General features: G+C 69.4%; 202 protein-coding genes, 3 tRNA genes, 1 pseudogene and 1 riboswitch (1 of these 207 cut by a window edge). Of the genes and pseudogenes, 113 read left to right on the top strand and 93 right to left on the bottom strand.

Annotated elements, in window-relative coordinates; translation table 11 throughout:
* Positions 1 to 397: 397 nt before the first annotated feature.
* The gene (locus tag IEY81_RS07805) at positions 398 to 649 is read right to left on the bottom strand and encodes a hypothetical protein (protein WP_189117888.1); all 252 of its coding nucleotides are present in this window, start codon (positions 647 to 649) and stop codon (positions 398 to 400) included.
* Positions 646 to 2,049, bottom strand: coding sequence for a PspC domain-containing protein (locus tag IEY81_RS07800; protein ID WP_189117887.1), 1,404 nt, complete (start codon positions 2,047 to 2,049; stop codon positions 646 to 648). Before IEY81_RS07800 ends, IEY81_RS07805 begins: the two co-directional genes overlap by 4 nt.
* Positions 2,050 to 2,173: 124 nt before the next feature.
* Between IEY81_RS07800 and IEY81_RS07795 the strand changes: the two genes are divergently transcribed.
* On the top strand, positions 2,174 to 3,493 hold the full coding sequence (locus IEY81_RS07795) for an ATP-binding protein (RefSeq protein ID WP_189117886.1): 1,320 nt from the start codon (positions 2,174 to 2,176) through the stop codon (positions 3,491 to 3,493).
* On the top strand, positions 3,486 to 4,133 hold the full coding sequence (locus IEY81_RS07790; RefSeq protein ID WP_189117885.1) for a LuxR C-terminal-related transcriptional regulator: 648 nt from the start codon (positions 3,486 to 3,488) through the stop codon (positions 4,131 to 4,133). Before IEY81_RS07795 ends, IEY81_RS07790 begins: the two co-directional genes overlap by 8 nt.
* 4 nt (positions 4,134 to 4,137) lie before the next feature.
* Here the strand turns inward: IEY81_RS07790 and IEY81_RS07785 are convergent, their stop codons facing one another.
* On the bottom strand, positions 4,138 to 6,408 hold the full coding sequence (locus tag IEY81_RS07785) for a SulP family inorganic anion transporter (protein ID WP_229787507.1): 2,271 nt from the start codon (positions 6,406 to 6,408) through the stop codon (positions 4,138 to 4,140).
* 170 nt (positions 6,409 to 6,578) lie between these two features.
* On the opposite strand from IEY81_RS07785, the gene IEY81_RS07780 reads away from it, so the two are divergent.
* The gene (locus IEY81_RS07780; RefSeq protein WP_189117884.1) at positions 6,579 to 6,941 is read left to right on the top strand and encodes a hypothetical protein; all 363 of its coding nucleotides are present in this window, start codon (positions 6,579 to 6,581) and stop codon (positions 6,939 to 6,941) included.
* Between the two features lie 60 nt (positions 6,942 to 7,001).
* Positions 7,002 to 9,467, top strand: a complete 2,466-nt coding sequence (gene pcrA, locus IEY81_RS07775) for a DNA helicase PcrA (RefSeq protein WP_189117883.1) — start codon at positions 7,002 to 7,004, stop codon at positions 9,465 to 9,467.
* 299 nt (positions 9,468 to 9,766) lie between these two features.
* Here the strand turns inward: pcrA and IEY81_RS24145 are convergent, their stop codons facing one another.
* Positions 9,767 to 11,617, bottom strand: a complete 1,851-nt coding sequence (locus IEY81_RS24145) for a M23 family metallopeptidase (RefSeq protein WP_229787506.1) — start codon at positions 11,615 to 11,617, stop codon at positions 9,767 to 9,769.
* 770 nt (positions 11,618 to 12,387) lie between these two features.
* Here IEY81_RS24145 and sucC point away from each other — a divergent pair.
* Complete coding sequence (gene sucC, locus IEY81_RS07765; protein ID WP_189117882.1) at positions 12,388 to 13,551, top strand: ADP-forming succinate--CoA ligase subunit beta; 1,164 nt, start codon at positions 12,388 to 12,390, stop codon at positions 13,549 to 13,551.
* 17 nt (positions 13,552 to 13,568) lie between these two features.
* A complete protein-coding gene (gene sucD / locus IEY81_RS07760; RefSeq protein WP_189117881.1) occupies positions 13,569 to 14,465 on the top strand; it encodes a succinate--CoA ligase subunit alpha in 897 nt (298 codons plus the stop codon).
* A 53-nt stretch (positions 14,466 to 14,518) separates the two neighbouring features.
* Here the strand turns inward: sucD and IEY81_RS07755 are convergent, their stop codons facing one another.
* Complete coding sequence (locus tag IEY81_RS07755; RefSeq protein ID WP_189117880.1) at positions 14,519 to 15,349, bottom strand: helix-turn-helix domain-containing protein; 831 nt, start codon at positions 15,347 to 15,349, stop codon at positions 14,519 to 14,521.
* 101 nt (positions 15,350 to 15,450) lie between these two features.
* Here IEY81_RS07755 and IEY81_RS07750 point away from each other — a divergent pair, with 101 nt between their 5' ends.
* Positions 15,451 to 16,047, top strand: coding sequence for an NADPH-dependent FMN reductase (locus IEY81_RS07750; protein ID WP_189117879.1), 597 nt, complete (start codon positions 15,451 to 15,453; stop codon positions 16,045 to 16,047).
* Positions 16,048 to 16,051: 4 nt separating this feature from the next.
* Here the strand turns inward: IEY81_RS07750 and IEY81_RS07745 are convergent, their stop codons facing one another.
* From IEY81_RS07745 to IEY81_RS07720, 6 genes are all read right to left on the bottom strand, one after another.
* Entirely contained in the window at positions 16,052 to 17,419 is a 1,368-nt protein-coding gene (locus tag IEY81_RS07745) for a dicarboxylate/amino acid:cation symporter (protein WP_189117878.1), read from the bottom strand.
* A 98-nt stretch (positions 17,420 to 17,517) separates the two neighbouring features.
* Entirely contained in the window at positions 17,518 to 19,023 is a 1,506-nt protein-coding gene (locus tag IEY81_RS07740) for a hypothetical protein (RefSeq protein ID WP_189117877.1), read from the bottom strand.
* A 1-nt stretch (position 19,024) separates the two neighbouring features.
* On the bottom strand, positions 19,025 to 19,528 hold the full coding sequence (locus IEY81_RS07735; RefSeq protein WP_189117876.1) for an RNA polymerase sigma factor: 504 nt from the start codon (positions 19,526 to 19,528) through the stop codon (positions 19,025 to 19,027).
* Between the two features lie 101 nt (positions 19,529 to 19,629).
* The gene (locus tag IEY81_RS07730) at positions 19,630 to 21,156 is read right to left on the bottom strand and encodes a hypothetical protein (RefSeq protein WP_189117875.1); all 1,527 of its coding nucleotides are present in this window, start codon (positions 21,154 to 21,156) and stop codon (positions 19,630 to 19,632) included.
* 1 nt (position 21,157) lies between these two features.
* Entirely contained in the window at positions 21,158 to 21,661 is a 504-nt protein-coding gene (locus IEY81_RS07725; RefSeq protein ID WP_189117874.1) for a sigma-70 family RNA polymerase sigma factor, read from the bottom strand.
* Between the two features lie 114 nt (positions 21,662 to 21,775).
* Positions 21,776 to 23,614: a SigE family RNA polymerase sigma factor gene (locus IEY81_RS07720; RefSeq protein WP_194501167.1), complete on the bottom strand. Its 1,839-nt coding sequence runs from the start codon at positions 23,612 to 23,614 to the stop codon at positions 21,776 to 21,778.
* Between the two features lie 150 nt (positions 23,615 to 23,764).
* Here IEY81_RS07720 and IEY81_RS07715 point away from each other — a divergent pair, with 150 nt between their 5' ends.
* The 7 genes from IEY81_RS07715 (at position 23,765) to IEY81_RS07685 (ending at position 30,702) form a co-directional block, all read left to right on the top strand.
* Positions 23,765 to 25,021 (top strand): cell division protein PerM, encoded by a 1,257-nt coding sequence (locus IEY81_RS07715; protein ID WP_229787505.1) that lies wholly within the window; start codon positions 23,765 to 23,767, stop codon positions 25,019 to 25,021.
* Between the two features lie 100 nt (positions 25,022 to 25,121).
* Positions 25,122 to 26,567, top strand: coding sequence for an RHS repeat-associated core domain-containing protein (locus tag IEY81_RS07710; RefSeq protein WP_189117871.1), 1,446 nt, complete (start codon positions 25,122 to 25,124; stop codon positions 26,565 to 26,567).
* Between the two features lie 2 nt (positions 26,568 to 26,569).
* Positions 26,570 to 27,031 (top strand): barstar family protein, encoded by a 462-nt coding sequence (locus IEY81_RS07705; RefSeq protein WP_189117870.1) that lies wholly within the window; start codon positions 26,570 to 26,572, stop codon positions 27,029 to 27,031.
* An 87-nt stretch (positions 27,032 to 27,118) separates the two neighbouring features.
* Entirely contained in the window at positions 27,119 to 27,730 is a 612-nt protein-coding gene (purN, locus tag IEY81_RS07700) for a phosphoribosylglycinamide formyltransferase (RefSeq protein ID WP_189117869.1), read from the top strand.
* A 9-nt stretch (positions 27,731 to 27,739) separates the two neighbouring features.
* Positions 27,740 to 27,818, top strand: a riboswitch (ZMP/ZTP riboswitch).
* 31 nt (positions 27,819 to 27,849) lie between these two features.
* Positions 27,850 to 29,427 carry a bifunctional phosphoribosylaminoimidazolecarboxamide formyltransferase/IMP cyclohydrolase gene (purH, locus tag IEY81_RS07695; RefSeq protein WP_189117868.1) on the top strand — a complete coding sequence of 526 codons (1,578 nt, stop codon included), beginning with the start codon at positions 27,850 to 27,852 and terminating at the stop codon, positions 29,425 to 29,427.
* Positions 29,428 to 29,483: 56 nt separating this feature from the next.
* Positions 29,484 to 30,335, top strand: a complete 852-nt coding sequence (locus tag IEY81_RS07690) for a bifunctional methylenetetrahydrofolate dehydrogenase/methenyltetrahydrofolate cyclohydrolase (protein ID WP_189117867.1) — start codon at positions 29,484 to 29,486, stop codon at positions 30,333 to 30,335.
* 4 nt (positions 30,336 to 30,339) lie between these two features.
* Positions 30,340 to 30,702, top strand: a complete 363-nt coding sequence (locus IEY81_RS07685; RefSeq protein WP_229787504.1) for a DUF3017 domain-containing protein — start codon at positions 30,340 to 30,342, stop codon at positions 30,700 to 30,702.
* Between the two features lie 214 nt (positions 30,703 to 30,916).
* Here IEY81_RS07685 and IEY81_RS07680 read toward each other — a convergent pair whose 3' ends face one another.
* Complete coding sequence (locus IEY81_RS07680) at positions 30,917 to 32,026, bottom strand: MIP/aquaporin family protein (RefSeq protein ID WP_189117866.1); 1,110 nt, start codon at positions 32,024 to 32,026, stop codon at positions 30,917 to 30,919.
* Between the two features lie 267 nt (positions 32,027 to 32,293).
* Between IEY81_RS07680 and IEY81_RS07675 the strand changes: the two genes are divergently transcribed.
* Positions 32,294 to 34,498 (top strand): NADP-dependent isocitrate dehydrogenase, encoded by a 2,205-nt coding sequence (locus IEY81_RS07675; RefSeq protein WP_189117865.1) that lies wholly within the window; start codon positions 32,294 to 32,296, stop codon positions 34,496 to 34,498.
* 242 nt (positions 34,499 to 34,740) lie between these two features.
* On the top strand, positions 34,741 to 38,274 hold the full coding sequence (locus tag IEY81_RS07670; RefSeq protein ID WP_229787503.1) for an ATP-binding cassette domain-containing protein: 3,534 nt from the start codon (positions 34,741 to 34,743) through the stop codon (positions 38,272 to 38,274).
* Between the two features lie 100 nt (positions 38,275 to 38,374).
* Here the strand turns inward: IEY81_RS07670 and IEY81_RS24600 are convergent, their stop codons facing one another.
* The 3 genes from IEY81_RS24600 to IEY81_RS24130 form a co-directional block, all read right to left on the bottom strand.
* The gene (locus tag IEY81_RS24600; protein WP_189117863.1) at positions 38,375 to 38,914 is read right to left on the bottom strand and encodes a Clp protease N-terminal domain-containing protein; all 540 of its coding nucleotides are present in this window, start codon (positions 38,912 to 38,914) and stop codon (positions 38,375 to 38,377) included.
* Entirely contained in the window at positions 38,914 to 39,126 is a 213-nt protein-coding gene (locus IEY81_RS07660) for a helix-turn-helix domain-containing protein (RefSeq protein ID WP_141802873.1), read from the bottom strand. The genes IEY81_RS24600 and IEY81_RS07660 overlap by 1 nt, the downstream gene beginning before the upstream one ends.
* 139 nt (positions 39,127 to 39,265) lie before the next feature.
* Positions 39,266 to 39,502 (bottom strand): hypothetical protein, encoded by a 237-nt coding sequence (locus IEY81_RS24130; RefSeq protein WP_229787501.1) that lies wholly within the window; start codon positions 39,500 to 39,502, stop codon positions 39,266 to 39,268.
* Positions 39,503 to 39,639: 137 nt separating this feature from the next.
* Between IEY81_RS24130 and IEY81_RS07655 the strand changes: the two genes are divergently transcribed.
* The gene (locus IEY81_RS07655; protein WP_229787499.1) at positions 39,640 to 40,446 is read left to right on the top strand and encodes an MFS transporter; all 807 of its coding nucleotides are present in this window, start codon (positions 39,640 to 39,642) and stop codon (positions 40,444 to 40,446) included.
* Between the two features lie 4 nt (positions 40,447 to 40,450).
* On the opposite strand, the gene ggpS is transcribed toward IEY81_RS07655, so the two are convergent.
* A complete protein-coding gene (gene ggpS / locus IEY81_RS07650) occupies positions 40,451 to 42,703 on the bottom strand; it encodes a glucosylglycerol-phosphate synthase (protein ID WP_189117862.1) in 2,253 nt (750 codons plus the stop codon).
* A gap of 454 nt (positions 42,704 to 43,157) precedes the next feature.
* Between ggpS and trpS the strand changes: the two genes are divergently transcribed.
* From trpS to IEY81_RS07625, 5 genes are all read left to right on the top strand, one after another.
* Positions 43,158 to 44,198: a tryptophan--tRNA ligase gene (gene trpS, locus IEY81_RS07645; RefSeq protein ID WP_189117861.1), complete on the top strand. Its 1,041-nt coding sequence runs from the start codon at positions 43,158 to 43,160 to the stop codon at positions 44,196 to 44,198.
* Positions 44,199 to 44,210: 12 nt separating this feature from the next.
* Positions 44,211 to 44,735: a 2'-5' RNA ligase family protein gene (locus tag IEY81_RS07640; RefSeq protein ID WP_189117860.1), complete on the top strand. Its 525-nt coding sequence runs from the start codon at positions 44,211 to 44,213 to the stop codon at positions 44,733 to 44,735.
* Between the two features lie 112 nt (positions 44,736 to 44,847).
* Positions 44,848 to 45,675 carry a YihY/virulence factor BrkB family protein gene (locus IEY81_RS07635; protein ID WP_229787496.1) on the top strand — a complete coding sequence of 276 codons (828 nt, stop codon included), beginning with the start codon at positions 44,848 to 44,850 and terminating at the stop codon, positions 45,673 to 45,675.
* Positions 45,676 to 45,808: 133 nt separating this feature from the next.
* Entirely contained in the window at positions 45,809 to 46,864 is a 1,056-nt protein-coding gene (locus tag IEY81_RS07630) for a hypothetical protein (RefSeq protein WP_189117858.1), read from the top strand.
* Positions 46,865 to 46,992: 128 nt separating this feature from the next.
* A complete protein-coding gene (locus IEY81_RS07625) occupies positions 46,993 to 47,217 on the top strand; it encodes an SCO4848 family membrane protein (protein WP_189117857.1) in 225 nt (74 codons plus the stop codon).
* A gap of 3 nt (positions 47,218 to 47,220) precedes the next feature.
* On the opposite strand, the gene IEY81_RS07620 is transcribed toward IEY81_RS07625, so the two are convergent.
* A complete protein-coding gene (locus IEY81_RS07620; RefSeq protein ID WP_189117856.1) occupies positions 47,221 to 47,676 on the bottom strand; it encodes a MarR family winged helix-turn-helix transcriptional regulator in 456 nt (151 codons plus the stop codon).
* A 54-nt stretch (positions 47,677 to 47,730) separates the two neighbouring features.
* On the opposite strand from IEY81_RS07620, the gene IEY81_RS07615 reads away from it, so the two are divergent.
* A complete protein-coding gene (locus tag IEY81_RS07615; RefSeq protein WP_189117855.1) occupies positions 47,731 to 48,147 on the top strand; it encodes an organic hydroperoxide resistance protein in 417 nt (138 codons plus the stop codon).
* A gap of 80 nt (positions 48,148 to 48,227) precedes the next feature.
* Here the strand turns inward: IEY81_RS07615 and IEY81_RS07610 are convergent, their stop codons facing one another.
* Genes IEY81_RS07610 through IEY81_RS07600 form a run of 3 tightly spaced genes read right to left on the bottom strand, consistent with a single transcriptional unit; the run spans position 48,228 to position 51,755 of the window.
* Positions 48,228 to 48,968: a succinate dehydrogenase/fumarate reductase iron-sulfur subunit gene (locus IEY81_RS07610; protein WP_189117854.1), complete on the bottom strand. Its 741-nt coding sequence runs from the start codon at positions 48,966 to 48,968 to the stop codon at positions 48,228 to 48,230.
* On the bottom strand, positions 48,968 to 51,022 hold the full coding sequence (locus IEY81_RS07605) for a fumarate reductase/succinate dehydrogenase flavoprotein subunit (protein WP_189117853.1): 2,055 nt from the start codon (positions 51,020 to 51,022) through the stop codon (positions 48,968 to 48,970). Before IEY81_RS07605 ends, IEY81_RS07610 begins: the two co-directional genes overlap by 1 nt.
* Positions 51,023 to 51,035: 13 nt before the next feature.
* Positions 51,036 to 51,755 (bottom strand): succinate dehydrogenase cytochrome b subunit, encoded by a 720-nt coding sequence (locus IEY81_RS07600; RefSeq protein WP_189117852.1) that lies wholly within the window; start codon positions 51,753 to 51,755, stop codon positions 51,036 to 51,038.
* A gap of 224 nt (positions 51,756 to 51,979) precedes the next feature.
* Between IEY81_RS07600 and IEY81_RS07595 the strand changes: the two genes are divergently transcribed.
* The 3 genes from IEY81_RS07595 to IEY81_RS07585 all read left to right on the top strand — a co-directional run bounded on the left by IEY81_RS07595 (position 51,980) and on the right by IEY81_RS07585 (position 55,548).
* Positions 51,980 to 53,548: a sulfatase-like hydrolase/transferase gene (locus IEY81_RS07595; protein WP_189117851.1), complete on the top strand. Its 1,569-nt coding sequence runs from the start codon at positions 51,980 to 51,982 to the stop codon at positions 53,546 to 53,548.
* A gap of 102 nt (positions 53,549 to 53,650) precedes the next feature.
* A complete protein-coding gene (locus tag IEY81_RS07590) occupies positions 53,651 to 55,195 on the top strand; it encodes a sulfatase-like hydrolase/transferase (protein WP_189117850.1) in 1,545 nt (514 codons plus the stop codon).
* A complete protein-coding gene (locus IEY81_RS07585) occupies positions 55,192 to 55,548 on the top strand; it encodes a DUF1707 SHOCT-like domain-containing protein (RefSeq protein ID WP_189117849.1) in 357 nt (118 codons plus the stop codon). Before IEY81_RS07590 ends, IEY81_RS07585 begins: the two co-directional genes overlap by 4 nt.
* Here IEY81_RS07585 and IEY81_RS07580 read toward each other — a convergent pair.
* Entirely contained in the window at positions 55,545 to 55,976 is a 432-nt protein-coding gene (locus IEY81_RS07580; RefSeq protein WP_189117848.1) for a hypothetical protein, read from the bottom strand. The genes IEY81_RS07585 and IEY81_RS07580 overlap by 4 nt on opposite strands.
* Positions 55,977 to 56,065: 89 nt before the next feature.
* Between IEY81_RS07580 and IEY81_RS07575 the strand changes: the two genes are divergently transcribed.
* Complete coding sequence (locus IEY81_RS07575) at positions 56,066 to 57,856, top strand: methylmalonyl-CoA mutase family protein (protein WP_189117847.1); 1,791 nt, start codon at positions 56,066 to 56,068, stop codon at positions 57,854 to 57,856.
* On the top strand, positions 57,853 to 60,039 hold the full coding sequence (gene scpA / locus IEY81_RS07570) for a methylmalonyl-CoA mutase (protein WP_189117846.1): 2,187 nt from the start codon (positions 57,853 to 57,855) through the stop codon (positions 60,037 to 60,039). Before IEY81_RS07575 ends, scpA begins: the two co-directional genes overlap by 4 nt.
* 18 nt (positions 60,040 to 60,057) lie before the next feature.
* Here scpA and IEY81_RS07565 read toward each other — a convergent pair whose 3' ends face one another.
* Positions 60,058 to 61,044 carry an LLM class F420-dependent oxidoreductase gene (locus IEY81_RS07565; protein ID WP_189117845.1) on the bottom strand — a complete coding sequence of 329 codons (987 nt, stop codon included), beginning with the start codon at positions 61,042 to 61,044 and terminating at the stop codon, positions 60,058 to 60,060.
* 106 nt (positions 61,045 to 61,150) lie between these two features.
* Here IEY81_RS07565 and IEY81_RS07560 point away from each other — a divergent pair, with 106 nt between their 5' ends.
* Genes IEY81_RS07560 through IEY81_RS07550 form a run of 3 tightly spaced genes read left to right on the top strand, consistent with a single transcriptional unit; the run spans position 61,151 to position 63,601 of the window.
* Positions 61,151 to 61,357: a hypothetical protein gene (locus IEY81_RS07560; protein ID WP_189117844.1), complete on the top strand. Its 207-nt coding sequence runs from the start codon at positions 61,151 to 61,153 to the stop codon at positions 61,355 to 61,357.
* A 21-nt stretch (positions 61,358 to 61,378) separates the two neighbouring features.
* Positions 61,379 to 62,401, top strand: a complete 1,023-nt coding sequence (meaB, locus tag IEY81_RS07555; protein ID WP_373292222.1) for a methylmalonyl Co-A mutase-associated GTPase MeaB — start codon at positions 61,379 to 61,381, stop codon at positions 62,399 to 62,401.
* A 12-nt stretch (positions 62,402 to 62,413) separates the two neighbouring features.
* Positions 62,414 to 63,601 (top strand): amidohydrolase, encoded by a 1,188-nt coding sequence (locus IEY81_RS07550; protein ID WP_189117842.1) that lies wholly within the window; start codon positions 62,414 to 62,416, stop codon positions 63,599 to 63,601.
* On the opposite strand, the gene IEY81_RS07545 is transcribed toward IEY81_RS07550, so the two are convergent.
* The 4 genes from IEY81_RS07545 to IEY81_RS07530 form a co-directional block, all read right to left on the bottom strand.
* Positions 63,598 to 64,875 (bottom strand): ABC transporter permease, encoded by a 1,278-nt coding sequence (locus IEY81_RS07545; protein WP_189117841.1) that lies wholly within the window; start codon positions 64,873 to 64,875, stop codon positions 63,598 to 63,600. The two genes, IEY81_RS07550 and IEY81_RS07545, sit on opposite strands and share 4 nt — an antisense overlap.
* 1 nt (position 64,876) lies before the next feature.
* Positions 64,877 to 66,148: an ABC transporter permease gene (locus IEY81_RS07540; protein ID WP_189117840.1), complete on the bottom strand. Its 1,272-nt coding sequence runs from the start codon at positions 66,146 to 66,148 to the stop codon at positions 64,877 to 64,879.
* Positions 66,145 to 67,659 (bottom strand): ABC transporter ATP-binding protein, encoded by a 1,515-nt coding sequence (locus tag IEY81_RS07535; RefSeq protein ID WP_189117839.1) that lies wholly within the window; start codon positions 67,657 to 67,659, stop codon positions 66,145 to 66,147. The genes IEY81_RS07540 and IEY81_RS07535 overlap by 4 nt, the downstream gene beginning before the upstream one ends.
* Before the next feature lie 111 nt (positions 67,660 to 67,770).
* The gene (locus IEY81_RS07530) at positions 67,771 to 68,862 is read right to left on the bottom strand and encodes a BMP family lipoprotein (RefSeq protein ID WP_189117838.1); all 1,092 of its coding nucleotides are present in this window, start codon (positions 68,860 to 68,862) and stop codon (positions 67,771 to 67,773) included.
* Positions 68,863 to 69,041: 179 nt separating this feature from the next.
* Here IEY81_RS07530 and IEY81_RS07525 point away from each other — a divergent pair, with 179 nt between their 5' ends.
* From IEY81_RS07525 to IEY81_RS07515, 3 genes are all read left to right on the top strand, one after another.
* Positions 69,042 to 69,455 (top strand): cytidine deaminase, encoded by a 414-nt coding sequence (locus tag IEY81_RS07525; protein WP_189117837.1) that lies wholly within the window; start codon positions 69,042 to 69,044, stop codon positions 69,453 to 69,455.
* Between the two features lie 59 nt (positions 69,456 to 69,514).
* Positions 69,515 to 70,798, top strand: a complete 1,284-nt coding sequence (locus tag IEY81_RS07520) for a thymidine phosphorylase (protein ID WP_189117836.1) — start codon at positions 69,515 to 69,517, stop codon at positions 70,796 to 70,798.
* 446 nt (positions 70,799 to 71,244) lie between these two features.
* Entirely contained in the window at positions 71,245 to 72,288 is a 1,044-nt protein-coding gene (locus tag IEY81_RS07515) for a S66 family peptidase (protein WP_189117835.1), read from the top strand.
* A gap of 16 nt (positions 72,289 to 72,304) precedes the next feature.
* Here the strand turns inward: IEY81_RS07515 and IEY81_RS07510 are convergent, their stop codons facing one another.
* The gene (locus IEY81_RS07510; protein ID WP_189117834.1) at positions 72,305 to 72,760 is read right to left on the bottom strand and encodes a MaoC family dehydratase; all 456 of its coding nucleotides are present in this window, start codon (positions 72,758 to 72,760) and stop codon (positions 72,305 to 72,307) included.
* Between the two features lie 35 nt (positions 72,761 to 72,795).
* Between IEY81_RS07510 and IEY81_RS07505 the strand changes: the two genes are divergently transcribed.
* The gene (locus IEY81_RS07505; protein WP_189117833.1) at positions 72,796 to 73,884 is read left to right on the top strand and encodes an adenosine deaminase; all 1,089 of its coding nucleotides are present in this window, start codon (positions 72,796 to 72,798) and stop codon (positions 73,882 to 73,884) included.
* Here the strand turns inward: IEY81_RS07505 and IEY81_RS07500 are convergent.
* Positions 73,881 to 74,483: an ATP-binding protein gene (locus tag IEY81_RS07500; protein ID WP_189117832.1), complete on the bottom strand. Its 603-nt coding sequence runs from the start codon at positions 74,481 to 74,483 to the stop codon at positions 73,881 to 73,883. The two genes, IEY81_RS07505 and IEY81_RS07500, sit on opposite strands and share 4 nt — an antisense overlap.
* Before the next feature lie 30 nt (positions 74,484 to 74,513).
* Positions 74,514 to 75,191: a deoxyribose-phosphate aldolase gene (gene deoC, locus IEY81_RS07495; protein WP_189117831.1), complete on the bottom strand. Its 678-nt coding sequence runs from the start codon at positions 75,189 to 75,191 to the stop codon at positions 74,514 to 74,516.
* 45 nt (positions 75,192 to 75,236) lie between these two features.
* On the opposite strand from deoC, the gene IEY81_RS07490 reads away from it, so the two are divergent.
* Entirely contained in the window at positions 75,237 to 75,806 is a 570-nt protein-coding gene (locus tag IEY81_RS07490) for a hypothetical protein (RefSeq protein WP_189117830.1), read from the top strand.
* A gap of 109 nt (positions 75,807 to 75,915) precedes the next feature.
* Here the strand turns inward: IEY81_RS07490 and IEY81_RS07485 are convergent, their stop codons facing one another.
* From IEY81_RS07485 to IEY81_RS07475, 3 genes are read right to left on the bottom strand one after another with little or no spacing between them, the layout of a single operon-like run.
* The gene (locus tag IEY81_RS07485; RefSeq protein WP_189117829.1) at positions 75,916 to 77,565 is read right to left on the bottom strand and encodes a phospho-sugar mutase; all 1,650 of its coding nucleotides are present in this window, start codon (positions 77,563 to 77,565) and stop codon (positions 75,916 to 75,918) included.
* Between the two features lie 34 nt (positions 77,566 to 77,599).
* A complete protein-coding gene (locus IEY81_RS07480; protein ID WP_189117828.1) occupies positions 77,600 to 78,397 on the bottom strand; it encodes a purine-nucleoside phosphorylase in 798 nt (265 codons plus the stop codon).
* A gap of 29 nt (positions 78,398 to 78,426) precedes the next feature.
* A complete protein-coding gene (locus IEY81_RS07475; protein WP_189117827.1) occupies positions 78,427 to 78,879 on the bottom strand; it encodes a gamma-glutamylcyclotransferase in 453 nt (150 codons plus the stop codon).
* Positions 78,880 to 78,952: 73 nt separating this feature from the next.
* On the opposite strand from IEY81_RS07475, the gene lpdA reads away from it, so the two are divergent.
* Complete coding sequence (gene lpdA, locus IEY81_RS07470) at positions 78,953 to 80,353, top strand: dihydrolipoyl dehydrogenase (protein ID WP_189117826.1); 1,401 nt, start codon at positions 78,953 to 78,955, stop codon at positions 80,351 to 80,353.
* 69 nt (positions 80,354 to 80,422) lie between these two features.
* On the opposite strand, the gene IEY81_RS07465 is transcribed toward lpdA, so the two are convergent.
* Entirely contained in the window at positions 80,423 to 82,261 is a 1,839-nt protein-coding gene (locus IEY81_RS07465; RefSeq protein WP_189117825.1) for a flavin-containing monooxygenase, read from the bottom strand.
* Positions 82,262 to 82,365: 104 nt separating this feature from the next.
* On the opposite strand from IEY81_RS07465, the gene IEY81_RS07460 reads away from it, so the two are divergent.
* Positions 82,366 to 83,430, top strand: a complete 1,065-nt coding sequence (locus IEY81_RS07460; protein ID WP_189117824.1) for an SDR family NAD(P)-dependent oxidoreductase — start codon at positions 82,366 to 82,368, stop codon at positions 83,428 to 83,430.
* On the opposite strand, the gene IEY81_RS07455 is transcribed toward IEY81_RS07460, so the two are convergent.
* From IEY81_RS07455 to IEY81_RS07440, 4 genes are all read right to left on the bottom strand, one after another.
* The gene (locus IEY81_RS07455; protein WP_189117823.1) at positions 83,427 to 84,026 is read right to left on the bottom strand and encodes a TetR/AcrR family transcriptional regulator; all 600 of its coding nucleotides are present in this window, start codon (positions 84,024 to 84,026) and stop codon (positions 83,427 to 83,429) included. The genes IEY81_RS07460 and IEY81_RS07455 overlap by 4 nt on opposite strands.
* 15 nt (positions 84,027 to 84,041) lie before the next feature.
* Positions 84,042 to 84,740 carry an ABC transporter ATP-binding protein gene (locus tag IEY81_RS07450; RefSeq protein WP_189117822.1) on the bottom strand — a complete coding sequence of 233 codons (699 nt, stop codon included), beginning with the start codon at positions 84,738 to 84,740 and terminating at the stop codon, positions 84,042 to 84,044.
* Positions 84,737 to 85,816: an ABC transporter permease gene (locus IEY81_RS07445; protein WP_229787494.1), complete on the bottom strand. Its 1,080-nt coding sequence runs from the start codon at positions 85,814 to 85,816 to the stop codon at positions 84,737 to 84,739. Before IEY81_RS07445 ends, IEY81_RS07450 begins: the two co-directional genes overlap by 4 nt.
* 135 nt (positions 85,817 to 85,951) lie before the next feature.
* On the bottom strand, positions 85,952 to 86,500 hold the full coding sequence (locus IEY81_RS07440; RefSeq protein ID WP_189117820.1) for a TetR/AcrR family transcriptional regulator: 549 nt from the start codon (positions 86,498 to 86,500) through the stop codon (positions 85,952 to 85,954).
* Positions 86,501 to 86,621: 121 nt separating this feature from the next.
* Between IEY81_RS07440 and IEY81_RS07435 the strand changes: the two genes are divergently transcribed.
* From IEY81_RS07435 to erm, 3 genes are all read left to right on the top strand, one after another.
* Entirely contained in the window at positions 86,622 to 87,164 is a 543-nt protein-coding gene (locus IEY81_RS07435) for a DinB family protein (protein ID WP_189117819.1), read from the top strand.
* Between the two features lie 35 nt (positions 87,165 to 87,199).
* Complete coding sequence (locus IEY81_RS07430; RefSeq protein WP_189117818.1) at positions 87,200 to 88,600, top strand: NAD(P)H-quinone dehydrogenase; 1,401 nt, start codon at positions 87,200 to 87,202, stop codon at positions 88,598 to 88,600.
* A 300-nt stretch (positions 88,601 to 88,900) separates the two neighbouring features.
* Positions 88,901 to 89,659 carry a 23S ribosomal RNA methyltransferase Erm gene (gene erm, locus IEY81_RS07425; RefSeq protein ID WP_189117817.1) on the top strand — a complete coding sequence of 253 codons (759 nt, stop codon included), beginning with the start codon at positions 88,901 to 88,903 and terminating at the stop codon, positions 89,657 to 89,659.
* Positions 89,660 to 89,784: 125 nt separating this feature from the next.
* Here the strand turns inward: erm and IEY81_RS07420 are convergent, their stop codons facing one another.
* The 3 genes from IEY81_RS07420 to IEY81_RS07410 form a co-directional block, all read right to left on the bottom strand.
* The gene (locus IEY81_RS07420; RefSeq protein ID WP_189117816.1) at positions 89,785 to 90,402 is read right to left on the bottom strand and encodes a hypothetical protein; all 618 of its coding nucleotides are present in this window, start codon (positions 90,400 to 90,402) and stop codon (positions 89,785 to 89,787) included.
* 171 nt (positions 90,403 to 90,573) lie between these two features.
* On the bottom strand, positions 90,574 to 93,951 hold the full coding sequence (locus IEY81_RS07415) for a pyruvate carboxylase (protein ID WP_189117815.1): 3,378 nt from the start codon (positions 93,949 to 93,951) through the stop codon (positions 90,574 to 90,576).
* 92 nt (positions 93,952 to 94,043) lie between these two features.
* A complete protein-coding gene (locus tag IEY81_RS07410) occupies positions 94,044 to 94,955 on the bottom strand; it encodes a LysR family transcriptional regulator (protein ID WP_189117814.1) in 912 nt (303 codons plus the stop codon).
* A gap of 93 nt (positions 94,956 to 95,048) precedes the next feature.
* On the opposite strand from IEY81_RS07410, the gene IEY81_RS07405 reads away from it, so the two are divergent.
* Positions 95,049 to 96,428 carry an MFS transporter gene (locus IEY81_RS07405; protein WP_189117813.1) on the top strand — a complete coding sequence of 460 codons (1,380 nt, stop codon included), beginning with the start codon at positions 95,049 to 95,051 and terminating at the stop codon, positions 96,426 to 96,428.
* The gene (locus IEY81_RS07400; RefSeq protein ID WP_189117812.1) at positions 96,425 to 97,201 is read left to right on the top strand and encodes a 3-hydroxybutyrate dehydrogenase; all 777 of its coding nucleotides are present in this window, start codon (positions 96,425 to 96,427) and stop codon (positions 97,199 to 97,201) included. Before IEY81_RS07405 ends, IEY81_RS07400 begins: the two co-directional genes overlap by 4 nt.
* A gap of 17 nt (positions 97,202 to 97,218) precedes the next feature.
* On the opposite strand, the gene IEY81_RS07395 is transcribed toward IEY81_RS07400, so the two are convergent.
* Complete coding sequence (locus IEY81_RS07395; protein WP_189117811.1) at positions 97,219 to 98,148, bottom strand: NAD-dependent epimerase/dehydratase family protein; 930 nt, start codon at positions 98,146 to 98,148, stop codon at positions 97,219 to 97,221.
* 152 nt (positions 98,149 to 98,300) lie between these two features.
* On the opposite strand from IEY81_RS07395, the gene IEY81_RS07390 reads away from it, so the two are divergent.
* Positions 98,301 to 99,053, top strand: coding sequence for a TetR/AcrR family transcriptional regulator (locus tag IEY81_RS07390; RefSeq protein ID WP_229787492.1), 753 nt, complete (start codon positions 98,301 to 98,303; stop codon positions 99,051 to 99,053).
* Positions 99,054 to 99,160: 107 nt separating this feature from the next.
* Here the strand turns inward: IEY81_RS07390 and IEY81_RS07385 are convergent, their stop codons facing one another.
* Positions 99,161 to 100,936 carry an acetyl/propionyl/methylcrotonyl-CoA carboxylase subunit alpha gene (locus IEY81_RS07385; protein ID WP_189117809.1) on the bottom strand — a complete coding sequence of 592 codons (1,776 nt, stop codon included), beginning with the start codon at positions 100,934 to 100,936 and terminating at the stop codon, positions 99,161 to 99,163.
* Between the two features lie 66 nt (positions 100,937 to 101,002).
* Positions 101,003 to 101,965 carry an N-acetylglucosamine kinase gene (locus IEY81_RS07380; RefSeq protein WP_189117808.1) on the bottom strand — a complete coding sequence of 321 codons (963 nt, stop codon included), beginning with the start codon at positions 101,963 to 101,965 and terminating at the stop codon, positions 101,003 to 101,005.
* Between the two features lie 112 nt (positions 101,966 to 102,077).
* Here IEY81_RS07380 and IEY81_RS07375 point away from each other — a divergent pair, with 112 nt between their 5' ends.
* The 6 genes from IEY81_RS07375 to IEY81_RS07350 all read left to right on the top strand — a co-directional run bounded on the left by IEY81_RS07375 (position 102,078) and on the right by IEY81_RS07350 (position 108,171).
* Positions 102,078 to 102,848 (top strand): sugar isomerase domain-containing protein, encoded by a 771-nt coding sequence (locus IEY81_RS07375; RefSeq protein WP_229787490.1) that lies wholly within the window; start codon positions 102,078 to 102,080, stop codon positions 102,846 to 102,848.
* A 49-nt stretch (positions 102,849 to 102,897) separates the two neighbouring features.
* Entirely contained in the window at positions 102,898 to 104,307 is a 1,410-nt protein-coding gene (gene ngcE / locus IEY81_RS07370) for an N-acetylglucosamine/diacetylchitobiose ABC transporter substrate-binding protein (protein WP_189117807.1), read from the top strand.
* Positions 104,308 to 104,311: 4 nt separating this feature from the next.
* Positions 104,312 to 105,337 (top strand): carbohydrate ABC transporter permease, encoded by a 1,026-nt coding sequence (locus IEY81_RS07365; RefSeq protein ID WP_189117806.1) that lies wholly within the window; start codon positions 104,312 to 104,314, stop codon positions 105,335 to 105,337.
* Positions 105,334 to 106,221 carry a carbohydrate ABC transporter permease gene (locus tag IEY81_RS07360; RefSeq protein ID WP_189117805.1) on the top strand — a complete coding sequence of 296 codons (888 nt, stop codon included), beginning with the start codon at positions 105,334 to 105,336 and terminating at the stop codon, positions 106,219 to 106,221. Before IEY81_RS07365 ends, IEY81_RS07360 begins: the two co-directional genes overlap by 4 nt.
* Before the next feature lie 85 nt (positions 106,222 to 106,306).
* Positions 106,307 to 107,485, top strand: a complete 1,179-nt coding sequence (locus IEY81_RS07355; RefSeq protein ID WP_189117804.1) for an acyl-CoA dehydrogenase family protein — start codon at positions 106,307 to 106,309, stop codon at positions 107,483 to 107,485.
* A gap of 71 nt (positions 107,486 to 107,556) precedes the next feature.
* Complete coding sequence (locus IEY81_RS07350; protein WP_189117803.1) at positions 107,557 to 108,171, top strand: GtrA family protein; 615 nt, start codon at positions 107,557 to 107,559, stop codon at positions 108,169 to 108,171.
* Here IEY81_RS07350 and IEY81_RS07345 read toward each other — a convergent pair.
* Positions 108,128 to 108,727 carry a Maf family protein gene (locus tag IEY81_RS07345; RefSeq protein ID WP_189117802.1) on the bottom strand — a complete coding sequence of 200 codons (600 nt, stop codon included), beginning with the start codon at positions 108,725 to 108,727 and terminating at the stop codon, positions 108,128 to 108,130. The genes IEY81_RS07350 and IEY81_RS07345 overlap by 44 nt on opposite strands.
* 92 nt (positions 108,728 to 108,819) lie before the next feature.
* Between IEY81_RS07345 and IEY81_RS07340 the strand changes: the two genes are divergently transcribed.
* Positions 108,820 to 109,257, top strand: coding sequence for a DUF805 domain-containing protein (locus IEY81_RS07340; RefSeq protein WP_229787488.1), 438 nt, complete (start codon positions 108,820 to 108,822; stop codon positions 109,255 to 109,257).
* A gap of 49 nt (positions 109,258 to 109,306) precedes the next feature.
* Positions 109,307 to 109,391: transfer RNA gene (locus tag IEY81_RS07335), tRNA-Leu, on the top strand.
* A 25-nt stretch (positions 109,392 to 109,416) separates the two neighbouring features.
* On the opposite strand, the gene IEY81_RS07330 is transcribed toward IEY81_RS07335, so the two are convergent.
* A complete protein-coding gene (locus IEY81_RS07330) occupies positions 109,417 to 109,857 on the bottom strand; it encodes a nitroreductase/quinone reductase family protein (protein WP_189117801.1) in 441 nt (146 codons plus the stop codon).
* Entirely contained in the window at positions 109,854 to 110,633 is a 780-nt protein-coding gene (locus IEY81_RS07325; RefSeq protein WP_189117800.1) for an SDR family NAD(P)-dependent oxidoreductase, read from the bottom strand. The genes IEY81_RS07330 and IEY81_RS07325 overlap by 4 nt, the downstream gene beginning before the upstream one ends.
* A gap of 101 nt (positions 110,634 to 110,734) precedes the next feature.
* On the opposite strand from IEY81_RS07325, the gene IEY81_RS07320 reads away from it, so the two are divergent.
* Together IEY81_RS07320 and IEY81_RS07315 are read left to right on the top strand one after the other, a co-directional pair.
* Positions 110,735 to 111,373: a TetR/AcrR family transcriptional regulator gene (locus tag IEY81_RS07320; RefSeq protein WP_189117799.1), complete on the top strand. Its 639-nt coding sequence runs from the start codon at positions 110,735 to 110,737 to the stop codon at positions 111,371 to 111,373.
* Positions 111,374 to 111,500: 127 nt separating this feature from the next.
* Complete coding sequence (locus IEY81_RS07315; protein ID WP_189117798.1) at positions 111,501 to 111,908, top strand: hypothetical protein; 408 nt, start codon at positions 111,501 to 111,503, stop codon at positions 111,906 to 111,908.
* Positions 111,909 to 111,917: 9 nt separating this feature from the next.
* Here the strand turns inward: IEY81_RS07315 and bcp are convergent, their stop codons facing one another.
* Positions 111,918 to 112,388 carry a thioredoxin-dependent thiol peroxidase gene (bcp, locus tag IEY81_RS07310; RefSeq protein ID WP_189117797.1) on the bottom strand — a complete coding sequence of 157 codons (471 nt, stop codon included), beginning with the start codon at positions 112,386 to 112,388 and terminating at the stop codon, positions 111,918 to 111,920.
* Positions 112,389 to 112,470: 82 nt separating this feature from the next.
* Here bcp and IEY81_RS07305 point away from each other — a divergent pair, with 82 nt between their 5' ends.
* Positions 112,471 to 112,728 carry a DUF3618 domain-containing protein gene (locus tag IEY81_RS07305; RefSeq protein WP_189117796.1) on the top strand — a complete coding sequence of 86 codons (258 nt, stop codon included), beginning with the start codon at positions 112,471 to 112,473 and terminating at the stop codon, positions 112,726 to 112,728.
* 26 nt (positions 112,729 to 112,754) lie between these two features.
* Positions 112,755 to 113,081, top strand: a complete 327-nt coding sequence (locus tag IEY81_RS07300) for a GroES family chaperonin (protein ID WP_268244488.1) — start codon at positions 112,755 to 112,757, stop codon at positions 113,079 to 113,081.
* Between the two features lie 128 nt (positions 113,082 to 113,209).
* Here IEY81_RS07300 and IEY81_RS07295 read toward each other — a convergent pair whose 3' ends face one another.
* From IEY81_RS07295 to IEY81_RS07280, 4 genes are all read right to left on the bottom strand, one after another.
* On the bottom strand, positions 113,210 to 113,818 hold the full coding sequence (locus tag IEY81_RS07295) for a class F sortase (protein WP_189117795.1): 609 nt from the start codon (positions 113,816 to 113,818) through the stop codon (positions 113,210 to 113,212).
* Positions 113,811 to 115,061, bottom strand: a complete 1,251-nt coding sequence (locus tag IEY81_RS07290; RefSeq protein ID WP_189117794.1) for a hypothetical protein — start codon at positions 115,059 to 115,061, stop codon at positions 113,811 to 113,813. Before IEY81_RS07290 ends, IEY81_RS07295 begins: the two co-directional genes overlap by 8 nt.
* 88 nt (positions 115,062 to 115,149) lie before the next feature.
* Complete coding sequence (locus IEY81_RS07285; RefSeq protein WP_189117793.1) at positions 115,150 to 116,028, bottom strand: GmrSD restriction endonuclease domain-containing protein; 879 nt, start codon at positions 116,026 to 116,028, stop codon at positions 115,150 to 115,152.
* 206 nt (positions 116,029 to 116,234) lie between these two features.
* Complete coding sequence (locus IEY81_RS07280) at positions 116,235 to 117,551, bottom strand: hypothetical protein (RefSeq protein ID WP_189117792.1); 1,317 nt, start codon at positions 117,549 to 117,551, stop codon at positions 116,235 to 116,237.
* A 436-nt stretch (positions 117,552 to 117,987) separates the two neighbouring features.
* Here IEY81_RS07280 and IEY81_RS07275 point away from each other — a divergent pair, with 436 nt between their 5' ends.
* The gene (locus IEY81_RS07275) at positions 117,988 to 118,656 is read left to right on the top strand and encodes a biliverdin-producing heme oxygenase (protein WP_189117791.1); all 669 of its coding nucleotides are present in this window, start codon (positions 117,988 to 117,990) and stop codon (positions 118,654 to 118,656) included.
* Between the two features lie 16 nt (positions 118,657 to 118,672).
* Positions 118,673 to 119,236, top strand: coding sequence for a TetR/AcrR family transcriptional regulator (locus tag IEY81_RS07270; RefSeq protein WP_189117790.1), 564 nt, complete (start codon positions 118,673 to 118,675; stop codon positions 119,234 to 119,236).
* A gap of 23 nt (positions 119,237 to 119,259) precedes the next feature.
* On the opposite strand, the gene IEY81_RS07265 is transcribed toward IEY81_RS07270, so the two are convergent.
* The 3 genes from IEY81_RS07265 to IEY81_RS07255 all read right to left on the bottom strand — a co-directional run bounded on the left by IEY81_RS07265 (position 119,260) and on the right by IEY81_RS07255 (position 120,915).
* Entirely contained in the window at positions 119,260 to 119,520 is a 261-nt protein-coding gene (locus tag IEY81_RS07265) for a hypothetical protein (protein WP_189117789.1), read from the bottom strand.
* A gap of 295 nt (positions 119,521 to 119,815) precedes the next feature.
* Positions 119,816 to 120,085 (bottom strand): hypothetical protein, encoded by a 270-nt coding sequence (locus tag IEY81_RS07260; RefSeq protein ID WP_189117788.1) that lies wholly within the window; start codon positions 120,083 to 120,085, stop codon positions 119,816 to 119,818.
* Positions 120,086 to 120,126: 41 nt separating this feature from the next.
* A complete protein-coding gene (locus IEY81_RS07255; protein WP_189117906.1) occupies positions 120,127 to 120,915 on the bottom strand; it encodes a protein phosphatase 2C domain-containing protein in 789 nt (262 codons plus the stop codon).
* A gap of 1,091 nt (positions 120,916 to 122,006) precedes the next feature.
* Between IEY81_RS07255 and IEY81_RS07250 the strand changes: the two genes are divergently transcribed.
* The 4 genes from IEY81_RS07250 to IEY81_RS07235 all read left to right on the top strand — a co-directional run bounded on the left by IEY81_RS07250 (position 122,007) and on the right by IEY81_RS07235 (position 124,485).
* The gene (locus IEY81_RS07250; protein WP_189117787.1) at positions 122,007 to 122,696 is read left to right on the top strand and encodes a hypothetical protein; all 690 of its coding nucleotides are present in this window, start codon (positions 122,007 to 122,009) and stop codon (positions 122,694 to 122,696) included.
* Positions 122,697 to 123,142: 446 nt separating this feature from the next.
* On the top strand, positions 123,143 to 123,508 hold the full coding sequence (locus tag IEY81_RS07245) for a hypothetical protein (protein WP_189117786.1): 366 nt from the start codon (positions 123,143 to 123,145) through the stop codon (positions 123,506 to 123,508).
* Positions 123,509 to 123,559: 51 nt separating this feature from the next.
* Positions 123,560 to 124,009, top strand: a complete 450-nt coding sequence (locus IEY81_RS07240; protein ID WP_189117785.1) for a helix-turn-helix domain-containing protein — start codon at positions 123,560 to 123,562, stop codon at positions 124,007 to 124,009.
* Positions 124,006 to 124,485, top strand: coding sequence for a hypothetical protein (locus IEY81_RS07235; RefSeq protein ID WP_189117784.1), 480 nt, complete (start codon positions 124,006 to 124,008; stop codon positions 124,483 to 124,485). Before IEY81_RS07240 ends, IEY81_RS07235 begins: the two co-directional genes overlap by 4 nt.
* Before the next feature lie 146 nt (positions 124,486 to 124,631).
* Here IEY81_RS07235 and IEY81_RS07230 read toward each other — a convergent pair whose 3' ends face one another.
* Complete coding sequence (locus IEY81_RS07230) at positions 124,632 to 124,832, bottom strand: hypothetical protein (protein ID WP_189117783.1); 201 nt, start codon at positions 124,830 to 124,832, stop codon at positions 124,632 to 124,634.
* Positions 124,833 to 125,254: 422 nt separating this feature from the next.
* On the opposite strand from IEY81_RS07230, the gene IEY81_RS07225 reads away from it, so the two are divergent.
* The gene (locus IEY81_RS07225) at positions 125,255 to 126,379 is read left to right on the top strand and encodes a hypothetical protein (protein ID WP_189117782.1); all 1,125 of its coding nucleotides are present in this window, start codon (positions 125,255 to 125,257) and stop codon (positions 126,377 to 126,379) included.
* Positions 126,380 to 126,411: 32 nt separating this feature from the next.
* Here IEY81_RS07225 and IEY81_RS07220 read toward each other — a convergent pair whose 3' ends face one another.
* Both IEY81_RS07220 and IEY81_RS07215 read right to left on the bottom strand, forming a co-directional pair.
* Entirely contained in the window at positions 126,412 to 127,332 is a 921-nt protein-coding gene (locus tag IEY81_RS07220) for an asparagine synthase C-terminal domain-containing protein (RefSeq protein WP_229787486.1), read from the bottom strand.
* The gene (locus IEY81_RS07215) at positions 127,329 to 128,135 is read right to left on the bottom strand and encodes a GntR family transcriptional regulator (protein ID WP_189117780.1); all 807 of its coding nucleotides are present in this window, start codon (positions 128,133 to 128,135) and stop codon (positions 127,329 to 127,331) included. Before IEY81_RS07215 ends, IEY81_RS07220 begins: the two co-directional genes overlap by 4 nt.
* 123 nt (positions 128,136 to 128,258) lie before the next feature.
* Between IEY81_RS07215 and IEY81_RS07210 the strand changes: the two genes are divergently transcribed.
* The 12 genes from IEY81_RS07210 (at position 128,259) to IEY81_RS07155 (ending at position 137,239) form a co-directional block, all read left to right on the top strand.
* Positions 128,259 to 128,531, top strand: a complete 273-nt coding sequence (locus tag IEY81_RS07210) for a DUF6284 family protein (protein WP_189117913.1) — start codon at positions 128,259 to 128,261, stop codon at positions 128,529 to 128,531.
* Positions 128,532 to 128,551: 20 nt separating this feature from the next.
* Positions 128,552 to 128,764 carry a hypothetical protein gene (locus IEY81_RS07205; RefSeq protein ID WP_189117779.1) on the top strand — a complete coding sequence of 71 codons (213 nt, stop codon included), beginning with the start codon at positions 128,552 to 128,554 and terminating at the stop codon, positions 128,762 to 128,764.
* Positions 128,764 to 129,006 (top strand): hypothetical protein, encoded by a 243-nt coding sequence (locus IEY81_RS07200; RefSeq protein ID WP_189117778.1) that lies wholly within the window; start codon positions 128,764 to 128,766, stop codon positions 129,004 to 129,006. Before IEY81_RS07205 ends, IEY81_RS07200 begins: the two co-directional genes overlap by 1 nt.
* Before the next feature lie 27 nt (positions 129,007 to 129,033).
* Positions 129,034 to 129,249, top strand: a complete 216-nt coding sequence (locus tag IEY81_RS07195; protein WP_189117777.1) for a hypothetical protein — start codon at positions 129,034 to 129,036, stop codon at positions 129,247 to 129,249.
* Entirely contained in the window at positions 129,249 to 131,441 is a 2,193-nt protein-coding gene (locus tag IEY81_RS07190) for a cell division protein FtsK (RefSeq protein ID WP_189117776.1), read from the top strand. The genes IEY81_RS07195 and IEY81_RS07190 overlap by 1 nt, the downstream gene beginning before the upstream one ends.
* Positions 131,442 to 131,589: 148 nt before the next feature.
* Complete coding sequence (locus IEY81_RS07185; protein ID WP_189117775.1) at positions 131,590 to 131,901, top strand: hypothetical protein; 312 nt, start codon at positions 131,590 to 131,592, stop codon at positions 131,899 to 131,901.
* 88 nt (positions 131,902 to 131,989) lie between these two features.
* The gene (locus tag IEY81_RS07180; RefSeq protein WP_189117774.1) at positions 131,990 to 133,009 is read left to right on the top strand and encodes a helix-turn-helix domain-containing protein; all 1,020 of its coding nucleotides are present in this window, start codon (positions 131,990 to 131,992) and stop codon (positions 133,007 to 133,009) included.
* Positions 133,009 to 133,302 carry a hypothetical protein gene (locus tag IEY81_RS07175; RefSeq protein ID WP_189117773.1) on the top strand — a complete coding sequence of 98 codons (294 nt, stop codon included), beginning with the start codon at positions 133,009 to 133,011 and terminating at the stop codon, positions 133,300 to 133,302. The genes IEY81_RS07180 and IEY81_RS07175 overlap by 1 nt, the downstream gene beginning before the upstream one ends.
* Positions 133,286 to 134,302: a bifunctional DNA primase/polymerase gene (locus tag IEY81_RS07170; protein ID WP_189117772.1), complete on the top strand. Its 1,017-nt coding sequence runs from the start codon at positions 133,286 to 133,288 to the stop codon at positions 134,300 to 134,302. The genes IEY81_RS07175 and IEY81_RS07170 overlap by 17 nt, the downstream gene beginning before the upstream one ends.
* A gap of 47 nt (positions 134,303 to 134,349) precedes the next feature.
* On the top strand, positions 134,350 to 135,792 hold the full coding sequence (locus IEY81_RS07165) for a DUF3631 domain-containing protein (protein ID WP_189117771.1): 1,443 nt from the start codon (positions 134,350 to 134,352) through the stop codon (positions 135,790 to 135,792).
* Entirely contained in the window at positions 135,789 to 136,037 is a 249-nt protein-coding gene (locus IEY81_RS07160) for a helix-turn-helix transcriptional regulator (RefSeq protein WP_229787484.1), read from the top strand. The genes IEY81_RS07165 and IEY81_RS07160 overlap by 4 nt, the downstream gene beginning before the upstream one ends.
* On the top strand, positions 136,034 to 137,239 hold the full coding sequence (locus IEY81_RS07155) for a tyrosine-type recombinase/integrase (protein ID WP_229787482.1): 1,206 nt from the start codon (positions 136,034 to 136,036) through the stop codon (positions 137,237 to 137,239). Before IEY81_RS07160 ends, IEY81_RS07155 begins: the two co-directional genes overlap by 4 nt.
* Before the next feature lie 98 nt (positions 137,240 to 137,337).
* On the opposite strand, the gene IEY81_RS07150 is transcribed toward IEY81_RS07155, so the two are convergent.
* The 4 genes from IEY81_RS07150 to IEY81_RS07135 all read right to left on the bottom strand — a co-directional run bounded on the left by IEY81_RS07150 (position 137,338) and on the right by IEY81_RS07135 (position 139,971).
* Positions 137,338 to 137,410, bottom strand: a tRNA-Lys gene (locus IEY81_RS07150).
* 82 nt (positions 137,411 to 137,492) lie between these two features.
* Entirely contained in the window at positions 137,493 to 139,070 is a 1,578-nt protein-coding gene (locus IEY81_RS07145; protein WP_189117770.1) for a phytoene desaturase family protein, read from the bottom strand.
* A 9-nt stretch (positions 139,071 to 139,079) separates the two neighbouring features.
* Positions 139,080 to 139,505 (bottom strand): winged helix DNA-binding protein, encoded by a 426-nt coding sequence (locus IEY81_RS07140; RefSeq protein WP_189117769.1) that lies wholly within the window; start codon positions 139,503 to 139,505, stop codon positions 139,080 to 139,082.
* A gap of 19 nt (positions 139,506 to 139,524) precedes the next feature.
* The gene (locus tag IEY81_RS07135; RefSeq protein WP_189117768.1) at positions 139,525 to 139,971 is read right to left on the bottom strand and encodes a MarR family winged helix-turn-helix transcriptional regulator; all 447 of its coding nucleotides are present in this window, start codon (positions 139,969 to 139,971) and stop codon (positions 139,525 to 139,527) included.
* 76 nt (positions 139,972 to 140,047) lie between these two features.
* On the opposite strand from IEY81_RS07135, the gene IEY81_RS07130 reads away from it, so the two are divergent.
* The 4 genes from IEY81_RS07130 to IEY81_RS07115 all read left to right on the top strand — a co-directional run bounded on the left by IEY81_RS07130 (position 140,048) and on the right by IEY81_RS07115 (position 144,259).
* Positions 140,048 to 140,428 (top strand): MmcQ/YjbR family DNA-binding protein, encoded by a 381-nt coding sequence (locus tag IEY81_RS07130; RefSeq protein WP_189117767.1) that lies wholly within the window; start codon positions 140,048 to 140,050, stop codon positions 140,426 to 140,428.
* Positions 140,429 to 140,437: 9 nt separating this feature from the next.
* A complete protein-coding gene (locus IEY81_RS07125) occupies positions 140,438 to 140,704 on the top strand; it encodes a transcriptional regulator (protein ID WP_189117766.1) in 267 nt (88 codons plus the stop codon).
* 128 nt (positions 140,705 to 140,832) lie between these two features.
* Positions 140,833 to 141,417: a hypothetical protein gene (locus IEY81_RS07120; RefSeq protein ID WP_189117765.1), complete on the top strand. Its 585-nt coding sequence runs from the start codon at positions 140,833 to 140,835 to the stop codon at positions 141,415 to 141,417.
* Positions 141,418 to 141,538: 121 nt separating this feature from the next.
* Positions 141,539 to 144,259 carry an AfsR/SARP family transcriptional regulator gene (locus IEY81_RS07115; RefSeq protein ID WP_189117764.1) on the top strand — a complete coding sequence of 907 codons (2,721 nt, stop codon included), beginning with the start codon at positions 141,539 to 141,541 and terminating at the stop codon, positions 144,257 to 144,259.
* Positions 144,260 to 144,264: 5 nt separating this feature from the next.
* On the opposite strand, the gene IEY81_RS07110 is transcribed toward IEY81_RS07115, so the two are convergent.
* Together IEY81_RS07110 and yczR are read right to left on the bottom strand one after the other, a co-directional pair.
* Positions 144,265 to 145,890: a long-chain fatty acid--CoA ligase gene (locus tag IEY81_RS07110; protein WP_189117763.1), complete on the bottom strand. Its 1,626-nt coding sequence runs from the start codon at positions 145,888 to 145,890 to the stop codon at positions 144,265 to 144,267.
* 66 nt (positions 145,891 to 145,956) lie between these two features.
* Positions 145,957 to 147,387, bottom strand: a complete 1,431-nt coding sequence (yczR, locus tag IEY81_RS07105; RefSeq protein WP_189117762.1) for a MocR-like transcription factor YczR — start codon at positions 147,385 to 147,387, stop codon at positions 145,957 to 145,959.
* Positions 147,388 to 147,432: 45 nt separating this feature from the next.
* On the opposite strand from yczR, the gene yczE reads away from it, so the two are divergent.
* Positions 147,433 to 148,092 carry a membrane protein YczE gene (gene yczE / locus IEY81_RS07100; RefSeq protein ID WP_229787480.1) on the top strand — a complete coding sequence of 220 codons (660 nt, stop codon included), beginning with the start codon at positions 147,433 to 147,435 and terminating at the stop codon, positions 148,090 to 148,092.
* Here the strand turns inward: yczE and IEY81_RS07095 are convergent.
* Positions 148,084 to 148,608, bottom strand: a complete 525-nt coding sequence (locus IEY81_RS07095) for an acyl-CoA-like ligand-binding transcription factor (protein ID WP_229787478.1) — start codon at positions 148,606 to 148,608, stop codon at positions 148,084 to 148,086. The two genes, yczE and IEY81_RS07095, sit on opposite strands and share 9 nt — an antisense overlap.
* Between IEY81_RS07095 and IEY81_RS07090 the strand changes: the two genes are divergently transcribed.
* On the top strand, positions 148,498 to 149,247 hold the full coding sequence (locus IEY81_RS07090) for an SDR family NAD(P)-dependent oxidoreductase (protein ID WP_229787515.1): 750 nt from the start codon (positions 148,498 to 148,500) through the stop codon (positions 149,245 to 149,247). The two genes, IEY81_RS07095 and IEY81_RS07090, sit on opposite strands and share 111 nt — an antisense overlap.
* 410 nt (positions 149,248 to 149,657) lie before the next feature.
* Here the strand turns inward: IEY81_RS07090 and IEY81_RS07085 are convergent.
* Positions 149,658 to 149,731: transfer RNA gene (locus IEY81_RS07085), tRNA-Arg, on the bottom strand.
* A gap of 470 nt (positions 149,732 to 150,201) precedes the next feature.
* On the opposite strand from IEY81_RS07085, the gene IEY81_RS07080 reads away from it, so the two are divergent.
* Complete coding sequence (locus IEY81_RS07080) at positions 150,202 to 152,007, top strand: hypothetical protein (protein ID WP_189117761.1); 1,806 nt, start codon at positions 150,202 to 150,204, stop codon at positions 152,005 to 152,007.
* Positions 152,008 to 152,031: 24 nt separating this feature from the next.
* Here IEY81_RS07080 and IEY81_RS07075 read toward each other — a convergent pair whose 3' ends face one another.
* Both IEY81_RS07075 and IEY81_RS07070 read right to left on the bottom strand, forming a co-directional pair.
* On the bottom strand, positions 152,032 to 152,841 hold the full coding sequence (locus tag IEY81_RS07075; RefSeq protein WP_189117760.1) for an N-acetylmuramoyl-L-alanine amidase: 810 nt from the start codon (positions 152,839 to 152,841) through the stop codon (positions 152,032 to 152,034).
* A 116-nt stretch (positions 152,842 to 152,957) separates the two neighbouring features.
* The gene (locus IEY81_RS07070; protein WP_189117759.1) at positions 152,958 to 154,382 is read right to left on the bottom strand and encodes an aminopeptidase P family protein; all 1,425 of its coding nucleotides are present in this window, start codon (positions 154,380 to 154,382) and stop codon (positions 152,958 to 152,960) included.
* A 124-nt stretch (positions 154,383 to 154,506) separates the two neighbouring features.
* Between IEY81_RS07070 and IEY81_RS07065 the strand changes: the two genes are divergently transcribed.
* The 5 genes from IEY81_RS07065 to ettA all read left to right on the top strand — a co-directional run bounded on the left by IEY81_RS07065 (position 154,507) and on the right by ettA (position 161,652).
* Complete coding sequence (locus IEY81_RS07065; RefSeq protein WP_189117758.1) at positions 154,507 to 155,670, top strand: PrsW family intramembrane metalloprotease; 1,164 nt, start codon at positions 154,507 to 154,509, stop codon at positions 155,668 to 155,670.
* Positions 155,667 to 157,535 (top strand): GTPase domain-containing protein, encoded by a 1,869-nt coding sequence (locus tag IEY81_RS07060; protein WP_189117757.1) that lies wholly within the window; start codon positions 155,667 to 155,669, stop codon positions 157,533 to 157,535. Before IEY81_RS07065 ends, IEY81_RS07060 begins: the two co-directional genes overlap by 4 nt.
* A gap of 27 nt (positions 157,536 to 157,562) precedes the next feature.
* A complete protein-coding gene (locus IEY81_RS07055) occupies positions 157,563 to 159,212 on the top strand; it encodes a YfjP family GTPase (protein ID WP_189117756.1) in 1,650 nt (549 codons plus the stop codon).
* A gap of 148 nt (positions 159,213 to 159,360) precedes the next feature.
* A complete protein-coding gene (locus tag IEY81_RS07050; protein ID WP_189117755.1) occupies positions 159,361 to 159,888 on the top strand; it encodes a single-stranded DNA-binding protein in 528 nt (175 codons plus the stop codon).
* A gap of 81 nt (positions 159,889 to 159,969) precedes the next feature.
* Positions 159,970 to 161,652 carry an energy-dependent translational throttle protein EttA gene (gene ettA / locus IEY81_RS07045; RefSeq protein ID WP_189117754.1) on the top strand — a complete coding sequence of 561 codons (1,683 nt, stop codon included), beginning with the start codon at positions 159,970 to 159,972 and terminating at the stop codon, positions 161,650 to 161,652.
* 93 nt (positions 161,653 to 161,745) lie between these two features.
* On the opposite strand, the gene IEY81_RS07040 is transcribed toward ettA, so the two are convergent.
* The gene (locus IEY81_RS07040; protein WP_229787476.1) at positions 161,746 to 163,038 is read right to left on the bottom strand and encodes an MFS transporter; all 1,293 of its coding nucleotides are present in this window, start codon (positions 163,036 to 163,038) and stop codon (positions 161,746 to 161,748) included.
* A gap of 219 nt (positions 163,039 to 163,257) precedes the next feature.
* On the opposite strand from IEY81_RS07040, the gene IEY81_RS07035 reads away from it, so the two are divergent.
* A complete protein-coding gene (locus IEY81_RS07035; RefSeq protein WP_189117753.1) occupies positions 163,258 to 163,737 on the top strand; it encodes a MarR family winged helix-turn-helix transcriptional regulator in 480 nt (159 codons plus the stop codon).
* A 125-nt stretch (positions 163,738 to 163,862) separates the two neighbouring features.
* Here the strand turns inward: IEY81_RS07035 and IEY81_RS07030 are convergent, their stop codons facing one another.
* On the bottom strand, positions 163,863 to 165,077 hold the full coding sequence (locus IEY81_RS07030; protein ID WP_189117752.1) for an acetyl-CoA C-acetyltransferase: 1,215 nt from the start codon (positions 165,075 to 165,077) through the stop codon (positions 163,863 to 163,865).
* 111 nt (positions 165,078 to 165,188) lie between these two features.
* Here IEY81_RS07030 and IEY81_RS07025 point away from each other — a divergent pair, with 111 nt between their 5' ends.
* Positions 165,189 to 166,043, top strand: coding sequence for an acyl-CoA thioesterase (locus IEY81_RS07025; protein WP_229787474.1), 855 nt, complete (start codon positions 165,189 to 165,191; stop codon positions 166,041 to 166,043).
* Between the two features lie 6 nt (positions 166,044 to 166,049).
* On the opposite strand, the gene IEY81_RS07020 is transcribed toward IEY81_RS07025, so the two are convergent.
* Both IEY81_RS07020 and IEY81_RS07015 read right to left on the bottom strand, forming a co-directional pair.
* Positions 166,050 to 166,664: a hypothetical protein gene (locus IEY81_RS07020; RefSeq protein WP_194501165.1), complete on the bottom strand. Its 615-nt coding sequence runs from the start codon at positions 166,662 to 166,664 to the stop codon at positions 166,050 to 166,052.
* A gap of 119 nt (positions 166,665 to 166,783) precedes the next feature.
* Positions 166,784 to 167,155, bottom strand: a complete 372-nt coding sequence (locus tag IEY81_RS07015; RefSeq protein ID WP_268244487.1) for a globin — start codon at positions 167,153 to 167,155, stop codon at positions 166,784 to 166,786.
* 97 nt (positions 167,156 to 167,252) lie between these two features.
* Here IEY81_RS07015 and IEY81_RS07010 point away from each other — a divergent pair, with 97 nt between their 5' ends.
* Positions 167,253 to 167,678: an OsmC family peroxiredoxin gene (locus IEY81_RS07010; RefSeq protein ID WP_189117750.1), complete on the top strand. Its 426-nt coding sequence runs from the start codon at positions 167,253 to 167,255 to the stop codon at positions 167,676 to 167,678.
* A 23-nt stretch (positions 167,679 to 167,701) separates the two neighbouring features.
* On the opposite strand, the gene IEY81_RS07005 is transcribed toward IEY81_RS07010, so the two are convergent.
* Positions 167,702 to 168,652 carry a mechanosensitive ion channel family protein gene (locus IEY81_RS07005; protein WP_189117749.1) on the bottom strand — a complete coding sequence of 317 codons (951 nt, stop codon included), beginning with the start codon at positions 168,650 to 168,652 and terminating at the stop codon, positions 167,702 to 167,704.
* Positions 168,653 to 168,772: 120 nt separating this feature from the next.
* Here IEY81_RS07005 and IEY81_RS07000 point away from each other — a divergent pair, with 120 nt between their 5' ends.
* Complete coding sequence (locus tag IEY81_RS07000; protein ID WP_189117748.1) at positions 168,773 to 169,063, top strand: hypothetical protein; 291 nt, start codon at positions 168,773 to 168,775, stop codon at positions 169,061 to 169,063.
* A gap of 24 nt (positions 169,064 to 169,087) precedes the next feature.
* On the opposite strand, the gene helR is transcribed toward IEY81_RS07000, so the two are convergent.
* The 4 genes from helR to pepN all read right to left on the bottom strand — a co-directional run bounded on the left by helR (position 169,088) and on the right by pepN (position 176,652).
* The gene (gene helR / locus IEY81_RS06995; protein ID WP_189117747.1) at positions 169,088 to 171,331 is read right to left on the bottom strand and encodes an RNA polymerase recycling motor ATPase HelR; all 2,244 of its coding nucleotides are present in this window, start codon (positions 171,329 to 171,331) and stop codon (positions 169,088 to 169,090) included.
* Between the two features lie 147 nt (positions 171,332 to 171,478).
* Positions 171,479 to 172,072, bottom strand: a complete 594-nt coding sequence (locus tag IEY81_RS06990) for a hypothetical protein (protein WP_189117746.1) — start codon at positions 172,070 to 172,072, stop codon at positions 171,479 to 171,481.
* Between the two features lie 40 nt (positions 172,073 to 172,112).
* Positions 172,113 to 173,405 carry an HNH endonuclease gene (locus IEY81_RS06985; RefSeq protein ID WP_189117745.1) on the bottom strand — a complete coding sequence of 431 codons (1,293 nt, stop codon included), beginning with the start codon at positions 173,403 to 173,405 and terminating at the stop codon, positions 172,113 to 172,115.
* Positions 173,406 to 174,090: 685 nt separating this feature from the next.
* Positions 174,091 to 176,652 (bottom strand): aminopeptidase N, encoded by a 2,562-nt coding sequence (pepN, locus tag IEY81_RS06980; RefSeq protein WP_189117744.1) that lies wholly within the window; start codon positions 176,650 to 176,652, stop codon positions 174,091 to 174,093.
* Between the two features lie 202 nt (positions 176,653 to 176,854).
* On the opposite strand from pepN, the gene IEY81_RS06975 reads away from it, so the two are divergent.
* The 6 genes from IEY81_RS06975 to metG all read left to right on the top strand — a co-directional run bounded on the left by IEY81_RS06975 (position 176,855) and on the right by metG (position 183,542).
* Entirely contained in the window at positions 176,855 to 178,507 is a 1,653-nt protein-coding gene (locus IEY81_RS06975; protein WP_189117743.1) for a CHAP domain-containing protein, read from the top strand.
* 42 nt (positions 178,508 to 178,549) lie between these two features.
* Positions 178,550 to 179,191, top strand: a complete 642-nt coding sequence (locus IEY81_RS06970) for a mycothiol-dependent nitroreductase Rv2466c family protein (protein ID WP_189117742.1) — start codon at positions 178,550 to 178,552, stop codon at positions 179,189 to 179,191.
* Positions 179,192 to 179,247: 56 nt separating this feature from the next.
* Positions 179,248 to 179,799, top strand: coding sequence for a TIGR03086 family metal-binding protein (locus tag IEY81_RS06965; RefSeq protein ID WP_229787472.1), 552 nt, complete (start codon positions 179,248 to 179,250; stop codon positions 179,797 to 179,799).
* A 12-nt stretch (positions 179,800 to 179,811) separates the two neighbouring features.
* Complete coding sequence (locus IEY81_RS06960) at positions 179,812 to 180,363, top strand: TIGR03086 family metal-binding protein (protein WP_229787470.1); 552 nt, start codon at positions 179,812 to 179,814, stop codon at positions 180,361 to 180,363.
* Positions 180,364 to 180,462: 99 nt separating this feature from the next.
* A complete protein-coding gene (locus tag IEY81_RS06955) occupies positions 180,463 to 181,674 on the top strand; it encodes a peptidoglycan recognition protein family protein (protein ID WP_189117740.1) in 1,212 nt (403 codons plus the stop codon).
* A 62-nt stretch (positions 181,675 to 181,736) separates the two neighbouring features.
* Positions 181,737 to 183,542, top strand: a complete 1,806-nt coding sequence (gene metG, locus IEY81_RS06950; RefSeq protein ID WP_189117739.1) for a methionine--tRNA ligase — start codon at positions 181,737 to 181,739, stop codon at positions 183,540 to 183,542.
* Positions 183,543 to 184,003: 461 nt separating this feature from the next.
* Here metG and IEY81_RS06940 read toward each other — a convergent pair whose 3' ends face one another.
* Positions 184,004 to 184,414, bottom strand: a complete 411-nt coding sequence (locus IEY81_RS06940) for a GPP34 family phosphoprotein (RefSeq protein ID WP_373292221.1) — start codon at positions 184,412 to 184,414, stop codon at positions 184,004 to 184,006.
* An 81-nt stretch (positions 184,415 to 184,495) separates the two neighbouring features.
* Positions 184,496 to 185,449, bottom strand: coding sequence for a helix-turn-helix transcriptional regulator (locus IEY81_RS06935; RefSeq protein WP_189117737.1), 954 nt, complete (start codon positions 185,447 to 185,449; stop codon positions 184,496 to 184,498).
* 114 nt (positions 185,450 to 185,563) lie between these two features.
* Between IEY81_RS06935 and IEY81_RS06930 the strand changes: the two genes are divergently transcribed.
* The gene (locus IEY81_RS06930) at positions 185,564 to 186,685 is read left to right on the top strand and encodes an epoxide hydrolase family protein (protein ID WP_189117736.1); all 1,122 of its coding nucleotides are present in this window, start codon (positions 185,564 to 185,566) and stop codon (positions 186,683 to 186,685) included.
* A 60-nt stretch (positions 186,686 to 186,745) separates the two neighbouring features.
* On the opposite strand, the gene IEY81_RS06925 is transcribed toward IEY81_RS06930, so the two are convergent.
* The 3 genes from IEY81_RS06925 to IEY81_RS06915 form a co-directional block, all read right to left on the bottom strand.
* Complete coding sequence (locus IEY81_RS06925) at positions 186,746 to 187,408, bottom strand: GOLPH3/VPS74 family protein (RefSeq protein ID WP_189117735.1); 663 nt, start codon at positions 187,406 to 187,408, stop codon at positions 186,746 to 186,748.
* 90 nt (positions 187,409 to 187,498) lie between these two features.
* Entirely contained in the window at positions 187,499 to 187,957 is a 459-nt protein-coding gene (locus IEY81_RS06920; RefSeq protein WP_189117734.1) for a VOC family protein, read from the bottom strand.
* A gap of 105 nt (positions 187,958 to 188,062) precedes the next feature.
* Positions 188,063 to 189,154, bottom strand: a complete 1,092-nt coding sequence (locus tag IEY81_RS06915) for a DNA glycosylase AlkZ-like family protein (protein ID WP_189117733.1) — start codon at positions 189,152 to 189,154, stop codon at positions 188,063 to 188,065.
* Positions 189,155 to 189,306: 152 nt separating this feature from the next.
* Here IEY81_RS06915 and IEY81_RS06910 point away from each other — a divergent pair, with 152 nt between their 5' ends.
* From IEY81_RS06910 to yjfF, 4 genes are all read left to right on the top strand, one after another.
* A complete protein-coding gene (locus IEY81_RS06910; RefSeq protein WP_189117732.1) occupies positions 189,307 to 190,287 on the top strand; it encodes an ABC transporter substrate-binding protein in 981 nt (326 codons plus the stop codon).
* 70 nt (positions 190,288 to 190,357) lie between these two features.
* Complete coding sequence (locus IEY81_RS06905; RefSeq protein ID WP_189117731.1) at positions 190,358 to 191,944, top strand: sugar ABC transporter ATP-binding protein; 1,587 nt, start codon at positions 190,358 to 190,360, stop codon at positions 191,942 to 191,944.
* Complete coding sequence (locus IEY81_RS06900) at positions 191,937 to 193,028, top strand: ABC transporter permease (protein ID WP_229787466.1); 1,092 nt, start codon at positions 191,937 to 191,939, stop codon at positions 193,026 to 193,028. The genes IEY81_RS06905 and IEY81_RS06900 overlap by 8 nt, the downstream gene beginning before the upstream one ends.
* Positions 193,025 to 194,020 carry a galactofuranose ABC transporter, permease protein YjfF gene (yjfF, locus tag IEY81_RS06895; RefSeq protein WP_189117730.1) on the top strand — a complete coding sequence of 332 codons (996 nt, stop codon included), beginning with the start codon at positions 193,025 to 193,027 and terminating at the stop codon, positions 194,018 to 194,020. Before IEY81_RS06900 ends, yjfF begins: the two co-directional genes overlap by 4 nt.
* Positions 194,021 to 194,155: 135 nt before the next feature.
* Here the strand turns inward: yjfF and IEY81_RS06890 are convergent, their stop codons facing one another.
* Positions 194,156 to 195,856: a DUF885 domain-containing protein gene (locus IEY81_RS06890; protein WP_189117729.1), complete on the bottom strand. Its 1,701-nt coding sequence runs from the start codon at positions 195,854 to 195,856 to the stop codon at positions 194,156 to 194,158.
* A 110-nt stretch (positions 195,857 to 195,966) separates the two neighbouring features.
* On the opposite strand from IEY81_RS06890, the gene IEY81_RS06885 reads away from it, so the two are divergent.
* Both IEY81_RS06885 and IEY81_RS06880 read left to right on the top strand, forming a co-directional pair.
* Positions 195,967 to 196,506, top strand: coding sequence for a SigE family RNA polymerase sigma factor (locus IEY81_RS06885; RefSeq protein WP_189117728.1), 540 nt, complete (start codon positions 195,967 to 195,969; stop codon positions 196,504 to 196,506).
* Positions 196,499 to 197,809 carry a hypothetical protein gene (locus IEY81_RS06880; RefSeq protein WP_189117727.1) on the top strand — a complete coding sequence of 437 codons (1,311 nt, stop codon included), beginning with the start codon at positions 196,499 to 196,501 and terminating at the stop codon, positions 197,807 to 197,809. The genes IEY81_RS06885 and IEY81_RS06880 overlap by 8 nt, the downstream gene beginning before the upstream one ends.
* Here the strand turns inward: IEY81_RS06880 and IEY81_RS06875 are convergent.
* The 3 genes from IEY81_RS06875 to IEY81_RS06865 form a co-directional block, all read right to left on the bottom strand.
* Positions 197,776 to 199,122 (bottom strand): glycosyltransferase 87 family protein, encoded by a 1,347-nt coding sequence (locus IEY81_RS06875; protein WP_189117726.1) that lies wholly within the window; start codon positions 199,120 to 199,122, stop codon positions 197,776 to 197,778. The genes IEY81_RS06880 and IEY81_RS06875 overlap by 34 nt on opposite strands.
* A 117-nt stretch (positions 199,123 to 199,239) precedes the next feature.
* Positions 199,240 to 199,452 carry an acyl-CoA carboxylase subunit epsilon gene (locus tag IEY81_RS06870; protein WP_189117725.1) on the bottom strand — a complete coding sequence of 71 codons (213 nt, stop codon included), beginning with the start codon at positions 199,450 to 199,452 and terminating at the stop codon, positions 199,240 to 199,242.
* Positions 199,453 to 199,482: 30 nt separating this feature from the next.
* Complete coding sequence (locus tag IEY81_RS06865) at positions 199,483 to 201,090, bottom strand: acyl-CoA carboxylase subunit beta (protein ID WP_189117724.1); 1,608 nt, start codon at positions 201,088 to 201,090, stop codon at positions 199,483 to 199,485.
* 46 nt (positions 201,091 to 201,136) lie between these two features.
* On the opposite strand from IEY81_RS06865, the gene IEY81_RS06860 reads away from it, so the two are divergent.
* From IEY81_RS06860 to IEY81_RS06845, 4 genes are all read left to right on the top strand, one after another.
* Complete coding sequence (locus IEY81_RS06860; RefSeq protein WP_229787464.1) at positions 201,137 to 201,943, top strand: biotin--[acetyl-CoA-carboxylase] ligase; 807 nt, start codon at positions 201,137 to 201,139, stop codon at positions 201,941 to 201,943.
* A 37-nt stretch (positions 201,944 to 201,980) separates the two neighbouring features.
* Positions 201,981 to 202,931, top strand: a complete 951-nt coding sequence (locus tag IEY81_RS06855; RefSeq protein WP_189117723.1) for an adenylate/guanylate cyclase domain-containing protein — start codon at positions 201,981 to 201,983, stop codon at positions 202,929 to 202,931.
* A gap of 250 nt (positions 202,932 to 203,181) precedes the next feature.
* Positions 203,182 to 203,481 (top strand): winged helix-turn-helix domain-containing protein, encoded by a 300-nt coding sequence (locus IEY81_RS06850; RefSeq protein ID WP_189117722.1) that lies wholly within the window; start codon positions 203,182 to 203,184, stop codon positions 203,479 to 203,481.
* A gap of 94 nt (positions 203,482 to 203,575) precedes the next feature.
* Complete coding sequence (locus tag IEY81_RS06845; RefSeq protein WP_189117721.1) at positions 203,576 to 204,733, top strand: 5-(carboxyamino)imidazole ribonucleotide synthase; 1,158 nt, start codon at positions 203,576 to 203,578, stop codon at positions 204,731 to 204,733.
* A 184-nt stretch (positions 204,734 to 204,917) separates the two neighbouring features.
* Here the strand turns inward: IEY81_RS06845 and IEY81_RS06840 are convergent, their stop codons facing one another.
* From IEY81_RS06840 to IEY81_RS24110, 3 genes and pseudogenes are all read right to left on the bottom strand, one after another.
* A complete protein-coding gene (locus IEY81_RS06840; protein WP_189117720.1) occupies positions 204,918 to 207,665 on the bottom strand; it encodes a DEAD/DEAH box helicase in 2,748 nt (915 codons plus the stop codon).
* 59 nt (positions 207,666 to 207,724) lie between these two features.
* On the bottom strand, positions 207,725 to 207,871 hold the full coding sequence (locus IEY81_RS24115) for a hypothetical protein (protein WP_229787517.1): 147 nt from the start codon (positions 207,869 to 207,871) through the stop codon (positions 207,725 to 207,727).
* 76 nt (positions 207,872 to 207,947) lie between these two features.
* A pseudogene (locus IEY81_RS24110) lies at positions 207,948 to 208,298 on the bottom strand (ATP-binding cassette domain-containing protein); the annotation flags it as partial.
* A 31-nt stretch (positions 208,299 to 208,329) separates the two neighbouring features.
* On the opposite strand from IEY81_RS24110, the gene purE reads away from it, so the two are divergent.
* On the top strand, positions 208,330 to 208,842 hold the full coding sequence (gene purE, locus IEY81_RS06830; protein ID WP_189117719.1) for a 5-(carboxyamino)imidazole ribonucleotide mutase: 513 nt from the start codon (positions 208,330 to 208,332) through the stop codon (positions 208,840 to 208,842).
* 3 nt (positions 208,843 to 208,845) lie between these two features.
* On the opposite strand, the gene IEY81_RS06825 is transcribed toward purE, so the two are convergent.
* The gene (locus IEY81_RS06825) at positions 208,846 to 209,328 is read right to left on the bottom strand and encodes a DUF2000 domain-containing protein (RefSeq protein WP_189117718.1); all 483 of its coding nucleotides are present in this window, start codon (positions 209,326 to 209,328) and stop codon (positions 208,846 to 208,848) included.
* 110 nt (positions 209,329 to 209,438) lie between these two features.
* Between IEY81_RS06825 and IEY81_RS06820 the strand changes: the two genes are divergently transcribed.
* Entirely contained in the window at positions 209,439 to 209,888 is a 450-nt protein-coding gene (locus IEY81_RS06820; protein ID WP_189117717.1) for an Lrp/AsnC family transcriptional regulator, read from the top strand.
* A 3-nt stretch (positions 209,889 to 209,891) separates the two neighbouring features.
* Here the strand turns inward: IEY81_RS06820 and IEY81_RS06815 are convergent, their stop codons facing one another.
* From IEY81_RS06815 to IEY81_RS06805, 3 genes are read right to left on the bottom strand one after another with little or no spacing between them, the layout of a single operon-like run.
* Positions 209,892 to 210,206, bottom strand: a complete 315-nt coding sequence (locus IEY81_RS06815) for an AtuA-related protein (RefSeq protein WP_189117716.1) — start codon at positions 210,204 to 210,206, stop codon at positions 209,892 to 209,894.
* On the bottom strand, positions 210,203 to 211,543 hold the full coding sequence (locus IEY81_RS06810; protein WP_229787462.1) for an acyclic terpene utilization AtuA family protein: 1,341 nt from the start codon (positions 211,541 to 211,543) through the stop codon (positions 210,203 to 210,205). The genes IEY81_RS06815 and IEY81_RS06810 overlap by 4 nt, the downstream gene beginning before the upstream one ends.
* Positions 211,531 to 212,874: a CitMHS family transporter gene (locus IEY81_RS06805; protein ID WP_189117715.1), complete on the bottom strand. Its 1,344-nt coding sequence runs from the start codon at positions 212,872 to 212,874 to the stop codon at positions 211,531 to 211,533. The genes IEY81_RS06810 and IEY81_RS06805 overlap by 13 nt, the downstream gene beginning before the upstream one ends.
* Before the next feature lie 64 nt (positions 212,875 to 212,938).
* Between IEY81_RS06805 and IEY81_RS06800 the strand changes: the two genes are divergently transcribed.
* A complete protein-coding gene (locus tag IEY81_RS06800; RefSeq protein ID WP_189117714.1) occupies positions 212,939 to 213,889 on the top strand; it encodes a LysR family transcriptional regulator in 951 nt (316 codons plus the stop codon).
* On the opposite strand, the gene IEY81_RS06795 is transcribed toward IEY81_RS06800, so the two are convergent.
* On the bottom strand, positions 213,880 to 214,326 hold the full coding sequence (locus IEY81_RS06795) for a CoA-binding protein (protein WP_189117713.1): 447 nt from the start codon (positions 214,324 to 214,326) through the stop codon (positions 213,880 to 213,882). The genes IEY81_RS06800 and IEY81_RS06795 overlap by 10 nt on opposite strands.
* Before the next feature lie 85 nt (positions 214,327 to 214,411).
* On the opposite strand from IEY81_RS06795, the gene IEY81_RS06790 reads away from it, so the two are divergent.
* Positions 214,412 to 215,584 (top strand): acyl-CoA dehydrogenase family protein, encoded by a 1,173-nt coding sequence (locus tag IEY81_RS06790; RefSeq protein WP_189117712.1) that lies wholly within the window; start codon positions 214,412 to 214,414, stop codon positions 215,582 to 215,584.
* An 87-nt stretch (positions 215,585 to 215,671) separates the two neighbouring features.
* Positions 215,672 to 215,772, top strand: the beginning of a protein-coding gene (locus IEY81_RS06785) for a GNAT family N-acetyltransferase (RefSeq protein WP_189117711.1). 421 nt of this gene lie beyond the right edge of the window; only the first 101 of its 522 coding nucleotides appear in the window; the start codon lies at positions 215,672 to 215,674; its stop codon lies off the right edge, out of view.

Genomic DNA, 215,772 nt, shown 5'->3' with positions numbered 1-215,772 from the left:
GGTCTCGACAAGCTCGACCACCGGTGACTAGCTCCGGTGACCGAATCCCCCGCGGCCACACCCGGGCCGCCTCCCCGATAACCAGCCAAATTCTTTCTCGACCTGTCCCGGTGTCCAGGACCGCGAAGCGGCCGGCGAAGCCGGCGGCCGTAGGCCGTCCTTGATTCCGGGGCGGGTCGAGAAGACCCTCACGAACGGGTCGGCGGCCCACAGCCGGCTTCCGTGACACGTTCCGGCAGGGAGGTCTCGACAGGCTCGACCACCGGTGGTCACTACCGGGGGCTGGTGTTACGAGTGGGGTGGTCTCGAGAAGCTCGACCACCGGTGGACACCACCGTGGGCTGGTGTTACGGGTGGGGTGGTCTCGACAAGCTCGACCACCGAGGGGCCGAAGAGCTCAGTTCTTGCGCAGCAACGCAGCGAGCAGCCCGATGGAGCCTCCGACGATCCACGGGAGGGGGAGGAGCCAGCGGAGGTCTTCGAGGGTGTGGATCTCGACGGTGCGGGTGGCGATGAGGGCCCAGACGACGACGAAGACCAGGAAGACGAGGCCCATGACGAGGTGGCCGATGTTGACCGGGTGGCGGCCGGTGGGCTTGGGCGGGGGAGCCTGGTCCTCGTAGCGGGGTGGGGCGTAGTCGTAGCTCACGGGGTGCTCCTCTCCCTCGTACGGACGAAGTCTGCGGCTCTCGGGTCGCTCGCCTCGTAGACGTCGATCGCGCCGACCTCGGCCTTGGCGGTCACGCGGAGGTCGGGGGCGTCGGCGAGGCCGGGCTCGCCACCCTTCTCGCCGGCGACGTGGGTGCGCTCGAGCTTGAAGCCACCGAACTCGCTGTGGCTCTCGTCGAAGACCCGTGCCTCGCCGATGGCGCCGACGGTCGCGTCCACGGCGACGGTGGCGTCGTCGGGGACGATCACGACGATCTCACCCAAGGACGTGGTGATCTCCAGATCGCGTCCCTTGAAGGTTCTCGGGTCGATGGCGCTGAGGTCGAGCACGAGCTCGCCGGCCTCGATCTCGTAGGACGGCTCCAGCACGGCGACGGTGCGCGGGTGGGACTCGATGTTGGTGCCGGTCTCGATGTTCGCGGGGTTGACCATCGTGAGCGGCAGCGCGATCAGCGCCATCAGCCCGAGGAAGATCAGCCCACCGGCACGGCCCCAGAAGGCGCCGAGCACGAGGAACGCGCCGAAGACGGCCAGCAGCGCGGCCGGGTAGGCGCTGGTCGGGACCGGCATCCAGTCGGCGACGTCCACGAGCCCGAGCACGCCGACCACGAGAGCGGCGACGGCGAGGGCGCGGCCGAAGAGCAGGGGCGGGCGTCGGCGGACCGGAGCCATCGGAGCGATCGGAGCGTACGGATCGTAGGAGCCGGTCGGCCACGGCGGCGGAAGGTGGCTGGTCCGGGTCGGCAGGACCGTGGTCGGCTGCGGGGCGGTCTCCTGCGGACCGGCCAGGTCGGCGAGCGACCTCTCGCCAGGCTCCTCAGGCGCAGGATCGGGACCGGCGGTCGGCTCGGGCGCGCCCTCCGGTGCTGCCGGGGCGTACGAAGCGGGCCCGGGGGTCCGCTTCCGAGCACCCCACTTCTCCCGGTTGGCGTACCAGAGCGCCACGACCGCGAGCACCGCGAGCCAGAACCAGGGGATGTCGGTGTCCCCGAACGCATCGCCGAGCAGCGAGATCGACGCGATGCCGCCGGCGATCCAGAGCAGGAGGTTCCGGGCGGGAGGCCCGACGGGCACCATCCCGTCCTCGGCGTTCTCCTCGGGCACCAGGATCCAGGCTGCGACGTACACGATCCCGCCGGAACCACCGAAGAAGACCGAGACGACCAGCAGCACCCGGACCAGGAGCGGATCGACGTCGAAGTGGCGTGCGATCCCACCCGCGACGCCGGCGATGTGCCGTCCCTCCGGGGAGGCATGAGTCGTACGCCGCAGGCTGCTGAGGTTGCGCAGCTGCTCGCCGGTGGGGCGGGTGCGCTTCTCGGAAGCAGGCGGTGGCGGCTCCGGGGTGGGAGGCGGCGGGGCCTCGGGCGGGATCGTCACACCCCTACTCTGACCTGTCCTCGCCTCGCAGACCATCAGGGACGGCCCTGAGTTCGCGACGAGCCAGGATCAGGGTGAATCCTCATGGCACGCGCCCATGGTTGGTGTGACGATGGTTGTCATCATGACGACGACCCAAGCGACGGCGGAGCTGCCGCCCCCGCCCCCGGCAGTACGCCGCGCCTACCGCGACACCGATGCCTCGGTGATCGGTGGCGTGGCCGCCGGCCTGGCCGAGCACCTCGGCCTGCCGGTGCTGGCCGTGCGCGCCTTCTTCGTGGTGACGGCGGTGTTCAGCGGCTTCGGCGTGGTGCTCTACGCCGCCCTGTGGATCTTCGTCCCCGCCGCGCCCCACCTCGAGCAGTCCACCCCCGGCGGCGAGAGTGCGACCCGCGGTGGCCGCCGTCCGTCGTCCCGCTCCGGCGGCGTCGACAAGGGCCCCGCCATCGCGCTGCTCGCGCTCGGGTTCGGTGCGGTCGTCCTCTTCGACACCCTGCTCGGGGCCGGTTCGCTGATCTGGCCGGCGATGATCGGCGTCGTCGGCATCGCGCTGCTGTGGCGCCAGGCCGACGCCGCCCAGCGCGAGCGCTGGATCGACGGCACCGGCCGTCTCGACCTGGTGCGGATGGTCTTCGGCAGCGGCGGCTGGCGGGCGTACGTCCGGGTCGGGGTCGGCGTCGGGCTGATGCTCTTCGCGGTGATCCTCGCCGGCGGCCAGCTCGACCTCCGCAACGCCACCGCGCTGATCATCGCGGGCCTGATCGTGCTCGGCGCCGGCTTCCTCGTCGTCGGCCCGTGGATGCACCAGCTCGCCAGCGACCTGGGCAGCGAGCGCGAGGAGCGCATCCGGAGCCAGGAGCGGGCCGACATGGCCGCCCACCTCCACGACTCCGTCCTGCAGACCCTCGCCCTGATCCAGCGCAACTCCAGCGATCCCGCGATGGTGCAGAAGCTGGCCCGCGCCCAGGAGCGCGACCTGCGCGAGTGGCTCTTCTCGACGCCCGCCGAGGCCGACGAGACCTTCGCCGCCGCGCTGAAGGCGGCCACCGCCGAGGTCGAGGACGCCCACGGCGTGACCGTCGACGTCGTGGTCGTCGGCGACGGACCCTTCGACGAGACCGTACGTCCCATCGTGGCTGCCGCCCGCGAGGCCGTCACCAACGCCGCCAAGCACGCCGGCACCGGTCGGGTCGACGTCTACGCCGAGGCGACCGAGGACGCCTTCGAGGTCTTCGTCCGCGACCGCGGAGCGGGCTTCGTCGTCGACGAGGTCTCCGCCGACCGTCACGGCGTCCGTGACAGCATCATCGACCGGATGTCGCGCCACGGCGGCAGCGCTGTGGTGAGATCGTCTCCTGGAGAAGGCACCGAGGTGCGACTCAAGCAGCCGCGCACCCGCGACACCGGCCGCAACTACTTTGGAGGGGAAACGACCGATGAGTGAGGTCAAGGTCGTCATCGTCGACGACCACGCGATGTTCCGCACCGGTGTGCGAGCCGAGCTGAGCCGGTCGCCGGTGATCCGGATCGTCGGGGAGGCCGAGGACGTCGACTCCGCCGTCAAGGCCATCGCCGCGGGCAAGCCCGACGTGGTGCTGCTCGACGTGCACCTGCCCGGAGGCGGCGGTGTCGAGGTGATGCGCAAGGCGCCCGCCGTCGACGGCTCGCCCCGCTACCTCGCGCTCTCGGTCTCCGACGCCGCCGAGGACGTCATCGGCACCATCCGCGGCGGCGCCCGCGGCTATGTCACCAAGACGATCACCGGCTCCGAGCTGGTCGCCGCGATCCAGCGCGTCTCCGGGGGAGACGCGGTCTTCTCGCCGCGCCTGGCCGGCTTCGTGCTCGACGCCTTCGCCGGGACGATCGCCATCGCCGACATCGACGAGGACCTCGACCGCCTGACCGAACGCGAGCGCGAGGTGATGCGCCTCATCGCCCGCGGCTACTCCTACAAGGAGGTCGCCGGCGAGCTGTTCATCTCGATCAAGACGGTCGAGACCCACATGTCCAACGTGCTGCGCAAGCTGCAGCTCTCCAGCCGCCACGAGCTCACCCGCTGGGCCAACGACCGCCGCCTGCTCTAGCGTCCTAGGCGGGCTCGGGCGGGCGCGCCTCCATCAGGTGGGCGAGCTCGTCGGTCTCGGCGTCGGTCAGCGTGGTGAACCCGTCCCCGCGCAGGATCTGCAGCGTGCCGTCGGCGATGTCGAGAAACAGGCCCACGAGACGTACGTCCCGGCCCGCCAGGAGCTCCTCGAGCCGGCCGATCATCACCGCGACGTTGACCTGAGCCACCTGGTCGACCTCGCACCGGCCGGCCGCTGCCGCGGCGGCGCCGACCGGGTGCCCGGCCTGCCACTCCAGGATCGCCGGCACGGCGTGACGCAACCAGTCGCCGACGGGTCCGGCGGGCATTTCACCCGCACGCGTGCTCTCCAGCGCCGAGGTGATCGCCCCGCAGCCGGAGTGGCCGCAGACGACCACCGTGTCGACGCCGAGGTCGTCGACCCCGAAGAGCATCGGCGCCGCGACGGAGCTGTCCGGGCTGTCGGGCTCGGGGACGAGGTTGCCCAGGGTGCGCACCGTCAGCAGGTCGCCAGGCCCGCTGGAGGTGATCAGGTTGGGGACGACCCGCGAGTCGACGCAGGTCAGGAACACGGCGTGTGCCTCCTGCGCCTCGGCGAGCCCCTCGTAGACCGGGCGCAGCGGCACCGCGTGCCGGCGGTGGTACTCCCGCACTCCGAGGGCGAGCGGGTGGTGCTCGCCGGTGCGGTCAGGGCGTACGTCCTGCCAGGCGCCCCACGGCAGCAGCCCCCGCGGGCTGACCGGGGGAGCCTTGAGCGCGCGCTCCTGCCGCGGCGCCTCGGCGCCGTGGGGGCCGGAGTGCTCCACGAGCACGGTGCCGCCGCCGGTCTCGTAACGGCCTCGCCAGTGGTCGAGCTGGTCGCGTCCGGCCGGGTCGAGGTAGTCGACGAGCAGGTCCAGCTCGACGACCTGGCCGTCGGGGATCGTGTCGAGCCGGCTCACCAGCGTGGGCGTGGCCAGGAACGACAGGCTGCCGTGCACCTCGACCAGCCACCTCTCGCGACCGTCGGCGGATCGGCCGCTGCTGCGTACGTCGATGCGTACGTGGACCAGCCGCCACAGCACCAGGACCAGCGCGGCGACCAGGCCGATCATGACGCCCTCGATCAGGTTGAGCGCGAGCACCCCGGCGATGGTGAGGCCGTAGATCCACAGCTCTCCGCGCGCGTGGGCCTGGGAGATGTCGGCGGGGCGGACCAGGCCGGTGCCCATCATGATCAGCAGACCGGCCAGCGCGGCGAGCGGGATCTGCTCGACCAGCCCGACGAGGACGAGCGCGAAGAGGAGCACCCATACGCCGTGGAGGACGCCGGAGGCGCGCGTGCGGGCGCCCGCGGCGACGTTGGTCGAGCTGCGCACGATCACGCCGGTGACCGGGAGACCGCCCAGGGCGCCGGATGCGGCGTTGGCGAGGCCCTGACCGACCAGCTCGCGGTCGAGGTTGCTGCGCGGGCCGCCGTGGAGCTTGTCCACGGCGACGGCCGAGAGCAGGCTCTCGACGCTCGCGATCAGGGCGACGGTGAGCACCGCACCGGCGACGGCCAGCGGGGTGCCCTCCGGGAGGGCCACCGAGCCGATCTCGTCGAGCAGGTCACCGCCGAGATGGACGCGCTCCGCGCCCGGGAGCCAGGCCGCCGCGAGCAGGGTGAGCGCGACGACGGCGACCAGCTGACCCGGCACCGCACGTACGCGTCGAGGCAGCCGTGGCCAGACGAGCAGGATGCCGATCACGCCGAGCCCGGCCAGGACGGCGTGGACGTTGGGATTCTGCGCGTTGCCGACGATGTGGCGTACGTTCTCGAGCGCGCTCGGCTGCGAGCGGCCGCCGAGAGCGACGTTGAGCTGGCCGAGGACGATCGAGATGCCGATCGCGGCGAGCATCGCGCTGACCACGGTGGGGGAGATCGCCAGCGCGTACCGGCCGAGCCGGGTGGCGCCGAGCACGACCTGGAGCAGGCCGGCCATCAGCGTGATCGCGCAGGTCGCCTCCCAGCCGAACTCGGCCACCGTCTCGGCGACGACGACGGTGAGGCCGGCGGCGGGACCGCTGACCTGCAGAGGGGAGCCGCCGAGGAGGCCGGCGACGATGCCACCCGCCGCGGCGGCGATCAGGCCTGCCGCGACTGGTGCACCGGAGGCGACGGCGATGCCGAGCGAGAGCGGCACGGCGACGAGGAAGACGACCAGCGAGGCGGGTACGTCGAAGCGAATGGTCTGGCGGAGCCGGTCGAGCGGTCGTGACCTGTTTTCGGGCAGGATCGGGTTGGGTGATGACACGTCAGAATCCTCCTTGCGGAGCCGAGAGCGATGGTGGCGGTCGGGACCGAGCGTAGGCAGACGCCGTGGTCTTTCCCAACAGGATCGCTCGAGAATCGAGATCGCGTTCGAATACCGGCCTGACCAGGGGTGCTGCCCCGTGTTGGTCTCGGGGGCTCTACGCTTCTCCCATGGAGATCGTGCGGCACATCCTGCTCGTCATTCACCTGCTCGGCTTCGCTGCTCTCTTCGGCGGCCTGCTGGTGCAGCTCAAGGCCTCTGACAAGGTCGCCAACGGCCTCATGCGCGACGGCTCCGGCACCGCGTTCGTGGCTGGCCTGCTGCTCGTCGGCGTGCTCGAGATGGGCGACGGCCCGGTCGACCACGTCAAGATCGGCGTGAAGCTCGTGATCGGCCTGGTCATCCTCGGCCTGGTCATGTCCCAGCTGCGCAAGCCCAAGATCTCCGACGCGCTCTACTGGGCCATCTTCGCCCTCTCGATCGTCAATGTCTGCGTGGCGGTCTTCTGGTCCTCCGCGCACGTCGCTTCCTGACCGTCCTCAGGGCCCGCCGACGCGCCGGTTGTCGGTGCCAAGCCCTAGGCTGGAGGCAGCATGAGTACGCCTGACCAGACCCCTGTTGCCACCATCCCGGGCCTCGAGGCCTTCGCCTCGACGCAGCCGGCCGACGAGCCGCGTACGAAGCGCCGCGGCCCGAGCTCCGAGGAGCTCCTCGACGGGCTCAACGAGCCCCAGAAGGCGGCGGTGCAGCACGAAGGGTCACCGCTCCTGGTCGTCGCAGGCGCGGGGTCAGGCAAGACCCGGGTGCTGACCCGGCGGATCGCGTGGCTGATCTCCCAGCGTGGCGCCCACCCCGGCAGCATCCTGGCGATCACCTTCACCAACAAGGCCGCCGCCGAGATGAAGGAGCGTGTCGAGGCGCTGGTCGGCAAGCGCGCCCGGATCATGTGGGTCTCGACGTTCCACAGCGCCTGCGTACGCATCCTCCGCAAGGAGGTCGACAAGGTCGGGCTGAAGTCCAACTTCTCGATCTACGACGCCCAGGACCAGAAGCGGCTGATGCAGCTGGTGCTCACCGATCTCGATTTGGACCCGCGCCACTACCAGCCGGGCCAGGTGCTCAACTGGGTCAGCGACCAGAAGAACGAGCTGCGCGACGTCGAGACCGCCGAGAAGGACGCGCGCAACCACCTCGAGCAGACCTACGTCGCGGCCTACAAGGAATATCAGAAGCGTCTGAGGCAGGCGAACGCCCTCGACTTCGACGATCTGATCATGTCGACCGTCGAGCTCTTCCGCGCCTACCCGGAGGTCCGCGAGGTCTACCGGCGCCGGTTCCGCCACGTGCTGGTCGACGAATACCAGGACACCAACCACGCTCAGTACGCCCTGGTCCACGAGCTCTGCGCCCCCTCGGTGGTCGAGCCGGTCGAGGTCTCCTCGAGCGCCGAACAGGACGCGTCTCCGCGCGCCGAGCCGGCCGAGCTGATGGTCGTCGGCGACGCCGACCAGTCGATCTACGCCTTCCGCGGCGCCAACATCCGCAACATCCTCGACTTCGAGCAGGACTTCCCCAGCGCCACCACGATCCTGCTGGAGCAGAACTACCGCTCCACCCAGACGATCCTCACCGCCGCCAACGCGGTGATCAAGAACAACAAGGGTCGCAAGGAGAAAGCGCTGTGGAGCGACGCCGGCGACGGTGAGCGCATCGTCGGCTACGTCGCCGACGACGAGCGCGACGAGGCCAGGTTCGTCTCCGACGAGATCGACAAGCTCGTCGACGGCGGCATGAAGGCCGCCGACGTGGCGGTCTTCTACCGCACCAACGCCCAGTCGCGCGTCTTCGAGGAGGTGTTCATCCGCACCGGCCAGCCCTACAAGGTCGTCGGCGGGGTGCGCTTCTACGAGCGCAAGGAGGTGCGCGACGCTCTGGCCTACCTGCGCACCCTGGCCAACCCCGACGACCAGGTCTCGCTCCGCCGCATCCTCAACACCCCCAAGCGTGGCATCGGCGACCGTGCCGTCGCCTGCGTCAACGCGCTCGCCGAGCGTGACGGCCTGACCTTCTGGGAGGCGCTGCAGAAGGCCGAGGACGCCCCCGGCATGGCCACCCGCAGCCTGACCAACATCAAGGCCTTCGTCGCGATGATGGAGGAGCTGCTCCAGCTGGTCGACGCCCGCGAGCGCGCCGACGTCATCCTGGAGACGGTGCTCGACCGGTCGGGCTACCTCGCCGCGCTGGAGGCCTCCGACGACCCGCAGGACGAGACTCGCGTGGAGAACCTCGCCGAGCTCGTCGCCGTCGCCCGGGAGTTCTCCGACGACCCCGTCGCCGCTCCGAGCGCCGACCCTGTCGACGTCGATGCCGGCGCGGTCGAGCCCGGACTACCCGACTTCCTCGAGCGCGTCGCGCTGGTCGCCGACACCGACCAGATTCCCGACGACGAGGACGGCGTCGTCACCCTGATGACCCTCCACACCGCCAAGGGCCTGGAGTTCCCGGCGGTCTTCCTCACCGGCATGGAGGACGGCGTCTTCCCGCACTCCCGCGCCCTCGGTGACGGCACCGAGCTCGAGGAAGAGCGCCGCCTCGCCTACGTCGGCATCACCCGCGCCGAGAAGCGGCTCTTCATCTCCCGCGCCGTCGTACGCTCCGCCTGGGGCGCGCCCTCCCACAACCCCGGCAGCCGCTTCCTCGACGAGCTCCCGGTCGACCTCGTCGACTGGCGGCGCACCGAGAAGGAGATGTCCTCCTGGAGCCGCCCCAGCTTCGCCACCGACCGCTGGGGTGACGGCCAACGCCTCGGCCAGCCCACCGCCGCCGGCCGCCGCAACTTCTCCTCCGCCGCCCTCCGCGCCGACGCCGCGGCCAAGTCCAAGCCCGCCCGCGAGGTCCCCTCCCTCGACCCGGGCGACCGCGTCACCCACGACTCCTTCGGCCTCGGCACCGTCGTCACCATCGAGGGCTCCGGCGACAAGCAGGTCGCCAGCATCGACTTCGGTGAGACCGGCGTCAAGCGGTTGCTTCTCCGCTACGCCCCCGTAGAAAAGCTCTGACCGCCGACCCGACGCGTCTGCCCCGTGTACGTGCGTCGAGTCGGCGCGTCTGCCCCGTGCAAGAGCCCCGAGTCGGCGCGTCTGTCTCACGTGTGAGCGTCGAGCCGGCGCGTCTGTCTCACGTACCTGCGTCGAGTCGGCGCATCTGCCCCGCGTACGTGCGTCGAGTCGGCGCATCTGCCCCGCGTACGGTCGCTGAGTCGGCGAATCTGCCCCGAATGGGTTTCACGACCGTGGGGCAGTTGCGCCGACTCGGCGTGTGGGGGTGGGGCAGTTGCGCCGACTCGGCGTGCTGCGGGTCAGCTCGGGTCTACGCCGTGCTCGTTGAGGGCGGCGTCGGGGTCGACGGCGTCACCACCACCGGGGCGGACCTCGACGTGGAGGTGGTTGCCGGTGGAGTTTCCGGTGGAGCCGACGTAGCCGATGACCTCGCCGGGGGAGACGGTCTGTCCGACGGAGACGCCGTAGTCGCTCTGGTGGCAGTACCAGATCTCGGTGCCGTCCTCGAGCGTGATGATGGTGCGGTTGCCGTAGGCGCCGCCCCAGGCGGTCTCGGTGACGGTGCCGCGGGCGATGGCGTGGATCGGGGTGCCGTAGGGCGCCGCGAAGTCGAGACCGGTGTGGGTGCTGGACCAGTTGGAGCCGGAGGAGCCGAAGGTGCCGGTGATGCGGTAGACGCCTGCCGGGATCGGCAGCTCCCACATGTTCGACTTGAGGAACTTGTCCTGCTTGTCGGCCTGGACGTCGACGCCCTGGAGCGCCTTCTCGCGGTCGCTCGCCGCGGTGTCGGCCTCGGAGCGCTCGTCGTTGCGGGTGACGGTGGCGGCGCGGTCGCCGACGACGACCATGTCGCTCTCGCCACCGAGCGCGGTGGCACCCACGAGGCGTACGTCATCGGCAGCCACCATCGTCGGACCGCCGGTGAGGGCGATGCCGCCGATGGCGGCGGCGAGGGCGGCGGCGCCGGCGGTCAGCGGAACCGTCGGGCGGCCGCCGGCGGCCGCGGCAGCGGCGCGTCGGGTGCGCGGACGGGTCGGGCCGCCGATGCCGACCATGGTGCCGGTGGTCTCCACGGCCGGGAGGTCGTCGATCTCAGGACGGTAGGTCGCGATCTCGCTGATGCTCGGCAGGTCGATGCTGCCGGTCTCGGCGCGGAAGTAGTCCTCCGGCTGCGGGTCGCGGGCGTAGTCGGCGTAGCCGTCCTGGTAGTAGCCGTCGTCGGCCTGCGGCGCCTCGTAGTAGGGCGCCTCCGCCGCGTAGGCCTCGGCCGGGAGGTCGATCGCCATCGAGTCGAAGTCGATCTGCTCCGGCAGCGCGACCGGCGGCGCCGGGAACGAGGTGGTGTCGATCTTGAAGGACGACGGCGGGGCGTCGAAAGCCTCCTGGAACCCACGGGGCTCCTGCACCTCGGGCTCGTAGGCAGGTGCCACCGGGGCGACCGGGGGCGCGGGGTTCTGACGGGCCTGGCGCACGGCGCGGACCTTGCCGGTCAGCGGCGCGAACGTGTTCGCCATGCGCAGCGGCTTGGGTGTGTGGGTCGGCTCGGGAGCCTGGAAGGTTGGCTCCGGCGCGGCCGGGACGACCGGCGCGGGAGGAGCGACGGGGGCAGGCGGCGGCACCGGCGCGACCGGGGCAGGCGGCGCGGCCGGAGCAGCAGGAGCCGGCTCGGGCTCAGCAGCCACGGGAGCCGCCGGGATGCCGCGCGGCGGCGTCTTGGTGGACACCGCGCTGCGGGCCGCCTCGCGCGCCGTGCTCTTGCCGGGCACCGGCTTGGTCGGCTGGGTGAGGAACGTGGTGAGCTCGGAGGTCGTCATTCCTCCGACGCCGAGGTCGTCGAGCACCTCGGGGGTCACCTTGTCCGGGTCGATGCCCATCGAGGAGAGCAGGTCGGCCAGGACGGGGTCGATCTGGGCCGCCCGGCGCTGCACCGGCACGATCGGCCGGGCCGCGGGCATGGGCGTGGCCGGCGTCGACGTCGGGAACGAGGACGGGAAGGCGGGGCCGTCGTCGCCCTCGACGAGAGCGCGCAGCTCACTGGTCGAGATGCGGGCGTCGGTGGCCTCGTCGTCGCGGTCATCGCGCGGCGAGCCGACGACCGGCAGCTTGCCGGTCTGCTCGAGGACCACGCGGTTGGGCCGGGCCTTGGCCACCGGCTCTTCAGGAGTCTCTGGGGATGAGGCTGGGGCGGGGTTCGGTGTCGCGGTCCCGACGACGGGGGACGGCGCGGCGCGCCGCTTCCCGACGTAGGAGGTCGATCCGGTCGCTCGCGGGGCAGGCCTGGAGGCAGGGCTGTCGGTCGCCGGCGCTGCGCGCCGCTTCCCGACGTAGCTGCTGCTGCTCGTGGTTGCTCCGGGGGAAGGGGTGACCGAACGCGGACTGTCACTTGTGACGTCGGCTCGGTGGTTGCCCATCAGTTCATATCTCCGCTGTTCGGGGTCAGACGGCGAGCCACGACTGTAACGGACCCGAAGGCGCGGTCAAGAAATGTGGCACGCCCGTTTCGGTGATTTCACCTTCGATGAAGGCCGAACCAGTCGCTGATCTGCGTATTTCTGGCAGATTCGAAACTCTTTTGCGACACATTCATCCCATCCGAAACGCGTGTCTACGGCCGGTTTGAGCCTCGATACGCCCTCGAAACCCGAAGATCCACGAACAGAGCGCGCGCATTAAGGGGCCAAACGTGGGTACCTACGTAGGGCTACGGGGTGTTACTCAAGGTTGCCGATTTGTTGGTATATCTCCGGTGTGTTCTGTCTCTCGCCGCGCTAGTGGCGTGCGTCACGTCGTGGCCCCTGGGCTCGTATCCGGGCCGTAGCGGGTCTAGGGTGCTGGACGGACACATCTGAAGACGAGGGCGTCGACCGCTGATTCCTGCGGTACGCCGCCTCGTACCGCAACACACAGACCAGGTGGATCAGTGGATCTCATGGAGTACCAGGCGAAGAAGCTCTTCGCCAAGCACGGCGTCGCCGTGACCGAAGGTGTCGTCGTCGAGACGGCTGAGGATGCCAGGAAGGCCGCCGAGGAGATCGGCTTCTGCGTCGTCAAGGCGCAGGTCAAGGCCGGTGGCCGCGGCAAGGCCGGCGGCGTCAAGCTGGCCAAGACCGCGGATGACGCGTTCGAGCACGCGTCGAACATCCTCGGCATGGAGATCAAGGGCCTGAAGGTCAACCGGGTGCTGATCACCCCCGCGACCCCGCCGGTCGAGGAGTACTACTTCTCCTTCCTGCTGGACCGTTCGAACCGGCAGTACCTCTGCATCGCGTCCGTCGAGGGTGGTGTGGAGATCGAGGAGGTCGCCAAGACCAACCCCGACGCCGTGAAGAAGATCGGCATCGACCCCGGCAAGGGCGTCGACGAGGCCAAGGCGCGGGAGATCGCGACCGAGTGCGGCTTCCCGGAGCCCGTCTTCGAGCAGGCCGTCTCGATGATCCAGAGCCTCTACACGGTCTTCACCGAGGAGGACGCGACCCTCGTCGAGGTCAACCCGCTGGCTCGCCTCGAGGGCGACAAGCTGGAGGCCCTCGACGGCAAGGTGTCGCTGGACGAGAACGCCTCGGAGATCCGCCACGAGGAGCACGAGCAGTTCGTCATCCGTGACGAGGAGGACCCGCTCGAGGCGAAGGCCAAGGACAAGGGCCTCAACTACGTCAAGCTCGACGGTCAGGTCGGCATCATCGGCAACGGCGCGGGTCTGGTCATGTCGACCCTCGACGTTGTCGCCTACGCCGGCGAGAACCACGGTGGCGTGAAGCCCGCCAACTTCCTCGACATCGGTGGCGGCGCCAACGCGCAGGTCATGGCCGACGGTCTCGACGTCATCCTGAACGACGAGCAGGTCAAGTCCGTGTTCGTGAACGTCTTCGGCGGCATCACCGCCTGCGACGAGGTCGCCAAGGGCATCGTCGGCGCGCTGGACATCCTCGGCAACGAGGCGACCAAGCCGCTCGTCGTGCGCCTGGACGGCAACAACGTGGACCTGGGCCGCCAGATCCTCAGCGAGGCCAACCACCCGCTGGTCACCATCGTCGACACCATGGACGGCGGCGCCGACAAGGCCGCCGAGCTGGCCAACGCCTGAGGTCAGGAGAGAGAAACATGAGCATCTACCTCAACAAGGACAGCAAGGTCATCGTCCAGGGCATCACCGGCGGCATGGGTGCGAAGCACACCGCCCTGATGCTCGACTCGGGCGCGCAGATCGTCGGTGGCGTCAACGCCCGCAAGGCCGGCACCACGGTCACCCACAAGGACGCCCAGGGCGCCGACGTGGAGCTCCCGGTGTTCGGCACGGTCGCGGAGGCGATGAAGGAGACCGGTGCGAACGTCTCGGTCCTCTTCGTGCCGCCGGCGTTCACCAAGGACGCCTGCATCGAGGCCATCGACGCCGAGATGCCGCTGATCGTCGTCATCACCGAGGGTGTCCCGGTCCAGGACACCGCCGAGGTGTGGTCCTACCTGCAGGGCAAGGCCACCCGGATGATCGGTCCGAACTGCCCCGGCATCATCACGCCGGGCGAGTCGCTGGCCGGCATCACCCCGCACACCATCACCGGCAAGGGCCCGGTCGGTCTCGTCTCGAAGTCGGGCACGCTGACCTACCAGATGATGTACGAGCTGAAGGACTTCGGCTTCTCCACCGCCATCGGCATCGGCGGTGACCCCATCATCGGCACCACCCACATCGACGCCCTCGAGGCGTTCGAGAAGGACGACGAGACCAAGGTCATCGTCATGATCGGTGAGATCGGTGGCGACGCCGAGGAGCGGGCCGCGGCCTACATCAAGGAGAACATCTCCAAGCCTGTCGTCGGCTACGTCGCCGGCTTCACCGCGCCGGAGGGCAAGACCATGGGTCACGCCGGTGCGATCGTGTCCGGCTCCGCCGGCACCGCGCAGGCGAAGAAGGAGGCCCTCGAGGCCGCCGGCGTGAAGGTCGGCAAGACCCCGTCGGAGACCGCTGCTCTCGCCCGCGAGATCCTGCAGTCCCTCTGACCCACGTCAGCTGAGAGCCCCGCGACCGGTCCGGTCGCGGGGCTCTTCGCGTCTCAGACCGCGCGCAGCGCGCGGCGGCGCCGCAGCAGGTCGAGCGCCTCCGCGGTCGCCTCGTCGGCGGGCATCAGCACCTGGAGCTGCTGGTTGTCGGCCGCCGGGAGCTCGAGCTCCTCGACCTCGAAACGCAGCTCGCCCGCCGTGGGATGGCGCCAGCGCCACACCCCGCCGTGCGGCGGGTCGTGGCGACGCAGGCGGTCGGCGAACTCGGCCCCGGCCTGCTCGGAGAGCCGCACCATCAGCTCCCGGGAGGCGACCGGGTTCGGTCCGCGGTAGAGGTTGGTGACCAGGTCGTCGGCGACGCGGTCCCAGTCGGGAAAGGCCTCGCGCGAGCGCGGGTCGAGGAAGACGTACGCGGTGAGGCTGGGCTCTTCGCCGTCGAGCAGCCCCAGCGGGCGGGCGAGCAGCTCGAAGGTCGCGGTGTGGGCGAGCAGGTCGCCGAGCCGGTTGCTGAGCACGGCGACGCCGGGCTCGAGCTGCTCGAGGAGGGCGAGGGTGCCGGGGCGTACCTCACGGCCGGACGAGTACGGCCCGAGGCACTGCCCGCCGGAGGCCATCGCCAGGGTGCGCAGGTGCTCGTGGGCGGCGGCGTCGAAGCGGAGCGCGTCGCCGATGGCCCGCAGGACCTGGGGCGACGGGTTGCGGTCGCGGCCCTGCTCGATCCGCACCAGGTATTCGACGCTGATCCCGGCCAGCGTGGCCAGCTCCGAGCGCCGGAGCCCGGGCGCGCGCCGGCGTACGCCCGCCGGGAGACCGACGCTCTCCGGCGTGGTCTGGTCGCGGCGGTCCCTGATGAAGGAGCCGAGGGCTCCCGGGTTGGCCGGCATGCCTCAAGCCTACGGGGGACGGCGACGGTGATGGTGGCCCTGCCGGGGCCAGCCTGGGCTCGGTCTCCCACCGGTCGCCGATCCCGGCGAGCCTGGAGGGCATGACCCAACCACTACGTATCGCAGTCATCCTCGCCAGCGTCCGGGAAGGGCGCGGCGGCCCCGTCTTCGGCTCCTGGGTGGCCGAGCAGGTCGCGGCGTACGGCGGTCTCCAGGTCGAGCTCATCGACCTGGCCGACCACGAGATCCCGCTGTCGCTGCCCGCCGAGTCGCCGAAGGCCGCGGGGCCGGACTACCCGCGTCCCGACGGGCAGGCCGACCTCACCGACGCGCTCGAGGCCGCCGAGGGCATCATCATCGTCACGCCCGAGTACAACCACAGCTTCCCGGCGTCGCTGAAGTCGGCGCTGGACTGGCACTTCACCCAGTGGCAGGCCAAACCGGTGGCGTTGGTGTCCTACGGCGGCGACAGCGGTGGCCGGCACGCGACCCTGCACCTGGAGAACGTGCTCACCGAGCTGCACGCCCACCCCCTGCAGGCGCGGCTCGCGTTCCCGCGCTACTGGGAGCGGCTCGACGAGCACGGCCGCTTCGACGATCCCGACTCGGCCGTCTATGCCAAGGCCATGCTCGCCCAGCTCGCCTGGTGGGCCGACGCCCTGCGCGCGGCTCGGGCGAAGAGCTCCTATCCGGCGTGAGGGGTCAGGCCGCGACCGGCTCCTCGTCGTTCAGCAGCCCGGCCGCGGAGGCGGAGCGGTAGCGGTCGAGGTCGAGGATGCCCTCGCGCTTGGCGACGATCGTCGGCACCAGCGCCTGCCCGGCGACGTTGACCGCCGTGCGGCCCATGTCGAGGATCGGGTCGATCGCGAGCAGCAGCCCGACACCGGCCAGCGGCAGGCCGAGCGTGGAGAGCGTCAGGGTGAGCATCACGACGGCACCGGTCAGACCGGCGGTCGCGGCCGACCCGACCACGGAGACGAAGGCGATCAGCAGGTAGTCGGTGATGCCCAGGTCGACGCCGAAGATCTGCGCGACGAAGATCGCCGAGATGGCCGGGTAGATCGAGGCGCAGCCGTCCATCTTGGTGGTCGAGCCCAGCGGGACGGCGAACGAGGCGTACTCCTGCGGGACGCCGAGGTTCTTGACCGTCACCTGCTCGGTCACCGGCATGGTGCCCACCGAGGAGCGCGAGACGAAGCCGAGCTGGATCGCGGGCCAGGCGCCGCGGAAGTACGCCAGCGGGTTGAGGCCGTTGCCCCACAGCAGCACCGGGTAGACGATCAGCAGGACCAGCGCGAGGCCGACGTAGACCGCCGCCGCGAACCAGGCCAGCGAGCCCAGCGAGTCCCAGCCGTAGGAGGCGACCGCGTTGCCGATCAGGCCGAGGGTGCCGATCGGCGCCAGCCGGATGATCCACCACAGCACCTTCTGCACGATGGCCAGGAAGGAGCGGTTGAAGGCGAGGAACGGCCCGGCCTTCTCGCCGGTCTTGAGCGCCGCGATGCCGATCGCGAGCGCGACCACGAGCACCTGGAGGACGTTGAAGCTCAGCGAGGTCTCCGCCAGCGGGCTGCCGCCGGCCTGCTCGACGCTGGTCGAGGCTTCGAGACCGAGGAAGTTGCCGGGGATCAGGCCCTGCAGGAAGGTCAGCCAGGAGGCGGACGCGGCGGCCTCGGCCGCGTCCGCGGTGCTCACCGCGGTGTTGCTGCCGGGGCGGAAGAGCAGACCGAGCCCGATGCCGATGACGACCGAGATCGCCGCGGTGACGGCGAACCAGAGCAGCGTCTGACCGGCGAGCCGAGCGGCGTTGCTGACCGTACGCAGGTTGGCGATCGAGGCGACGATCGCGGTGAAGACCAGCGGTACGACGACGGCCTTCAGCAGCGCGACGAACGAGTCGCCGATCGTGGAGAGGGTGGTCGTCAGCCAGTTGGCCTCGTCACCGACGGGACCGATCGCGCGGGCGACCGCACCGAGGGCCACACCGAGGGCGAGACCGAGGACGATCTGGACAGAGAACGAGGGAAGCCGCAACCGCCTCTTGGCGGGAGCGCTGGGGGCGGTGGACACGAGAGGGCCTCTCCGACGACGGCGTGGGACAGGACTCTGAACGCACCGGCTCGTACGTCTCTTCCTCTGGTTCCTCCGTTGTGACCAGCGTCTCCAGCTCAGCGCAGGTCGCTGATCCCCGCCGTGACCGCCGCCTTCTCGATCGCGAGGATCCGGCCGGGCCAGGAGTCGGGCTGGTCGGGCTGGTAGCACGGGTCGTCCTTGTCGCCGGTGCTCGGCGGGCACGGACCGGCGAGCTCGCCGTAGCCGACCAGGACGAGACGGGTTTCGTACTCCGCGACGAGCTCGGTCTCGAACCAGATCCCGTCGCCGTCGCCGGGGCCGGGGTAGGTCGCCTGAGAGCGCGCGGCGCGCTTCGGTCCAGCATCGAGGTCCTCGCTGACATCGATCGGGAGCGCGGCCACATCCGGCTTCGCCCCCAGCTTGCCGGCCGGGCAGACCTCCATCCACTCCATGACCTCGTTGTACGCAGCGCCGGCAGCGTTCTCGTCGGCGAACTCCAGCACCGCCACGTGGACCTGGCCGACCATGGCGCGGTCGGTGTCCCAGCGGTAGTCGGAGGCGATCTTCGCGGAGGCGCCGAGCGAGGAGAGCCATTCCTTCTGGCAGGCCAGCGTCGGAACGTCGGGGGTCGGGGTGTACTGGTTCCAGCCGACGGAGCTCTCGAATCGGTCGAGTGCGGGGAGGGCGCTGCCGTCGACCAGGTTGGCGGCGCTGAGACCGTCAGCCGCAGGCGACCCGGTCTCCGTCGGATCCACGGATGGGCTGTCCTTCGGCGTGGCACCGACCATCCGGTGGGCGGCGTTGACTGCGGAGGTCTGCAGGGTGGTGGGCGAGACGTAGTCCTGGACGCCGCGCTCGCGGGTCATCACGAGCACGCGGTCCTCGGCGGAGACGACGGCCGTCGCCACCTCCCACACCGCGTTCATCGAGGGGTCGTCCGGCTGGTAGGTCACCACGTCGACGGTGCCGCCTGAGATGACCCCGCCCTCGACCGGGAGATAGCCGGCCGTCTCGGCGCCGTCCACGCCGGGACACGTCGTCGCCGCGTCGGAGAGGTCGGTGCGTACCTTCTCGGCCTGGGCGGGGGAGCCGAACTCGGCGACGACGGCGTTCAGGGTGCCGGCGGCGTCGCTCGACTCCTCCCCGGGCTTCGCGGCGAAGTCGCGACGGAACGTCGCCTGCGCACCCAAGCCCTCCAGCGTCTCGGAGAAGCAGTCGTTGTAGGCGTCATCGCCCTCGCCGTCGTAGGTCTTCTTCTCGACCCAGGCCGGGTAGGGGTCGTCGGCGACCAGGTCGTCCTCGGTCGGCAGGTTGGCCCGGGTGAGCTCCGTCGCTGCCGCCGTGCCGGAGCGGGACGGGACGGACGCGACGACGCTGTCGCTGGGTGCGGCCGGGTCGATGCCCTTCTCGCCGAGCCCGGCGGAGAGGAAGACGACCGGCCCGGCGACGACGGCGGCCACGGCTGCGACGGCGGCGGTGGTGACCGCGCGACGGCGACGGCGGATCTGGTCACCGCGTCGCCGTGCCTCGGCCGGCGAGCTCATCGGTGCTCCGGGGGCGTCGGCGCGGAACTGGTCCAGACGTGAGATCGGGTCGCTCATCTCAGGCCTCCTTCCAGACGGCGCCGGGGTTGTCCTCGGCGAGCAGCCCCGCCAGCGCGGCTCGTCCTCGAGCCAGGCGGGCCTTGATCGTGCCGGTCGGCGCGCCGACCTCGGCGGCCACCTGGTGGACCGGCAGGTCGGCGATGTGGTGCAGCACGATGGCCTGGCGCTGCGCCTCGGGCAGCTGCTTCAGGGCGGCGACCAGCGCCACGTGGGTCTCGTCGACCGGCGGCATCTCCGTGCGCGCACCGACGGCTCGGTCGGCGGCGCGGCGGGCGTACTTCTTGCGGCGCCAGCGGCCGACGGCGAGGCGGTAGGCGGTGGTGCGGACCCAGGCCTCGGGATAGTCGACCGATGCCATCTTCCGCCGATGCGCCCAGGCACGGGCGAAGGCCTCCTGGACGCACTCCGCGGCTTCGTCGAAGTCACCGATCATCGCGTACAGCTGAGCACACACGCGGCGGTACGACGCGTTGTAGAGCGCGTCGAACTCGTCCTCGTCCATCGTTCGCCTCCCCGGCTGGCGTTCGGTCACCACTGCCCGTGCGTCAGTGTCGGCGGTGACGGGCGCGAGCGTAAAGGTCAATTGCAGCTCAGTCACTCACGTCACCGCAGGTCTCGTACGGCTCGGTCGACGGTGGCCTTCACCGTCCGGGCGACCCGGTTGTCCCACTCGGTGTAGTCGGAGGCCTCCTCCGGCGGGCAGGCCCTGGTCGGAGGGCACGGTCCGCCGGCCTCGGCGTGCGTGACCAGCACCAGCCGGGTGCCGATCTGGACCACGGTCTGGTGGTCGTACCAGGTGGCGTCGCAGTCGAGGCCACCACAGTCGCCGGCGTACTCGGCGAGCGTCTGCGCGGCCCGGTCGATCGCCGGGCTGGTGTCGGTCTCGATCGACCGGACCGGCCCGGCCGTGAAGCGCTTCGCGTCGGCCAGCGACGCCGGGCAGGCGTCGAGCCAGCCGTGGACCGTGTCGTACGCGGTGTCGGCACTCTTCTTCGTGGCGAACTCCAGCACTGTCACGTTGACCTTGCCGATCTCGCCCGGGTTCTCGAGGCGGAACTCCCGACTGACCGAGTCGGCGGCCTTCAGCGAGGAGAGCCAGGCGCCCTGGCAGTAGAGCGTCGGCGTCGGCTGCGGGGCGACCTGCTGCCACACCGCCGACGACTCGCCCTCCAGAGGCAGCGCGGGCAGCGACCCCGCCTCGACCAGATGGGCCTCGCTGAGGAGCGGTGCGGCCGCGGAGGAGGATGACGACGGGGACGAGGAGGCCGAGCCCGGCGTCGTTGCAGGCGGCAGGGGAGACCCGGCCAACCGGTGGGCGGCTCGGGCGGCGGAGTCCCGCAGGTCGGTCGGTGAGACGTAGTCCTGGACGCCGCGCTGCCGGGTCAGCACCAGCAGCCGGTCCTCGACGGTGACGACCGCGGTGGCCACCTCCCGGCGGGCGTTGTCGGGCTCGTCCTCGGGAAGGTACGTCACGACGTCGACGTCGCCCGCCGTGACCGCCTTGCCCTCGACCGGGAGATAGCCGGCGGTCTTCGCACCGGACACCCCGGGGCAGGAGGTGGCCGCCTCGGAGAGCTCCGCACGCACCTTCTCGGCATCGCCCGCCGAGCCGAACTCGGCGACGACGGCCTTCAGCGTCCCGGCCGAGCCCGAGAGCTGGTGCCCGCGCTCGGGGACGAAGTCGCGGCGGAAGGTCGCGAGCGCGCCGGCGTCGGCCAGCGACTCGGTCAGGCACTCGTTGTGGTCGTCCCTGCCCTCGCCGTCGTAGGTCTGCTCCTGGGTCCACCTCGGATACGGGTCGGCCGTGACCAGGTCGTCCTCGGTGGGGAGGTGGGTGCGGGTGAGGTCCGAGGCGGCGGGCGGGGACGACGGGGTCGGGGTGACCGTGCTCGGCGTCTCGGTCGGCGCCGGGGCGGGCTCCGGGTCGGTGGCACGCTGACCGAGCCCGGCGGAGAGGAAGATGATCGGTCCGGCGACGGCGGCGGCCACGGCCACAGCGCCGGCGGTGACGGCAGCGCGATGGCGCCGGCGGATCTGATCACCCCGTCGGCGTACCTCGGCTGCGGACTTCATCGGTGCTCCAGGGGTGTCGGCGCGGAACTGGTCCAGACGCGAGATCGGGTCACTCATCTCAGGCCTCCTCCCAGACGGCGCCGGGTGTTTCTTCGGCGAGCAGCTCCGCCAGGGCGGCTCTTCCCCGAGCCAGACGGGCCTTGATCGTGCCGGTGGGGGCGCCGACCTCGGCGGCCACCTGATGGACCGGCAGGTCGGCGATGTGGTGCAGGACGATGGCCTGGCGTTGAGCCTCGGGGAGCTTCTTGAGCGCGGCGACGAGAGCGACGTGGGTCTCGTCGACGGCCGGCATCTCCATCCGCACACCGACGGCTCTGTCGGCGGCACGGCCTGCGTACTTCTTGCGGCGCCAGCGGCCGACGGCGAGGCGGTAGGCGGTGGTGCGGACCCAGGCCTCGGGGTAGTCGACCGTCGACAGCTTGCGACGGTGGGCCCAGGCGCGGGCGAAGGCCTCCTGAACGCACTCGGCGGCCTCGTCGGAGTCGCCGATCATCGCGTACACCTGAGCGCACACGCGGCGGAAGGACGCGGTGTAGAACGTGTCGAACTCGTCCTCGTCCATCGCTCGCCTCCCCAGACTGGGCCGGTGCCGGTCTGGCCCTGCGCCAGCCTCAGAGGGTCAGATGCCTGAGCGGCCCGACCGGTTGCATCCGGAGGGAGAAAATCGCAGCGAGTCTCAGAGGTAGTCGAGCCGGTAGGCGGCGCGTCGGGCGAGGGCGACGAAGTCGGACTTGCTGATGTCGGCGTCACCGTCGGGGACGAAGCTCATCTGGGCGACGTTGGCACCGCGCCGGATCGCCGCCATCCGGTAGTAGATGGAGGAGTTCTCGAGCTCCACCCGGATGTACCAGACCGTGAACGCGCCGTCCTTGATGGACTCGGTCGCGGTCTGGGTGACGTGGCTGCCGAGCTGCTTGTCGCTGCACTTGTCCAGCCGGCCCTTGATCCCGACGTTGAACGCCTGCGCCTCCTTGGCGGAGCCGAACTTGCCGACCGTCTCGGTGAGGCCGAAGGTGCTGTCGAGCTTCTTCTTCGTCTCCGGGATCACGAACGTGCGAGTCCGAGCGTCGGACATGCCCTTGGCGTTGAACTCCGTGCCGTCGCAGCGGGTCTGGGCCGGGTTGGTCTTGGCCGGCTTCGCCTCGGTGCCCTCCCACGGGTCGCCGACACCGCCGACAGGTGGCAGATCGGTCTCGTTGATCAGGCCGGGGACCTTGCCGGTGGCGACCGGGACCACGGTCGTACGCGGGCGCTTGGTCTCCACGCACGCGCCCGCACCGGGCATCGAGCAGAGGTTGTGGACGGCGACGCCGAGCATGGTCGAGGTCTTGGCGGCGGTCGCGCTGGACTTGCCCTCGGTCTTCACGGTGACCGCTGCTGTGTGGCGGCCGGTGCGCGCGACGCCGTAGGTCACCGCCCGCTTGTTCTCCCAGTCGCGGTAGGTGAACAGGGTGGCCTGGTCGCCGATCCCGTCGACCGACTCGGTGGTCATCAGCTGGTAGCGCGGCTCGGCGCAGGCCGCGTACCACTTCTGCATCTTCTTGTACGCAGCGGCAGCCGCCTTCGGGTCGACGGAGGACTCGATGGTGGTGCCGGCGGTGGTCGCCTTCGCCTTGGCGGTGAAGGTGCGCGCCAGGCTCGCCACCGGCCGCTTGTCGGCCGAGGTGTCGATCTGGCAGGGGATGGTGAGGCCGGTGCCCTCGAGGTTGTCGGAGGAGATGTCGACGGCCCAGGAGCCGCCGTAGATCTTCGCGACGTCCTCCTCGGTCATCAGGTCCTTGGCGGTCAGCTTCTTGCCCGGGATCTGGCTCGGCTCGACCTCGAACTCCTCGGCCGCCGACTTCATCGAGAGCGTGTTGAGCCGCGGCTCGGTCTCGGCGTCCTGGGTGACGAAGAGGCCGGTGGCGACCAGGGCGACGATGGCCGCGGCGGCACCGATGGTGGTGTGCACCCGGCGGCGCACGGCGCCCGCGGTGGTGATCGTCGAGGCGTTGGGCCAGGGCTGCTCGGTGAGGACGTCGACGAGCGGGTCGAAGATCGTCTGCAGCTGCTCCGGCACGATCCCGAGCTCGTCGCAGATCGCGGCGTTGGCGGCCTGCAGGTCGGTCTCGGTGCGGCTGATCGGGGTGCCGACCTCGCGGGCCAGCTGGGCCAGGTCGACGCTGGTGAGGTGGCCGAGCAGGAAGACCTTGCGATCGTGGAGCGGCAGGCTGCGCAGGGCGGCGAGCGCGTTGCGCGCCTCGGGCGCGATCGTCTGGTCGCGGTGGAGCAGCGGCACCGAGTGGTTGCGGATCGCCTTCGACCAGGCGATCGGGCGCACCCAGTCCTCGCGCTCGAAGTCGTCCATCGGCTTCACCTTGCGCCAGTGGTGCCAGGTGATGACCAGCGCGCCTCGTACGGCGCTCTTGGCGGCCTCCAGATCACCGGTCAGCGACCAGGTTTGGAGAAGGAGGCGTCCACGGACGTCCTGATAGAACGCCTCGAAGGTCTCGTGGTCTGCCGTGGTCATGCCCATGTCAGCGGTCAACTGTAAGTGATTCGGTCGAATGAACGGCAATACCCGCAGATGCACAGGCGGGTATCAACGACTGTGACCGACCCGGGGGTCGCCCGTGGCGGCGCGTCGCCGAGATCGGGGCGTCGCGGATTGGGAGGATGAGTGGCGATGTCGTCATTGCTGCCTCCTCGCACCCCGGACCGTGGGCTCTCCGCGGAGGATCTCCACGACCTCCGCCACCGCCGTCCGCTGGTGGCGGTGGCCCTGCTGGGCGGGATCGGCGCCGCCGCGAGCACGCTGCTGGTGTGTCTGGCGATCGGCATCGTGGGCTGGTTCATCACCGACATGGGAGCCCACGGAGAGCCGTCGGACGCCCTGCGAGTCGCCGCGCTCGGGTGGCTGCTCGGCCACGGCTCGGGCGTCCTCGTCTCCGGCGTCGCGATCACCGTCGTCCCGCTCGGTCTCACCCTCGTCCTCGCCTGGACGATGTGGCAGGTCGCCGTCCGGGTCGGCGACTCGGTCTCGCTGCACGGCCCGGACGCCAACGCCCTGGCCGACGGTGAGCGCGACCTGACCGTCCCGGTCGTCGCCGGTCTGTTCACGTTCGGCTACGCCGGCACCGCGCTGGCGACCGTGGTCTTCGCCGGCACCCCCGCCACAGCGCCGAGCGTCGCCGGCGTCCTCACCTGGTCGGTCGGCCTGTGCGTGGTCGTGGCCCTCCCCGCGATCGCGGTCGGCTCCGGCCGCGCCGCGCTGTGGATCACCCTGCTGCCGCGCGCCGCGGTGGACGTGCTGGTGATGGTCCGGTCGATCCTGCTGTGGTGGTTCGCGGTCAGCACCCTGGTCTTCTTCGCGGCCCTCTTCGCCGACTTCACCACCTCGATCAACGTCGTCTCCCAGCTCCACCTCGACGTCGGCGGGATCATCCTCTACTCCCTGCTCGCCGTCCTCGTGCTGCCCAACGCGGTCCTCTTCTCCAGTGCGTACGCCCTGGGCCCGGGCTTCTCCGTCGGCGTCGGCACCACCGTCACCCCGACCGCGGTCACCCTCGGCCCGCTGCCGATGTTCCCGATGCTCGCCGCCCTGCCCGACAACGGCGCCCCGCCCGCCTGGGTCGCTGCGGTGATGGCCCTCGGCCCGCTGACCGCCTTCTGGGCAGTCTGCCGAGTCAGCCGCGTCCGACCGTCTCTGCGCTGGTCGGAGGGCGCGCTCCGCGGCGTCAGCGCCGGCGTCGTCGCCGGCCTCCTCGTCTCCGTCCTCTCCGGCATCGCCGGCGGCGCCGTCGGACCCGGCCGGATGGCCGCCATCGGCCCGTACGCCGGCCAGGTGCTCGTCAACGCCATCGCCTTCTTCGGCCTCGCCGGCCTCCTCGCCGGACTTACCATGACCTGGTGGCAGCGGCGTACGCTCCCGGCTGACGAGTGACCTGTCCCTGACCCAGCGTCGCGCCACCGGGGGTCGAGCTTGTCGAGACCCAGTTGCCGAGAACAGCCCATGAAACGGGCGATACGTCTCGCTCGCGAAGATGGGCCTCTACTCCAAGGCGCTGTCTGCGACGGAGATCGCGGCCATCCACGATGTTGCCCGGACCGCGGAAGGCGCGGCGGCTCGTCGGTCGGTTGCTCAGTCGATGTGCTGGGACCGCGAGGGGAGGCTCGTCAAGACCCTCACGGCCGGCGAGACCTGTGCTGACGGGGTCGTCGACGAGCTCGGGGAGGCCGAGTACGTCTACTCCGGTTCTGGTGAACGCATCATCCGCGCGGACGCGGAGGCCGTCACGATCTACCTCCCCGGTGGCCAGGAAGTCACCATCCCGCGCGATGAGACGAGGAACGTCTCCGCGCACCGCTACTACGCCTTCAACGGCGAAACCATCGCCGTACGAGACCAGCGTGGCTTGGGCGGGGTCACCTCCCTGGTCAACGACCACCACGGGACCTCGATCGTATCGATCTCGAACACGACGTGGACCCCGGCCTCGATCGCAAAGCACTACACCGATCCGTTCGGAGCCGCGCGCGGAGCAGAGGTTGCGGCGACAGTTGGTGACCGGGATGCAAACGGATCCCCGGGTGACCGCGGATTCTTGGGCAAGCCGAGCGATACGACGGGTCTCACCCAGGTCGGGGCACGGTATTACGACGTTGACACTGGCACCTTTGTGTCGCCGGACCCGTTGCTTGATCCGACCGAGCCTCGGCACTTCAGCGCGTACGCATACAGCCTTCAGGACCCCATCAACTACAGTGATGCGTCTGGTTTGGGGCCGATCGGCATCGATGGTGAGCCGTGCCCGAGTTGCGACAGCCGTGTAACTCAGCCTCCGGCATCTACGGATAATGACGACGACTCTGATGACTCCGAGAGTTCTGGTGATTCGATCGTCGACGCTGTCGATGAGCAGATGGAAGACGAGTTCGGCTACACGCCTGAAGAAATCCAGTTCTTCAAAGAATGGGTCTTCGACTATTCAGGTTGTGATGCCAGCCCGGAGAAATGTGCGAGTGGCTTCGATCCGTTCAAGAAATTCGGAAAGTTCAAGCTTCGTTGGCCACTCGGTAAAAAGCGGAAAAACAACAATAGTGCTCCCGAGTATCATGTGGGGGACGTCCTTGGCGACACTTCAAAGCTTAAGGGATGGATCCCAAAGTCAATTCCGAAGAATGCGCAATATGCCATCGATGACATTGCCAAGTCGGGCGTCGATGCGTCGCAGGGGCGTGCTGGTACGCATGGGTTCGCGGGTCCGCTGGTGCCGGAGATTTTCGGAAACGACGGTCGGAACGGCGCGTACGTGTTGCCTCGCACGACACCTGGAGGCGATGCGATTACCTACCAGGAGCGGGGCGTGTGGCAGTCCCTAGACAATCCAGAGCCTGGCGGTGAGAGGATTGTGACCGGCTCTGACGGATCCATCTATTATTCGGCGACCCACTATCAGACATACATCGTTGGAGCGACCGGGAGATAACCATGGCGACTGTGAAATTTTTTCGCGTCATTGGCGACCGTGATGCGGCCATTGGCCAGTTCCTTGGTCGGTCTGGCCTGTCCTTCTTCGCTGTGATTGATGCTGCGACTTTCGAGACAGAGTATGAGATTCTCGACGCGTTGAACTCGGCGTTCAGATTGCCAGCGTACTTTGGCTGGAACTGGGACGCTCTTTACGACTGTCTCGGTGATCTTGACTGGGTCGTGGCAGACCGATACCTGCTGTTTATTGAGAACTCTGATCGCCTTGATATTCAAGGCTCGCCAGATCACAGCAAGTTCTTTGAGGTGCTCAGAGATGTCGTGAAGGCATGGGATCCGTCGAGGTTTGCCCCCGATCGTCGCCGTGCCGAGTTCGCTGTGATCCTCGATTGGGGGAGTGAGCCCTTGGCGCGGGTTGAGCAATCTCTTGGGGAAATCGGCATCGAAGTCGCGGAGGCGTGAGCAACAGGGCACTTCTCGGCCGCGGTGGGCGGCTTGGGTGATCTGGGTGGCGCGGGCACGAGGCCTGCGCTGTTCTACAGTGACGGCGTGGCTCTTCGTCTCGTCGTCCTCGTGTCCGGCTCGGGCACCAACCTCCAGGCTCTGCTGGACGCCTGTGCGTCCCAGGACTACGGGGCAGAGGTCGTGGCGGTCGGGGCCGACCGCGACGGCATCCAGGGGCTGACCCGGGCGACCGACGCCGGGATCCCGACCTTCGTGCACCGGGTCAAGGACTTCGGGTCGCGCGAGGAGTGGGACGCGGCCCTGGCCGAGTCGGTGGCGGCGTACGAGCCTGATCTCGTCGTCTCCGCGGGCTTCATGAAGCTGCTCGGAGCGCACTTCCTGGACCGGTTCGGCGGGAAGACGCTCAACACGCATCCGGCGCTGCTGCCGAGCTTCCCCGGGATGCACGGGGCGCGGGACGCGCTGGAGTACGGCGTGAAGGTGACCGGGGCGACGCTGTTCATCGTCGACGCCGGGGTCGACACTGGGATGATCATGGCCCAGGTGACGGTGCCGGTCGAGGACGACGACACCGAGGAGACGCTCCACGAGCGGATCAAGGTCGTCGAGCGGGCGATGCTCGTCGAGACGGTCGGACGCATCGCCACGGAGGGCTACACGGTGGCCGGCAGGCGGGTTCGGTTCAGGCCTGCCTGAGCCGTTAGAGTGACACCACACGACTGGCGCAGGTGGGGGACCACCGGGGAGTGTGGAAGAGACGGCATCGACCGCCTGGGTGCCCTCATCGAATTTCGTCGACCGATGAGGAGACTGCTGTGCTCGACCAGATCACCATCAAGAGGGCCCTGGTGTCCGTCTATGACAAGACCGGCCTCGAGGACCTGGTCAAGGGCCTGCACGAGGCGGGCGTCGAGCTCGTCTCCACCGGCGGCTCCGCGGCGCTGATCGAGAAGCTGGGCCTCCCGGTGACCAAGGTCGAGGACCTGACCGGCTTCCCCGAGTGCCTCGACGGCCGGGTGAAGACGCTCCACCCGCGCGTGCACGCCGGCATCCTGGCCGACCGCCGCCTCGACTCCCACGTCGAGCAGCTGAAGGAGCTCGAGGTCGAGCCGTTCGACCTGGTCGTGGTGAACCTCTACCCGTTCGCCGAGACCGTCGCCTCCGGTGCCGGCGTCGACGACTGCATCGAGAAGATCGACATCGGCGGCCCGTCCATGGTCCGCGCCGCCGCGAAGAACCACCCGTCCGTCGCGATCGTCACCGACGGCGCCGACTACGCGAAGGCTCTCGAGGCGGCGCAGGGCGGCGGCTTCACCTACGAGGAGCGCAAGGCGCTGGCGGCCAAGGCGTTCGTCCACACCGCGACGTACGACGTCCAGGTCGCCTCCTGGATGGGCTCCGTGCTCACCGACACCTCCGACGGCACCGGCTTCCCGGCGTGGGTCGGGGGGACGTACGAGAAGGCGACCGGCCTGCGCTACGGCGAGAACCCGCACCAGAAGGCCGCGCTCTACGTCAACGGCAACGGCCCGGCCGGGCTGGCCCGCGCCGAGCAGCTGCACGGCAAGGAGATGTCCTACAACAACTACACCGACACCGACGCCGCCCGTCGCGCCGCGAACGACTTCGCCGAGCCCGCGGTCGCGATCATCAAGCACGCCAACCCGTGCGGTCTGGCCGTCGGTGCCGACATCGCCGAGGCCCACCGTCGCGCGCACGCCTGCGACCCGGTCTCCGCCTTCGGCGGCGTGATCGCCTCCAACCGCCCGGTGTCGGTCGAGATGGCCCGCCAGGTCGCCGAGGTCTTCACCGAGGTCATCGTGGCCCCGGGCTACGAGGACGGCGCCGTCGAGATCCTCACACGCAAGAAGAACATCCGCATCCTGGTCGCGCCGGCCGACGAGCGCGCCGCGGTCGAGACCCGGCCGATCTCCGGCGGTCTGCTGATGCAGCAGGTCGACCACGTCGACGCCGAGGGCGACGACCCGGCCTCGTGGACGCTGGCCACGGGTGAGGCCGCCGACGAGGCGACCCTCGCCGACCTGGCCTTCGCCTGGAAGGCCTGCCGCTCGGCCAAGTCCAACGCCATCCTGCTCGCCGCCGACGGCGCCTCGGTCGGCATCGGCATGGGCCAGGTCAACCGCGTCGACTCCTGCCGCCTCGCCGTCGAGCGCGCCAACACCCTCGCCGAGGGCAGCGAGCGTGCCCGTGGCGCCGTCGCCGCCTCCGACGCCTTCTTCCCCTTCGAGGACGGCCCGCAGATCCTGATCGACGCCGGCGTCAAGGCGATCGTCCAGCCCGGCGGCTCCATCCGCGACGAGCTCACAGTCAAGGCGTGCGAGGCGGCTGGGGTGACGATGTATTTCACGGGAACTCGGCATTTTGCGCACTGATGCGCAGCGCCCCGCAGCGTACGAAATTCTCAAGGACCGAGTGACAGGATGAGACTGTGACAGCACAGAAGCTGGACGGCACGGCCACGCTGAAGACGATCAAGGCCGAGCTGGCCGACCGGGTGGAGAAGCTGAAGGCCGCGGGCGTGACGCCCGGGCTCGGCACCGTGCTGGTCGGGGACGACCCGGGCAGCCGGTGGTACGTCAACGCCAAGCACAAGGACTGCGCCGAGATCGGCATCGAGTCGATCCGCGTCGACCTGCCGGGCACGTCGACCCAGGAAGAGGTCGAGGCCGAGATCGGCCGCCTCAACGCCGACCCGGCGTGCACCGGCTTCCTGGTGCAGCAGCCGACCGGTCTGGACGAGTTCGCGCTGCTCTCCCGGGTCGCCCCGGAGAAGGACGTCGACGGACTCCACCCGCACAATCTCGGCAAGCTGGTCCTCGGTGAGGACGGCCCGCTGCCCTGCACGCCGGTGGGCTGCATCGAGCTGCTGCGTCGCCACGGGGTCGAGATCAACGGTGCCGAGGTCGTCGTGGTCGGCCGCGGCCTGACCGTCGGCCGCCCGCTGGGCCTGCTGCTCACCCGCCGGTCGGAGAACGCGACGGTCACGCTGTGCCACACCGGCACCCGCGACCTGGCCGCTCACACCCGCAACGCCGACATCGTGGTGGCCGCTGCGGGCGTACCCGGCATCATCACCAAGGACATGGTCAAGCCCGGCGCGGCGTTGCTCGACGTCGGTGTCTCCCGTGTCGACGGTAAGATCGCAGGAGACCTCGCCGATGACGTGTGGGACGTCGCCGGGTGGGTGTCGCCGAACCCGGGTGGGGTGGGTCCGATGACACGCGCCATGCTTCTCTCCAATATCGTCCTCAGCGCCGAGCAGGCTCTCGAAAGGCTCTGACACCGTGTCCGTCCACCCGCCACTCAGCCCCTCACCGGAGGCTCCCGCACCGGTGGCGGAGGCGCCCGAGCCCGAGAAGACGGACACCCCAGTCGTACGCAGCTTCCCCTCGACCATCGGCGGTTACGTCTACCTCGGGGTGCTGACCGCGGCCCTCGTCGGTCTCGGTCTGGTCGGCTTCGGCCACTGGCGGGTGGGCATCATCGTCCTCGCCGCGGGCCTGGGCGCCGCCTCGCTGGGGCGCGCGGTGCTGCCGGCGAAGGACGCCGGGATGCTGGCGGTGCGCAACCGCTGGTTCGACGTGGCGCTGCTGGCGATGACCGCCGGCGCGCTGTGGATCCTCGCGGTGAGCGTCCCCGGCGACTAGGTCGTCTCGACCCTCTGGCAGCAAGCGGTCAGTGGCCGTCTGGGTCCAATTTTCGGGGTACTCCAGGGAGTTTCCGTCGGTTACTGGCCGCCGGTAAACCGACAGAAAGTCCCTGGAGTACCCCGCAGCCCGCCTCGACAGCTCCCACCAGGAGCCCCCGAAACACAGGAAAGGCCGCCCCGATCCCGGGGCGGCCTTCCTGCATCTCAGCGGGTCACTGCTCGATCGGGACCCATTCCTGCTTGGCGTAGTCCCAGCGCCAGCCGTCCTGCTCGTAGACCGGCAGGTCGCCCTCGGCGCTCTGGGTCGGCTGCTGCCAGGACTGCTGGCCGCTGCTGCCGGCGTTGCCGCCGGAGACGACGGTGCGGTCGCCGGAGTCGGCCGAGGTGTCCGGTGCGGCCGGAGCCGCCGGGGCGGCAGGCGCAGCCGGGGTCGACGTGGCCGGGGCGGCCGGGGTCGCGGAGGCAGCCGGCGCGGCGGGTGCGGCCGTGTTGGTGTCCCACTGGAAGCCCGGCTGCGCGTGGGCCTTGCCGCGACCGCCGAAGCCGAAGCCGGCCCCGACGATCTCCGATCCGTCCTTGCCGAAGAGCATCGGGTAGAGCAGACCGGCGGCGACGCCGCCGATGGCCGGCACGATCAGGAAGACCGGCAGGTCGATCAGCGCGTCGGTGCCGGAGAAGAGGGCGGGGCCGAAAGACCGCGCCGGGTTGACCGAGGTGCCGGTCAGCGGGATGCCGACGAAGTGGATCGCGGCCAGCGCGAGACCGATGGCGAGCGGGGCGAGCGCGGCGTTGGCCTTCGCCCGTCCGTCGGTGATGCCGAGGATCACGAAGACGAAGATGAAGGTGAGGATGAGCTCGACCAGGATCGCGCCGACGATGCCGGTGCCGGTCCCGTCGCCGAAACCGTTGGAGCCGAGGCCGCCGTCGCTCCACGAGTTGTAGCCCGAGGAGATCGCGACGAGGAACAGCAGGAGCGCGCCGATGATCGCGCCGACGAACTGGGCGCCGATGTAGGCACCGGCCTCCTTCCAGGTGATCCGGGCGGAAGAGGCGACACCGAGGGTCACCGCCGGGTTGAAGTGGCCGCCGGAGATGCGGCCGAACGTGTAGGCACCGATCACGACGGCGATGCCGAAGGCCAGGCCGACCGCGGCGACCTCGAGGCCCCAGAACCCGCCTTCGCCCTCAGCGTGAGTGACACCGGTGACGACCGCGACGACCGAGCCGCAACCAAGGAAGACCAGGATGAATGTCCCGATGACCTCGGCCGCCAGTTTCTGGATGAGAGTCGGCTCCGTCGCCGACAGTGGTTCCTCAGTCATGTCCCCTTAACCCTTCAAAGTCTGTTGACGTCGGTCAGACCCTTTGACGCCCGAGAGGCACTCAGGCATCAGCAGTCACCTGAACAACATGGAAGTGTTGACACACAGTAACTCTTTTGCGTCGGCACTTCGTGGTGCAAAGGTAGGGGAGGGCGGTGTCGTATCGGCCATCAGGTATCTTGACGTCAAGGAACTTTCCGTTAGCCCGGGCCCCCGACCTTTGTCAGCAGCACCGCAGATCGCAACTTGTCAGGAGTAGCCACACCCATGGCCACACGAATCATCTACACCCACACCGACGAGGCGCCGCTGCTCGCGACGTACTCCTTCCTGCCGATCGTCTCGGCCTACGCGGCCAAGGCGGGCGTCGAGGTCGAGACGCGTGACATCTCCGTCGCCTCGCGCATCCTGGCGCAGTTCGGCCTGGCCGACGACGCGCTCGGCGAGCTCGGTGACCTGGCGAAGACGCCGGAAGCCAACATCGTCAAGCTGCCCAACATCTCCGCCTCCATCCCGCAGCTCAAGGCCGCGATCAAGGAGCTGCAGGAGAAGGGCTACGAGGTCCCCGACTACCCCGAGGCGCCCAGCACGCCCGAGGAGGAGGAGATCCGCGCGAAGTACGACAAGGTCAAGGGCTCCGCGGTCAACCCGGTCCTGCGTGAGGGCAACTCCGACCGTCGTGCGCCGGGCTCGGTCAAGGCGTACGCCAAGGCCCACCCGCACACAAACAAGCCGTTCTCGGACAACTCCAAGACCGAGGTCGCGACGATGGGCGCGCACGACTTCAAGTCCAACGAGAAGTCCGTGACCCTCCCGGCCGACGACACGCTCTCCATCGTGCTCGAGAAGGCCGACGGCGAGACCGTGACCCTCCTCGCCGAGCTGCCGGTGCTCGAGGGTGAGATCGTCGACGCGACCTACATGTCGGTCGCCCACCTGCACGCCTTCCTCGAGAACGTGCTCGCCAAGGCCAAGGCCGACGACGTGCTCTTCTCGCTCCACCTCAAGGCCACGATGATGAAGGTCTCCGACCCGATCATCTTCGGCCACGTGGTGAAGGCCTACTTCAAGGACGTCTTCGAGAAGTACGGCGCCGACCTCCAGGCCGCCGGCATCTCTGCCAACGACGGACTCGGTGCGATCCTCTCCGAGCTCCCGAAGCTGGAGAAGGGCGCCGAGATCGAGGAGGCCATCAAGGCCACCATCGAATCCGGCCCGCGACTGTCCTACGTCAACTCCGACAAGGGCATCACCAACCTGCACGTCCCCTCCGACGTGATCATCGACGCCTCGATCCCGGCGCTGGTCCGCAACGGCGGCAAGCTCTGGGGTGCCGACGGCGGCGAGGACGACACCCTCGCGGTGATCCCGGACTCCTCCTACGCCGGTGTCTACCGCACCGTCATCGAGGACGTGAAGAAGAACGGCCCGCTCGACCCGGCGACCATCGGCACCGTCCCCAACGTCGGTCTGATGGCGCAGAAGGCCGAGGAGTACGGCTCCCACGACAAGACCTTCGAGATCCCGGCCGCCGGCACCGTGCGCGTGCTCAACAAGGCCGGCGACGTGCTCATCGAGCACGACGTCGAGGCCGGTGACATCTGGCGCGCCTGCCAGACCAAGGACGTCCCGATCCGCGACTGGGTCAAGCTCGCCGTCAGCCGCGCCCGTGACTCCAAGACCCCGGCCGTCTTCTGGCTCGACGAGTCCCGCGCCCACGACGCCGCGCTGATCGCCAAGGTCACCAAGTACCTCGCCGACTCCTCGGTCGTCGGTGACACCGAGGGCGCCGACATCAAGATCCTCGCGCCCGAGGCCGCCACCGCGTACTCGCTCGAGCGGCTGCGCAACGGCGAGGACACCATCTCGGTGACCGGCAACGTGCTGCGTGACTACAACACCGACCTGTTCCCGATCCTCGAGGTCGGCACCTCGGCGAAGATGCTCTCCATCGTCCCGCTGATCGCCGGTGGCGGTCTGTTCGAGACCGGTGCGGGCGGCTCGGCGCCGAAGCACGTCCAGCAGCTCGTCGAGGAGGACTACCTCCGCTGGGACTCGCTGGGCGAGTTCTTCGCGCTGGTCCCGTCCTTCGAGAAGTACGCCGAGCAGGCCTCGGCCCCGGCCGCCAAGGTGCTCGCCGCCGCCCTCGACCGGGCGACCGCGACCTTCCTGGAGAACGACCGCTCCCCGGGTCGCAAGCTCGGCACCACCGACAACCGCGGCTCCCACTTCTACCTGGGTCTCTACTGGGCCCAGGAGCTCGCCGCGCAGACCGAGGACACCGAGCTCGCCGCGGCCTTCAAGGGTCTCGCCGAGACGCTCGCCGCCAACGAGGACAAGATCGTCGAGGAGCTCCTCGCGGTCCAGGGCAAGCCGGCCGACATCGGCGGCTACTACCTGCCCGACCCCGAGAAGGTCACCACCGTGATGCGTCCCTCCGCGACGCTCAACGAGGCGATCGACTCCCTCTGACCGTCATCGGTCGAAGCTCTACGACCGCGGCCCGGCACGGACTTCCGTGCCGGGCCGCGGTCTCATTGTGCGGAGACCTTCCTGTGGTGGGTGACCTTCATCTCCAGCTCTTTCTTCTGGTTCCTATACGTGCAGGTCAGCACGGTGTTTGACCTCGGATAGCGGCGGAAAACCTTTAGGAGAGTGTCGGTGGTCGCACTTACCGTGATCTTCTGATGACTGCGACGCTCTCGACTCCGCCCGTGCCCACCTCAGGCAAGGCTCTCGGAGTCCCATCCGACCCTGCCGACCCGAGCCGGCAGGTCGACTGGCGACGGCTGAAGGGGCCGGTCACGATCGCTGCGCTGATCGCGCTGGCCGTGGCCATGGTGGCCCAGTCGGTCGGCACCGTCGTGGCCGGAAAGCTCGCGGAGAACCCGACGGCCGACCTGGTCGGCTGGCTGGCGATGTGCGTGATCGGGGCCTCGCTGATCGACTCGACGGCGAAGATCGCCTGGGTCGGGGTGTCCGACCGGGTCGAGGGCAGGCTGCGCGAGGACGTGCTGCGGGCCGCCATGCGGCAGCCGCTCTCGGAGCTGAGCGAGCAGGCGGTCGGGGAGATCCTCGACCGGGTCGACGACGACTCCCATGAGGTCGGCAACCTGCTGCGCTGGCAGCTGTGGATGCTGTTCCGGTCGGTCTTCGCGGCGCTGCCGATGTGGATCGTGGCCAGCTTCACCTGGTGGCCGGCGGCGATCCTGTTCCCGCTGCTCGCCGCGGTGACCTGGTTCGTCATCCGCAGGCTGCTGGGCCAGATCTCCAAGCTCAAGGTGATCGAGGAGGCGTCCTGGACCGATCACGCCGCCGTGCTCGAGGAGGGCATCGCGGGGCGTGACGACCTGCGTACGAGCCTGGGTCAGGACCACGTGGTCGCCCGGGTCGCGCGGCTCTCGGCGATCGTCCACGAGAAGTTCCGTGCCGTGGTGACGGTGGAGGCGAAGGTCGGCCGCCGGGCCGGCGTGCTGCTCCACTCGCTGCTGGCCGGCATCGGCCTCGCCGGGATCGCGCTGGCCGCGACCGACCGGCTCGGGATCAGCGCGCTGGTGACGTTGTTCCTGGTCACGAGCACCTTCGTCGGTCAGATCGCGATGCTCGCCAACCACCTTCCCGACATCCAGGCAGGCTTGGGCGCGGTCATCCGCCTTCGTCAGATGCTCGGCACCGAGCCGGAGCCCGAGGGCGGCGCGCCCGTGCCCGGTGGTGGGGCGCTCGACGTCGAGCTGCGCGACCTGACCTTCTCCTACGCCGAGGGCACCTTCGCCCTGCAGGGCATCTCGCTCGCCGTCCCGGCAGGCGACACCATCGCCCTGGTCGGTCGCACCGGCTCGGGGAAGTCGACGCTCGCCTCGCTGCTCTCCCGGGCGGTCGAGCCGCCGCGCGGATCGGTCTTCCTGGGCGGCACGGACGTACGCGACCTCGACCTGCAGCAGCTGCGGGCCTCGGTGGGCGTGGTGACGCAGCGTACGGAGATCCTGGCCGGCACGCTCGCGGAGAACATCGCGCTCTTCGACGACCTGCGTCCGCGTGCGGACATCGAGCAGGCTGTCGCCCGGCTGGGTCTCTCGGAGTGGGTCGCGGGGCTGCCCGACGGTCTCGACACCCTGCTCGGCCCGGGCGGCACCTCGCTGTCCGCGGGGGAGGAACAGCTGGTCGCCTTCGCGCGACTGCTGGTGCGCGACGTACGCGTGGTCGTCCTCGACGAGGCGACCGCCCGGATGGACCCGCTCACCGAGCGGCGCGTGGTCGCCGCGGCCGACAGGTTGCTGACCGGACGTACGGGCATCCTGATCGCCCACCGGCTCTCCACGATCGAGCGCGCTCCGCACGTGGCCGTGCTCGACCACGGAAGCGTGATCCAGCACGGTCTGCGGGCCACGCTGGCGACCGCGCCGGGGCCGTTCCGCGACCTGCTGGAGGCCAGCCGCACCGATCACCTCGACTCGCCCTCGCCCGAGGACAAGCCCGCCGACCACTCCACCCTCGACCACGTCGCCGAGGGCAACGTGGGTGGCAAGCGGCGCTCAGGGGAACCGCCGAAGGTCGCCGAGGTCGGCACGGGTCCGTCGCTGGCCAGAGGCATCGTGCACGCGCTGTTCGTACGTCCCGAGTGGGGTGTCGCCGGGGCGGTGCTCTTCCTGCTGGCCTCGATGACCGGTGCGCAGGGTGCCTTCACGGGCCTGCTCTGGGGCCGGATCGTCGAGTCGCTGCAGGACGGCGGCAGGCCGACGGTGATGTCGGTGCTGCTGGTGGTCAGCCTGCTGGCCGCGCCGCTGATGCTCGCCGATGCCTTCTACCGTTACCCGCGCTGGTGGATCGAGGTCATGCTGCGGGCCAGGATGGCTGTGCTGTACGGCCAGACGCGCCAGCACCGGCTGACCCGCACCCCTCCGGGGGAGGTCGTGGCGCGGTCGATGGATGCGGACCGCTACTCCCGCTACGCCGACCGCTGGGTCGACTTCGTCAACGGTCTGGTGATCGCGACGATCACCGCCCTGCTCGCCGGCACCGTGCTGGCCGGAGCCGTGCTCCTGGTCGTCATGATCGCCTCGGCGCTGGCCTCCGCGGTCGGCCGGCCGATCGCCGGCCGCTCGGCCGCGGCCTCCTCGGCTGCGCGAGCTCGGTTCGGCCGGGCGGTGGTCTCCGCGCTGGAGTCCGTACGCACCGTGAAGCTGGCCGCGGCCACGCCGCAGGTCCACGCTCACCTGCAGCACGTGGACTCAGGCCGGGTCGACGCCGCGGTGAAGGAGCACCGGGTGCAGGCGTTCCTCGACGGCGTACCCGCGCTCATGGTGCAGTGCGGCGTCGTGGCTGCCTGGGGCATCTACTTCGGCGGCGGCTGGGGCCTGGCCACGGCACTGCTGGTGGCCAACGCGGTCTCGGGCTTCGACTGGTTCGGCCGGGTGGCCGGCATGGTCGTCACCGAGGCGCCCGGCACGCGTGCGTGGCAGAAGGAGACCAGCCGGTTCTCAGGTGGTCGTGACCTGATGGACCTGCCGCCGCATGTCGACCTGGTATCAGGTGCCGCGCCCGACCCCGGGCCGGTCGACCAGGTGCCGCTGGAGTCCTTGGAGCTCTCGGCGCTCTCCGCGGTCCACGACGACGGCACCATCGGTGTCTCGGACGTCTCGCTCACCATCTCGCGAGGCGAGCTGATCCTGCTCGTCGGGCAGGTCGGGTCGGGCAAGTCGTCGTTGCTGGCGTCGCTGGCCGGGCTCATCGAGCACACCGGCACGATCCGGTGGAACGACGAGCTCGTCGTGGACCCGCAGGCCTTCCTGCGGCCGGGGCAGGTGGCGTACGTGGCCCAGGTGCCGCGGGTGCTCTCCGGCACCTTCGCCGACAACATCCGGCTGGGTCACGACCGACCGTTCGACAACCCGGTCGCCGACGCCCGGCTCGAGCTCGACGTCAAGGAGGCCGGCGGCGCGGACGCGATCGTCGGACACCGCGGCGTACGCCTCTCCGGGGGTCAGGTCCAGCGTCTCGCCCTGGCGCGGGCGCTGGCCGCCGAGACCGAGCTGCTGCTGGCCGACGACGTCTCCAGCGCGCTCGACGCGGCCACCGAGATCGAGCTGTGGCGGGCGCTCCGCGAGCGCCACACGACGGTCATCGGTGCCACCTCCAAGCGAGCCGCTCTCGCCCAGGCCGACCGCGTGGTCGTCATGGTCGACGGCGAGGTCGCGGCGGTGGGTCCGTGGGCCGAGCTGGCTCCGGCCTGGTCGCATCTCGCCGGCTGACCCCCTGTCGAGGCGTCACTCCCGTCGTTCGAGTGGGCACACCGATGCCCTCTCGGCCGACGGGGGTGACGCCTCGACCTGCGGGAGTGACGCCTCGGCCTCAGGCGGCCTCGCCGCGCTCGAGCGTGCGCCGCAGCGCAGCAGCATCCACGCCGAGGGCCCGTAGTGCAGCATGTCCTTCCCCTCCCGCGCGCAGGATGCCGAGCAGGATGTGCTCGGTGCCGATGGTGCGGTCATCGAGCCGGATCGCCTCGCGCAGGGCGAGCTCGAGGACCTTCTTCGCGTCCTTGGTGAAGGGGATGTGGCCGCCGAAGCGGCGGCGCGGCTTCCCCGCGTCCAGGGCACCGTCGCCGAAGACCGCCTCCACCCGGGAGCGTACGGCGTCGAGGTCGATGCCGAGCGAGGACAGTGCCTCGGCGTCTTCCTCGCCGAGACGTCCGTGGGCGCGTTCGATCTCGGCACGCAGCCCGGCGGTGTCGACACCGGCCTCGGTGAGTGCGCGGGCGGCGGGCGAGTCGGCACCGGAGCTGATCGCCAGCAGCAGGTGGTCGTCGCCGATGCGGTCGTGGCCGAGATCGGTGGCGTGCGTCTGTGCTGCCGTCACCGCGTCGCGGGCCGGTCTGGTGAATCTCTCGAACATCACATCTCCTTCGCGTACTTCTTGTGGACCGCCTGCCGGCTGACCTCCAGCGCGTCGGCGATCTCCTGCCAGGCCCAGCCCTGTCGGCGGGCGTTCGCCACCTGCAGCCGCTCCAGCGAGTCGGCGAGGCGGCGTAGCGCGAGCGCGGCGCGCAAACCGGTGCTCGGGTCGGCGCTCGCGGCCGACTCGGCGAGATCCTTCGCATCCGTCATGCTGTCAATATAAGTTGACAGCATGGAGGTGTCAACCAGGGTTGACGAAGAAGGCGACGAGGGATCCGGGTCACATCAATTTCCGGAATAGCCCCGAAATCTCTGATGGTTAGGCAGTAGTGACCGACACCGCCAGCCCTCAGACCGCCGTGAAGCCGGTCACCTCAGCCCGTTTCGTGATCGCCGTGCTCGCCCTGGCGATGGGCGGGTTCGCGATCGGTACGACCGAGTTCGTCACCATGGGCGTGCTGCCGGAGATCGCCGTCGGCGTCGGCGTCGGGACGTCGACGGCCGGCCACCTGATCAGCGCGTACGCGGTCGGAGTGGTCGTCGGCGTGCCGATCCTGTCGTTCTTCGTCGCCCATCTCCCACGCAAGGGGCTGCTGCTGGCGCTGATGGCGGCGTACGCCCTGTTCAACCTGCTCAGCGCCGCGGCTGTCGACTACAACATGCTGCTGATCGCGGTTCCTCGACGGCCTCCCGCACGGCGCCTACTTCGGGGTCGCGAGCATCGTGGCGACGTCGATGGCGGCGCCGAAGCACCGCGGTCGGGCGGTCGCCCTGGTGATGCTCGGTCTCTCGGTCGCCAACGTGATCGGCGTGCCCTTCGCGACGTGGCTCGGGCAGACCGCCGGCTGGCGAGCCCCGTACGCAGCCGCAGCAGGCCTCGCCCTGCTGACCGTGGTCCTGGTGCAGATCTCGGTGCCCCATTTCCCGGGCGACCCGGCCGCGACCGGCCGCAGCGAGGCCGGCAGGTTCTTCACCAACAAGCAGGTGTGGCTGACCATGATCGCGGGCGCGATCGGCTTCGGCGGCATGTTCGCGGCCTACTCCTACATCGCCCCGATCGTGACCGGCACGGCCGGGCTGGCCTCGGGTGCGGTGCCGTGGTTCGTCTTCGCGTTCGGCGCCGGGATGGTCGTCGGCACCTGGGTCGCCGGCGAGATGGCCCGCTGGTCGGTGATGGGCTCGCTGCTCACCAGCAGCCTCGGCATGGTGGCTGTGCTGCTGCTCTTCTGGCTGGTCGCCCCGGCCGGGTGGTGGCTGGCACCGGTCGCCTTCCTGACCACCGCGGTGGCCTCGGTGATGGTGATCAACCTGCAGGTGCGGCTGATGGACGTCGCCGACGACGCGGTCACCCTGGGCGCCGCGATGAACCACGCCAGCCTCAACATCGCCAACGCTCTCGGCGCCTTCGCCGGCGGCATCGCCATCGACGTGTGGAGCGTGCGCGAGGCGCCGCTGATGGGCGCCGGCCTGGCCGTCGCCGGGATGCTGGTGCTGCTGTGGAGCACCAGCATCCACCGGCGTCAGGCCTGAGCGCCTAGAGCTCCGTCTGGTCCCGAGTGTTGGCGCTGGCCGCCTCGACGGCGGCCAGGAACCCGTCGGCCCAGGCCTTGGAGTCGTGGTGGCGGACGGTGTCCCACAGCCCGCGCATCCGGTCCTTGGCCTCGGCGTCGTCCATGTCGACGGCCTGCAGGAAGACCCGGACCATGTCGGAGACGTCGTGGGGGTTGGTGAGCACCGCGCCGCGCAGCTCGGCGGCCGCGCCGGCGAACTCGGAGAGCACCAGCGTGCCGCTGGTGCCGCGCAGACCGTGCACCGAGGCGTACTCCTTGGCGACCAGGTTGAGGCCGTCACGCAGCGGGGTGATCCACATGACGTCGGCGTTGGCGTAGTAGGCCAGCAGCTCCTCGAACGGGATCGGCCGGAAGTAGAAGTGGACCGGCATCCAGCCCATGCGCGAGAACCGGCCGTTGATCCGGCCGACCGCCTGCTCGATCTGGTTCTGCAGCGACTTGTAGACGGTCATCTCACCGGCTGCGGGCACGCACACCAGCACCAGCGAGAGCTCGCCCTGCAGCGACGGGTCCTCGAGCAGCGCGCGCTCGAAGGCCTCGAGCTGCTGCAGGACGCCCTTGGTGTAGTCGAGGCGGGAGACGGCGAGAGCCACCTTCTGCCCCTCGAACTCCGACTTCACCCGCGCGATCGAGTTCTGCACGGCCTCCGAGGCCAGGCTGTCCTCGATCTTCTTCGTGTCGACGCTGACCGGGTTGGCGCCCAGGTGGACCCGGCGCCCGCCGACGTCGATGACCGAGGGCATCGCGTCCAGGCCGAGGGCGAAGCCGTAGGTGCGGAACCGTGGGGCGCAGTCCTCGGTCTCGATGACCTCGACCGGAGCGACACCGCGGGCCACGTCGACGAAGTTCTCGACCTGGCGCGGGATGTGGAACGAGATGTAGTCGCACTGCAGCAGCGAGCCGATGATCTCGCGGCGCCACGGCACCACGTTGAACACGTCCGCGGACGGGAAGTGGGTGTGGTGCAGGAACGCGATCTTCACGTCCGGCCGCATCTCCCGCAAGAAGGCCGGCACCATCCACAGGTTGTAGTCGTGGATCCAGACGATCCCGCCGTACGCAGCCTCGGCCGCCGCCTGCTCGGCGAAGGCCCGGTTGACGCGGCAGTAGACCTTCCAGTCCTCCTCCTTGAACTTGGCGCGCTCCCAGAAGGTGTGCAGCAGCGGCCAGAACGCCTCCTTGGAGAAGCGCTTGTAGAAGACGTCGACGTCCTTCTTCGACAGCGGCAGCCGGGAGGCGACCAGGCCCGGGTAGCGCTTGGGGTCGACCACGGTGTGGGTGGCGAACTTCTCGCGCTTGGGGTCGTCGATCGACCAGGCCACCCAGGAGCCGGTGCGCTCGGTGAAGAAGGAGAGGAGCGTGGGGATGATGCCGTTGGGAGACTTGGGGCGGCGGCGCTTGACCTCGCCGTCCTCGATCACCTCGTCGTACGGCAGCCGGTGGTAGACCATGACCAGGTCGGACTTGCCCGGGTCGTCGGCGTCGTTCTCCGGGTCGTAGATGTGCTCGTCGTCGAGCAGGTTGAAGTGCCGGATCGCCTGCAGGATGCCGCCGGTGCCCGGAGCGGTGGCGTGGAACGTACGCTCCTGGTCGCGGGTCGCGTCGAGCAGCTTGTCCTCGGCCTCGCCGACGCAGACGCCCTGGAAGCCGATGTCGTACATCGCCAGGTCGTTGAGGGTGTCGCCGGCGACCAGCACGCGGTCCTTGGAGATGCCGAGGTGCTCGACGAGCTTGGTGACGGTGTGGCCCTTGTTGATGCCGGCGGGCAGCACGTCGAGGTAATGATCGAGGGAGTAGAGCAGGTCGCAGCCGATCTCCGCGACCAGCGGGGCGAGGTCGTCGGTGACGGCCTCGGGGTCGCAGAAGTAGGAGACGCGGCGGTCCTGCGGCACGTTCTGGCGCACCAGCCCGGGGCGATCGCCGACCTTCTCCAGCACGGTGAGCTCGCCGGGCCACTTGGCCGCGATCTCCTGCTGGATCGGCTCCACGGCGAGCAGGTCGTGGCCGGTCACGATGGTGGCGCCGACGTCGCAGATGATGAAGTCGGGCGTCGGGATGGTCGGGTCGGCGAGCAGGGGCAGCACCGATTCGAGTCCTCGTCCGGTGACGAAGGACAGGAGTACGTCCTCACGGCGGCTCAGCGTCTGGTAGAGCTTGACCTTCGCTTCTGGGTCTCCAGCCAGGAAGGTGCCGTCCAGATCGGTCGCGAGCAGCATGCGCGCATTGGCAGCGGACGTTTGGTTCACAAGTCTCCTCGAGGGTCGCCTGGCCCCGGGCCGATTCGACAGCTGGCCCAAGGCTGCGGACCCCTGGGAGGATCCGCGGGTCGACCAATTAGGTTAACAGGGGATTATGTCGGGCCTGGAAACGGCTGATCGGCCGCCGATGAAACACGGGCTGAGAAGAGCCTCTCAGCCGGTCCACAAATTCGTAAGAAATTGGATGCAACCTCGATAACCCCGTCGAGGATCCGTCGTTGAGGGGTCATGCGGATCCTGCCCGCGGCCTTCAAGACCGCGGGTGACCATGGTCCTCGACGTTGATCACGGGGGGCGCCGAGGCCCATGGCGGCACGCAGATCAGTGCCGCGGGCAGGATCCACACATGGGTGGAGGTCGTTTCCTCGCCCACCATTTCGAGCCTTTGACGAGTGGCTGACAGAATGCGCACATGACCGGCAGCACCACCGCTCCCACGACTCGGCCAAGAGTCCTCTCCGGCATCCAGCCGACCGCCGACTCCTACCACCTCGGCAACTACCTGGGTGCGGTCCGGCAGTGGGTGAGCCTGCAGGAGGAGCACGAGCCGTTCTTCTTCATCGCCGACCTGCACGCGATCACGGTCGAGCAGGACCCGAAGGTGCTGCGGGAGCGTACGCGGCGGGCCGCCGCCCAGCTGCTGGCCGCCGGCGTCGACCCGGAGCGGTCCGCGATCTTCGTCCAGTCCCACCTCCCCGAGCACGCCCAGCTCGGGTGGGTGATGCAGTGCATCACCTCGTTCGGCGAGGCCCGGCGGATGACCCAGTTCAAGGACAAGTCGGCCAAGGGCGGTGAGGGCGCTGCCTCCGTCGGCCTGTTCTCGTACCCGATGCTGATGGCCGCCGACATCCTGCTCTACCGCCCGGCGTACGTCCCGGTGGGTGAGGACCAGCGGCAGCACCTCGAGCTGACCCGCGACCTCGCGCAGCGTTTCAACTCGCGCTACAAGAAGACGTTCAAGCTGCCCGAGCCCTACATCCTCAAGGAGGTCGCGAAGATCTACGACCTCCAGGACCCGACGATCAAGATGTCCAAGTCGGCCTCCTCGCCGACCGGGCTGATCGACATGCTCGACGACCCGAAGGTCTCGGCGAAGAAGATCCGCTCCGCGGTCACCGACTCGGAGATGGAGATCCGCTTCGACGAGGAGTCCAAGCCGGGCGTCTCCAACCTGCTCCGCATCTACTCCGCGCTGACCGGCGCCGAGATCGACACCCTGGTCGGCAAGTACGCCGGCAAGGGCTACGGCGACCTGAAGAAGGATCTCGCCGAGGTCGTCGTCGACTACGTGACCCCGTTCCGGGAGAAGACCTTCGAGGTGCTCGAGGACCGGGCCTACCTCGACGGCGTCCTGGCGGCGGGTGCGGAGAAGGCGGGCGCGGTCGCCCGCAAGACCCTGGCAGACGTCTACGAGCGGGTCGGGTTTGTCGCCCCCGCGTCGACTCTCGGCTAGTAAGGTCGGCGCATGCGCACCATCGGTGTTGCCATCGCGATCCCGGAGCCATGGGCAAGTCAGCTCCAGGACTACCGGACGTCTCTGGGGGACGCGACCGCGACCATGATCCCGACGCACATCACTCTCGTACCGCCGACCGAGATCCACGACGATCTCCTGCCGGACGTCGAGAGCCACCTCGAGGCAGCGGCCGCGAGGGTCGCCCCGTTCAGCGTCCATCTGCGTGGCACCGGCACCTTCAGGCCGGTCTCGCCGGTCGTCTTCGTGGCCGTGGTCCAGGGGATCTCGGGGTGTGAGCAGCTGGCCAACACGGTGCGCCAGGGGCCGCTCGACCAGAAGCTCTCGTTCCCCTATCACCCGCATGTCACCATCGCCCACGATCTCCCCGACGCTAGCCTCGACAAGGCATTCGGAGAGCTCGCAGACTTCGAGTGCGAGTGGGCCGTCGAGGAGTTCCACCTCTACGTCCACGACGACGCGGACGGCTGGCGCCCGACCCGGGAGTTCGCGCTCAGAGCTGCACTGACTGGTTGAGGCGGGCCCGGGTCCGCCTCGAATGATGAACGGGGGATCTCGGGTGTTGAAGGACAAGGTCACGAGGAAAGTGGCCGAGCTGCGGTCTCGCTTCCCGCTGCTGGATCGCACGGTGCGTACCCAGACGCACTACGCCGACGTGGGTGCCGACCAGCAGGCCGGAGCGATCACCTACTACGGGTTCCTGTCGACCTTTCCGATCCTGGCGCTCGCGTTCTTCGCGGTCGGCCAGATCGCGAAGGTGTACGCCGGCGCCGAGAGCGACCTCGTCGAAGCCATCGACCAGGTCCTCCCTGGCCTCGTCGGCGACGACGCCGGGCAGCTGAAGATCGCCGACATCGAGAGCGCCGCCGGCGCCGTCGGGATCATCGGTGCGATCGGTCTGCTCTACGCCGGGCTCGGCTTCATCGACTCCCTGCGCAAGGCCCTCGAGGCCGTCTTCGTGGTGCCCGACAAGGAGCAGCCGGGCTTCCTGGCGGCCAAGGCCCGCGACCTCGCCGCGCTGATCGGCCTCGGCATGATCCTGCTGGTCGCGGTGGCCGTCACCGGCCTCATCCGCACCTTCTCCGTCAACGTCCTGCAGTGGATCGGCCTCGACGAGGGCTTCGGCTGGCTGATCGTGCTCCTGACGCTGGTGCTCGGCCTCGCCGCCAACACCGTCCTCTTCTTCGCGATGTTCCACCTGGCCCCGCAGAAGGGCAACCCGAAGCGGCCGTTGTGGGCCGGCGCAGTCCTCGGCGCGATCGGCTTCGAGATCCTCAAGCAGGCCTCCACGCTCCTCCTGAACGCCACCCAGGGCCAGCCCGCCTTCCAGGCCTTCGGCATCGCCCTCATCCTGGTCGTCTGGATCCACTACACCTCGATGGTGATCATGTACGCGGCCTCGTTCGCGCATGTGGGGACGACTCCGTCGGAATTTGGTGACGCCGCGGCGGGGTAGTCCAGGGAGTTCTGGCCGGTCTACTGCTGAGTAACCGGCCAAAACTCCCTGGACTACCGCGCTGCCGACGAAGTTATCCACAGGCAGCGGGAATGACGGTGCGGTCTGAATGTGGTTGTCGCACGATCCAGGCATGACCAGACGGCCAACCCAGTTCAGGCCTCCGCCGCACTCGCAGAAGCGGCCGAAGATCATGCGCCCTGTGAAGATCGATCCGACGGGCGAATCAGGGCCCACCAGACGCCAGACACGCGGCCGGGCTTGGCGGCGGAGCAGCAGAGGGCTCTACGTACCGGCCGACGTCGATGCCAGCGATCCGCAGCAGCGGGTGCTAGAAGCGGCGACCGCGGTGCCGGAGGGCTACATCACCGGCTGGGCGACGTTCGCGTGGTCGGGTGCACGCTGGTTCGACGGTTTCGACCACACTGGCCAGTTGCTCCCGGTCCCGATCGTGGTTCACGAGAATCGCCGGGCCACCCAGGCCGGCTACGTGATCACCCAAGAGCGGCTCTCGCCCAGACACGATCGCGAGCTCGACGGGATCCTCGGCACGGACCCGACTCGGTCGATCGCGTTCGAGGCTCGTTACGCAACCGACCTGGCTGACGCCGTCGTCGCGCTGGACATGGCGATGGCGACGGATCTGGTCTCGATCCGCGAGGTGGCTGCGTACACCCGGTCGCTCAACGGATGGACGGGGGTCCCTCAGTTGCGCGAAGCACTCCTTCACGCCGTGGAGAACAGCTGGTCGCCGATGGAGACCGAGATGCGGCTCATCTGGGTGTCTGAGCTCGGGATACATAGGATCGTCTGCAACCATCCGGTCTTCGATCTAGCCGGCAACCACGTCGGCACGCCCGACCTCCTCGATGTCGAGGCCGGCGTCGTGGGGGAGTACGACGGAGCTCTCCACCTGGTCGGCCGGCAGCGGGCACACGACATCAAGCGCGAGGCCGACTTCCGCCGTCTCGGCCTCGAGTACGTGACGATGACCGCTGCCGACCGCCGGGACCCCTCGAACTTCGTCCGCCGTACGCAGGATGCGAGGCAGCGGGCGCTTCTGGCGCAGGGCGCTCGAGCGTGGACCATTGAGCCGCCGGCTTGGTGGACACCGACGACGACGGTTGAGCAACGCCGGGCCCTCAGCACCGACCAGCGTGTCCGCTTTCTTCGTCGTCGGTCGGCGTGAGCTCGCGTTGGCGGGATACTCCAGGGAGTTCTGGCCCGTTACTGGCCAGTAAACCGGCCAAATCTCCCTGGACTACCCCGTCCGGCCCGAACACCAGTCCCCAACCAGAACAATGAGAGAGTCGAGACATGAAGCTCGAGAAGAACGAAGGCACGCTGCTGCTGGTGATCGGTGTGTGGACGATCGCGATCTGGACCAACTTCGGTCGCAACCTCGTCAAGACCGCCAAGGACCCGGAGCAGAACCGGCCGCGGCCCTACTACATCGCCCACGCAGTGCTGGTGGCCGTGGACGTCGTCCTCGGCGGGCTGCTGGTCAAGCTCGGCGTGCGGGCGCTGCGAGGCAGGGGATAGCCCCTACGAAGACTCCGCGGTGTCGAGGTGGTCGACCAGCTCGGTGAGCTGGTCGCGGAGCGCGAGCGCCTCGTCGCGGGTGATGCCCATCGACTGGCCGAGCTGCTCGGGTACGCCGGAGACCTGCTCCTCCATCGCGCGGCCGTCGTCGGTGAGGCTGACGAGCACCCGGCGCTCGTCGGCCGGGTCGCGGTCGCGCTGCACCAGGCCGGCGGTCTCGAGCCGCTTGAGCAGGGGAGTGAGGGTGCCGGAGTCGAGCCGGAGGCGCTGGCCGAGGGTGGTCACCGAGAGCGGCTCCTCCGACTCCCAGAGCACCAGCATCACCAGATACTGCGGATAGGTCAGTCCGGTCCCCTTCAGCAGGGTGACATAGCGCTTCGTGACCGCGCGGGTCGCCGCGTACAGGGGGAAGCAGAGCTGTAGATCGAGCGAGAGCTGCGGATAGGTACGGCCGGACACATCGAGAAGTCTACTCCCTTGCGCTATTCGATTGTGCGCAATATAGTTGTGCACATGACACCGACTTACACAGCTACTGCAGTCAGCACCGGCGACGCCCGCAACGGCCACGTCCAGTCCACCGACGGGTTCGTCGACACCGACGTCCGCATCCCCAAGGAGATGGGCGGCGAGGGTGGCGCGACCAACCCGGAGCAGCTCTTCGCTGCCGGCTACGCCGCCTGCTTCCACTCCGCTCTCAAGCTCGTCGCCGGCAAGGCCAAGGTCGACATGACCGATTCCGAGGTCGTCGCCGACGTGAGCATCGGCGACAACGGCCAGGGTGGTTTCGGCCTCGCCGTGCAGCTCGAGGTCACCATCCCCGGCGCCGACGCCGAGACCGCTCAGCAGCTCGCCGAGCAGGCCCACCAGGTCTGCCCCTACTCCAACGCCACCCGCGGCAACGTCGAGGTCAAGCTCACCGTTGCCTGAGCTGGCCCACAGCACAGCCCAGAAAACCAGAACGGCCGCCCTCCCGGAGGAGAGCGGCCGTTCTGCTGTGAACCCGTGGGTCAGCCGAGGATCATCGACTTGCGCAGGTCCTTGTTGAGCTGCGAGATCACGTCGAGCGGGATCTCCTTGGGGCACGCGGCCGCGCACTCACCGATGTTGGTGCAGCCACCGAAGCCCTCGGCGTCGTGCTGGCCGATCATCGACTGCACGCGGGAGTAGCGCTCCGGCTGACCCTGCGGCAGCTCACCGAGGTGGGTGATCTTCGCGCCCAGGAAGAGCGACGCGGAGCCGTTCGGGCAGGCGGCGACGCAGGCGCCGCAGCCGATGCAGGTGGCCGTGTTGAAGGCGCGCATGGCCTTGTCGCGCGGCGCCGGCACCGAGTTGGCCTCGGGGGCCGAACCCGTGTTGGCCGAGATGTAACCGCCGTTCTGGATGATCCGGTCGAACGCGGAGCGGTCGACGATCAGGTCCTTCACGATCGGGAACGACGCGGCGCGCCACGGCTCGATGGTGATCGTGTCGCCGTCCTTGAACGAGCGCATGTGCAGCTGGCAGGTCGTGGTGACCTCCGGGCCGTGCGCCTCGCCGTTGATCATCAGCGAGCACATGCCGCAGATGCCCTCGCGACAGTCGGAGTCGAACGCGACCGGCTCCTCGTCGTTGTGCAGGAGCTGCTCGTTGAGCAGGTCGAGCATCTCGAGGAAGGACATGTCCTGCGAGACGCCGTCCAGCTCGTACGTCTTGAGGGCACCCTTGTCGGATGCGTTGGCCTGCCGCCAGATCTTGAGCGTCAGCTTCATTACTTGTACGACCTCTGCTTCATCTCGATGGCGGTGTAGATCAGGTCCTCCTTGTGGAGGATCGGGGCGCCGTCCTCGCCGCCGAACTCCCAGGCCGCGACGTAGGCGAACTCGTCGTCGTGACGCAGCGCCTCGCCCTCCTCGGTCTGCGACTCGCCACGGAAGTGGCCGCCGCAGGACTCGCGCCGGTTGAGCGCGTCGATGCACATGAGCTCACCGAGCTCGATGAAGTCGGCGACGCGGTTGGCCTTCTCGAGGTCCTGGTTGAGGGAGTCGGCCGAGCCGAGGACCTTGACGTTGGTCCAGAACTCCTTCTTGAGCTCACGGATCAGGCCGATGGCCGTCTTGAGCCCCTCCTCGCGGCGGTCCATGCCGCAGTACTCCCACATGATCTGGCCGAGCTCCTTGTGGATGGACTCCACGGAGCGCTCGCCGTTGATGCTCATCAGCTTCTCGACACGGGACTGGACGCCCTCGAGAGCCTCGACCACGGCCGGGTGGGACTCGTCGATCTTCTCGAACGGCCCGTCGGCGAGGTAGTCGGTGATGGTGTTCGGCAGCACGAAGTAACCGTCGGCCAGCCCCTGCATCAGCGCGGAGGCGCCGAGACGGTTCGCACCGTGGTCGGAGAAGTTCGCCTCGCCGGCGCAGAACAGGCCGGTGATGCTGGTCTGGAGCTCGTAGTCCACCCAGAGGCCACCCATGACGTAGTGCACCGCGGGGTAGATCCGCATCGGCACCTCGTAGGGGTTCTCGCCCGTGATCCGCTCGTACATGTCGAGGAGGTTGTCGTACTTCTCCTCGATCTTGTCCTTGCCGAGGCGCTCGATCGCGGCACCCAGGTCGAGGTAGACGCCGCGACGGAACTTCTTCACCGTGCCGTCGGGCTGGGTCTCCTCGACCTCCGGGCCGACGCCGCGGCCCTCGTCGCACATGTACTTCGCGGCGCGGGAGGCGATGTCGCGGGGGACCAGGTTGCCGAACGCCGGGTAGATCCGCTCCAGGAAGTAGTCGCGGTCCTCCTCGGGGATGTCGCGCGGGTCCTTGGTGCAGTCCTCGGCCTTCTTCGGCACCCAGATGCGGCCGTCGTTACGCAGCGACTCCGACATCAGGGTCAGCTTCGACTGGTGGGCGCCGGTGACCGGGATGCAGGTCGGGTGGATCTGCGTGTAGCAGGGGTTCGCCATGTACGCGCCCTTGCGGTGTGCGCGCCAGGCGGCCATCACGTTCGACCCCATCGCGTTGGTGGAGAGGTAGAAGACGTTCCCGTAGCCGCCCGTGGCGAGCACGACCGCGTCGGCCAGGTGGGTCTCGATCTCGCCGGTGACCATGTTGCGGGCCACGATGCCGCGGGCGCGGCCGTCGACGATGATCACGTCGAGCATCTCGTGGCGGGTGAACTGCTCGACGGTGCCGGCAGCGACCTGGCGCTCCATGGCCTGGTAGGCGCCGAGGAGCAGCTGCTGGCCGGTCTGGCCGCGGGCGTAGAACGTACGCGACACCTGGACGCCACCGAAGGAGCGGTTGTCCAACAGACCGCCGTACTCGCGGGCGAAGGGCACGCCCTGCGCCACGCACTGGTCGATGATGTTGGTCGAGACCTCGGCGAGGCGGTAGACGTTCGACTCGCGCGAGCGGTAGTCGCCGCCCTTGACCGTGTCGTAGAAGAGGCGGTAGTCGGAGTCGCCGTCGGACTTGTAGTTCTTGGAGGCGTTGATGCCGCCCTGCGCGGCGATCGAGTGAGCGCGACGCGGGGAGTCCTGGTAGCAGAAGGACTTCACGTTGTAGCCGGCCTCGCCGAGCGTGGCAGCAGCGGCGCCGCCGGCCAGGCCGGTGCCGACGATGATGATGTCGAGCTTGCGGCGGTTGGCCGGGTTGACCAGGCGGTTCTCGAACTTGCGGGTGGTCCAGCGCTCCGCGATCGGCCCGGTGGGCGTCTTTGGGTCGACGAGCTTGTCACCGAGCACGTAGTAGCCGGCGGCGTCGTCGGATTTCTGGACCGGGGCCTCGTTGGTCGGGGTGAGGCCAGGCAGATAGTGGGTTCCAGCAGCCATGTGTCAGATGTCCTTAAGAGATGACGCCGAAGACGGTGAACAGGGGGACCAGCGAGAAGCCGCCGGCGATCACGATCGCGACGACCCAGCCGGCGACGCGGGCCCTGGCACGCGACTCAGCGGTGTTGGTGAACCCGAGCGTCTGGATGGCGCTGAAGGTGCCGTGGTGCAGGTGGAACGCGAGCGCGAGCATCGCGAGCAGGTAGATGGCGACCATCCACCACTGCTCCGGCAGGAAGGAGTTCACCAGGAGGCGGTAGGGGTTCTCGGTGATGTCAGGCGCCTGCCCGCCCTTGCCCACGTTGATCTTCGCGATCGTGAAGTGGAGCAGGTGCCAGACGATGAAGACGAACAGCGCCACGCCGCCCCAGCGCATGGTGCGCGAGGAGAGCGACGAAGCCTTGTTCTTCTTCACGGCGTACTTGACGGGGCGCTGGGCGTGCGCGCGCCTGGCGAGCGCCACCGCGGCGCCGACGTGCGCCACCAGCGAGCCCAGGAGCACCACCCGAAGGATCCAGAGGAGACCCCCGTAGGGAAGGTACGGCTCCCCGAACGTACGTAGGTGCTCGGCGTACTCGTTGTAGGCGAGCTCTCCGCTGAACGCTTTGAGGTTGCCGTACATGTGCACCAGCACAAACAGGACGAAGACGATGCCGCTGGCCGCCATAAGGAGCTTCAGGGCGATCGTCGAGCGCGTCGACCGCGCGCCTTTGATCAGAGTCGTGGTTGCCACGGCACGCACGCTACTACTCCCGATAGCCGAACTTGCAGGCAGGGAGTATGTGACATTCGCGTCTCTGTGCGGACGCGTGAGGTTACTGGTGAGTACAAAGTACGCGTGTTAGGTGACCCTAACACGCGTCCGAAGGTCACCGCCGCTGTGAGACCATCGGTGACAGACTTTCTGTACGGCCGGGCGGACCCGGCAGTGATCGACCAGTGTGATGAGGACAATCAGTGGCGGTATCCAGACGGGTCCGGACGCTCTCGGCGGCGCTCGCGGTGACCGCGGCCGTAGGCATCTCCGGCTGCGGTTTCGCGCCGACCCAGAAGCCCCCGCCCGACCGCGCCACCGGGCAGGAGGCGACGGCGACGCCGGCCTTCCGGATGCCGGTCGAGAAGCCCAACCTGCTGATGGTCACCGTCGACGACCTCTCCGCCATCGACATGGACTACCTGCCCAAGGTGAAGCAGCTGGTCGGTGAGGGCGGCGTGACCTTCACCGACGCGCTCGCGCCGACGCCGATCTGCGTGCCCGCCCGGGCCTCCCTGCTCTCGGGGCAGTACGCCCACAACCACGGCGCCCACACGATCCACGGCCCCGAGGGCGGCTATCCCTCCTTCGACGACTCCGCGACCCTGGCGACCTCGCTGCAGGACGCCGGCTACACGACGCTGTTCACCGGCAAGTACCTCAACGAGTACGGCCAGAAGGGCAGCAAGCACGACGTGCCTCCGGGGTGGGACCAGTGGCGCGCGACCCTGGACCCGTCGACCTACAACTATCTGGGTGCGAAGTTCAACGTGAACGGGCGAGTGGTGAAGCCGAAGGGCTACTCCACCACCGTCATCACCCAGCAGGCGAAGGCGTCCCTCCGGGATGCGAGGAGGGAGCCCGGCGCGGCGAGCAAACCGTGGTTCCAGTGGGTCAACTATGTGGCGCCGCACCTCGGCGGGCCGACCGCGAAGGGCGACCCCAAGCAGCGCTTCCGCGGCACCAAGGGTGCGATCGGGGTGCCCGTGCCGGACAAGCAGGACCGTGGTGCGTACGCCGACAAGCCGATCCCGCCGCAGCCGAACCTCTTCTCGGAGCAGCGTGAGGGCTTTCCGAAGGGGTCGCCCTCTCGGAAGAACCCCTCCCAGATCGAGAAGGACGCCTACCGGCTCTCCTACCAGCGCCGGATCGAGTCGGCGCGCAGCCTGGACCGCAACATCGCCTCGCTGCTCGGTGGCCTGAAGAAGACCGGTGAGCTGGCGCGCACGCTGGTCGTCTTCAGCTCCGACAACGGCTTCTCCAGCGGCTACCACAACTTCAACGGCAAGCTCTGGTACTACGAGGAGACGCTGCGCATCCCGGTGCTGATGAGCGGGCCCGGTGTGCCGAAGGGGCGCGAGGTCGGCACCCCGCTGACGAACCCCGACATCGCCACCACGCTCCTCGCCGCGGCGGGTGCCGACGACCCGCACGAGGCCGACGGGGTCGACATCCTGCCGTGGCTGCGGGCGCCCGAGCAGACCCGCGTCGTGCCGATCGAGGCGTGGCCCACGCGCGACGGCACCACCCGGCTGTGGTCCGGCGTGAGGGTCGGCCGGTGGACCTACGTCGAACTGCGCAACGGTGGCGTCGAGCTCTACGACCGCGCCGCCGACCCCTACGAGATGAACAACCTCGCCGAGGATCCCGGCCACGCCTCGACGCTCTCGCGGCTGGCCGACCTTGCCGAGAAGTATCGCGACTGCGAGGGCGACGCCTGCCCGAAGAAGATGTATCCGGCCGGCGGCCCGCTCGACCTCGCCGGTCTCTGAATCGGCCCGTCCGGCCCGTCCGATCGGTGGCGTCGATCGGCGGATCGCCGCTTAGGCGTTAAAGTAGACTAAATAACTCGTATTACTTGGGAGTGTTTGGTCATGCCGGTCGTCGACCTGTTCACCCGCCGCCGGCGGGCTGCCGTGGCGACCGCCGCGATGAGCGCCCTCGCGGTGACCGGGCTCGTGCACGAGCCGACCGCCGTGGCGGCGGCCCCGACGCGTACGCCTGCTCTGGAGCGGCCCGTCGAGAAGCCGAACCTGCTGATGATCACGGTCGACGACCTCTCCTACATCGACATGGACTACCTGCCGCAGGTGCGCAAGCTGGTCGAGCGCAGCGGCGTCTCCTTCGCCGAGGGGGTCGCGCCGACGCCGATCTGCGTGCCGGCGCGTGCCTCGCTGCTGACCGGGCAGTACGCCCACAACCACGGCGCGCGCACGATCGACGGGCCGCACGGCGGCTATCAGGCCTTCGACGACTCGGCCACCGTGGCGACCTCGCTGCAGGAGGCGGGCTACTCGACGATCCTGGCGGGGAAGTACCTCAACGGCTACGGCGAGGGCGAGACCCGCGGCGACGTACCGCCCGGCTGGGACCAGTGGCGGGCGACCGTGGACCCGTCGACGTACAACTTCCGATCACCGAAGTTCAACGTCAACGGCGAGATCATCAAGTCGAAGGGCTACTCCTCGACGGTGATCACCGAGCACGCGAAGGCCGGGATCGCGGCCGAGCGAGTCACCGGGAAGCCGTGGTTCACCTGGGTGAACTACGTGGCGCCGCACCACGGCTCGCCGTCCGGCCCCGACGACCCGAAGAAGATCTACGCAGGCACCGACGCCGCGCTCTCGGTGACCGTGCCCGACGCCCAGGACCGCGGCTTCTACGACGGCGTGCGGATCCCGGCGCGGCCCAACCTCTTCCCCGAGGACGTCTCCGGCTACGCGAAGGGGTCGCCCGGGCGCGGGAGGTTCAACCCGCGCAAGAAGGACGCGGTGCGGATCGCCTACCAGCGCCGCCTGGAGGCCCTCCGCAGCCTGGACCGCAACATCGCCTCGCTCCTGACCGGGCTGAAGAAGAGCGGTGAGCTCAAGCGGACGATGGTCGTCTTCACCTCCGACAACGGCTACTCGAGCGGCTACCACAACCTCAACGGCAAGCTGTGGCACTTCGACGAGTCGCTCCGGATCCCGGTGCTGATGAGCGGTCCCGGCATCCCGCGCGGCCGGACGGTGCGGACCCCGGTCACCAACCCCGACATCGCCGCCACCCTGCTGGCCGCCGCCGGCGCGAAGCCGCCGCGCCCCTCCGACGGGATCGACATCCTGCCGTGGCTGCGCGCGCCCGAGCAGACCCGGGCGATCCCGGTCGCCGGCTGGCGGGTCACCGACGGGAGCAGGCAGCTGTGGTCGGGCATTCGGGTGGGCTCGTGGACCTACGCCCGGCTCCACACCGGCGAGGTCGAGGTCTACGACCGCTCCTCCGACCCCTACGAGCAGCACAACCTCGCCGCGGACCCGGCCGTGGTCGAGACCGTCAAGGCGCTCGCGCGGCTGGCCGACCGCTATGCCGACTGCGCCGCCGCCACCTGCCCCCAGGACCTCTACGCCGCCGGCCGCGCCCTCGACCTGGAGTCGCTGTGACCCGGGTCGGCGACCTCGACCGAGAGGCTGCGCGGACACGGCTCGTCGAGGCGTACGCCGCGGGCCGGCTCTCCGCTCTCGAGCTTGAGGCACGCGCGGCGATGGTCTGGGGCGCGGGTGACACCGCGGACCTGGCCACCGCCGTCGACGACCTGGGCGAGGAGCCTGGCACCGAGCCGGGTCCGGGAGGCGCGAGCCGGCAGCTCGTGCGCGACCTGCTGGTGTTCCTGGTCTGCGGCGCGATCGCCGTGGTCGCCTGGCAGGTCACCGGCCGCGGGTTCTTCTGGCCGGTGTGGGTGCTGGTCTACACGGGACTGCCGCTGCTGCGCCCGTGGTGGGCGGCTCGGCCTTAGACGAGTCCGCCGAGGGTGTCGTCGGGGACGCTGCCCGACTCGATCTCCCGCGCCAGCTCCCGGATGCGTACGCCGCTCTCGGCCCAGGTGCCGGCGGCCTCCTCGTGGATGGGCGTGAAGCCGTGGCGCACCTCGACGGTCCAGTGGCGGCCGAAGAGCACGCGGGCGCCGACGGCGAAGGGGAGGAGCGCGAGCAGCAGGAGCAGCTCGATGCCGGTGAGGAGCATGATCGCCACGATGACGAGGATGATCGGCACCGCGATGACGAGCCAGATCAGCAGCAGGATCATGCTGAAGGGGTCGTCGCCCGACGGCGGGTCGACAGGCACCTCCGCCCCGTCGAGGCTCAGTCTGCGGGACCTCCGCTGCCAGGGCACCCAGCGTCGGGTGATGCGGTAGACCGTGCGGTCCGGGCTGCGTACCTTCACGGCGGTGAAGGTAGCCGCGCATCTCAGTTAACGGTTGTAAACCTCACACTTTGTGGTCACCGCCACTTGGGCGGCCTAAGGTTCGACCCATGAACGACGCCGCTCGCGACGACTCGTTGCGCCTTGCCCAGCCGGCGGATGCCCATTCCCAGGCAGAGTGGGAGGCGGCGACGGCTGCCGTCCTCCGTAAGAGCGGTCGGCTCACCGCCGACGACGCCGACTCGGCCGTCTGGGACAAGCTGACCCGCACCTCTCTCGACGGACTCCGGATCGCGCCGCTCGGCCTTCCGGGGGAGTCCTTCGGCGACCCGGCCCGCCCCGCGCGCGCCGGCGCCTGGGACATCCGCTCCCTCGTCTCCGGCCTGTCCGGTGTGGACGCCAAGGCAGCCAACGAGGCCGCCCTGGTCGACCTCGACGGCGGGGTCTCCTCGCTGTGGGTGGCCGCCGACGAGACCACCGACCTGGCCGTGCTGCTCGACAAGGTGATGCTCGACCTCGCCCCCGTCGTGCTCGACGCTCCGGTCGGCGCGGTCAAGGTCGCCCAGAACCTGCTCGCGCTGATCGCCGAGCGGGGCACCGGACTCCACGCGGCGACCAACCTCGGTGCCGACCCGCTGGGTGCGCTGCTGCGTGACCTGCCGCTGGCGCCCGACGAGGCCTTCGCCGAGCTGGTCGACCTGGCCCGTCTCGCCGAGGGGATCGGGGTGCGCGCGATCGTCGTCGACGCCACCGCCGCCCACGACCTCGGCGCCTCCGACGTGCAGGAGCTCGGCTGGTCGATCGCGGCCGGTGTCGCCTACCTGCGCGCGCTGACCGAGGCCGGCTTCTCGCCCGCCGTCGCCGCGGCGCTGATCGAGTTCCGCTACGCCGCCACCGACGAGCAGTTCCCCACGATCGCCAAGCTGCGCGCCGCCCGCCAGCTCTGGTCGCGTGTCCTGGAGCTCTCCGGGTGCGAGGGCGTCGAGATGCGCATCCACGCGGTCAGCTCGCGGCCGATGCTGTCGAAGTACGACCCCTACGTGAACATGCTGCGCGGCACCGTCGCGGCCTTCGCGGCCGGTGTCGGCGGGGCCGACGCGGTGACCGTGCTGCCCTTCGACTCCGCCAACGGCGTGCCGGACGGGTTCGGCCGCCGGATCGCCCGCAACGTCTCTCATCTGCTGATCGACGAGTCCCACGTCGCGACCGTCGCCGACCCGGCGGGCGGCTCCTACGCCGTCGAGAAGCTGACCGCCGACATGGCCGCGGCCGGCTGGGAGGCGTTCATCCAGCTCGAGGAGGAGTGGACCGGGTCGAACGCGATCGGTGGCCACGACTTCTCGCCGTTCCGCGACCGGATCGCCGCCGTCTCCGCCGAGCGCGAGAAGGCGATCGCCCGCCGCAAGCGGCCGATCACCGGGCTCACCGAGTTCCCCAACCTCGCCGAGACGCTCCCCGAGCGCCCGGCCGACCCGCTCAACGAGCGGGTGGTGCGCTACGGCGCCTCGTTCGAGGCGCTCCGCGACACCCCTGCCACGAGCAAGGTCTTCCTCGCCACCCTCGGACCCGTCGCCCAGCACACCGCGCGGGCGACCTTCGCGACCAACCTCCTGGCCGCCGGCGGCATCGGGGTCGAGGTCGCCGGCGCCACCAGCGACGCCGAGGACCTCGCCGGGAAGTACCGCGCTGCCGGCGCGCCCCCGGTCGTCTGCCTGGCCGGTGCCGACAAGACGTACGCCGAGTGGGGGCCGGCCGCGATCGCGGCCCTGCGCGAGGCCGGCGCCACGCACGTGATCATCGCCGGGAAGCCGGACGCCGTCGACGCCGAGGTGGACGACGCCGCCTCGATGGGCGTCGACGCGCTCGCCTTCCTGACCGCTACGAGGGAGAAGCTCTCATGACGATTCCCAGCTCCTTCAAGGGGATCCCGCTCCTGGGTGACTCGGCGTCCGGGGAGGTCTCGACAGCCTCGACCTCCGGAGAACAGGAGCCGTGGCTGAGCCCCGAGGGCATCGAGATCCAGCCGGCGTACGGGCCTGCGGACCTCGAGGGCCTCGACGCGCTCGACACCTACCCGGGACTGAGCCCGTTCCTGCGCGGCCCCTACCCGACGATGTACACGACCCAGCCGTGGACGATCCGGCAGTACGCCGGGTTCTCGACCGCGGAGGAGTCCAACGCCTTCTACCGCCGCAACCTGGCCGCCGGTCAGAAGGGTCTCTCGGTCGCCTTCGACCTGGCCACCCACCGCGGCTACGACTCCGACCACCCGCGGGTGCGTGGTGACGTCGGCATGGCGGGCGTCGCGATCGACTCGATCTACGACACCCGCACCCTCTTCGACGGCATCCCGCTCGACCAGATGTCGGTCTCGATGACGATGAACGGCGCGGTGCTGCCGGTCATGGCGCTCTACATCGCGGCGGCCGAGGAGCAGGGGGTGAAGCCGGAGCAGCTCGCGGGGACCATCCAGAACGACATCCTCAAGGAGTTCATGGTCCGCAACACCTACATCTACCCGCCGGCGGCGTCGATGCGGATCATCGGCGACATCTTCTCCTACACCGCCGCGAAGATGCCCCGCTTCAACTCGATCTCGATCTCCGGCTACCACATGCAAGAGGCCGGGGCGACCGCCGATCTCGAGCTCGCCTACACGCTGGCCGACGGCGTCGAGTACCTCCGCACCGGTCTCGCCGCCGGGCTCGACGTGGACGCGTTCGCGCCGCGGCTGAGCTTCTTCTGGGCGATCGGGATGAACTTCTTCATGGAGGTCGCCAAGATGCGCGCCGCCCGCGCGCTCTGGTCGCGGCTGGTCTCGCAGTTCGACCCGCAGAACCCCAAGTCGCGCTCGCTGCGCACGCACTCGCAGACCTCCGGCTGGTCGCTGACCGCCCAGGACGTCTTCAACAACGTGGGCCGCACCGCGATCGAGGCGATGGCCGCGACCCAGGGCCACACCCAGTCGCTGCACACCAACGCCCTCGACGAGGCGATCGCCCTCCCGACCGACTTCTCGGCCCGCATCGCCCGCAACACCCAGCTGCTGCTGCAGCAGGAGTCGGGCACCACCGAGATCATCGACCCGTGGGGCGGCTCCTACTACGTGGAGAAGCTCACCCACGACCTCGCCGAGCGCGCCTGGGCCCACATCCAGGAGGCCGAGGCCGCCGGCGGCATGGCCAAGGCCATCGAGCAGGGCATCCCGAAGATGCGCATCGAGGAGGCCGCCGCCCGCACCCAGGCACGCCTCGACTCCGGCGCGCAGAAGCTGATCGGTGTCAACACCTTCCGGCAGGCCTCCGAGGACCCGCTCGACGTGCTCAAGGTCGACAACGACCAGGTCTACAAGCAGCAGGTCGCCAAGCTCGAGCGGCTGCGCGCGGAGCGCGACGACGAGGACGTACGCCGGGCCCTGGAGGCGATCACCAACGCAGCCGGTGCCACGAGCAAGCCCAGCGGGACGGGCAACCTCGACGGCAACCTGCTCAAGCTGGCCGTCGACGCGGCCCGGGCCAAGGCCACCGTGGGCGAGATCTCCGAGGCGATGGAGAAGTCCTGGGGACGCCACCAGGCCGTCATCCGTACCATCTCCGGTGTGTACCGCGATGAGGCGACGACGTCGGGTGACTCCAAGGTCACCCAGGTGCTGAAGGCGACCAAGGACTTCGAGGAGGCCGAGGGCCGCCGCCCGCGGATCCTGGTCGCGAAGATGGGCCAGGACGGCCACGACCGGGGTCAGAAGGTCGTCGTCTCGGCCTTCGCCGACCTCGGCTTCGACGTCGACGTAGGCCCGCTGTTCTCCACCCCGGAGGAGGTCGCGCAGCAGGCGGTCGACGCCGACGTACACATCGTCGGAGTCTCCTCGCTGGCCGCCGGCCACCTCACGCTGCTCCCCGCGCTGAAGGCGGCGCTGGAGGAGCAGGGACGCCCGGACATCATGATCGTCATCGGCGGGGTCATCCCGCCCGACGACGTGGCCACCCTCGAGCAGATGGGTGCGGCCGCGGTCTTCCTCCCCGGCACCGTCATCGCAGACTCGGCGCTGGACCTCCTAGCCCGGCTGCGCGAGCAGCTGGACTGACCGGAGCGCCTGGACTGATCAGGGCGCGGCCGCCCGCAGCCGCTCGAGCAGCGGCCGGGCGGCCTCGGCCAGGAACCGGTCCTGGGAGTCGTCGCCGATCTGCACCAGCGCGACGTCGGTGAAGCCTGCCTCCCAGTAGGCGGAGACGGCGTCGACGATCTTGTCCAGGTCGGGACCGCACGGCACCGACTCGGCGACGTCCTCGGGGCGGACGAGCTCGGTGGCCGCGGCGAACCCGGCCGGCGTCGGCAGGTTGGCGTTGACCTCCCAGCCGCCGCTGAACCAGCGGAACTGCTCGTGCGCGCGGCGTACGGCGGTCTCCTCGTCGGGGTCCCAGCAGATCGGCAGCTGGCCGATCGCGCGCGCCCCGTCACCGATCTTGGTGGCGCCCTCGACATCGTTCCAGCCCTCGACCAGCGAGGCCGTGGGCTCGACGGCGATCAGATGGTCGGCCAGCGGCGCGAGCTCCTCGATGGCGCGCTGGCCCCCGACGGCGATCCCGATCTCGACGGGGTCCTCGGGGAGGTCCCAGATCCGGGCGGAGTCGACCTGGAAGTACTCACCTCGGTGATCGACCAGCTCGCCGGTATGCAGCGCGCGGATGATCTCGACCGCCTCGCGCAGCATCGCGTGCCGCTCCTGGATCGCGGGCCAGCCCTGGCCGACGACGTGCTCGTTGAGGCTCTCGCCGGCGCCCAGCCCGAGCCGGAATCGCCCCTCGGCCAGCAGCTGCACCGTGGCGGCCTTCTGCGCCACCACGGCCGGGTGGTAGCGCATCGTCGGGCAGGTCACGTACGTCATCAGGTCGACGCGCGAGGTGGCGTGGGCGACCGCGCCCAGCACGCTCCAGGCGTACGACGCGTGCCCCTGCTCCGTCAGCCAGGGCGAGAAGTGGTCGCTCATCACCTCGAAGTCGAAGCCCGCCTCCTCGGCGGCCGTGGCGTAGCGGACGAGGTCGCGCGGTCCGCTCTGCTCGGTGAACAGGGTGTAGCCGAGTTGGGTCATGCCGGTCCGGTACCCACCTCCTGAGTGGCCAGTCGCGCCGCGGTCCTCGCGCATCCGATCAGGAATCGAGAAGCGCAGGTCAGAGACGTATTTCTAGCCTGGTGGCATGGCTACGAACACGAATGTACGCACCGTCCACCGCTGGACCTCGATCATCTTCACGCTGACCGTCGTGGTCTGTTTCGTCGCGGTCGCGATGAACCCGCCGGGCTGGGTCTTCTACGTCCCGCTGCCCCCGCTCTTCCTGCTGCTCGGCACCGGCCTCTACCTCTTCGCGTCCACCTACCTCGGTGGGCGTCCACGCCGGTCCTAGGTCGCGACGCCGGGCTCGCGATTGGCTAAGGTGCTGGCCATGCCTGGGCCCGACGTACAAGACCTTCTCGACGGCATCAACGACGGCAAGCGGGCGGCGGTGTCGCGGGCGATCACCTTGGTGGAGTCGACCAAGCCCCAGCACCGCGAGATCGCGCGCGAGCTGCTCACCAAGCTCTCGGCGGCCCGCGGTGGGGCCGGGGACGAGCACCGGACCGTACGGGTCGGGATCTCCGGCGTCCCCGGAGTCGGCAAGTCGACCTTCATCGAGGCGCTCGGCAGCCGGCTGACCGCCAACGGGCTCAAGGTCGGGGTGCTGGCGGTCGACCCGTCCTCGGTACGCACCGGTGGGTCTGTCCTGGGCGACAAGACCCGCATGCAGCGGCTCGCGGTGGACCCCAACGCGTTCATCCGGCCCTCGCCGAGCGCGGGGACCCTGGGAGGGGTCGCCCGGGCCACCGTGCAGGCGATGTCGGTGCTGGAGGGAGCCGGCTACGACGTGGTGCTGGTGGAGACGGTCGGCGTCGGGCAGTCCGAGGTGACCGTGGCGGGGATGGTGGACACGTTCCTCTTCCTCACCATCGCGCGCACCGGCGACCAGCTGCAGGGGATCAAGAAGGGCATCCTGGAGATCTCCGACGTGATCGCGGTCAACAAGGCCGACCCCAACGACCCCCACCGCGCCCAGGAGGCGCGCGCGGCCGCGCGCGAGCTCGCGGGGGCGCTGCGGCTGGTGCGCTCGCGGGAGGAGTGGGCGCCGCCGGTGATCACCGCCTCGGCGCTGCACGACGACGGCGTCGACTCCGTGTGGGAGCAGGTGATGGCGCATCGTGCCCACCTCGGCGAGGAGGGGCTGCGCACGAAGCGCGCCGAGCAGCAGCTCGACTTCACGTGGGCTCTCGTCCGGGACGAGCTCGACCAGCGGCTCAAACACTCCGCAGGCGTCAAGGCGATCCGCGACGAGGTGCGCGCAGAGGTGCTCTCGGGCGAGCTTCCGGCGACCGTGGCCGCGGACCGGATCCTCGCGGCCTACGACAACGATTAGTCTGACGGGACCATGCCTGCTGCCTTCCTCGCCGACCGAGTCGATGCCTACGACGCCGAGCTGACCGACCTGCGCCGGGACATCCACGCGCACCCGGAGCTCTCCTGGCAGGAGCATCGCACCACCGAGATGGTGGCCGAGCGGCTGGAGAAGGCCGGCTGGAGGGTCGACCGTCCCTCGGCGACGGGTCTCATCGCCGACCTCGGCGGGGAGGACGCCGACGCCCGCGTCGTCGCGCTGCGCGGCGACATGGACGCCCTGCCCGTCGACGACGTCACCACCGACATCTGGACGAGCACCGTCCCCGGTGTCGCGCACGCCTGCGGGCACGACGTGCACACGACGGCGCTGCTCGGCGCCGGCCTCGCGCTGGCCGACCTGCACCGCGAGTCACCGCTGCCCGGTGGCGTACGCCTGCTCTTCCAGCCCGCCGAGGAGGTCATGCCCGGCGGCGCGCTGCACCTGATGAGCCTGGGTGCGCTCGACGACGTCGAGCGGATCTTCGCGCTCCACTGCGACCCGACCGTCGACGTCGGTCGCGTCGGGCTCCGTTCCGGCGCACTCACCAGCGCGGCCGACCTGATCGACGTGCACCTCAGCGGCACCGGCGGCCACACCTCGCGGCCCCACCTGACCGGCGACCTGGTCTTCGCGCTCGCCAAGGTGACCACCGAGCTGCCGGTGATCCTGAGCCGCCGGATGGATCCCCGGGCCGGAGTGAGCGTGGTCTGGGGCAAGGTCTCGGCGGGACAGATCCACAACGTGATCCCCGCCCACGGGTCGGTCGCCGGCACCGTACGCATCCTCGACAGCGACGCCTGGAGCGAGGTCGAGCACGTGGTCCGCGAGGTCGTCGCCGAGATCATCGCGCCCTACGGCGTGACGGCTGCGGTCGACTACACCCGTGGCGTCCCGCCGGTGAGCAACGACGAGGTCTCCCACCAGATCCTCACCGGCGTCGTCCGTGACGTGCTCGGGGAGCGCGGCGCGGTGGTCTCGGCGCAGAGCCTCGGCGGCGAGGACTTCGGGTGGTACCAGGAACAGGTGCCGGGCTCGATGTTCCGGCTCGGCGTACGCACCCCCGGCGGCCCCACCTACGACCTGCACCAGGGCGACCTGCGCATAGACGAACGTGCGGTGGGCGTCGGCGCCAAGGTGCTTGCCGCCGCTGCCCACCGCACGTTGAGCCGTCCCGTCTAGCTCTTCCGATAGGGCTTGCCGTCGGCGGCCGGGGCCCGCGAGTGCCCGACCAGGCCGGCGACCGCGAAGATCGTCACGACGTAGGGCAGCATCAGCATGAACTGCGACGGCACCGGCGAGCCGATGACCGAGAGCACCGACTCCACGTTGGACGCGAAGCCGAACAGCAGCGCCGCCAGCGTCGCCTTGATCGGGTCCCACTTGCCGAAGATCACCGCGGCGAGCGCGATGTAGCCCGCACCGCCGGTCATCTCGCGGCCGAAGGACGGCACCGAGACCAGCGTGTAGGTCGCGCCGCCGATGCCCGCGATCGCGCCGGCGAGCAGCACGGTGCGGTAGCGGGTGGCGATCACGTTGATGCCGACCGTGTCGGCCGCCTTCGGGTGCTCGCCAACAGCGCGGACCCGCAGGCCCCACTTGGAGCGGTAGAGCGCCCAGGCGATCAGGAAGACCGCGACGTACATCAGGTAGACCAGCACGGTCTGCCGGAAGAAGATCGGGCCGACGACCGGGATGCCGGACAGCAGCGGGATCTCCCAGCGCGGGAAGTGCGGCGGGTTGTTGAGCGCGGCCGCGTTCTCGGAGAGGACCTGGGAGAACATGAAGCTGGTGAAGCCGATGACGAGCACGTTGAGCACGACGCCGACGATCACCTGCTCGACCCAGTAGGTGATCGCGAACAGGCCCAGCAGCAGGGCGACCAGCATGCCGGCGACCATCGCGGCCACCAGACCCGCCCATGGCGAACCGGTCAGCGAGGCGGCGATCGCGGCACCGAAGGCGCCGAAGAGCAGCTGGCCGTCGATCGCGATGTTGACGACACCCGCCCGCTCGCCGAGCACGCCACCGAGCGCGCCGAACACCAGCGGCACCGCCAGCGCGAGCGAGCCGGCGAGCAGACCGACCACCGGCAGGGTCTTGCCCGCGACCGCCCAGGCCAGGAAGCCCGCGACCGCGACCACGGCGAAGACCGCCACCAGCAGCAGCGGCGACTTGCGGCCGGCGTAGGCGTTCCAGGCTGCGTACGCGGTGCAGAGGAGGCACACGAGGACAGCAGCCCAGACCACGGCGTTGGCGGGCAGCGAGACGTCCGGGATCGAGAACCAGTCGCCCTGCCGGCTCCACCGGAAGGTGGAGTCACCGCTGCGCGGGCTGATCAGGACGAGGAGGGCCACCAGGACGGTGAAGACACCGAGGACGCTCGGCGTCTTCCACAGGCCGGGGACCCGCTCGGCGACGCCCTCGGGCTTCACCGTGGTTGCAACCGCGCTCATCTCAGGCCTCCTTCGAGGGGAGTCGGAAGATCGCCTTCACCAGGGGCGGCGCGGCGAGGAACAGCACGATCAGCGACTGGATGACCAGCACGATGTCGACGGGGATGCTCTCGGAGGCCTGCATGAAGAAGCCGCCGGACTTGAACGCGCCGAACAGGATGCCGGCGGCCAGGATGCCGAAGGGCCGCGAGCGGCCGAGCAGGGCGACGGTGATCGCATCGAAGCCGATGCCGGCGTCGAGGCCGCTGGTGGCGCCGTCGGTCACCGAGCCGAGCACCTGGTTGACCCCGGCTAGACCGACCAGGGCCCCGGAGATCAGGAACGCGCTGAAGTAGGCCAGCCCGACGTTGATGCCGGCGGCCTTCGCCGCGGCCGGGTTCTCACCCACCGCGCGGAACCGGTAGCCCAGCGCCGAGCGGTTGAGGATCCACCAGACCAGGAACGTGGCCAGCACCGCGAGCAGGAAGCCGGCGTGCAGGTTGAACTTCGGTCCGAGCAGGTCCGGCAGGATCGCCGACTCGGGCATCGGCGAGGACTTCGGGTTGCCCGAGTTGGGCGCCTGGAGCAGCGACTTGCGGGTCAGGGCGTAGAAGACCAGGTAGTAGCCGACGTAGTTGAGCATGATCGTCACGATCACCTCGTGGGCGCCGGTGAGCGCCTTGAGGAGACCGGCGATCCCACCCCACAGCGCGGCGACGAGCGCACCGACGAGGATCGCCAGCGGCAGGTGCACGATCATCGGCAGGTCGAGCTTGACCGCGACGAACGCGGCGGCGGCGCCACCGAGCAGCATCTGCCCCCGGCCGCCGATGTTGAAGAGCCCGGCGCGGAAGGTCAGGCCGATGCCGAGGCCGGCCAGCGTCAGCGGCGCAGCGAACTTGAGCGTCTCGGTGATCGGCTTGATCTGCTGGTGGAAGGTGCTGCCCAGGTCGTTGAAGACCGCGCCCCGCCACAGCGAGACGTACGCCCCCGAGATGGCCTCCCACGCGTAGATGAACGTGTCGGAGGGGCGGGCGAAGAAGTAGGACATCCCGTAGCGGACGTCGGCGTCGGTGAAGAGGATCATCAGCGACCCGAAGAACATCGCCAGGAACACCGAGAGCACCGCGACGAGCGCGTTGCCGGTGGTGATCTCGCGCAGTGCCACGTGCCAGCGACTCGCCTCCGCGACGCGGTCGGTGTCGGCCGCCGAATCCTGGGGGTCCTCGACAACGTCGTCGTCGGTCACCTTCGTCGTCTCGGCCGGCTCGTTCTCCGGCCCCTTCTCACTCACGCTTGGCTCCCTTCCGGAGTCTCGCCGGCCATCATCAGGCCGAGGGTGTCGCGGGAGGTGTCGGCGGGGACGATGCCCACGACCCGCCCGCGGTAGAGGACCATGATCCGGTCGGCGAGAGCGGAGATCTCGTCGAGCTCGGAGGACACGACGAGCACCGGGACACCGGCGTCCCGTGCCGCCACGATCTGCTTGTGGATGAACTCGATCGACCCGACGTCGACGCCGCGGGTCGGCTGCGAGGCGACCAGCAGCCGCAGGTCGCGGGAGAGCTCACGGGCGACCACGACCTTCTGCTGGTTGCCGCCCGACAGCTGCCCGGCCAGGGTCGAGACCCCGGGGGCGCGTACGTCGTACTCGGCCAGCTTCTCCTTCGCGAAGGTGTCCAGCTTCTTGAGGTTCAGCGAGCCGCCGGTGACGAACGGCTTGTCGTAGCTGCGGTTGAGCATGAGGTTCTCGGCGATCGTGAAGTTGCCGACCAGACCCTCGATCTGGCGGTCCTCGGGGATGAACCCGATGCCGGCCTCGAGCGCCTTGCGTACCGAACGGCCGACGATCTCGCGACCGTCGAGCTTGATCGACCCCTCGACATGAGGGGCCAGGCCGACCATCGCCTCGGTGAGCTCGGTCTGGCCGTTGCCCTGCACGCCGGCGACCGCCAGGATCTCGCCGGCGTCGATGTGGAAGCTGATGTCGTCGACGTGGACCTGGCCGTCCTCGTCGGCCACGGTCAGGTCGGAGACGACCAGCGCGCGCTCGCCCGGCTCGGCCGGGGACTTCTGCACCTTGAGCTCGACCGGACGGCCGACCATCAGCGCAGCGAGCTCGGCGTTGGACGCCTCGGGGGACGCCTCGCCGACCACGGTGCCGCGTCGGATGACCGTGATCCGGTCGGCCACCTCGCGAACCTCGCGCAGCTTGTGGGTGATGAAGACGATGCCGGTGCCGGACTCCTTGAGCTGGCGCATGATCGCCATCAGCTCGTCGGTCTCCTGCGGGGTCAGCACGGCGGTCGGCTCGTCGAAGACGAGCACCTCCGCGTCGCGCGAGAGCGCCTTGATGATCTCGACCCGCTGCTGTACGCCCACGGGGAGGTCCTCGACGAGCGCATCCGGGTCCACGTGGAAGCCGAAGCGCTCGGAGATCTCCCGGACCTGCTTGCGGGCGGCGTCGAGGTCGAGCTTGCCGGCGAAGCCGGTGGCCTCGTGGCCGAGCATGACGTTCTCGGCGACGGTGAAGACCGGGATGAGCATGAAGTGCTGGTGCACCATGCCGATGCCGGCGGCCATCGCGTCGCCGGGACCCTTGAAGCGCTGCGGCTCGTCGTCGATGAGGATCTCGCCCTCGTCGGCCTGGTAGAGGCCGTAGAGGACGTTCATCAGCGTGGACTTGCCCGCGCCGTTCTCGCCGAGGAGGCAGTGGATCTCACCCGGCTCGACGGTCAGGGAGATGTGGTCGTTGGCGACCAGGGAGCCGAAGCGCTTGGTGATGTCTCGAAGCGCGAGTCTCATGGCACGGATCATTCCTTGCAGGGACGGAGAAATTCCAAGTACGTGGCGAGGGGGCCGAGTGCGCCCGGCCCCCTCGTCGTGGTGGCCCCGACGAGCGGGGCCACCGGGCGGTCACTTCGCCAGGTAGGAGTTGACCTTGATCGAGCCGTCCTTGATGCCGGCGGTGACTTCCTCGATCTCGTCGGGCAGGGTCTCGGAGACCTTCGACTCGAAGTTGTGGAACGGCGCCAGGCCGACCCCGTCGTTCTCGAGCGTGCCGACGTACGGCGTGGCGTCGAAGTCACCCTCGCTGGCGGCGATGATGACGTCGTTCGTCGACGTCTTCATGTTCTTCAGCACGGAGGTGAGCACGACGTCCTGGGTCTTCGGGTCGGTCTCGTAGAAGTCCGCGTCGACGCCGATCAGCGCGACGTCCTTGCCGGAGTCGTCGATCGCGGTGAGCGCACCCTGGTAGATCGGGCCGCCGACCGGCATGATCACGTCGGCGTTCTGGTCGATGATCTGACGCGCGGTGTTGGTGGCCTTCTCGTTGGCGACGAACTCACCGGTGAAGGAGCCCTTCTCGCCGCCCTCGTAGCCGACGACCTTGACGTCCTTCTTCTTGGTCTTCGCGTAGTACTCCACGCCCTGCTTGAAGCCGTCCATGAAGATCGTCACGGTCGGGAAGGGCTGGCCGCCGTAGGTGCCGACGACGCCGGTCTTGGTGTAGTCGGCGGCGACGTAGCCGGCCAGGAACGCGGCCTGGGCGGTGTCGTAGAGGATCGGCTTGATGTTCTCGGCGTCGGTCTTGCCGTCGAAGTCGGCGTCGGCCGCGTCGTCGATCAGGACGTACTCGGTCTCGGGGTTGGCCTTCGCGGACTCGATGGTCGCGGCGGAAAGGGCGAAGCCGACGGTCACGATGGTGTCGCAGCCCTGGCCGACGAGGCTCTCCAGGTTGGCGGCGTAGTCGTTCTCGCTGTTGGACTCGACGGGCTTCGGCTTGGTGCCGATCTCGTCGGCCGCCTCCTTCAGACCCTCGTAGCTGAGCTGGTTGAACGACTTGTCGTCGAAACCGCCCGCGTCGGAGACGATGCAGGGAAGGTAGTCGCTGTTGCCCTCCCCAGCGCGCTCGGCCGGCGCTTCGCCACCGCACGCGGCGAGGGCGGCAGCGGACAGGACCGCAGCGACGCCGCCGGCGGCGGCCTTCTTGATGTTGTTCTTCACTGGTGCCTCCAGGTCGTTGCCCCGCAAGTGACGGCGCAAAGGACATTCATGTCCGAACGCTCTCCCCATTGACCGAGCAACGCCAGGGATTCCGCGAACGGTTACCAACTTTTGATCTGGCGGAAGCCTAAGCCTCGTACCTCGTCTTGACCTTTTCGGTCAGGCTTTAAGGTCGAACCATGACCGAGAAACAGACGTACGCCGCAGACGGCTTTGACTGGGAAGGCCTGCGTCAGCACGCAGCCGAGGCCGCAAAACATGCGTACGTGCCCTACTCCGGGTACGCCGTCGGCGCCGCCGCGATCGTCGACGACGGACGTGTCCTGCAGGGCTGCAACGTGGAGAACGCGAGCTATGGCGTGACGCTGTGCGCCGAGTGCGGGCTGGTCTCCTCGCTGCATCTGAGCGGTGGCGGCAGGCTCACCCACTTCGTGTGCGTGAACAGCGCCGGCGAGGTGATCATGCCGTGCGGCCGCTGCCGCCAGCTGCTCTCCGAGAACGGCGGCCCGGGGCTGCTGCTGATGACCGTCTCCGGCGTGAAGACGATGGCCGAGGTGCTCCCGGACGCCTTCGGTCCGGAGGCGCTCGGGTAGTGGCGGCCGGCGCGGGGTCCGATAGCGGACCTGCCGCGCTCGCGCCTTACTCTGTCCGCATGGCGGAACATGATGCGGTTGAGGTGATCCTCGCCAAGCGCGACGGTGGCGAGCTGAGCGACTCGCAGATCGACTGGATGATCGCGGCCTACACCCAGGGGGTCGTGGCCGAGGAGCAGATGGCGGCGCTCAACATGGCGATCCTGCTCAACGGGATGTCGCGGCGGGAGATCGCTCGGTGGACGGCGGCGATGATCGCGTCGGGGGAGCGGATGTCGTTCGACTCGCTCGACCGGCCGACTGCCGACAAGCACTCGACCGGTGGTGTGGGGGACAAGATCACGCTGCCGCTGGCGCCGCTCGTGGCCGCGTGCGGCGTCGCGGTGCCGCAGCTGTCCGGGCGCGGGCTCGGTCACACCGGCGGCACGCTCGACAAGCTCGAGTCGATCCCCGGGTGGCGGGCGTCGATGTCCAACGAGGAGATGCTCGCCCAGCTCGGCTCGGTCGGCGCGGTGATCTGCGCGGCCGGTGAGGGGCTGGCTCCGGCTGACCGCAAGCTCTACGCGCTGCGCGACGTCACCGGCACGGTCGAGGCGATCCCGCTGATCGCCTCCTCGATCATGTCCAAGAAGATCGCCGAGGGCACCGGTGCCCTGGTGCTGGACGTCAAGGTCGGCGCGGGCGCGTTCATGAAGACGCTCGACTCCGCCACGGAGCTCGCCCGCACCATGGTCGACCTCGGCACCGACGCCGGTGTCAACACGATCGCCCTGGTGACCGACATGTCGACCCCGCTCGGCCTGACCGCCGGCAACGCGATCGAGGTCGCCGAGTCCGTCGACGTGCTCGCCGGCGGCGGCCCCGCCGACGTCGTCGAGCTCACCGTTGCGCTCGCCCGGGAGATGATCTCCGCCGCGGGAGTCTCCGGTCCGGACCCGGCCGACGTGCTCGCCTCCGGCAAGGCGATGGACACCTGGCGCGCGATGATCTTGGCCCAGGGCGGCGACCCGTCCGCACCGCTGCCGACCGCGCGCGAGACCCACGTCGTCACTGCACCCTCGACCGGAGTCCTCACCCGCCTCGACGCGATGGCCGTCGGCCTCGCCGCCTGGCGCCTCGGTGCCGGTCGCGAACGCAAGGAGGACGCCGTCCAGGCCGGTGCAGGGGTCACCTGGCACGCCCGTCCGGGCGACTCGGTCACCGCCGGTGCGCCGCTGTTCACGCTCCACACCGATACGCCCGAGCGCTTCGACCGGGCGCTCGCCGCGCTCGAGGGTGGGTATGAGATCGAGGACGGGGCTGCGTACGAGGCGACGCCGCTGATCCTCGACCGGATCGGCTGACCTTCCGCTGGTCGAGCCGGCGCTCCCGCTGGTCGAGCCGGGAGGCCGCCTGCGGCCGAGCGTGTCGAGACCAACACAGTTTCGTCGAGCGCTGGGCTCGGTGGTGGGGCAAATTCCCGCCATGGCGGGAAAGTGCCCCGGACTCGGTTGGCGGCGACGGGCTCGGCCGAGGGTATCCCCGCCATGGCGGGGAATTGCACCGCCCGGGAGGACCGGCGACGGGCTGGGCCGCGCAAAATCCCGCCATGGCGGGGAAATGCCCCACTCCCGGCCATCGATCGCCGACTGAGCAGCGCAGATTCCCGCCATGGCGGGAATTTCGCGCGCTCCCGGGGAACACGGTCGGGCCGAGAGCGCCGGAGGACTGTGTTGGTCTCGACACGGATTCGTTCGTTCCTCACGAATCCGGCTCGACCAGCGGAGGTTTCACCCGCCAGAATCCGGTCATGGAGATCGTCAAGCCACCGAAGCCCACCGCAGGCGACAAGGTCGCCGTCCTCTCGCCTGCGTTCGCTGCACCAGCGGTGGCGCCGGCGATCCACGAGCAGGCGATGACGCGGCTGACCGAGGTGACCGGGCTGGTGCCGGTCGAGTACCCGACGACGAGGAAGCTCGGGGCGACGCCGCAGGAGCGGGCGGCGGACGTGAACGCCGCGTTCGCCGACCCGGAGATCCGGGCGGTGCTGGCGACCGTCGGCGGGGACGATCAGATCACGGTGATCTCCCACCTCGACGCCGACCTGGTCCGCAAGGACCCGAAGCCGTTCCTCGGCTACAGCGACAACACCAACCTGCTCAACTGGCTGTGGACCAACGGCGTCGCCGGCTTCTACGGCGGGTCTACGCAGGTCCACCTGGGCCCGGGCCCGAGGCTCGACGAGGTCCACGAGGCCTCGCTCAAGGCCGCGCTCCTCACCGGCGCGAGGCTCGAGATCACCGAGCCGGGGGAGTCGGAGGACATCGGGCGCGACTGGAACGACCCGCGGGCGCTGACCGAGTTCGGCGACCGGGAGAAGACCGAGCCGTGGACCTGGGCGGGTCCGGCGCGCGAGGTGACCGGCCGCACCTGGGGCGGCTGCATCGAGATCCTCCAGTGGGCGCTCACCGCCGGGCGCTTCCCCGTCGACCCGAGCGTGGTCGCCGGCGGCGTACTCCTGCTGGAGACCTCCGAGGAGCTCATCCCGGCGCTGGAGTTCGCCCGGATCACTCGGTCGCTGGGCGAGCGCGGGATCCTCGAGGCGGTCGACGCCGTCGTCGTGGCGCGTCCGCCGACCTCCGACTTCGAGCACCGGCCGAGCGCCGAGGAGCGGGCGACCAAGCGCGCCGAGCAGCGGGACGCGGCGATCGAGACCGTCGGCCGCTACAACCCCGACGCGATGGTCGTGGTCGGCCCGCCGTTCGGGCACACGCGTCCGCAGTGGATCGTGCCGTACGGCGGCGAGATGACCGTCGACGGCACGACCCAGCGGTTGTGGGCCGACTACTCCTGAGCCGACCTGGGAGACATCAGTCCTTCAGCAGCAGGACGACCGACTCCGCGACACATGCGGGCTTGGCGGAGCCCTCGATCTCGACGGTCGTCTTCACCACGAGCTGGAGGCCGGCGGGGAGCTCGGTGACCTCGCCGAAGGTGATCAGCGGGCGGATGCGCGCGCCGACCAGCAGCGGGGTGGGGAAGCGGACCTTGTTGAGACCGTAGTTGAGCTTCGCGCCCGGGGTCTCGAGCGAGTAGACGCTCTGGCCGAGGTAGGGGATCAGCGACAGGGTGAGGTAGCCGTGGGCGATGGTGCCGCCGAACGGCCCCTCCTTCGCCCGCTGCTCGTCGACGTGGATCCACTGGTGGTCGCCGGTGGCGTCGGCGAAGGCGTTGACGCGGTCCTGGTCGACCTGCAGCCATTCGCCGGTGCCGATCTCGGTGCCTGCGGCGGCGGAGACTTCTTCGAGTGAGGTGAATGTGCGCACCCACGGAATCTAGCCGCATGCGGAACAATAGGCCCATGAAACCGTCCGACATGCAGATCAAGGCAGCGCCGAAGGTGCTGCTCCACGACCACCTCGACGGTGGCGTACGTCCTTCGACCCTCATCGAGCTCGCCGCCGAGGTGGGTCATCAGCTCCCGGAGGGGACCCAGGACGATCCGGTCGCGCTGGAGGAGTGGTTCGTCACCAGTGCCGACTCGGGGTCGCTGGAGCGTTATCTGGACACCTTCGCGCACACGCTGGCCGTCATGCAGACGCTGCCGGCGCTGACCAGGGTGGCCCGCGAGTGCGTCGAGGACCTGGCCGAGGACGGGGTCGTCTACGCCGAGATCCGTTGGGCACCCGAGCTCCACGTGGCCAACGGCAACGAGCTCGAGGAGGTCATCGAGGCCGTCCAGGCCGGGTTCGACGAGGGCATGGCCACGGTCGCGGCGAACGGCCGCAAGATCGTCGTACGCCAGCTGCTCACCGCCATGCGGCAGGCCGCCCGCGCCACCGAGATCGCCGACCTCGCGGTCGCCTGGCGCGACCGTGGCGTGGCCGGGTTCGACATCGCCGGGCCGGAGAAGGGCTTCCCGCCCAGCCGGTTCCTGGCCGCCTTCGAGCACCTGGCCGCGGAGAACATGCGCTTCACCATCCACGCCGGCGAGGGCTTCGGCCTGCCGTCGATCTGGGAGGCCGTGCACCCCTGCGGCTGCGACCGGCTCGGCCACGGCGTACGCATCGTCGACGACATCACGGTCGAGGAGGGCGAGGCGCCGAAGCTCGGGTCGCTCGCTGCGTACGTCCGTGACCGTCGCATCCCGCTCGAGCTCTGCCCGCGCTCCAACGTGCAGACCGGGGCCGCGAAGTCGATCGCCGAGCACCCGATCGGGCTGCTCTACGACCTCGGCTTCCGGGTCACCATCAACACCGACAACCGGCTGATGTCACGCACCTCGATGACCGCCGAGATGGCCGGCATCGTGGAGGCCTTCGGCTGGGGCCTGCCCGAGCTGCAGCGGCTGACCACCAACGCGATGAAGTCGGCGTTCATCCCCTACGACGAGCGCGTCGACCTGATCCACGAGATCAAGGACGCCTACGCCGCGCTGGCCGAGTCCTAACGGCCGGCCAGGAGCCGCCCGATCGCGACGTAGCCGTGCTTCGGGTAGACCGCGGTGCAGCCCTTGGCGACGGCGTCCGCGACCACCCGCGGCTGCGCGCGCATCAGCGCGAGGCCCCGCTTGACCAGCACGAACGGTGGCTTGCGGTGCTCGCGCAGGTCGCGGGTGAGCCGGCGCCAGAAGGTCACCGTCGGCGACTGGGTGACGCAGTACGCAGCGGCCAGCAGCCCCGCGGCACGGCACTCGGCCACGATGTCCTGGGCGAAGATCCCCTCGGCGACGAAGTGGGCCGCGTCGCCGAGGTCGAGCGACTGCCAGCCGGTGCGGCCGTCGTGGGCGATGTCGTAGATCGGCACCTCGGCGGTGCCGGTCTCGCAGAGCGTGGCGATCGTCTTGATCGCGTCCTCGGGGAGCCAGGAGTCGGGGTGGTCCCAGTCGACCAGGCCCGCGTTGGGGCCGTCAGCGATGCGGGGGAGCGACGGGTCGGAGCCGTCCTTGTAGAAGTCGTCCAGCCGCAGGACCGGGAGGCCCAGCCGCTCGGCCAGACGGGACTTGCCGGCCCCCGAGGGGCCGGCGAGGACGATGACCTGAGCACGCACCGGAGCATTCTCGCCCCTCCCGCGCAGAAGTCAGTAGCCGGACCCCGGGGTCGACCCCGAGGCGCCGCCCAGCAGCGCCCGCGAGCCGGAGACGCCGAGCCGGGTCGCCCCGGCGGCGACCATCTGCTCGGCCTGCTCCATGGTGCGTACGCCGCCGGAGGCCTTGACGCCGAGGTCCGGGCCGACGGTCTGGCGCATCAGCTCGACCGCGTGGACGCTGGCGCCGCCCGCGGGGTGGAAACCGGTGGAGGTCTTGACGAAGTCGGCGCCGGCGCTGACCGAGGCCTGGCAGACGCCGACGATCTCGTCGTCCTCCAGCGCGGCGGACTCGATGATCACCTTCAGCACCGTCGGGGCCGGAGCCGCGGCACGCACGGCGGCGATGTCGGCCTCCACGTCGGCGAAGCGCTTCTCCTTCGCCGCGCCCACGTCGATCACCATGTCGATCTCGTCGGCGCCGGACTCGACCGCAGCAGCGGCCTCGGCGGCCTTGACCGAGGAGATGTGCTTGCCGCTCGGGAAGCCGCACACGACGGCGACCTTGAGGCCCTCGGGGACGGTGATCGGCAGCATCGAGGGGGAGACGCACACCGAGTAGGTGCCGAGCTCGGCCGCCTCCTGGATCAGCGCCTCGACGTCGGCGCGGGTCGCCTCGGGCTTGAGGAGGGTGTGGTCGATCAGCTTGGCGATCTCTGCAGAGGTAGACACGGCCTCAGCATAGGCATCTTCGCCCGGAGGGCTATGGTTTGCGCCGTGAACGACGATCAGCCCGAGGAGTGGTTCCGCAACTCCAGCAGCACCGTGTGGGGACTCTTCGCCGCAGGGGCCGCGCTCGCGGTCGTGGTGCTCGACGCCGCGACCGGATGGCACCCCGAGACCACCGCCGGTGGAGTGCTCTTCGCCCTGATCGCCTACGCCGCCTTCATCCGCACCAAGGTCGGGGTCAGCAAGGGCGACTTCGTCCTCCACCACCTCTACTCGACCGTACGCTTCCCGATGGCCGCCCTCGAGAGCGTCTCGGTCGGCCGCACCCTCGGCGCCTACGCCGGCGGTCGCACCTTCGTCAGCGGTGCCGTCGGTCGACCGATGCGCGAGGCGGTCAAGGGTTCCAAGCGCGAGCACAACCCGCTGAGCAACCAGGCCGACTTCATCGAGGACCGGCTCAACTCGCTCGCCCAGGACGCCCGCGACCGGCGTCGCATCAAGCGCGACTCCGACGAGCAGTTCGCCCTCGCCGAGGACGTACGCCGCAGCTGGGACTGGCCGCTGATCGCGGCCACCGCCGTGGTCGCGGTGGTGTTCGTGGGGTTGCTCGTCTTCTGAACGTCCGGGGTAGTCCAGGGAGTTCTGGCCGGTCTACTCGTGAGTAACCGGCCAAAACTCCCTGGACTATCGCGCCAGGCCGCCGTCGCACCCCATCCAGCGGACGGTTCTACAACCCCAGCGCCGCGCGGATGTCGACCTTGAGCGCACCGAGCGCGATCTCCGCGTCAGCACGCGCCTCGGCGAGTGCGGAGGCGTCGGCGACGGGCTGGACGACCTCGAGGTAGCACTTGATCTTGGGCTCGGTGCCGCTCGGCCGGACGATCACCCGGGAGCCGCCGGCCAGCTGGTAGCGGATCCCGTCGGTCGGCGGCAGGCCGCCGACGCCGGTGGTGAGGTCGTCGAGCTGCTGCACGGCGGCGCCGGCGAGCGCCGTCACCGGCCGGTCGCGGAGGCGCTGCATCGCGGCGGCGATCTGCGCGGGGTCCTCGAGCCGGACGGAGAGCTGGGAGGTGGCGTGCAGACCGTGCTCGACCGCGATCTCGTCGAGCAGGTCGGCCAGGGTGCGCCCCTCGGCCTTGAGCGAGGCGGCCAGCTCGCACAGGAGCAGCAGCGCGGAGATGCCGTCCTTGTCACTGACGTGCTCGGGGTCGACGCAGTAGCCCAGCGCCTCCTCGTAGCCGAAGGCGAGCCCGGGTGCGCGCGAGATCCACTTGAAGCCGGTGAGGGTCTCCGCATAGTCCTGCCCGGCCGCCGCGGCGATCTTGCCCAGCAGCGAGGAGGACACGATCGAGGCCGCGTACGTCCCGGTGACGCCCTTGCGCACCAGGTGGGTCGCCAGCAGTGCACCGACCTCGTCACCGGTGAGCATCCGCCACTTCTTGCCGACCGGGATCGCGGCGGCGCAGCGGTCGGCGTCGGGGTCGTTGGCGATGACCAGGTCGGCGCCCTTCTTGCCCGCGAGGGCCATCGCGCGGTCCATCGCGCCCGGCTCCTCGGGGTTGGGGAAGGCGACGGTCGGGAAGTCGGGGTCGGGCCGCTCCTGCTCCTTGACCACCTGCGGCTCGGGGAAGCCGGCGAACTTCATCGCCAGCTGCACCAGGTCACCGCCGACGCCGTGGAGCGGGGTGTAGACCGTCTTCAGGTCACGGGCACCGCCCTCGGCGAGCAGGCCGACCACGGTGTCGAGGTAGCTCTCGACCAGGTCCTCGCTGATCGTCTGGCCCTCCGGGCCACGCGGGACGGAGCTGATCTTGTCGACCGCCGCGATCCGCTTGGCGATCTCGGCGTCGGCCGGCGGGACGATCTGCGACCCGTCGCCGAGGTAGACCTTGTAGCCGTTGTCCTGCGGCGGGTTGTGGCTGGCGGTCACCATCACCCCGGCGCTGGCGCCCAGCTTCTTGACGGCGTAGGCGAGCACCGGGGTCGGCAGCGAGCGCGGCATCAGCAGCGCCTGCAGCCCGGCTCCGGTCATCACCTCGGCGGTGTCCTGGGCGAACACGTCGGAGTTGTGGCGCGCGTCGTAGCCGATCACGACCGGCCCCTGCGCGCCGGTGGCGAGCAGGTAGCGGGCCAGACCCGCGGCGGCCTTGATGACGACCACGCGGTTCATCCGGTTGGGACCGGCGCCGAGCGCTCCCCGCAGCCCGGCGGTGCCGAACTGCAGGGTGCCGGAGAACCGGTCGGCGAGGTCGGCCGCGGCCGCCGGGTCGGTGGACGTCAGCAGGCGCTCGAGCTCTGCTCGGGTCTGTGCGTCGGGGTCGTCGGCGAGCCACTCGCGGGCGAGGACGACGAGCGCAGACTGATCTGTGGGGACCATGGATCAGACCCTAGATGATCGCCGGCCCGGAGGCTCAGATCTGCGGCACGAGGTCGCCCAGCAGCGCACCCATCCGGGCGGCGGCGGCGCGACCGGCCTCCAGCACCTCGGAGTGGTCGAGCGGCTGGTCGGAGATGCCGGCGGCGAGGTTGGTGACCAGCGAGATGCCGAGGATCTCCATCCCCGCCTCGCGGGCGGCGATCGCCTCGAGCGTGGTCGACATGCCGACCAGGTCACCGCCGAGGATGCCGGCCATCTTCACCTCGGCCGGGGTCTCGTAGTGGGGCCCCGGGAACTGGACGTACACACCCTCGTCGAGCGAGGCGTCCACGCTCTTGGCGAGGCCGCGCAGGCGCGCGGAGTAGAGGTCGGTGAGGTCGACGAAGTTGGCGCCGACCAGCGGAGACGTCGCGGTCAGGTTGATGTGGTCGCGGATCAGGACCGGGGTGCCGGGCGACCAGGCCGGGTTGAGGCCGCCGCAGCCGTTGGTGAGCACGATCGTCGAGCAGCCCGCGGCGGCCGCGGTGCGGACCGGGTGGACGACCGCCTCGACGCCCTTGCCCTCGTAGTAGTGGGTGCGGCTGAGGAAGACCAGCAGGTTGCGACCGCTCGCCGACCGGATCGACCGGATCTTCCCGCTGTGGCCGGCCACCGCGGCAGCGCTGAAGCCGGGCAGGTCGGTGGTGGCGAGCTCGGTGTAGTCCTCGCCGAGGGCGTCGACGGCGGGCAGCCAGCCCGAGCCGAGCACCAGCGCGATGTCGTGCTTCTCGACGCCGGTCTTCGCTGCGAGAACAGCGGCGGCATCCTTGGCGAGTTCGTAAGGCGTGGTCACTCGCCGAGTCTAGAACGGTCCAGAACGAATCAGTCGTTGGACCGGCACGGCCGCGTACGCAGCGCGTGCACGTAGTCGTCCGGCGCCCCGCCGGCCTCGGCGGCGTCGGCGATCGCGCCCAGCTGGCGGGCGTCCGGGATGCCGCCCTCGTAGGTGTCGAGCACGTACGTCTCGCACAGCAACTCGCCGGTGAGCGCACTGATCCGCACCTTGGTCTTGAAGTAGAGGCCGATGTCGGCCAGCTCCCACTTCTCCAGCGCCGCCATGTCCTGGTCGACGACGTCGTAGACCGCGACGAAGACCTGCTCGAACGGGTCCGGGACGATCGTGGCCGTCGGCCCGTCGCCGAGCACGTTCTCCTCGCCCCCGAAGGTGAGCCGCCACCCGTCGAGCCACCCGGTCGTACGCAACGGCGAATGCGGGCAGCGCTCACTCATCAGCGCGGGGTCGAGGTTGACGCCATAGGCCGCGTAGAGAGTCACAGGTCACGAGGTTACCGCTCAGTCGCTGGCCCGACTGGGATCTGTGTGTTATCGGCGGTCTACCCTTGGATGCGTGACCCACTTTGATGTTCTCGTCCTCGGCGCTGGCCCCGGTGGCTACGTCGCCGCCATCCGTGCCGCTCAGCTCGGCAAGTCCGTCGCCGTCGTCGAAGACAAGTACTGGGGCGGCGTCTGCCTCAACGTCGGGTGCATCCCGTCGAAGGCTCTGCTCCGCAACGCGGAGATCGCGCACATCATCACCCACGAGAAGAAGACCTTCGGGATCTCGGGTGACGCGACCATGGACTTCGGTGCCACCTGGAAGCGCAGCCGCGGCGTCGCGGACGCGAGCGCTAAGGGCGTGCACTACCTGATGAAGAAGAACAAGATCACCGAGATCAACGGCTGGGGCACCCTGACCGGCCCGAAGGCGATCGCCGTCAAGGGCGAGGACGACTCCTCGACCGACTACACCTTCGACAACCTGATCATCGGCACCGGTGCGACCGTCCGCTCGGTCCCCGGCGTCGAGCCCAACGGGCAGAACATCGTGACCTACGAGGAGCAGATCCTCTCCGAGGAGCTCCCGAGCTCGATCATCATCGGTGGCTCCGGCGCGATCGGCGTCGAGTTCGCCTACGTGCTCAAGAACTTCGGTGTGGACGTCACGATCGTCGAGTTCCTCGACCGGATGGTGCCGACCGAGGACGCCGACGTGTCCAAGGAGCTGCTGCGCCAGTACAAGAAGCTCGGCGTGAAGGTGCTGCTCTCGACCGCCGTCAAGGGTGCCGAGGACACCGGCTCCGGCGTCAAGGTCCGGGTCGCCCCGGCCGCCGGCGGCGACGAGGAGGTCCTCGAGGCCGACAAGTTCCTCGCGGCCTTCGGGTTCGCTCCGCGGGTCGAGGGCTTCGGCCTCGAGGCCGCCGGTGTCGAGCTCACCGAGCGTGGCGCGATCGCCGTCGACGCCCGCGGTCGCACCAACGTCGAGGGCATCTACGCCATCGGCGACTGCACCGGCAAGCTGATGCTCGCCCACACCGCCGAGGCGATGGGCGTCGTCGCGGCCGAGACGATCGCCGACGCCGAGACCATGGAGATCAACTTCGACATGATCCCGCGGGCGACGTTCTGCCAGCCGCAGATCGCGTCCTTCGGCTACTCCGAGGCTCAGGCCAAGGAGAAGGGCTTCGACGTCAAGACCTCCTCCTTCCCGTTCTCCGCCAACGGCAAGGCCCGTGGCATGGCCGAGGGCGTCGGCTTCGTGAAGATCGTCGCCGACGCCGAGCACAACGAGATCCTCGGTGCCCACATGATCGGCCCCGAGGTCACCGAGCTGCTGCCCGCGCTGACGATGGCCCAGCAGTGGGACCTCACCGCCGACGAGGTCGCCCGCAACGTCTTCGCCCACCCGACGCTGTCGGAGGCGATGAAGGAAGCCATCGAGGGCATCGCCGGTCACATGATCAACCTGTGACCTGATCTGCCTGAACGAGGCCCGGACCGCTCACCGCGGTCCGGGCCTCGTCGTGTCCGGACGTACGACTCAGAGCGCCTCGGCGCTTCTCCGCGGCGTCACCAGCACCTCGTCGATCGAACCCTCCCGCCAGGCCCGGAGCTCCTCGTGGAAGGCGACGGCGGAGCCGGGATAACTGGTCGCCCGGTCGGGCCGGCCGGCGCCTTCGGCGTTGTAGTAGCCGGGGGTGCACTCGGCGTGGAACCAGGCGTGCCGCGGCGCACCCTCGGCGAGCCGGCGGGCCCAGGCGTCCTCGGACTCACGCGACGGCTCGACGAGGGCGCCGCGGCTCTCTGCCGCCGCGACGAGAGCGGCCGCGTGGATCGCCTGCTCGTCGAGGACGTGGGTGAAGTTCACGCTGCTGGCGTTGTGGAGCGACCCCATCTTGATCAGGTTGGGGAAGCCGTTCGACGCGAAGCCGTGCAGCGACCGCGGCCCCTCCTGCGCCCAGGCGTGCATCAGCTGGACCCCGCCCCGGCCCACCACCGGCAGCCTGCCCGAGGTGATCCCGGAGACGCCGACGGAGAAGCCGGTCGCGAAGATCAGCGCGTCGACCTCGTATTCGACGCCGTCCACGACGACGCCGCGCTCGGTCATCCGCTCGATGCCGTGCGAGGCGGAGGTGTCGACGAGGGTGACGTTGTCGCGGTTGAACGCGGGCAGGTACGTGTCGGAGAAGGTCGGCCGCTTGCACGCATAGCGGTACCAGGGCTGCAGCGCCGACGCGGTCCTCGGGTCCGCCACGATCTCGGTGACCCGCGCGCGGATCCGCTCCATGGTGGCGTGGTCCAGGGCCTCGTACGCCGCCTCGAACCGCGCCGTCCGGTCGGCGTCCGTGCTCGTGTGGTCGCGGCGGAAGCTGGGCAGCAGCTTCTCCAGCAGCGCCGCAGACTCGGTCCAGGCGTCGTCGACGAGGTCGGCGTCGGCGCCCTCGCCGGAGACGATCCGCAAGAAGCTCTCCCGCCGCTCGGCCGCCCAGCCCGGCCGGTCGGCGCCGACGTCGGCGGCCGTGATCGGGCGCTGGCCGCGCACGCCGACGGTGGAGGGGGTGCGCTGGAAGACGTAGAGGTAGCCGGCGTCCTCGGCGAGCATCGGGATCGCCTGGACGCCGGTGGCTCCGGTGCCGACGATCCCGACGCGCTTGCCGGCGAGCCCGGTCATGCCGCCCTCGGGGCCTCCGCCGGTGTAGCCGTAGTCCCACCGGGAGGTGTGGAAGGTGTGGCCGGCGAACGCCTCGATCCCGGGGATCCCGGGCAGCTTCGGCTCGGTCAGCGTGCCTGTCGCGGTGATGACGTACGTCGCCCGGAACTCGTCGCCGCGGTCGGTGGCCACCAGCCAGCGCTGGTCGGCGTCGTCCCAGGTCAGCGACGTGACGGCGGTCGAGAAGAGGGCGTTCTCATAGAGGGCGAACTTCTCAGCGACCCGCACGGCGTGCTGCCGGATCTCCTCGCCGGGGGCGTACTTCCAGCGCGGGACGTAGCCGGTCTCCTCGAGCAGCGGCAGGTAGACGGCGGCGTCGATGTCGCAGTGGATGCCGGGATAGCGGTTCCAGTACCAGGTGCCGCCGAAGTCGCCGCCCTTCTCGACCACGCGCACCGAGCGGACGCCCTGCTGGCGCAGTCGCGCGCCGGCGAGGAGGCCGCCGAAGCCGCCGCCGACGATGGCCACGTCGACCACGTCGTGGAGCGGCTCGCGCTCGGAGCGCTCGGTGTAGGGGTCCGCGGCGAAGTAGCCGAACTCGGCCTCGGTGGGCTGGTACTGCGCGGCGCCGTCGGGTCGCACCCGCCGCTCTCGCTCGGCGGTGTAGCGCTCCCGGATCACGGCAGCGCGCTCTGGGGTGACCGGGTCATCGGTGTGGGGGAGGTTCACGCGACGTACGATAGACGAAGCGGACAACACTGTCCGGTTCGCCTGTGCTGCCGCGTCCCGCCCGCTATCGTCTCGATCCCCGTCTCGCTGAAAGGCCCCTCGCCATGTCGAACCTCACCGCGTCCTCGTCCGTACGCAGCTTCCTGGACCACCCCGTCGCCGGCAGGGTCCTGCGCGGAATCATCGAGGCCGGCGGCGGCACCGAAGAGGCCCTGGCGCCGGCGTTCGGGCTGCCGCTGGACAAGCTCGTGGAGATGTCCGGCGGCCAGTTCCCGGCCGAGGTCGTCGGCCTGCTGGTCGAGGTCGCCGAGACCGGGGTCATCCCCGACGGCGTCCCGACGGCGGAAGCGGCACCAGCCGCCTCGTCCGCCGAGCCGGTCGACCTGGGCGTCGAGCTCGGCGCGCCTCAGCCCTGGACCGAGGTGCTCACCGGCGGCCGGTTCGACGCTCAGACCGTCGTCGTCACCGGCGCCGCGAGCGGAATCGGCCGTGCGGTCGCGGCGCGCATCGTCGGCGAGGGCGGACGAGTCGTCGGCGTCGACGTCTCCGCCGAGCGGCTGGTCGAGACCGCGACCGCGCTCGGGGAGCGGTTCACCGCGGTGACCGCCGACATCACCGCGCCCGAGGCCGCGGCCGAGATCGTGTCCGCATCCGGCGAGCGGATCGACGCGGTGGCCAACGTCGCCGGGGTGATGGACGACGACGCCGCCCCGCACGAGATCGACGACGCGATCTGGGCCCGCTGCATGTCGGTCAACGTCGACGGCCCGATGCGGCTGATGCGTGCGGTGCTGCCCATGATGCTCGCAGCGGGCGAGGGCCGGATCGTCAACATCGCCTCCGAAGCCGGGCTGCGCGGCTCCGCGGCCGGTGCTGCGTACACGACCTCGAAGCACGCGCTGATCGGCCTCACCAGGTCGGCGGCGTTCCAGTACGCCGGCACCGGGGTGCGCATCAACGCGCTCGCTCCCGGCGCGGTCGCGACCGGGATCCAGGTGCCGGAGAGCGCGCCCTACGGCTCGTCCCGCACGGCCGGGATGCGCGTCGCGATCCCCGGCATCGCCACCGCCGAGGAGCTCGCCGCCTCGATCACCTTCCTGCTCTCGCGCGACTCGGTGAACATCAACGGCGCGGTGATCGCCTCCGACGGCGGTTGGTCAGCGGCCTAGACGGCCTGGAGAGCCAGGTAGGGACCGAGGATGCGGCGCAGCGGCGCCAGCGCCGCCTCGCGCTCCTCGGAGGTGCTCTGCCGCTGCCGGTCGCGGATCGGCTTGGTGGCGCGCAGGAGCATGGCGTCGACGATGTCGGCGACGGTCTCGGGGTCGTCCTCACCGAGCTCGTGCAGGGACGCCAGCAGCGGCTCCTGCAGCGCGGTGTGGAACTCCTGCATCGGACCGCGCAGGACGGCCGGGTCCACGACCGTGCCGAGCGCTCGCGCGACCTGCTGCTCGGAGCCGCCGAAGAACGTTACGTTGCTCTCGACGTACGCCCAGACCTTCTCCCCGGGCGTCGGCGCCGCGTCGATCGCGCTGCGGATCCGGTCGGCCCAGTCGGGGAAGACGTCGGCGACGACGGCGGCGAGGAGGTCCTCGCGCGAGCGGGCGTACTCATAGACGCTGGTGCGCGCGAGACCGGCCCGCTTGCCCACCTCGGCGAGGGAGGGTGCTTGGCTGGTCTCGGCGATGAGGTCACGGGCCGCGTCGAGCACCGCTTTCCGCTTGAGCTGACGGTGCTCGGCGAGGGTGGGTGCGTCGATGCGCGGCACGATGCCTCCGGTGGTTCAGTTGCTTTCGACTTCCAGGGTGCCGTCAGTCATGCGGTAGACCTTGTCGCAGTGCTCCAGGACGTCTTGGTCGTGGGTCACCATAACCGTCGCCACGTCGTGCCCGTGAGTCTCGCGGGCCAGCAGGGAGACCACGTCGTGGCTGCGGCTGCGGTCGAGCGCGGCGGTCGGCTCGTCCACGAGAAGCAGGGCCGGACGGGTCACCAGGGCGCGGGCGATGCCGACGCGCTGGCGCTCGCCGCCGGAGAGCTTGTCCGGGCGGTGGCGTGCCCGGTGAGCCATCCCGACCTCCTCGAGGAGCTCCATCGGGTCGCGCGGGTTCTCGACCCGCCCCAGCGTCATCGGCAGGCGCAGCTGGTCGACCGCGGTCAGCGCCGGGATCAGGTTGCCGCTCTGGAACACGAAGCCGATCTGCGTACGTCGCAGCTCGGTCAGCCGGCGGCCGGACATGCCGCCGAGGTCGTGGCCGCCGACGCGGATCGTGCCGGAGTCGGGCTTCGCCAGGCCGCCGGCGACGGCGAGCAGGCTCGACTTGCCGGAACCCGACGGGCCCACGATGGCGACGAACTCACCGGGGGACACGGTCAGCGACACGTCGTCGAGCGCGGTGACGGTGCTCTCCCCGTCACCGTGGACGAGCGAGACCCCGGAGATCTCGAGGCCGGTGCGGGTGGTGGCTGGTGCGGTGGTGCTCATCGGTTTCCTCCGAGGGCGGTCAGCGGGTCGACCCGGGTGATGCGGAAGACGGCGGCTGCGGCGCCGACCATGCCGAGGACCACGAGGAGGACGGTGGCGACGGCCACCGGTGCGGCCTCGAGGGCGAACGGCATCGGCGAGCTGGAGATCAGTGCGCCGAGGATCAGCCCGATGGCGACCCCGACCGCGGACGAGCCGATCAGCAGGATCGCCGACTGGGTCAGGCTGTCGCGCAGCAGGTAGCGGGTGCTGGCACCCATGGCCCGCAGCACCGCGATCTCGTGCCGGCGCTGGATCGTGACGACCGTGAAGAAGGCGCCGACCACGAGGGCGGAGATCGCGTAGAGGAAGACCTGGATCATCTGGAGCGTGGAGGTCTCGGCGGTGTAGCCGGGGGACGCGCCGTACGACTCCTTCAGCGTCATCGAGGTGGTCTCCGCCGCCTTGTCGCCCGCGGCGAGGTCGACGTCGGCGTCGGCGTCGTACTTGACCGCGACCGCGGTCGCGTCGTCGTAGACGTGGTCGGGCACGGGCTCGCCCGGGCGGACGCCGGCGCGGATCTCCTGCCAGGTGCGCAGGTCGACGTAGCCGACGTCGACGTGGCCGTAGGTGTGCTGGCCGTCGAGGAAGCCGACGACCTCGAACTTCGTGCCGATCTGGTCGATCTCGACGGTGTCGCCGACGGCGACGCCCTCGTCCTTCAGCGTGCCGGCGACGACGATCTGTCCGGGCCCGCTCAGGTCGGCGCCGTCCGTGGCCTCGGGGGAGAGCCAGGAGCCTTCCTCGACGCCGAAGAGGGCCATGTCGATGTCGACGTCCTTGTCGGTGCGGGTGTTCACCAGCGAGTTGCCGAACGGGGTGGCGTCCTCGACGCCGTCCTGCTCGGCCCAGGTCTCGGCGGTCTCGACGCCTACGACGGACCGGGAGAAGGCCGAGGTCTTGTCGACACCGTCCTGGAACGCGAAGGAGGAGACCGGCAGCTTCTGCAGCCCGGAGACGCCGTCGTTGACGAGACCGACGGAGAGTCCGGAGAGCAGGACCATCAGGAGCCCGATGAGGGCTACGACAGAGCCCATGAGGACGAACCGTCCTCGGGCGAAGGAGAGCTCACGCCAGGCTAGGAACACGACTGACCACCACGAAGTTTTATCGACATCATGTCGGTAAGCCTATTCCTGCGTGCCGCCAGCACCTACTCGGAGTACGCGACCTCAGTGATCGGGCGTGACCTCACCGATCTCGATGCCGAGCAGCTGCCAGGCACGGCGGGCGGTCGCCTCGCGCACCTGCTCGGTCGGGCCGTGCACGGCTCCGGAGACCATCGCGACGGCGAGCATGACGTCGTCGGTGTCGCGGGTCCCGGTCGCGTGACTCTCCGTGGGGAGCCCGTCGACGGCGGTGCGTACGCGGTCGGCGAGGTCCTGCGACGTCTCCTCGCCGCTGAGCCGGATCAGGCTCACGAAGGCGATCGAGTGGATCATCTGCCAGGTGATGACGCCGAGCACGTCGGCCAGCGTCGCGCCCGGCCGGGCCGCCACCTCCTCGATGTGGGCGACGTTCTCGTCCAGCACCGCCCTGGCCAGGGTGAGCCGGTCGGGGAAGTGCCGGTAGAGGGTGCCCTGCCCGACGCCGGCGCGCTTGGCCACCGCGGACATCGGTGCGTCGAGACCCTGCTCGGCGAGCACCTCGCGGGCAGCCGCGACCAGCAGATCACGGTTGCGGACCGCGTCGCTGCGGGTCGGGTTCGCGGGCCTCGTCATCCCAGCAGCGTAATCGTCCTTCGGGCATTTTCAGGCCACCGTTCAATGCGGACGGAAACTGACCTGAACCCTCCCTAGCGTTGCCGGTGTCAGAAGGAAATACCACCAAGGAGACCACGACATGACCGCAACCGCTGTGAACGCCGCCGCCACCTCCACGACCTCCGCCTCCACCCGTGAGCGGGCCGACCTGCTGGAGGCCCTGGCCAAGCACCGCGGTTTCCTGCGCTTCGCCGTCCGCGACCTGACCGACGAGCAGGCCAGGCTCACCCCGACCGTCTCCGCGCTCAGCCTCGGTGGGCTGGTCAAGCACGTCTCCGGCGTCGAGCGCGGCTGGGCCGACTTTGTCGTCCGCGGCCCGGTGGCGCAGGAGGTCAGCCCCGAGAAGTACGCCGAGTTCGCCGCCGGCTTCGTGCTGGCCGAGGACGAGACGCTGGCCGGCGTGCTCGAGACGTACGAGGAGGTCGCCGCCGCCACCGACGAGCTGATCCGCACCGTCGACCTCGACGCGGACCACCCGCTGCCCGAGGCCCCGTGGTTCGAGGCCGGCGTCCGGTGGTCCCACCGTCGCACCTTCACGCACATCCTGGCCGAGACCGCGCAGCACTCCGGTCACGCCGACATCATCCGGGAGACCATCGACGGTCAGAAGACGATGGGCTGACTCCGTCGCTGACGTGGCGTGAAAGAATGGCGCCCATGGCGCGGGTGACGATCATTGGTGGGGGCCCTGGCGGATACGAGGCGGCGCTGGTCGCCCATCAGCTCGGGGCGGAGGTGACGGTCGTCGATCGCGACGGCCTCGGCGGCAGCGCGGTGCTCACCGACTGCGTGCCGAGCAAGACCCTGATCGCCACGTCCGAGCTGATGTCGGACATGACCCTCGCCCGCGACCTGGGCGTCAACTTCCGCGACCACCACGGCGACCCGGCCACCGAGCTCTACGCCGACCTGGCGCTGGTCAACAAGCGCGTCAAGGCGCTCGCGCTCGCGCAGTCGAGCGACATCGAGAGCAGGCTGACCCGGCGTGGGATCCGCGTCGTCAAGGGCACCGGCCGGCTCGACGCCGACCGGCGCCAGGTGGTCGCGACCCGGGCCGACGACGGCGGCGAGGAGGCGATCGAGAACGACGCGGTCCTGATCTCCACCGGTGCGCGGCCCCGGGTGCTGCCCACCGCGCAGCCCGACGGCGAGCGCATCCTGACCTGGGAGCAGGTCTACGACCTCGACGAGCTGCCCTCCCACATGATCGTGGTGGGCTCGGGTGTCACGGGTGTGGAGTTCGCCAACGCCTACCTCAACCTCGGCGCCCAGGTCACCCTGGTCTCCTCCCGCGACCGCGTCCTCCCGGGCGAGGACGCGGACGCGGCGACGGTTCTCCAGGACGTACTCGAGCGGCAGGGGATGAACATCCTCAGCAAGTCGCGGATGGAGTCGGTGACCCGCTCCGGCGACGTCGTCACCGTCAAGCTGACCGACGGTCGCGAGGTCACCGGCAGCCACTGCATCCTCGCGCTCGGCTCGATCCCCAACACCGAGGGGCTCGGCCTGGAGGAGGCCGGCATCGAGCTCGACGAGGGCGGCTTCATCCGCACCGACAAGGTCTCGCGCACCTCCGCCTACGGCGTGTACGCCGCCGGCGACTGCACCGGCGGCTTCATGCTCGCCTCCACCGCCGCCATGGCCGGCCGCATCGCGATGCGCCACTTCCTCGGCGACGCGGTCATCCCGATGGACCTCAAGGAGGTCGCGGCCAACGTCTTCACCTCGCCCGAGATCGCCACCGTGGGTTACTCCCAGGCCCAGGTCGACTCCGGCGAGGTCGTCGCCGACACGCTGCGGCTCGACCTCAAGGGCAACCCGCGGGCGAAGATGCAGGGCATCTCCGACGGCTTCGTGAAGCTCATCTCCCGCCCCGGCACCGGCGTCGTCATCGGCGGCGTCGTCGTCGGCCCCCGCGCCTCCGAGCTGATCCACCCGATCACCCTCGCGGTCTCCACCGGCCTCACCGTCGACCAGATCGCCAACAGCTTCACCGTCTACCCCTCCATCTCCGGCTCCACCGCCGAGGCCGCCCGCCGCCTCCACCACGTCGAGTAGGCGCTCCCGCAGGCCGAGACGTCACTTGGGTCGGTCGAGAGGGCACTGAAATGCCGTCTCGACCGACCCAAGTGACGTCTCGGCGGTCAAAAACGGTGTGCGAACAGATCTGTGGCTTCGCTAGCGTCAGCGCCATGGGTAATTGCTGCATGACGATGTTCGTCCGGATCCGCCGCCGCTGACCGGCGCGGATCTCACCAGACAACTCGTCGCATTCGCGCCGCCACCTGGCAACCCTGCCGGGCGGCTCTCGAGTGCTACCCGCATGCCGCCCGGCTCCTTCTTCCTCGAGGAGCATTCATGCCCGACGTACGCCCTGGCCGTCATGAGCTCGGCCAGAACTTTCTCACCGACAGGTCGGTTCTCGACCGCATCGTCCATCTCGTCTCGCAGCGGCAGGGGCCGCTGGTGGAGTGGGGGACCGGCAACGGTGCGGTCACCCTGGCGCTGGCCGAGCTCGACCGACCGCTGGAGGGGGTCGAGATCGACTCCCGGCGGGCCGCTGACCTGCGCCGACGGATCGGCCCGCACGTGTGCATCGCCGAGGGCGACATCCTGCGGCACGCGCCACCGCAGGACGCTGTCGTCGTCTCGAACGTGCCGTTCCACCTGACCACCCCCATCCTGCGCCATCTGCTCGCCTCGACGAGCTGGCGTCACGCCGTCCTCCTCACCCAGTGGGAGGTCGCCCGCAAGCGTGCGGGCGTCGGCGGTACGACCCAGCTCACCGCGCAGTGGTGGCCGTGGTTCACCTTCACCCTCGACCGCCGGGTGCCGTCGACCGCATTCCGTCCGCGGCCGAACGTCGACGGAGGCCTGCTCCTCATCGACCGACGGCGCGACCCGCTTCTGCCGGAGGCGCACCGCCGCGAGTTCCAGTCATGGGTCGCCGCGGTCTTCAGCAGCCGCGGCCGCGGGGTCGCGGACATCCTGCATCGCAACGGCGTACCCGCCGCCCTCGCCAAGCGCATCGCCCGGCGCCGCCGCCGCTCTCAGGCGCCGGTGCTCCCGCGGGATCTGCGTGCGGAGGACTGGGTCGAGGCGTACGTCTCGCGCTGATCCATCGCCGAGGCGTCACCCGCGTCGGCCGAGACGGCACTCAGCTGCCGTTTCGGCCGACGTAGCCGACGCCTCGCTGTTGGTGGGGGTTTGGCGGGAGCTGAGAGCCGGGCCCGGTCAGCGAACTAATTCCAGACCGTCGCGTCGGCCTTGATCGCGTTTCCAGTGGTCAATGTCTTGAGGCGGAAGATGCGACCTTCAGCTGTCTTTCCACACACGTAGAGCCCCGGGGTCATGTCCCGGACCGTAGTGCTGCCGCTTTCGGCGACGGAGGTGTCGCACTCCTCCTTGGTCGGCACGGAGTCGCTCAGCCAGGCCGCGATCAACACCTCGGAGGAGCTGTCATCGACCCACACCATGTCGGACTGGAGCTGGCCAACGGTGTTGCCCGGAGTCAGCTTCGGCGGCGAGAAGTCGAAGTTGAGCTCGCCGAGAGTGACCTCTCCGCTCCATCGCACGCCATCGGCGCTGGTGTTCGCGGCCTCGCTGGGCGCAGCACCGCCAGACGGCGCAACCGTCGCGGTGACGGTGACGGTGGCGGTCGCGGTGGGCGAGCTCGCGGAGCCACCGGAGGAGTCATCGGCGCCGGCAAGATGAGTGAGCACGCCACCGAGGCCCAGCGCGCCGATCAGCGCAGCGATCGCAGAGATCCAGTTGGGCCCGTGGTTCCAGAGGTTTCGTGCGCTCTCAGATGCAGGGCGTCGGTGGTGCTCGGGTGTGGGTTGCCGAGAAGTACTGTCCACGAGAGCTTCCTAGCGGTCACGGGTTGGTGGGCTCAACCTATCGGCTCCTACGCCTCGCGGTGCTGAGTCCGCCGAGACGTCGCTCGCGTCGGCCGAGACGGCACCACGGTGCCATCTCGGCCAGCGCGGCTGACGCCTCGGGCGACGTACCTGACGCCTCGGCGGTCTCGGCTAGTCGAGCACGAGCACCAGGTCGCCGCCGTCGACCGACTGGGTGCCGGAGAAGGCGAGGCGGGAGACGGTGCCGTCGACGGGGGCGGTGATGGCGGCCTCCATCTTCATCGCCTCGATGGTGGCGACGGTGTCGCCGGCCTTGACCGAGTCGCCCTTCTCCACGGTGACGGTGACGACGCCCTGGAAGGGTGCCGCGACGTGGCCGGGTACGGCGGGGTCGGCCTTCTCGGCGGCGGCGACCTCGGCAGCGACGGAGCGGTCGCGCACGCTGATCGGGCGCAGGTGGCCGTTGATCGTCGCCATGACGGTGCGGATGCCGCGCTCGTCGGGCTCGGAGACCGCGGTGAGGCCGAAGATGACCGTCTTGCCCTCGGCGAGCTCGACGACGTGCTCCTCGCCCTCGCGCAGGCCGTAGAGGTAGTCGAGGGTCGAGATCACCGACACGTCGCCCCACTTCGAGCGCGCCTCGGTGAAGTCCTTCGTCGGGCCGGGGAAGAGCAGCCGGTTGAGCGTGCCGCGCCGGTCGGAGGCGAGCCCCTCGGCGTCCTCGGCCGACAGGCTCGGCGACGGCTCCTTCCAGGTGCGGCCGGCGATCGCCTTGCTGCGGAACGGCTCGGGCCAGCCGCCCGGCGGGTCACCGAGCTCGCCGTTGAGGAACCCGATCACCGACGCCGGGATGTCGTACGCAGCCGGGTCCTCCTCGAACGCAGCCGGGTCGGCACCCGCGGCGACGAGCGAGAGGGCCAGGTCGCCGATGACCTTCGAGGACGGGGTGACCTTGGGGACCCGGCCGAGGATCGAGTTGGCCGCGGCGTACATGTCCTCGATCTGCTCGAACTTCTCGCCGAGACCGAGCGCGATCGCCTGCTGGCGCAGGTTGGAGAGCTGGCCGCCGGGGATCTCGTGGCGGTAGACCCGGCCGGTCGGCGCGGGAAGCCCGGACTCGAAGGGCGCGTAGACGCGGCGTACGGCCTCCCAGTAGGGCTCGAGCGAGTTGACTGCGGCCAGGGAGAGACCGGTCTCGCGCGGGGTGTGGTCGACGGCCGCCACCAGCGAGGAGAGCGGCGGCTGGGAGGTGGTGCCGGCCATGGAGGCGGTCGCGGCGTCGACCGCGTCGACCCCGGCCTCGATCGCGGCCGTCAGCGTGGCCAGCTGGCCGCCGGCGGTGTCATGGGTGTGCAGGTGGACCGGCAGGTCGAAGCGCGAGCGGAGGGCGGTCACCAGGGTGCGCGCGGCGGGCGCGCGCAGCAGGCCGGCCATGTCCTTGATCGCCAGCACATGCGCCCCGGCCGAGACGATCTCCTCGGCCAGCCGCAGGTAGTAGTCGAGCGTGTAGAGCTTCTCGTCGGGCGAGGAGAGGTCGCCGGTGTAGCAGAGCGCCACCTCGGCGACGGCGGTGCCGGTCGCGCGCACCGCGTCGATCGCCGGCCGCATCTGGGAGACGTCGTTGAGCGCGTCGAAGATCCGGAACACGTCGATGCCGGTCTCGGCCGCCTCGGAGACGAACGCGTCGGTGACCTCGGTCGGGTAGGGCGTGTAGCCGACCGTGTTGCGGCCACGCAGCAGCATCTGCAGGTTGATGTTGGGCACCGCCTCGCGCAGCTTCGCCAGCCGCTCCCACGGGTCCTCGGAGAGGAACCGCAGCGCCACGTCGTACGTCGCCCCACCCCATGCCTCGAGCGACCACAGCTCCGGCGTCAGCCGGGCGACATGGCCCGCGACGCCGAGCAGGTCGGTGGTGCGGACGCGCGTCGCGAGCAGCGACTGGTGGGCGTCACGGAAGGTCGTGTCGGTGACCGCCACCGCCTCCTGGGCGCGCAGCGCGGCGGCGAAGCCGGCCGGCCCGAGCTCTCTCAAGAGATCGCGCGACCCCGCCGGCGGAGCCACCGACAGGTCCACCGGCGGCAGCTTCGAGGAGGGGTGCAGCGAGACCGGCGCCTCGCCGTGCGGCTGGTTGACGGTGACGTCGGCCAGGTAGGTGAGCAGCTTGGTTCCCCGGTCGCCGGAGGCGCGCGCGGTGAGCAGCTGCGGGTGGGTCTCGATGAACGAGGTGGTGATCGAGCCCGCGATGAAGTCGGGGTCGTCGAGCAGCGCCTGCAGGAACGGGATGTTGGTCGCGACCCCGCGGATCCGGAACTCCGCGACAGCCCGGCGGGCGCGGGTCACGGCGTCCTCGAACGTACGACCGCGGCAGGTCAGCTTGGCGAGCATCGAGTCGAAGTGGGGCGAGACCTCCGCGCCCGAGTAGGTCGTGCCGCCGTCGACCCGGATCCCGGCGCCGCCGGGCGAGCGGTAGGTGGTGATCATGCCCGTGTCGGGGCGGAAGTTGTTGGCGGGGTCCTCGGTGGTGATCCGGCACTGCATCGCGGCTCCGCGCAACCTCACCGAGTCCTGGGTCAGGCCCAGGTCGGCCAGCGTCTCGCCGGAGGCGATCCGCATCTGCGACTGGACCAGGTCGACGTCGGTGACCTCCTCGGTCACGGTGTGCTCGACCTGGATGCGCGGGTTCATCTCGATGAAGACGTAGTTGCCGTCGGGGTCGAGCAGGAACTCGACGGTGCCGGCACAGGAGTAGCCGATCTCGCGCGCGAACCGGACGGCGTCGGCGCAGATGCGTTCACGCAGCTCTGGGTCGAGGTTGGGCGCCGGGGCGATCTCGACGACCTTCTGGTGGCGGCGCTGCACGGAGCAGTCACGCTCGAAGAGGTGGATGACGTTGCCCTCGCCGTCGGCGAGGATCTGCACCTCGATGTGGCGCGGCTCGACGACGGCCTGCTCGATGAAGACCGTCGGGTCGCCGAAGGCGGCCTCGCCCTCGCGCATGCAGGTCTCCACCGCCTCGCGCAGCTTCTCGGGGTCGTCGACGCGGCGCATCCCGCGACCACCGCCGCCGGCGACAGCCTTCACGAACAGCGGGTAGGGCAGGGCCGAGGCGGCGGAGACGAGCTCGTCGACGTCGGTCGAGGGGTCGACCGACTGCAGGGTCGGTACGCCGGCGGCCTTCGCCGCCGCGATGGCGGTCGCCTTGTTGCCGGTGAGCTTGAGCACCTCGGCCGACGGACCGACGAAGGTGATCCCCGCCTGCGCGCAGGCCTCGGCCAGCGCCGGGTTCTCGGAGAGGAAGCCATATCCGGGGTAGATGGCGTCCGCGCCGCTCTGCTTGGCGACCTCGACGATCGCCTCGGGATCGAGGTAGGCCCGGATCGGATGACCCAGCTCCCCGATCTGATAGGCCTCGTCGGCCTTGAGCCGGTGCTCGGAGCCCCGGTCCTCGTAGGGGAAAACTGCTACGGTCTTCGCCCCGAGCTCGAAGCCCGCGCGGAAAGCTCGGATCGCGATCTCGCCGCGGTTGGCTACCAACACCTTCGTGAACATGGCGGTCACGGTACCCATCCGGAGGGGGTCGTCCAGGTTATGGGACGTTACCGCCCAGCAGTTGGACTCGAATCCGGCGTGAGATCGGCTCGTCATCTGCCGAGAAGAGCGTCCTCCTGCTCGGCCATCTGCTCCCGCAGCGCACCGACCAGCGCGGCCACTGCGGGCCGGCGCCAGGACTCGGGGTGCACCACGGCCCAGTAGGGAAGCCGCTGGTGGATCTCCGCACGGAGCAGCCGGACCAGGTCGGGGTGGCGGTCGGCCATGAAGCAGGGGAGCAGGCCCAGGCCGGCGCCGGCGCGGGTCGCCTCGACATGCACGAAGACGTTGGTCGAGGTGACCGCGTCGCGCATCCCGGGCAGCAGCCGCCGGGGGAGGTCGAGGTCGTCGACCTGGAGCATCGAGTCGACGAAGTAGACCAGCCGGTGGTGGCGTACGGCCTCGTCGATCGTGGCGGGTGTGTCCTGGTGCTCGAGATAGCCGGGTGAGGCGTAGAGACCGAGCTCGTACTCGCCCAGCTGCAGCGCGCGACCGCGGTTGACGGCAGGCTCTCCGACGACCACCTCGATGTCGACGCCGGATCGGTGCTGCGCGGCCTGGCGGGTCACGGTGACGATCTCGACCGCGAGCTCGGGGTGGTCCTGCCGGAGCGCCGCGACCGCCGGTGAGGCGACGTACGCAGCGAACCCGTCGGTCGTCGACATCCGCACCACTCCGGCGACCGGGTCGGCCGGCTCGTCCCCGGCCAGCCGGGCCAGCGACTCGGCGACACCCTCGGCGGCCCGCGCCGCGCGCTCCCCGAGAGCGGTCAGCGCCCAGCCGTCCGAGCCGCGCACCAGGACCCGACCACCGAGTGCGCGCTCGAGGGCGGAGATGTTGCGGCTGACCGTCGTGTGGGTCAGGCCGAGCGAGCGGGCGGCGGTGGTGAACCGGCCGCTGCGGGCGACCTCCAGGAGCACCAGCAGCTGGTCGGCGGAGGGTGTCGTCGGCGAGGTGGCGGGCATCGCGTCAGCGTACTCCGAATGTGCATTTGTGTTCATCGAGTGCACGAACATGCGCGTTGCAGGCACATTATGACCCCTGTCACACTCCCAGCCATGACCACGACGCAGCCGGGCGCAGCCCCGAATCCCCCCACCGACGAGCAGAGCCTGCTCCGTAGGACCGTGGCCGCCTCCATGGCCGGCACGGTCGTGGAGTGGTACGACTTCTTCCTCTACGCCACCGCCTCGGCGCTCGTCTTCGCCAAGGTGATCATGCCCGCGACGGGCAACGCCTACGACGCGATCATCGCCGCGTTCGTGACCTACGCGATCGGGTTCGTCGCCCGCCCGCTCGGTGGCGTCGTCTTCGGCCACATCGGCGACCGCCTCGGCCGCAAGTACACGCTGCAGCTGACCATCATGCTGATCGGTGTCGCCACCGTGCTGATGGGCTGCCTGCCGACGTACGACCAGATCGGGCTGGCCGCGCCGATCGCGCTCGTGGTGCTCCGGTTCGTGCAGGGCCTCGCCCTGGGTGGTGAGTGGGGCGGCGCCGTCCTGCTGGTCGCCGAGCACGCCGACGACGACCGCCGCGCGACCTGGGCCTCCTGGCCGCAGGCGGCGGTGCCGGTCGGCAACCTGCTGGCCACCCTGGTGCTCACCGTGATGACCCTGACGCTCTCCGACGCCGCGTTCCTCTCCTGGGGCTGGCGGGTCGCCTTCTGGCTCTCCGCCGTGGTCGTCCTGGTCGGCTACTTCATCCGCCGCTCGGTCACCGACTCGCCGATCTTCGAGGAGGCCAAGGCCGAGCAGGGAGAGGCCGCTTCGACCGGCTACGGCGTCTTCGAGGTGCTCCGCCGCTACCCCCTCGGCGTGCTCCGCGGCATGGGCCTGCGGTTCGCGGAGAACATCATGTACTACCTGGTGGTCTCGTTCTCGATCGTCTACCTGGTCGAGGACCAGAAGATGGACCAGGGTGCGCTGCTCGGCCTGGTCGCCATCGCGCACGCCTGCCACTTCTTCTTCATCATCGCCGTCGGCCGGCTCGCCGACGGCGTCGGCCGCAAGCCGACCTACCTGGTGGGCGCCCTGCTCGGCGCGACCTGGGGCTTCTGGGCCTTCCCGATGCTCGACACCAAGAGCAACGTCGCCATCGTCGCCGCGCTGGTCGCCGGCCTGGCGATCCACGCGCTGATGTACTCCGCCCAGCCGGCGATCATGGCCGAGATGTTCCCGACCCGGATGCGTTACTCCGGCATCTCGATCTCCTACCAGGTGACCTCGATCTTCGCCGGCTCGCTCGCGCCGCTGCTGGCCATCTCCTGGCTCAAGGACACCGGCACCTGGACCAACACCGCGATCTACCTCGCCGTGGCCGGCGTCATCACCGCGCTCGTCGTGCTCACCCTGAAGGAGACCAAGGGCACCTCGCTGCGGGCGCTGGACCGCGCCGACGCCGACCTCGCTGCCGAGCGTCAGGTGAGCCCGGCGTGACCTCAGCGGTCCCGGGCGATGGTTCCGGACGTACGCTGCAGGGCCGGGGTGCCCTGGTCACCGGCGGCGCCTCGGGGATCGGGGCGGCGGTGGCCCGCGAGCTCGCCGCCCGCGGCGCCCGGGTCGTCGTCGCCGATCTCGCCGGCGACGCCGCCCGCGCCCTCGCCGACGAGATCGGCGGCGAGGCGTGGGAGGTCGACCTGACCGCCACCGAGGCGTTGGACGACCTCTCCCTCGAAGTCGACGTCCTGGTCAACAACGCCGGTATCCAGCGGGTCAGCCCGATCGAGGAGTTCGACCCCGACGACTTCCGCCGGATCCACGCGATCATGCTCGTCGCTCCGTTCCTGCTGGTCAGAGCCGTCTTGCCGCACATGTACGCCAACGGCTGGGGCCGGATCATCAACGTCTCCTCCGTGCACGGCCTGGTCGCCTCGCCCTTCAAGAGCGCCTACGTCTCGGCCAAGCACGGCCTGGAGGGACTCTCCAAGGTCACCGCCCTCGAGGGCGGCCCGCACGGGGTGACCAGCGTCTGCATCAACCCCGGCTACGTGCGTACGCCGCTGGTGGAGAAGCAGATCGCCGACCAGGCCACGGTGCACGGCATCCCGGACTCCGAGGTGGTCGAGAAGGTGCTGCTCCAGGACGCGGCGGTCAAGCGGCTGGTCGAGCCGGACGAGGTCGGCTCGCTGGTCGGCTGGCTCACCGGGCCGGACGCGGCGATGGTCTCGGGCGCGTCCTGGGCCATCGACGGGGGCTGGAGCGCCCGCTAGCGCTGGGCTGCGCGGGCTCACAGCTGCGTACGCCACCAGTCCACCGTCGCCTTGGCCCCGGTCTCGAGCGGGGTGGGGGAGAGGCCGAGCCGCGCCTCGCTCGCCGAGGAGTCCATCACGAAAGGCTTCTCGAACTGGTAGACCATCTCGGCCAGCTCCCGGGTGCCGGCGTGCACCGCGCCGATCGCCTTCAGCGTCCAGCCGGGGATGGCCGCGACCCGCGGCGCGGTCACACCGGCCACGTCGGCATAGAGCCGGACGAGGTCGCGCTGGGAGATCGCCGGCGCGGTGGGCGCGTGCAGGAACGAGTCCCACAGGCTCTCCTCGTCGGCGGAGCGGATCATCGCGGCGCCCAGGTCGGGGACGTACGTCCAGGAGTGCGGTGCGTCCGGGCTGCCCAGCACCCGCATGGTGCGGCCGGCGAGGACCGTCGGGACCATGCGCTCGCCGGCGTGGGCGTTGCGCACCAGCGGGCCGTAGAAGTCCGAGGCCGCGACGCTGACCGTCGGCGTTGGGGAGGCGTCGCGGGCGCGGAGCAGCTCGACCCGGATCGCGGCCTTTCCGAAGGTGGCGTCGCGCGGGGTCTCCTCGGTCATCGTCCCGGTGACGTGCCCGTAGGCGTAGAGGCTCTCCGGGAAGACGACCACGGCCCCGGCCCGCCCGGCGGCCTCGAGCACGACGCGCTCGGCTCGCGGCAGCTCCGCGCGCCAGGCGTCGGCGGCGTAGGCGCTGCCGTGCATGCAGTGGAAGACGGCCCGGGTCCCGGCGGCTGCGCGGGTGACGGCGTCGGGGTCCGAGGCGTCGCCGCGGAGGCGCTCGATGCCGGCGTCGACCGGGCCGCTGCCGGAGCGGGTGAGGAGGCGTACGCGGTCGCCGCGCGCGGCCAGCTGCTGGGCGACGGTGGCGCCGACGGGGCCGGCGCCGATGACGAGATAGGTGTTGTTCATGACGGTGTCCTTTCGCTTGGTGGTCGAGCCTGTCGAGACCCGACGAGAGAGCACTGCTCTCTGAACCGAGTGTGACGGCCCGCGCCCTCAAAAGCAAGAGCAGTGCTCACTTTTGTTGACAACGCTCTCTGGATCGCGTGACGATGGCCCGCATGACGACCTCTCGAGCAGGCACCCCACGCGAGCGCGCCCGGGCGCAGACCATGGACGAGATCGTCCGGATCGGTCGCGAGCACCTGGCCGTCCACGGCGCCGCCGCGCTCTCGCTGCGGGCCGTCGCCCGTGATCTCGGCGTGGTCTCCTCGGCCGTCTACCGCTACGTCAAGAACCGCGACGAGCTGCTCACCCTGCTCCTCGTCTCCGGGTACGACGAGCTCGGCGACGCCGTCGACGCCGCGATGGCCGAGGTGCCCGAGGACGACCACCGAGCCCGGTTCATGACGCTCGGCCGAGCTGTCCGGACGTGGGCGCTCGCCGAGCCCGCCACGTACGCCCTGCTCTTCGGGTCACCCGTCCCCGGATATGCCGCACCGGACGAGCGCACCAGCGTGCCTGGCACCCGCGTCCCGACCGCGATGCTGCGCGTGGCCGCCGGTGCCATGTCGGCCGGTCGGCTGAGCGTGCCCGAGCAGCCGGGGGAGGTCTCACCGGCTCTTGCGGAGGGGCTCCAGGGCATCCGTGACCAGATCGGGCTCGACCTGCCCGACGCCTACCTCGCTCGCGGCGTGCTCGTCTGGACGAGCCTCTTCGGCCGCGTCAGCTTCGAGGTCTTCGGCCAGTTCGGTCGCGACAGCTTCGGCGACCCCGCCGGTCTCTTCGAGCTCCACCTGGCCACCTTGGCCGACGAGCTCGGCCTCCGCAGCGCCGACCAGCCACACAGCTCGGCCCCGGATCTCAAGGACTGAGATCCGGGGCCGGGCTTGACGGGCACTTTGTGGACTTGACGGGTGTTGCAGTGCCCGTCAAGTCCAGGGATACCCGGTCGACCGGGTATCCCACACTCCTAGAACGACTACTTGATCTCCGCGATCACAGCACCGTTGGAGACGGTCTCACCGACCGTGGCGCTCAAGCCGGTGACGGTGCCGGCCTTGTGGGCCTTGAGGGGCTGCTCCATCTTCATCGCCTCGATGACCACGACGACGTCGCCCTCGGCGACCTCCTGGCCCTCCTCGACGGCGATCTTGACGATGGTGCCCTGCATCGGCGAGGTGACGGAGTCGCCGGAGGCGGCCGCGCCGGCCTTCTTGGCGGAGCGCTTCGGCTTCTTCGCGGCTGCGCCGCCGCCGACCGCGAGGCCACCGAGGCCAGCGGGCAGCGAGACGTTGAGGCGCTTGCCGCCGACCTCGACGACGACGGTCTGACGCTCGCCCTCCTCGGCCGGCTCACCGGCCGCACCGGAGTAGGGCGTGATCTGGTTGTCGAAGTCGGTCTCGATCCAGGTCGTGTAGACGTCGAAGGAGCCGTTCTCGGCGGTGTAGGCCGGGTCGCTGACGACGGCCTGGTGGAACGGGATGACGGTCGGCATGCCGTCGACCTTGAACTCATCCAGGGCACGGCGCGAGCGCTCGAGCGCCTGGGTGCGGTCGCGGCCGCTGACGATCAGCTTGGCGATCAGCGAGTCGAACGAGCCCGGGATGGTCTCGCCCTTCTCGTAGCCGCCGTCTAGACGTACGCCCGGGCCGGCGGGCGGGGCCCACTCGGTCAGGGTGCCGGGGGCGGGCATGAAGTTGTTGCCGCCGTCCTCGGCGTTGATGCGGAACTCGATCGAGTGGCCACGGACCTCGGGGTCGTCGTAGCCCAGCTCCTCGCCTGCGGCGATGCGGAACATCTCGCGGACGAGGTCGATGCCGGTGACCTCCTCGGAGACGCAGTGCTCGACCTGGAGGCGGGTGTTGACCTCGAGGAAGGAGATGGTGCCGTCGGCGGCGACCAGGAACTCGCACGTGCCGGCGCCGACGTAGCCGGCCTCGCGCAGGATCGCCTTGGAGGACTCGTAGAGGCGCTTGTTCTGGTCCTCGGTGAGGAACGGCGCGGGGGCCTCCTCGACCAGCTTCTGGTGGCGACGCTGCAGCGAGCAGTCGCGGGTGGAGACGACGACCACGTTGCCGTGCTGGTCGGCCAGACACTGGGTCTCGACGTGGCGCGGCTTGTCGAGGAACTTCTCGACCAGGCACTCGCCGCGACCGAAGGCGCCGACGGCCTCGCGGACCGCCGACTCGTAGAGGTCGGGGATCTCCTCGAGGGTGCGGGCGACCTTCAGGCCGCGACCGCCACCGCCGAAGACCGCCTTGATGGCGACTGGCAGACCGTGCTCCTTGGCGAAGGAGACGATCTCGGAGGCGTCCTCGACCGGGTCCTTGAGGCCGGGGGCGAGCGGCGCGCCCGCCTTCAGCGCGATCTGCTTGGCCTTCGCCTTGTCGCCGAGGGCGTCGATCGCCTCGGGCGAGGGGCCGATCCAGGTCAGGCCGGCGTCGATCACGGCCTTGGCAAAGTCGGCGTTCTCGGCGAGGAAGCCGTAGCCGGGGTGGACCGAGTCCGCGCCGGACTGGCGTGCCACATCGATGATCTTCTCGATGGACAGGTAGGACTCCGCCGGCGTCGCTCCGCCGAGCGAGTAGGACTCATCGGCCAGGCGCACGAAGAGCGCGTCACGGTCGGGGTCCGCGTAGATCGCTACGGAGCCGATTCCGGCGTCCTTGCACGCGCGGATCACTCGAACGGCGATCTCACCGCGGTTGGCGATCAGGACCTTTGTCAGTGGCTTGCTCAACGAGAACTCCTCCATCGTGAATGCAAGGACATGCTAGGGGAGTCGATCCGGCCTGGCTCCAGACGTCCGTAGTAACGATTGTCACACTCGGGTGAGCTGAGCGAGCGACGAGGTGATCCGGTGGTACACGGCGTCGTCGACGGGCACGCCCGCATGTCGCAGCGTCAGCACCGCCGCTCCGGCCAGGCCGTCGGTGGCGATGACGGCCCCGGGCGCCACCCGAGCGGCGAACCCGGGCTGGCGGGCCAGCACGCTCCCGGCCGCGACCAGCGGCCCGTCGACCTCAGGCGTACGCACCGCCGCCAGCGTCTCCGCCAGCCCGGCCGCCGCCCGGTCGAGGATGCCCGCGGCGACCTCGTCCCCGGCCTCGGCCGCGGTGAAGACGAGCGCTGCGAAGTCGGCCAGGCGCAGCGGCGGCATCGCGTAGAGCGCGCCGGTCGCCGCCACGAGGGTGTTGGTCCGCCCGCCCTGGAGCCCCGCGTCGTGCGGGGTCCCGAGGCGGTCGAGCACCAGGCCGGTCAGCGACGTCTCCGCACCCCGACCGTCGAGCGGCGCCAGCCCGGCACGTACGACCTCACGACCCAGCCAGAACCCCGAGCCGACGTCGCCGAGCAGCCAGCCCAGCCCGTCGGAGATCGCCGCCAGCCGGCCGTCCTCGACCCGCACCGCAGCGGCGCCGGTGCCGGAGAGCAGCACGTACCCGTCGGGCGCCGCCGTCCCCGAGAAGTACGCAGCCAGCACATCGAACTCGAAGACCGGCTCGTCCTCGACCAGATCGGAGATGGCGGACACGATCGCGGCCCGGTAGTCGGGGTTGCCCGTGCCTGCGACGGCCAGAGCAGCGCCGGAGACCCGGTCGATCTCCGCGGTCTTCAGAGCCTGGGTGACCGCGGACCGGATCGCCGTCGTGGCGGCGTCGACGCCGGCGGAGGTCGGGTTGCCGCTGCCGGCCTTCCCGACGCCGGTGCAGCGCCCGTCGGAGGAGACGACGACGGCGCGAGTGCTGGTGCCTCCCGCGTCGAGTCCCAAGTAGTTGTGAGTCATTGACACCGTTTCGTAACAGAAAACCATTGCCAGGCGTACTCTCTCCAAATAGTTTTCGAGCGCAGGCCTCGGCATATCGTCGCGGCGCGAGTTTGCAAAGTGGGTGGACTAATTGACCAGAGACGTGTTCGCGGCCTTCGACGAGCAGGTTCGCACACGCCTGTCCCAGCTGCAGTCATCGGCGCAGTCCGGCGGCCTCGACGAGGCGGTCGAGGTGATGGTCGACAGCATCCGGAACGACGGTGTGCTGCAGGCGTTCGGCACCGGCCACTCCCAGGCCTTCGCGATGGAGATCGCCGGCCGGGCCGGTGGGCTGATCCCGACCCACGCGATCGCGCTGCGCGACACCGTCCTCAAGGGTGACCGCCCGGCGAGCGACCTCGAGGGAGGCCTGCTCGAGCGTGACGACAACATCGCCGACGAGGTGTGGGGCCTCCACGAGTTCCACCCCGCCGACGTCTTCCTGATCGCGTCCAACTCCGGCGTCAACGGCTCGATCGTCGGCATCGCGCTGCGCGCCAAGCAGGAGGGCCACAAGGTGATCGCGGTGACCAGCCTCGAGCACACCAACGCGGTCGCCCCCAAGCACCCCAGCGGCAAGCGCCTGGCCGAGATCGCCGACGTGGTGATCGACAACCTCGCCCCGTTCGGCGACGCCACCGTCCCCCTCGGCGACCAGGCCGACGACGGCGTCCTCGCCGGCGCGGTCTCCTCCATCACCGCCGCCTACATCGCCCAGCTGCTGACCCTCGGCACCGCCGAGCGGATCCGGACGGCGGGCGGCACCCCGCCCCTCTATCTCTCCGCCAACATCCCGGGTGGCGATGAGCACAACGATGCATTGAAGGCTCGCTACGGCGAGCGCATCGGAAGCATGGCCTGAAACCCGTAAGAAGAAGTAAAGAGGAACCCACCCGAAAGAAGGCAGCACGATGTCCCAGCAGCTTCACCGGCTCGACCGCCGGACCCTCCTGCGCGGCAGTCTCGCCGGCGCCGCGCTCGTGTCGCTCTCCGGTGCACTCGCCGCGTGTGGCGCGCCCGGCAGCGACGGCGAGAAGTCGGGCGGCGGCACCAAGTCCGCCTCCAACCCCTTCGGAATGGCCGAGGACGGCACCGTCGACGCGGTGATCTTCGACGGCGGCTACGGCTACGACTATGTCGAGTTCGCCGCCGGCGTGGTCGGCAAGGAGTTCAAGGACGCCGACATCAAGGTCAGCGCCACGACCAAGATCGCCACGGAGCTGCAGCCGCGCTTCGTCGGCGGGACGCCCCCGGACCTGATCGACAACTCGGGTGCGGACCTGATCGGGTTCAGCTCGATCGCCGCCCAGCTCGAGGAGCTCGACGACGTCTTCGAGGCGGAGAGCTACGAAGGCACCAAGATCGCCGACACGCTCTACCCCAACGTGAAGAGCACCGGCACCTACAGCGACCGGTTCGTGGCGATCAACTACGTCATGACCCTCTACGGCGTGTGGTACTCCGCCTCGCTCTTCAAGGAGAACGGCTGGACCCCGCCGAAGACCTGGGACGAGGCCCTCGAGCTCGGCGCCAAGGCCAAGGCCAAGAAGAAGTACCTCTGGGTCTGGGGCAAGGAGGCGGCGACCTACTACCGCACCCTGGTCATCGACTCGGCGGCCAAGGAGGGCGGCGACGAGGTGCGCCTCGCGCTGGAGAACCTCGAGAAGGGCGCCTGGTCCCACCCGGTCATCCAGGGCATCCTCGAGAAGCTCGGCGAGATGGTGAAGCAGGACATGTTCGTCCCCGGTGGCGCCGGCACCCAGTTCACCGCCGCGCAGGCCAAGTGGTCCAACGACCAGCAGGCGCTCCTCTACCCGAGCGGCGGCTGGATCGAGAACGAGATGAAGGACGCCACCAAGGAAGGCTTCGAGATGACCGGCATCCCGGAGTTCGTGCTCAGCGCGGACTCCAAGCTGCCGTACGAGGCCATCCGGGCTGCGGCCGGTGAGGCGTTCATCGTGCCGAGCAAGGCCAAGAACCCGGCCGGTGGCAAGGAGGTCCTCCGGGCGATGCTGTCGAAGGAGGCCGCGACCAACTTCTCCAAGACGAAGCTGGCCCCGACCATCGTCAAGGACACCATCCCGGACGACGGCTTCGGCTCCGCGGCGCTGAAGTCGCAGAGCGCGATGCTCGACGCCGCCGGTGAGAACACCTTCAACTTCCAGTTCTACGACTACTACGGCACCAACGCCGACGAGCTGGTCGTGTGGAACTCGTTCCTCTCCGGTGACCTCGACGTCAAGGGTCTGACCAAGGCTGTCCAGGGCATCTTCGACAAGGTCGCCGACGACTCATCGATCGAGAAGCTCAAGGTCTCCTGACACCATGCCGGACCCATCCACCACGATGGCGGTGGCAGCCAGCGGTCCCCCCGAGGAGAATCCTTGGGGGGCCGCCCCCGGCCGCACCCGCCGCAAGCTCACCCTCGACCGGGCGCTGTTCATGGCGGTCTTCCTCGGGCTGCCGGTCGCGGTCTTCGTCATCTTCGTCGTCGTCCCGATCGCCCAGGCGCTCTTCTACTCGCTGACCGACTGGACCGGCTTCTCCCCGGAGATGAACGTCATCGGCCTCGACAACTACGCCAAGCTCCTCGACGACGACACCTTCCTGAAGGCGCTGCGCAACAACGTACTGCTCACGCTCGTGGTGCCGTTCGTGACGCTCGTGGCGGCGCTCGCGATCGCGGTGGTCGTGACCACCGCGGGCCCCAGCACGGGTCAGGTACGCGGCCTCAACGGCTCCGGCTTCTACCGGGTCGTCTCGTTCTTCCCCTACGCCGTCCCGGCCGTCGTCATCGGTCTGCTCTGGGCGCAGGTCTACGACCCCGCCGCCGGCCTGCTCAACGGCATGCTGACGGGCCTCGGCTTCGACGGCTTCGAGAACTACGCCTGGCTCGGGGAGGTGCGTGCCGCGATGCCGGCCTCGATGTTCGTGATGATCTGGGCCAACATCGGCTTCTACACGGTGCTCTTCGTGGCCGCCATCAAGGGCGTCCCCGCGGAGATCTACGAGGCCGCCCGCATCGACGGCGCCGGCCGCTTCCGCACCGCCATCTCGATCACGCTCCCCTCGATCCGTGACAACGTGCAGACGGCCTACATCTACCTCGGGATCCTCACCCTCGACGCCTACGTCTTCATGGCGGCGCTCGCTCCCGGCGGGGGTCCCAACAACAGCACCCTGACGATGAGTCAGCACCTGATGAACACCGCCTTCAAGAAGAGCCAGTTCGGCTACGCGACCTCGATGGGCGTCGTGCTCGCCCTGGTCACGCTGATCTTCGCCGCCCTGGTCTTCGCCGTCTTCCACTTCGCAGGCGGACGCGACAAGAAGGGAGACGTACGCGCATGAGTGCCGTCACTCTCGACAAGCCCGTCGCCGCCGGCTCCCAGGGCCAGCGGCGCACCCCCGGCGACGCTCTCGTCGCCGGCACGTCCCACACGATGCTGATCCTGTGGTCGGTGATCGTCATCGTTCCGTTCTGCTGGGTGGTGCTCTCCTCGTTCAAGACGTCGAAGGAGATCCTCGCCTCGCCGTTCTCGCTGCCGGCCGAGTGGAGCTTCGAGAACTACACCAGCGCCTGGACGAAGGCCGGCATCGGGACGTACTTCTTCAACACCGTCATCGTCGTCGGCACCGCGCTGGTGCTGGTGATGCTGCTGGGGGCGATGTGCGCCTACGTGCTGGCCCGGTTCGAGTTCTTCGGCCGCAGCTTCATCTACTACTCGATGCTCGGCGGGCTGACCTTCCCCGTCTTCCTGGTCATCGTGCCGCTGTTCTTCGTGCTCCAGGGGTTCGGGCTGCTCAACACGCTGCCCGGCCTGATCCTGACGTACGTCGCGTACGCGCTGCCGTTCACCGTCTTCTTCCTCTACGCCTTCTTCAAGACGCTCCCCGACGACGTCTACGAGGCCGCGATGATGGACGGTGCGGGGGAGTGGCGCACGTTCTTCCGGATCATGCTGCCGATGGCCGCGCCCGGCATGGCCGGCGTCGCGATCTTCAACTTCCTCGGTCTGTGGAACCAGTTCCTGCTCCCCGTCGCGCTCAACACGCAGCGGGAGAACTGGGTGCTGACCCAGGGGATGGCGTCGTTCTCCTCTCAGGCCGGCTACAACGTCGACTTCGGTGCTCTCTTCGCGGGTGTGGTGATGACCGTGCTCCCGGTGCTGGTCGTCTATCTGATCTTCCAGCGGAGGATCGCCGGAACGGTCTCGACCGGCACCTTCAGGTGATCTTCCCGGTGGTCGAGCCTGTCGGGACCCAGAAGTTGTGACGCGGATCTCGCGCCCCAGGTTAATAAGCGCTAACCTGGGGCGCGTGACCGCTTTTCTCCAGCCCGAGCACGAAGAGTTGCGTGCTGTCGTCCGTGACTTCGCCCAGAAGGAGATCGCACCCCACGCCTCGCAGTGGGACCGCGACCACCACTTCCCGGTCGATGTGGTCCACAAGATGGGAGAGCTCGGTCTCTTCGGTCTGACCGCCCCCGAGGCGTACGGCGGCGGCGAGGGTGACCTCGTCGCGCTCTGCGTCGCGATCGAGGAGCTCGGCCGCGTCGACCAGTCCATCGGGATCACCCTCGAAGCCGCTGTCGGCCTCGGCATCAACCCGATCCTCACCTACGGCACCGACGAGCAGAAGGACCGCTGGCTCCCCGACCTCGTCGCCGGGAAGAAGCTGGCCGGCTTCGGGCTCACCGAGCCGGGCGCCGGCTCCGACGCCGGCGCGACCGCCACCAAGGCCGTCCTGGACGGTGACGAGTGGGTCGTCGACGGCTCCAAGCAGTTCATCACCAACTCGGGGTCGTCGATCACCTCGGTCGTGACCGTCACCGCGCGCACCGGGGTCCGGGAGAACGGCAAGCCCGAGATCAGCACCATCATGGTCCCGTCGGGCACGCCGGGCTTCACCGCCGAGAAGAGCTACGACAAGCTCGGCTGGCACGCGTCCGACACCCACCCGCTCACCTTCGAGGGCGCCCGGGTGCCCGCCGAGAACCTCCTCGGTGAGCGCGGCCGCGGCTACGCCCAGTTCCTCGCCACCCTCGACGACGGCCGCGTCGCGATCGCCGCGCTCGCCGTCGGCTGCATCCAGGCCTGCCTCGACATGGCGCTCGAGTACGCCGGTGAGCGGCAGACCTTCGGCGGCCCGATCGGCCGCAAGCAGGGCGTCGCCTTCCAGATCGCCGACCTCGAGGTCATGCTGCGTGCCTCGCGCCTGCTGACCTACGAGGCCGCCGCGATGAAGTCCGGCCTCGAGTCGGGCTCGGTCTCGATGAAGGAGTTCAAGCAGGCGGCGGCCGCCGCCAAGCTGTACGCCACCGAGTCGGCCGTCACCGCGACCCGCATCGCCACCCAGGTCTTCGGCGGCTACGGCTTCATGGAGGAGTACCCGGTCGCGCGCTTCTACCGCGACGCGAAGATCCTGGAGATCGGCGAGGGCACCTCCGAGGTGCAGCGCATGCTGCTGGCTCGTGGCCTCGGTCTGCCGGTGGAGTAGATCATCCGGGCTGAACAGATGGCACGAAGTAATCAGGCGCCATCTCACCACTGACCGTTTACTGTGAGTGCATGGTATTCGGGGGACGGCTGCTGGGTCGGCTGCGTCGCACCCGCCTCTTCGGGGAGGTGATCCGCTTCATGATGGTGGGCGGAATCGCGACCGCAGCCGCCTTCGTGCTGTTCAACGGCCTCGTCCACGGCTTCTTCTTCGGTGCGGGTCCGATGAACGGCCAGCCGATCCCGGCGTACGTCATCGCCAACACGGTCGGCATGCTGATCAGCTATGACCTGAGCCGTCGCTGGACGTTCCGCCACCGCGTCTCCGACCATCCCGACGGCGGCTTCACCGCCTACGTCGTGATCAACGCGGTCACCATGCTGCTGCCGATCGCGTGCCTCTACGTCACCCGCAACATGTTCGGCTGGGACAGCGCGATCGCCGACAACGTCTCCGCCAACGTGGTCGGCGTGCTGCTTGGCCAGGTCGCCCGGTTCTTCCTGTTCCGGAAGTTCGTCTTCGGTCGCCCGATCCGCTACACGCAGGTCTACGGCAGCGTCGAGGAGGAGGCGGCGGCCCTCGGCTTCACCGACGACAAGACGGTGATGATGGCCCCAGAGCGACGTGAGACCCGCCAGGTCGTCAGCGGCTCCACAGATCGGGCCACGCATGACCGAGCCGGCTGACCAGGTCGCGTAGCAGCGGCAGGCTCACCCCGACCACGTTGTGGTGGTCGCCCTCGATCCCGGTGATGAACGCGCCACCCAGCCCGTCGATCGTGAACGCACCGGCGACGTGCAGCGGCTCGCCGGTGGCGACGTACGCCTCGATCTCCTCGTCGCTCACGTCGGCGAAGTGCACCGTCGTGGCGGCGGTCTGAGACACCTTCTCGCCGGTCGCGGTGTCGGTGAGCGCGTGCCCGGAGACGAGCACGCCGCTGCGCCCCCGCATCTGCCGCCAGCGCTGGGTCGCCTCCTCGGGGTCGTACGGCTTCCCCAGCGGCTTGCCGTCCAGCTCCAGGACGCTGTCGCACCCCAGCACGAGCGCTCCCTCGGGGACCTCGGGACGGCTCGCGACGGCGTCGCGCTTGAGCTCGGCGAGGCCGAGCGCGAGCTCTGTCGGAGGCAGCCCGTCGAGCCTGCTCTCGTCGACACCGGAGACGATGACGACCGGGTCGACACCGGCGTTGCGCAGCGTCTGGAGGCGGGCGGGGGACTTAGAGGCGAGGACCAGCGTGGTCATGACCCAACCCTAGGGCGGGTCGTCCTTCACTTCGGTCAGTGACCCCGCTAGGTTTCGCACTTCCAACCCAACTCTATGAGGAGAAAATCGCCGTGGCAGATCACACGCCGCCGCCCCCGCCCCCGCAGCAGCCGTACGGTGCCGGCCCCGTGGGCGAGGTCCCGCTGAGCCAGCCGCTGCGCGGTGCGTCGCCCCGCGACGCGATCGCCCGCTTCTTCAAGAAGTACGCCTCGTTCGAGGGTCGCGCCAGCCGCTCCGAGTTCTGGTGGCCGTGGCTCTTCGCCGTCATCGTCAACATGGCGATCAACGTCATCCTCGGCGCCGACTCGACGGCCGGCTCCATCATCGGCGGCATCTTCGCGCTCGCCATCCTGGTCCCGCAGCTCTCCGTCGGCGCGCGCCGCCTGCACGACACCGGCCGCTCCGGCTGGTGGCAGCTTCTCTACCTGACCTGTGTCGGCGTCATCGTGCTGATCGTCTTCTGGGCGATGCAGGAGAAGCCCGAGGGCGACAAGTACAACGTCGCCTGACCCAGGGCTAACCAACCGCGGCGATCAGTCTCTAGACTGATCGCCGCTCGCCGAAGTGGTGGAATTGGCAGACACGCAGGATTTAGGTTCCTGTGCTCCAGGGCGTGCGGGTTCAAGTCCCGCCTTCGGCACCAGCACAACTCTCGCCTCGAGCCTCGTTCAGGGCTCGGGGAACGTGATCCGCGTCAGCCGGCTGTTCGCCCAGTCCGCGAGTCGGGTCGGCCGGATGGTGCCGGGGTCGTGGGGCTGGTTGAGGTCGGCGACGATCGCTGTCAGCACCGTCTGACGCTCGGCCGGGTCGGTGACGGGTGTGGCATGGGCGGCGAGGTCTGCGCGGACCCCGTTCTTCAGGTGGAAGGTGAAGTCCGGGTCGGCGAGCAGGTTCGCGTGCCAGTCTGTCGCCGCTCCGCCGGCGCCGCTGCACAGGTACGTCCTGCCGGCGGCTCGGTAGAAGAAGATCTCGATACGGCGGGGTCGGCCCGTGCGGCGGCCTCGGGTGGTGATGTCGATGATCCGTTCGCGAGTCCCCGCGGCTGGGGTGATCTCGATCGCCTGCCGGATGCGCTCGGGGAGGTGGGACAACGACTCCGGCGCACTCATGCGGGCTCGCTCTGGAGAGCGGGGCCGAGCTGGAGGCCGCCGTCGATGACGTACTCGGCACCCGTGATGAACGACGCTGCCGGGGAGCTGAGGAACAGGAGCAGCTCGGTGACGTCGGCGGGTTCGCCTAGCCGGGGGATGGCGAACGGCTCGGGTGAGTAGAAGTCGGCGATCGCCGCGGAGGCGCCGGCGGCCGGCTCGTGGATGAAGGGCGTCGCGATCACACCTGGATGGATCGTGTTCACGCGGACACCGTCGCGACCGAGCTCGAGAGCCGCGGTGCGGGTGAGCCCGCGCACGGCCCACTTGCTGGCGACGTACGGCGCGTAGTGCGCGGTCCCGCCCAGGCCCATCGTCGAGGCGATGTTGACGATGGACCCGCCGCCGGCGCGACGCAGGGCGGGCGCGGCTGCCTTCGTGCCGAGGAAGGCGCCGGTGAGGTTGACGTCCAGGATGCGCGACCAGGTCGCCTGGTCGGTGTGCTCGATCAGAGCCGGCGGGTTCTGGATGCCGGCGTTGTTGACCAGCACGTTCAGGCCGCCGAAGGTCTCCTCGGCAGTGCGGATCGCCGCAGCCCAGGACTCCTCGTCGGTGACGTCGAGCTCGGTGAGGCGAGCCCGGGGGCCGAGCTCGTCGGCGAGTGCCGCGCCGCGGTCGGCGGCGCGTTCGCCGATCAGTACGTTCGCGCCCTCGGCATGGAACGCGCGGACGTGGCTCGCACCCTGACCACCGGCTCCGCCGGTGACGAGCACGGTCTGATTGCTGAAGCGGTTCATGATCGACCTCCCTGAGGTGGTGAGTCGAGTGACTCACCTCGTGTCGAGCGTAGGCAGACCGTGGATGGCGAGTCAAGCCACTCACCTCGTACCATCGGCGTATGAGCAGCGATGAGCCCACCTACCACCAGCGCGTCGCCAGGGAGAAGCGCGAGCTGATCGTCGCGGCAGCGACCGCGCTGTTCCTGGAGCTGGGTTACGACCGCACCTCGCTCGCGAAGATCGCCGAGCGCTCCGGGGTCTCGAAGGCGACCCTGTTCAAGCAGTTTCCGACCAAGGCGGCGCTGTTCGACGCCATCGTCACCGAGTCCTGGTCGGCTGCCGACGAAGGGGAGCGGCCGCCCGCAGGCGACGTCGTCCGAGGTCTTGGCGCGATGGGCCGCCGTTACGCGGAGCTGCTGCGCCGACCCCGGATGACCGACCTGTTCCGGATCGTCATCGCCGAGTTGCCGCGGTTCCCGGAGCTGGCGCAGGCGCAGTTCTCGAACGGGAAGATGCCCTACTTCGAGTCCGTACGCGGCTATCTCCTGGCCGAGCAGGAAGCCGGGACGGTGCAGATCGAGGACGTGGACCTCGTCGCCACGCAGTTCCTCGGCATGATCTCCAACTACATCTTCTGGCCGGTGCTTCTCGTTCCGGGCTGGGAGGTGGACGACGAACGCGTCGCCCTGGTCGTCGACGAGGCCGTCCGCACCATCGCGGCCAGGTACGCCACGACAGAGGTGTCTCACTCGGGGTGAGAGCCCGCGCGGTCCTCGCAGAGGTTCCGGGTCCGACCCGGGGCGCACCAGGGGCGATCCCCATGGACAACGGGTACCTGACCCTCAAGGATGGAAGGACAGCACCCATCCAGAGAGGGATGAAGACATGTCGTTCAAGGACAACGCGTCCAACTGGCGCGATGGCGTCCAGAAGGGCGTCGAAGGCGCCAAGCCCGCCGTGGAGGACGCCAAGGTGAAGTCGGCGCCCCACCTCGTCACCGGCGGCGAGAAGGCCGTGGAGAAGGCCGGCGAGTTCAAGGCCCAGATCGAGGCCAAGCGAGCCGCGATGGCCACCGCCCCCGACGCCGACACGCCGCGCAACCAGGCGCTCTCCGGCCTCCTCCAGGTCGGTTCCGCAGCGACCGACGTCGCCGCCCACGCGGGCGAGTGGCTCAAGGAGACCGGTGCCAGGTGGAGCGCCGGCGCCGGCCCCGTGGTCGTCGAGCCGAAGGAGATCCCGGGGGACGTACCTCCGCCGCCGGACTTCCAGAAGCCCGACGACCAGCAGCAGTAGGAGCTCTCGCTAGGAAGCCAGACCGAGGTCGCGGCGGAGCTTGGCGACGTGCCCCGTCGCCTTGACGTTGTACTGCGCGACCTCGATCTTGCCCTCCTCGTCGACCACGAACGTCGAGCGGATCACGCCCTCGACGACCTTGCCGTAGAGCTTCTTCTCGCCGTACGCGCCGTAGGCCTGGTGCACCGAGAGGTCCTCGTCTGAGGCCAGGGTGATGGTGAGCCCGTCACGCTCGCGGAACTTCGCGAGCTTGGCGGGCTTGTCCTTCGAGACGCCGACCACCTCGTAGCCGGCGGCCTTCAGCGAGTCGATCGAGTCGGTGAAGTCGCAGGCCTGCTTGGTGCAACCGGGGGTCATCGCGGCGGGGTAGAAGTAGACGATCACCTTGCGGCCACGCAGGCTGCTGAGGGAGACCTCGGCTCCGGTGTCGTCGGGAAGAGTGAAGTCAGGGGCAACATCGCCCGGCTCGAGACGCGTCATGGAGCCAACCTAGCGAACATTCCCAGGCGAACCGCAGCGGTGGAGCGCGCTGTGGACGTACGCCGGTTGCTAAGGTCTGCGCATGTCCAAGGACCAGACTTCCTCGCTCGAGTCCGAGATCGAAGAGATCCGCGAGCGGCTCGCAGGCACCATCGACGAGCTGATCTACCGGGGCAGCCCCAAGACGATCGTCCAGCGCCAGGTGGCGGCCCTCAAGGCCGTCTACGTCGACCCCGTCTCCGGTGAGCCGAAGATGGGCAACATCGCCAAGACCGTCGGTGGAGTGGTGGGCACCGTCGTGCTCATGGCGACGCTGCGTAAGATCACCAAGGTCAACTGAACCCCCACCGGCAAGGCAAGACCGACGTGACCGACAAGACCCCCATCAAGATGCTCCATGACCGAGTGCTGGTCGAGGTCGGGTCCGATGCCGGTGAGCGCCGATCCTCGGGCGGCATCGTCATCCCGGCGACGGCTGCCATGGGCGCCGCCCGGCGGCTGACCTGGTCCCGCGTGGTCGCCGTCGGTCCGCACGCGCGCGCCGTGGAGATCGGCGACACGGTGCTCTTCGACGCCGACGACAAGCCCGAGGTCGAGGTCGCCGGCGAGGTCTACGTGCTGATGCGCGAGCGTGACGTTCATGCTGTCGCTGCGGATCGGATCGCGGACGAGTCGACTGGACTTTATCTGTAGGTCGGCGGGGCATCTGGCCCCTCATACACGCGCCGAGTCGGCGCATCAGCCCCCTCGCGCTCGCTTCGCTTCGCGCGGCACGGGGGCAGATGCGCCGACTCGGCATCACGAGTTTGCGCGACTCGGCATCACGAGTTTGGCAGTGCGTTGAACCGGTGCGCCAGCACGACGATGTTGCTGTCGTACGACGAGCCGTTCCAGTCGGTGCAGGTGATGATCACCAGGCGGCCGTCGCCGTGGTCCTGACCGAAGATGCGCTGGGCGTCCTCGGCCAGCTCCTTGCGGCTGAGCACCTCGACGGAGTCGACTTGGTGCTGGAAGGTGCCGTCCTTGGTGACGATGTCGACCTCCTGCCCCTGCTCGATGTGGTCGAGCTTGTTGAGGCTGCCGCCGCCGGTGTGCACGGTGTGGCCGGTGACCACGGTCTGACCCTGGTCCGATCCCGGCTTGGCGCTGCCGACCCACCAGCCGATCTCGCGCGGGTTGCGCGGCGGGTCGAGCACCTCGCCGTGTAGGCGGATCGGGACGACCCTGGCCTTGGTGTCCAGGCCGGGCAGCTCGAGCCGCTTCGGGGCACCCGGTGGCACTTCGACGGCGGCGCTGCCGCTGGGCCACATCAGCCCGGCGACCACCAGCGCCACCGCGAGGACGACGAGCGCCGTCCACAGGCCGCTCGCCGCCGCGGCGAGCCGCGACGGCGAGTCGGTCGTGGAGCCGGTCCGGCTCTCGTCAGCCACGCCGCAGGACGCGGAAGTACGTCGCCGTGCCCGCGCCGCCTGCCGCGAGGAGCAGCAGGGCGACGAGCGCGATGCGCCCGGCGCTGCCGTCGTCGTAGCTCTCCATGCCGGCGGTCACGACGGTCGGGATCGAGGCCGGCGGCTTCTCGCCCGCCTTGGCCGGCGGCGGGTTCTTCGTCACCGTCTTGGAGACCGGGCTGTTCGGGCCGCAGTGGCTGGTGCCGACGGTCAGGTGGGCCAGGCTTCCGCCGACGAACGCCTCCGCCGCCGGGAGGACCTTCATGTCGAGCGCGGTCACGGTGATCGCGCCGGGCGAGGTGTCCTGGGCGTTGAGGGTGATGTCGAGGAGGTTCTGCTCCAGCGGGGCCAGCTGCTCGCTCAGCGAGGTCAGCAGCGGCTTGAGCAGCTGCTGCTGGAGCTGGTCGACGACGGGGTCGATCGGGCTCAGTGCGCCGTCGAGGCCGTTGGTGAGCTGGGTGCGCAGACCGGCGAGGACCGCGTCGACGACGCCGGCGAGATCGGTGACGACCTTCTGGTTGACGCTCGGATCGACCGGCAGGTCGACCAAGGTGATCTGCTTGCCGTCAGGCATCTTCACGTAGGCCCGCGTTCCGGCGATGCTGCTGTCGCCGGTCGCGGTCTTGGCATTGGCGGTGCAGCTGCTCTGCACGGCGCCGAGGTCGACGTAGAGACCGGGGCTGCCGAGTGCCTTGACGATCGGGGCCAGAAGCCCCGAGAGAGCGCCGGTGATCTGATCCTGGAACGGCTTGAGCGCATCCTGGGCCTGCTTGTCCATGCCCTGGAAGAGATCCGACTCGAGCACCCGGAGCTTGCTGAAGTCGAGGCTGCCCGCGTCGAGCGAGAGGTTGTTGCCTCCGCTCAGGCAGTCGCCGTCGCCGGCGGCGACCACGGTCGCACCGTCTCCGGCGAGCCCGGAGCAGGCCGCGGAGGTGGCGTCGCCGGTGGCGACGGCGTCCTGGGCCAGCGTGCCGAGGTGGATGGCGTCCTGACCGCCGAGCGCCGTGATGAGCGGCTCGTTGGTGCCTTCGGCCGTCTCCTTGGAGCCGTCATGGGTGACGGCATAGGTGCCTGAGTCGGTCGCTCCGGTGCCGGCGAGCTCGAGGCTCAGCGCGGTTGCAGACGCCTGCGACACCGTGGCGGCGTTCGCAGGTGCGGCCGACAAGGCAACCATGGCAGCGGCGGCCGCGACGGCGGCGCTTCGCGCGATGAGTGTTGTGCGCACGTACTTCCCTCCCAATAGATCTTCGTCACATCAACTGATGAGCAACGCCCGAGGTTACGGGCGAGTAGACCGCTTCTGCGGTGCGGAATCACCGGTCACAGACGGTGCCGTCCTTGTCGCCGTCGCGATACCACTCGTACTCGGCGTCGCGACCCTTCTGGTACGGCCCGAAACCCTCCGCGATGGCCTTGGCGCAGGTGTCGAAACGGGGGTCCTCGTCGCTCGACCCGCCTGCCGGGGTCGCGGCCGGGCTCTCGCTCGGGTCCGCATCGCCCGGCGGCGGGCCGCTCTGAGCCAGCCGGACGGTGATCTCGGGGTTGTCGCAGCCGGCGGCGACATCCTCCAGGGCGGCCTTCTCGGCAGGGTCGACGAAGAGGCTCCAGCGGATCTTCACGGCGACCCAGTCGGAGACGTACGTGCAGTGGTAGCTCGTGTCGTCGGGCATCCAGTCGGCCGGGTCCTGGTCGCTCTTGCTGCGGTTGCTGGCAGCCGTCACGGCGACGAGCGCGCGCGGGTCGCCGAGGTCGTTGGCGTACGCCTCCCGCTCCTCGTCGTCCCACGCGTCGGCGCCGGACTCCCAGCTCTCCTTGAGCGGGACCATGTGGTCGATGTCGAGGCCGCCGGCCCGCTTGACGGTGGTGGCGTCGTAGACCGAGACCCACTCGCCGCGAGTGACCTCGCACTTGCCGCGCGCCTTCTTGCGCGCCTCCTCGAAGAGCACCTCGACGCGCGTGTCCTGGCAGTCGCCGTCGGCGTCGACCCAGTGCTTGAACTTCTCGCGCTCATAGCCGGAGCCGACCTCCTCGGCGACCGGGAGCTTCGCGATGGCCTCGTTCAACGGCAGGCTCACCTCCTCTCCGCTGCTGGCGCCGTATCCGGCTTGGACGGCGGTCTCGGGCTCGGGGATCTCGGCGCAGCCGGCGCAGAGGAGTACGACGGCGAACAGGGTCGCCAACGGGCGCAGCATGGGGTGACTTTCCAGAGAGACGGGGAAGAGCTCTGGGGAGCATCGGGGGCGGCCCAACTGTGGCGGATCCGAGCGCAGGCGGCACGTAGGCGCGCCGTTTGGATCGAGCATCAAAACGACTCCCGGGCCAAGGCGTGGAGCCTTGGCCCGGGAGCCGGGTGTTGCAGGTTCTACAACAGTCCTATACAGGTGTTCTGATCAGCAGATCAGGCCTTCGCGCGGCGCAGCAGGAACCACCGGGTGGCGGCAGCGGCGGCGACGAGCAGCACCAGCGCGCCTCCGGCGAAACCGCCCTTGGCGGCCGGGGAGGAGAGCAGGTCGAGCTCGGCGTTGGCCGGGGCGTTGTCCGGCTGCACCTTCAGGGCGGCGTCCGGGTCCGACTTGTCGCCGGAGACGACGACGTCGACGTTCTTCTTGTCACCGGTGGCGGCAGCCTTCTCCTCGGAGAGGGAGAGACCGTTGGTGCCGCAGGTGCTGGTGCCGATGGCGACGTTGGCCGCGGTCGGGGCGCCGACCTTCTTCACGGCGTCGAGCACCTTGATGTCCAGGGCGGAGACCTCGAGCGACTTCGCGGTCTTCTCCTGCTTGTTCAGGGTGAGCTTGACCAGGTCGCTCTCGAGACCCTTCAGGACCAGCGCGAGCTGCTCCTTGATGTGCTCGATGAGGTCGATGCGGATCGAGATGTCGAGGACGTTCGGCGCGATCTTGCTCTTCAGACCCGACTGCAGCAGCGTGTCGACGCGGCCGAGGAGGGCGTCGGTCACCGGGGAGAGGTCCGGGACGACCGTCGTGTTCTTCTTCGGGTTGGTCGGCAGGTCCGCGACCTTGATGTCGCCCTTGCCGGGGACGTTCACGGTGACGGCAGCGTTCTTGAGCTGCGTACGGCCCTTGAAGTCGGTGCCCTGCGCCATGCAGGTGGCCTCGGCGGCGTCCAGGTCGAGACCGACGGAGAGGCCGCCGACCTTGGTGAGCACGCCGGAGACGATGTTCTGGACCAGGTCGTTGACCGGGCCGAGCTTCACGTGGACCGACTTGCTCTGGTCGTTGAGCAGGTAGTCGGTGGTGGCGCCCAGCTTCTGCAGGTTGAGCTCGGCGAGGTTCACGTTCACGGCCTCGCCCGGCTTCACGCAGCTCGAGCCGTCGCCGATCGCGACCAGGGTCGCGCCCTTGCCGGCGAGGGCCGAGCAGGCGCCGGAGTAGGCGGTGCCGTCCTGGAGAGCGGCGGCCGCGTCCTGGGCGAAGACGCCCACGGAGAGCAGCTGCTGGTCGCCCTTGAGGATCGGGAGGGCCGGCTTGTTGGTGCCGGTGTTGACGGTCTTCTTGCCGTTGTAGGTGGCGGTGTAGCGACCGGTGTCGACCTTGACCTTGTCGGACACGTTGACGGTCAGGGCGACCGAGGAAGCCTTGGCCTGGGGCTTCTCAGACTTCGCAGCAGACGCCGGGGCCGCGGTCACGGAAAGACCGATCATCGCGGTGGCCGCAACGAGGGCGGCGGCTCCGCGGACCGAGAGTGGGGAGCGCAAGTGACTTCTCCAATGATGTTGATAACTGTCGATGACAGGGGCACGACAAGTGGAAGTCAGCCTCTGCAGCCCCCCGGTTGCTGTGACTCGCCGTGACGAAGCGGGGAGTCTAGCCACGTCGATTCGCCCCCGCCTAGCGCTCGCCCCCCGGTCGAATTCGCAGAAATTCGGCCGTAACTTCGCTGGTAACAGGTCGTGGCCGGGCCCGCTCCGGGCTTGCAAATGACGAATGTCCCGGGGACCGGCAGCGATATGGACAGGTCGTGTGGATCCTGTGCCCGGCTCGTTCCTTCGGGGGCGGATCTCAAAGAATTGGATTCAATTCCCGGATCGGGAACTCAGGATGGTCTCAGGAGATCCTTGATGGCTTCCTGACAATGTGTCAGCATCTTGGGCGGAAGGCTGATCGTCTCCGCCGCGACCGACTGGAGCCCACATGTCCGCCGTTCTTGCCGACGAGACCTCCGGGGCTCCGCTCTCCGCGATGATGCGCGAGGGTTCGCGCCTGGAGCACACCGAGGCCGAGAGTTCCTCGTTCATGGCGGAGCTGCTCTCCGGCCGGGTCAACCAGCAGGGGTACGCCGACTATCTCCTGCGCCTGCGTCGGGTCTATGCCGCGCTCGAGGAGGTCGGCCACGACCTCGCCACCACCGACCCGATCGTGGCGGCCGTCCACGACGAGTCGCTGGAGCGCCTGGCCGCGATCGACGCCGACCTGGAGCTGTGGGCTCCCGGTGCCGACGGTGGCGTCGAGTCCGATGCTGCCGATGCGTACGTCGCCCGGATCGAGGCCACCCGCTCCTGGGGCGGCCTCTACGCAGCCCACCACTACACGCGCTATCTCGGCGATCTCTCCGGAGGACAGGCGATCGGCCGCATCCTCGACCGCGACTTCGAGCTCGACGGTGACGGGGTGGCCTTCTACGAGTTCTCCGAGATCCCCAAGCCGAAGCCCTACAAGGACGGCTACCGCGCCCGCCTGGACGCGCTCGACCTCGACCCCGCCGAGAAGCTGCGGGTCGTCGAGGAGGTCCGCGTCGCGTTCGGGCTCAACCAGGCGCTCTTCGAGGAGCTCGGCGCACGCCTCGAGAGCTATCGCAGGTGAACTAGGGTTCGGTCCCGTGCCCCGCATCGCCGCCGAGAACGTCCCCGAGCACCGCAGGCTGGTGCGCGAGCGGATCTTCACAGCGTTCGCCGAGCTGATGGCCGAGGGCAGCTACGACGCGATCAGCATGTCGCGGCTGGCGCAGCGTGCCGACATCGGCCGCACCGCGATCTACCACCACTTCAAGGACCGCGACGCGGTGATGGTCGCGTTCGCGACCCGCGAGACCTCCGAGTATGTCGCCTCCCTCCGGGCCCAGCTCGCCGTGAGCGACGACCCGGCGGAGCGGCTGCGGATCTACGTACGCAACCACCTCGCGCTCAGCGAGCGGTTCCACATGGGCTTCGGCCCGCAGGTCTACGGCGGCCTGCCCGAGGAGGCGCGCGCGGAGATCCGCGAGCACGTCGTCGCCGTCGAGCGGGTGCTCGCCGAGATCCTCCAGCAGGGCGCCGAGCAGGGCGTCTTCGTGGTCCCCGACCTCGACGCCACCCTCGCGCTCGTCCACGCCGTCCTCGGCACCCGCCACCTCCCCGCCGAGCGGGTCGAGGAGTTCGTCCTGCGGGCCGTCGGCGCTCCGTAGATCCCTGCAGAGCGGGTCGGAGGTCAGTCGGCTCGTGTGCCCTTGACGGTGGGGGCGACGGTGGCGGTCGCCGGGCCGTACACAGCCAGCGCGATCGCGAGCGCTGCGAGCGACCCGGTGTCGTGACGACCCACGAGCGCGACGTTGAGCGTCGAGCCGATGGAGGACGCGATCATCGTGACGTACAGCGGAAGAGCGGTCGTCGCGATCAGCCGGAAGGAGCTGCCTGAACTCTCTTGCGGCCCATCGCCGCTGGTCGACCGCACCGCCTCACCGTAGGGCACGATCGAGAACCCATCGAGAAAGTTTTGAGACCTGACGCATACGAGGGTCCGAGCCCGGTTACCGGTCGAATCGCCGACGGGGCAGTCAGAAGCTTCATGGGGGTGACTGTTCCGGTCCGTGTGGGGCGGTGAAGGTGAGGGGAAGACACCGCGAGTGTGCTGTTGCGTTGAGGCCTCGGACTCGTTCCGGGGTCGCAGCCAAGGGGGACAGCGCCTCGAGCGGTGAATACCAGATCCTGAACGGCGGGTGAGGGGGAGCGCCTCGGTCTACGGACCGGGGCGCTCTTCATCTTCCTCACCGACGGCGCCGGTCGTTCCACACGTTGATGTTGCTCTTCGCCGGCCGGATCTCATCGACGGAGAGCCAGGCATGGCGGATCTCCGGGTGCGGGTACGTCGTGTCGACCCAGATCACCCAGGCTCTCCACCTGCCCTTGTGCAGCTCCCACTTGAGCACCAGGCCAGGCATCGGCGGCGGGTAGTTGCGCCGCTGGCGGTGCACCCACACGTGCAGCCACCGCCTGGGCTGGGGCCAGGCGTCGTTCTTGGGAGGGTTGGCCGACACACCTCAGCGTATCGAACGCATGTTCGAGTCGGAGTGCCGGGTCAGGCCTTGGTCGTCGGTGCCGTGCTCGCCTCGAGGAAACGGCACAGTACGGCGGTCGCGTCGTCGTGCCGCTTCCCGTTGAGCCTGCCGGTGGCGGTCTCGTCGGCCATCCGCGTACGCCGCACCAGCTCGTGCGGACCGGCGTCGAGGATGTCGAGGAGCTGCTCCCAGCTCTCGCCGTGTCGCTCGACCAGCGTCGCTGCGCCGTCGGTCAGCACGGCAGCGGCGCGGAGGGGGCGGTCGGTGAGTGCGATGCTGCCGGTGACCGCGTGGAGGGCGGCGTCGGGCCTGGTGCTGGCGACCCAGAAGCCGGCCTCGGAGTTCCGAGCCGCGGCGACCGCGGGGACGGAGTAGTCGTCGAGGTGGTCGAGCCGGTCGTCGGTGATCGCCAGGACGTCCCCGTCGTCGAGGTGGAGGACGATCGGGGAGTCGGCGAGGACGAGGTAGTCGACCTGGTCGTCGCGCAGGCGGAGCAGGGCCACCGTCGAGGACGGACTGTTCGGGTCGGTGAGGTCGCAGGAGGCGGCATGGTCGTCGCACACCTGCTGGATCGCCTGCTCGAGGTTGTCGGCGAGGCTCTTGGTGTCCGGGTCGGTCAGCCCCTCCGCGAGTCGGAGGCCGAGGTGACGTACCAGCCATGGCACGTCGTGGATGCATCCGGTCTCGAGTCCGGGCACCGGGGTCGCACCGTCGAGCACGATCACGAAGTCGTCGCCGGCGAGGACGAAGTCCTCGTTGTGCACATGGGTCGGCGATGTCTCGGTGTAGACCTCGGTGCACAGCTGCATCGTCACTCTGGATGGTCTCCTGTTCGGGGGTGCGGAAGTGGCCATGACCTGGACTGATGACCTGACCGCTCGGTCGCCGCGCCCTTCCCTGCCGGACCGCGCGAAGTCTTCAACTGTCTATCAGTCCTCCGGGCGCGAGCTGATACGGATCGACGCAAGGCGCTCCAGGCTGAACAAAGTTGAGGGTGGTGCGCATAGATTTTCGCACCGTGGTTACCCTTGGTGATGCCGACGGGACAGTCAGGGTGACTTGTCTTGGCTGGCTGTCCCGGACCGCAAGGCGAGGGCGACCGAAGAAACATGACACCGAGAGCGTGCTGTTGGCACCGCGGCTTCGGATTCATCCGGGGTCGCGGTCTAGACGATTGCTCGGGCGTCGAGCGCCAAGCCCTGGTTGATGGGCAGGATCGGAGCGTTCTGGCTCGAGGGCCAGGGCGTTTCTTTCTTTTGGCCCGCTGCTCGGTCGGTAACGGTCCTTATCGGCCGGATCTCGCCGGATGCTCGAATCCGATCGTGATTTCGGGCAGGACCCGTTACCGTGGTTCGCGCCGATCGGGCAGTCGAGGTGACTTCTTCTCACTGTGTATGACTTTCCCTGGCGCGAGGGCCGGAGAGAGTCGAGGAGAGTGACACCGCGATCGATGCCGTCGGCGCCGTGGCCTCGGCTGATCTCCGGGGTCACGGTCTGGTTTTGGTGAGCCGCTCTGGGCTTTGTGCGCCCGATGGTGCGCCTGCGGCGTACGACAAAGAACCGGCCCGCACCTGGAAGTCCAGGTGCGGGCCGGTTTCGATGTACGCCATGTAGGACTTGAACCTACAACCCGCTGATAGATCAGGACTACACGGCGGTCCTTCGGATGCCCGCTCAACGGCCCTGCCTTGGGGTTCTGGTTGTTCATGGTTGTTCGTACGGAGTCGTGGCGCATTCATCCCCGCATTCGTCCTCACTTGGGACTCTTGGCGTCTGTCAGTTCTGGTGCCCCCGGCGTACCCCTCGCGTAGCGCCGTTGCGCGACAGACTGGAGCCTCGCGGCATGATCGGATGGTCGATTCCGCCACGCTGGTCTCGTACCGGCTGGGAACATCTACCCGTGGTTGCCAGAAGTGAACGCAATGAGGCGCGGACCTACCATCTGGTCAGGTTGTACCTCGCCGAGATTGAAGAGATCGAACGTGTGCTGGCCGACCTGGGGCCGGACGCTGGCAGTGTCAAGATTTCTAACGGCGAGTGGGAGGCTGAGACCATCGCCGAACTCGCCGCGAAGGGTGAGGGTCCGTTCAGCAAGTTCACGATGAAGCGATACGACCCGGGGTTGCTGTCCTTCGAAACGTCCGGCGTCTCAACGAGGCTCTACGTCAGCAACACAGACGACCTGCAGTTGCGCGGCGCCTTCGAGAAGATCAACTCGATCTTAGTCGCCTCACAGCGACCGTTACTTGTCCGGTGGTTCCATAGCGCGCCCATGTGGGGAGTTCTGGTTGGGCTAGGCGTCGTAGCTGGCGCAACTGGCCTCGGCGCGGTCGTGGGCATGTTCCGGGGCGATGGCCCTCCCGGATGGCTCGTACCGACGTGCATCGCGGTGCTCGCCTTCGCGTGTCTCATCGTTCGGTATCAGTATCGGACCAGCATGCATGCGAACGGGCTGGTTTATCTTGTGCCTAAGTCCGCTCGCCCGAGTTTCTTTGTGCGTAAGCGTGACGACATCGCCATAGCGCTAATCGGCGGAGTGTTCGGCGCCGTCTTCGGCTCAATCCTCACCCTTCTGGTTCAGCGCCCTTAGGAGCCATCAGAACGGTCGGTCGGACTGTGCCTCTTTGTGGAACGGCTCCGGGCTCTCGGTGTAGTAGCGGCGGGCCACCTCCCGCCGAACGCCTCCAGCTTCTGCAGGCGCGCGCCCGGCGACGTGTCGGTGTCATCCGACGAAACGACTGTCGTTGTTCAATCGCCGTGGCTCTGGTGCATCTGTTCACCGGTGGGTTGCTCACCCGCACATCGCCGTCCGCCATCGCCGAGGACACACCGGGGACGTAAACGCCTACAGATGGAGTACATGGTTTCCCCCCGCGCTGGCAGCCGCCGCTGGTAACTTCACCCTGTGGATCTGAGGGAAGCAGCTCGCGCACGGTGGTAGTCACGTACGGGCCCCGCGACTCACGGTGCCTTTATCCCCAGAATGCACCCCAGGCGATCCATTGGGCACCGGTCGGAGGCGACGCGAAGGCCGTGGTGCGCGATTTGATCTCGGCCGTCAAAGAGACAGTCCCGCTGGCCGCACAGCCCGAGGCCAAGGCCGACGTCGCAGCGCTCCTTGAGCGCTTCGAGCAGTGCCGGGCCGTCGACCCTGACGACGTGAAACCCATCGCACAGCACCACTGCATCTGGGAGATGAGGCTGGACATCCAGACGCATGGCCTGTGCCTCCGGATCTACGAGACCGAGATCGCAGAACTGCCGGCGCACATCGTGGCCCTGCACGCGCACCGCAAGGTCATCAGCGGGTCTCCCGAAGACATCCGCACCGCGCAGGACAACGAGATCCTCGTCGCTAGCACACGCTGGGACGATGGTCGACCCCAATTTTGGGGACTGTGACTTACCTCATACTCTGGTGCGATCGACGTCGATGTCCATAGAATCAAATCTATGGCACACCTTGACGAACTCCTGCCAGAAGAGTTCGCTTCCCCCGAGGAGCGCCTCGCGCTGGATCTTGCTCGCGAGGATCAGGTACTCCTTGCGAAGTTGATCGAAGCTAGAAGAGCCTCAGGCTTGTCCCAGGAGCAAGTCGCCGAGCGGCTCGGGCTCTCACAGGCAACCATTAGCGCGTTCGAGCGCCTCGGCAACGACCCGCACCTATCGACTGTGCGTCGCTACGCCCGCGCTGTGGGCGTCATGATCCGCCATCACGTTGGCGAACATGCAGTAGGCAACGGCGAGTCCCATTTCCTGAGCCACGTGAGCGACCGCGAGATCGAGATCCACGAAACGGCGGCCGCGACGGCGCGGAAGGTCTCGCTGTATGCCGACTGGGCATGGCCGGAGGCCGGTTTCGCGATCGAGTCAGTTGCCGACTCGGCAGCCGTGCACGCATGAGCGAACAAGCCACCCCGCAGACGGATCGCCCATCGGCGACGTGGACCGAGAAGGATCTGATGCCGGAGGGTGCTCCTGCGATCGCCGTCACCGGGATCGATCTGTCTCGCGCCACCATTGTCTCGCGCTCTGGCGACGAGGAGCGCGTCCATTGGCACATTGCATCGCTGCCAGTTCCTGGCGCTGTTCCTCCGCGGCTCTGCATGATGGGTGACCTCATCCACCACGCTGATGGGTGGTTCGTGGGTGCAACTGCGGTGTGCTATCTGACGTTTCGAGATCCTGAGGACGCCCCAGAGTCGGACGACGAACTAGACGAGGCAACCAAAGTTCTCGGCGCATGGGCCTCGAACATCTTGTACGACACCGCCGCAGCGGCCGCACGGCGTTTGGTCGCAAGTACCGTCGGCTGTCACTTGGATATAGCCATCCAGACTCCAATACCGCACTTCGGTGTCGTGGAACGGGGCGCCTGAAGGCAAGCCTTCGGAAGACCTCGATGGCGAGTCATAGTCTGCCGATTCCGGGACCGAGCAAGTACCTGGTGCGTTGGACCAGAAAACGGAGGGACTAGGAAGTACCGGCTCCAGGGCAACCAGGTGGGCCAATGGGGCAGCTTGGGTCAATATGGGCGGTCGTTCTCGGCCACTCTGCGGCGCTGCTCGGCGCTCTCTGTGCGTTCGCAACGGATGATTTCGGGGTCGACCGCCTTCGCCTTCTGTGCGCGACGCCAGGCAGCGGTGACCCCGTCGCGGTAGCCGCGCTGGTCTGGTGAACCAGGCTTCAGGCCAGCCGCGTAGTGGGAGACGATGTCCCAGCTCATCGTGCCGAAGTGGCGTACGCCGAGATCGTAGGAACTGCGGTAAGCCCGAGTCGCTTCCGAGTGCGGCGCGTGCGGCGTCGGCGGGTACTCGCGCTCTCGGCGCGGTGGCTGTTGCGGGTATGGCAAAGGGGTCGCCTCCAGACTGGTGGTCAACCCCTTAGGTGCTCCAGTGTATGACCCGCGATCCGCGGTCGCTAGGTGTCTAGCTGGCCTCGATGGCGCGGTTAGCGCTGGTCGGGAATGCACAGAGAACGGCTGTCGCGTCGTCGTGGCGCTTTCCGCGGAACTTCCCGGTACTCACTTCGTCGGCCGAACGAACGTGCCCGATCAGGACCCGAGGCCCTTGCTCGAGGGCGGATGCAGGAGGCGGGCTTGGGTCGATTCTGCATGTCGGCAGAAGAAGCTCAACGTAACCTTCGGTCGTGCCCTCTCGTGATGAAGACCTTGATTGGTTGCCGGACCGCCATCTCGCCGCCGCGCTGACGCTTGGACATGCCGACAGCGTGGCTGGGCAACTATGCGACCTCGTATTTGAATACGAAGTTGCTGATCCACTGGAGTTGAAAAGCGTTTATGACGAGCGCCACTGCCACGTGACCGTGGAGAAGATTGCGCCGCTCCCTCCTGCTATAGCACGCCTGGCTGCCGACGTGCTCACACAGTTGCGTGCTGCGATCGAACACGCCGTTTACGCCGAAGTCGAGTGGAGGTTGGGCCGGGAGCTGACCGCTGCGGAGGCAGGTCGAATCGAGATGCCCGCGCAAACCTCTCCCGAGGGGTTCGCCACCTGGTTGAAGGGCAGGAAGCGCAAAGACCTTCCGCCGCTACGAGATGGGGAGGTACTGATCGATCGGATTCGAGCCCTTCAGCCCTATCAGCAAACAGACGTCGATCACCATCCGCTTCGCCTACTCGCGGAACATACAAACCATGCAAAGCATCGGTCCCCTGCGGTTGCCATGATGCGCCTGGGTATGGTCAACACCTGGCCGCTGAACAACCCGAATGTGAAGGTTGCGAGCAGCGGCACCCCCTTGGAGCCGGGGGCAATCTTGGCCACCTCGCCGAAGTACGGTCAGGTTGAACTCAGCTTCTGGCCCGTAGTCGCCGTTCAGCGTCCTCATACCGGAGAGTGGGGGATGCTCGTTCAAGAGATTGACGTGATCTCTAACTGGGCTCGAACGGTTGCCTTGCCGTCGATCGCTACCGGAGAGGTGAACCCGGTGCCGCCGCTACCCCCGCAGATCGATACCACTAAAGGCTGGGAGGACAGCCGAGATGCATTGAGCGCGGGAGGGCCTCACACGGCGGCTACGCGTCTGGGGTTTCGTCTGCAAGCGAAAACAGCGCGAACCAGCCTTCCGGAGATACTGTCGTCGTTGGCCGAGTCACCGGACCTCGCTGTTCTTGAGCGGTGGGTGGACGGACTGACGGACGATCAAGTGCTTGCCCAGATGAGCGCGATTGCCCAGGACCTTCCGCTCGGCCACACGCAGGCGGCCCGGGAGATGATTCGAAATGCTTCTGAAGCCGATGAACGGGGCTGAGGCGAACTCGTGTGGTCCCCGGTCATCGCCGCCTAGTTGGTCCGTGTTCCGCCGTCGACCGCCAGCCAGAGGCGAGCCATTGCTTGTTCCGCTGGTTCGGTCCGGGGGTCGCTGTAGTGAGCAGCCAACGGACGGGTTGCCATCCACTCCCGCGCCTCGTCGGCGAGCAACGCCATCAATCCGCTTGACCGCTGCAACGGGTCCTTGATCGTCCAAGCAAGTTCCTCCGGGACGTCCATCCGAACCGCCGCCTCGCGCAGGCACGCCTTGTCGAACGTGACGCCGTCACGCTCGACGTAGAGCGCTTGCTCGGAGAGGCGACCTGCGACGGCCCACATGGATTCGGTGGCGTACGGCTGCATGTACCGCCAGTCGCCGTCGCCGAGAAGGCGCGTGTAGAAGTCGGGAATCGGGAAAGTGAGCGCCGCCGTCGCGCGGCGGATCTGCTCGTCGCGGACTGACCCGTTCGGGGACCACCCCCCGAGGAAAACCGCGTCTGCTCCGTTGCCCGAGAGGATCGGACCATCAAGGCCGAGGTCGTTTAGGCGGGTGGCGATCGCGACCAAGGGGATGCCCGCGGTGACCTCCCAAAGCTCGTCAGTTCCGAGCGCTGCAGACACCCAGCGGCGGAGGCCGAGGACTTCGCGAGTGTCGATCAACTCATGGTCCAGGCCGAGATGAGCCGCCGCCGAGGCCGCGCCTGTGGCGTCTCGTGAACCAGGTATTGCGACCGTCAAGCACAGCGGGTTGAGGTCCTTGTAGGCGGCTGCCAACAGCAGCGAGTCCACGCCTCCGGACAACATCAGCGCGGGCCGCCCAGCATCGTGAATCTTCGTCTCGCCCCATGTCCTCAGCGTGTCGAGGACAGCGGTCGCCGCGTCAGTGGTGGTTTCGATGTCGCGTGGGCCATCGAAAACCCTGAGCGTCTGGGTAGTGGGTTCCACCAAGTTCATCCGTCATCTCCGGTCCTGTTGGCTTCCAGATTCGTGGTGAAGGTGAGGGCGATGCGGTCGGCCGGCCAAACGTTGTCGGCGACTTCAACGACCTCCCCATCGTTACTGATCGAGGTTTTTCGGTCGGCGACCACGGGCGAGCCAGGCGTGATGTCGAACTCTGCTGCCTCGTCGCTTGTCGCGGGCCTGGCGAGCACTCGGTCCTCAATCCGAGCGACCTCGATCCCTACCGTTGACAGTTGGTGCTGCGTCCCGCCTGCCCACCATCCTTTGGCCTCGTCGAAGAGGTCTGGGTTCTTCTCGATGTGGTCAGCCCGGAGGTGTGAAATCGTGACCTGGAAGGGCGCGGTCTCCTCCTTCACGCGGGTCCGAAAGGTGCGGCGCAGGAGAGGAGTGCCTTCGGCAACTCCGAACGCCGTCGCGAGGTCGGCATCGGCCTCCGTGCGCTCGTAACGGGGCTTGAAGTCGAAGCTGTCGGCGGGCAGGCCGGTGTCTCTCTCCGATGCACCCTCGGCCGCGCGCTCCTCGTCGGGGAGTGCGACGCGGTCCTTTTCCCACTGATAGCGGTCGTTGCTGCGCTCTACGCGCGTGCGGCGCTGCTGGACGAAGGTGCCTCGCCCGTGAACGCGCACGATGTGCTGCTCGGCCTCCAGCAGCGCCATTGCGCGGCGGATCGTTCCGAGGGCGACGCCGTACTCCTCCATGAGGGTCGTCTCCGGCGGAAGTCGGTCGCCGGGCTTCAGGTCGTTGCTAGTGATGCGCTGCCTGATGTCGGCAGCGACTCGGTCGAACTTGGCGGCCACTGGGTGATCCTCTCGTTGGTCGCTTCGATGGTAGTCCTTCAAAGGACTGATTGACACAGTCGGCGCGTTCGTGCTTACCTATAGTCCTACAGAGGACTACAGGACTAAGAAGGAGTACGACACATGCGATTCACCACCGCAGACGAGCCGACCGGGGATGACCTGGCGGCGATCGAGGCCGAGTGGCCGCAGATCGCCGCTGAGCGCGACCTGGTCGACGCCGAGTGCCGCCTGCTCGCTGACCCGGCCGACGCTCTCGCCAAGCGGTCCCACCGCCGGGCGGTGAGCGCGCTCCTGCACCTCATGGTCCAGCGGCTCAACCACGACGCGGGCAATGCCGCGCCTGTCTACATGCTCACCAACTTTGGCCCGGCCGACGCGGCCGAGGCCGCGTGATTCTCGGAAGGAATCTCGACATGGTTACTGCGCCTCTCGCCCTCGTCCTGGGCATCATCTCGTTCTTCATGACCCGGGGCTCTGCCTCGACCATTGCGGGCACGATCGTGAACGTTCTGTTCGGGATCGCGCTGGCTTCCACGATCCTCGGCCCGCCGATGATCAGCGGTCTGGAGTCTGGCTCCAACGCTGTCATCCAGGGTGTGTCCGACTCGATCGGAGCCGGTCGCTGATGGCCGCCTCCGCGCTGACGCTGTGGCGGCTCCGGACGACCCAGTCCGGCCTGATCCACATCGAGGACACGGCCACCTCCGCCGGGGTGATCACGCTGTGCGGCTTCGAGATCCCGGCCACTGCCAACGCTATGTCCAGCCGTCAGCCTGCCGACCGCGTCCGGAGTCCGCACGCTCCGATGTGTGCGGCCTGCGTGACCGCGCTTGATCACGTCCGCAACACCAAACCGAACCAGAACTGATCGAGACCTGAGGAGACATGAAGCGCGATGACCGACGGGCCGTGTCAGACCTGCCAGCAGCTACGCCGCGAGCTGCACGCACAGCAGGAACGCACCGGGCTGCTGGTCCGGGGTCTGGCCGCCGTCCTGGCTTTGCTCGATGCCGAACAGATCGAACCGTCCATGGCTAAGCACCGTGTGCTCGCGATCGTGCATCACCGCCTGACCCACCTGATGTCCCAGACCAACGGAAGGACCCGATGATGACTGACTACTACCCCATGAACGGGACCGCGCCGGACAGCCCGGCCTCCCTGTTCGAGAACCGGATCGGTCTCGCCGAGGCCGACCAGGACGAGGCCCACGACGCTGAGCGGGTCGATGTGTTCGAGGGCACTGTCTTGGCCGTGGTCGACGACATCGACACCGCCACGCCGTTCTCTGTGAGCGACCAGTACAACTCCGCCGACTCCGCCGAGTCAGGGGAGTCGGACGATCTGCCCTCGACGCTCTCGTGGGCGGCTCCTGACCGGGTGAGCGGTCAGCGTGCTCCGATCATTCCGCCGTGGCTGCGCTCTGCAGAGGCTCGCAAAGCCGCCGCGCGGCAGGCCCTGTCGGCTGTGGGTTACCACACCGCATTCCACGCGGTCCGGACCCCGGTCTACACCGTGAAGACCCTGGGCTATTCGGTAGTGGGTTGTGGCCGGATGACCGGCCGCGTCACTCGCTGGGTGCGGGCCGAGGAGGGCAACTACGAGCTGCGTCAGAAGGCCGCCGAGACCAACGACGCCTACACCTGGCAGGCGCTCAACAAGATCCGCGAGCGTGAGTCGCGGGGTCGCATGTGGGGTCTGGCTCTGGCCACCGCTGCCACCCTGATCGTGGTCGCGATCCTGGCCGTGACTGGCATCCTGGCGCCGGTTCTGTGGGCTGGCCTGGCTGCGCTGGTCGTGGTCACGGCCCGTGCCGGCCGACCGGCTGACAAGCCGATCCTGGGCCGTGTCGCGACGGGTCGTCGGTTCACCAAGCTGACCGGTGACTTGGTCCGCAACTCCCTGGTCTCGCTAGCTGTACGCGGCATCACCGCGCCGGAGCAGATCGAGTTCTGCCACCCCGGCATCCACCGCGACGGGCCCGGCTGGCTGGCCCGGGTCAACCTGCCCGAGGGTGTCACCTCGGTGAAGGTGCTGGAGCGCCGTGACGGGCTGGCTTCGGCGCTGCGGATCCCGGTCGACCAGGTCTGGCCCTCGGCCGGACCGGACCACCCCGGACAGCTCGACCTGTGGGTGGGTTATCAGCCCGCCTCCGAGATGGGCCAGCCGACGTGGTCGCTGGCTGCTGAGAACGCCCATACGTCGTTCTTCGAGCCTGCCGAGTTCAGCAGCGATGAGCGCGGCCGCCCGATCGAGACAACCCTGTTCCAGCGCTCTTTCCTCATCGGTGGCCAGCCCGGTTCGGGTAAGTCCTACGCTGGCCGGGCGCTGATCGCGATCGCGATGCTCGACCCGACCTGTGAGCTCAAGATCGCCGAGTTCAAGGGCACCGGTGACTTCCTCGACTTGGAGCCGCTGTGCTCGACCTACGTCGTCGGTGTCGATGATGAAGCGCTGGACCAGGGCGTGGCGATCGGCCGGTGGCTGGTCAGCGAGGCCGAGAAGCGCGGCAAGCGAATCCTGGCCGCCCGCAAGCGCGGTGAGGCCCCTCAGGGCAAGGTCACCCCCGAGCTGGCTGCCAAGCCCGGTTCTGGGCTGCACCCGGTGTGTGTGGTCATCGATGAGGCCCACGAGCTGTTCCTGTACTCCCCGGACGCCGCCTCCGACTTCGAGCGCGCGATCAAGCGCCTGCGTGCTCTCGGTATCTGCGTGATCCTGGCGACCCAGATCCCCGACAAGGCCTCCCTGCCCCCGGGCATCACCCGCTGTGTCACCAACCGCTGGTGCCTCTCGGTGGCCGGGCAGGTCGAGAACGACATGATCCTCGGCACCGGCGCATACAAGCGGGGCCTGACCGGCACCGTCTACCGGCCCGTGTACGACGCCGGATGGGGCTGCATGACCGGTGGAGCCTCCCCGGTCGCTGCCCGCTCCCAGTTCCCCGCCGACGACGTCTGGGACTCGATGGTTGCCCGGGCCACCTCCCTGCGTGGCGGGGTCGCGGTGGGTGCGCCGATCGAGACCGCCCCGGCTCGCGATCTGCTGGCCGACCTGACCGAGGTCGCCGCCCCCAACGGCCAGCACTGGGACACCGCCGCCGAGGCGCTTACGGAGAACTGGCCCGACGCCTACACCCACCTCACGGCCGCCGCGCTGTCGGACATGGCCCGCACCGCCGGGCTCGTCTCGGTCAACGTCAAGGTCGCCGGAGCCGTCCGCAAGGGCTACCGCCGCGCCGACCTCAACAAGCTCCGCGCCGACCGCGACGCAGAGGCCCAGACCGAGACCCCGAAGGAGGGGTAGCGGCCGAGGTAGCGGACCACCACCCGGTAGCGACCTCGCTACCCACCCCGCTACCCCCAAACCTAGCCCTGACCAGCACAGACGTTCGAAGGTAGCGGGTAGCGACCCTCCCCGAGACCACCCCAAACAAGCCCAGGAGACAGATTCCATGACACCGCTCACCGTCGCTACCCTCGCGGCCGCCGTGCTCATCACGCTCGCTGCTGGGATCTACACCACCCTGTGCCGCGAACTGCCGTTCAAGCCCTGCCGCCGCTGCCACGGCACCGGCACCCGCACCATCCCCGGCCTGTTCGGCCACAAGCTGCGGGCTTGCCACACCTGCCGAGGAACCGGCACCCGACTGCGGACCGGGCGTGCGCTCTACAACCACGCCCGCCGCATCCACACCGAGGCCACCACCACAACCCTGCCGCCCCAGCGCGACCCGAAGCAGCCACCCCAGCGCCCCGGCTGGTAACCGCCTCCCACCCCTCGCACGAGCCCCAACGGCTCAGGTCCCTACCCAGCCCATGCCTAAAACACCTGATCAGAACAGGAATTAAGTCATGAACACCGCTTCCGCTCCCCGCTCCGCCCGCCTCTCTGGCCTCGCTGCTGTCGGCTACGGCCTGACCGGCGTCGGGCTCATCCAGGTCGCCGTGACCATTGCCCCGCAGGTCGCCGCGATGATCCCCGCTGCTGGTTCCGCCGCTCCCGCTGTGGGCGTGGCCGTCGCCCTGGCCGCCGACGTCGTATGGGCTGCCCTGGGCCACACCACCATCCACGCCTACAAGTCCGGCCAGCGCGCCGCCGCCTACGGCTTCGGAGCCGCCACGGCGCTCGCTGTGGCCGTCTCCACGGTCCTGCTGGCCGCCGTTGGGCACATGGGCCCCTGGTCCGCGATCCCGGCCCTTGCCGCGCTGCTGCTGATCGCTGACGGCATCCGCGACCAGGTGACCGTCTCCCCGGAGACGGCCTCCATCATCCGGGCCCGTAGCGCCGAGATCCGCGACCAGCGCGCCCTGGCCGTGATCGAGGCCCGTCACGCCGCCCACATGGAGACCATCACTGGCTACGGCGAGTCGGCCCGGCTCGCCGCCCGCACTCACGCCCTGGCCGAGATCAAGGTGACCGTTGAGCGTGCCGAGAATAAGGCCGCCAAGCGCCTCACCGCCTCGGCTGAGAGGCACGCCGCCGGAGCCGTCGCCTACCGCGAGCTGGTCGGTCGTCAGCCCGTTACCGACCCCGTCAACGGCCCTGACACAGCCCCTGACATCGAGGGTGACACCGACCCCACCGACCAGCCCCACGAGATCGCCGCTCACACCGCCTCTGTCACCCCCATGCCCGCCCTGACTGTCATCCCCGACACGACGGACGACGAGGACGACAACGATCAGGACCGCACCGGCCTGTGCGTCATCTGCGATGAGGCACTGAGCGATGACGACGACCAGGTGCACTCCGCGTGCGCCGCCGTCGAAATGCGCTCTGCCGGGCTGCCCGTGCCCGAGGTCGCTGGCCTCCTGAAGGTCTCCGAGCGAACAGTCCAGCGCTGGACCAATAGCAAGGCCGCTGGTGCCTGATGAGTCGCCGTACCCGCCGTACCCGTCGCCGCTACGTGCAGCGTCGCCGCCATTGGTGGCGCGACCTGATCACCAGCGAGTTCTACAACGCCACCCATGCCTGGGAGCTTGACGCGGAGGCCGAATCCCTGGGCTACGAGACCGAACTCGAGGAGTACGCCGCCACCCACCCGCGCCCGACATTGAAGGGCTTCATGGTCGCCCTCGCCAGACCCGACCGCCACGTCGATCCCGGAGACGAGACCGCCGAGCACGACACCGAGGAAGGACAGGCCGATGACGCAGCAGCCTGACACCCTGACAACCGCTCTGGACTACGCCGCCCGTGGCTGGCGAGTCTTCCCCCTCCTGCCCGGCTCCAAGCGGCCCGCCACCCCCAACCACCGCGCCGCCGACTGCGACCAGACAGACCCCTGGTGCCGCACCGGTCACGCCGGATGGGAGCAACGCGCCACCGACCGGACGGACTGGATCACCCGCGCCTGGTCCAGCAACCCCGCCTCCGGGATCGGGATCGCCTGCGGACCCTCCCGGCTGGTCGTGGTCGACCTCGACACCCACAAGCCCGGATCCGAGATCCCCGAGCCCTGGCACCGCTTCGAGATCACCACCGGCGAGGACGTGCTCGACCACCTCGCCGGAGTCCGCGGCGGCACCATCAACCCCACCTACACCGTGCGCACGCCCTCGGGTGGCGCCCACCTCTACTACGCCGCCCCGGCCGGTGGACGAGCGTTCGGCAACACCGCCGGAAAGATCGGCTGGCTGATCGACACCCGCGCCCACGGCGGCTACGTCGCGGCCCCGCCGACCACCATCGGCGCGAGCGCCTACACCGTAGTGAACGACCGTCCGCCGGCCGAGCTGCCGATGTTCCTGCTCGACCTACTCACCCGCGACCACCAGCCCGCCGCCCGTGCCTCTCAGGACCGCTCTCCGGACGGTTCTGGGCGCCCGGCCCGACGGAACCGGACGGCGGGCTCTGGTGAACCCGTCAGGGACCAAAGCGCGTACGTCGACAGGGTCTTCGACATCGCGATCCACGGCGACCGAGAGCGCCGCGTCGCGGGCCTTCTGGACGCGACCAAGGGTGGCCGAAACGCCGCGCTCTACGTCGCGGCCGCCACTGTCGGCAAGTTGGTCGCGCGCGGCCTGATCACCGAGCACGCCGCCGTCGATCGGCTCATGGCCGCCGCCGCTGGCCACATCGCCGCCAGGGCCTACACGCCCTACGAGGCCGAAAGCACGATCCTGTCCGGCTTCCGCCGCGCCGCCACCCGGAGCGCCGCATGAGCACCGGACAACCAGACCAGCCCGCACCCGACCCAGAGGAGACCAGCATGGACGCCGAGATCCATACCGACCAGGACCAGAACGACGGCAGCGCCGCACGCACCCCGGCCGACTTCACACCCGACGCCGGAGAGCTGCTTCTCAACGAGGTCCGCGAAGCCCTCGCCCGCTACGTCATCCTGCCCGACGAGCACGCCGCCACCGGAGTCGTGCTCTGGATCGCCGCCACCCACGCCGTACCCGCCTGGGCCCACGCCGCCCGCCTCGTCATCCGCGCTCCCGAGAAGCGGTGCGGCAAGTCCCGGCTGCTCGACCTGGTCGAGGCGATGTGCCATGACCCGCTGCTCACCGTCAACGCCTCCCCGAGCGCGGTGTACCGCTCGATCGGGATGAAGCGAAAGAACCCACCCACGATCCTGCTCGATGAGGCCGACACCGTCTTCGGGCCTAAGGCTGGCGACAACGAAGACCTGCGCGGCCTGCTCAACGCTGGCCACCAGCGCAACCGGCCCGCCCTGCGCTACAACGCCGCCAACTCCAGCGTCGAGAAGATCCAGACGTTCGCCATGGCCGCCCTGGCTGGTATCGGTGCCATGCCGGACACCATCGAGGACCGGGCCGTGGTGATCCGGATGCGTCGCCGCGCCCCTGGTGAGTCCGTTGCGCCGTACCGGACTCGCCGTGATGGTCCAGCCCTGGACAACCTGCGCCAACGGCTGAACCAGTGGGTCAGGGCCCACCTGGACCACCTCGGTTCCGCCATGCCCGAGATGCCGGTCGAGGACCGCGCCGCCGATACCTGGGAGCCCCTCCTAGCCGTTGCGGACCTCGCCGGAGGTGCCTGGCCCGACCTCGCCCGAGCCGCCTGCACCAGCCTGACCGAGACCCGCGACGCCAACGTGCAGGTCAGCATCCAAGCCCGCCTGCTCACCGACTGCCGCACCGCGTTCGGCACCTCCGAGATGCTGGCCACCACCGACCTGCTCGACCACCTCAAGGAAGACCCCGAAGCCCCCTGGGCCACCTACGGCAACACCGGCCTGACCCCGGTGCGACTCGGCGCATTGCTGCGCGACTTCGACATCACCTCCGCGAACCTCCGCCTCGGCAAGGACCGTCAGGCCAAGGGCTACCGCCGCGCCGACTTCGCCGATGCCTGGGCCCGCTACTGCCCTCCCGAGGACCCCAACCCGTCCCAGCCGTCCCAGCCGTCCCAAACCAACGTATCCGCAGATCAGGACCTGTTTTCGAGTGGGACGGGTCGCGAAATCCAGCCGTCCCAGAGCCGTCCCACCCAAACGCAACCCGTCCCAGCCGTCCCACATCCGTCCCACCCAGAAACCGCGCCTGACCAGGCACAACACCCCGTTGGGACGGCTGGGACGGCTGGGACGGCTCCCCTCCCTCTGACCTGCCGTGCCTGCCGTCAGCCTCTGGCCGTAGACGACGGCACCCACCTTCACCCGACCTGCGAGGAGACCAGCCGATGACGAAGCGCAACGACAGCCGCAAGACTGCGACGGAAGGTGGAATTATGAGCGCGATTGCTGAGGTGGAGCCGCTGTGGTCGGTGCAGGACGTGAGCACCTACCTAGGCATCCCTGTGCACACGATCTACGCATGGCGCGGTGCTGGCACCGGCCCTCCAGGACGACGGATCGGCAAGCGACTTCGGTATCGCCCGGAGGACGTCCGGGCGTGGGCGGCCGCGCTTCCTACGGAGGTGGTCGCGTGAACCCGCTCGGGCTGGGGGAGCACGGCAAGCCGACGACCATTGCCGAAGGTCGCCGGTACGTGACCTACATCAATTATCGGGACTGGTCCGGTAAGGCCCACCGCGTGCGGCGAAGTGGCAAGACGAAGGCCGAATCCGTACGCCGTGCGCTCGATGCGGTGCGCGAAATCCTGGAGGAGGGCGCTGGGCTCGACATCACGAAGGCGACGCGCTTCCGGGAGGCGTACGCGGGTTGGCTCGCCACGTTTGCCGACCAGGTCGAGGCGGGGGAGCGGTCGCAGTCTTCCCTCGACCTCTACACGGGAGAAGCGGAGCGTGTGGTCCTGCCCGCGATCGGAGATCTTCGACTCGGGGAGCTGCGTACGCCGCTGCTCGACCGGTTCGTGCAGGGCGTGCTCAAGGACAAGGGCCCGTCCACCGCGAAAGTCTGCAAGACCGTGGTGTCGAACACCTGCGGTTGGGCCGTTCGGCAGGGAGGCATGACGTACAACCCGATGCGCGAGCTGACGCCAATCACCGCGAAGACGAAGAAGGCGCGGGCCCTCGACGTAGAGGAGCTGCGCAAGTGGATCGATGCTCTCGACGCTAGCGAATACGCCTGCCGCCAGGACCTTCCGCAGTTGGCACGCTTCATGCTCGCTACCGGTCTGCGGGTCGGTGAGGCGGTCGGGGTTACCTGGGCTGACGTCGACCTGGTCAAGGGTTTGGTCCGCGTCGAGCGGACGATCATTCGCGTCAAGGGGAAAGGGCTGATGGCCACGAAGGTGAAGTCGGAGACATCGGAGCGGCCGCTGTTTCTGCCGTCGTGGTGCATAACGATGCTCAAGGAGCGACACGAGCGCCGCCGAGCCGATGACAGTCCAGTGTTCCCGAGTGGCGCGGGCACCTGGCGCGACCGCAACGCCGTGCAGCGCTCAATTCGGCAGGTGCGGGAGGGCACCGACTTCGAGTGGCTGACGACGCACACCTACCGAAAGACGGTCGCGACGGTGCTGGATGAAGGCGGCCGGAGTGCCCGCGCGATCGCTGACCAGTTGGGGCACTCGCGGGTGTCGATGACGCAGGACGTTTACCTAGGTCGCAAGGCCAAGAACGCAGGGAACCTCGACGCGCTCGAAGCGCTCAACCCGGACGGCCCGAGGGACGCGAACGAGGAGCGGCAGGACACCGCTAACGAAGGCGAAAGGGATGGCGCTGCGTAGCCATTCATCCTCGAATTCCTCCTAAGCGGCTATTTTCGACGGGTAAAACGACCTTCGGGCCCTGACCTGTTTCCCCAGGTCAGGGCCCGAATCCGATGTACGCCATGTAGGACTTGAACCTACAACCCGCTGATTAAGAGTCAGCTGCTCTGCCAATTGAGCTAATGGCGCATGTCCTTCGCGCGTCAGACGCGCTCTGCGACGAGAAGAACATTAGCAGCGGGCTCGGATGCGCCCCAAATCGAGGTGGTGGTCAGCGCAGCTCCAGGATCGCCTGGGCGGCGTTGTGGCCGCCGAGGCCGGAGACGGCGCCGCCGCGGCGGGCCCCGGAGCCGCACAGGAGGACGGTGCCGGTGTCGGTGGCGACGCCCCAACGGGCGGCGGGGGTGGACAGGTCGGCGTCGTCGGGGGCCCAGGGCCAGGCCAGGTCGCCGTGGAAGATGTGGCCACCGGGCATGGCCAGGTCGGCCTCGATCTCCTGCGGGATCTTGGCCTCGATGCAGGGCTGGCCGTCCGGGGTCCGCGCGACGACGGAGGAGATCGGGTCGAGCAGGTGGCGGTCGAGCGAGGCGATGGCGCGCTCGACGGCCTGCGCCTTCCGTTCCTCGCGCGTGGCCGGGTCGTCGAAGAGGGTGGCCGGGGCGTGCAGACCGAAGTAGGTCAGCGTCTGGGTGCCGGGCGGGACGTCACCGAGGATCGAGGGGTCAGTGAGCGAGTGGCAGTAGACCTCGCCGGGCATCTCGGTCGGCACCGAGCCGGCGGCGGCCTCGGCGTACGCCTTCTCGATCTCGGAGTAGGACTCGCCGAGGTGGAGGGTGCCGGCGAAGGCGACCTCCGGGTCCTCGCCGGCGCGCAGCCGGGGGAGTCGCTGCAGGAGCATGTTGATCTTGAGCTGCGCACCGACCGGCTTCACCGCGGCCGCCGGTGTGCGGCCGAGGAGCCCGTCGAGGACGTACGGCGCCAGGCCGGAGAGCACGAAGTCGGCCGCCACGGTGTGGCTGCCGTCGCCGTCGGTCCAGGTGACCTCGGCGCCCTCGCCGACGTCGCCGCCGCGGATCGAGGTGACGGTCGCGCTGGGGCGTACCTGTGCGCCGCCGGCCTCGGCCGCCTTCGCGATCGCACCGGTGACCGCCCCCATGCCGCCGACCGGGACCCGCCACTCGCCGGTGCCGTTGCCGATCAGGTGGTAGAGGAAGCAGCGGTTCTGGATCAGGCTCTCCTCGCCGAGGCTGGCGAAGGTGCCGATCAGGGCGTCGGTGGCCACGACGCCACGGACGAGATCGTTGCCGAAGCGGCGCTCGATCGCCTCGCCCAGCGGCCGCTCGACGATGTCGCGCCAGATCGGCTCGGCCACCTGCGACCGGAGCGCGCCGGTGGTCGGGAGCGGGGAGGTCAGGGTCGGTGCGACGACGCGGGCGAGCTCGCCGACCTCGTCGTAGAAGGACTGCCACGCGGCGTACTCCTCGTCCGAACCCGTCACCGCACGGAAGCTGGCCGCGGTGGCCTCGCCCTCGGGCGTCTCCACGAGCAGGCCGGTGGCTCGGGAACCGTCCTGGAAGGGCGAGTACGAGGCGGTCTGCCGGGTCGCGAGCTCGATGTCGAGCCCGAGGTCCGAGCGGATCTGCTCGGGGAGCAGCGAGACCAGGTAGGAGTAGCGCGAGAGGCGGGTCGGGAAGCCGTCGAAGGCCTGCGCCGAGATGGCCGCGCCGCCCACGTGGTCGAGGCGCTCCAGCACCAGGACGCTGAGGCCGGCCCTGCTCAGATAGGCCGCGGCGGTGAGGCCGTTGTGACCGCCGCCGGCCACCACTACGTCGTACTGCTCCTGTGACATGCCCCGATCTTAGGAGGCGGCCCTCACGGCGTTGGCCCGGTCGGTGAGAGTGGTCAGGACCCGTGCGGTCGTGGCGAGGTCCTCGGCCGGGATGTCGGCGAAGACTCTCCTGGTCAGCGGCTGGGTGCGCTCGGTGATCTGCGCCTGCACACGGACGCCCTCCTCGGTCAGGGTGAGGCCGTCGGCGACCAGGCCGCGGGCGATCGCGGTGTCGAGGTGCTGCACGACCTCGGCCTCGGGGACCTTGAGGTTGAAGGCGGTCGAGGCGACGAGGTCGGCTCGGGGTGCGTCGCCCCTGCTCAGGTAGTTGAGGAGGAGCGACTGCTCGAAGGTCAGGTCGTAGTCGTCGAGGATGTCGAGGAGATTCTTGCGGACGGCGAAGTAGGCGACGCCCAGAGTGGCGCCGGTCAGCGGGGGAGTCGGGGTGGTGGTCATGGTCGTGCTCCTGTGTGTGTCAGTGGTCGGTGTCGATGGGAGCGGCCAGCATCGCCTCGAGAGCGGCCTGCGCCTCCGCGGCTCGACGGCTGCCGCGGCCGCCGAGCGGCGCGGTGACCTGGTCGAGCAGCCGGCCGGTCACCGCGATCGCCTCGCGGGTCACCGCGGTGCCCTCGGACGTGATGGCGAGGCGTACGGCCCGGGTGTCGTGGCTGTCGCGCAGACGCTCGACCCAGCCCTTGGTCTCGAGCTGCCGGGCGAGCTTGGAGACGTACATCGGCTCCAGGCCGGTGAGGTCCGCCAGCTGCTTCTGGGTGGGGGCCTGCGAGGTGCGGAGGCCGTAGAGGGAGGCGATCAGCGAGTACTGCGCATGGGTGAGCCCCAGGGGCGCAAGGGCTCGGTCCATCGACACCCGCAGACGCATGGCCAGACGCCACACGACGTATCCGATCGTCGGCTCGTTCATGACGGAAACGCTACATGTTGATCATAAACATGTATAGCAATTTAGGATGTCGGTGGTCCCTGGCAGGATCGGCGGCATGGCTGAGCGTCCGCAGGTTCCCGAGGCGATGGTGGCGAGACTGAGGGAGATCCTCGGCGCCTTCCCCAAGTGCCTCGAGGAGGACGCGTGGGTGGGCGTGCGCTGGCGGGTCGGCCAGGCGACGGTCGCGCACGTCTTCGGCGGCGAGGACCAGCTCTTCCGCATCGTGTTCCGGGCCGAGCCCGACGAGGTCGTCGCCTTCGAGCACCTCGGCCATCCCTACTTCAAGGGTGGCTGGGGTGGCAACGTCGTCGGGATGATCCTCGACGACGCCACCGACTGGGTCGAGCTCGGCGAGCTGCTCACCGACTCCTACTGCATCCAGGCGCCGGCCAAGCTGGCCGCTCTCGTCGTGCGCCCGGGCGTGAGCACCGAGTAGGGTCCGCTCGTGCATGTCGAGCAGGTGAAGAAGTACGTCGCCTCGTCGCTGCTCTGCTCCGTCGTCCTGCTGCACTCCCTGGCGATGGCCGCGCTCGGCGCGACCGGGGCCGACAAGGGCGGCGCCCGCGAAGGACTTTTCGTCATCTCCGTGCTGCTCGGAGTGGTCGCGGTGGCAGGCGTCCGGCTGATCAACAAGCTTTCGCTGGTCACGCCGTGGTTTCTCGTCGCGCCCGTGATCCCGGTGCTCGTCTACTACTTCGCGCTGTGGTCATAGCCACCAAGAGTTATCGGCCGATTGGGACCTTAGACCCTAGGCCGACTGCTTGGAGTCCGGCATGTTGCCATGGTAAATCAGGGGGAACAATTACCTTTCCATGGCAACAAATTTCATAAGGAGTGCGTGTGCGCCGTGTGGCCATGCTGATCCTCGGGGGAGCCGTCGCGGCGGCCGGGGTCGGCTGCGGTTCTGACAGTTCCATCGACTACGGGTTCTACAGCAACAACCATGGCGAGAACCCCGCGATGGAGAAGAAGGTGATCACCGTCGACAGCACTGAAAGGATCGAGCAGAACCAGCAGCTCGGACTGACGGCAGAGGGCACCATCAAGGGCGAGGCGCCCGGGATCCTGTTGCGGGTGATCGTCCAGGACGTCTTCGAGACGTCGTTCACCGACGGCACCGAGACCCCTCCGGGGTCGCGGGTGATGGCCGTCGAGGTCCAGGTCGTCAACGCCGGATCGCGGGTCTTCAACGACAACCCCGCCTCCGGTACGACGATCGTCGATGCCTCGGGCAAGAAGTACAAGAGCCACCCCGGCCAGGTCGAGATCGACGGCGGGGAGCTGTTCCCGGAGCCGCTCGGCCTGCAGCCGCGCGACCAGCGCACCGCCCTGGTGCCGTTCGTCGTGCCGGTCGGAGTGAACATCAAGCAGGTCGGTTTCCAGATCGACAAGGGCGGCGAGAAAGGCCTGTGGCGGGTTCCGTGACCCGGAACCTTTAACCAACCTCCAGGCAACCTTCTGGCAGCAACAGGCGTCTGCACCTTCGTGGTGGTGAGACGATGAGACGTCTCGGACGTAGTGCTGCGTGTGGTCAACAGGAGGTGTCGTGCGGGTCCGGGTCCTAGGCGTCGTCGAGCTGGTCTGCGACGACGGCACGGTGCAGAGGCTGTCGCGTACGCGGCGGACGCTGCTCGCTGTCCTGACGGCCGCGCGGGGGGCGCCGGTCTCGTCCGACCTGTTGATCGAGGAGCTGTGGAGCGGTTCGCCTCCGGCGACGGGGGTGAACCTGCTCCATCAGCGTGTCCGCGATCTGCGCCGGGCCCTGGGCGAGGACCGTCATCACCTGGAGCTGCGCGCGAACGGCTACGCGCTGGTCGGCGCGGACGTCGACCAGATCCGGTTCGAGGACCTGGTCGAACAGGGCCGGATCGCCTCCGGGTCGAACGACCACGAGCGCGCCAGCATGCTCTTCGACGCCGCGCTCCGGCTGTGGGCCGGCGGTGCGTACGGCGGGGTCGGTGACTCCCAGATGATCACCACCGAGGCCGCCCGGCTCGAAGAGCTGCGCCTGGTCGCGGTGGAGTCCCGCGCCGCCGCCGATCTCGCGCTCGGCCGGCAGGCCGCCGTGGTCGGCGACCTCGGGCCGTACGTCGAGGCCAACCCGCTGCGCGAGGGGCTCTGGCTGCTGCTGATGACCGCGCTGTGGCACTCCGGCCGCACCGCCGAGGCGCTCGACGCCTATCAGCGGCTCTTCCGGATCCTGCGCGACGAGCTCGGCGTCGAGCCGTCCAAGGATGTCCGTGACCTGAATCAGCGCATCCTCGACGGCGACGACCCGGCCACCATCGCTGCAGACGAGCCGGTCGTGCCGCGCCAGCTGCCGCCGGTCGTCTCGGCCTTCGCCGGGCGCGAGGAGCAGCTGACGATGCTCGACGACATGGTCGCCGCCGACGACGGCCGGGCCGTGGTGATCTCTGCGATCGCGGGCACGGCAGGGATCGGCAAGACGACGCTGGCGCTCCACTGGGCCCACCGGACCGCACCACGCTTCCCGGACGGTCAGGTCTTCGTGAACCTGCGCGGTTTCGACCCGCGCGACGCCCTCGACCCGTTGGACGCGCTCGGGGTCGTGCTCGAGGGATTCGGTGTCGAGCGCTCCCGTCAGCCGCAGGACATCGACGGCCGTGCCGGGCTGCTGCGCAGCAAGCTGGCGGGCAAGCGGGTGCTGCTCGTGCTCGACAACGCCCGCGACAGCGAGCAGGTGCGCAGTCTGCTCCCGGGCAGCCCGGGGTGCGTGACCCTGGTGACCAGCCGCAACAGGCTCTCCGGGGTGGTCGTCGAGGCGGGGGCACGGCCGATGGAGCTGGGGTTGCTCGACGACGCCGAGGCCTACCAGCTGCTGGCCGGGCGGCTCGGTGAGGAGCGGCTGCTGGCCGAGCCGGAGGCCGTCGACCGGATCATCGAGCTGTGCGCCTCGCTGCCGCTGACGCTGTCGGTCGTGGCCGCCCGAGCCTCGACCAGGCCGGCCTACGCCCTCGCCGACCTGGCCGACGAGCTCGGCGAGTCGCGTCTGGACGGCTTCGGTGGTGGCCGCGGCGACCTCCGCGCGACCTTCTCCTGGTCGGTCCGTCACCTCACCGACGCCGCCGCGCAGCTCTTCCGGCTGATCGGCCTGCATCCGGGTCCGTCGATCACCATCCCGGCCGCCGCCAGCCTGGCCGCCGTCTCTCGGGTGCGCGCTCGCCGCCTGCTCGACGAGCTCACCGAGGCCAGCCTGGTGATCGAGGTGGCGCCGGGGCGCTTCGTACTGCACGACCTGCTGAGGGAGTATGCCGCCGACCTCGCCGGGAGCGATCCGGAGGCGCTGCGCGCGCCGGCCGAGCTGCGGATGATCGACCACTACGTCTTCAGCGCCCGCGCCGTGCTCAGCACCTACGATCCCCACCAGGATCACCTCGATGCCACCGAGCCGATGCGCGAGGGGGTCACCGTCGAGGTCGTCGGTGACAGCGGCGAGGCGCTGGCCTGGATCGCCACCCAGCTGCTGGTCGTCTCTCGGGTGATCGATGTCGCCGTCGCCCGAGACCTGGCGCCTGACCGCGTCGTGCTGCTCATCGGAGCCCTGGAGCGGCTGCTCGACCTCCAGGGTCGCTGGATCGAACTCGCCGCGCTGGCCGAGGCTGCTCTCCCGGTGGTTCGCCGCAGCGTCTCGCAGGGCGGCGACCCGGCCGGGCTGGGCGTCGTGCAGCGGGCCGCGGGCGCGGCCTGCGGGCGGCTGAACCGGGTCGACGAGGCCCTCGACCATCTCGGCGGGGCCCTCGAGCTGGCGGTCGGGTCCGGCGATCTGGCGGCCGAGGGGAAGTCCCTGCACCGGCTGGCCACGGTGGCCACGGCCTCCGGCGATCATGCCGGGGCTGCTGCGTACGCTTCCCGGGCGGCGGAGGTCTTCGCCCGTGCGGGCGACCTGATCCGAGCGGCGTGGACCACCGGCCGGCTCGGGCTCTACGAGGCGCTCGACGGCTCCTACGAGGCCGGGCTGCGCCACTGCGAGACCGCGCTCGCCGATCTGCGCCGGCTGGCCCCCGGCTACCGCAGCGAGGGCAACGTCGTGGCCACGATCGGCTGGATCCATCAGCAGCTCGGCTCGCTCGAGGAGGCCACCGGCCACTTCGAGGAGGCGGTGACCAAGCTACGTGCCGCCGGCGACCTGCCGGGCCTCGCCGACGCGCTCGGTCATCTGGCCGAGACCCGGGCCGCCCTCGGCAAGGTCGAGGACGCCCGCAGCGCGAGGACCGAGTGCGACTCGATCCTCGCGCGGCTGGGCTGAGCCGGCTAGACCGTCGGCAGCTTGTAGTCGGCGTACTCCTCGCGCAGCGTCTTCTTCGAGAACTTCCCGACGGAGGTCTTCGGCACCTCGTCGATGAAGACCACGTCGTCGGGCACCTGCCACTTGCCGAGGTTGTCGCCGAGGTAGCCGAGCAGCTCCTCCTTGGTCACCGACTCGCCCTCCTTGACGACCGCGAACGCCAGCGGCCGCTCTCCCCACTTCGGGTGCGGCACCGCGACGACGGCCGCCTCCGAGATGCTCGGGTGGCCCATGATCAGGTTCTCGATCGCGACGGTCGAGATCCACTCGCCACCGGACTTCACCAGGTCCTTGGTGCGGTCCACGATGCGTACGTAGCCCAGCGGCTCGATCGCCGCGATGTCACCCGTCCGCAGCCAGCCGTCGGGGGAGAAGGAGCCGGAGTCCTCGACCTTGTAGTAGCCCGAGGCGATCCATGGTCCGCGGGCCTCGAGCTCGCCGGTGGTCACGCCGTCCCAAGGGAGCTCGTCGGTGGTCCCGGGCTCCACGATGCGCAGCTCGACGCCGACGGCCGGGATGCCCGGCGACGTACGGTAGTCGGCCTTCTCCTCCTCGGAGAGGTCCGCGATCTCGGCGCGCTCGTTGAACACGCTGCCGAGCGGGGACATCTCGGTCATGCCCCAGGCCTGGGTGATCGGCAGCCCGATCGCCTCGCGCCAGGCCTCCGAGAGCGACTTCGGCACCGCCGAGCCGCCGCAGACGACCACACGCAGCGCGGAGAGGTCCGCGTCCTCGAGCAGCGGGACCATGCCCATCCAGATCGTCGGCACGCCGGCGGCGATCGTGACCTTCTCGCTCTCGAGCAGCGTGATGAGTCCGGCCGGCGAGAGGTCGGGGCCGGGCAGGATCATGTTGGCGCCGGCCAGCAGCGAGGAGTGGGCGAAGCCCCAGCCGTTGGCGTGGAAGAAGGGGACGACCGGCAGGACGCGGTCACGGTCGTTGGTACCGAACAGGGTGCCGGACAGCGAGGCCAGCGCATGCAGGTACTGCGAGCGGTGGGTGTAGACGACGCCCTTCGGGTTGCCGGTGGTGCCGGAGGTGTAGCAGATCCCGGCGGCGGTGCGCTCGTCGGTGACCCGGCCCTCGATCGCCCCCTCCTCGACCTCGGCCAGCAGCTGCTCGTAGGAGACGACCCGCGGGTCCTCGGGGAGCGGCGTCGGAGCCCCGTCGTCCATCACCACGACGTGCTTGAGCGTGGTCAGCTGCGGGAGCAGCGGCGCCAGCAGGCCGAGCAGCGATCGGTCCACGAAGACGGCCTCGTCCTCGGCGTGGTTGAACGTGTAGACGAGCTGCTCGGGGAAGTAGCGGATGTTGCCGGTGTGGAGCACCCGGCCGGTGCACGGGACCGAGTAGTAGAGCGCCAGGTGGCGCATGGTGTTCCACGAAAAGCTCGCCACTCGGCCGTCCTCGGAGATGCCGAGGTGGTCGAGGATGCCGGCCTGCTTGCGGACCTCGGTGGCGAGGTCCTGGTAGGTGTTGCGCTCGAGCCCGGTGGCGGTCTTGGTGACGATCTCCCGCGTCGGGAAGACGCGCTCGGCGCGCCGGATGATCGTCTCGATGGTCAGCGGTGCGTCCTGGATCAGTCCTTGCATGCTGCACATCGTGACCCAATGTGGCGCGGGTCACAACGAGTTCCTGCGAACTTCTTGACAGACGGTTCAGACCACGGCTTCGGAGGTGGTGAGAGCCAGCGCCGGGGTCGAGGCGGCGCGCGGCCACACCTCGGCGAGGATCTCGACGCCGCGCCGGACCAGGTCGGGACGTGGCGTGATCGCCAGCCGCAGGTGGCGCTCGTAGGCACCGTCCACGCCGAATCTCGGCCCGGCGGTGACCAGCAGGCCGTGCGGCCGGGCCGCGAGCGTGAGCTGGGAGCTCACCGGGGCGGGCAGGCCGACCCAGGCGGAGAGGCCGCCGTCGATGCGCGGCGGCAGCTCCCAGTCGGGCAGGTGCTCGCGCATCGCGTGGTAGAGCGCGGCCCGGCCGGCGGCGAGCTGGTCGGCGCGCTCCTGGAGGATCTCAGGCAGGTGCTCGAAGAGCAGGCTGGTGACCAGCTGCTCCCAGATCGGGGTGCCGAGGTCGGTCGCCGAGCGGCCGCTGGCGATCTGCGTCAGCAGCACCGGATCGGCGCGGATCCAGCCCACCCGCAGCCCGCCCCACAGCATCTTGCTCGCCGAGCCGATGTGGACGACCCGTGCCTGGTGCTCGCCGGCCATCGCCGCGAGCGGCGGGAAGGAGTGGTGGCGGTCGATGTCCAGCTCGGCGGTGGTGTCGTCGGCGACCACCAGGGTGTCCACCTTGGCCGCGGCGTGCAGCAGGCGGAGCCGGTCCTCGGTCGACATCGAGCGGGACGTCGGGTTGTGGAAGTCGGGCATGACGTACGCCATCACGGGGGTGGTGCGTGCGATCGCGGCCTCCATCGCGGGCATGTCCCAGCCGGCGTCGGTGGTCACCGGGCTGGTGATGATGCGGGCCCCGGCAAGGCTGAGGGCGTCGTACGCGTTGGGGTAGGACGGGCTCTCGGCGTAGGCCCGGTCGCCGCGGCTGATGACGGTGCGGGCGAGCAGGGCGATCGCGCTCTGGCCACCGGTGGTCACCATGATCTGGTCGGGGTCGGTCGCCAGGCCGCGGGCGGTGTAGCGGGCGGCGATCTGCTCGCGGAGCTCCTCGATGCCCCAGAGCGTGTAGCCGGGGCCGGTCATGTGCTCGCCGAGCCGCCGGGTCGCCTCGACGGCTGCCTCGGGGAGGCGTCGCGTCGCCGGGAGCGTGGCCCGGACCAGGTCGATCTCGCCACCCTCGGCGAAGGAGTCGGGCGCGGTCGGCGGGAGCTTCGTGGTCGTGCCGGACCCCTGCACGCTCAGCGCGTAGCCGTGCTCGCGCAGGCGGCGGTAGGCTGCGGTGATGGTGGTGCGGCTCAGCATCAGCCGCTCGGAGAGCTCGCGTTCGGAGGGCAGGCGGACGTCGGCGGAGAGCCGTCCGTCGATCAGGAGCAGCTGGATGCGTTCGGCGAGGGTCTCGTACGCCGGGCCGTCGCCCTGCCACTGACCGAGCAGGCCAGACAGAGCAGTGGCACCGATTCTTCCGCGAGGCATGAGGCCACCTTACGCCGATTGGCTCCTTTACCTTCGATTGGACCCGTGATTGGCTTGGCGATCGTGAAGGATCTCTCGCTGAAGTCGCTCTCGTGGTTGATAACTGGACTCTTCCTGTACGGCATCGCCGTCGCCATGCTCGTGCAGGCCTCGCTCGGGCTGGCGCCCTGGAACACCCTGGCGTCCGGTCTCGTCGAGCTCACCGGGATCTCGTTCGGGATGATGACCAACCTGATCGGGCTGGCCGTGCTGCTGGTCTGGATCCCGCTGCGCCAGAGGCCGGGCGTCGGCACGGTTCTCAACGTCCTGCTCGTCGGCACCTCGGCCGAGCTCGGGCTCTGGCTGATCCCACAGCCCTCGGCCCTGGTCGCCCAGATCGCGCTCTTCGGTGCGGGGCTGATCCTGCTGGCTGCGGCGACCGGCATCTACATCGCGCCCGGCCTCGGCCCCGGACCACGCGACGGCCTGATGACCGGCCTCCACCAGCGCACCGGAGCCCCGGTCTGGCTCTGCCGCGCGGGCGTCGAGATCACCGTGCTCGCGATCGGCTGGATGCTCGGCGGGATGGTCGGCCTCGGCACCGTCGCCGAGGCGATGCTCATCGGCCCGCTGGTGCACCGCACCCTGCCGTTCTTCAGAGCGATGTACGCCGGGCCGCAGCCGCTCGCCGAGCCGGTCGTGGCGCCGGCGCCGCCGTCATGCTGAGCCGCTCTTCTCCGAGCGCATTGCGTCGAGGGCGGTGTCGAAGTAGTCGATCAGCGACGCCTTGCCCCCGTCGTGGGTCCATGCCTCGCCGGCGATGTCGAGACAGGTGATGACGCAGCCGACGATCGCCTTCGCGCGCAGCACTGCGCGCGGGCCGTCGCCAAGGCGACGTTCGACCTGCGGCACGAGACTGTCGTACCAGCGCAGGTGCTTCTCGTAGCTGCGCGCTCGGAGCGACGGCGTCTCGTACACCATCTGGGAGATCGCGAGCAGCCGCGCCTCGTCGGGCTCGGTCTTCAGGGCGGTCGCGAGGGCGCCGCGAAGGACGGTCCAGGGATCCTCCCCTCGAAGCAGCCCCTGGACTACCGCAGTCAGACCGTGCTGATCACCGGTGCCAGCGCCGGCATCGGTGCGGAGTTCGCTCGTCGGCTCGCCTCTCGGGGTAGCGACCTCGTCCTCGTCGCCCGGCGGGCCGACCGTCTCGACGCGTTGGCGTCGCAGCTGCGCGCGGCCCACGGCGTCGCCGTGACCACGCTGCCCATGGACCTCGCCCTGCCGGGTGTCGGCCAGCGGTTGCGCAGCGGCCTCGGCGACGCGGGCGTCGAGGTGACGGCCGTGGTGAACAACGCAGGCTTCGCGAACAGCGGTCTGTTCCACACGGAGGACCTGGCCGACCTCCAGAAGGAGATCGCGCTCGACGTCTCGAGCGTGGTCGAGATCAGCCACGCCTTCCTGCCGTCGCTCCGAGGGCAGGAAGGCGGCTTTCTGGCCAACGTCGCCAGCATGGCGGCCTACCAGGCCGGCCCGAGGATGGCCGTGTACGGAGCGTGCAAGGCGTTCGTGCTCAGCTTCACCGAGGCGCTCTGGTACGAAGCGCGCGACACCGACCTGCGCGTGCTCGCCCTGTCGCCGGGTGCGACGGAGACCGAGTTCTTCGACATCGTGGGCGACGCCGCCGACGGTGGCTCCCGTCGGATGGCTGCGAGCGACGTCGTGCGCACGGCGCTGTCCGCGCTCGACCGCCGCAACCCGCCGCCCTCGGTGATCGCAGGTCGATCGAACCGCCTCGCGGCAACGCTCGGCCGGCTCGTCGGGCGACGTCGATCCGTCGAGGTGGTGGGCGGGATGATGACCCGTGCCCACGCCGCCGCCTGATGGCGGTCGTCTGCGGACGGTGAAGAAATCGATGACATTGCGAAATACGGGCGACGCCCTCATAAAGAGGACTCGCTGCGGTTACCTATGTATCGCCGACGCGCAATCAAGGTGACTGGCTTTCTCGGCCGTCTCGGTCTTCGGGCCGGGAACGACCAGGAGTTTGACACCAGGAGCGCGCCGTCGGCACCGCGGCTTCGGTGATCCGGAGTCGCGGTCCAGACGAGAGCTGCTCGGGCGGCGAGCGCGCCAAGCCCTGGTTGATGGGTGAGATCGGAGCGTCTTGGTCCACGGGGCCGAGGCGTTCTTCTCGTGGTGGGCCCGAAATGCGCCCCTCCGGGGGCTCGGAAGCGGCGCTGGCTAGCGACACGCGGGGCTGCGCAGACACCTGGCCAGGTAATTTTTTCTTGCGCCCCCGACAGGATTCGAACCTGTGACCGTCGGATTAGAAGGCCGATGCTCTATCCAGCTGAGCTACGGAGGCGTGACCCACGAGAGCGCCTCGTGCGGAGGGGTTTGCGCAGGCCGCGCCCGATCTTACCGGTGCCCGTATCCCTTGTGTGCATCGGAAACCGAAACGCTGGCCGGAGTGTTACCAAGGTGTGGGGGGTATTTGGGCGCACTGTCCCCGCACTGTCGACCTGGGTGTCCAGTTGTCGGACCACGAGGGTTCGAGACTGGGAAGGATCATCGGTAAGGTCCCCGGACATGACTATGGAGTCCATGTGCACCTCGTGCGGTGCAGCCGTCACCGGTATGCGCTTCTGCACAGGTTGTGGGACCCCCGTCAGAAGCGCTCATCAGCCGCCGTCGCAGGGTGCACCGGAGCCGGTCGCACCGCCGCGGCTGCCGCAGCGGGGTGCCGAACCTGAGCAGGGTGGTCTGTCGTCGTTGCCGAGGCGCGGGCAAGCAGCCCCGTCCTCTGCGCCCGAGACCGACGAGGAGCCGGCACCGTTGCCGCTCGAGCAGGTCCGGCGTACGCCGGGGGCCTCGATGGCGCCCCAGCTGAGCATGACCGCGCCCAGCGGCGAGCAGCCGGCATTCGGCGGCGGGATGGCTCCGCCGCCGGCGGGTTCTGATGGTGGCGGCCTCTTCGGGCTGGCGGCGCGTACGCCGAAGTTCGAGCCCGAGCTCGCCTCCCAGTCGCAGTCGCTCTTCCTGCCCAAGCGCAGAAAGGTCGAGGAGGAGCTCGAGCCGACCGAGGACATGCCTCAGCCCGAGGCTGCCGAGCCTGCTTCGCAGCAGGGGCTGCCGACCATGCCGTCGGCCTTCGAGCGCGCCCCCGAGCCGCCGGCTCCCGAGCAGGCCGAGCCCGCGCCGCCCGCGCCGGTGCCGGAGCAGGCTCCTGAGCAGGCGTACGAGAGACCGCGCGAGCAGCAGGAGCCGCAGACCCCGGAGCCGATGGCCATGCCGCCGCTGCCCGAGCGCCCCACCGGCGCCAGCGCCCAGAGCGGGGAGCACCCGGGGTTCATCCAGCCCGCTCCGCAGATGGGTGCCCCCGCCGCGTCCGGCCCCGAGGCGACCCACGAGGCGATGCCGCCGGTGGACCGTCGTCAGCCGATGCCGCCTCAGCCCGAGCAGAGTCCGGAGCCGCGCCCCGACGAGACCCAGGTCGCGATGAGCCCCCGGTTCGACGCAGTCGAAGAGGCCACCGGCGGCACCCGACCGCGCGACGAGTTCGAGCAGTTCGCGCCGCCGCAGGAGCAGACCGGCGGCCGGCCCGACCATGGGCAGCCCGACCACGGCCAGCCCGAGCAGGCGCAGCAGCCGCCGACGTACGGTGACCCCTCCTACGCCCCGCTCGCGCCCCAGTTGGAGCCCGACCAGGCGCAGTGGTCGCCGTCCTACGAGCAGCCGCACGACCAGCAGCCGTACGACCAGCCCTACGACCAGCAGCCGTTCGACCAGGGCTACGACCAGGGGTTCGAGCCGCCCTACGGGCAGCCGCAGGACGGTTCGCAGGATCCGTACGGCCAGCAGGCCTACGGCGACCCCTACGCGCAGAACCCCTACAACGACGCGACCCTCGTCGGGCAGCCGCCGATCAGCGGTGGCCCCAGCACCCCCGCGCCGCCGCCGATGGCACCGCAGGGCTACGACCCCTACGCGAACTCCTTCGACGCCCGCTACGAGCCGCAGCGCGGTCAGGGCAAGAGTGTCGGTGGTCTCGACCTGAAGCGCTGGGGCCTGATCGTCCTGGTCGTGGCCGTCGTGGTCGCGATCATCGCCTTCATCATCGGGCTGGTGAACAACAGCGACGACGCCAGCGCGGAGACCGGCGGCACCCAGGGTGCGGTCACCACCGAGGGTGGCGCTGCGGCGGAGGCCAAGAAGATCGACGAGCTGATCAAGACCTCGGCCAAGGACAAGGCGGCCATCGGCGCCGCCCAGGCCGACCTCGAGGCGTGCGAGAACATCGACGAGGCGATCCAGACCTTCCAGGACGCCGCGGCGTCGCGCCAGAAGCTGGCGAAGAAGGTCACCAAGATCGACACCGCCGTCCTCCCGGGGTCGCGCAAGCTCGTCAAGAACCTCGAGTCCGCCTGGCTGACCGCCCAGAACGCCGACCTCGCCTTCGCGGCCTGGGGCGAGAAGCGCAAGGTCAACGGCAAGGGCGAGTGCGTCGGCGGCAAGCGCAAGCTGGAGAAGGCGACCACGCTCAGCCTCGCCAGCCACGAGCCGAAGAAGGCCGCGGCCAAGGCCTGGGGCCCGATCGCCGAGGAGTACGGACTCGACCCCGTCAAGTGGAAGAAGCTCTGAGCAGCTTCTGAGCTGAGCTCGGGCTCAGCGTGAACGGAGGTACGCCGCCATCGCTCGTTCGATGGCGGCGGCCGTCCTTTTCTGGAACTCGTCGGACTTCAGCAGGCGCGCGTCCTCGGCGTTGCGCATGTTGCCGGTCTCGAGCAGCACCTGCGGCACCGTGGTGAGGTTGAGACCGGCCAGGTCGTCGCGCTCCACGAAGCCGCCCTCGCCGAGGTAGGAGGCCAGCGGCATGCCGGTCTTCTCCATCTCGGTGCGCAGCATCCGCGCGTAGCGCCGCGAGGGCTGGACGACCTCGTCGTTGGTGCCCGAGGGCACCGGGATCAGCAGCGAGAAGCCGCGCTCGCTCTCGGCCGCGCCGTCGGCGTGGATGTCGATGGCGACGTCGGCCTTCGCGTCGTTGATCGTCTTGGCGCGCTTGTCGATGCAGGGACCGACGCCGTCGTTGCTGTCGCGGGTCATCACCACCTTCGCGCCCGCCTCCCGCAGGTCGGCGGCGAGCTTCGTGGCCACGGCCCAGGTGAAGTCGGTCTCCGGGTAGCCGTCGTTCGTCGCGGTGCCGGTCGTGTTGCACGGGCTCTGCGAGCGGCCGTTCCACACCGGCTCGTTGATCACCTCGGGGGCACCGGCGTTGCCGCCGTTGTGCCCGGGGTCGATGCCGATCACGGCGCCGTCGAAGACGTCGTCGGTCTGCTCGGACGCGGGCGCGGAGGGAGCCGACGGGGTGGACGAGGGAGATGCGGAGGCGGCCGGCGAGCCGGCGGGCTGCTGTCGCGGCGTACTGCCTGGGGTGCAGGCCGTCAGGGCCGAGGAGAGCGCGAGGCAGCCGGCCACGGCGGCCGCTGACCGAGGTATCTCGGCGAGCAGTCGCTTCCTTCGTGGAGCTCCACGAAGGAAGCGGGACTCGACTGAGTCACCTCGGTCAGCATTCACGTCAGAGATCATTCACCTCAGAGATACTGGCCCATCCACGCCTCGACGTCGTCGGCGGTGCGCGGCAGACCCTTGGAGAGGTTCTTGGCCCCGTCGGCGGTGACGACGATGTCGTCCTCGATGCGGATGCCGATGCCGCGCAGCTCCTCGGGGACGAGCTTGTCCTCCTTCTGGAAGTAGAGGCCTGGCTCGACGGTGAGGACCATGCCCTCCTGCAGCGGCCCCTCGATGTAGGTCTCCTTCGAGGCGGAGGCGCAGTCGTGGACGTCGAGCCCGAGCATGTGGGAGACGCCGTGGAGGGTCCAGCGGGAGTAGGTCTTGTTGTCCTCGGAGAGCGCCTCGTCGACGGAGACGGGCAGCAGGCCCAGGTCGTCGAGGCCGTGGGCGAGGATCTCCATCGCGGCGAAGTGGCCGGCGCGGAAGGTCACACCCGGCCGGATCGCCTCGATGCCGGCCTGCTGCGCCTTGTAGACGAGCTCGTAGAGGTTGCGCTGCAGCGGGGTGAACGTGCCGGAGATCGGCAGGGTGCGGGTGATGTCGGCGGTGTAGAGGTTGTGGCCCTCGACGCCCATGTCGAGCAGCACCATCTCGCCGGGGACGATCGGGCCGTCGTTGTCGATCCAGTGGAGCGTGGTGGCGTGGGAGCCGCCGCCGACGATCGAGTCGTAGCCGAGGTCGTTGCCCTCCGCACGCGCGCGGCGGAAGAAGGTGCCCTCGATCCAGCGCTCGCCGTGCTTCAGCACCTGGTCCCACTCACGGACCGCGTCGGTGAAGCCGCGCACGGTGATGTCGCAGGCCTCCTGCAGCTCGCCGAGCTCCCACTCGTCCTTGACCAGTCGTAGCTCGGAGAGCGCCCGGGCGAACTCCTCGTCGCGGGTGCCGTCGGCGGGGGAGACCAGCTTGTCGACCTCGGCCGAGACGCCGCGGAGGAGCCGGGTCGGGGTGGTGCCGGAGAGGTCGGAGGCGAGCTGGTCGACGTGGCGTACCTCGATGCCGAGGGAGTCGGAGAGCTCCCGGGCGGAGGGCCGCGCACCGGCCCAGAGGGCGCCGTACTGGCGGTCGCGGAAGAACTCGTCGGTGTCGCGGCCGCTGCGCGGGCGGGCGTAGAGGACGGAGCTGCCGTCGGGCTCGATCACGACGACGGCGTCGGAGGTCTGGTTGCCGCTGAGGTGTACGTGGGCGGTGTCGGCGCGGAAGCGGTAGTCGGTGTCGTTGGCGCGGACCTTGTAGGTGCCGGCGGGCACCACCAGACGCTCACCCGGGAAGAGGCCGGCGATCCGCTCGCGGCGCGCCGCGGCCCACGGGGTGATCGGATGCTCGGGAACCTCGGCCTCGCGGTCGTCCCAGCCCTCTCGCATGAAGGTGGACCAGGCCTCGGGGACGCTCTGGTCGTGGCTCTCGGTGTGGTCGTCTGCAGGGGTCGGGGCACCGTTGTCCGTCATACGGGAATCGTACGCCGCGCCGTACCGGAGACGCTCATGAGTTCCCAGGCCACGGGGGTTGCGAGGGTGTCTCGATCGGTGTCTGGTCACACGTGCGGTGCGGTCGACCGATAGTCTGGCGCGCATGGGGGCGATCCCGAAGGATCCGACACGTAGCAACCGCACGTTCACCATCGTGGTGGGCGTGCTCGTCGTGCTGACCTCGTTGCCGGTCCTCGGCATCGTTCTGCTCAGCACCAGCGTGGTCGACGACCATCTCGCGCCGACCGGAGCGATCCTCGGTGTGCTCTTCGCGGCGATCCCGGTGGTGCCGCTGGTCTACGCGTTCCTCTGGCTCGATCGCTACGAGCCAGAGCCGAAGTCGCTGCTCGCCCTCGGGCTGGGCTGGGGCGCGTTCATCGCGGTCGCGGCGGCGCTGATCGTGCAGAGCCTGGGGGTGCTGCTGGCCGAGTGGAGCCAGCCGACCCAGCTCGCGATCGTCGCGCCGGTCACCGAGGAGGCGGCCAAGGGGCTGTTCCTCCTCGTGCTGCTGGTCTGGCGACGCCATCTGCTCGACGGCGTGCTCGACGGCATCGTCTACGCCGGCATGGTCGGCGTCGGCTTCGCCTTCACCGAGAACATCCTCTACCTCGGCGGCACCTACAACGGCACCCCCGGCGTGGGCGACGGCTCGGGCAACCTCGGCGACTTCACCCTCGTCTTCGTGATGCGCTGCCTGTTCAGCCCGTTCGCCCACCCGCTGTTCACCGCCTTCACCGGCATCGGCATCGGCGTCGCGGTGGTGACGCGCAAGCGCTGGCTGCAGTTCCTCGCGCCGCTGCTGGGCTACGCCGCCGCCGTGCTCACCCACGGCATCTGGAACGGATCGACGCTGCTCTTCGACGGGGCCGGCTTCCTGCTGGCCTACGTCGTGCTGATGGTGCCCGCGTTCGTCTCGATGGTGATCTTCGCGGTCTGGCGCCGGAAGTCCGAGCGGGTCGTGCTGACCCGTTCGCTGACCGACGCGGCCCAGCGCGGCCTCATCCCCTACACCGACATCGGCTGGGTGGTGGATCTGCGGCGCCGCGAGCAGGCCCGCAAGTTCGCCGCCACCCATGGAGGCGCTCAGGGGGTTGCGGCCATGCGTCAATACCAGCAGGCTGCGATCGAGCTCGGATACTTGCACTGGCGATACCTGCGCGGCAACCCGCCGCCAGACTTCGCCGCCCGGGGGAGGGCTTACGTTGACCGGATCAGTGAGGTACGTCCACACATCGCGTTCCCGAGCGGACAGGTGATGACCGGATGACAGAGGAACACGCACACGAGGACGCTCCGGAGCCCGAGCAGCTCGCGGAGGACGGGCCGAAGGCGTACGAGGCTCGGACGGCGGGCATGCTCGCCGAGAAGCCGACCACCGAGTTCGAGGTCGCCAGGGCCGAGATCGAGGCGGCCGGCGGCGAGAGCAACCGGATGGTGACCTCGCTCATCCAGCTCCACCAGGCGCTGACCGAGGTCACCCTGCCGCTGGACCTGCCGGGTGCCGACGAGCAGCGCGCCGCGCGGCAGAACATGGTCGAGCAGCTCGAGAACTACGTCATCCCGCGGATGATGACCATCGACGCGCCGCTTCTCGCAGTGGTCGGCGGCTCCACCGGAGCCGGCAAGTCGACGCTGGTGAACTCGCTGGTCGGCACCAAGGTGACCACGCCTGGGCTGCTGCGGCCGACGACCCGCTCGCCGGTGCTGGTGCACCACCCCGACGACGCCCGCTGGTTCGGGCAGGACCGTCTCCTGCCCGAGCTCGAGCGCGTCGACCACCCGACCAACGACCCCGGCGCGCTGCAGCTGGTCGCGAGCGACCGGCTCCACCCGGGGCTGGCGATCCTGGACGCTCCCGACGTCGACTCGGTCGAGGAGGCCAACCGCGTCCTCGCGGCCGAGCTGCTCGCCGCGGCCGACCTGTGGGTCTTCGTCACCTCTGCCGCGCGCTACGCCGACCAGGTGCCGTGGGAGTTCCTGCAGCTGGCCGCGAACCGCTCCACCGCGGTGGCCGTCGTGCTCGACCGCACCCCGACCGAGGCCGTCCAGACCGTCGCCGGCCACCTGGCCCGGATGCTCGCCTCGCGCGGGCTCAAGGACTCCCCGCTCTTCATCGTCCACGAGGGCGATGTCTCCGAGCAGGGGCTGCTGCCCTCCGACCATGTCGCCGAGGTACGCGCCTGGCTGGACATGCTCGCCGACGACGCCACCGCTCGCCACCAGGTCGTCACCCAGACGCTCGACGGCGCCGTGCGGGCGCTGACCCTCGAGGTCCACCCGATCGCCGACACCGCGGACGGTCAGGGAGAGGCCGCGCAGCGGCTGCGTACGGATGCGGACATGGCCTACGACGACGCGCTCAAGTCGATCATGGCGGCCACCGCCGACGGCACCCTGCTGCGTGGCGAGGTGCTCGCGCGCTGGCAGGAGTTCGTCGGCACCGGCGAGATCCTCAAGGCGCTCGAGACCAAGGTCGGGATGATCCGCGACCGCATCCTCGGCTCGATCAAGGGCAAGCCCCAGCAGGCCGAACGGGTGACCGCGGCCGTGCAGGGCGGCCTGGAGATGCTGATCCTGGAGCAGTGCGAGGCCGCCGCCGAGAAGGCAGAGGCCTCCTGGCAGATGAGCCCGGCCGGGCGCGGTCTGCTCGCCACCGGACCTGCCGACCTCGGCCGGGCGTCGCGTGCGCTGCGGCCCAAGGCCGAGCGTGCGGTGCGCGACTGGCAGCAGGACGTGCTCGACATGGTGCGCAGCGAGGGCCAGGACAAGCGTACGACCGCGAAGTTCCTCTCCTACGGCGTCAACGGCCTCGGGGTCGCGCTGATGGTGGTGGTCTTCGCCTCGACCGGAGGCGCGCTGGTCGGCGCCGAGGTCGGCATCGCCGGCGGCACCCTCCTGATCGGCCAGAAGCTGCTGGAGGCGGTCTTCGGCGACCAGGCCGTACGCGGGCTGGCGGCCAAGGCGCGCAAGGCGCTGGAGGAACGCATCGTGGATCTCGTCGACGAGGAGCGTGCACGCTATACCGGACAGGTCGACGCGCTGCAGATCGACCAGGGTGCGCCGGAGCGACTGCGGCACGCCGCCCGCAAGGTCGGCGATGCTCGGTTCGCCAGCCAGCGCGGCGATGTCTGAGACTTGTCAGAGACTGAAGGGGGAGCCGTGAGCAGCCTGCTCGAAGGTGCGAAGAACCTGGTCAGCCGGGGTGGAGATCTCGGCGGCCGGCTGGACGGACTGAACGCCGCGACCGCGGCGGCGACCGGGAGACTCGACGACGGGCTCGTCGAGGAGGCGCGCACCGTGGTCAACAAGGCCCAGGGACGCCTCAAGCTCTCCGCCGACCACACGGTCGTCGGCGTCGCCGGAGCCACCGGGTCGGGCAAGTCGTCCACCTTCAACGCGCTCACCGGGCTCGAGCTCTCCGCCGTCGGGGTCCGCCGGCCGACCACGTCGTGGGCGACCGCGTGCGTGTGGGGCTCGGAGGGCGCCCAGGAGCTGCTCGAGTGGCTCGGCATCCCCGAGCGTCACCAGACCACCCGCGACTCGATGCTCGACACCCGGCGTGAGGGCCACGAGCTCGACGGCGTGGTGCTGCTCGACCTGCCCGACCACGACTCCACCGAGGTCTCTCACCATCTCGAGGTCGACCGGCTCGTCGAGCTCGCCGACATGCTGGTGTGGGTGCTCGACCCGCAGAAGTACGCCGACGCCGCGATCCACGACCGCTACCTGCAGCCGCTGCGCACCCACTCGGAGATCATGGTCGTGGTGCTCAACCACATCGACCGCGTGCCCGAGGAGCGTCGCGAGTCGATGCTCGGTGACGTACGCCGGCTGCTGGATCAGGACGGCCTGCGCAACGTCCCCGTCATCCCGGTCTCGGCCAAGCTGGGCTGGGGGATCCCGCAGCTCAAGACCGAGATCGCCCAGCGGGCCGCGGCGAAGCGCGCCAACAAGTCGCGTCTCTCGGCCGACATCAAGACCGCTGCCGTGAAGCTCGCCAAGGCGTCGGGTGACGCCAAGCCGCGCTCGCTGGCCAAGCCCCGGGTGGAGGCGCTCGAGGACGCCATCGCCGAGGCCGCCGGGGTGCCGACCGTGGTCGACGCGGTCGAGCGGTCCGTACGCACCCGGGCGGGGGCCGCCACCGGCTGGCCGCTGGTCTCGTGGGTGTCCCGGCTGAAGCCGGACCCGCTCAAGCGGCTCCACCTGGCGCTGGGTGAGGAGGCGACCCAGCTGGCCGGGCGTGCCCGCACCTCGCTGCCGCAGACCACTGCCGTCGAGCGCGCGCGGGTCGACACCGAGGTGCGCCAGCTGGCCGACGAGGCCGGTGCCGGTCTCGCCTCGCCGTGGCGTGACGCGATCCGGCGGGCGTCGGTCTCGCGGATGGACGACCTCGCCGACCGGCTCGACGCCTCGGTCGGTGGCGTCGACCTCAACACCGAGCGGCTCCCGCTGTGGACCGGTCTGGTGAAGGCGCTGCAGTGGTTGCTGATCGTCGTCGCCGGTGTCGGCCTGGTGTGGTCGGTCGCGCTGCTCGCCTCGGGTGCGGGCTTCGGCGACGCGACGCCCACCGTGGGTGGTGTCGAGCTGCCGTACGTGCTGCTGCTCGGGGGTGTCGGGCTCGGCCTGGTGCTCTGGGGCGTCTGTCACCTGCTGGTGATCGGCACCGCGCGACGGCGGGCGCGGGTGGCCGATGCGCGGCTGCGTACGGCGGTCGCCGACGTCTCCCGGGAGCTCGTCGTCGACCCGATCGAGACCGAGCTGGCGGCCTACACCGCGCTGCGCCACGGGGTGGCCAAAGCGCTTCGCTGACCTCGTGGTGGGCCGATCACTGTCCACAGGCACGGTTCGATCCGGGGTTGTCCACAGACAGGCGTACGCCGCCCGAAACTGTCGGCGCTCACGCGCAGGGTTGTCTCCGAGGCCCGCACCAGGCGGGCGTGAACGTGAGGAGACAACGATGAACGACTCGACCATCACGCTGCGCGGCTACGTCGGCGCCGACCCCGTCGTGCGGAGCGTCGGCGACTCCTCGGTGGCGAACTTCCGGATGGCGTGCACTCCGCGGAAGTTCAACCGGGCCACCGGGGAGTGGAGCGACGGGGTGACGCAGTGGTTCACGGTGAGCGCCTGGCGACAGTTGGGGGAGAACGTGGGCCGCTCGCTGCGCAAGGGCGACCCGGTGGTCGTCCACGGCCGGCTGACCGCCCGCAGCTACGTCAACAAGGACGGTCTCGAGGTCAACACCTTCGAGGTCGAGGCGAACGTCGTCGGCCATGATCTCAACCGCGGGATGAGCAGCCTCTCGCGCAACCCGCGCTCGCTGGCCGCCGTCGCCGTCCCGCCGCCCGAGCACGGTGACGAGGAGCCGCAGCATGACCCGATCTCCGACTGGCGCGCGCCGGGTGCCGACCCGTGGGAACAGAAGCAGACGAGCGCCGAGGAGACCGCTCCGGCGGAGGAGACGGAGGCCTCCGCGGCGGCCTGAGGTGAGCAGGGCGCGGGCCGGGCCTCCGGGCGTGGTGCGCCGGTTGTACCGGCGCGCCCATCCCTCATTAGGGTGGGACCTATGGCCGACTACATCCTCTCCCTGCGCAATGTGCGCAAGGCCCACGGCGACAAGGTCGTCCTCGACAACGTCACCCTCTCGTTCCTGCACGGTGCCAAGATCGGCGTCGTCGGTCCGAACGGGATGGGTAAGTCCTCGCTGCTCAAGCTGATGGCGGGGCTCGACCAGCCCAACAACGGCGACATCGTCCGCGACCAGGACGCGACGGTCGGCATGCTTCAGCAGGAGCCGCCGCTGTCCGAGGGCAAGACCGTCCTCGAGAACGTCGAAGAGGCGGTCAGCGAGATCAAGACGAAGATGAAGCGTCTCGAGGACGCCTACATGGAGATGGGCGACCCCGACGCCGACCAGGACGCCCTGATGGCGGAGACCGGCGAGCTCCAGACCTTCCTGGACAACGTCAACGCCTGGGACATCGACTCCAAGCTGGAGCAGGCGATGGACGCTCTGCGCTGCCCTCCGGGCGACGCGATCGTGGACAACCTCTCCGGTGGTGAGCGTCGCCGGGTCGCGCTGTGCAAGCTGCTGCTGCAGGAGCCCGACCTGCTGCTCCTCGACGAGCCCACCAACCACCTCGACGCTGAGTCGGTGCAGTGGCTGGAAGGTCACCTGAAGAACTACAAGGGCGCCGTCCTGGCCGTCACCCACGACCGCTACTTCCTCGACAACGTCGCCGAGTGGATCGCCGAGGTCGACCGCGGCTCCATCCACGGCTACGAGGGCAACTACTCCACCTACCTGGAGACCAAGAAGGAGCGTCTCAAGGTCGAGGGCCTCAAGGACGCCAAGCGCGCCAAGATGCTCGAGAAGGAGCTGGAGTGGGTCCGCTCCAACGCCAAGGCCCGCCAGACCAAGTCGAAGTCGCGTCTGGCCCGCTACGAGGAGCTCGCCGCTGAGGCCGACAAGGCCCGCAAGATCGACACCGCCGACATCAACATCCCGCCGGGCCCGCGCCTGGGCGACGTGGTGATGGAGGCCAAGGGCCTGACCAAGGGCTTCGAGGACCGCACCCTGTGGGACAACATCTCCTTCTCGCTCCCGCGTGCCGGCATCGTCGGCATCGTCGGTCCGAACGGTGTGGGTAAGACGACCCTGTTCCGGATGATCACCGGCTCCGAGACGCCCGACGCGGGCGAGCTCAACGTCGGCCAGACGGTGAAGATCTCCTACGTCGACCAGAGCCGTGGCGGCATCGACCCCAACAAGAACGTCTGGGAGGTCGTCTCTGACGGTCTGGACTTCATCAAGGTCGCCAACTTCGAGATGAACTCGCGGGCCTACGTCGCCTCCTTCGGCTTCAAGGGTCCCGACCAGCAGAAGAAGGCCGGCGTGCTCTCCGGTGGTGAGCGCAACCGCCTCAACCTCGCGCTCACCCTGAAGCAGGGCGGCAACATGCTGCTGCTCGACGAGCCGACCAACGACCTGGACGTGGAGACGCTCTCCTCGCTCGAGGACGCGCTGCTCGACTTCCCCGGCTGCGCCGTGGTCACCTCTCACGACCGGTGGTTCCTCGACCGCGTCGCCACCCACATCCTCGCCTGGGAGGGCACCGAGGAGAACGAGGGCGAGTGGTTCTGGTTCGAGGGCAACTTCGAGTCCTACGAGGCCAACAAGATCGAGCGCCTCGGCCCGGAGGCCGCCCGCCCCCACCGCGTCACCCACCGTCGCCTCACCCGCGACTGATCACCCTCTTCGCCGACTCGGCGCGTCTGCCCCAGTCAGACGCGCCGAGTCGGCGCATCTGCCCCAGCCAGGGCCGCCGAGTCGGCGCATCTGTCACAGAGAAGCGGGCTCCTGGGGCTCCGGCGGACGTACGCCGTTCACCGCAGGCGGGATCCGGCGCTCGAGCTGGATCGAACCGGCAGCGATCCCCACGCAGCCGAGCACCATCAACGCGATGAACATCGTCGACTGCCCGTGCTCGAGCAGGAAGCCGGCCAGGATCGGTCCGACGATCGCGCCGGTCTGGAACGAGGCCGAGTTGATCGCGTTGTAGCGCCCGCGCAGGTGATCGGGAGCCATCTCGTTGGTCAGCGCCGGGAACGCCGACTGCATGAGCGTCTCGCCGACGGCGAAGAAGATCCCCTGGAATGCGACCACGCCGACGATCGCCGCCACGGAGCCTGGGGCCAGCCCGGTCGCACCGAAGATCGACCAGGCGAAGGCCCAGATGAGCGCGGTGGCGATGAGCACTCGGGTACGCCTCTTGCCGCTGACCCGGTTCATCACCCAGAACTGGGCGAGCACGATGACCGCACAGTTCACCACGAACGCGAACCCGACGACCCGCGTCGAGACCTCGGAGATCTGCCGCGAGTAGGCCGGGAAGCCGCTCTCGAGCTGGCCGTAGCCGAGCGTCGCGAGGAGCACGCCGACGACCACCAGCCAGCCGACCTCCGGACGACGCAGGATGGTGGCGTAGGAAGCGGTCGCGTGCGGCTCGTCCGCCGAGGGGCGCGCGGCCCGGCCGTGGGTGTGGCGCAAGGGGCCGAGCAGGACGAGGACCGGGATGGTGAAGGTCGCTGCGTTGATGAGGAAGGCGAGAGTGAACGTCTCGGGCCGGGCCACGTCGACGAAGAGCCCGCCGATCACGCCGCCGACGCCGATGCCGAGGTTGATCAGGGCGAAGTTCACGCCGTAGTAACGCTGTCGCAGCTCGCCCTCGACCACGGAGGCGACCAGAGCGTTGGCAGCGGGCCAGGACACTCCGGCCTGGACGCCGAGGAGGCACAGAGCCACGGCAGCGAGCACCGGAGTCGCCGCGAACGCGAGCACGACGTCACCGATGATCGCGCAGACGAGACCTCCCAGGATCACCGGGCGAGCACCGAACCGGTCGATCAGCGAGCCCGCCGGACCGGTGACGACGAAGCCGACGATGGCGATCAGTCCCATCAGGGTGCCGGCGAGACCGAGGTCGAAGCCGCGTACCTCGTTCAGGTAGATGATCGTGAAGGGCAGCGTCATGCCGCGGCCGAGGAGCTGGATCGCGACCGTCGACAGGAGCCAGCGGCCCTCGCGCGGAAGGGCGGCTATGAAGTCTCGGAGACCGAGAGGGGGAGTCGACACCGTTCAATCTTCGCCTTTACCCAGAGGCGGTGGCGAATTGTTTTGCGGGCCGTCATCTGTCGTGCTCGGGCTTAGGTCCCAGGCGTGATCTGCCCTAGGTCCCAGGACTCGCAGGCCTCTCGTCCCGAACTCCGATCGAGCCCTCGCGAGATGCCTTCCGTGCCGTAATCGGGTGCCAGTGCAAAGATGTACACCGAGATCGGGCTAACGTAATGCCCTGTGGGTGATGAGACTCGGTGGCTGGACGAAGAGCAGCAGCGCTCGTGGCGTGCGCTGATGATGGGGATGACGCTGCTCGAGGATCGGCTCGACGCTGATCTGCGCGCGCAGTTCGACCTCTCGCTGCCGGAGTACGAGATCCTGGTACGCCTGTCCGAGAACGACGGCGCCATGCGGATGGCTCAGCTGGCCGACTCCCTGGCTCACTCGCGCTCGCGGGTCACCCATACGATCACCCGGATGGAGCGGGCCGGGCTGGTCGAGCGCCGCAACTCGCCCGAGGACGGCCGCGGCGTCGTCGCCATGCTGAGCGAGCAGGGTTTCGAGCTGCTCCGGCAGGCTGCCCACGTCCACGTCACCGGCGTACGCGACTACCTCATCGATCTGGTCAGCGAGGACGACTTCGCCGCCCTGGGTCGCGTGATGAACGCCGTCTCCGACCACCTCATCAGCGACCGCCCCGGCATCGAGATGCGCTGACGCGCCGACGCGGCGCCTTCAGCCGGGGCAGATGCGCCGACTCGGCGCTCTCACCCGGGGCAGATGCGCCGACTCGGCGCTCTCGCCCGGGGCAGATGCGCCGAGTCGGCGGGGAAACGGTCGGGTCAGATGCGCTCGAGGATCATCGCCATGCCCTGACCGCCGCCGACGCACATGGTGATCAGACCGGTGGTCTTGTCGTGCCAGTCGAGGCTGTTGAGCATGGTGTTCTGCAGGCGCGCGCCGGTCATGCCGAAGGGGTGACCGACGGCGATGGCGCCACCGTTGACGTTGAGGCGGTCGATGTCGATGCCGAGGTCCTGGTAGGACGGGATCACCTGGGCGGCGAAGGCCTCGTTGATCTCGACGAGGTCGATGTCGCCGATCGACATGCCGGCGTACTTCAGCGCGTTGCGGGTCGCCTCGACCGGACCGAGGCCCATGATCTCCGGCGAGAGGCCGGAGACGCCGGTGGAGACGATGCGGGCGAGCGGCTTGGCACCGAGCTCGGCGGCCTTGGTGTCCGACATGACCACGACGGCGGCGGCGCCGTCGTTGAGCGCGCAGCAGTTGCCGGCGGTGACGGTGCCGTCCTCGCGGAAGACCGGCTTGAGGCCGGAGATGGCCTCCAGGGTGACACCGGCACGCGGGCCGTCGTCGGCGGAGACGACCTCGCCCGACGGCGTGGTCACCGGGGTGATCTCGCGCGCCCAGAAGCCGTCGGCGATGGCCTTCTCGGCGAGGTTCTGGGAGCGTACGCCGAACTCGTCCATCTCCTGGCGCGAGATGCCGCGCGAGGTGGCGAGGTTCTCCGCGGTCTGGCCCATCGCGATGTAGACATCGGGAAGCAGGCCGTCCTCGCGCGGGTCGTGCCACTTCTCGTTGGAGGCGGCGGTCGCGGCGGTGCGCGACTGGGCGTCGTCGAAGAGGTGGTTGACGGTGTCGGGCAGGTGGTCGGAGGTGCCCTTGGCGAAGCGGGAGACGGTCTCGACACCGGCCGAGACGATGATGTCGGCCTCGCCGGCCTTGATCGCGTGCAGCGCCATCCGCGAGGTCTGCACCGAGGAGGAGCAGTAGCGGGTGATGGTCGCGCCGGGCACCTTGTCCCAGCCGTTCAGCACCGAGACCACGCGGCCCATGTTGTTGCCGGACTCGCCGCCCGGCAGGCCGCAGCCCAGGAGCAGGTCGTCGATGTCGTTCGGGTCGAGACCCTCGACCTTCCCGACGGCCTCCTTGGTGATGAACGCCGCGAGGTCGTCGGGACGGAAGTCCTTCAGAGATCCCTTGTTGGCGCGCCCGATCGGGGTACGGGCGGCGGCGACGATGACTGCCTCAGGCATGAAGACTCCCGGTTACTGATGAGTAGGTAGGACTGTGCTCGACACCATACTCGCCCGGACCCGGCGATGAGACCAGACCCAGTGCCCAACGTCGTCTGGAAGGATCGCCCCGTGCGCCACCTCTATGAATGCCCGATGCGATGGGCCGACCTCGACATGCTCGGTCACGTCAACAACGTCGTCTACGTCGACTACCTCCAAGAGGCACGCGTGGACATGCTGCGCACCCACGCCCGCAGCCCGCAGACCCAGGGGCTCGCGGAGGGCGTCGTCGTGGCCAGCCACCAGGTGACGTACGTCGCTCCGCTGCTCTTCGACTTCAAGCCGGTCTACGTCGAGTCCTGGGTGACCGACATCCGGGCGGCGAGCTTCACGATGGCCTACGAGATCTTCCGCACCAAGCCCGACGGCTCCCGCAAGGTCTTCCTGCGGGCGAGCACCGTCCTGGCGCCGTACGTCTTCGCCACCGAGTCGCCGCGCCGGCTCAAGCCTGAGGAGAAGGCCAACCTCGAGCCCTACCTCGAGAAGGCCCCGTCGAAGCCGCTCGCCCTGGGCGAGCCGAAGCGGCTCGAGGACGGCCACTTCCCGCTCCACGTCCGCTTCTCCGATGTCGACGCTTACGGGCACGTGAACAACGTGAAGTACTTCGAGTACTTCCAGGAGTCGCGGCTGGCGCTGATGAAGCGGCTCAGCTCGAACGCCGACCTCGAGAAGTGGCCCTCGGTCGTGGTCGCGCAGACCGACGTGACCTATCACGCGCCAGTGCTGGCCCGCTCGGAGCCGTACGACGTGTGGAGCTACGTCTCGAGGCTCGGCACCAAGTCGATGACGATCGAGTCCGAGATCGCCGACGGCGACCTGCGGCTCGCCCGAGGGCAGGTCACGCTGGTCTTCTACGACCTCGAGTCAGGCAAGGCCGTCGAGCCCAGCCCCGAGGTGCGCTCGGCCGTCGAGGCCGTGCTCTAGCGGGTCTCAGCGCCAGCCGCGGCGGTCGCAGTCGCGGTCGTAGGGGTCGTAGCGGTGGTGTCGCCGACAGCTGTCGCGGTCGTCACGATCGGTGCGATCCTTGCCGCCGCGGTCGCCGTCGTCGCCACGGCTGTCGCGGGGGTCCTGGGCGCCGTAGCGGCCGCCAGGTCGCTCCTGCTCGCCCCAGCGCCACCCCTGCTGGGCCGCGCCGACGTCGGGCTTGCCTTGCTGGCCGACAGGCCCACGGCCCTTGTTCGCCCGTGCGTTCCGCGCCCCGAGTGCCCGGCCGTCGACCGGAGTGTCCTTCTTCTTGCCGGCCGCCGCGGGCGGCGCGACCAGGTCGCGCGAGACGAGCTGGTCGTCGTCCGAGGCGCCCGGCGCCGGAGGCAGCGTCCCGACCGAGCCGTCCTCGTCGGCGGCGACCGGGCGCGGCGGCTCGGGCATGCTGGTGGAGAGGTCGGGGGAGTCGGCGAGCGGTGCGCTCGTCCCGGACGTCTGCGAGGCGGGCCGGCTGGACGGGTCCAGGTCGATCGAGTCAGGGCCGATGATGAGCAGCGCCATCGCGGTGATGGTGACGAGCGCAAGCCCCACTCCGACGATCGTCCGCTGAACTGCCCGCATGCGTCCTCCGAGATGGCAAGTGTCCGCAGATTGTTCTGCTTGAGGCCAGTAGCCTCTCAGCGCTTACGGCAGATGTCGAGGGTTGGGACCTTTGTCAGCGTTTCTCACCCGGAGAGGGCTCAGCTCGGGGTGTTGATCATGAAGTTCGCGGCGTGCTCGACGTACGCCCAGAACTGCGCGTCCTGCTCCGGGGTGAGCCCGGCTGCGTCCAGGCCCTCACGGAAGTGCTCGAGCCAGCGGTCGCGAGCCTCCGAGGTCACCTCGTACGGAGCGTGGCGCATCCGCAGGCGCGGGTGTCCGCGCTGCTCGGAGTAGGTCGTCGGGCCGCCCCAGTACTGAGCCAGGAAGAGGGTCAGTCGCTCCTGCGCCGGACCGAGGTCCTCCTCCGGGTACATCGGTCGCATCAGCTCGTCGGTCGCCACGCCCTCGTAGAACTTGGCCACGATCGTGCGGATGGTGTCCATCCCGCCGATCTCCTCATAGAACGTCACTCGGGCAATTGTTCCACGCGCCTGTGCACCCTGCGTACGCCACGGGGCCGTGGCAGGATCGTGACGTACGCACGCACTCGATCTTTGGGAGATAACGATGGCCACCACCCGCACTGCCACCACCGTCTGGGAGGGCACGCTCTTCGAGGGCGCCGGCAAGGTGACGCTGAACTCCTCGGGCCTGGGGACCTACGACGTCTCCTGGCCCGCTCGCACGGAGGAGCCGGGCGGCAAGACGAGCCCCGAGGAGCTCATCGCCGCGGCCCACTCGTCCTGCTTCTCGATGGCCTTCTCCAACGGCCTGGCCGACAACGGCACCCCGGCGACGAGCCTCGAGACCAGCGCGGAGGTCGAGTTCACCCCGGGCAAGGGCATCACCGGCATCAAGCTGACCACCCGCGGCGTGGTCGAGGGTCTCGACAACGACACCTTCGTCAGCCTCGCCGAGGCCGCCAAGGCGGGCTGCCCGGTCAGCCAGGCGCTCACCGGCACCACGATCACGCTCGACGCCGCCCTGGCCTGAGCATCACGGCCGGCCGGGGAGGATCAGGCGTTCGCCTTCTCCTCCTCGGCTGCGGCGGCCTTGTCCTCGCGGTGCCAGATGATCCGCTGGCCGAAGGGCATCTCGATGCCCTCGTAGTCGAGACGGGCCTTGATCCGCTGGCGCATCTCGCGCGCGATCGCCCACTGCTTCAGCGGCAGGGTCTTGATGAGCACCCGGACGGTGATGGAGTCGGCGGCCAGCGCCTCGACCCCGGTGACCTCGGGCTCCTCGATGATCTGACCCTTGAACTCGTCGTCGGTCCACAGGTCGTTGGAGACCTCGCGGAGCACGCGCTGCACCTTGCCGAGGTCCTCCTGGTAGCCGACGCCGACGTCGATGACGGCGCGGGCCCAGTTCTGGCTGTGGTTGCCGACGGTGAGGATCTCGCCGTTGGGGATGTACCAGACCGTGCCGTCGAGCGCGCGCAGCCGGGTGATCCGCAGCGTCACGGCCTCGACGGTGCCGCTGATGTTGTTGACCTCGATGCTGTCGCCGACGCCGTACTGGTCCTCGATGATCATGAAGATGCCGGACAGGTAGTCCCGCACCAGCGACTGAGCACCGAAACCGAGCGCCAGACCGACGATCCCGGCCGAGGCGATGATCGGGGCGATGTTGATGCCGAGCTCGGAGAGGATCATGGTGGCGAAGATCGCGACCAGGATGCCGGTGATCACGCTCTTGAGCAGCGAGCCGATCGCCTTGGCGCGCTGACTTCGCCGGGACGAGGCGGTGATGGCCTCATGGGTCTCGTGCATCTTGCTGATCTTGCTGGCGAGCGTGGGCGCCTCGACGGCGCGGACCACGACCTTGTCGATCACCCGGTGGAGCACCCAGCGGAGCACGAACGCCAGCAGGATCAGGCCGGCGATGCGCAGGGGGATGCCGATCACCCATTCGCCGAGCGTCGACCAGGAGACCGAGACGAGGGGAGGGTTCGGGGGAATGGACATGGGTTCCAGTATCCAAGGCGATCAAGCCGACCTGCCAATCCCCGGGTGGGCATCGGGTGTCGTCACGCTGACCAGGGGCAGAGGTGAGAACCAGCAGGTACGCCGGTTAGTATCTGCCCCGTGAGCAACCAGATCCTGCGCCGCGCCGGCCTCTTCGGCGCCTCCGCCACCGCTGCCGTCGTCGCCTCTGTTGCTACCGCCGGGCCCGCCAACGCGGCGGTCCCCCACGGCTGGCCCGTGTCCGACGACATGACCGCCGCCGCGCTGCTCCTGCTGATCCTGCTCATCCCGGTGATCCTGATGGTGGTCATCTCCCTGCTCGTGCTGCTGCCGGGTGTGTTCCGTGGCGAGGGGCTGCTGCCCAAGCCCCACAAGGGCGAGGACGACAACCTCCCCGCCACGACCCACTGACCTACTTGTCCGAGTCGCTCGTCCTCAGGTGAGGACGGCGAGCTGCTGGGTCGCCCGCGTCATCGCGACGTAGCGGTCCACGGCACCCTCGATCCCGGTCCCGTACGACCCGGGGTCGACGACCACGACCAGGTCGAACTCCAGCCCTTTGGCGTGCTCGGGGCTCAGTCGGCGTACCCGGCCCTCGTCGGTGTCAGGCGTGCCGGCGGCGATGACGCAGGCGATGCCCTCCTCGTTCTCGGCGAGCCAGGTGTCCAAGATCTCATCGAGATCCTGCACCGAGCCGTGAACTACCGGGATGCCGGAGGCGCGGATCGACGTCGGCACGTTGGCGTCGGGGAGTGCCGCTCGGATCACCGGCTCGGCCTCGGCCATCACCTCCTCGGGCGTGCGGTAGTTGATGCTCAGGCCGGCCATCTCGATCCGGCCCAGCCCGCCCCGCTCGAGCCGTTCCCGCCACGACTCGGTGAACCCGTGACGCGCCTGTGCCCGGTCGCCGACGATCGTGAAGCTGCGTGAGGGGCAGCGGCTGATCAGCATCTGCCACTCGGCGTCGGTCAGCTCCTGGGCCTCGTCGACGACGATGTGGGCGAACGGCCCCGCGTACGGGTCGCGCTCGTCGGGCTCGCGCACGGTGTCGTCGAGGAGCGCAGTGCGCAGGTCCTGGCCGCGCAGCATCGACATCACCACCATGTCGGAGTCGTCGTTGCTGATCAGGTCGGAGACGACCTCCGCCTTCGCCTTCCGGTCGGCCGCCGCCGCTGCCTTCTGGGCGGCGCGACGCCGTGAAGCCTCCGGGTCGCCGAGCCGTCGGTGGGCGGCGTCGAGAAGCGGCAGGTCCGCCTCGGTCCACGCCTGGGGGTCCTCGCGCTGGAGGGCCTTCACCTCTTCTGGCGTGAGCCAGGGCGCGCACATCCGCAGGAACGCCGGCACCTCCCACAGATCGCCGACGATGTCGGCCGGCCGCAGCCGCGGCCACACCTGGCCGAAGACCTCGCGCAGACCGGCGTTGGCCTCCAGCGACGCGTGGATGGCGTCGACCGCGTCCTCGTCGACCAGGCCGTACGCGTCGAACTCCTCCTCCTGCTCCGCGTCGCCCCAGTCGTCGGCGTCGGCGTCGGCGCCGGCGTCGGCGTCGTAGTCGTAGTCGTGGTCGGCACCGGCGTTGGCCTGGATCTTCTCGGTCACGATCCGCAGCAGCGCCTCCCAGACCTGGTCGCGAGCGTCGTTGTGGGGCACGCCCTGCTCGGCGGCGGCGAGCGCCTCGGCCCAGTCGCCCTTCGTGATGACCGCGTCGCCGTAGGGCGTCTCGACGAGCGTCGCCTTCGTCGGCGGCTTCTCGTAGAGCGCCACGGCCGGCTCGATGGCCGCGACCATCCGGGCGTCGGCCTTGAGCCGCGCCACCTCCGCGTCCGTCTCGGGCAGCAACGAGACGCCCTCGGGCACCATCCGCCGCAGCGTGGTGGTGCGTACACCCTCCTCACCCAGGCTCGGCAGCACGTCCGCGACGTAGGAGAGATAGGGCTCGTGCGGCCCCACGAAGAGCACCCCGCCCTTGCCCTCGCCCAGCCGCGGATCGGAGTAGAGGAGGTACGCCGTGCGGTGCAGAGCCACCACCGTCTTGCCAGTCCCGGGGCCGCCGTCGACCACCAGCGCGCCCCGCGACGACGCCCGGATGATCGCGTCCTGGTCGGACTGGATGGTGCCGAGCACGTCGCGCATCCGCGCCGAGCGGCTGCTGCCGAGGGTCGCGATGAAGGCCGACTGGTCGTCGAGAGCGGCGTGACCCTCGAGCCCCTCCGCGGTGAAGACCTCGTCCCAGTAGTCGGTGATCCGCCCGTTGGTCCAGCGGTAGCGGCGACGGCTCAGCAGCCCGCCCGGATCGGCGTGGGTGGCCGCGAAGAACGGCTCGGCGGCCGGCGAGCGCCAGTCGACCAGCAGGCGGCGCCCGTCGCTGGCGGTCAGGCCCAGCCGGCCGATGTAGATGGTCCTGCCGCCCTCGGTGACGATCCGCCCCAGACACAGGTCCAGGCTGAACCGGCGCAGCATCCGCAACTGCGACCCGATCCGGTGCACCTCCAGATCGCGGTCCATCGCCTCCTGCCCGTGCCCGCCCGGGCGGCGGCGCACCTCGTCCAGCCGCTCGTTCAGCTCGGAGATCTGCTCATCGAGACTCTGCCCGATCGCAGCGAAGTGCTGCTCGTCATCGGCGATCAGTATCGGGTCGGCCTTGGCGTCGTGACGACCCGCGAGATCGAATGCCTGCATGTGTTGAAATCCCCTTCTGAACAGGCATTTTGCCTGTTCGAGGAGGAGATTCTGCCCCAAGTCGGGGGCCTTGAAACAAGCCCCTGTGTCGGCTATAAAGTAGATAGCGGAAGGGAGAGATCTCCCCTCCGTTCGTGGTTTTCGAGGTCATTCGTACGCCGGAGGGAGTCCGGTCGTTCCTTCCGGCACCACCGTCATCCGAGGGTCCTCGAGCAGGCGACCGATGGCCTCGGAGCTGCCACCGACCCCGGCGAAGTGCGAGTCGGTGTCGTACGCGATGCACCAGCTCCGGTCGGCGGGCCACACGAAACCCGGCGGGTAGTCGCGGTTTTGGGTCGGACCCATCCAGCTCCGCCACCCGGCCTGCGTCCCCTGCGCGAGTACGTACTGCCGGATCCCCGCCACCTGGACGAGTCGCTTGTCGGGCAGCCCCGGCCGGTAGGGCCACCCCTCCCAGAGCAGGAAGAAGAGCCGTTCGCCGGCGGCTTCGCTCATCACCTGAACGGTCGCCCCGACGATCCCGATGTCGGCGACCCCCTCGTCGAGCGTCTCGTCGTCATCGACGTCGTTCTCGGACTGCCCCTCGAACTCCGGGTCCGGGAGCGCAAGGACCCGCGCGTACGCCTCGAACCCGTCGGGCCCCATCCTCAGCAGTCGCGAGACTGGCTCCCACGATCCCCTCGGGAACGACTTGGCCAGCCAGGAGGCATGCCGAGGGTGAACGTCGAAAGTAAAGCTCATGCAGGCACCCTAAGAAGCGAGCGCGGCGATCTCACCCGGTTTACGCGGCGAGGCCGTGTGCGACGAGTACGCGGCGGAGCTTCCGCTCTGCTGGTGAGAGTTGTGGTGGGTCTGGTCGCCAGGTGTCTGGCGGTGGGCTGGTGTAGGCGTGCCCGGTCGGTGTGATGGTGGTGATGCTGCCGTCGGGGTTGGGTGTCGAACGCCAATCGATCGACTCTTTGGCTTGATTGCATCTTTCGCAGAGGCCCTGGAGATTGTCCGCTGAGGTCTTGCCGCCGTCTGCGTAGCGTTCGATGTGGTCGATGTTGCGAATCGGGGCGTCGCAGCCGTTGGTGCGGCAGATGCCTTCGTCGCGGGTGGCGATGAACTCTGCTAGTCCGTCGGGCGCCTTGCGGGACCGTGACTCCATGGCGATGAGTTGGCCGGTGGGGTCGGTGAGGAGGCGGCGGACGAAGACTTCGGCGTCGTTGAGTGCGCCGCGTGCCCAGGCGGATGGGACGGGGCCGTAACTCTCGACCATGGCGGGCTGGTCGGCGTTGTTGGTCAGGGAGTCGGCGGTCATCACGATCTTGATCTCGATCTTCGGCTTCGCGCCGGTCTCGCGGCCGGTGACGCGGTCGACGAGGGTGTCGGCCATGACCTGGCCTCGGGTCCGCTGGTCGCCGGCTGCTTGCGCGGCCTTCGCTGCCTGATCGAGGGCGGCGAATACCGCGACGCCGTCCTTGACGGGAAGCAGGGCTCCGAGCCAGGTCATGGTGTCGGGTGCGGGGCGCAGGCTGACGCGGCGGTCCTTCTCCGCGCTGGCGGCGCGAGCCACGACTGACTCCTGGTCGAGAGTGATGACGAGCTTCTTGGCCGTGTTCTCGAGCTGTCGAAGGCCCATCGTGACGACCTTTGGCGTTTCTCCATGGGAACTGACCGCGCAGAGTTCGTGGTCGATGACCTGACGGTTCTCAAGCGAGAGGCAGGCAGTTTCACGGGCGAGGATGGTCGCTTGCCATTGAGAGAACAAGCCTGCCTTCATCAGCGCGAACGTATGGGGCATCTCGCCGATGAGGATCTTCGCCAGTCCCAGCAGCTTCGCGCCCTTGGCGGGAGAGATCCGTCGGGCGAGCGCGATCTGGGAGGCGACACCGTCGCCGACCTTCTGGGCGGGGACGCCGGCCTCAGCATGGCGTGTTCGGGTGGCTTCGTCGAGGCGTACGGCGGCTTCGGCCTGGATCGCCTCGGCACGGCACTTGAGGTTTTCGAGACCGGCGATCCAGTCGACCAACTCGCCTTCGGACGCACCTGGTGGTGGTCCGGTGAGGAGCTGGTCGGGGGTCTCGTTCATGCGCTTCATTATATGCGAAACGAGGTGGTGGCGCGACCTATTTGTCCTAGTCAGACCGTCTTATTAGGGTCATTGAACTGTTGCTCAGAGGGTGGTCTCGACGAGCTCGACCACCGGTGGGTCGGTGGGTCCGCGAGGGGGTCTCGACAAGCTCGACCACCGGGGTGCCGGTGGGTTGGTGTGTCTGCGAAGGGGGGTCTCGACAAGCTCGACCTCCGGTGCGTAGGCCTCAACGCGATCGGCCGGGAAGAGGGCTGTGTTGGTCTCGACACGCCTCCGCCCAGGGGCTCCGGCGGCTCGACCAGCGGAGGCGAGCGGTCCTCACCATGGCTTGGCGTCGACTATTTCGAGGTCTCATGAGCCCGCGCCACACTCCTCGCCGCCGCCCCGATATTGGCGGAGATCTTTCTCGATCGGGTGCCGGGTCAAGGATGGCCGAAGGCCACCGCGCAAGCGGCGGGCGAAGCCCGTCCTTGACGCGGCGCGTGATCGAGAAACACTGAGTGATCGGGTCGGCGGCGAACCTCGAACGAAAACACAGTCGCTGACCGAGGTCCGCTCGCAGGGGGTCTCGACAAGCTCGACCACCGGTGGCTCGGTCTCGAGAAGCTCGACCTTCGGTGGAACCAAAAACGAAAGGGCCCGGCTTCGCGAACGAAGCCGGGCCCTCAGCTGAGCACGAACGTCAGGAAGCGTCGCGCTCCTGGGCAGCAAGCGCACGCGCGACCTCGTCGCGGCCCTCACGGACGTACCGCTTCGCGGCAGGCTCCGCGGGAGACGTCGCGAGCCACTTGTCCGCCTTCTCCAGGAGCTCCGGCGAGGCCGCCGGCTTGGGGAAGATGAACTCGAGGACGGTCGAGGCGCGGTGGGTGCCGAGGTGCTCCCAGAGCGTGTCGGCGGCCTCGAAGTAACGGTCGACGTAGGGGGCGAGGACGTCGTCCTGGCCGGAGCGCTGGAAGTTCAGCACGATCGAGCGGGCGGTCTCGTTGGCGACGTCGGTGCGGACGACGACCGAGTCCCAGGCGGCTGCCTTGGCCTCGGCGGTGGGCTGCGAGGCACGGGCGGCGGCGGCCTTCTCCTTGCCGGAGATGGTGTTGTCGCGCTCGAGCTCGGCGTCGATCTCGGCCTCACCGTAGGTGCCGGAGGCGGCCAGGCCGGTGACGAGCGCCCAGCGCAGGTCCTGGTCGATGTCGAGACCGTCGTAGGCCAGCTCACCGGAGAGCAGCGCCTTGAGGTCGGCGATCGCGGCCTCGGAGCGGGCGGCCGAGGCGTACGTCCGGGCGAAGGTGAGCTGGTGGTCGCTGCCCGGGGCGGCGGCCTCGAGCAGGCCCTTGAGGCCGCTCTCCCAGCGCGCCTTGAGGGCGTCGCGGTTGGCCGGGGCCGAGAAGGAGTTGACCGCCTGCGCGGCGAAGACCGGGATGCGGGTGACGCCCCAGGCGTCGGTCTCCTGGCCGATGTTGGCGAGCACGAGCTCGACGAAGTCGCTCGCGCGCATCTCGGCGTCGCGGGTCATGTCCCAGGCGGCACCCCAGATCAGCGCGCGCGAGAGCGAGTCGTCGAGGTCCGACAGCGAGGAGAGCGCGGTGGCGAGCGAGCGCTCGTCGAGGCGGATCTTGGCGTACGTCAGGTCGCCCTCGTTGAGCAGCAGCAGGTCGGGCTGCTTGACGCCCTCCAGCTCGGGAACCGGGGTCAGCTCGTCGCGGACGTCGATCTCGAACGCGTCGCGGCGGACGAGCGCACCGTCGACCAGGTCGTAGAGGCCCAGGCCGATGCGGTGGCGACGCAGGGTCGGCCACTCCTCGGCGGCGGTCTGCTTGACGGAGAAAGAGGCGTACGTGCCGTCCTCGGCCAGCTCGAAGGCGGGCGCGAGGGTGTTGACGCCGGCGGTCTGCAGCCACTCCTGGGCCCAGCCCTGGAGCTCACGGCCGGAGGCGGCCTCGAGATGGCGCAGCAGGTCCTTGAACTCGGAGTTCCCGTAGGCGAACTCCTTGAAGTAGGCCTTCAGCCCCTCCAGGAACGGCTCGAGCCCGACCCACGCCACCAGCTGCTTGAGCACGGAGGCGCCCTTGGCGTAGGTGATCATGTCGAAGTTGACCTCGACGGCCTGCAGGTCGTAGTTGTCCGCGGCGATCGGGTGGGTGGTGGGCAGCTGGTCCTGGCGGTAGCCGGTCTGCTTGCGCGCGTTGGTGAAGCCGGTCCAGGCGTCGGTGAACACCGTCGCGTTGGTCTGCGCGTGGTAGCAGGCCCACTCGGCGAAGGACTCGTTGAGCCAGAGGTCGTCCCACCACTTCATGGTGACGAGGTCGCCGAACCACATGTGAGCCATCTCGTGGAGGATCACCGAGGCGCGGAAGTCGTAGAAGGAGCGCGGCTGCTTGGAGCGCGGCAGGTATTCGTCGCGCAGCGTCACGGCGCCGGCGTTCTCCATCGCGCCCATGTTGTACTCCGGCACGTAGAGCTGGTCGTACTTGCCGAAGGGGTAGGGGAAGTCGAAGGCGTCCTCGAAGAACTCGAAGCCCTGCTTGGTGATCTTCACGACCTCGTCGCGGTCGAGGTAGGGCACCAGAGACTGGCGGCAGTAGTGGCCCAGCGGGATGGTGCCGAACTTGCCCTCGTAGACGTCCTGGACCTCGTGGTACTCACCGGCGATCAGCGCGGTGATGTAGGTCGACATCTTCTTGGTGGGCTCGAAGTCCCAGCGGGCGACCTTCTCCCCGCCATCGGTGGTCGAGCCTGTCGAGACCGGCTCGGGCGTGGGCGCGTTGGAGACGACCTTCCAGCTCTCGGGCGCGGTCACGTGGAAGGTGAAGACGGACTTGAGGTCGGGCTGCTCGAAGGTGGTGTAGACGCGGCGGGCGTCGGGCACCTCGAACTGGGAGTAGAGGTAGACGCGGTCGTCGGCGGGGTCGACGAAGCGGTGCAGGCCCTCGCCGGTGTGGGAGTAGGTGCAGTCGGCCTTGACGACGAGAACGTTCTCGGCGGCGAGGCCGTCGAGGAGGATCCGAGAGTCCTGGTACGCCACCGCGGGGTCGAGCGCGACGCCGTTGAGGGTGATCTCGTGGACGGTGGCGTCGACGAGATCGGCGAAAGTCGAGGCACCGGCCTCGGTGGACGTGAAGGTGATCGTCGTCGTCGAACCGAAGGTCTCGGGACCCGTGGTGAGGTCGAGTTCGATGTCGTACGAGAGGACGTCGAGGAGCGCAGCTCTGGCGGTGGCCTCGGCGCGCGTGAGATTGGTTCCAGGCATGCCGGGATCCTCTCACCCTGCCCGGGATTCGAGACATTTATAACGGGCTTTGTTAGTCGATCTTGGCCGTCGCTGAGCGTGAAAAGTAAAAATACAGTGTTGTAATTCCGACACACCGGTATCAATGATTGACAACTTTCTCTAGGGTGCTCATGTGCCCCTCAAGTCACAGAAACACCAGTATTCACAGGAGTCCCGCCGGGTGGGGAAGCCCAGCGGGGCGCTGCGCCGGACCTTGGTCACCGGCGCGGTTCTGCTGCTCGTCGGCCTCGGTGTGCAAGTCATCCCCAAGCTGGCCTCACCGGCGCACGCGGGCTCCATCACGCTCTGCTCCGGCTTCTCGGACTGTCGAAGCAAGGGCTACTCCACGGGCGGGTACGAGAGTGCCTGGGGCAAGATGTACTGGCGGATGTACGCCGGTCGAAACTGCACCAACTACGTCGCGTACAAGCTGATCCAGACGGGTCTGCCGAACGTCCGGCCCTGGTCGGGCGAGGGCAACGCGACCAACTGGGGCATCGCGATGAGCCGGGTGACGAACCGGACGCCGACCGTCGGGTCGGTGGCCTGGTGGCACTCCTCGCACCCCAGCGCGAGCCGCTTCGGGCACGTCGCGATCGTGGAGAAGGTCGGTTCGGGGTCGATCACGATCTCGGAGTCCAACCACGGCAGCGACCTCAGCTGGCGGCGGATCAGCAAGGACTCGGTCAACTACCCGACCGGCTTCATCCACTTCAACGACCGCCGGCTCTCGGTCACCAAGCGGCCCACGGTCAGCGGCACCCCGCAGGTCGGCAAGGCCGTCACGGTCAACACCGGCTCGTGGAGCCCGAACCCCAACAAGATCCGCTACCAGTGGATCGTCGACAAGAAGCCGATCCCGGGCGCGACCAACAAGACGTTCCGCATCCCCGGCGGCCTCGCCGGCAAGCAGATCGCGGCCGTGCTCACCGGCGTCCGCAAGGACTACACCAACGCCAAGACCATGAGCAAGGTCCTGCCGCCGATCAAGCAGGGCACGTTCAAGGTCGTGAAGCAGCCGAAGATCACCGGCGAGCAGAAGGTCGGATCGAAGATCGCCGTCGGCGGAGCGGTGTACACGCCGTCGGCCAAGATCGGCGAGGTCAAGTGGTACGCGGACAAAAAGCTGATCGCGCGCACCAAGTCCCGCTTCCTGAAGGTGCCGGCATCGGCCTCCGGGAAGAGGATCGGCGCGGTCGTCGTCGGTGCCCAGCCGGGCTACAAGCCGAAGCAGTCCTACGCCTTCGCCTCCTCGATCGTCGGCGGTCCGAAGGTGCCGGAGGAGCCGGACACCCCGGACGGCGGCCTGGCGCAGACCAAGGGCGGCTTCGTCAAGGGCGGCACCCGTCTCGGCGGCCTGATGCAGGTCGACCCTGGCGAGTTCAACGAGAAGGTGGACCTCACCTACCAGTGGACCCGTGACGGCGCGGTGATCCGCGGGGCGACGTCCGCGAAGTACCGCCCGACCGAGGCCGACGTCGGCCACCGCCTCAGCGTCACCGTGTCCGCCCGCTCGGCCAGCGGTGAGAGGCTGACCGAGACGTACGGTCCCAGCGGCCGGGTCCGGGTCAAGCCGACGGTCAAGGTCACCGCGACCGGTGGGTCCAAGCAGGCGGAGGTGGCCGTCAGGGTCACCGCCGCCGGCTACGCCCCGACCGGTCACGTCAAGATCACCACCAACGGTGGGCGTACCGTCACCAAGTCGCTCAGCGGAGGGAAGGCCGGCGTCACCTTCGTCAAGCTCCCTCCGGGCGACTACGCCATCACCGCCTCCTACAGCGGCGACGCCGTCGCCTACTGGGCGAGCGGGGGTGCGTTCACCACCGTCAAGTGACGGATCGGAACAGATCTGCGGCGGGAGTGGTTCAGTGTCGACATGACACAGACCACTCCCGCCACGCAGTCCGAGACCCCCGAGAAGACTTCCGCCGAGTTCTGGTTCGACCCCGCCTGTCCGTTCGCCTGGATCACCTCGCGGTGGATCCTCGAGGTGGAGAAGGTGCGTGACGTGGAGGTGACCTGGCGGATCATGAGCCTGGCGTACCTCAATCAGGACAAGGACATCCCGCCGGAGTACCGCGACTTCCTCTCGACCGCGTGGGGGCCGGTGCGGGTGTGCATGGCGGTGCAGCAGGAGTACGGGCAGGAGAAGCTGGCCGAGATCTACACGGCGCTCGGCACCCGTCGTCACGTCGAGGGGCGCGACTTCGACCGGGCACTGATCGAGGAGGCGCTCGCCTCCGTCGAGCTGCCGGTCGAGCTCGCCGACGCGATGGACGACGACTCCTTCGACGAGGACATCGCCAAGTCCCACCACGAGGGCATGGACCAGGTCGGCAACGACGTCGGCACGCCGACGATCGCGATGAACGGCTCGGCCTTCTTCGGCCCAGTCATCTCCAAGGCGCCGAAGGGCGAGGAGGCCGGCAAGCTCTGGGACGGCTTCCAGCTGATCACCGCCTACCCCTACGTCTACGAGCTCAAGCGCGCCCGGGTCCACGACCTCGACTTCAGCTGACCCGACGGAGCGAAATTGGCGGTGACGTGGCCGCAGAGCAGTCGTACGTTGCCAGGGTGACCACCAAAGACGAGGCAGGAATCCTTTCGCGGGCGCTGGACCAGACCGGCGATCTGCTCGACCGGGTGCACCCGGATGCGCTCTCGCGGCCGACGCCGTGCGAGCAGTGGGACGTCGCTGCGCTGGCTGACCACGTCATCGCGGACGGGGGCAACTTCGTCACGATGCTGCGTGGCGGCGAGCCCGACTGGGGTGCGCCGGCGCCACACGTCAAGGAGAGCTGGGGGCCGGCGTTCAAGGTCGGCGCCGACGACGTTCTCCACGCCTGGCAGCAGGGTCCCGGCACCGACGGCTGGGAGGGCGGGGCGGTCGTGCCGATCGGCCTGATCATCTCCGAGTACGCCACCCACGGCTGGGACCTCGCGAAGGCGCTGGGGGTGCCGACCTCCGAGCTCGACCCGGAGCTGGCCGAGGTCGGGCTGGAGTTCATGCGGGCGACGCTGAAGCCGGAGATGCGCTCGGGCGCGTTCGCGGCCGAGGTGACGGCTCCTGAGGGTGCCGGGCCGTACGAGCGGCTGGCTGCTTTCGCTGGACGCCGCATCGCCTGAGACCATGGTCGTGTGGTTGACCAGATGGGAGTGCTCGCGCTGCAGCGGGCCCTGACGCAGGCAGCAGAGCTTCTCGACACCGTCACGGCGGACGACCTGACCCGGCCGACTCCCTGTCCGGAGTGGGACCTGCGCAAGCTGGCCAACCACATGATCGCCCAGCCGCGCGTCTTCGTGACGATGCTGCAGGGCACGCCGCCGGGGTGGGACGGCCGCGAGGACTACGCGGTCAACCTCGGTGAGGAGCTGCGCACCCGCGGCAACGCGCTGATCAACCTGTGGCGCGAGGTCGGCGCCGACGACATGATCATGGTCGACCCCGACTGGCAGTCCACGGAGATCGCGGTCCACACCTGGGACCTCTGCGCGGCGCTCGGACGTCCGACCGACGACCTCGACGAGGCGGTCGCCCAGCGCGCGGTCGTCGCGATGGACCGCATCCTCGGGCCGGTGCGCAAGGGGCGTGCCTTCGCCGACGCGCTCTCGGCGCCCGAGGGGGCGGGGGCGTACGACCATCTGGCTGCGTACGCGGGGCGGCCCGTGCCGTTCGTGCCGCAGGCCTGACCTGCGGGGGTCTCGACAAGCTCGACCACCGGGGGTTTCGACACTCCGAACACGTGCGTTTGCGGCATGTCGGGCCCTTGATTCTTCAAAATCAAGGGTATGGCTGGCTTCCCCCGCGTCATCACCGTGTCCCTGACCGCAGTCGCGCTGGGCGCGACGATGCTCGTGCCCGCTCTCGGATCGGCGATCGGTCCGGCCGCCGCCGAGGACAGCAACGTGATCAAGCTGCCCCGCCTCGAGGACGGGATCGCCACCCGCGACGTGAAGCTGCCGCCGCGGCTCACCGAGCGGTCCGGCGACGCGGCTTCCACCGAGAAGCTGCCGACGACGACCTTCTCGATGGTCGGCGTCTCCTGGACCGGGGACGAGGCGCCTCAGGTCGAGGTGCGGGTCAGCAAGTCCGACGAGTGGCGTGAGTGGCAGACGCTGCCGACGCAGGAGGACCTGCCCGACGCGGATGAGTCCGCCGCGGCTAAGGGGAAGGTCGAGCGCCACGGGACCCAGCCGGTGTGGACCGGTCGAGCCAGCGGCGTACAGGTGCGGGTCGGGGGCGCGCAGCCGAAGGACCTGAAGCTGACCCTGATCAACACCGGGCCGCAGGAGGACGTGAAGGCGCCGAAGCGGCAGGCCGACGACCTCGGTTACGGCAGCGCCGACGACAGCGCACCCAGCGCCAGGGCCGCGCGGGCGAAGCCGAAGTGGGCGCCGCGGCCGGTGATCTACACGCGCAAGCAGTGGGGCGCCAACAACTCCTGGCGCAACGGCCGCCCGGAGTACAACAGCTCGCTCAAGCAGGTGCACATCCACCACACCGCCACGAGCAACAACTACTCCAAGGGCGACGTGCCGGGGATCATCCGCGGCATCTACAGCTACCACACCAGGTCGCTGGGGTGGTTCGACATCGCGTACAACTTCCTCATCGACAAGTACGGCCGTGCCTGGGAGGGTCGCTCCGGTGGCATCAACAAGCTCGTGAAGGGCGCGCACACGCGCGGCTTCAACCACCAGTCGATGGGCATCGCGCTGATCGGCAACTTCGAGAACAAGCGCCCCTCCGACGACGCGCTCATCAAGACCGAGCGGATGGCCGCCTGGAAGCTCGACATGGCCGGCCGCGACGAGCGCGGCAAGCTGGTCACCATCTCCCAGGGGAGCGACCGGTTCCCCGCCGGGCGGCGGGTCCGGGTCTGGGTCATCGACGGCCACTTCCACACCAACGAGACCTCCTGCCCGGGGGCGCAGCTGGCCAAGTGGCTGCCGTGGATCCGGAAGTACGCCTACAAGCGGGACCAGATGTTCAATCCGTGACCTCCGGGGTCGTGCGTGGTGTCGATATAAATCGAATGGCGCTTGCTCCCTAGGATGGGAGCATGAGCAACGTTCTGTCCGCAGTCGCCTGGCCGTACGCGAACGGCCCGCGCCACATCGGCCACGTGGCCGGTTTCGGCGTACCCTCCGACGTCTTCAGTCGGTACATGCGGATGGCGGGCCACGACGTGCTCATGGTCTCCGGCTCCGACGAGCACGGCACCCCGATCCTGATCGCCGCCGACGAGGCGGGCGTGACGCCCCAGGAGCTCGTCGACAAGAACCACCGGATCATCGTCGAGGACCTGACCTCGCTCGGTCTGACGTACGACCTCTACACCCGCACCACCTCGGCCAACCACCACTCCGTGGTGCAGGAGCTGTTCCTCGGGGTCTACAACAACGGCTACTTCATCGAGCAGACCTCGAAGGGCGCGATCTCGCCGTCGACCGGCCGCACCCTGCCGGACCGCTACATCGAGGGCACCTGCCCGATCTGTGGCGCCGACGGCGCGCGTGGCGACCAGTGCGACAACTGCGGCAACCAGCTCGACCCCGACCAGCTGATCAACCCGGTCTCCAAGATCAACGGTGAGACGCCGGAGTTCGTCGAGACCCAGCACTTCTTCCTCGACCTGCCCGCCCTGGCCGACGCGCTGCACGAGTTCCTCGACGAGCGCGAGCAGACCGGTCTGTGGCGTCCCAACGTCATCCGGTTCAGCCAGAACATCCTCAAGGAGATCCGCCCGCGCGCGATGACGCGCGACATCGACTGGGGCATCAAGGTGCCGCTCGACGGGTGGCGCGACAACCCGACCAAGCGGATGTACGTCTGGTTCGACGCCGTCATCGGCTACCTGTCGGCCTCGATCGAGTGGGCCCGACGCTCGGGCGATCCTGAGGCCTGGCGGCAGTGGTGGAGCGACCCCGAGGCGCTCGCCTACTACTTCATGGGCAAGGACAACATCGTCTTCCACGCCCAGATCTGGCCCGCCGAGCTGATCGCCTACAACGGCAACGGTTCGAAGGGCGGTGAGCCCGGTGCGTACGGTCAGCTCAACCTGCCCACCGAGGTCGTCTCCAGCGAATACCTGACGATGGAGGGCAAGAAGTTCTCCTCCTCGAAGAAGATCGTGATCTACGTCCGCGATCTCCTCTCGCGCTACCAGCCCGACGCGTTCCGCTACTTCGTGGCCGCCGCCGGCCCGGAGTCGAACGACTCCGACTTCACCTGGGCGGAGTTCGTGCGGCGTACGAACGACGAGCTCGTCGCCGGCTGGGGCAACCTGGTCAACCGCACCGCCACCCTGATCGCCAAGAACTTCGGCGAGCTGCCCGCCGCGGGCGAGCTCACCGACGCCGACCGCACGATCCTGGCCACCGTCGAGGCCACCTTCGGCACCGTCGGTGACCTGATCAGCCGCCACCGGCAGAAGCAGGCGATCGGCGAGGCGATGCGCGCCGTCGGCGAGGTCAACAAGTACGTCACCGACCTCGAGCCGTGGAAGCTCGCGAAGGACCCGGCGGACCGCGAGCGCCTCGCCACCGTGCTGCACGTGATGGCGCAGTGCGTCGCCGACCTCAACCTGATCCTGTCGCCGTTCCTGCCGTTCTCCGCCAACGAGATCGACAAGGCGCTCGGCGGCAAGGGCGAGGTCGCCCCGATGCCCCGCATCGAGGAGGCCGAGGACCTCGACACCGGCAAGGCATACCCGATCATCACCGGCGACTACTCCGGCGCTCCGAGCTGGGAGCGCCACGAGATCGTCGTCGGCACCCCGGTCGCCAAGCCCACCCCGGTCTTCCGGAAGCTCGACCCCGCGCTCATCGACGAGGAGCTCGACCGGCTGGGGATCAAGCCGGAGTAATCGAGTTCCCGGAGCACCCGTCCTACGTCACCAGCATGTTCCAGCCGCACATCGGTGCCCTCGCCGGAGCCCCGGTCCACCCGCTGGTGCGAGAGTTCGTGGCTGCGGCCGCCGCGCGACGATGAGCGTCACGCTGCAGTTCCACGCCGACTGGCCCTACGCCGGCGGGCTGACCGCACATCCGGGTGGAGACCGGTGGCGTTGGGAGAGTCGGCTGTTCGGCCGACGCTACGACGCGGCGCCGGCGGGGGAGCGGCCGGTCTACGGAGCATGGAACCGCCGGGTTCGACGACCTGGCGAGGTTCGGGCGGGGGCGAATCCGGTTCGCTATGACAGACGGTCCGAGTTTGTGAATCCTTCACAAGTTCGGACCCTCGGTCATAGTGAGCGTCGACCGCCATCTCCACCGTCGACGCGAGCGGGCTACCCGGCGCGGTTCGGGCGAGCGTAGGCCGAGGCGGTCACTCGCCGCCGCCGCCATCGCCTCCACCGCCTCCACCGCCGTCGCCTCCGCCCCAGTCGTCACCGCCCCAGTCTCCGCCGCCACCTCCCGAGCCGAAACTGCGCCGGCCGCGGCCCGAGGCCAGATAGGCGGTGCGCTGGCTCGGATGGACGCCGTGGACCAGGGTGGCGAGGAGGTGGCGGCGGGCCTCTTCCTTGTAGGTCACGTCGGTGGCCGGCCAGACGGTCCGGGTGCCGATGAGGCGCTTCTCCTGCTCCTCGCGTAGCAGGCCGCGGTGGACGAGGCGGTCGACGAGATGCTCGAACATCTTGATGCCGCAGCTGCGGAGCAGGGCGCCGGCCGCGGTCGACCCTGGGCACTCGCCAGCTAGGAGACCAGCGCGCCACCCACCAGCAGGTCGAGGGTCCACCGGTCGAGGTTTCGGGAGGGCCGGCCGCGGAGATCCTCCAGGACCAGGAGCATGAGGTCCTCCGCGATCAGCACGACAGCCTCAGTCCGACCGGACGGCGGCGGCGTAGCGCTTCGCGAGAACCTCGAGATGGTCGCGGAGCTCAGGCGGTGACTCGACGGTGAAGTCGAGGCCGAGCATGCCGATCCAGACGGCCACGACCTCGAGGCTGTCCCCACCTGTGACGAGCACGCTGCGGTCCGGGTCGATCGGCTCGACCGTGCCGACGGCGGGGTTGATCCGGGAGATGACCTCCTCGGCGGAGGCGGCGATCACCAGGCGGGCGTGGACGGCCCAGCCGGTGCGGGCGACCTCGCGGACGACGAACTCGGTCAGGTCGAAGCCGGGGTCGGTGGGACGGAACGGGCGACCGCCGGGGACCTTGAGGCGCAGCCAGTCGACCCGGAGCGGCAGCCAGACATCGGCCCGGGGATCGCGGGCGACGAGATACCAGCGGCGCTGCCAGGAGACGAGCCGGTAGGGCTCGACCTCGATCGGCTCGTCGCGGTAGTCGGCGCGTACGCCGGAGCCGTCGCGGATCGCGGTCGCCAGCGCCTGCAGGGTGCCGGCGTCGACGTCCGGGTCGGGGACGTTGCTGTCGGTGTTGACCGGGCCGGCCTCCATCGCGTCGACCACCGCAGCCAGCTTGCGGCGCAGGTGGTCGGGGAGCACCTGGTCGAGCTTGGCCAGCGCCCGGGTGCTGGTCTCGGCCACGCCGGCGATGCCGGTGGCGGCCCGAAGACCCACAGCCACCGCGACGGCCTCCTCGTCGTCGAGAAGCAGAGGCGGGAGGTTGCCGCCGGCGCCGAGCCGGTAGCGGCCGCCGGGACCCCGTACGGACTCGACCGGGTAGCCGAGGTCGCGGAGCTTGGTCATGTCGTTGCGCACGGTGCGCTCGGAGACGTCGAGCCTGGTGGCGAGATCGGTGCCGGTCCAGCCCGCCGAGGACGGCAGCAGGCCGAGGAGCGCCAGGAGTCGCGCGGAGGTTTCCAGCACGGAACTCAGCGTGGGCCAAAAAAGATTCTGAGGCCACTGAAATTGCGGAACCTGGCTTGCCGGAACCCTTCATAACGTGGGTCCCACAAGGTCGGAAACCACCAAGGAGAAGTCATGAACACGCAGGTCAACACCGAGATTCAGGGCGAGGGCAACACCGAGATCAGCACCGTCACCGTCGAGTTCCCGCAGGCCGATCTCGACGACCTCCGCGCCCGTCTCGACCGCACCCGGTTCGCCCAGGCCGTGCCCGGCGACTCGTGGGACTACGGCACCCCGACGGCCTATCTCGCCGACATGGTCGAGCGCTGGAAGGGCTTCGACTGGCGGGCGGTCGAGGAGCGCATCAACGCGGTGCCGAACCACCTCACCGAGATCGACGGCCAGGTCATCCACTTCGTGCACGTCCCCTCGGCGAACCCGGACGCCAAGGCGCTCCTGCTCGCCCACACCTACCCGGGCTCGTTCCTGGAGTTCCTCCCGATGATCGACTCCCTGACCGAGGAGTTCCACCTGGTCATCCCGGAGATGCCGGGCTTCGGCCTCTCCACCCCGGTCGTCGAGACCGGCTGGACGATGAAGCGGGTCGCCGAGGCGTACGACGTGCTCATGCGCCGGCTCGGCTACGACTCCTACGGGGTGCACGGCAGCGACGGCGGGGCGATGGTCGGGCGCGAGCTGGCCCTGCTGAACCCCGAGGGCTTCCTCGGTGCTCACGTCCTGCAGCTCTTCTCGTTCCCGTCCGGCGACCCGAGCGAGTTCGAGGGCTTCGGGCCGAAGGAGTACGCCGCGCTGGAGCACATGCAGTGGTTCCAGTCGGTCGGCGGTTACAACGCCATGAACGGCTCGCGGCCGCAGACGATCGGCGCGGCGCTGGCGGACTCACCGGTCGGGACGTTGGCCTACAGCGAGCTCTTCGAGTCCTTCGGCAACGGCACCTCGCTGGTCACGCCCGAGCAGGTCATCGAGCAGGCGACCTTCTACTGGCTGACCAACTCCTACGCCGCGGCCGCGCGCTACCACTACGAGGAGGCCCACGCCGAGCGCGAGCCGGAGGTCTCCCAGGGGCGGATCGGGGTCGCGGTCTTCAAGGACGACTTCCAGACCATCCGGTCGCTGGCGGAGCGTGACAACGCCAACATCCAGCACTGGTCGGAGTTCCCGGAGGGCGGTCACTTCGCTGCGCTGGAGCGACCCGGCGACATCGCGACCGACCTCAAGGCGTTCTTCGCCTGAGCGGTCGAGCCCGAGGGTCGCAGTCACGTGGTGGCTGCGGCCCTCGGGCTCGTCATGGGGTCATCCGGTCGCAGCGACGGTGGTGGCGACCATCACCGTGGTCATCACGGCCAGGACCTCGTCCATCGCATCCTTGACGCCCTTGGCGGCCCAGTCGCCACGGGCGATCTGCTTGGCCCGCTTCTTGACCGTCCCGGCCCCGACCGCGCGGGTGTCGACCACCTTGTGGGCGAGGTCGATCGAGGAGAGGAGCGCGATGAGCGGCCCGGTGCGCTCGTCGGGCGTGGCGCCGTGGACGAGCACGTCGACCAGCTGGCCGCGTACGGCGTTCTCGTGGGTCGAGTCGGCGGCCGGCCAGGTGGTGCGCGGGAAGAGCCCGAGGATCTTCTCGTCGCGGCGCTTGAGGATGTTGCGGTCGCACAGCCGGGCGGCGAGGGCCTCGTGCAGCCCCTTGCCGAGGTTGGTCACGGCAATCTTCGCGGCGAGGGGCTTGGCCGCCAGCGAGTCGTACGCAGCGGCCAGCACCTGGTCGTCGGGCCGGCGCCCCGGCACGACCGCGGCCTTGGCAGGAGTGAGCCCCGACTTCGGTATCACCTGGACCGAGCCGGTCATCGCGAGCTCGGTCAGGATCGCCCCGCCCAGGGCCTGCTGGACCCAGGACGAGGCGAGCGTGCCCCTCTCGTCATCGAGCGCGAGCAGCAGCAGGTCTTCGGCGATGAGCATGCCTCCGACGTTACGTGGGAGCCCTGAGAGATGCCTCCTACGAAAGGACCAACTTTGGTCGGACCTTCGTCTAGGCCGGCGGAGGGGAGGTCAGGAGCCGGCGGAGTCGGGGCCACCGGCCTCCGGACCCGCCACGTCGAACATCCAGCTCACGCCGAACCTGTCGACGAACTGTCCGAAGTAGTCGCCCCACGGAGCCTGCTCGAAGGGGACGCCGGGGGTGCCGCCCTCCGAGAGCTTGGCGAAGTAGTCGGCGAAGCGCGGCTGATCACCCGGGTCGGCGCTGGTCATCGCGACGGTGACACCGGCGGTCGGAGCCTCGTAGTCCATGCCCGGGGGCGTGTCGGCTGCCATCAGGACGAGGCCGTCCTCGAGGGTGAGCGAGCCGTGCATGACCAGGTTCTTCGTCTCCGGCGCCAGCGGCCCCATCGCGTCACCCATCGAGTCGAACGTCATCGTCTCGACGGTGCCGCCGAGGACGGACCGGTAGAACTCGAGCGCCTCGGCGGCCTCGGTCCTGAAGCCGATGTAGGGGTTGAGCGTTGCCATGCGGATCGTCTCCTTCGATCGATTTCCGACCCCTCCGCTCACACACTAAGCACGACGCGCGACGTGATGAAGCCTCTTTCGCGGCTCGCCCTGATTCTCGGGCCGTCACGGATGGACGATCTCGACGCCCAGCCACCCGGCCAGCGCCTCGACCTCCGCCTCGACCGCGTCGCCGATCTCGGCGGTCCAGCCGAAGTCCTCGTGGACGGCGAAGACGTTCAACACGCCCTTCTTGTGGTCGACCTTGACGTCGAGCTTCCCGACCAGCCGCTCGCCGTGCAGGATCGGCAGGGCGAAGTAGCCCCAGCGGCGCTTGGCGGCCGGCTTGTACATCTCCAGCACGTATTCGAAGCCGAACAGCTCCAGCGCCCGGTCGCGGTCGTAGACGAGGCGGTCGAAGGGGGAGAGCAGGGCGGTACGCGGCGCGAAGCCGTCCTCGACAGCAGCCAGTGCCTCGGGGTCGACCCGCCAGACGCCGTCGGTGCCGGACACCGTGCACGGCACCCCGGCGTCACCACCGCCCTGCATCTCACCGCCGGAGGTCTCCTTCTGACCGGGCCGGGCGATCCCCAGCGAGGCCAGCCGGCGCACGGTCTCGACCCGCAGCGCCTCCTCCGCCGAGGGGAGCTGCAGGTCGGCGGGGTAGACGCGCTCGGCGAGGTCCCAGGTGCGGAGCTTGCCGCGCCGGCCTGCGACCGCGACCTGGCCCATCCGGTTGAGCAGCTCGATCATCCGCAGCACGTTCTTGTCGTTTGTCCAGCCGCTCGACGCCCACGGCACCTCGGAGGTGTCCTCGATCTCGCCGGCAACGAGCGGGCCGTCGGCTCGGAGACGGTCGAGCACCTGCGTACGGAACTTCTCGTTGGCCTCCACCCACTCGACGGCAGAGGGGTGGATGCGGCCGGGCGCGAGCGCGAGGACCGTCTCGATCTCGTCCATCGGCACGATGAAGCTGGAGAACTCCACCAGTGAGCGCTCCTGCTCGAGCGCGAAGGTGAGATCCGAGTGGTCGTACGCATCGCCCAACCGCGACCACGCGACCAGATCGGCGCTCGGCGCGATCGCCTTGGTGGGGTCGATCTGCAGCAGCGTCAGCTGGTCGACGGTCTCCACCAGCGACACCGGCCGGCGCGCGTCGAGGAGCTGCGCGCGTACCGCGATCCGGCGGGCCTGCTCCTGGGTCAGGTTGAGCGTCATGGTCGCCACGCTAGGCGCTGTTCCGGACGACCTGCTGCCGTTTCATACCGATCTTCCGATTCTGCTTGACCGGGCCCATGTTAGCGCTCACACTGATCGCATCGTGACGACGGTCACACTGGGCCGCCGCAGTGGACCACTGGAGGACGACAGTGAAGAAGACCCTCATCGCCGTGTGCGCGCTCGCCCTGGGCGGGATGTCGCTGAGCGCGTGCGGCAGCGAACGCGACAGCGCCGAGGACGGCTCGATCACGATGGGCTTCGCCCAGGTCGGGGCCGAGAGCGGCTGGCGTACGGCCAACACGACCTCGATCCAGGAGTCGGCGAAGGAGGCCGGCATCGATCTGAAGTTCTCTGACGCGCAGCAGAAGCAGGAGAACCAGATCAAGTCGATCCGGTCCTACATCCAGCAGAAGGTCGATGTGATCGCGTTCAGCCCGGTCGTCGAGACCGGCTGGGACGCCGTGCTTCAGGAGGCCAAGCGGGCCAAGATCCCGGTCGTGCTGACCGACCGCGCCGTGGACACCGAGGACACCTCGCTCTACGTCACGTTCATCGGCTCCGACTTCGTCGAGGAGGGCGAGAAGGCCGGCCAGTGGCTCGTCGACAACGCCGACACCTCCGACGTCGACAAGGACGGTGCGATCAACGTCGTCGAGCTGCAGGGCACCACCGGCTCCGCGCCCGCGATCGACCGCAAGAAGGGCTTCGAGAACGTCATCTCCTCGGAGTCCAACATCAAGATCACCGCCTCTCAGACCGGCGACTTCACCCGTGACGGTGGCAAGCAGGTGATGGAGGCGTTCCTGCAGTCCAACCCGAAGATCGACGTCGTCTACGCCCACAACGACGACATGGGTCTGGGTGCGCTCGAGGCGATCAAGGCGGCCGGGAAGAAGCCCGGCACCGACATCAAGATCATCACCGTCGACGCGGTCAAGGACGGCATGACCGCGCTGGCCGCGGGCGAGATCAACTTCATCGTCGAGTGCAGCCCGCTGCTCGGACCGCAGCTGATGGACGTCGCGGAGAAGGTCGTCGCCGGCGAGGAGGTGCCCGAGCGCATCGTCACCGAGGAGACCACCTTCACGCCCGAGCAGGCCAAGGAGGCCCTGCCCGACCGGAAGTACTGAGCCGCACTGCTCACCGAGTCACCTCGGTGAGCATCCCCGTCGTCCTCGACCCGCCAGGAGCCAGCACGAGATGAGTCAGGCAGAAGTGACGCCGCCCCGGCCGGTGGTGGAGATGCGCGACGTCTCCATCACGTTCGGGACGGTGCGGGCGCTCGACCAGGTCTCGCTGCGGCTCCTGCCGGGTGAGGTGCACGCCCTCATGGGCGAGAACGGGGCAGGGAAGTCGACGCTGATCAAGGCTCTGACCGGGGTCTACACGATCGACTCCGGGCAGGTGGATGTCGACGGGGTCGAGACGCAGTTCGCCACCCCGGCCGCCGCCCAGCACGCCGGGATCAGCACGGTCTACCAGGAGGTCAACCTGGTGCCGAACCTCACCGTGGCCGAGAACATGCTGCTCGGCCGCGAGCCGCGGCGTCTCGGCCGGATCCTGCGGCGGGAGATGAACCGGCGCGCGGCCGACTCGCTGCAGGCGCTCGGCATCGACGTAGACCCCACCTCGGAGCTCGGCAGCCACCCGATCGCGGTCCAGCAGCTCGTCGCGATCGCGCGGGCCGTCGACACCGACGCGCGCGTGCTCATCCTCGACGAGCCGACCTCCAGCCTCGACGCCGACGAGGTGGCGCGCCTCTTCGAGGTGATGCGGCGGCTGCGCGAGGAGGACACCGCGATCGTCTTCGTCTCCCACTTCCTCGACCAGGTCTTCGAGATCGCCGATCGGATGACGATCCTGCGCAACGGCCGCGTGGTGGGCGAGCGGATGGTGGCGGAGACGACCCAGCTCGAGCTCGTGCAGCTGATGATCGGCCGTGACCTGCAGGCGCTCGAGCGGATCGACCACGCTGCCCAGGAGGTCGCCGAGGCGGAGGAGACCGGGGAGGCTGCCGCGCAGCGGCTCCCGGTGCTGAGCGCCGTGGGCCTGGGGCGCAAGGGGAGCCTGGAGGCGACCGACCTGACGTTGTACGCCGGGGAGGTCGTCGGCATCGCCGGCCTGCTCGGCTCGGGACGTACCGAGCTCGCCCGCCTCCTCTTCGGCGCCGACGCCGCCGACACCGGCGACCTGTCGATCGAGGGGTCGAGCCGGCGCCGGCTGCGCAGCCCGCGGCACGCGATCGACCGCAACCTCGCCTTCTGCAGCGAGGACCGCAAGGCCGAAGGGGTCTTCGAAGAGCTCTCCGTGGCCGACAACATGCTCCTCGGCCTGCAGGCCAGCCGTGGCTGGCTGCGGCCGATCCCGCCGGCCACCCGGGCGACGCTGGTCGCGGAGTTCATGACCGCGCTCGACATCCGTCCCGCCGACCCCTCGCTGCCGATGCGAAGCCTGTCCGGCGGCAACCAGCAGAAGGTGCTGCTGGCGCGCTGGCTGATCACCGAGCCCGACGTGCTCCTCCTCGACGAGCCCACCCGGGGCATCGACATCGGCGCCAAGACCCAGATCCAGCAGCTCGTCGTCGACCTCGCCGAGAAGGGGATGAGCGTCGTGTTCATCTCCGCCGAGCTCGAGGAGGTGCTGCGGCTCAGTCATCGGCTCGTGGTGCTCAAGGACCGGCGCAAGATCGCCGAGCGGCCCAACGTGGACATCAGCGTCAACGACGTACTCGAGATCATCACCGGCGAGCCCGGTGGTCTGGCGGAGAAGGAGCGGGTCGATGCCTGATCCGAGGACCAGCGGGACCGGCCGGACCGGTCGGGCGCTGGCGGGGCGTGCGTTCGCGCACCGGCTCTTCTGGCCGTTGGCCGCGCTCGGTGCGCTGCTGGTGGTCAACGTGATCGCGACGCCGACGTTCTTCAACGTACGCATCCAGGACGGTCACCTCTTCGGCAGCCTGGTCGACATCGTCCGCAACGGCGCGCCGGTGCTGCTGGTCGCGATCGGGATGACACTGGTGATCGCGACCCGTGGGATCGACCTCTCCGTCGGTGCGGTGGCCGCGATCGCGGGTGCGGTCGCGTGCGTCTACATCGTCAAGAGCCCGGCTTCCGGTGCTGCCGGCACGGCGATCGTGGCGATCACGACTGCGCTCGCGGTCTGCGTCGCGCTGGGGCTGTGGAACGGCTTCCTGGTCTCGGTGATCGGCATCCAGCCGATCATCGCCACGCTGGTGCTGATGGTCGCCGGCCGCGGGATCGCGATGCTGGTCACCGGCGGCCAGATCACCACGGTCAACAACGACACCTTCGCTGCCCTGGCCTCGGGCTACCTGCTGACGCTGCCGGTCGCGGCCCTGATCGCGCTCGGCGTCTTCGCGGCCACGCAGGTCGTCGTACGCCGCACCGCGCTCGGCATGCTCATCGAGTCGGTCGGGATCAACCCCGAGGCGAGCCGGCTGGCAGGCGTGCGGTCGCGCACGATCATCTGGACCGTCTACGTCTTCGCCGCGCTCTGCGCGGGGACGGCCGGCCTGATCATCGCTGCCAACACCCACTCGGTGAACGCCAACAGCCTCGGGCTGTGGATCGAGCTGGACGCGATCCTGGCCGTGGTCATCGGAGGTACGTCGCTGGCCGGTGGCCGCTTCTCGCTGGCCGGCTCGCTGGTCGGGGCGATGCTGATCGCCACGCTCACCCGGACCATCCCCAACATCGGCATCCCGGCCGAGGCCAACTATCTGTTCAAGGCGCTGGTCGTCGTCATGGTGTGCCTGCTGCAGTCGCCCAAGGCGCGGGCGGTGCTGCAGCGGCGTGGTGAGCGGCCTGCCGGCCCGCCGAGCCCTTCGAGCCGCGAGGAGGCGGTGGCATGAGCATCACCGCCCCAACAGGCGTACTCGCCGGCGTCGGACGGTTCACCCCGCCACGGCGCTATCTGCCTGTGCTCGGCACGTTCGCCCTGTTCATCGGCATGTTCGGCGTCGGCGGCATCCGCTACGAGGGGTTCGCCGACCCGCAGGTCTTCTTGACGCTGCTGCTCGACAACGCGTTCCTGATCGTGCTCGCGGTGGGGATGACGTTCGTGATCCTCACCGGCGGGATCGACCTCTCGGTCGGCTCAAACGTCGCCCTGTCCACGCTGATCGCGGCCCGGACGCTCGAGCTCGGCTGGCCGGTGGTGACGGTGATCGGCGTCGTGCTCTTGGCCGGGACGCTGCTCGGGACGGCGATGGGCCTGTTGATCCACTACTTCGACATTCAACCGTTCATCGCGACCCTGGCAGGCATGTTCCTCGCCCGCGGGCTGTGCTACCTGATCAGCGTCGACTCGATCCCGATCAAGAACGAGACCTTCTCCGCGATCGCGTTCGGATCGATCACGCTGCCAGGCGGCTACTACCTCGGCTGGACGGCTGTCTTCGCGCTCGTGATCGTCGGGATCGCTGCGTACGTCCTGGCCTCGACGCGCTTCGGCCGCACCGTCTACGCGCTCGGCGGCAGCGAGCCGTCGGCGCTGCTGATGGGGCTGCCCGTGGCGGTGACCAAGGTCGGGGTCTACGCGATCAGCGGCTTCTGCGCCGCCCTCGGCGGACTGCTCTTCGCGCTCTACACCCTCTCGGGCTACTCGCTGCACGCGGTCGGGATGGAGCTGGACGCGATCGCTGCCGTCGTCATCGGCGGCACGCTGCTCACCGGCGGGCGCGGCTTCGTCGTCGGCTCGCTGCTCGGGGTGCTCGTGCTCGGCACGATCCAGACCTTCATCTCGTTCGACGGGACTCTGTCTTCGTGGTGGACGCGGATCACTATCGGGGTGCTGGTGCTCGTGTTCGTCGTGCTGCAGAGGGTGTTGACTCGGCGGTCGTAGCCCGGATGCCGCTGGAGACGTGTCCGAATGGCGAGACATTCGCGGGGGCTGGACGGGCACTTTGTGGACTTGTGGGGTGTTTCAGTGCCCGTCATGTCCAGGGATACCCGGTCGACCGGGTATCCCTGGACCCGGCTAGAGCCGTCCAAGCGCATCCCGAAGCGGATCGAGCCCGAGCGACCCGAGGTCGAGCGCAGCCCGGTGGAAAGCCTTGAGGTCGAACGCATCACCAGCCCGCGCCCGCGCATCCTCGCGCGCCTGGAGCCAGATCCGCTCGCCGACCTTGTAGGACGGGGCCTGGCCCGGCCAGCCGAGGTAGCGGGCGACCTCGAAGTCGAGGAAGGCGTCCTCCATCAGGCAGTGCTGGCCGATGAACTCGCGGCCGAGCGCGGGCGTCCAGACCTCACCCGGGTGGAAGCCGAACGGGTTGTCCTCGGGGATGGTCAGCTCGAGGTGCATGCCGATGTCGATGATGACCCGCGCGGCGCGGAAGGACTGGCCGTCGAGCATGCCGAGGCGGTCGCCGGGGTCGTCGAGGTAGCCGAGGTCGTCCATCAGCCGCTCGGCGTAGAGCGCCCAGCCCTCGCCGTGACCGGACACCCAGCACATCAGCCGCTGCCAGCGGTTGAGCAGCTCGGAGCGGTCGGCGGTCTGGGCGACCTGGAGGTGATGGCCCGGTACACCCTCGTGGTAGACCGTGGTCAGCTCGCGCCAGGTGCTGAACGAGGTGACCGACTCCGGCACCGACCACCACATCCGGCCTGGGCGGGTGAAGTCCTCCGACGGCCCGGTGTAGTAGATCCCGCCGTCGGTGGTGGGCGCGATCATGCACTCGATCCGTCGGACCGGCTCGGGGATGTCGAAGTGCACGTCGCCGAGCTCGGCGACGGCCCGGTTTGCGGTGGTCTGCATCCACTCCACGAGCGCATCGGTCGAGGTCAGCTGGCGTGCGGGGTCCTGGTCGAGGTGCCGCGCCGCCTCGGTGACGCTCGACCCCGGCAGGATCCGCTCGGCGGTGGCCTTCATGTCGTCGGAGAGTCGCTCGAGCTCCTCCCACCCCCAGGCGTACGTCTCCTCGAGGTCGATCTCGGCACCCAGATAGCGGCGGGAGGCGAGCCGGTAGTGGTCGCGCCCGACTGCCTCCTTCGGCAGCCCGACGGGGACCAGCTCCTCGGCCTTGAAGTGACCGAAGGACGCGAACGCCTCGCTCGCCTTCGCGGCGGAGGCTTCGAGCGCGGTGCGGAGGGAGGCGGGAGCGGCCTCGGCCTGCGCGACCAGGCCGGTGAAGAAGTCGCCGGAGCCCTTCTGTCCGGTCCAGCCCCGGATCTGCTCGACGACCTGGGCGTACTGTGCCGCCGCCGAGACCCGCCCGGCCGCCGCCTCCTCGCGCAGGGTGGCGGTATAACCGGCGACGGCGTCGGGCAGGCCGGAGAGCCGGGACCCGATGGCCTCCCAGTCCTCCTCGGTGCCGGTCGGCATCAGGTCGAACGCCTCGCGCAGGCCGTGGACGCCGCTGGCGATGACCGAGACGAGCTTCCGGTCCAGCCGCGCGTCGGCGAACTCGATGTCGAGCCCGATCCGCTCCAGGAACGCGTCCTTGGCCACCTGCTCCCGCTCGTCGACCGGGGTGATCGCGGCGACGTCGGCGTACGCCTCCCGGTTCAGGTCCTCGACCGCCTGCATCCCGTCGGGGGAGAGGTCGGGGAGCTCGGCGTCGTGACCGCTGACCCCGACGTACGTCGCGATCAGCGGGTCGAGAGCGCACAGCTCCTCGACGTAGCGGTCGGTGCGGGCGTCGACCTCCCGGCTGGGTCCTGAGTCTGGCGAAGTCGTCATCGGCCCACCATAGGTCCGGTACGGGGTGGGGCAATTCAATTCGCGCTCAGACGCAACGAACCCGGCAGACTTCGCGTAGGAGGTGTGTGAACGTGCCAGAGGAGGTGTCCGTGGATGCCTACGAGGAGGAGAGGGAGCCAGACTTCGGGGCCTGGGTTGCCTCGAGAGGCCCCGCGCTGCAGCGGTTCGCCTACCTGGTGACCGGCAACAGCTCCGACGCTCCGGACCTGGTGCAGGACGCTCTCACCCGTGCATTGCCGCGGTGGGAGTCGCTGGCGGCGTCCGGGACTGCGGAGGCGTACGTGAAGAGGAGCATCGTCAACGGGTCGATCAGCGGGTGGCGCAAGCGGCGCCGGCTGGTGCTGGTCGAGGATGTCGAGCCGATGGCGACCAGCCACGCGCCCGGCCCCGAGGAGCACGACGCGGACGAGGCGTGGGCGCTGGTGCAGACGTTGCCGTCCAACCAGCGGGCGGCGGTGGTGCTGCGGTTCTACGAGGACCTGTCGTTCGCGCAGATCGCGACGGTGCTCGACTGCGCGGAGGCGACCGCCCGCTCACACGTACACCGGGCGCTGGCGAAGCTGAGGCAGCGACTCGACGAACAAGGCTCTATGGATCAGAGAGGGAACAAGGGGGTTGACAATGAGTGACTTCGAGCGCGAGGAGCGGGCCTTCCGGGCCGCGCTGGCCCGTGCAGCCGACGGCTTCGAGCCGCGGGAGCTCGCGATCCCCGAAGCCTCTGAAGTGTCCGGACCGGCCAACGGGTCGGACGAGGCTGGGCGGACCGAGCAGGCTGGGCAGGAGCTGCCGGGGGAGAAGGTGCCGGCACGACGCCGGGCGACCTGGATCCTGGCCGCGGCCGCCGCAGTGGTGGCCGTCGTCGGCCTGGGTGGCGTGATCGCCAACCTGCAGCCCAGCGGCGGAGGTGACACCACGGCCGCGAGCGACTCGTCCGCCGAGAAGGGTGGCTCCGGCGACGGGCCGCAGATGTTCTCCGAGAAGCAGGCCCCGCCGGACGGCACCTACGCCGACCGTGGCCGCACCGACCTGCCCGCGCCCGCGGAGGGCAAGCGCTGGGCGGTCCGCTACGACATCGCCTTCCAGGTGCCGAAGGAGTGGGCCGACGCCACGGCCGCACCGCTCCCGGAGTGCATCGCCGAGCCCGGCGACAAGTGGGACACGGTGCCGCGCACCCCCTACGTCGCCAACGTCAGCCACCGACCGGTGCCCGCGATCTCCTGCGACAACACCGAGGACCGTGACTTCCCAGCCGAGTTCGGCAAGGTGCCGTTCGCGCTCTGGCAGCCCTACGTCGAGATCGAGAAGCCCCGCAAGGACTCCACCTTCGAGACCGGCTCCTGGGAGCACGAGGGCTGGCAGCTGACCCGGGTCGAGGTCGAGGATGCGTACGCCACCATCCTCACCGGCCCCGGCGACGACCGGATCAACGCCGAGATCAAGGGCTCGCTGCGCACGACGCCGAAGGACCCCTACGGCTGCACGACCGAGTCGCCGCTGGCCGAGGGTGACCCGGTTCGGCCGAAGGCGAAGCCTTCGACCTCACCGCTGGAAGGCGAGGCGCCGGAGTCGATCGCGATCTGCGAGTACGAGCCGTCCTCGGCTTCGCTGACCGGGTCGCGCGAGCTCACCGGCGAGCCGGCGGGCAGCCTGGTCGAGGCGATCCGCAGCGCGCCGAGCCGCTCGGGCCCCAACACGCCGCAGAACTGCGCGGCCGGGCAGCCGATCACGGCGTACGTCATCCTGCGGATCTTCCGCGAGGGCGCTGCCCCCGGCGACGTCTACGTGAACTACGAGAACTGCGAAGAGCACGGGTTCTACGACGGCATCACCGTGCACGAGCTCACCGCGCAGGCCTGCCGCCCGGTGTTCGCCGAGGAGCCGATCACGATCTACTCGGTTCAGGGCGACGTCGCCAAGGTCTGCCTCTCCTGACCCTCGGTTGCTGGCCGCCCCCGCTCGGGGAGGGCGGCCAGCAGCCGAGTAGTGCGCCACGCGGCGTAGAGGAAGAGCAGCACCAGCAGGCCGTTGCGCCAGACGAGCACCTCGGTGATCCACGGTGAGCCGATGTCGTCGAAGGTGAGCATGTAGCCGTACATCCGCGGGAAGATCTCGTGGGTCATCAACGTCGCCACGAGCAGCACGACCGACCAGATCCCGAGCTGTCTGCGGGCCCGGCCGTGGAGCAGGACGAGGCCCGCGGAGGCGGCGGGGAGCAGCCAGAGCATGTACTGCGGGCTGAGCACCTTGTTGGTGACCATGAATGCGGTGACGGTCGCGAGCACCAGCCACACGATCGTCTCCTCGGTCCGCTCACCGCCGGGTAGACGCAGCCAGGCGAGCACCCACCAGACGATGACCAGCGCTCCGGCGACCACCGAGGCGACCGTCGCCGCGAGGAGCATGGCCTCGACGATCGGGCCGCTGATGTCGTACGCCTTCCACTCCGTGTAGTCGATGACATAGCCGCTCGCCGGGCCGCGGTGACCCCACTCGTACATCGCCGGTGTCGCGAAGACCGACTCGATCTGCAGACCCCGCTCGCCCTGGTAGTTCAGCGGCGTCCAGAGCCGGTCCCACCCGCCGAGGACCAGGCTCAGCCCTGCCAGAGCGACGCCGGTGACGGCGACGGTGACCAGGACGCGTACGCGGGAGGCGCGTCTGGCCGCGAGCGCCGGGATGACCAGGATCGGCCAGTACTTCGCGCCCGTCGCGAACGCCGCGAACGCCGCGGCCACCGCCGGTCGTCTCACCGCGTAGAGCACCGCCAGGCCCACCATGATCCCGGGGAAGAGGTCGAACCGCGCGTACGCCGTCGCCCCCAGCGCCGGCACCCCTGCGAGCCACACGAACTCGGCTGCGGAGACCCCGAGCCGCGGATGTGAGCTGCGGCGGTTGGCGACGATCAGCAGCATGAAGAGCAGATCGGTCAACGCCGCCATCGCCAGCACCGCGACGATGTAGGCCTCGCCGCCCAGATCGAGCATCCCGATCGCCGCGTACGGCACCCAGAGCAGCAGCAGCGCCGGCACCGGGTACTCGACCAGCGTGCTGCCAGTCCCGTCCCGAGCCAGCACCTCGAGGCTGTCGCGGTAGTAGTTCACGTCGCCCACCACGCCCCACTCCGCACCCCACCAGGAGAACGTGTCCGCTGCCGCGGCCGGGAAGCCGTAGAGGACCACCACCCATCCCCGCGTCACCAGCCAGAGCAGGGTGACCAGGAGATATCGCCGAGAGAAGGTGATCACGCCACGATCATGTCATTGGACGAGGATCGCGAGCGAAGGCCACCACGCGTGCTTTTAACAGCCGATGACACCTCGTGAATCGCTTCACGAGGTGTCATCGGCTACTGAAGTGCCCCGTCAGTGGGGCAGGCCGCTGGCGCGCCAGGCGCCGGGGCCGGGGTGGAGCGGGGTGCGGAGCTGGGGAGTGGCCCAGAGGGAGCGGGGCTTCTTCTTGGGCGGCTCGGCAGAGCCCATCGCGGAGAAGACGGCGACGATGGCGGCGACGTCTTCGGGGGTGGCGTGCTGGTCGATGACCTTGAGCAGGGGCTTCTGCTCTTCGTTCTCGGTCATTCCGTGACCACCTTTCGTCTCGAGATCAGGTCAGAGCGGGATGTTCCCGTGCTTCTTCGCGGGCAGCGTCTCGCGCTTGGTGCGCAGGAGACGGAGCGCGCGGGTGACCTCGGCGCGGGTCTCGTGCGGCGGGATGACCGCGTCGACGTAGCCACGCTCGGCGGCGATGTAGGGGTTGGCGAGGGTGGTCTCGTACTCGTCGATGAGCTCGGCGCGCTTGGCCTCGACGTCGCCGCCGGCGGCCTCGACCTCGGCCAGGGTGCGGCGGTGGACGATGTTGGCCGCGCCCTGAGCACCCATGACCGCGATCTGGGCGGTCGGCCACGCGAGGTTGATGTCGGCGCCGAGGTGCTTGGAGCCCATGACGTCGTAGGCGCCGCCGTAGGCCTTGCGGGTGATGATCGTGACGAGCGGGACGGTCGCCTCGGCGTAGGCGTAGATCAGCTTCGCGCCGCGGCGGATGATGCCGTTGTGCTCCTGGTCGGTGCCGGGCAGGAAGCCGGGTACGTCGACGAAGGTGATGACCGGGACGTTGAAGGCGTCGCAGGTGCGTACGAAGCGGGCGGCCTTCTCGGAGGCGTCGATGTCGAGGCAGCCGGCGAACTGCATCGGCTGGTTGGCGACGATGCCGACCGGGCGGCCCTCGATGCGTGCGTAACCGGTGATGATGTTGGGCGCCCACAGCGGCTGGACCTCGAGGAACTCCTCGTCGTCCACGACGTGCGAGATGACCTCGTGCATGTCGTAGGGCTGGTTGCCGCCGTCGGGGATGAAGGTGTCGAGCTCGCGGTCGAGGTCGGTGATCTCCAGGTCCGCGACCTCCTCGTAGGCCGGGGGCTCCTCCATGTTGTTGGAGGGGAGGTAGGAGAGGAGCGCCTTGACGTACTCGATCGCGTCCTCCTCGTCGGAACCCATGTAGTGGGCCACACCCGACTTGGAGTTGTGGGCGAGCGCGCCGCCGAGCTCCTCCATGGTGATGTCCTCGCCGGTGACGGTCTTGATGACGTCGGGGCCGGTGATGAACATGCCGGAGGTCTTGTCGACCATGATCGTGAAGTCCGTGACGGCCGGGCTGTAGACGTGGCCGCCGGCGCAGTTGCCCATGATCAGGCTGATCTGCGGGATCACGCCGCTGGCGTGGACGTTGCGCTTGAAGATCTCGCCGTAGAGGCCCAGGGAGACGACGCCCTCCTGGATGCGCGCGCCGGCGCCCTCGTTGATGCCGATCAGCGGGGAGCCCGTCTTGATCGCGAGGTCCATGATCTTCGTGATCTTCTCGCCGTAGACCTCGCCCAGCGAGCCGCCGAAGACGGTGAAGTCCTGGGAGAAGACACAGACCTGGCGGCCGTCGATGGTGCCGTAGCCGGTCACCACGCCGTCACCGAAGGGACGGTTCTTCTCCAGCCCGAACGCGGTGGAGCGGTGGCGGGCCAGCTCGTCGACCTCCTGGAAGGACCCCTCGTCGAGCAGCATGTCGATGCGCTCGCGGGCGGTCTGCCGCCCCTTGGCGTGCTGCTTCTCCACGGCCTTGGCGGAACCGGCGTGGACTGCCTCGTCGAGACGACGGTCCAGCTCGGCCAGCTTGCCGGCGGTTGTGTGCAGGTCGATCTCGGGCTCGGTGTTGGGCTCGGCGCTCACGGTGCTCCTTTGGACTTCGTGTGGTGCGGGGGCCAATCTAATGCCCGTGACACCTTCTGCGATGCGACGCCCGTCACTTGACCACGCCCGACTTTCTGCGCTACCGGGTGGATGGCGGGTCGAGATCCTCGACGAGACGCCCTCGACCAACGCCGTGCTGGCCGAGCGGGCCCGCTCGGGGGAGGCGCCGGGACTGGTGATCACCACCGAGCACCAGACCGCCGGCCGTGGACGTCTGGACCGAGGCTGGACCACCCCGGCACGCTCCGCGCTGACCGTCTCTGCGCTGCTGCGGCCTGCACCATCCGTCCCGGTCGAGCGCTGGCCGTGGCTGCCGCTGATGACCGGGGTCGCGGTGGCGACCGCGCTGCGGAAGGAGGGGTACGCGGCGGGGCTGAAGTGGCCCAACGACGTGCTCATCGAGGGGCGCAAGGTGTGCGGGATCCTGATCGAGCGGATCGAGACGGCGGGGGCGAGCCCCGCAGCCGTGGTCGGGTTCGGCATCAACACCTCGCTCACCCGCGAGGAGCTGCCGATCGAGACCGCGACCTCGCTGGAGCTGGAGAGTGGTGCACCCGTGGATCGCACCGCGATGCTGATCGCGGTGCTGGCGGAGCTCTCGGCTGCGTACGAGATCTGGGAGTCGGACCCCGCCGCGCTCGCCCGGCGCTACCGGGAGCTGTCGGTGACGGTCGGTGAGCAGGTACGCGCCGAGCTGCCGGGCGGGGACGTCTGGGAGGGCGTGGCGACCGAGATCGACGACTTCGGCCGTCTGGTCATCGCCACCGACGAGGGGCCACGGGTGGTCGGTGCCGGGGATGTGATCCATGCCCGACTCCGTCCTCGGCAGTGACCGGCGCCGCCGACGGGCCGGATGGCATGATCTGTTCGTGGCCAAATCGAAGCAGCCCGTCAACCTAACCTCGGCCGAGGTCGCCGAGAAGGCCGGTGTGAGCTCGGACCAGGCGAAACGTCTGTGGCGCGCTCTCGGCTTCCCGGAGATCGGCGACGACGAGGCGTTCTTCGACGAGGCGGACGTGCACGCCCTGGCCAAGGCCAACGAGATCGCAGGCAACGGACTGGTCAGCTTCGACCTGGTCGTCAACCTGACCCGCGGCATCGGGCAGTCGATGGCGCGGCTCTCCGACTACGAGGTCTCCGCGCTGCTGCACCACGTCGAGACCCAGAACGAGGACGACCGGGCGCCCTCCGAGCTGCTCAAGGCGACGGTCGCGGTCTCGGAGCAGTTCGAGAGCGCCTTCGAGGAGATGATGATCTTCGCCTGGCGCCGTCACATGCGTGCGGCACTGGCGCGGGCCGAGGCGTCGGTCGCGGGGCCCGAGGAGCAGCTCGGCACGGTCTGGCAGACGGTCGGCTTCGCCGACATCGTCTCGTTCACGGCGCTGTCGAACACACTGACCGAGGAGAAGATCGGCGACCTCGTCGAGCTCTTCGAGTCACGCTGCGCCGACGTGGTGGCGACCTGGGGCGGCCGGATCATCAAGTCGCTGGGAGACTCGGTGCTCTTCGTCAATGACGACCCTCTGCAGGCCTACGGCACCGCCGAGGGGATCATCAACGTGATCGGCCGCGATCCGCGGATGCCGGACGTACGCGTCGGCCTCGCCTCCGGCAACGTCGTCTCGCGTCTCGGCGACGTCTTCGGGCCGCCGGTGAACATGGCCGCACGGTTGACCGCAGTCGCCAGGCGCAACCGGATCATCGTCGACGAGGCGACCGCCGGGTCGATGCCCGAGGACGAGTTCGAGACCCGGCGGCTGGCCGCTCGGCCGGTCCGTGGCTTCGGGATCGTTGAGCCCGTCGCCGTCCGTCGCGTCTGATCTGTGACCGTCAGTACGCTTCTGACCTGCGGTTTCACCGCGTTGTTGCCGTTTCGTTGCAATCAACAGTCGATCTACGACGCCAGTTGATTGCTTTACCCAAACATGTCTTCGTGGGCATGGTTGAGGGCGTCGCTCGAGGCGCGCACGTTTGGCATGCCCATTTCGTTGCACTGTGGCATGAAGATGTCACTGGCAATATCGTGCAATTCTTTGCCAATGCCTCTTTACCCTCTTTAATGTCGATCTCATGATCGAGGTACAGGAGATCAAGCTCGACCCGGACACCCGGCGAGCATGGCGGAACGATGAGGAGCTCACGCTCTCTCGCAAGGAGTTCGACCTGGTTCACGCCCTGATCAAGAGGGCTGGCGACGTCGTCTCCCGCGACGAGTTGATGAGGGACGTGTGGAACGCGACCTTCTACACCTCGTCGAAGACCATCGACGTGCACCTGGGATGGGTTCGCCGCAAGCTCGGCGACGACCCCCGCAAGCCACACCTGATCACCACTCTGCGCGGCAAGGGACTGCGCTTCGAGAAGGCCTGACCTCTCCCTGACCCGCCGGGGCCGGTCTCGCCGATTGCGTGAGGGGGATCCGCGAAATCGGCCCCGGCACCGCAGGGTCTTTATCCTGTCGCTCGTGACCCTCGCACCGACTCTTGCGATCATCGGCGGCGGCCAGCTGGCCCGCATGATGGCTCAGCCCGCAATCGCGCTCGGACTCCCGCTCCGGCTCCTCGCCGAGGGCGAGGGTGTCTCGGCGGCCCAGGTCATCCCCGACCAGATGGTCGGCGACTATCGGGACCTCGACGTGCTCAAGAAGGTCACCGAGGGCTGCGAGGTGGTCACCTTCGACCACGAGCACGTCCCGACCGAGCACCTGCACGCGCTCTCCGCCGCCGGCGTCGCCGTCCGCCCCGGCCCCGACGCCCTCGTCCATGCCCAGGACAAGGGCGTCATGCGCACCCGTCTCGCCGAGCTTGGCGTCCCCTGCCCGCGCAACGCCATCGTCTCCTCCGTCGCAGACGTCGAGGAGTTCGGCTTCCCGTGCGTCCTCAAGACCACCCGCGGCGGGTATGACGGCAAGGGCGTCTGGGTCGTACGCGGTGTGGCCGATGTCGACGAGCCGCTCCGCGTCGCGGAGGAGGCCGGTGTCCAGGTCCTCGCCGAGGAGCTGGTCGACTTCCGGCGGGAGCTCTCCGCGATCGTCGCCCGTTCGCCGAGCGGGCAGGCCGCTGCGTACCCGGTCGTGCACACCTACCAGGAGAACGGCGTCTGCAAGGAGGTCATCGCTCCGGCGCCCGACCTCTCGCCCGAGCTCGCCGTCGAGGGTGAGCAGATCGCTCTGCGGATCGCCGGTGAGCTTGGCGTCGTCGGCATCCTCGCGGTCGAGATGTTCGAGACCGTCGACGGCCGGCTGCTCGTCAACGAGCTGGCCATGCGTCCGCACAACACCGGCCACTGGACCCAGGACGGCGCCGTCACCTCGCAGTTCGAGAACCACCTGCGCGCGGTCATGGACCTCCCGCTCGGCTCGCCCGCACCTCGCGCGAAGTGGTCGGTGATGGTCAACATCCTCGGTTCTTCCCGTCCCGACGTCGGCCGCCTCTACGACGGCTACCCGCACGCCATGGCCCGCGACCCGCACCTCCGCGTCCACCTCTACGGCAAGGAGATGCGCCCGGGCCGCAAGGTCGGCCACGTCAACGTCTACGGCGATGACCTCGACGACTGCCTCGAGCGCGCCCGGCACGCTGCCGACTGGTTCCAGGGCGACCTCGGCAACGACTCCGAGTGACGGTCGACTCCGACTGACGGTCGAGGCGTCACGTACGACGGCCGAGAAGTCGTCTGCGTCGGCCGAGAAGTCGCTCAGGTCGGTCGAGTTGGCACCTCGGTGCCAACTCGACCGACGCAGCTGACGTCTCGACCGACGCAGCTGACGTCTCGGCCGACGCAGCTGACGTCTCGGCGAAGGTGAGTCAGATGCCGAGGCGTTGACGCTCGGTGGCGACGACGTCACGGGCGATCTCGGCGTCGGAGGCCTCTGCGGCCAGCGCGGCGGGGTCGCCGGGGTCGTCGGGGTCGCCGGGGTGTGAGGTCTCGTACGCCTCGGGGCTGCTGGCGGCGGTGGCGCTGACCCGGGCGAAGTCGTCGAAGAGCTCGGCCTTGGCCGCGAGGATGTCGTGGACGCGCTGGTCGACGCCGACCTCGGAGAGCAGGCGGTGGACCTGGACCGACTGGAGCTGGCCCATCCGGCGGGCTCGGGCGATCGCCTGCCACTCGATGGTCGGCTTGAGCTGGGGTTCGCAGATGACCACGACCGACGCCGACTGGATGTTGAGGCCCACGCCGCCGGCGACGATCTGGGTGACCAGCACCGCGCCGTGGCCAGCGGCGGAGAACTCGTCGACCATCTGCTGGCGCTCCTCGGCGGGTACGGAGCCGGTGAGCGGGCCGAACACCTCACCCGGCAGCAGCGTGACCAGGTCGTCGAGGACCCGTCTGAAGTGGGAGAACACGATGACGCGACGGCCGTTCTCCTCGGCTTCGCCGACGATCTCGACCAGCCGCTCGATCTTCGCCGACGAGGTGCCCTGGAGCATCGCGGCCTGCCGCATCGCCATGAAGTTCCCGTCGCGGACGCACTCGGCGTACGCCTTCTCGTCGGCCTTCGACAGTGGCAGCCAGTCCTCGACCTCGACGAGGTCGGGGAGCTCGGTGAGCACGTCCTCCTGGTTGCGACGCAGGTAGACGGGGGCGACCTGCTTGCGGAACCGGTGGGGGTTGAACTCGTCGGCGGAGAGCAGCAGGTCGGGGAGGAGGTAGGAGACCAGGTTGCGGAACTCGTCGATGCGGTTCTCCATCGGCGTGCCGGTGAGGAGGATGGCGCGCTCGGAGGCGTCCAGCACGCGGCGTACGCGCTCGGTGCGCTGGGTGCGCGGCGACTTGATCATGTGAGCCTCGTCGACCACGACGCAGGCGACGTCGACCTGGTCGAGGAAGGGCTGGATCGCGTTGAGCGTCTCGTAGGTCGTGACCGCGACGCCGCCCTGCTCGACCCAGGTCCGGGCAGCCTTGAGCCGGCGGTTGCCGTGGAGCCGATGGGGGACCAGCGTGGTCTTCGAGTCGGTCTCGCGCACCCAGTTGGTGACGACCGCGGCTGGGCAGACCACCAGCGTGTGGGAGGCGCCCATGGCGTGCAGATGCGCGAGCACGGCGAGCGACTGGAGCGTCTTGCCGAGCCCCATCTCGTCGCCGATGATCACCTTCATCTGCACCAGCGCGAAACGTACGCCGAAGTGCTGGTAGCCGCGCAGGGACGCGGTCAGGTTGTTGGTGCGCAGCTCCTGGGCGCGTACGGCCTCGATGATCTCGGCCGAGAGGTCGCCGTGGATCTTGTCCTCGTCCGCGGTGAGGAAGCCGAGCTCGGAGAGCATCGCGTAGTAGTCGGCCGGACGCTTCTCGAAGTCGTCCCAGGGGTCGGCCGGCCGGTTGCCGGGACGCACCCGCCGCGCCATCTCGGCGCGGTGGGCGATCGCCCGCAGCGCAGCTTGGAAGTCATCGAGGCTGGCGGCGTTGGCCAGGATCAGGTGGAACCTCGCGCCGCTCTTCGACGACTGGGCGAGCGACCGGGTCAGCGGCCGCAGCGACTGCACCAGGGCGAGCTCCGCGCCCGCATCCTTCGTACGCCGCCCGGCCTCCCACTCCGCCAACCGCGCGAGCAGCCGGGTGGCCGCCGGCGTGCGGCGTTCGTGGTCGAGAGCGAGGGGCATCTCGTCGTAGGTGCGCTGCCACAGGGCCTGCGCCGCCTCCTGTATCCGCGCCGCCGTCGCCGGGCCGACCCCAGGGAGATCTCGCAGGTCAGAGGCGGGATGGATGACCTCGTGGACGGTGCGGACCCCGGCCTCGAGGAGGGGCTCGATGCGTACGAGGTCGGCGAGCTCCGCCACCGGCAGCGACCTCACCGCGGTGTCCGTGTTGGCGCTCCGGACCGCGTTGCCGGCCTCGGTCGCGGCGCGCCGAGCGGGCTCCTCCGAGCGCCTGGCCTCGTTGAGGGCCTCGCCCTCGTTGCGCAGGACCATCACGCCCTTCCGGGGCGCCAGCACGGCTTCCGATCCCAGCCCGGAGAGCGCCTCGAGGAGGCCGACGCTCGGCAGCAGCGCTTCACGGATGCGCACCCGGCGCCGTGCCGGGAGTCTGCTCAGGTCGTCGAGCCGCTTCGGCGCCTGGATGTCGCTCGCCCATCGGTGCAGGTCGAGGATCCGCTTGCCGGCGAGCTCGGCCTCCTCACGCCGGCTGCCGCGGACCAGGAGCCGACGGGCACCGGTGGCCCTGCGTGCCTGCGCCAGGTCGCCCGTGGCGTCAGCCAGACAGGCGACCAGCTGCTGGGTCGTCTCCTCGACGGGCTCGAGCGCGTGCCGCCGCGCAATGGCGGCGAGTCGGGAGCCGTCGCTGCGGTCGAGCGGGATGCTGCGCCAGGCCACCTGGGCGGCGCGCTTCAGGTCGGCCGCACGAGCTCGCAGATCGTCGACCGCCTCAACCGCCTCACGCTCGATCTCGGTGCGCGCGCCCGTCGCAGAAGCGGCCTGCCGGGACCACGCCGAGAGCTGCCGGAGGCGGGACGGCAGAGCCTTCCGCTCGGCCTTGGTCAGGCCGGTGAACCGCTCGACAGCGGTCGGGCTCGGCGGCGCGCTGAGGACGACGTCCGTGCTGGTTGCTGGTTCCATCTGCCTTGGTGGGGGTCGTGGGGGAGATGGCCCAGGACCCTAGCGGGCAGCACCGACACTCAGATGACAGCGAGGGGTCGGGGCCATGACGCCACGCCCTCGTCGAGCGCGAGCTCGGCGTCCGCCTCGGCGGCGGCCTCCGGGTCGTGGGTCGCCAGGACGACCACGGCGCCCCGCTCGGCCTCGGCCCGGAGCGCGGCGATCATCCGCTCGCGGTTGCCGGCGCGCGCCTCCCCGGGGCGACACCTTGCGAGCCAGCATCGGCACCAGCACGTTCTCCTCGGCCGACAGCGAGCCCGCCAGGCCGTTGCCCTGGGGGATGAGGCTGACCCCGCGTGCTGCCGCGTCGTCACGGCCGGTCAGAGGTGATCCGTCCACGCTCACCGCTCCCGCAGCCGGGTCCAGCGCACCGGCCAGCGCCCACAGCAGCGACGACTTCCCCGCCCCCGACGGCCCGGTGACCGCGAGCAACGTCCCGGCCCTGAGGTGGAGGTCGATCGGTGCGACGGATGGAAGCGGACCAGGGTGCCCGGCGGGGCACGTCGCGTACGTGGCCGGGCAGCGGCAGCGAGCCAGCGAATTTCGGCGATGGCGTGATCCTGTTACGTCACCGTTAGGCGGCCCGGTCCACACGCGCGAGCACTCCTCGGCCTAGCCTTGGCCCATGAGCGCTCGCGTGGGAATCGTGATGGGGTCCGACTCCGACTGGCCGACGATGAAGGCCGCGGCCGACCTTCTCGACGAGTTCGGGATCGAGTGGGAGGCCGATGTGAAGTCGGCCCACCGGATGCCGCAGGAGATGCTCGACTACGGGCGAGAGGCCGCCGGGCGCGGCCTCTCGGTGATCATCGCGGGTGCCGGTGGCGCTGCCGCGCTCCCCGGGATGCTGGCCTCGGTGACGCCGCTGCCGGTGATCGGCGTGCCGGTGCCGCTGAAGTACCTCGACGGTCTCGACTCGCTGATGTCGATCGTCCAGATGCCCGGCGGCATCCCGGTCGCCACGGTCGCCATCGGCAACGCCAAGAACGCCGGCATCCTCGCCGCCCGCATCCTCGGTGTCGCCGACCCCGAGCTGCAGCAGAAGCTGGTGGCGTACGAGACCTCGCTGGCCGACCTCGCCCGCGAGAAGGGCGAGGTCGTCCGCCGCGCCACCTCGGGCGGAGTCTCGGGCGAGTGAGCCTCAGGGCAGCAGCTTCAGTCCTTTGACCAGCTTGTCGATCGTCCGGCGGGGTCCGAGAAGACTGATCGCGTAGTAGGTCAGGTCGGCGCCGCGGCTGCTCCCGACGGCGAAGAGGTAGTCGTCGTAGACCCGGGTGTGCTGCGCCTGGGTCGGCATGTCGATGACCGCGACTCCGGGCTGCGCGACCGCCTTGCGCCGCAGCTCGGTCAGCCGCTCGGTCGGGGCACCGAGAACGGTGCAGCCGATCCACGGCAGCCCGGGGTGGGTGGACTCGTCGGCGTCGACCGCGTCCTCGCCGAGGATGCCGGTCGTACGCTGCGTGGTCGCCCCCGCGACGCAGACCGCTGCGTTGACCGCGCGGCCGGCGGGGAGGTCCCGGTCGACGACGACCACCCACTTGAGCGGCACCTCCCGCGTGCTCGCGGACTGGTCGATCTCCTCCGGGGCGAACCCGACCCGCGCTGTCTCGACGCCTGTGCTCATCGTTGTGACTCCTGTCGTTCGTCAACTGATCTGGGCTCAAGTCTTGTGATCGTCAGGCTGTGACACAAACAGTCCGAACATTGTCAGGAGATGGCGCTATTCTGGCGTGCATGGATGAGGTCGACCGTCAGATTCTGGCCGCCTGGACGATGGATGCACGGCGGAGCCTCCGCGACATCGCCGCCGAGGTCGGCGTATCCGCGACCACCGTCCACGACCGCGCCCGCGCGATGCAGCGGCGCGGACTCATCCGCGGCGCCTACCTCGACATCGACCTGCGGCAGGTCGACCGCGGCGTACAGGCGCTCGTCGCGGTGCGCATCCGACCGCCCTCGCGCGCCAACATCGAGTCGTTCCGCGACTGGGTCGGCGCGCTGCCCGAGGCCGTCGGCGTCTTCGTCACCTCGGGCCGGATGGACTTCATCGTGCACGTCGCCGTCGCCGACAACGACGCCCTCTACGCCTTCGTGATCGACCGCCTCACCTCACGTGCCGAGATCGCCGACGTCGAGACGTCGGTGATCTACGAGCACATGCGGACGATGACGTTCGAGCCCTGAGCCTCAGCCGTCCTTCTCGAGGCGGAGCATCAGCAGGTGGTAGCCGAGGGCCTTGCCGTGGCCGTCCAGGCCGGAGTAGCCGGTCACGCCGCCGGCAAGGACGGACGGCACCCGGAAGACGAGGGCGGGAAGGTGCGGTAGCTCCGTGCGCTCGACGGGCTCGGTGACGGCGTAGTGGCCGGCGACCGCGTCGGGGGTGAGCACCTCGGCGAGCAGGGCGTACGCCTCCCCGTCCCGCGGCAGCACCGCCAGGATCAGGGTGTCGCCCTTGTCGCCGGCGCGGACGTCGGCGAGGTCGTCGACGATCAGCTCGCTCATCGCTCCTCCATGATGGTCACGGTCGGGGAGACCAGGTCACGAGGCACCAGGCAGGACCGGACCACGAGGGTCTGCTGGACGCCGGTGCGGGCGCCGCCGCCGCCGGCCGGGCCGTTGGTGTAGAGGGACTCGACCTCCCAGCCGACGAGGCGCGCCTGGGCGGCGTCGGCGGTGCGGGCGGTGACGCGGAGGCGTACCTCGATCGGTTCGTTCGCCGGGGCCAGGCCACGGAACGCCGCACCGGCCCCGATGAGCTCGACCCCGATCGCGTCCGCCGGGATGCCGTGGACGGTGGTGAGGCGCTCGCTGACGATCTCGGCGGCCAGCTCGGCCCGCGCCCGGGCGCGCGGCCCGGCGTAGGAGATCTGGCCCTCGCCGAGCCAGCCGCCGCGGAAGCCGAGGGTCACCTTGAGCTCGTCGGGCCGTGCGGTGCCGCCGGCGCCGGAGACCTCGACCCGGTCCGGGCCCGTCTGCTGGAACGAGACGCCGGAGAAGTCCGCGGTGACGTCGGGGGTGAGGTACGCCTCGGGTCGGTCGACCTCGTAGAGCAGCTGCTCGGTCGCGGTCCGGACGTCGAGCCGGCCGCCGCTGCCGTCGACCTTGCTCAAGGTCGCCGCCCCGTCGGGGCGTATGTCGGCGAAGGGGAAGCCGAGCCGGGCGAGGCCGGGGACGGGCTTGGTGACGGGGTCGGCGAAGTAGCCGCCCGTGAGCTGGCCGGCGCACTCCAGGAGGTGTCCGACCACGGTGCCGGCGGCGAGCCGCTGCCAGTCGTCGTCGGCCCAGCCGTACTCGTGCTGCAGCGGTCCGAGGTAGAGCGCCGGGTCCGCGACCCGGCCGGTGACGACGACGTCGGGCCGCTCGGCGAGCGCCTGCCGGATCCCGTCGGCACCGAGGTAGGCGTTGGCGGAGACGAGTTCGTCCGGGCACCGGGAGAGCGGCTCGCCGGTCTCCCACAGGATCGGGTCGAGGCTGCGTACGGCTGCCAGGGCGTCGTCGCCGGTGACGACGGCGACCCGGGTGGGGCGGCCCAGCGCTCGGGCGACCTCGGTGACGCGACGGCCGGCGGCGAGCGGGTGCGCGGCTCCGGAGTTGGTGATGATCCGCGTCCGGCCCGGCTCGATCACGGGGAGCACGGCGCGCATCCGTGCCTCCAGCAACGGGTCGTACCCCTCGTCGGGGTCGGCCAGTCGGCGCAGCTGGCCGGCGGCGACGGTCCGCTCGCCGAGGCACTCGAAGACCAGGTAGTCCAGGTCACCCTCGCGGGCGAGCTCGACGGCAGGGTCGATGCGGTCTCCGGCGAACCCGGCGCCCGCTCCCAGCCGGATCACGAGGCCCACACCGGGATGACACCCGTGACCAGAGCGACGGCGAGCATGACGACGGAGACCAGCCAGGCCCAGCCGATGAGGTGGCGGATGTGCTTGCCGATGTCCACCCCGGCGAGGCCGACCAGCAGGTAGAACGAGCCGGTGAGCGGGCTGATCGGGAAGCCGACCGTCTCCTCACCGAGGATCGACGCCTGGGCGATGTCGGCAGCGGCGATCCCGTGCATCTCACCGACGCTGATCAGGACCGGAAGGACGCCGAAGTAGTAGGGGTCCGGGCCGAACACCAGGCTGAGCGGCACCGCCAGGATCGCGATCAGGACCGGGAGGATCGGAGCCGCGCCGTCCGGCAGCGCACCGGCGGCGGTCTTGGCCATCGCCTCGATCATGCCGCTGCCTTCGAGGATCCCGAGGAAGACCCCGGCGGCGATCAGCGTGGTCGCCATCAGCATCGCGCCCTTGGCGTGCGCCTCGATCCGGTCGGTCTGGTTCTTCAGGCCCGGGTAGTTGATGAGAAGGGCGATGACCACGGCGACGAGGAAGACCAGCTCGGGGGTGGCCACGGCGGTGACCAGGGCGGCGATGGCCGCCACCGTCAGCGCGACGTTGACCCAGAACAGTCGAGGTCGGCGGAGCTCCTGGTCCTCGGGGCTGAGGGCGGCGTACGCCTGGCCGGGCTCGTCGACGGACGTGGCTGTGTCAGAGCCATCGCTCGCGGCGGTCGCGCTCGCGAGCCGGCGGGTCTCGCGGCGGCCGAGGAACCAGGCGATCGCCAGGACGGCGACGATGCCGGCGAGCTGAGCGGGGATGAGCGGGACCCACAGCTCGTTGGCCGGTACGCCGGAGGTGGCCGCCGCTCGGGCGGTCGGGCCGCCCCAGGGGACGATGTTCATGACGCCGGCGCCGAGGCCGACGCAGGTGGCCAGGACGAGCCGGCTCATCCCGAGCCGGTCGAAGAGCGGCAGCATCGCCGGGATGGTGATCAGGAAGGTGGTCGCGCCGGCACCGTCGAGGTGGGCCGCCATGGCGAGGGTCGCGGTGGCGAGGCAGACGGTGACGGGCGCGTTCCCGGCGAAGGCGACGATGCGCCGGATGATCGGGTCGAACATGCCCGCGTCGCGCATGATGCCGAAGTAGACGATCGCGAAGACGAACATCGCGACCACGCCGACGACACCGCCGAGGCCGCCGGCGACGAACTCGCCGATCTCGGTCGGGCCGAAGCCGGCGACGAGGGCCGTCACGACGGGGACGCCGGCGAGCGCCACCACGGCCGCGACCCGGTTGGTCAGGAGGAGGGCGAGGATCACCGCGACGGTGACGAAGCCCATGAGTGAGAGCATGGGACGAGTGTGATGACGCTCACTTGTTCCTGTCCAACACCAATAACCGATAGATTGATGTGTCGTGGGCATCGATCTGACGCTTCGTCATCTGCGAGTGGTCCTCGCCGTCGCCGACGCCGGCGGCTACACCCCGGCGGCGCGTGAGCTCCATGTCGCCCAGCCGTCGCTGAGCCGCACCGTGCAGGAGGTCGAGCAGCGGATCGGCGTACCCCTCTTCGAGCGCACCACGCGGCGGGTCAGCCCCACCTTGGAAGGCGAGGAGTTCCTCGCCATCGCACGGCGGCTCGTCGGGGAGTTCGACACCGCGCTCAACCACTTCGAGGGCTATCTCGCCGGCACTCGGGGTGCGGTCTCCGTGGCCGCGCTGCCGTCGTTGGCGGGCACGATGCTCCCGCCGGTGCTCGCAGCGTTCCGGCGGGCGCACCCCGAGGTGTCGGTGACGGTGAAGGACGGGTTCTCCGAAGAGGTGCTCGATCTCGTCGTCCGTGGCGAGGTCGACCTGGCGGTCTCGGTCGCAGCCCGCGTACCGGACAGCATGCGACTGCGCCACATCGCGGTCGACTCCTTCGCGGCCGTGTTGCCGAGCGACCATCCGTTGGCCTCCTCGGAGAAGCTCCGGTGGACGGATCTGGCCGGGCACCCGTTCGTCGCCTTCGAGCGTCTCTCGAGCATCCGCAGCTACGTCGACCGGGTGCTCGCCGAGACCGACACCCGGATCGGCACCCTGACCGAGGCGCGCAACATCGGCGCCGTCGCGGGTCTCGTCGCCGCCGGTCTCGGGATCACCGCGGCGCCCAGCCTGGTGCTGCCGATGATGACGTTCGCCGACGTGGTGGTGCGCCCGCTCGCCGAGCCCGTGGTCGAGCGCGACATCTGCCTCATCCACGACCCCCGGCGGCCGATGTCGCGCGCCGCGCAGGAGCTCATGCATCTCCTGGTCAGTGCGGGGGAGCGGGAGATCGCCTCGCCGCCAGGTGTGCGGTGGGTGCCGTCCGCGTCGGATCAGGCCTGAGCGCGCTGGCGCTCGAACCAGATCTTGCTGGGGCAGGTGTCCATGACCATGGGTACGCCGGCCGCGGTGGTGCGCTCGAAGGCCGCCTCGTCGACCACGCCCATCTGGAACCAGACCCCGCCGGCGCCGATCGCGACGGCCTCGTCGGCGAACTGGCCGGCGGCCTCGGAGCGGCGGAAGACGTCGACGACGTCGATCTTGCCGACGGCCGCGGCGGCCTCGGCCAGGGTCGCGTAGACCTTCTCGCCGAGCACCTCCTTGCCCTCGGCCGCGGCGCCGGGATGGATCGGGATGATCCGCTTGCCGTGCTGCTGGAGCTCCTGGGCGATGGAATAGGCGGTGCGCCACGGGTCGCCGGAGAGCCCGACGACGGCCCACGTCTCGGAGTCGTCGAGCAGCGTGTCGATGGTGTTCTGGTCGAGCCATGCGGCGGTCATGTGTGGCACAACGACAAACGCGCTTCCGGGATTCCGTCACCCACCGACGTACTGGCGAGTAGTAAGCAGGCATAGACTCCGAGACATGAGTGCCGAGTACCCGCTGTTCGCCCTCTCCGAGGAGCACCAGGAGATCCGCAAGGCCATCCGCGAGATCTGCGACGCCAAGATCGCTCCGGCTGCGGCCGCCGTCGACGAAGAGGCTCGCTACCCGCAGGAGGCTCACGACGCGCTGGTCGAGACCGAGTTCTTCGCGCCGCACGTGCCCGAGGCGTACGGCGGTGTCGGTGCCGACGCGCTCGCGACGGTGCTGGTCATCGAGGAGGTCGCGCGGGCCGACGTGTCGGCCTCGCTGATCCCTGCGGTGAACAAGCTGGGCTCGCTGCCGGTGCAGATCGGTGGGTCCGAGGAGCTGAAGAAGAAGTACCTCGGCAAGCTCGCCGCCGGTGAGGGCAATTTCTCCTACTGTCTCTCCGAGCCGGACGCCGGGTCGGACGCGGCGAACCAGAAGACCCGCGCGGTGCGCGACGGGGACGGGTGGGTGCTCAACGGCGTCAAGCGCTGGATCACCAACGCCGGCGTCTCGGAGTACTACACGGTGCTCGCCATGACCGACCCCGAGAAGCGCTCCAAGGGCATCTCGGCCTTCGTGGTCGAGAAGTCGGACGAGGGCGTCTCCTTCGGTGCGCCGGAGAAGAAGCTCGGCATCAAGGGCTCGCCGACGCGCGAGGTCTACTTCGACAACGTACGCATCCCTGCCGACCGCATCATCGGTGAGGAGGGCAAGGGCTTCACCTATGCGATGCAGACCCTGGACCACACCCGGATCACCATCGCGGCGCAGGCCGTCGGGGTCGCGCAGGGTGCGCTGGACTACGCGCTGGAGTACATCAAGGAGCGCAAGCAGTTCGGCAAGCCGATCGCCGAGTTCCAGGGGCTGGAGTTCATGGTCGCCGACATGGGCATGAAGATCGAGGCCGCCCGCCAGCTCACCTACGCCGCCGCCGGCCGCTCCGAGCGCGGCGACAAGGACCTGACCTTCTTCGGTGCCGCTGCGAAGGCGTTCGCCTCGGACGTCGCGATGCAGGTCACCACCGACGCGGTCCAGCTGCTCGGCGGCTACGGCTTCACCCGCGACTACCCGGTCGAGCGGATGATGCGCGACGCCAAGATCACCCAGATCTACGAGGGCACCAACCAGGTCCAGCGGATCGTGATGGCACGCCAGCTCCTCGCCGGCATCCAGTCGAACCTGTGACTCGTTGATCTCGGTGCGCTCCGTCCTCGTGGTGGGGCGCACCGAACCCGTCTCTGCTCGTGTCGTCGCACCGCTATCGTGGCCGGCATGAGCAACGACGGGTTTCGGCTCCGCCAGTGGGAGGAGTCAGACGCGCCGGTCCTGCTCGCTGCGTACGCCGGAGCCGGGATGGAGACCGAACGCCCGGC

The organism is Nocardioides luteus, assembly GCF_014648595.1.
GTDB classification, from domain to species: Bacteria; Actinomycetota; Actinomycetes; order Propionibacteriales; family Nocardioidaceae; genus Nocardioides; species Nocardioides luteus.
The sequence above is the reverse complement of the archived record's forward strand: the minus strand, read 5'-3'. Positions and strand labels throughout refer to the sequence as shown.

Coding starts and splice junctions, on each gene's coding strand:
- IEY81_RS07795 (WP_189117886.1), top strand. CDS start 2,174: ATGACGACGACCCAAGCGACGGCGGAGCTGCCGCCCCCGCCCCCGGCA.
- IEY81_RS07790 (WP_189117885.1), top strand. CDS start 3,486: ATGAGTGAGGTCAAGGTCGTCATCGTCGACGACCACGCGATGTTCCGC.
- IEY81_RS07780 (WP_189117884.1), top strand. CDS start 6,579: ATGGAGATCGTGCGGCACATCCTGCTCGTCATTCACCTGCTCGGCTTC.
- pcrA (WP_189117883.1), top strand. CDS start 7,002: ATGAGTACGCCTGACCAGACCCCTGTTGCCACCATCCCGGGCCTCGAG.
- sucD (WP_189117881.1), top strand. CDS start 13,569: ATGAGCATCTACCTCAACAAGGACAGCAAGGTCATCGTCCAGGGCATC.
- IEY81_RS07755 (WP_189117880.1), bottom strand. CDS start 15,349: ATGCCGGCCAACCCGGGAGCCCTCGGCTCCTTCATCAGGGACCGCCGC.
- IEY81_RS07750 (WP_189117879.1), top strand. CDS start 15,451: ATGACCCAACCACTACGTATCGCAGTCATCCTCGCCAGCGTCCGGGAA.
- IEY81_RS07740 (WP_189117877.1), bottom strand. CDS start 19,023: ATGAGCGACCCGATCTCACGTCTGGACCAGTTCCGCGCCGACGCCCCC.
- IEY81_RS07735 (WP_189117876.1), bottom strand. CDS start 19,528: ATGGACGAGGACGAGTTCGACGCGCTCTACAACGCGTCGTACCGCCGC.
- IEY81_RS07730 (WP_189117875.1), bottom strand. CDS start 21,156: ATGAGTGACCCGATCTCGCGTCTGGACCAGTTCCGCGCCGACACCCCT.
- IEY81_RS07725 (WP_189117874.1), bottom strand. CDS start 21,661: ATGGACGAGGACGAGTTCGACACGTTCTACACCGCGTCCTTCCGCCGC.
- IEY81_RS07720 (WP_194501167.1), bottom strand. CDS start 23,614: ATGGGCATGACCACGGCAGACCACGAGACCTTCGAGGCGTTCTATCAG.
- IEY81_RS07715 (WP_229787505.1), top strand. CDS start 23,765: ATGTCGTCATTGCTGCCTCCTCGCACCCCGGACCGTGGGCTCTCCGCG.
- IEY81_RS07710 (WP_189117871.1), top strand. CDS start 25,122: ATGGGCCTCTACTCCAAGGCGCTGTCTGCGACGGAGATCGCGGCCATC.
- IEY81_RS07705 (WP_189117870.1), top strand. CDS start 26,570: ATGGCGACTGTGAAATTTTTTCGCGTCATTGGCGACCGTGATGCGGCC.
- IEY81_RS07680 (WP_189117866.1), bottom strand. CDS start 32,026: ATGACTGAGGAACCACTGTCGGCGACGGAGCCGACTCTCATCCAGAAA.
- IEY81_RS07675 (WP_189117865.1), top strand. CDS start 32,294: ATGGCCACACGAATCATCTACACCCACACCGACGAGGCGCCGCTGCTC.
- IEY81_RS24600 (WP_189117863.1), bottom strand. CDS start 38,914: ATGTTCGAGAGATTCACCAGACCGGCCCGCGACGCGGTGACGGCAGCA.
- IEY81_RS07660 (WP_141802873.1), bottom strand. CDS start 39,126: ATGACGGATGCGAAGGATCTCGCCGAGTCGGCCGCGAGCGCCGACCCG.
- ggpS (WP_189117862.1), bottom strand. CDS start 42,703: ATGCTGCTCGCGACCGATCTGGACGGCACCTTCCTGGCTGGAGACCCA.
- trpS (WP_189117861.1), top strand. CDS start 43,158: ATGACCGGCAGCACCACCGCTCCCACGACTCGGCCAAGAGTCCTCTCC.
- IEY81_RS07640 (WP_189117860.1), top strand. CDS start 44,211: ATGCGCACCATCGGTGTTGCCATCGCGATCCCGGAGCCATGGGCAAGT.
- IEY81_RS07630 (WP_189117858.1), top strand. CDS start 45,809: ATGACCAGACGGCCAACCCAGTTCAGGCCTCCGCCGCACTCGCAGAAG.
- IEY81_RS07625 (WP_189117857.1), top strand. CDS start 46,993: ATGAAGCTCGAGAAGAACGAAGGCACGCTGCTGCTGGTGATCGGTGTG.
- IEY81_RS07615 (WP_189117855.1), top strand. CDS start 47,731: ATGACACCGACTTACACAGCTACTGCAGTCAGCACCGGCGACGCCCGC.
- IEY81_RS07610 (WP_189117854.1), bottom strand. CDS start 48,968: ATGAAGCTGACGCTCAAGATCTGGCGGCAGGCCAACGCATCCGACAAG.
- IEY81_RS07605 (WP_189117853.1), bottom strand. CDS start 51,022: ATGGCTGCTGGAACCCACTATCTGCCTGGCCTCACCCCGACCAACGAG.
- IEY81_RS07590 (WP_189117850.1), top strand. CDS start 53,651: ATGCCGGTCGTCGACCTGTTCACCCGCCGCCGGCGGGCTGCCGTGGCG.
- IEY81_RS07575 (WP_189117847.1), top strand. CDS start 56,066: ATGAACGACGCCGCTCGCGACGACTCGTTGCGCCTTGCCCAGCCGGCG.
- scpA (WP_189117846.1), top strand. CDS start 57,853: ATGACGATTCCCAGCTCCTTCAAGGGGATCCCGCTCCTGGGTGACTCG.
- IEY81_RS07565 (WP_189117845.1), bottom strand. CDS start 61,044: ATGACCCAACTCGGCTACACCCTGTTCACCGAGCAGAGCGGACCGCGC.
- IEY81_RS07560 (WP_189117844.1), top strand. CDS start 61,151: ATGGCTACGAACACGAATGTACGCACCGTCCACCGCTGGACCTCGATC.
- IEY81_RS07550 (WP_189117842.1), top strand. CDS start 62,414: ATGCCTGCTGCCTTCCTCGCCGACCGAGTCGATGCCTACGACGCCGAG.
- IEY81_RS07545 (WP_189117841.1), bottom strand. CDS start 64,875: ATGAGCGCGGTTGCAACCACGGTGAAGCCCGAGGGCGTCGCCGAGCGG.
- IEY81_RS07535 (WP_189117839.1), bottom strand. CDS start 67,659: ATGAGACTCGCGCTTCGAGACATCACCAAGCGCTTCGGCTCCCTGGTC.
- IEY81_RS07525 (WP_189117837.1), top strand. CDS start 69,042: ATGACCGAGAAACAGACGTACGCCGCAGACGGCTTTGACTGGGAAGGC.
- IEY81_RS07520 (WP_189117836.1), top strand. CDS start 69,515: ATGGCGGAACATGATGCGGTTGAGGTGATCCTCGCCAAGCGCGACGGT.
- IEY81_RS07515 (WP_189117835.1), top strand. CDS start 71,245: ATGGAGATCGTCAAGCCACCGAAGCCCACCGCAGGCGACAAGGTCGCC.
- IEY81_RS07505 (WP_189117833.1), top strand. CDS start 72,796: ATGAAACCGTCCGACATGCAGATCAAGGCAGCGCCGAAGGTGCTGCTC.
- IEY81_RS07485 (WP_189117829.1), bottom strand. CDS start 77,565: ATGGTCCCCACAGATCAGTCTGCGCTCGTCGTCCTCGCCCGCGAGTGG.
- IEY81_RS07460 (WP_189117824.1), top strand. CDS start 82,366: ATGTCGAACCTCACCGCGTCCTCGTCCGTACGCAGCTTCCTGGACCAC.
- IEY81_RS07450 (WP_189117822.1), bottom strand. CDS start 84,740: ATGAGCACCACCGCACCAGCCACCACCCGCACCGGCCTCGAGATCTCC.
- IEY81_RS07445 (WP_229787494.1), bottom strand. CDS start 85,816: ATGGGCTCTGTCGTAGCCCTCATCGGGCTCCTGATGGTCCTGCTCTCC.
- IEY81_RS07440 (WP_189117820.1), bottom strand. CDS start 86,500: ATGACGAGGCCCGCGAACCCGACCCGCAGCGACGCGGTCCGCAACCGT.
- IEY81_RS07435 (WP_189117819.1), top strand. CDS start 86,622: ATGACCGCAACCGCTGTGAACGCCGCCGCCACCTCCACGACCTCCGCC.
- IEY81_RS07430 (WP_189117818.1), top strand. CDS start 87,200: ATGGCGCGGGTGACGATCATTGGTGGGGGCCCTGGCGGATACGAGGCG.
- erm (WP_189117817.1), top strand. CDS start 88,901: ATGCCCGACGTACGCCCTGGCCGTCATGAGCTCGGCCAGAACTTTCTC.
- IEY81_RS07415 (WP_189117815.1), bottom strand. CDS start 93,951: ATGTTCACGAAGGTGTTGGTAGCCAACCGCGGCGAGATCGCGATCCGA.
- IEY81_RS07410 (WP_189117814.1), bottom strand. CDS start 94,955: ATGCCCGCCACCTCGCCGACGACACCCTCCGCCGACCAGCTGCTGGTG.
- IEY81_RS07405 (WP_189117813.1), top strand. CDS start 95,049: ATGACCACGACGCAGCCGGGCGCAGCCCCGAATCCCCCCACCGACGAG.
- IEY81_RS07395 (WP_189117811.1), bottom strand. CDS start 98,148: ATGAACAACACCTATCTCGTCATCGGCGCCGGCCCCGTCGGCGCCACC.
- IEY81_RS07390 (WP_229787492.1), top strand. CDS start 98,301: ATGACGACCTCTCGAGCAGGCACCCCACGCGAGCGCGCCCGGGCGCAG.
- IEY81_RS07385 (WP_189117809.1), bottom strand. CDS start 100,936: ATGGAGGAGTTCTCGTTGAGCAAGCCACTGACAAAGGTCCTGATCGCC.
- IEY81_RS07380 (WP_189117808.1), bottom strand. CDS start 101,965: ATGACTCACAACTACTTGGGACTCGACGCGGGAGGCACCAGCACTCGC.
- ngcE (WP_189117807.1), top strand. CDS start 102,898: ATGTCCCAGCAGCTTCACCGGCTCGACCGCCGGACCCTCCTGCGCGGC.
- IEY81_RS07365 (WP_189117806.1), top strand. CDS start 104,312: ATGCCGGACCCATCCACCACGATGGCGGTGGCAGCCAGCGGTCCCCCC.
- IEY81_RS07360 (WP_189117805.1), top strand. CDS start 105,334: ATGAGTGCCGTCACTCTCGACAAGCCCGTCGCCGCCGGCTCCCAGGGC.
- IEY81_RS07350 (WP_189117803.1), top strand. CDS start 107,557: ATGGTATTCGGGGGACGGCTGCTGGGTCGGCTGCGTCGCACCCGCCTC.
- IEY81_RS07345 (WP_189117802.1), bottom strand. CDS start 108,727: ATGACCACGCTGGTCCTCGCCTCTAAGTCCCCCGCCCGCCTCCAGACG.
- IEY81_RS07330 (WP_189117801.1), bottom strand. CDS start 109,857: ATGAGTGCGCCGGAGTCGTTGTCCCACCTCCCCGAGCGCATCCGGCAG.
- IEY81_RS07325 (WP_189117800.1), bottom strand. CDS start 110,633: ATGAACCGCTTCAGCAATCAGACCGTGCTCGTCACCGGCGGAGCCGGT.
- IEY81_RS07320 (WP_189117799.1), top strand. CDS start 110,735: ATGAGCAGCGATGAGCCCACCTACCACCAGCGCGTCGCCAGGGAGAAG.
- IEY81_RS07315 (WP_189117798.1), top strand. CDS start 111,501: ATGTCGTTCAAGGACAACGCGTCCAACTGGCGCGATGGCGTCCAGAAG.
- bcp (WP_189117797.1), bottom strand. CDS start 112,388: ATGACGCGTCTCGAGCCGGGCGATGTTGCCCCTGACTTCACTCTTCCC.
- IEY81_RS07305 (WP_189117796.1), top strand. CDS start 112,471: ATGTCCAAGGACCAGACTTCCTCGCTCGAGTCCGAGATCGAAGAGATC.
- IEY81_RS07285 (WP_189117793.1), bottom strand. CDS start 116,028: ATGCTGCGCCCGTTGGCGACCCTGTTCGCCGTCGTACTCCTCTGCGCC.
- IEY81_RS07275 (WP_189117791.1), top strand. CDS start 117,988: ATGTCCGCCGTTCTTGCCGACGAGACCTCCGGGGCTCCGCTCTCCGCG.
- IEY81_RS07255 (WP_189117906.1), bottom strand. CDS start 120,915: ATGCAGCTGTGCACCGAGGTCTACACCGAGACATCGCCGACCCATGTG.
- IEY81_RS07240 (WP_189117785.1), top strand. CDS start 123,560: ATGGCACACCTTGACGAACTCCTGCCAGAAGAGTTCGCTTCCCCCGAG.
- IEY81_RS07235 (WP_189117784.1), top strand. CDS start 124,006: ATGAGCGAACAAGCCACCCCGCAGACGGATCGCCCATCGGCGACGTGG.
- IEY81_RS07230 (WP_189117783.1), bottom strand. CDS start 124,832: ATGAGCTGGGACATCGTCTCCCACTACGCGGCTGGCCTGAAGCCTGGT.
- IEY81_RS07220 (WP_229787486.1), bottom strand. CDS start 127,332: ATGAACTTGGTGGAACCCACTACCCAGACGCTCAGGGTTTTCGATGGC.
- IEY81_RS07210 (WP_189117913.1), top strand. CDS start 128,259: ATGCGATTCACCACCGCAGACGAGCCGACCGGGGATGACCTGGCGGCG.
- IEY81_RS07205 (WP_189117779.1), top strand. CDS start 128,552: ATGGTTACTGCGCCTCTCGCCCTCGTCCTGGGCATCATCTCGTTCTTC.
- IEY81_RS07200 (WP_189117778.1), top strand. CDS start 128,764: ATGGCCGCCTCCGCGCTGACGCTGTGGCGGCTCCGGACGACCCAGTCC.
- IEY81_RS07195 (WP_189117777.1), top strand. CDS start 129,034: ATGACCGACGGGCCGTGTCAGACCTGCCAGCAGCTACGCCGCGAGCTG.
- IEY81_RS07190 (WP_189117776.1), top strand. CDS start 129,249: ATGACTGACTACTACCCCATGAACGGGACCGCGCCGGACAGCCCGGCC.
- IEY81_RS07185 (WP_189117775.1), top strand. CDS start 131,590: ATGACACCGCTCACCGTCGCTACCCTCGCGGCCGCCGTGCTCATCACG.
- IEY81_RS07180 (WP_189117774.1), top strand. CDS start 131,990: ATGAACACCGCTTCCGCTCCCCGCTCCGCCCGCCTCTCTGGCCTCGCT.
- IEY81_RS07175 (WP_189117773.1), top strand. CDS start 133,009: ATGAGTCGCCGTACCCGCCGTACCCGTCGCCGCTACGTGCAGCGTCGC.
- IEY81_RS07170 (WP_189117772.1), top strand. CDS start 133,286: ATGACGCAGCAGCCTGACACCCTGACAACCGCTCTGGACTACGCCGCC.
- IEY81_RS07165 (WP_189117771.1), top strand. CDS start 134,350: ATGGACGCCGAGATCCATACCGACCAGGACCAGAACGACGGCAGCGCC.
- IEY81_RS07160 (WP_229787484.1), top strand. CDS start 135,789: ATGACGAAGCGCAACGACAGCCGCAAGACTGCGACGGAAGGTGGAATT.
- IEY81_RS07145 (WP_189117770.1), bottom strand. CDS start 139,070: ATGTCACAGGAGCAGTACGACGTAGTGGTGGCCGGCGGCGGTCACAAC.
- IEY81_RS07140 (WP_189117769.1), bottom strand. CDS start 139,505: ATGACCACCACCCCGACTCCCCCGCTGACCGGCGCCACTCTGGGCGTC.
- IEY81_RS07135 (WP_189117768.1), bottom strand. CDS start 139,971: ATGAACGAGCCGACGATCGGATACGTCGTGTGGCGTCTGGCCATGCGT.
- IEY81_RS07130 (WP_189117767.1), top strand. CDS start 140,048: ATGGCTGAGCGTCCGCAGGTTCCCGAGGCGATGGTGGCGAGACTGAGG.
- IEY81_RS07110 (WP_189117763.1), bottom strand. CDS start 145,890: ATGCAAGGACTGATCCAGGACGCACCGCTGACCATCGAGACGATCATC.
- yczR (WP_189117762.1), bottom strand. CDS start 147,387: ATGCCTCGCGGAAGAATCGGTGCCACTGCTCTGTCTGGCCTGCTCGGT.
- IEY81_RS07070 (WP_189117759.1), bottom strand. CDS start 154,382: ATGACGGACAACGGTGCCCCGACCCCTGCAGACGACCACACCGAGAGC.
- IEY81_RS07065 (WP_189117758.1), top strand. CDS start 154,507: ATGGGGGCGATCCCGAAGGATCCGACACGTAGCAACCGCACGTTCACC.
- IEY81_RS07060 (WP_189117757.1), top strand. CDS start 155,667: ATGACAGAGGAACACGCACACGAGGACGCTCCGGAGCCCGAGCAGCTC.
- IEY81_RS07050 (WP_189117755.1), top strand. CDS start 159,361: ATGAACGACTCGACCATCACGCTGCGCGGCTACGTCGGCGCCGACCCC.
- ettA (WP_189117754.1), top strand. CDS start 159,970: ATGGCCGACTACATCCTCTCCCTGCGCAATGTGCGCAAGGCCCACGGC.
- IEY81_RS07030 (WP_189117752.1), bottom strand. CDS start 165,077: ATGCCTGAGGCAGTCATCGTCGCCGCCGCCCGTACCCCGATCGGGCGC.
- IEY81_RS07020 (WP_194501165.1), bottom strand. CDS start 166,664: ATGCGGGCAGTTCAGCGGACGATCGTCGGAGTGGGGCTTGCGCTCGTC.
- IEY81_RS07010 (WP_189117750.1), top strand. CDS start 167,253: ATGGCCACCACCCGCACTGCCACCACCGTCTGGGAGGGCACGCTCTTC.
- IEY81_RS07005 (WP_189117749.1), bottom strand. CDS start 168,652: ATGTCCATTCCCCCGAACCCTCCCCTCGTCTCGGTCTCCTGGTCGACG.
- helR (WP_189117747.1), bottom strand. CDS start 171,331: ATGCAGGCATTCGATCTCGCGGGTCGTCACGACGCCAAGGCCGACCCG.
- IEY81_RS06990 (WP_189117746.1), bottom strand. CDS start 172,072: ATGAGCTTTACTTTCGACGTTCACCCTCGGCATGCCTCCTGGCTGGCC.
- IEY81_RS06985 (WP_189117745.1), bottom strand. CDS start 173,405: ATGAACGAGACCCCCGACCAGCTCCTCACCGGACCACCACCAGGTGCG.
- pepN (WP_189117744.1), bottom strand. CDS start 176,652: ATGCCTGGAACCAATCTCACGCGCGCCGAGGCCACCGCCAGAGCTGCG.
- IEY81_RS06970 (WP_189117742.1), top strand. CDS start 178,550: ATGACACAGACCACTCCCGCCACGCAGTCCGAGACCCCCGAGAAGACT.
- IEY81_RS06955 (WP_189117740.1), top strand. CDS start 180,463: ATGGCTGGCTTCCCCCGCGTCATCACCGTGTCCCTGACCGCAGTCGCG.
- metG (WP_189117739.1), top strand. CDS start 181,737: ATGAGCAACGTTCTGTCCGCAGTCGCCTGGCCGTACGCGAACGGCCCG.
- IEY81_RS06930 (WP_189117736.1), top strand. CDS start 185,564: ATGAACACGCAGGTCAACACCGAGATTCAGGGCGAGGGCAACACCGAG.
- IEY81_RS06925 (WP_189117735.1), bottom strand. CDS start 187,408: ATGCTCATCGCCGAAGACCTGCTGCTGCTCGCGCTCGATGACGAGAGG.
- IEY81_RS06920 (WP_189117734.1), bottom strand. CDS start 187,957: ATGGCAACGCTCAACCCCTACATCGGCTTCAGGACCGAGGCCGCCGAG.
- IEY81_RS06915 (WP_189117733.1), bottom strand. CDS start 189,154: ATGACGCTCAACCTGACCCAGGAGCAGGCCCGCCGGATCGCGGTACGC.
- IEY81_RS06905 (WP_189117731.1), top strand. CDS start 190,358: ATGAGTCAGGCAGAAGTGACGCCGCCCCGGCCGGTGGTGGAGATGCGC.
- IEY81_RS06900 (WP_229787466.1), top strand. CDS start 191,937: ATGCCTGATCCGAGGACCAGCGGGACCGGCCGGACCGGTCGGGCGCTG.
- yjfF (WP_189117730.1), top strand. CDS start 193,025: ATGAGCATCACCGCCCCAACAGGCGTACTCGCCGGCGTCGGACGGTTC.
- IEY81_RS06890 (WP_189117729.1), bottom strand. CDS start 195,856: ATGACGACTTCGCCAGACTCAGGACCCAGCCGGGAGGTCGACGCCCGC.
- IEY81_RS06880 (WP_189117727.1), top strand. CDS start 196,499: ATGAGTGACTTCGAGCGCGAGGAGCGGGCCTTCCGGGCCGCGCTGGCC.
- IEY81_RS06870 (WP_189117725.1), bottom strand. CDS start 199,452: ATGACCGAGAACGAAGAGCAGAAGCCCCTGCTCAAGGTCATCGACCAG.
- IEY81_RS06850 (WP_189117722.1), top strand. CDS start 203,182: ATGATCGAGGTACAGGAGATCAAGCTCGACCCGGACACCCGGCGAGCA.
- IEY81_RS06840 (WP_189117720.1), bottom strand. CDS start 207,665: ATGGAACCAGCAACCAGCACGGACGTCGTCCTCAGCGCGCCGCCGAGC.
- IEY81_RS24115 (WP_229787517.1), bottom strand. CDS start 207,871: ATGATCGCCGCGCTCCGGGCCGAGGCCGAGCGGGGCGCCGTGGTCGTC.
- purE (WP_189117719.1), top strand. CDS start 208,330: ATGAGCGCTCGCGTGGGAATCGTGATGGGGTCCGACTCCGACTGGCCG.
- IEY81_RS06825 (WP_189117718.1), bottom strand. CDS start 209,328: ATGAGCACAGGCGTCGAGACAGCGCGGGTCGGGTTCGCCCCGGAGGAG.
- IEY81_RS06820 (WP_189117717.1), top strand. CDS start 209,439: ATGGATGAGGTCGACCGTCAGATTCTGGCCGCCTGGACGATGGATGCA.
- IEY81_RS06815 (WP_189117716.1), bottom strand. CDS start 210,206: ATGAGCGAGCTGATCGTCGACGACCTCGCCGACGTCCGCGCCGGCGAC.
- IEY81_RS06805 (WP_189117715.1), bottom strand. CDS start 212,874: ATGCTCTCACTCATGGGCTTCGTCACCGTCGCGGTGATCCTCGCCCTC.
- IEY81_RS06795 (WP_189117713.1), bottom strand. CDS start 214,326: ATGACCGCCGCATGGCTCGACCAGAACACCATCGACACGCTGCTCGAC.
- IEY81_RS06790 (WP_189117712.1), top strand. CDS start 214,412: ATGAGTGCCGAGTACCCGCTGTTCGCCCTCTCCGAGGAGCACCAGGAG.